The 230686-nt window shown below is 33.2% G+C and carries 182 protein-coding genes and 23 pseudogenes (1 of these 205 cut by a window edge); 57 read left to right on the plus strand and 148 right to left on the minus strand.

Features of this window, described 5'->3' with window-relative positions:
- Positions 1-84 precede the first annotated feature (84 nt).
- The 7 genes from NSS74_RS25175 to NSS74_RS28030 form a co-directional block, all read right to left on the minus strand.
- Positions 85-807, minus strand: coding sequence for a thioesterase II family protein (locus tag NSS74_RS25175; protein WP_002035038.1), 723 nt, complete (start codon positions 805-807; stop codon positions 85-87).
- 16 nt (positions 808-823) lie between these two features.
- The gene (locus NSS74_RS25180; RefSeq protein WP_033716522.1) at positions 824-1498 is read right to left on the minus strand and encodes a 4'-phosphopantetheinyl transferase family protein; all 675 of its coding nucleotides are present in this window, start codon (positions 1496-1498) and stop codon (positions 824-826) included.
- Between the two features lie 422 nt (positions 1499-1920).
- On the minus strand, positions 1921-16827 hold the full coding sequence (locus NSS74_RS25185; RefSeq protein WP_340814512.1) for a non-ribosomal peptide synthetase: 14907 nt from the start codon (positions 16825-16827) through the stop codon (positions 1921-1923).
- Positions 16824-23294, minus strand: a complete 6471-nt coding sequence (locus NSS74_RS25190; RefSeq protein ID WP_340814513.1) for an amino acid adenylation domain-containing protein — start codon at positions 23292-23294, stop codon at positions 16824-16826. Before NSS74_RS25190 ends, NSS74_RS25185 begins: the two co-directional genes overlap by 4 nt.
- Positions 23295-23296: 2 nt before the next feature.
- Complete coding sequence (locus NSS74_RS25195) at positions 23297-27853, minus strand: amino acid adenylation domain-containing protein (protein ID WP_340814514.1); 4557 nt, start codon at positions 27851-27853, stop codon at positions 23297-23299.
- Between the two features lie 14 nt (positions 27854-27867).
- On the minus strand, positions 27868-29130 hold the full coding sequence (locus tag NSS74_RS25200) for an MFS transporter (RefSeq protein WP_059038542.1): 1263 nt from the start codon (positions 29128-29130) through the stop codon (positions 27868-27870).
- Positions 29131-29152: 22 nt separating this feature from the next.
- Positions 29153-29284, minus strand: a complete 132-nt coding sequence (locus tag NSS74_RS28030) for a DnaB-like helicase N-terminal domain-containing protein (RefSeq protein ID WP_003192741.1) — start codon at positions 29282-29284, stop codon at positions 29153-29155.
- 554 nt (positions 29285-29838) lie between these two features.
- Between NSS74_RS28030 and NSS74_RS25205 the strand changes: the two genes are divergently transcribed.
- Positions 29839-31011 carry a serine hydrolase domain-containing protein gene (locus NSS74_RS25205; protein ID WP_215589259.1) on the plus strand — a complete coding sequence of 391 codons (1173 nt, stop codon included), beginning with the start codon at positions 29839-29841 and terminating at the stop codon, positions 31009-31011.
- A gap of 838 nt (positions 31012-31849) precedes the next feature.
- Here NSS74_RS25205 and NSS74_RS25210 read toward each other — a convergent pair.
- Both NSS74_RS25210 and NSS74_RS25215 read right to left on the minus strand, forming a co-directional pair.
- On the minus strand, positions 31850-32542 hold the full coding sequence (locus NSS74_RS25210) for an IS6 family transposase (RefSeq protein WP_215571633.1): 693 nt from the start codon (positions 32540-32542) through the stop codon (positions 31850-31852).
- Between the two features lie 184 nt (positions 32543-32726).
- The gene (locus tag NSS74_RS25215; RefSeq protein ID WP_080448057.1) at positions 32727-32930 is read right to left on the minus strand and encodes a hypothetical protein; all 204 of its coding nucleotides are present in this window, start codon (positions 32928-32930) and stop codon (positions 32727-32729) included.
- A gap of 798 nt (positions 32931-33728) precedes the next feature.
- On the opposite strand from NSS74_RS25215, the gene NSS74_RS25220 reads away from it, so the two are divergent.
- Entirely contained in the window at positions 33729-34067 is a 339-nt protein-coding gene (locus NSS74_RS25220; RefSeq protein ID WP_078205932.1) for a hypothetical protein, read from the plus strand.
- 227 nt (positions 34068-34294) lie between these two features.
- Here the strand turns inward: NSS74_RS25220 and NSS74_RS25225 are convergent, their stop codons facing one another.
- From NSS74_RS25225 to NSS74_RS25250, 6 genes and pseudogenes are all read right to left on the minus strand, one after another.
- A complete protein-coding gene (locus NSS74_RS25225; protein ID WP_201053838.1) occupies positions 34295-36541 on the minus strand; it encodes a putative mucin/carbohydrate-binding domain-containing protein in 2247 nt (748 codons plus the stop codon).
- Positions 36542-36779: 238 nt separating this feature from the next.
- A complete protein-coding gene (locus tag NSS74_RS25230) occupies positions 36780-38771 on the minus strand; it encodes a DUF3472 domain-containing protein (RefSeq protein ID WP_340814519.1) in 1992 nt (663 codons plus the stop codon).
- A 140-nt stretch (positions 38772-38911) separates the two neighbouring features.
- Positions 38912-41158: a M60 family metallopeptidase gene (locus NSS74_RS25235; RefSeq protein ID WP_340814520.1), complete on the minus strand. Its 2247-nt coding sequence runs from the start codon at positions 41156-41158 to the stop codon at positions 38912-38914.
- Between the two features lie 776 nt (positions 41159-41934).
- A complete protein-coding gene (hfq, locus tag NSS74_RS25240) occupies positions 41935-42123 on the minus strand; it encodes an RNA chaperone Hfq (protein ID WP_002203963.1) in 189 nt (62 codons plus the stop codon).
- Positions 42124-42162: 39 nt separating this feature from the next.
- A pseudogene (locus NSS74_RS25245) lies at positions 42163-42376 on the minus strand (hypothetical protein).
- Between the two features lie 173 nt (positions 42377-42549).
- Complete coding sequence (locus NSS74_RS25250; protein WP_088031163.1) at positions 42550-42828, minus strand: AbrB/MazE/SpoVT family DNA-binding domain-containing protein; 279 nt, start codon at positions 42826-42828, stop codon at positions 42550-42552.
- A gap of 583 nt (positions 42829-43411) precedes the next feature.
- Here NSS74_RS25250 and NSS74_RS25255 point away from each other — a divergent pair.
- Positions 43412-44284 (plus strand): annotated as a pseudogene (locus NSS74_RS25255) (ComEC/Rec2 family competence protein); the annotation flags it as partial.
- A 2-nt stretch (positions 44285-44286) separates the two neighbouring features.
- Complete coding sequence (locus NSS74_RS25260) at positions 44287-44499, plus strand: DUF3006 domain-containing protein (protein WP_088031164.1); 213 nt, start codon at positions 44287-44289, stop codon at positions 44497-44499.
- Between the two features lie 47 nt (positions 44500-44546).
- On the opposite strand, the pseudogene NSS74_RS25265 reads toward NSS74_RS25260, so the two are convergent.
- A pseudogene (locus tag NSS74_RS25265) lies at positions 44547-45303 on the minus strand (SDR family oxidoreductase).
- A gap of 323 nt (positions 45304-45626) precedes the next feature.
- Between NSS74_RS25265 and tnpA (NSS74_RS25270) the strand changes: the two are divergent.
- Positions 45627-46028, plus strand: coding sequence for an IS200/IS605 family transposase (gene tnpA / locus NSS74_RS25270; protein WP_088031165.1), 402 nt, complete (start codon positions 45627-45629; stop codon positions 46026-46028).
- 5 nt (positions 46029-46033) lie between these two features.
- Positions 46034-46363, plus strand: a pseudogene (locus tag NSS74_RS25275) (RNA-guided endonuclease TnpB family protein); the annotation flags it as partial.
- A gap of 149 nt (positions 46364-46512) precedes the next feature.
- On the opposite strand, the gene NSS74_RS25280 reads toward NSS74_RS25275, so the two are convergent.
- The gene (locus NSS74_RS25280; protein ID WP_193648235.1) at positions 46513-46737 is read right to left on the minus strand and encodes a hemolysin XhlA family protein; all 225 of its coding nucleotides are present in this window, start codon (positions 46735-46737) and stop codon (positions 46513-46515) included.
- 590 nt (positions 46738-47327) lie between these two features.
- Here NSS74_RS25280 and NSS74_RS25285 point away from each other — a divergent pair.
- Positions 47328-47570: a DUF3937 family protein gene (locus NSS74_RS25285; protein ID WP_240381055.1), complete on the plus strand. Its 243-nt coding sequence runs from the start codon at positions 47328-47330 to the stop codon at positions 47568-47570.
- A gap of 491 nt (positions 47571-48061) precedes the next feature.
- Here NSS74_RS25285 and NSS74_RS25290 read toward each other — a convergent pair whose 3' ends face one another.
- Positions 48062-48331, minus strand: a complete 270-nt coding sequence (locus tag NSS74_RS25290) for a hypothetical protein (RefSeq protein WP_088031166.1) — start codon at positions 48329-48331, stop codon at positions 48062-48064.
- A gap of 584 nt (positions 48332-48915) precedes the next feature.
- Between NSS74_RS25290 and tnpB the strand changes: the two are divergent.
- Positions 48916-49998 (plus strand): annotated as a pseudogene (tnpB, locus tag NSS74_RS25295) (IS200/IS605 family element RNA-guided endonuclease TnpB); the annotation flags it as partial.
- A gap of 221 nt (positions 49999-50219) precedes the next feature.
- On the opposite strand, the gene sbnB reads toward tnpB, so the two are convergent.
- From sbnB to NSS74_RS25330, 7 genes are read right to left on the minus strand one after another with little or no spacing between them, the layout of a single operon-like run.
- On the minus strand, positions 50220-51242 hold the full coding sequence (gene sbnB, locus NSS74_RS25300) for a 2,3-diaminopropionate biosynthesis protein SbnB (protein ID WP_201033382.1): 1023 nt from the start codon (positions 51240-51242) through the stop codon (positions 50220-50222).
- A gap of 52 nt (positions 51243-51294) precedes the next feature.
- On the minus strand, positions 51295-52320 hold the full coding sequence (locus NSS74_RS25305) for a hypothetical protein (protein WP_340814522.1): 1026 nt from the start codon (positions 52318-52320) through the stop codon (positions 51295-51297).
- Between the two features lies 1 nt (position 52321).
- Positions 52322-53347: a TauD/TfdA family dioxygenase gene (locus NSS74_RS25310; protein ID WP_240381054.1), complete on the minus strand. Its 1026-nt coding sequence runs from the start codon at positions 53345-53347 to the stop codon at positions 52322-52324.
- Positions 53340-54563, minus strand: coding sequence for an argininosuccinate synthase domain-containing protein (locus NSS74_RS25315; RefSeq protein WP_241139312.1), 1224 nt, complete (start codon positions 54561-54563; stop codon positions 53340-53342). Before NSS74_RS25315 ends, NSS74_RS25310 begins: the two co-directional genes overlap by 8 nt.
- Entirely contained in the window at positions 54556-55821 is a 1266-nt protein-coding gene (locus tag NSS74_RS25320; protein WP_240381052.1) for a DUF6421 family protein, read from the minus strand. The genes NSS74_RS25315 and NSS74_RS25320 overlap by 8 nt, the downstream gene beginning before the upstream one ends.
- Positions 55822-55824: 3 nt before the next feature.
- Positions 55825-56061 (minus strand): hypothetical protein, encoded by a 237-nt coding sequence (locus NSS74_RS25325; RefSeq protein ID WP_149191255.1) that lies wholly within the window; start codon positions 56059-56061, stop codon positions 55825-55827.
- 5 nt (positions 56062-56066) lie between these two features.
- Positions 56067-57575, minus strand: a complete 1509-nt coding sequence (locus NSS74_RS25330) for an AMP-binding protein (protein ID WP_241139313.1) — start codon at positions 57573-57575, stop codon at positions 56067-56069.
- A 212-nt stretch (positions 57576-57787) separates the two neighbouring features.
- Between NSS74_RS25330 and NSS74_RS25335 the strand changes: the two genes are divergently transcribed.
- Positions 57788-58174, plus strand: a complete 387-nt coding sequence (locus tag NSS74_RS25335; RefSeq protein ID WP_088031176.1) for a RidA family protein — start codon at positions 57788-57790, stop codon at positions 58172-58174.
- An 876-nt stretch (positions 58175-59050) separates the two neighbouring features.
- Here the strand turns inward: NSS74_RS25335 and NSS74_RS25340 are convergent.
- From NSS74_RS25340 to NSS74_RS25410, 15 genes are all read right to left on the minus strand, one after another.
- The gene (locus tag NSS74_RS25340) at positions 59051-59773 is read right to left on the minus strand and encodes a winged helix-turn-helix domain-containing protein (protein ID WP_176280899.1); all 723 of its coding nucleotides are present in this window, start codon (positions 59771-59773) and stop codon (positions 59051-59053) included.
- A gap of 23 nt (positions 59774-59796) precedes the next feature.
- A complete protein-coding gene (acpS, locus tag NSS74_RS25345; RefSeq protein WP_187770560.1) occupies positions 59797-60216 on the minus strand; it encodes a holo-ACP synthase in 420 nt (139 codons plus the stop codon).
- A gap of 37 nt (positions 60217-60253) precedes the next feature.
- Positions 60254-60508, minus strand: coding sequence for an acyl carrier protein (locus NSS74_RS25350; RefSeq protein WP_088031179.1), 255 nt, complete (start codon positions 60506-60508; stop codon positions 60254-60256).
- Positions 60509-60539: 31 nt separating this feature from the next.
- The gene (locus NSS74_RS25355) at positions 60540-61691 is read right to left on the minus strand and encodes an acyl-CoA dehydrogenase family protein (RefSeq protein ID WP_340814524.1); all 1152 of its coding nucleotides are present in this window, start codon (positions 61689-61691) and stop codon (positions 60540-60542) included.
- A gap of 5 nt (positions 61692-61696) precedes the next feature.
- On the minus strand, positions 61697-62431 hold the full coding sequence (locus tag NSS74_RS25360) for a hypothetical protein (RefSeq protein ID WP_149191259.1): 735 nt from the start codon (positions 62429-62431) through the stop codon (positions 61697-61699).
- A 17-nt stretch (positions 62432-62448) separates the two neighbouring features.
- Entirely contained in the window at positions 62449-63714 is a 1266-nt protein-coding gene (lysA, locus tag NSS74_RS25365; protein WP_088031182.1) for a diaminopimelate decarboxylase, read from the minus strand.
- Between the two features lie 5 nt (positions 63715-63719).
- Entirely contained in the window at positions 63720-64586 is an 867-nt protein-coding gene (locus NSS74_RS25370; RefSeq protein WP_088031183.1) for an amidohydrolase family protein, read from the minus strand.
- 28 nt (positions 64587-64614) lie between these two features.
- The gene (gene uvrA / locus NSS74_RS25375) at positions 64615-67458 is read right to left on the minus strand and encodes an excinuclease ABC subunit UvrA (protein WP_340814526.1); all 2844 of its coding nucleotides are present in this window, start codon (positions 67456-67458) and stop codon (positions 64615-64617) included.
- 23 nt (positions 67459-67481) lie between these two features.
- The gene (uvrB, locus tag NSS74_RS25380) at positions 67482-69317 is read right to left on the minus strand and encodes an excinuclease ABC subunit UvrB (protein WP_149191262.1); all 1836 of its coding nucleotides are present in this window, start codon (positions 69315-69317) and stop codon (positions 67482-67484) included.
- Between the two features lie 24 nt (positions 69318-69341).
- On the minus strand, positions 69342-70685 hold the full coding sequence (locus NSS74_RS25385; RefSeq protein ID WP_201035010.1) for an ATP-binding protein: 1344 nt from the start codon (positions 70683-70685) through the stop codon (positions 69342-69344).
- 9 nt (positions 70686-70694) lie between these two features.
- Positions 70695-72149, minus strand: coding sequence for a class I adenylate-forming enzyme family protein (locus NSS74_RS25390; protein WP_088031187.1), 1455 nt, complete (start codon positions 72147-72149; stop codon positions 70695-70697).
- Between the two features lie 29 nt (positions 72150-72178).
- Positions 72179-73123, minus strand: a complete 945-nt coding sequence (locus NSS74_RS25395; RefSeq protein ID WP_340814527.1) for a hypothetical protein — start codon at positions 73121-73123, stop codon at positions 72179-72181.
- Positions 73124-73136: 13 nt separating this feature from the next.
- A complete protein-coding gene (locus NSS74_RS25400; RefSeq protein ID WP_088031189.1) occupies positions 73137-73511 on the minus strand; it encodes a carboxymuconolactone decarboxylase family protein in 375 nt (124 codons plus the stop codon).
- 93 nt (positions 73512-73604) lie between these two features.
- Positions 73605-74780 (minus strand): LL-diaminopimelate aminotransferase, encoded by a 1176-nt coding sequence (locus NSS74_RS25405; protein WP_340814528.1) that lies wholly within the window; start codon positions 74778-74780, stop codon positions 73605-73607.
- 113 nt (positions 74781-74893) lie between these two features.
- On the minus strand, positions 74894-75817 hold the full coding sequence (locus NSS74_RS25410; protein ID WP_201033394.1) for a 3-oxoacyl-[acyl-carrier-protein] synthase III C-terminal domain-containing protein: 924 nt from the start codon (positions 75815-75817) through the stop codon (positions 74894-74896).
- 166 nt (positions 75818-75983) lie between these two features.
- Here NSS74_RS25410 and NSS74_RS25415 point away from each other — a divergent pair, with 166 nt between their 5' ends.
- From NSS74_RS25415 to NSS74_RS25455, 9 genes are all read left to right on the plus strand, one after another.
- Positions 75984-76919, plus strand: a complete 936-nt coding sequence (locus NSS74_RS25415) for a 3-oxoacyl-[acyl-carrier-protein] synthase III C-terminal domain-containing protein (protein ID WP_340814530.1) — start codon at positions 75984-75986, stop codon at positions 76917-76919.
- Between the two features lie 16 nt (positions 76920-76935).
- Positions 76936-77955 (plus strand): hypothetical protein, encoded by a 1020-nt coding sequence (locus NSS74_RS25420; RefSeq protein WP_340814531.1) that lies wholly within the window; start codon positions 76936-76938, stop codon positions 77953-77955.
- Positions 77939-78661, plus strand: coding sequence for a hypothetical protein (locus tag NSS74_RS25425; RefSeq protein ID WP_149191268.1), 723 nt, complete (start codon positions 77939-77941; stop codon positions 78659-78661). Before NSS74_RS25420 ends, NSS74_RS25425 begins: the two co-directional genes overlap by 17 nt.
- Positions 78662-78787: 126 nt before the next feature.
- Positions 78788-79354 (plus strand): hypothetical protein, encoded by a 567-nt coding sequence (locus tag NSS74_RS25430; protein ID WP_193657802.1) that lies wholly within the window; start codon positions 78788-78790, stop codon positions 79352-79354.
- Positions 79347-80348: a BtrH N-terminal domain-containing protein gene (locus tag NSS74_RS25435; RefSeq protein WP_241139168.1), complete on the plus strand. Its 1002-nt coding sequence runs from the start codon at positions 79347-79349 to the stop codon at positions 80346-80348. The genes NSS74_RS25430 and NSS74_RS25435 overlap by 8 nt, the downstream gene beginning before the upstream one ends.
- Positions 80349-80429: 81 nt before the next feature.
- The gene (locus tag NSS74_RS25440; RefSeq protein ID WP_088031197.1) at positions 80430-81389 is read left to right on the plus strand and encodes a hypothetical protein; all 960 of its coding nucleotides are present in this window, start codon (positions 80430-80432) and stop codon (positions 81387-81389) included.
- Between the two features lie 6 nt (positions 81390-81395).
- A complete protein-coding gene (locus NSS74_RS25445; RefSeq protein ID WP_149191271.1) occupies positions 81396-82376 on the plus strand; it encodes a YpdA family putative bacillithiol disulfide reductase in 981 nt (326 codons plus the stop codon).
- 18 nt (positions 82377-82394) lie between these two features.
- Positions 82395-82634: an acyl carrier protein gene (locus NSS74_RS25450; protein ID WP_088031199.1), complete on the plus strand. Its 240-nt coding sequence runs from the start codon at positions 82395-82397 to the stop codon at positions 82632-82634.
- Positions 82631-83815, plus strand: coding sequence for a hypothetical protein (locus NSS74_RS25455; RefSeq protein WP_088031200.1), 1185 nt, complete (start codon positions 82631-82633; stop codon positions 83813-83815). Before NSS74_RS25450 ends, NSS74_RS25455 begins: the two co-directional genes overlap by 4 nt.
- Positions 83816-83975: 160 nt before the next feature.
- Here the strand turns inward: NSS74_RS25455 and NSS74_RS25460 are convergent, their stop codons facing one another.
- The 26 genes from NSS74_RS25460 to NSS74_RS25585 form a co-directional block, all read right to left on the minus strand.
- Entirely contained in the window at positions 83976-85142 is a 1167-nt protein-coding gene (locus tag NSS74_RS25460) for an AAA family ATPase (protein ID WP_340814535.1), read from the minus strand.
- Between the two features lie 25 nt (positions 85143-85167).
- A complete protein-coding gene (locus NSS74_RS25465; RefSeq protein ID WP_201033399.1) occupies positions 85168-86136 on the minus strand; it encodes a hypothetical protein in 969 nt (322 codons plus the stop codon).
- A gap of 12 nt (positions 86137-86148) precedes the next feature.
- A complete protein-coding gene (locus NSS74_RS25470; protein ID WP_176280901.1) occupies positions 86149-87105 on the minus strand; it encodes a 3-oxoacyl-[acyl-carrier-protein] synthase III C-terminal domain-containing protein in 957 nt (318 codons plus the stop codon).
- 4 nt (positions 87106-87109) lie between these two features.
- Positions 87110-88261, minus strand: coding sequence for an acyl-CoA dehydrogenase family protein (locus NSS74_RS25475; RefSeq protein ID WP_340814536.1), 1152 nt, complete (start codon positions 88259-88261; stop codon positions 87110-87112).
- Positions 88242-89003: an FAD binding domain-containing protein gene (locus NSS74_RS25480; protein WP_340814537.1), complete on the minus strand. Its 762-nt coding sequence runs from the start codon at positions 89001-89003 to the stop codon at positions 88242-88244. Before NSS74_RS25480 ends, NSS74_RS25475 begins: the two co-directional genes overlap by 20 nt.
- The gene (locus tag NSS74_RS25485) at positions 88981-91320 is read right to left on the minus strand and encodes a xanthine dehydrogenase family protein molybdopterin-binding subunit (protein ID WP_340814538.1); all 2340 of its coding nucleotides are present in this window, start codon (positions 91318-91320) and stop codon (positions 88981-88983) included. The genes NSS74_RS25480 and NSS74_RS25485 overlap by 23 nt, the downstream gene beginning before the upstream one ends.
- A 58-nt stretch (positions 91321-91378) precedes the next feature.
- Positions 91379-91846 carry a peroxiredoxin gene (locus NSS74_RS25490; RefSeq protein ID WP_241139175.1) on the minus strand — a complete coding sequence of 156 codons (468 nt, stop codon included), beginning with the start codon at positions 91844-91846 and terminating at the stop codon, positions 91379-91381.
- A gap of 2 nt (positions 91847-91848) precedes the next feature.
- A complete protein-coding gene (locus NSS74_RS25495) occupies positions 91849-92115 on the minus strand; it encodes a phosphopantetheine-binding protein (protein ID WP_168388009.1) in 267 nt (88 codons plus the stop codon).
- 4 nt (positions 92116-92119) lie between these two features.
- Positions 92120-93166, minus strand: coding sequence for an XdhC family protein (locus tag NSS74_RS25500; RefSeq protein ID WP_241139177.1), 1047 nt, complete (start codon positions 93164-93166; stop codon positions 92120-92122).
- Positions 93167-93392: 226 nt separating this feature from the next.
- Positions 93393-93863, minus strand: coding sequence for a (2Fe-2S)-binding protein (locus tag NSS74_RS25505; protein ID WP_241139178.1), 471 nt, complete (start codon positions 93861-93863; stop codon positions 93393-93395).
- Positions 93853-94488 (minus strand): nucleotidyltransferase family protein, encoded by a 636-nt coding sequence (locus tag NSS74_RS25510; RefSeq protein ID WP_241139179.1) that lies wholly within the window; start codon positions 94486-94488, stop codon positions 93853-93855. Before NSS74_RS25510 ends, NSS74_RS25505 begins: the two co-directional genes overlap by 11 nt.
- Complete coding sequence (locus NSS74_RS25515) at positions 94485-94736, minus strand: acyl carrier protein (protein WP_088031212.1); 252 nt, start codon at positions 94734-94736, stop codon at positions 94485-94487. Before NSS74_RS25515 ends, NSS74_RS25510 begins: the two co-directional genes overlap by 4 nt.
- A gap of 3 nt (positions 94737-94739) precedes the next feature.
- Complete coding sequence (locus tag NSS74_RS25520) at positions 94740-95795, minus strand: alcohol dehydrogenase catalytic domain-containing protein (RefSeq protein WP_149191280.1); 1056 nt, start codon at positions 95793-95795, stop codon at positions 94740-94742.
- The gene (locus NSS74_RS25525) at positions 95761-97581 is read right to left on the minus strand and encodes a beta-galactosidase trimerization domain-containing protein (protein WP_340814539.1); all 1821 of its coding nucleotides are present in this window, start codon (positions 97579-97581) and stop codon (positions 95761-95763) included. Before NSS74_RS25525 ends, NSS74_RS25520 begins: the two co-directional genes overlap by 35 nt.
- 3 nt (positions 97582-97584) lie before the next feature.
- Positions 97585-98736: a DegT/DnrJ/EryC1/StrS family aminotransferase gene (locus tag NSS74_RS25530; RefSeq protein WP_088031215.1), complete on the minus strand. Its 1152-nt coding sequence runs from the start codon at positions 98734-98736 to the stop codon at positions 97585-97587.
- Between the two features lie 3 nt (positions 98737-98739).
- Complete coding sequence (locus NSS74_RS25535; RefSeq protein WP_088031216.1) at positions 98740-99483, minus strand: sugar phosphate nucleotidyltransferase; 744 nt, start codon at positions 99481-99483, stop codon at positions 98740-98742.
- On the minus strand, positions 99446-100516 hold the full coding sequence (locus NSS74_RS25540; protein WP_241139181.1) for a glycosyltransferase family 4 protein: 1071 nt from the start codon (positions 100514-100516) through the stop codon (positions 99446-99448). Before NSS74_RS25540 ends, NSS74_RS25535 begins: the two co-directional genes overlap by 38 nt.
- A gap of 34 nt (positions 100517-100550) precedes the next feature.
- Positions 100551-101534, minus strand: a complete 984-nt coding sequence (locus NSS74_RS25545; RefSeq protein ID WP_149191284.1) for an NAD-dependent epimerase/dehydratase family protein — start codon at positions 101532-101534, stop codon at positions 100551-100553.
- A complete protein-coding gene (locus NSS74_RS25550) occupies positions 101527-102858 on the minus strand; it encodes a nucleotide sugar dehydrogenase (RefSeq protein ID WP_340814541.1) in 1332 nt (443 codons plus the stop codon). The genes NSS74_RS25545 and NSS74_RS25550 overlap by 8 nt, the downstream gene beginning before the upstream one ends.
- The gene (locus tag NSS74_RS25555) at positions 102858-104252 is read right to left on the minus strand and encodes a class I adenylate-forming enzyme family protein (protein WP_340814542.1); all 1395 of its coding nucleotides are present in this window, start codon (positions 104250-104252) and stop codon (positions 102858-102860) included. Before NSS74_RS25555 ends, NSS74_RS25550 begins: the two co-directional genes overlap by 1 nt.
- A 19-nt stretch (positions 104253-104271) precedes the next feature.
- The gene (locus NSS74_RS25560; protein WP_149191287.1) at positions 104272-105039 is read right to left on the minus strand and encodes an acyl-CoA dehydrogenase family protein; all 768 of its coding nucleotides are present in this window, start codon (positions 105037-105039) and stop codon (positions 104272-104274) included.
- Between the two features lie 17 nt (positions 105040-105056).
- Positions 105057-106010: a PLP-dependent cysteine synthase family protein gene (locus tag NSS74_RS25565; protein ID WP_340814545.1), complete on the minus strand. Its 954-nt coding sequence runs from the start codon at positions 106008-106010 to the stop codon at positions 105057-105059.
- A gap of 19 nt (positions 106011-106029) precedes the next feature.
- Positions 106030-107025 (minus strand): 2,3-diaminopropionate biosynthesis protein SbnA, encoded by a 996-nt coding sequence (gene sbnA, locus NSS74_RS25570; protein ID WP_088031223.1) that lies wholly within the window; start codon positions 107023-107025, stop codon positions 106030-106032.
- A gap of 1440 nt (positions 107026-108465) precedes the next feature.
- Positions 108466-109452, minus strand: coding sequence for an ABC transporter ATP-binding protein (locus NSS74_RS25575; protein WP_088031224.1), 987 nt, complete (start codon positions 109450-109452; stop codon positions 108466-108468).
- Positions 109453-109480: 28 nt separating this feature from the next.
- A complete protein-coding gene (locus NSS74_RS25580) occupies positions 109481-110275 on the minus strand; it encodes an ABC transporter permease (RefSeq protein ID WP_088031225.1) in 795 nt (264 codons plus the stop codon).
- Positions 110276-110291: 16 nt separating this feature from the next.
- Positions 110292-111080: an ABC transporter permease gene (locus tag NSS74_RS25585; protein WP_340814546.1), complete on the minus strand. Its 789-nt coding sequence runs from the start codon at positions 111078-111080 to the stop codon at positions 110292-110294.
- A gap of 102 nt (positions 111081-111182) precedes the next feature.
- Here NSS74_RS25585 and NSS74_RS25590 point away from each other — a divergent pair, with 102 nt between their 5' ends.
- Both NSS74_RS25590 and NSS74_RS25595 read left to right on the plus strand, forming a co-directional pair.
- Positions 111183-112136, plus strand: a complete 954-nt coding sequence (locus tag NSS74_RS25590) for a helix-turn-helix transcriptional regulator (RefSeq protein WP_340814548.1) — start codon at positions 111183-111185, stop codon at positions 112134-112136.
- Between the two features lie 226 nt (positions 112137-112362).
- A pseudogene (locus NSS74_RS25595) lies at positions 112363-112488 on the plus strand (zinc ribbon domain-containing protein); the annotation flags it as partial.
- A 111-nt stretch (positions 112489-112599) separates the two neighbouring features.
- On the opposite strand, the gene NSS74_RS25600 reads toward NSS74_RS25595, so the two are convergent.
- From NSS74_RS25600 to NSS74_RS25615, 4 genes and pseudogenes are all read right to left on the minus strand, one after another.
- Positions 112600-114282, minus strand: a complete 1683-nt coding sequence (locus NSS74_RS25600; protein WP_340814549.1) for a helix-turn-helix domain-containing protein — start codon at positions 114280-114282, stop codon at positions 112600-112602.
- Between the two features lie 336 nt (positions 114283-114618).
- Positions 114619-115744 (minus strand): annotated as a pseudogene (locus NSS74_RS25605) (IS3 family transposase).
- Positions 115745-116075: 331 nt separating this feature from the next.
- Positions 116076-116783, minus strand: coding sequence for an IS6 family transposase (locus NSS74_RS25610; protein ID WP_149191291.1), 708 nt, complete (start codon positions 116781-116783; stop codon positions 116076-116078).
- A gap of 1055 nt (positions 116784-117838) precedes the next feature.
- Positions 117839-119821 carry a methyl-accepting chemotaxis protein gene (locus NSS74_RS25615; protein WP_340814551.1) on the minus strand — a complete coding sequence of 661 codons (1983 nt, stop codon included), beginning with the start codon at positions 119819-119821 and terminating at the stop codon, positions 117839-117841.
- 784 nt (positions 119822-120605) lie between these two features.
- Here NSS74_RS25615 and NSS74_RS25620 point away from each other — a divergent pair.
- The 5 genes from NSS74_RS25620 (at position 120606) to NSS74_RS25640 (ending at position 123870) form a co-directional block, all read left to right on the plus strand.
- Positions 120606-120986 (plus strand): GntR family transcriptional regulator, encoded by a 381-nt coding sequence (locus NSS74_RS25620; protein ID WP_002144210.1) that lies wholly within the window; start codon positions 120606-120608, stop codon positions 120984-120986.
- The gene (locus tag NSS74_RS25625) at positions 120983-121681 is read left to right on the plus strand and encodes an ABC transporter ATP-binding protein (RefSeq protein WP_002144211.1); all 699 of its coding nucleotides are present in this window, start codon (positions 120983-120985) and stop codon (positions 121679-121681) included. The genes NSS74_RS25620 and NSS74_RS25625 overlap by 4 nt, the downstream gene beginning before the upstream one ends.
- The gene (locus NSS74_RS25630) at positions 121678-122472 is read left to right on the plus strand and encodes an ABC transporter permease (protein WP_340814552.1); all 795 of its coding nucleotides are present in this window, start codon (positions 121678-121680) and stop codon (positions 122470-122472) included. The genes NSS74_RS25625 and NSS74_RS25630 overlap by 4 nt, the downstream gene beginning before the upstream one ends.
- A 39-nt stretch (positions 122473-122511) precedes the next feature.
- Complete coding sequence (locus NSS74_RS25635; RefSeq protein ID WP_002169667.1) at positions 122512-123246, plus strand: Bax inhibitor-1/YccA family protein; 735 nt, start codon at positions 122512-122514, stop codon at positions 123244-123246.
- 348 nt (positions 123247-123594) lie between these two features.
- On the plus strand, positions 123595-123870 hold the full coding sequence (locus tag NSS74_RS25640) for a hypothetical protein (RefSeq protein WP_002144215.1): 276 nt from the start codon (positions 123595-123597) through the stop codon (positions 123868-123870).
- 67 nt (positions 123871-123937) lie between these two features.
- On the opposite strand, the gene NSS74_RS25645 is transcribed toward NSS74_RS25640, so the two are convergent.
- The 5 genes from NSS74_RS25645 to NSS74_RS25665 form a co-directional block, all read right to left on the minus strand.
- A complete protein-coding gene (locus tag NSS74_RS25645; protein ID WP_340814553.1) occupies positions 123938-124171 on the minus strand; it encodes a YuzF family protein in 234 nt (77 codons plus the stop codon).
- A 238-nt stretch (positions 124172-124409) separates the two neighbouring features.
- The gene (locus NSS74_RS25650; protein WP_002144216.1) at positions 124410-124643 is read right to left on the minus strand and encodes a hypothetical protein; all 234 of its coding nucleotides are present in this window, start codon (positions 124641-124643) and stop codon (positions 124410-124412) included.
- A gap of 294 nt (positions 124644-124937) precedes the next feature.
- Complete coding sequence (locus NSS74_RS25655) at positions 124938-125084, minus strand: BC1881 family protein (protein ID WP_000738547.1); 147 nt, start codon at positions 125082-125084, stop codon at positions 124938-124940.
- Between the two features lie 546 nt (positions 125085-125630).
- Positions 125631-126092 (minus strand): CarD family transcriptional regulator, encoded by a 462-nt coding sequence (locus NSS74_RS25660; protein ID WP_002130368.1) that lies wholly within the window; start codon positions 126090-126092, stop codon positions 125631-125633.
- Positions 126093-126309: 217 nt separating this feature from the next.
- Positions 126310-127218: an acyl-ACP desaturase gene (locus NSS74_RS25665; RefSeq protein ID WP_002065481.1), complete on the minus strand. Its 909-nt coding sequence runs from the start codon at positions 127216-127218 to the stop codon at positions 126310-126312.
- A 518-nt stretch (positions 127219-127736) separates the two neighbouring features.
- Between NSS74_RS25665 and NSS74_RS25670 the strand changes: the two genes are divergently transcribed.
- Positions 127737-128036 (plus strand): hypothetical protein, encoded by a 300-nt coding sequence (locus NSS74_RS25670; RefSeq protein WP_033706798.1) that lies wholly within the window; start codon positions 127737-127739, stop codon positions 128034-128036.
- A gap of 567 nt (positions 128037-128603) precedes the next feature.
- Here NSS74_RS25670 and NSS74_RS25675 read toward each other — a convergent pair.
- The 4 genes and pseudogenes from NSS74_RS25675 to NSS74_RS25690 all read right to left on the minus strand — a co-directional run.
- Positions 128604-129248 (minus strand): annotated as a pseudogene (locus NSS74_RS25675) (Rpn family recombination-promoting nuclease/putative transposase); the annotation flags it as partial.
- A gap of 73 nt (positions 129249-129321) precedes the next feature.
- Positions 129322-131148 (minus strand): group II intron reverse transcriptase/maturase, encoded by a 1827-nt coding sequence (gene ltrA / locus NSS74_RS25680; RefSeq protein WP_340814555.1) that lies wholly within the window; start codon positions 131146-131148, stop codon positions 129322-129324.
- 595 nt (positions 131149-131743) lie between these two features.
- Positions 131744-131985 (minus strand): annotated as a pseudogene (locus NSS74_RS25685) (Rpn family recombination-promoting nuclease/putative transposase); the annotation flags it as partial.
- A gap of 84 nt (positions 131986-132069) precedes the next feature.
- A pseudogene (locus NSS74_RS25690) lies at positions 132070-132627 on the minus strand (recombinase family protein); the annotation flags it as partial.
- A gap of 203 nt (positions 132628-132830) precedes the next feature.
- Between NSS74_RS25690 and NSS74_RS25695 the strand changes: the two are divergent.
- Positions 132831-133205 (plus strand): hypothetical protein, encoded by a 375-nt coding sequence (locus NSS74_RS25695; RefSeq protein WP_340814556.1) that lies wholly within the window; start codon positions 132831-132833, stop codon positions 133203-133205.
- 657 nt (positions 133206-133862) lie between these two features.
- On the opposite strand, the gene NSS74_RS25700 is transcribed toward NSS74_RS25695, so the two are convergent.
- Positions 133863-134828, minus strand: a complete 966-nt coding sequence (locus NSS74_RS25700) for a hypothetical protein (protein ID WP_340814558.1) — start codon at positions 134826-134828, stop codon at positions 133863-133865.
- 779 nt (positions 134829-135607) lie between these two features.
- On the opposite strand from NSS74_RS25700, the pseudogene NSS74_RS25705 reads away from it, so the two are divergent.
- Both NSS74_RS25705 and NSS74_RS25710 read left to right on the plus strand, forming a co-directional pair.
- A pseudogene (locus NSS74_RS25705) lies at positions 135608-135769 on the plus strand (IS3 family transposase); the annotation flags it as partial.
- 62 nt (positions 135770-135831) lie between these two features.
- The gene (locus NSS74_RS25710; protein ID WP_002144229.1) at positions 135832-136062 is read left to right on the plus strand and encodes a transposase; all 231 of its coding nucleotides are present in this window, start codon (positions 135832-135834) and stop codon (positions 136060-136062) included.
- Between the two features lie 245 nt (positions 136063-136307).
- Here NSS74_RS25710 and NSS74_RS25715 read toward each other — a convergent pair whose 3' ends face one another.
- Both NSS74_RS25715 and NSS74_RS25720 read right to left on the minus strand, forming a co-directional pair.
- Positions 136308-137138, minus strand: a complete 831-nt coding sequence (locus NSS74_RS25715) for an ABC transporter permease (RefSeq protein ID WP_002144230.1) — start codon at positions 137136-137138, stop codon at positions 136308-136310.
- Entirely contained in the window at positions 137131-138336 is a 1206-nt protein-coding gene (locus NSS74_RS25720; RefSeq protein WP_002144231.1) for a quaternary amine ABC transporter ATP-binding protein, read from the minus strand. Before NSS74_RS25720 ends, NSS74_RS25715 begins: the two co-directional genes overlap by 8 nt.
- A gap of 247 nt (positions 138337-138583) precedes the next feature.
- Between NSS74_RS25720 and NSS74_RS25725 the strand changes: the two genes are divergently transcribed.
- A complete protein-coding gene (locus NSS74_RS25725; RefSeq protein ID WP_002187328.1) occupies positions 138584-139441 on the plus strand; it encodes a glycine betaine ABC transporter substrate-binding protein in 858 nt (285 codons plus the stop codon).
- A 253-nt stretch (positions 139442-139694) separates the two neighbouring features.
- On the opposite strand, the gene NSS74_RS25730 is transcribed toward NSS74_RS25725, so the two are convergent.
- The gene (locus tag NSS74_RS25730; protein ID WP_002191562.1) at positions 139695-140204 is read right to left on the minus strand and encodes a ClbS/DfsB family four-helix bundle protein; all 510 of its coding nucleotides are present in this window, start codon (positions 140202-140204) and stop codon (positions 139695-139697) included.
- 80 nt (positions 140205-140284) lie between these two features.
- On the opposite strand from NSS74_RS25730, the gene NSS74_RS25735 reads away from it, so the two are divergent.
- The 3 genes from NSS74_RS25735 to NSS74_RS25745 are packed head-to-tail and all read left to right on the plus strand — an operon-like array spanning position 140285 to position 141242.
- Positions 140285-140473, plus strand: a complete 189-nt coding sequence (locus NSS74_RS25735) for an HTH domain-containing protein (protein WP_340814559.1) — start codon at positions 140285-140287, stop codon at positions 140471-140473.
- Positions 140467-140703, plus strand: coding sequence for a hypothetical protein (locus NSS74_RS25740; protein ID WP_340814560.1), 237 nt, complete (start codon positions 140467-140469; stop codon positions 140701-140703). Before NSS74_RS25735 ends, NSS74_RS25740 begins: the two co-directional genes overlap by 7 nt.
- Positions 140704-140744: 41 nt before the next feature.
- Positions 140745-141242, plus strand: coding sequence for a WYL domain-containing protein (locus NSS74_RS25745; RefSeq protein WP_340814678.1), 498 nt, complete (start codon positions 140745-140747; stop codon positions 141240-141242).
- A 220-nt stretch (positions 141243-141462) separates the two neighbouring features.
- Here NSS74_RS25745 and NSS74_RS25750 read toward each other — a convergent pair whose 3' ends face one another.
- The 8 genes and pseudogenes from NSS74_RS25750 to NSS74_RS25785 all read right to left on the minus strand — a co-directional run.
- On the minus strand, positions 141463-141870 hold the full coding sequence (locus NSS74_RS25750; RefSeq protein WP_002169654.1) for a siphovirus Gp157 family protein: 408 nt from the start codon (positions 141868-141870) through the stop codon (positions 141463-141465).
- A gap of 13 nt (positions 141871-141883) precedes the next feature.
- Positions 141884-142033, minus strand: coding sequence for a hypothetical protein (locus NSS74_RS25755; protein ID WP_162533051.1), 150 nt, complete (start codon positions 142031-142033; stop codon positions 141884-141886).
- Complete coding sequence (locus NSS74_RS25760) at positions 142026-142289, minus strand: hypothetical protein (protein WP_002169653.1); 264 nt, start codon at positions 142287-142289, stop codon at positions 142026-142028. Before NSS74_RS25760 ends, NSS74_RS25755 begins: the two co-directional genes overlap by 8 nt.
- Positions 142290-142762: 473 nt before the next feature.
- Positions 142763-142942 carry a hypothetical protein gene (locus NSS74_RS25765; protein WP_078177517.1) on the minus strand — a complete coding sequence of 60 codons (180 nt, stop codon included), beginning with the start codon at positions 142940-142942 and terminating at the stop codon, positions 142763-142765.
- 184 nt (positions 142943-143126) lie between these two features.
- The gene (locus NSS74_RS25770; protein ID WP_002144241.1) at positions 143127-143270 is read right to left on the minus strand and encodes a hypothetical protein; all 144 of its coding nucleotides are present in this window, start codon (positions 143268-143270) and stop codon (positions 143127-143129) included.
- A 681-nt stretch (positions 143271-143951) separates the two neighbouring features.
- Positions 143952-145752, minus strand: a pseudogene (gene ltrA / locus NSS74_RS25775) (group II intron reverse transcriptase/maturase).
- 1496 nt (positions 145753-147248) lie between these two features.
- Positions 147249-147539 (minus strand): DNA cytosine methyltransferase, encoded by a 291-nt coding sequence (locus tag NSS74_RS25780; RefSeq protein ID WP_367633556.1) that lies wholly within the window; start codon positions 147537-147539, stop codon positions 147249-147251.
- A gap of 851 nt (positions 147540-148390) precedes the next feature.
- A pseudogene (locus tag NSS74_RS25785) lies at positions 148391-148543 on the minus strand (ABC transporter permease); the annotation flags it as partial.
- Between the two features lie 163 nt (positions 148544-148706).
- Here NSS74_RS25785 and NSS74_RS25790 point away from each other — a divergent pair.
- The 3 genes from NSS74_RS25790 to NSS74_RS25800 all read left to right on the plus strand — a co-directional run bounded on the left by NSS74_RS25790 (position 148707) and on the right by NSS74_RS25800 (position 150419).
- Complete coding sequence (locus tag NSS74_RS25790) at positions 148707-148940, plus strand: hypothetical protein (RefSeq protein WP_002191474.1); 234 nt, start codon at positions 148707-148709, stop codon at positions 148938-148940.
- A 224-nt stretch (positions 148941-149164) separates the two neighbouring features.
- Positions 149165-149410 (plus strand): CGEA protein, encoded by a 246-nt coding sequence (locus NSS74_RS25795; protein WP_328012514.1) that lies wholly within the window; start codon positions 149165-149167, stop codon positions 149408-149410.
- 31 nt (positions 149411-149441) lie between these two features.
- Complete coding sequence (locus NSS74_RS25800; protein ID WP_199627644.1) at positions 149442-150419, plus strand: CgeB family protein; 978 nt, start codon at positions 149442-149444, stop codon at positions 150417-150419.
- A gap of 125 nt (positions 150420-150544) precedes the next feature.
- Here NSS74_RS25800 and pseI read toward each other — a convergent pair whose 3' ends face one another.
- From pseI to NSS74_RS25845, 9 genes are read right to left on the minus strand one after another with little or no spacing between them, the layout of a single operon-like run.
- The gene (pseI, locus tag NSS74_RS25805) at positions 150545-151594 is read right to left on the minus strand and encodes a pseudaminic acid synthase (protein ID WP_002169371.1); all 1050 of its coding nucleotides are present in this window, start codon (positions 151592-151594) and stop codon (positions 150545-150547) included.
- Positions 151587-152147 carry a UDP-4-amino-4,6-dideoxy-N-acetyl-beta-L-altrosamine N-acetyltransferase gene (gene pseH / locus NSS74_RS25810; protein WP_340814563.1) on the minus strand — a complete coding sequence of 187 codons (561 nt, stop codon included), beginning with the start codon at positions 152145-152147 and terminating at the stop codon, positions 151587-151589. Before pseH ends, pseI begins: the two co-directional genes overlap by 8 nt.
- Before the next feature lies 1 nt (position 152148).
- On the minus strand, positions 152149-153249 hold the full coding sequence (gene pseG / locus NSS74_RS25815) for a UDP-2,4-diacetamido-2,4,6-trideoxy-beta-L-altropyranose hydrolase (protein ID WP_340814564.1): 1101 nt from the start codon (positions 153247-153249) through the stop codon (positions 152149-152151).
- Between the two features lie 39 nt (positions 153250-153288).
- The gene (locus NSS74_RS25820; protein WP_063226553.1) at positions 153289-154284 is read right to left on the minus strand and encodes a cytidylyltransferase domain-containing protein; all 996 of its coding nucleotides are present in this window, start codon (positions 154282-154284) and stop codon (positions 153289-153291) included.
- Positions 154285-155490, minus strand: a complete 1206-nt coding sequence (gene pseC, locus NSS74_RS25825) for a UDP-4-amino-4,6-dideoxy-N-acetyl-beta-L-altrosamine transaminase (RefSeq protein ID WP_340814565.1) — start codon at positions 155488-155490, stop codon at positions 154285-154287.
- Positions 155490-156452 carry a dTDP-glucose 4,6-dehydratase gene (locus tag NSS74_RS25830; RefSeq protein ID WP_340814567.1) on the minus strand — a complete coding sequence of 321 codons (963 nt, stop codon included), beginning with the start codon at positions 156450-156452 and terminating at the stop codon, positions 155490-155492. The genes pseC and NSS74_RS25830 overlap by 1 nt, the downstream gene beginning before the upstream one ends.
- Positions 156449-157474 (minus strand): SDR family NAD(P)-dependent oxidoreductase, encoded by a 1026-nt coding sequence (locus NSS74_RS25835; protein WP_002016610.1) that lies wholly within the window; start codon positions 157472-157474, stop codon positions 156449-156451. Before NSS74_RS25835 ends, NSS74_RS25830 begins: the two co-directional genes overlap by 4 nt.
- 33 nt (positions 157475-157507) lie before the next feature.
- Positions 157508-158911, minus strand: a complete 1404-nt coding sequence (locus NSS74_RS25840) for a CDP-glycerol glycerophosphotransferase family protein (protein WP_340814680.1) — start codon at positions 158909-158911, stop codon at positions 157508-157510.
- 4 nt (positions 158912-158915) lie between these two features.
- Positions 158916-159683 carry a glycosyltransferase family 2 protein gene (locus NSS74_RS25845; protein ID WP_340814569.1) on the minus strand — a complete coding sequence of 256 codons (768 nt, stop codon included), beginning with the start codon at positions 159681-159683 and terminating at the stop codon, positions 158916-158918.
- Between the two features lie 307 nt (positions 159684-159990).
- On the opposite strand from NSS74_RS25845, the gene NSS74_RS25850 reads away from it, so the two are divergent.
- Complete coding sequence (locus NSS74_RS25850) at positions 159991-161280, plus strand: glycosyltransferase family 2 protein (RefSeq protein ID WP_340814571.1); 1290 nt, start codon at positions 159991-159993, stop codon at positions 161278-161280.
- A 278-nt stretch (positions 161281-161558) separates the two neighbouring features.
- Here NSS74_RS25850 and NSS74_RS25855 read toward each other — a convergent pair.
- Positions 161559-162267, minus strand: a pseudogene (locus tag NSS74_RS25855) (IS6 family transposase).
- A 37-nt stretch (positions 162268-162304) separates the two neighbouring features.
- Between NSS74_RS25855 and NSS74_RS25860 the strand changes: the two are divergent.
- Positions 162305-162796, plus strand: coding sequence for a hypothetical protein (locus tag NSS74_RS25860; protein WP_340814573.1), 492 nt, complete (start codon positions 162305-162307; stop codon positions 162794-162796).
- Positions 162797-163118: 322 nt separating this feature from the next.
- Here NSS74_RS25860 and NSS74_RS25865 read toward each other — a convergent pair whose 3' ends face one another.
- The 4 genes and pseudogenes from NSS74_RS25865 to NSS74_RS25880 form a co-directional block, all read right to left on the minus strand.
- A complete protein-coding gene (locus NSS74_RS25865) occupies positions 163119-164489 on the minus strand; it encodes a lytic polysaccharide monooxygenase (protein WP_340814575.1) in 1371 nt (456 codons plus the stop codon).
- 243 nt (positions 164490-164732) lie between these two features.
- A pseudogene (locus NSS74_RS25870) lies at positions 164733-164999 on the minus strand (ArpU family transcriptional regulator); the annotation flags it as partial.
- Between the two features lie 27 nt (positions 165000-165026).
- Positions 165027-165194: a hypothetical protein gene (locus NSS74_RS25875; protein ID WP_340814577.1), complete on the minus strand. Its 168-nt coding sequence runs from the start codon at positions 165192-165194 to the stop codon at positions 165027-165029.
- Positions 165195-165307: 113 nt separating this feature from the next.
- Positions 165308-165430 carry a DUF3983 domain-containing protein gene (locus tag NSS74_RS25880; RefSeq protein WP_340814681.1) on the minus strand — a complete coding sequence of 41 codons (123 nt, stop codon included), beginning with the start codon at positions 165428-165430 and terminating at the stop codon, positions 165308-165310.
- A gap of 253 nt (positions 165431-165683) precedes the next feature.
- Here NSS74_RS25880 and NSS74_RS25885 point away from each other — a divergent pair, with 253 nt between their 5' ends.
- Positions 165684-165899, plus strand: coding sequence for a spore germination protein (locus NSS74_RS25885; protein WP_078205660.1), 216 nt, complete (start codon positions 165684-165686; stop codon positions 165897-165899).
- Positions 165900-166233: 334 nt separating this feature from the next.
- On the opposite strand, the gene NSS74_RS25890 is transcribed toward NSS74_RS25885, so the two are convergent.
- The 5 genes and pseudogenes from NSS74_RS25890 to NSS74_RS25910 all read right to left on the minus strand — a co-directional run bounded on the left by NSS74_RS25890 (position 166234) and on the right by NSS74_RS25910 (position 167772).
- On the minus strand, positions 166234-166386 hold the full coding sequence (locus NSS74_RS25890) for a hypothetical protein (protein WP_340814580.1): 153 nt from the start codon (positions 166384-166386) through the stop codon (positions 166234-166236).
- Positions 166387-166727: 341 nt separating this feature from the next.
- Positions 166728-166908: pseudogene (locus NSS74_RS25895) on the minus strand (hypothetical protein); the annotation flags it as partial.
- A complete protein-coding gene (locus NSS74_RS25900) occupies positions 166905-167099 on the minus strand; it encodes a hypothetical protein (RefSeq protein ID WP_340814682.1) in 195 nt (64 codons plus the stop codon). The pseudogene NSS74_RS25895 and the gene NSS74_RS25900, both read right to left, overlap by 4 nt.
- The gene (locus tag NSS74_RS25905) at positions 167090-167248 is read right to left on the minus strand and encodes a hypothetical protein (RefSeq protein ID WP_002069381.1); all 159 of its coding nucleotides are present in this window, start codon (positions 167246-167248) and stop codon (positions 167090-167092) included. Before NSS74_RS25905 ends, NSS74_RS25900 begins: the two co-directional genes overlap by 10 nt.
- Positions 167249-167637: 389 nt before the next feature.
- Positions 167638-167772: a hypothetical protein gene (locus tag NSS74_RS25910; RefSeq protein ID WP_340814581.1), complete on the minus strand. Its 135-nt coding sequence runs from the start codon at positions 167770-167772 to the stop codon at positions 167638-167640.
- Between the two features lie 273 nt (positions 167773-168045).
- On the opposite strand from NSS74_RS25910, the gene NSS74_RS25915 reads away from it, so the two are divergent.
- Together NSS74_RS25915 and NSS74_RS25920 are read left to right on the plus strand one after the other, a co-directional pair.
- The gene (locus NSS74_RS25915) at positions 168046-168609 is read left to right on the plus strand and encodes an excalibur calcium-binding domain-containing protein (protein WP_340814582.1); all 564 of its coding nucleotides are present in this window, start codon (positions 168046-168048) and stop codon (positions 168607-168609) included.
- Between the two features lie 143 nt (positions 168610-168752).
- On the plus strand, positions 168753-169217 hold the full coding sequence (locus NSS74_RS25920) for a hypothetical protein (RefSeq protein WP_016093847.1): 465 nt from the start codon (positions 168753-168755) through the stop codon (positions 169215-169217).
- 217 nt (positions 169218-169434) lie between these two features.
- Here NSS74_RS25920 and NSS74_RS25925 read toward each other — a convergent pair whose 3' ends face one another.
- Positions 169435-169569 carry a hypothetical protein gene (locus tag NSS74_RS25925; protein ID WP_002016520.1) on the minus strand — a complete coding sequence of 45 codons (135 nt, stop codon included), beginning with the start codon at positions 169567-169569 and terminating at the stop codon, positions 169435-169437.
- A gap of 247 nt (positions 169570-169816) precedes the next feature.
- Between NSS74_RS25925 and NSS74_RS25930 the strand changes: the two genes are divergently transcribed.
- On the plus strand, positions 169817-169930 hold the full coding sequence (locus NSS74_RS25930) for a YjcZ family sporulation protein (RefSeq protein ID WP_002069374.1): 114 nt from the start codon (positions 169817-169819) through the stop codon (positions 169928-169930).
- Between the two features lie 549 nt (positions 169931-170479).
- Positions 170480-170593, plus strand: a complete 114-nt coding sequence (locus NSS74_RS25935; RefSeq protein ID WP_113937363.1) for a YjcZ family sporulation protein — start codon at positions 170480-170482, stop codon at positions 170591-170593.
- A gap of 100 nt (positions 170594-170693) precedes the next feature.
- Here the strand turns inward: NSS74_RS25935 and NSS74_RS25940 are convergent, their stop codons facing one another.
- From NSS74_RS25940 to NSS74_RS25950, 3 genes are all read right to left on the minus strand, one after another.
- A complete protein-coding gene (locus NSS74_RS25940) occupies positions 170694-171119 on the minus strand; it encodes a DUF4879 domain-containing protein (RefSeq protein ID WP_002017095.1) in 426 nt (141 codons plus the stop codon).
- A 990-nt stretch (positions 171120-172109) separates the two neighbouring features.
- Positions 172110-172334: a hypothetical protein gene (locus tag NSS74_RS25945; protein ID WP_207197290.1), complete on the minus strand. Its 225-nt coding sequence runs from the start codon at positions 172332-172334 to the stop codon at positions 172110-172112.
- A gap of 447 nt (positions 172335-172781) precedes the next feature.
- Positions 172782-173108: an ArsR/SmtB family transcription factor gene (locus NSS74_RS25950; protein ID WP_002068824.1), complete on the minus strand. Its 327-nt coding sequence runs from the start codon at positions 173106-173108 to the stop codon at positions 172782-172784.
- Positions 173109-173828: 720 nt separating this feature from the next.
- Here NSS74_RS25950 and NSS74_RS25955 point away from each other — a divergent pair.
- Positions 173829-174182, plus strand: a complete 354-nt coding sequence (locus NSS74_RS25955; RefSeq protein WP_002068822.1) for a hypothetical protein — start codon at positions 173829-173831, stop codon at positions 174180-174182.
- Positions 174183-174501: 319 nt separating this feature from the next.
- Here the strand turns inward: NSS74_RS25955 and NSS74_RS25960 are convergent, their stop codons facing one another.
- From NSS74_RS25960 to NSS74_RS25970, 3 genes and pseudogenes are all read right to left on the minus strand, one after another.
- The gene (locus NSS74_RS25960) at positions 174502-175383 is read right to left on the minus strand and encodes an IS3 family transposase (RefSeq protein WP_002140633.1); all 882 of its coding nucleotides are present in this window, start codon (positions 175381-175383) and stop codon (positions 174502-174504) included.
- An 8-nt stretch (positions 175384-175391) separates the two neighbouring features.
- Positions 175392-175688: a transposase gene (locus NSS74_RS25965; protein WP_002135468.1), complete on the minus strand. Its 297-nt coding sequence runs from the start codon at positions 175686-175688 to the stop codon at positions 175392-175394.
- Between the two features lie 212 nt (positions 175689-175900).
- Positions 175901-176998, minus strand: a pseudogene (locus tag NSS74_RS25970) (S-layer homology domain-containing protein).
- A 649-nt stretch (positions 176999-177647) separates the two neighbouring features.
- Between NSS74_RS25970 and NSS74_RS25980 the strand changes: the two are divergent.
- Positions 177648-178061: a hypothetical protein gene (locus tag NSS74_RS25980; protein WP_016096884.1), complete on the plus strand. Its 414-nt coding sequence runs from the start codon at positions 177648-177650 to the stop codon at positions 178059-178061.
- A 75-nt stretch (positions 178062-178136) separates the two neighbouring features.
- On the opposite strand, the gene NSS74_RS25985 is transcribed toward NSS74_RS25980, so the two are convergent.
- The 7 genes and pseudogenes from NSS74_RS25985 to NSS74_RS26015 form a co-directional block, all read right to left on the minus strand.
- A complete protein-coding gene (locus tag NSS74_RS25985) occupies positions 178137-178352 on the minus strand; it encodes an alpha/beta-type small acid-soluble spore protein (protein ID WP_001167047.1) in 216 nt (71 codons plus the stop codon).
- A 159-nt stretch (positions 178353-178511) separates the two neighbouring features.
- The gene (locus tag NSS74_RS25990) at positions 178512-180269 is read right to left on the minus strand and encodes a methyl-accepting chemotaxis protein (RefSeq protein ID WP_340814583.1); all 1758 of its coding nucleotides are present in this window, start codon (positions 180267-180269) and stop codon (positions 178512-178514) included.
- A 1058-nt stretch (positions 180270-181327) separates the two neighbouring features.
- Positions 181328-181738: a hypothetical protein gene (locus tag NSS74_RS25995; protein ID WP_340814584.1), complete on the minus strand. Its 411-nt coding sequence runs from the start codon at positions 181736-181738 to the stop codon at positions 181328-181330.
- A gap of 406 nt (positions 181739-182144) precedes the next feature.
- Positions 182145-182558: a type VII toxin-antitoxin system HepT family RNase toxin gene (hepT, locus tag NSS74_RS26000; protein WP_326996835.1), complete on the minus strand. Its 414-nt coding sequence runs from the start codon at positions 182556-182558 to the stop codon at positions 182145-182147.
- Positions 182548-182955 carry a type VII toxin-antitoxin system MntA family adenylyltransferase antitoxin gene (gene mntA / locus NSS74_RS26005; protein WP_219375671.1) on the minus strand — a complete coding sequence of 136 codons (408 nt, stop codon included), beginning with the start codon at positions 182953-182955 and terminating at the stop codon, positions 182548-182550. The genes hepT and mntA overlap by 11 nt, the downstream gene beginning before the upstream one ends.
- Before the next feature lie 233 nt (positions 182956-183188).
- Positions 183189-183518 (minus strand): annotated as a pseudogene (locus NSS74_RS26010) (YxeA family protein).
- A gap of 378 nt (positions 183519-183896) precedes the next feature.
- Positions 183897-185537, minus strand: a complete 1641-nt coding sequence (locus NSS74_RS26015) for a S8 family peptidase (protein ID WP_340814585.1) — start codon at positions 185535-185537, stop codon at positions 183897-183899.
- Between the two features lie 406 nt (positions 185538-185943).
- Here NSS74_RS26015 and tnpA (NSS74_RS26020) point away from each other — a divergent pair, with 406 nt between their 5' ends.
- From tnpA (NSS74_RS26020) to NSS74_RS26030, 3 genes and pseudogenes are all read left to right on the plus strand, one after another.
- Positions 185944-186342, plus strand: coding sequence for an IS200/IS605 family transposase (gene tnpA, locus NSS74_RS26020; RefSeq protein ID WP_340814586.1), 399 nt, complete (start codon positions 185944-185946; stop codon positions 186340-186342).
- Positions 186343-186376: 34 nt separating this feature from the next.
- Positions 186377-187456, plus strand: a pseudogene (locus NSS74_RS26025) (RNA-guided endonuclease TnpB family protein).
- A gap of 316 nt (positions 187457-187772) precedes the next feature.
- A complete protein-coding gene (locus NSS74_RS26030) occupies positions 187773-188240 on the plus strand; it encodes an RsfA family transcriptional regulator (RefSeq protein ID WP_002144287.1) in 468 nt (155 codons plus the stop codon).
- A gap of 179 nt (positions 188241-188419) precedes the next feature.
- On the opposite strand, the gene NSS74_RS26035 is transcribed toward NSS74_RS26030, so the two are convergent.
- From NSS74_RS26035 to NSS74_RS26085, 11 genes are all read right to left on the minus strand, one after another.
- The gene (locus NSS74_RS26035; protein WP_002068800.1) at positions 188420-189694 is read right to left on the minus strand and encodes an MDR family MFS transporter; all 1275 of its coding nucleotides are present in this window, start codon (positions 189692-189694) and stop codon (positions 188420-188422) included.
- Between the two features lie 108 nt (positions 189695-189802).
- The gene (locus NSS74_RS26040; protein WP_340814587.1) at positions 189803-191176 is read right to left on the minus strand and encodes a M28 family metallopeptidase; all 1374 of its coding nucleotides are present in this window, start codon (positions 191174-191176) and stop codon (positions 189803-189805) included.
- Positions 191177-191307: 131 nt separating this feature from the next.
- Positions 191308-192243: an endonuclease gene (locus tag NSS74_RS26045; protein ID WP_201055276.1), complete on the minus strand. Its 936-nt coding sequence runs from the start codon at positions 192241-192243 to the stop codon at positions 191308-191310.
- Between the two features lie 11 nt (positions 192244-192254).
- On the minus strand, positions 192255-192932 hold the full coding sequence (locus tag NSS74_RS26050; RefSeq protein ID WP_012259912.1) for a PIG-L deacetylase family protein: 678 nt from the start codon (positions 192930-192932) through the stop codon (positions 192255-192257).
- 6 nt (positions 192933-192938) lie between these two features.
- Positions 192939-193628 carry a WbqC family protein gene (locus NSS74_RS26055; protein WP_012259911.1) on the minus strand — a complete coding sequence of 230 codons (690 nt, stop codon included), beginning with the start codon at positions 193626-193628 and terminating at the stop codon, positions 192939-192941.
- 3 nt (positions 193629-193631) lie between these two features.
- Positions 193632-194513, minus strand: coding sequence for a peptidoglycan bridge formation glycyltransferase FemA/FemB family protein (locus tag NSS74_RS26060; protein ID WP_012259910.1), 882 nt, complete (start codon positions 194511-194513; stop codon positions 193632-193634).
- Between the two features lie 11 nt (positions 194514-194524).
- Positions 194525-195766, minus strand: a complete 1242-nt coding sequence (locus NSS74_RS26065) for an aminotransferase class V-fold PLP-dependent enzyme (RefSeq protein WP_012259909.1) — start codon at positions 195764-195766, stop codon at positions 194525-194527.
- Entirely contained in the window at positions 195741-196664 is a 924-nt protein-coding gene (locus NSS74_RS26070; protein WP_340814588.1) for an NAD-dependent epimerase/dehydratase family protein, read from the minus strand. The genes NSS74_RS26065 and NSS74_RS26070 overlap by 26 nt, the downstream gene beginning before the upstream one ends.
- Positions 196665-196670: 6 nt before the next feature.
- The gene (locus NSS74_RS26075) at positions 196671-197828 is read right to left on the minus strand and encodes a DegT/DnrJ/EryC1/StrS family aminotransferase (protein ID WP_340814589.1); all 1158 of its coding nucleotides are present in this window, start codon (positions 197826-197828) and stop codon (positions 196671-196673) included.
- An 8-nt stretch (positions 197829-197836) separates the two neighbouring features.
- Positions 197837-199165 carry a nucleotide sugar dehydrogenase gene (locus NSS74_RS26080; protein WP_219375664.1) on the minus strand — a complete coding sequence of 443 codons (1329 nt, stop codon included), beginning with the start codon at positions 199163-199165 and terminating at the stop codon, positions 197837-197839.
- A gap of 735 nt (positions 199166-199900) precedes the next feature.
- Positions 199901-200377: a GNAT family N-acetyltransferase gene (locus NSS74_RS26085; RefSeq protein WP_219375663.1), complete on the minus strand. Its 477-nt coding sequence runs from the start codon at positions 200375-200377 to the stop codon at positions 199901-199903.
- Between the two features lie 72 nt (positions 200378-200449).
- Between NSS74_RS26085 and NSS74_RS26090 the strand changes: the two are divergent.
- Positions 200450-200668 (plus strand): annotated as a pseudogene (locus NSS74_RS26090) (transposase); the annotation flags it as partial.
- 176 nt (positions 200669-200844) lie between these two features.
- Here NSS74_RS26090 and NSS74_RS26095 read toward each other — a convergent pair.
- Positions 200845-202542: a helix-turn-helix domain-containing protein gene (locus NSS74_RS26095; RefSeq protein WP_002204157.1), complete on the minus strand. Its 1698-nt coding sequence runs from the start codon at positions 202540-202542 to the stop codon at positions 200845-200847.
- Positions 202543-204062: 1520 nt separating this feature from the next.
- Between NSS74_RS26095 and NSS74_RS26100 the strand changes: the two are divergent.
- Positions 204063-205774: pseudogene (locus tag NSS74_RS26100) on the plus strand (hypothetical protein).
- A 1022-nt stretch (positions 205775-206796) separates the two neighbouring features.
- A pseudogene (locus tag NSS74_RS26105) lies at positions 206797-207400 on the plus strand (IS6 family transposase); the annotation flags it as partial.
- On the opposite strand, the pseudogene NSS74_RS26110 reads toward NSS74_RS26105, so the two are convergent.
- The 4 genes and pseudogenes from NSS74_RS26110 to NSS74_RS26125 all read right to left on the minus strand — a co-directional run.
- Positions 207399-207509: pseudogene (locus NSS74_RS26110) on the minus strand (lysozyme family protein); the annotation flags it as partial. The pseudogenes NSS74_RS26105 and NSS74_RS26110 sit on opposite strands and share 2 nt — an antisense overlap.
- A gap of 385 nt (positions 207510-207894) precedes the next feature.
- Positions 207895-208470, minus strand: coding sequence for a hypothetical protein (locus NSS74_RS26115; RefSeq protein ID WP_340814684.1), 576 nt, complete (start codon positions 208468-208470; stop codon positions 207895-207897).
- A gap of 22 nt (positions 208471-208492) precedes the next feature.
- Positions 208493-209659: an FtsK/SpoIIIE domain-containing protein gene (locus NSS74_RS26120; protein WP_340814590.1), complete on the minus strand. Its 1167-nt coding sequence runs from the start codon at positions 209657-209659 to the stop codon at positions 208493-208495.
- Positions 209660-209674: 15 nt separating this feature from the next.
- Positions 209675-209995 carry a hypothetical protein gene (locus tag NSS74_RS26125; protein WP_002203240.1) on the minus strand — a complete coding sequence of 107 codons (321 nt, stop codon included), beginning with the start codon at positions 209993-209995 and terminating at the stop codon, positions 209675-209677.
- A 291-nt stretch (positions 209996-210286) separates the two neighbouring features.
- Between NSS74_RS26125 and NSS74_RS26130 the strand changes: the two genes are divergently transcribed.
- The 3 genes from NSS74_RS26130 to NSS74_RS26140 all read left to right on the plus strand — a co-directional run bounded on the left by NSS74_RS26130 (position 210287) and on the right by NSS74_RS26140 (position 212231).
- The gene (locus NSS74_RS26130) at positions 210287-210517 is read left to right on the plus strand and encodes a helix-turn-helix domain-containing protein (RefSeq protein WP_002150963.1); all 231 of its coding nucleotides are present in this window, start codon (positions 210287-210289) and stop codon (positions 210515-210517) included.
- Between the two features lie 110 nt (positions 210518-210627).
- Positions 210628-211893 (plus strand): Y-family DNA polymerase, encoded by a 1266-nt coding sequence (locus NSS74_RS26135; RefSeq protein ID WP_215588120.1) that lies wholly within the window; start codon positions 210628-210630, stop codon positions 211891-211893.
- Positions 211890-212231 (plus strand): YolD-like family protein, encoded by a 342-nt coding sequence (locus NSS74_RS26140; RefSeq protein WP_340814591.1) that lies wholly within the window; start codon positions 211890-211892, stop codon positions 212229-212231. Before NSS74_RS26135 ends, NSS74_RS26140 begins: the two co-directional genes overlap by 4 nt.
- 89 nt (positions 212232-212320) lie before the next feature.
- On the opposite strand, the gene NSS74_RS26145 is transcribed toward NSS74_RS26140, so the two are convergent.
- The 5 genes from NSS74_RS26145 to NSS74_RS26165 all read right to left on the minus strand — a co-directional run bounded on the left by NSS74_RS26145 (position 212321) and on the right by NSS74_RS26165 (position 219498).
- Positions 212321-213811 (minus strand): DNA/RNA helicase domain-containing protein, encoded by a 1491-nt coding sequence (locus tag NSS74_RS26145; protein ID WP_215589212.1) that lies wholly within the window; start codon positions 213809-213811, stop codon positions 212321-212323.
- Between the two features lie 590 nt (positions 213812-214401).
- Complete coding sequence (locus NSS74_RS26150; protein WP_215589213.1) at positions 214402-214854, minus strand: CBO0543 family protein; 453 nt, start codon at positions 214852-214854, stop codon at positions 214402-214404.
- 667 nt (positions 214855-215521) lie between these two features.
- On the minus strand, positions 215522-216580 hold the full coding sequence (locus NSS74_RS26155) for a collagen-like repeat preface domain-containing protein (RefSeq protein ID WP_340814592.1): 1059 nt from the start codon (positions 216578-216580) through the stop codon (positions 215522-215524).
- 219 nt (positions 216581-216799) lie between these two features.
- Complete coding sequence (locus NSS74_RS26160; RefSeq protein WP_321146153.1) at positions 216800-216982, minus strand: CGEA protein; 183 nt, start codon at positions 216980-216982, stop codon at positions 216800-216802.
- Between the two features lie 110 nt (positions 216983-217092).
- A complete protein-coding gene (locus NSS74_RS26165) occupies positions 217093-219498 on the minus strand; it encodes a PAS domain S-box protein (protein ID WP_340814593.1) in 2406 nt (801 codons plus the stop codon).
- 2096 nt (positions 219499-221594) lie between these two features.
- Between NSS74_RS26165 and NSS74_RS26170 the strand changes: the two genes are divergently transcribed.
- Positions 221595-222332, plus strand: a complete 738-nt coding sequence (locus tag NSS74_RS26170; protein ID WP_012259894.1) for a terminase gpP N-terminus-related DNA-binding protein — start codon at positions 221595-221597, stop codon at positions 222330-222332.
- 35 nt (positions 222333-222367) lie between these two features.
- On the opposite strand, the gene NSS74_RS26175 is transcribed toward NSS74_RS26170, so the two are convergent.
- Positions 222368-223822 carry a cell division protein FtsZ gene (locus tag NSS74_RS26175; protein WP_002144330.1) on the minus strand — a complete coding sequence of 485 codons (1455 nt, stop codon included), beginning with the start codon at positions 223820-223822 and terminating at the stop codon, positions 222368-222370.
- Between the two features lie 20 nt (positions 223823-223842).
- A complete protein-coding gene (locus NSS74_RS26180) occupies positions 223843-224259 on the minus strand; it encodes a hypothetical protein (RefSeq protein ID WP_215588125.1) in 417 nt (138 codons plus the stop codon).
- A gap of 1278 nt (positions 224260-225537) precedes the next feature.
- Between NSS74_RS26180 and map the strand changes: the two genes are divergently transcribed.
- Entirely contained in the window at positions 225538-226278 is a 741-nt protein-coding gene (gene map / locus NSS74_RS26185) for a type I methionyl aminopeptidase (RefSeq protein WP_016093807.1), read from the plus strand.
- Between the two features lie 308 nt (positions 226279-226586).
- Here map and NSS74_RS26190 read toward each other — a convergent pair whose 3' ends face one another.
- Positions 226587-228284: an XRE family transcriptional regulator gene (locus NSS74_RS26190; RefSeq protein ID WP_340780489.1), complete on the minus strand. Its 1698-nt coding sequence runs from the start codon at positions 228282-228284 to the stop codon at positions 226587-226589.
- A gap of 1712 nt (positions 228285-229996) precedes the next feature.
- On the opposite strand from NSS74_RS26190, the gene NSS74_RS26195 reads away from it, so the two are divergent.
- A protein-coding gene (locus NSS74_RS26195; RefSeq protein ID WP_078203804.1) for a hypothetical protein crosses the window boundary here: on the plus strand, positions 229997-230686 show its start. The gene runs 1002 nt beyond the window's last position; the window shows 690 of its 1692 coding nt (coding positions 1-690); the start codon lies at positions 229997-229999; its stop codon lies off the right edge, out of view.

Here is a 230686-nt window from a genome sequence, read left to right on the forward strand (position 1 = left end):
ATCTTTTATTCTATTTTTGCACCAGAACCGTATTTTTCACCTTTAATTTTTGGTTTCTCAGCCATGATTGTACTTAGAAAAACTCTAAAAACTAGTTGAAAATCTTTTAGAATCTAACTTTCTTATAATTCTATTTGCTATTTCTTCAATATTTTCATTTAGAAAGAAATGATTACCTTTAAAAGAGTGAAAAGTACACGTTTTACTTGTGTATTGCTCCCATTTTATTACTTGATTATATGTAGTAAATTCATCATTTTCCCCATTAAATATAAGAAAATCAATATCACATGCTTGCATATTATTGTCATGAATATATGTCTCAACAATTTTAAAATCTGCTCTTAGAATTGGGAGGAAAATTCCCATTAATTCTTCTGATTGAAGTACCCCGGACGGTGTACCTCCCATTGCAATAACTTCTCTTTTAAATTGTTCGTTAGAAAGATTATGTCGGATATTTTTCATTTTACTATTTGGGTGGTTTCTACCGGACAAAACAAGAAATTCAGGCAATACGTTTTTAGAATCTTGTATTTTTCTGGCTACTTCATAGGCAATCAAACTTCCCATGCTATGCCCATATAGAATATAGGGCGAATGCTCTATCTGCTTAACTATACTAGTGTAGACATCATTTACGGCCTCTTCCATACTTTGGTACAAGCTTTCTTCAATTCTATATCCTCTACCAGCTAACTCTATTGGGACTACTTCAATATATGGATTAAAGTAATTTTTCCATTTTGCGTAACTAAACGCAGATCCCCCAGCATGTGGAAAGCAAAAAAGTTTAGTCTTCTGCATTGATTTTCTCCTTACTTTAAAATTTGTTTATATTTTGGCAAATTGTATAAATATCTTTAATTATTATATCCTGCGGAAATTCTTCCCTTGTTGCACAAGCAGATATCTTATAATTCGGCTCAATGCTATATTGTCTAAAGTAAAAGTCTTTAGGTATATTCTTATATGAGATTAAAGTTCGTGACTCTTTTTTTATAGAAAATGAATTTAACGGGATATAAAGCCCTTTACCAATCGTTTTTATATAGCTTTCTTTTAATGTCCATAAATCAAAAAAATAATTGATTTGTTCATCAGAATTCATATTAGATAAATCATAAAATTCTTCCTCTGAAAAAAATTCATTTGCTAATTTAAGAGCCTCTATGTCTGAAACTCTTTCAATATCAATACCTACATTAGAATTAGCAGTGGCACAGACCACCCATTCTCCTGAATGCGAAATATTAAAGTGAAAGTCAGAAAATTTTTGAACAAAAGGTTTTCCGTACTCATTATATATAAATTTAATTTCTTCATTATTCATTTTATATTTTTGGCAAACTAGGGAACGGATTAATAAATCTCCTATCAAAGTCCTATTAATATCACATAAATTTAATAAACGCTTCATTCGTTCTCTCTTCTCATTTGAAATCAAGTTACTAAATTGATTAAACAAATGATTTTCAATATTCTTTGGTATTTTCACAGCATGAATTTGTATGATAAATCACTTCCTTTTTAAAAGGATGTCTTCCTATGTATACGTTATAGAAATTCAATTTCATTTTCTAACTTGCATTTATTCAAGTGCAAATATAATAGAAAAGGTGCATATTTACATATCAATGAAAATATACACCTTTCCTCAGCAATATCATCAAGGCATTCGCTTCTGGTACAAAAACTTCAGAGAATTTACAGCATACTATGAACAACTCATATATGTTTCTATGTCCCTATCAAGCAATTTTTCATTAACCCTTTAAAAAGTAATGCTCTTGATATATACATAATCTCCTACACTTGATGTGCAGTTATTGGACTGCTCTCTTTATTTACACTACTACTCACAAATAACAACTTTAATAATAACAATGTTCGTTTATAAAGTTGCCTCTTTTGTGCTCTCTACTTTTCCGTTAGCGAAAGGGATGTCTCTTTTATTCCTTCTAATTCATTTAGTAGATACTTAGCTAGCTTTTCAACTGCGGGGGAAGCTACTATTTCTTCGTGTGATCCAGGGACCGAATACATATTCACTCTTCCTTTTAATAAAGGCTTCCAATCCGTAAACAATTCTTTACCTTCCTCAGCACTAAAGTAAATGACTTCCCCAAAATATGGTGTTAAATCATGCTCTACCATTAAATTCAGACATTTCCTGTGAGCATTGATAAGTTGCTTCAAATTCGTAAGATTTGCATCAGGCGGGAGCACTCCTTCCACAATTAATTGCTCAACAAGCATGTCCTGTTGATGAACAAGCTCTTCTTCCTGATCCACTAGCTCTATATGGATGAAATGCTCCAATATATAAGATAGCATGTCATCCTCTGTCTTGTAATCCCGTTCTGAAGGCACCTTGGTATCCAATAGTACCAACACCTCAACTTCTTCTCCCTGGTTCCGTAGCATAGTTGCGATTTCATAGGCAATGGCACCACCCAGAGACCATCCTCCCAGACGATATGGCCCCTCTGGCTGAGCCCGCTTCATTTCCTCGATGTAGAGTTGAACTACTTCCGATAAAATCAACCCGTTCATTCCTTCTTTCTCTACGAGAGGATTCTGTAAACCATAAAATGAGCAGTGATCCTTGAGTAACCTTGCTAGCTGAATGTAACAGAGTACATTACCCATAAACGGGTGAACACAGAAGAAAGGTCTTTTCTCTGATTCTTGTAATGGAACCAGAACCGATAATGATTCTTCCATACGATGATTCTCACGGATGAGACAAGCGATTCCTTCCACTGTCGGATTCTTAATTAGTGTGGGCACCTTAATCTCTTTTCCAAATTTCTCTCTGACCTTTGAAATCAATTTGATTACAAGGAGAGAGTGACCTCCTATATTGAAGAAATCATCGTTTACATGGATATCTTCTAACTGTAGCAAATCCTGCCAGATTGTAATCAGCTGATACTCGATTTCATCCCGTGGGATAATTGGTGTAGAAAAGGTACTTTCTCTTTGAATCGTTAAGCTGTTCAGTGCCTTTCGATCAACCTTCCCATTTGTTGTAAGCGGAATCGCATCCACCTCAATAAAGTGTGCAGGAATCATATGATTCGGTACTTGTCTCTTGAGATGCTCACGCCATTCATGCATACTTCCTTCACCCACCACATAAGCAACCAATCTCTGATCTCCTGGTTGGTCCTCTCTTATCAAGACTACCGCCTCTTTCACCGATGGATGACTTTCTAAATTCGCTTCAATCTCTCCAAGCTCAATCCGGAATCCTCGAATTTTCACTTGATTATCGATTCTTCCCAGATAATCCAAATGGCCATCAGCTAAATAACGGACTAGATCTCCCGTCCGGTATAACCGTTCTCCTTCATTAAATGGATGTGGAATAAAACGTTCTAACGTTAACTCTGGACGATTCAAGTATCCTCTCGCTAGGCCTGCTCCACCGATATAAAGTTCACCCGTTACACCAACTGGAACAGGTAACAACTTCTCATCCAATACATAGGCTTGAACATTTGGCAACGGACGCCCAATGGTTACTCTCTTACTATCTTTTTTGATACGATAGCATGTCGCATCAACCGTACATTCCGTAGGACCATATACATTATAAAAATGGATATGGTCATTCTCTACTAGTTGTTCCCACAGTGATGGCATAATCGCTTCTCCACCGACCAGTACCTTGCTTGGAACATGAACACTATCGTTTGTTTCTAACAACCCCTCATCTATGAGTAATTGGAGTAGTGAAGGTGTTATATCGAACATTTCCAACTTATTCTCCCGAATATAAGATATAAACTGTTGAGGATCACTGCGAACTTCTGTTGAAATAATATACAAACTAGAACCATACAAAAGCATTTGTAATTGTTTAACGGATGAATCAAAGGCGATTGAGGCATTTAGACCAACGCGCATGTTATCATGTGCCCGATGTGAAAAAACCTCTTTCTGTAAACCATAGGATAGATTTAATACCGAATGATGCTGCACCATAACCCCTTTTGGATTCCCGGTCGAACCTGAAGTGTAGATAACATACGCCAAGTTTTCTCCTGTTACTTTACATATTGGTGAAAGAGTGTTTTCTTGCGAAATCATTGCTTGATCTCGGTCCAAACAAACTGTTTCAACTTCTTCAGGCATCCAACCTTGTGATACTTCGTTCGTAACCAATATTTGAATTCCTGTGTCCTCCAGAATATATCGTAGGTGACTTTCTGGATACGATGGATCCAGCGGAACATAGGCTGATCCAGCTTTCAAGATTCCCATGAGACCGACAATCATCTCAACTGAACGTTGGAAACAAAGCCCGACCAATGACTCCGTTCCAATCCCCATTTTCTGAAGATAATGGGCCAATTGGTTTGCTTTCTCATTCAGCTCTCGATACGTCAACCGCTGATTTTCATCCACCACTGCCACCGCATCAGGTGTACGATCCACTTGATCTTCAAAAAGTTTGTGGATCACACTTTCACGTGGATACGCTGCTGCATTATCATTCCATTCTTCCAGCAGTTGTTTCTGTTCTATTTCCGTAACATACACCAGCTCCGACAGAGTTTGATCAACGTTCTCGATCATTTGCTTTAACACCTGGCTTAAATGGCCCAGCATCCGTTCAATGGTGAGGCCATTAAACTTGCTACGATCATACTTCAACTTTAACAACAACTGGCTTTCTGGAACAACTGTCAATCCTAATGGATAATGAGTTTGCTCTACTCCTTCCAACTCACCAATTTCTAGATTTCCTGAGGACCCCTCTTTCACTGGGTAGTTTTCAAACACATACAAGCTATGGAACAGCGGGGTTCCTCTAGGAATTTCACTCCATCCTTGAATCTCTGTCAAAGAAGCATATTCATATTGTCTTCTTTCTATCTCTTCCTCTTGTATCTTCAGCAACCAATCCATTACTTTTATATTATCTATCAACTGAATTCGCGTCGGTGATGTGGTAATAAAAGGACCTACAATGTTTTCAACATCAATAATCTCCGTAGGGCGTCCTGAGCTAGTTACACCATAGACAATTTCATCTTCTCCACTATACCGGCTCATGAGATACGCCCACGCACCTTGAATTACTGTATTCAAAGTGAGCCTATTGCGCTTCGCCCAGTTTTGTAACGCTTGGGTTTGCTCTTCTGATAAACAAGTTACCTTCTCTGTGTAACCTTTTTCTTGCTCTTTACTTTCTAAGCCCAGCAGGGTTGGAGCTGTAAAACCTTTAAGTTTCTCTCTCCAGAATTGCTCCGCCTGCTCCTGATTCTGTTCTCTTAGCCATTGAATATATTTCTTGTATGGCGATGAATTAGGTAAATGCACGGCTTCTCCATTCATTCTCTTCTGGTACACTGTAAGCAATTCGTTAAAGACCAGTGGTAGGCTCCATCCATCCAACAGAATATGGTGATGTGTCCAAACAATCCGATATTCTTCCTCACCTTCTTGAATGACAGTCACCCGCATCAATGGCGCTTTATCAAAAAGAAAGGCTTGTTTTCGATCCAATGCCAAAAAGGCTTTTCTTTTCTCTTCTTTTTCTTCAGCAGTCAGCGTACGCCAATCTTCTACATTCACCTTAAATGGAACACTCTCATACACCACTTGTAAAGGCTCTTCAACTTCATCCCAAAGGAAAGCTGAGCGGAAAATTTCATGCCGCTGAATTACCGATTTCCACGCCTGTTCGAAAGTAGCAATATCCAATTCTCCTCTAATCATGAAACTTAATTGCACTATATAAGGCGCTACATGTTCCTCCCCTTGGTCATGCAATGTATGGAAAATCATACCTTCTTGCAAAGGCGATAGTGGATATAAATCGGTAATCGGATAATTATTTCCACGATTCATCTTGGTTAATACTTTTGTCAAACTGGCTTGGTCAAGATTAGCCATCACAAAATCTGAAACGGTCAGTGCAGATTCTCCACCCGCAGATTGAATCAATTTACTTAGTTGATGGAGCATATTCTCTGAAATACTTTGAATCGTTGATTTCGCATATTGTCCTACATTGTATACCCAAGTGAACTGAAGTTTCCCATCCGTTACCATTCCAATTACATCAATTAAATGCGATCGCTTGGAACCAGAAGCATGATCTAAGCGCTTAAATCCGTTCTCTGGAATAAGTATTGCATCGTCAGAAAACATTTGGTCAAATTGTCCAAGATAGTTAAAACTAATAGACGGTGTATGTTGAGACCCCCATTGCTCGCATATTGTTGTGTTCAGATACCGCAAAATTCCATGGTCAACACCCTTATTAGGAATTTTACGCACTTGTTCTTTAACTGCTTTTAATGCTGCAATTGGCGTGTCAGCACCGGTAATATTTAAGTGAACAGGATAAATACTTGTAAACCACCCCACGGTTCTAGATAGGTCAACGTCTTCGATAATCTCTTCCCGACCATGCCCCTCCAAATCCACGGTCAGCGCCGGATGACCTGTCCATGCTGCCGTAGCCTGTACCAATGCTGTCAATAGTACTTCATTGATTTGGACACGATGAGTGCTTGAAATCTCTTTCAATAACGTACGGGTCTCTTTCTCATCCAGCACCACGGTAATCTCCTCGGTTCCTGTGTTGGCTGGAACTTCGAGGGTGGTATCCACTGGTAGCATAGCCACTTCTTGTTCGGATTGCTGCTCCCAGTAATCACGCACTTCTTGCACAATCCCAGCTTCAGCGTAATGATGCAATTTCTCCGACCACGCTTTAAAGGATGTACTCTTTGTAGGTAATTGGATCATCTGATCCTGGCTCGCTTGATTATACGCCGTTTGCAGATCCTCCAGTAAAATCCGCCAAGAAACACCATCCACTGCTAAGTGATGAATCACCCAGAATAATCGGCCGGCTCTTTTCTCACCTTCATCAAAATACACCATTCTCATTAGCGGTCCTGCGTGTAAGTGCAAGCTTGCTTGTGCAGTGTCAATCTCCGCTTGAATCACTTGATGCCATTCTGCTTGCGGCACTTCGTCTAATGAAATAACGGTCAGCGTCGATTGTTCTTCGATCCCTTCGTTCCACTGTTTCCAAGCTCCATTCGGTAACCGTTCATATCTTAAACGCAAGGCATCATGATGGATTAGAAGGGTACGCACAGCTTTCTCCAGTAATACTATATCCAGTCGCTCTTTTGTTCTAAAAAACATGGATTGATTCCAATGGTGTGGGTTTGGATGATCTTGTGCAAAAAACCATTGCTGAATTGGTGTAAGGATCAGTTCTCCAGTTATAACTCCCTGCTCTGCTTGTACACCCCGTTCTTCATTGACTACTTGCGCCAACTCAGCAATCGTTTGGTGTTCAAACATTTGCTTTGGCGTCAATTGCAAACCTGCTTGCTTCGCACGAGAGACAATCTGAATGCTGAGAATCGAGTCTCCACCAATTTCAAAGAAATTATCATGGATTCCCACCTTTTTAATCCCTAATACTTGCTTCCAAATGGTGGCCAGTGTTTCTTCGTTACCATTCCGCGTGGCAACACATTCACTTTCGATTTTCCTCTCCTCTGGTACAGGTAAGGCCTTACGATCAACTTTTCCGTTAGCAGTTAGTGGAATGGCTTCCATCATCACAAATCCTGAAGGAACCATATGGCTTGGTAGTTCCGCCTTGAGATAATCTCTCCACTCACCTACATTCCCATCACCCACGACATATGCCACCAACCGTTTATCACCCGGCTGATCTTCTCGAACAATTACAACAGCCTCTTTTATGGAGACATGTGCGTTTAAAGCAGATTCAATTTCTCCGAGCTCAATTCGGAAACCACGGATTTTCACCTGGTGATCAATCCGCCCAAGATAATCCAGATTTCCATCAGGTAAGTATCTCGCTAAGTCTCCTGTCCGATATAATCGCGCTCCTGGGTCACTACTGAATGGATGAGGAATGAAACGCTCTGCAGTCAATTCGGATCTGTTTAAATATCCACGTGCAAGTCCTGCTCCACCAATAAATAGTTCGCCAGCTACGCCAATAGGCACAGGTTGTTGACAAGCGTCTAGTACATACACTTCTAAATCTGGAATCTGTTTTCCTATATTACTTCTTGAAGCATGCTGCACATCATCTTGAGTAATTGGATAATACGTAACATGAACGGTAGTTTCTGTAATTCCATACATATTAATTAACTGTGGTTCCTGCCCTCCATACCTTTGAAACCATGGTACCAAGCTGGTAGGATCGAGTGCTTCCCCACCAAATATGACATAGCGCAGATGCAAGTCTTTCTTCTCATCTTCTTGTTCACACACTTGTATCAATTGTCGAAATGCGGATGGTGTCTGATTAAGAACCGTAACCTTTTCCTTTACTAACAGTTGATAGAAATCCTTGGGCGATCGACTAATCCAGTAAGGAACAACAATCAATCTTCCGCCATGGAGTAATGCCCCCCAAATCTCCCATACCGAGAAGTCAAACGCATAAGAATGGAAAAGCGTCCAAGTATCTTTTTCATCAAACTGATACCAACATTCCGTCGATTTAAATAAACGAATCACATTGTGATGCTCTACCATAACTCCCTTCGGATTCCCTGTTGATCCCGAAGTATAGATTACATACGCCAAGTTTTCTCCTGTCACTTCACATATTGGTGAAAGGGTGCTTTCTCGCGAAATCATCGCTTTATCCCGATCCAAACAAACTGTTTTGATTTCTTCAGTTATCCAACCTTCTAATGCTTCGTTCGTGACCAATACTTGAATCCCTGTGTCCTCCAGAATATATCGTAGGCGACTTTCTGGATACGATGGATCCAATGGAACATAGGCTGCCCCAGCTTTCAAGATCCCCATGAGACCGACAATCATCTCAGCTGAACGCTGGAAGCAGAGACCAACCAATGACTCGCTCCCAATCCCACATTTCTGGAGATAATGTGCCAATTGGTTTGCTTTTTCATTCAGCTCTCGATAGGTTAACTGCTGTTTTTCATCTACCACTGCCACCGCGTCAGGTGTACGATTTACTTGCTCTTCATACAGCTGATGAATCCCAAATTCCTGTGGATATGCTACAGCATTATTATTCCACTCTTCTAACTGTTTTTGCTGTAATCCTGACAGTATCGGCAACTTAGCTAATGATTTATCAGGATGTTCCACGATTAAATTCAACCAGTTCCCAAAATTTTCTGCTATGGATTCAATAGTTAAACTGTCAAATAAATCAGTCCTATAAACAAAAGTAAGCAATAAGCCCTCTTCCACTTCTGCGGCAGTTAAACTTAAATCAAATTTGGCGATTGAAGCGTGGCTGTCCATTACTTCTATACTTCGTCCATGTAGCTTTGGTAGCTCTTGTCCCGTATTTTGCAAAGTAAACATGGTTTGGAAAATCGGAGAATAACTTGTACTTCGTTCAGGTTGGATAACCTCCACAATTTTCTCAAACGGAACATCTTGGTACTCATATGCCTTCAATGCTTTTATCCGCACTTGAGACAACAACTCTTGAAATGCCGGTGCGCCACTTAAATCAGCTCGATAAACCAACGTGTTGACAAAGAAACCAATCAACCCTTCAATTTCTCGATAATTTCGATTCGCAATTGGGCTTCCAACAAGAATATCTGATTGTCCTGTATAACGGGCAAGGAAACTTTGATACGATGCCAATAAGGTCATGAAAAGCGTGGCCCCTTCTTGACGACTAAGTTCGTTTAATTTATCCAGTAATGAGCGTGACAACAACACATTATGAGTTAATCCATGGTGGGTTTGCACCGGAGGACGGGGACGATCCATCGGCAACATTAAGACTGGTAACTCACCAGACAGTTCTTCCTTCCAATATGCAAGCGGTTGGTTTAGTACTTCATCTATCAACCATTCTCTTTGCCACTGAGCAAAATCGGCATATTGAACTGGTAGTGGTGCAAGGTCTGCTGGTTTTTCACCAATCGCCTCCTCATAAAATGCCATCCATTCTTGGAGCAAGATTTCCATCGACCATCCATCCGAGATAATATGATGCATATTACACAGAAGAACCCATTCTTCTTCTGAAATTTTCACGATTTGTCCACGGAACAATGGCCCTTGCTCTAAGTCAAATGGGGATTCGACTTCAGTTTGAATCCATTGCTCCACTTCTCTTTCTCTCTCTTCTGGAGAAATCTTAGTTAAGTCAATTTGTGGAAGGGAACGGAAAGTATACGGTTGAATCTTCTGCACAGGATGACCGTCCACTTCATGAAATACTGTCCGCAATGATTCATGACGCTCTATCAACTGATTCCATCCCACCTCCAATGCTTCTAGTAACCAATTTCCTGTAAGACGGCATACCATCGGCATATTATAAAGTGCACTATTAGGTGTAAATTGATCGATAAACCATAAGCGCTGTTGAGCATAAGAAAGTGGAATGGCATTTCCTCGTTCCATCGGCATCAATGGTGGAATTTCTCGTTTTTTGCCTCCCTTACGTAACTGATCTAATCGCTTCGCCAGTGCCTCGACCGTTGAATATTCGAACAGTTCACGTACCGGTAATTTGATTTGAAAGACTTCTTGCAAGCGTGAGACCACTTGTGTAGCAAGTAGAGAATGACCACCAAGTTCAAAGAAAGAATCCTGAACACCTATATTTTCTATTCCCAGCACTTGACTCCACACTGAAGCGATAAGTTCTTCTAGCGGAGTTCGTGCGTGAACGGTATTTTCCGTAGATAATTTGCTAGGTATTGGCAATGCCTTTAAATCAAGTTTTCCATTCGGTGTAAGTGGTAAAAATTCCATCTCAATAAAGTTTGTTGGGACCATATAATTTGGTAAATGTGTTTGTAGATGCTCTCGCCATTCTTGGACACTTCCTTCACCAACTACATAAGCTACTAATCTCTTGTCGCCTGGATCATCCTCTCGTACCAATACAACCGCTTCTTTCACAGAAGAATGTGCCTGCAAGACTGCTTCTATTTCTCCCAATTCAATCCGGAAACCACGAATTTTCACTTGGTCATCTATACGACCATGGAACTGGAGAGCACCATCAGAAAGATAACTTGCTTTGTCTCCGGTGTAATAGAGACGTTCTCCTGACTTGAATGGATGCGAAATAAATTTTTCCTTTGTAAGGTCCGGACGATTAGCATATCCACGAGCAAGACTCTTCCCTCCAATATAGAGATCTCCAATCACACCACTTGGTACTAGCTGAAGATGAGAATCTAACACATAAACTTCTGTATTCGCAATCGGTCGACCAATCGATGGCGTACCTGTTGTCACTCCTACAGGTACATAACAATCCGTGGTAACAACGGTATTTTCCGATGGACCATACTGATTGATTACCGCAAAAGTAATATCGTTAGATGGATACTGCGTTAATTGATCCCCGCCGGTAATGATAAAACGAAGATCCGTTTTATCTGGCCAAGATAATTTCAAGAGTCTTTCCAGAATAGGCGTAGGTGCAAAACTAGCTGTTATTCGCGAATCAATGAGCCAGTCTCTTAGTGCTTCTGGATTAATTCTCAGTTCCTCTGTTGACAAGTAGAGTGCTGCACCAGCAGTTAGATACGGCCAAATCTCCTGGACAGCCGAATCAAAAGCAATCCCTGCAATCTGAGTCGCACGATCCTCTGCTGTAATACGATAAACTTCATGATGCCAAGAAACCATATTCATTAATGAGCGATATTCAATCATGACACCCTTTGGCTTTCCTGTAGAGCCAGAGGTATAGACAATGTAAGCTAAGTTCTCTGGATTTATCTGCCGTGTAGGTGCGATTACGCTTTCCACTGTTAATTCTTCTAACCTCACCATTTCGACCTGTTCGAAAAGGCCTTCTTGTCCTTCCGCCGTCACTACAAATTGAATTCCTGCATCTTCAATCATGTATTCTAACCTTGATTTTGGATACAACGGATCTAAAACGACATAAGCTCCACCAGCTTTTAATATGCCTAGTAAACTTACCATGAGCTCAGCCGACCTCGGAAGATAAACTCCCACGACTGACTCTGGAGCGACTCCTTTTCGCTGTAAAACATTTGCCAACTGATTTGCTTGTGCATCCAGTTCACCGTAAGTCCAATCTTTTGTTTGATCAACTACCGCAATCGCTTCAGGACGCTTTGCTACTTGTTCCTCAAATCTGTCGCAAATAAGACCCTGTGGGGGCATTTCCATTACAGTGTCATTCCATGTTTCTAATAACAAAGTACGCTCAGGTTCCGATAGCATGCTCAGACTATGCAACGGATTTTGCGGGTAATGGGAAACTTCGTGTAGCCATTTCTCAAAGTGCCCTGCCATCCGTTCAATAGTTGTGGCATTGAATAAATCCTTATTGTATTCAAAAGTAAAACGTACTCCCTCTTCCGTCTCAGCTACCATTACACTTAAATCAAACTTTGCGATTGGACTATGGCTTTCTATCATTTCAATACTTCTACCAGATAACACCGGGAACTCTTGTTTCATATTTTGCAAGATGAACATAGTCTGGAAGATTGGCGAATGACTTGTACTCCGCTCTGGTTGTACAACTTCTACAATTTTTTCAAAAGGGATATCTTGATATTCATACGCCTTCAATGCCTTTTGACGAACCTGAGACAGAACATCCTGAAATGTCGGTCTACCACTCAGATTAGCCCGATAAACCAACGTGTTGACAAAGAAACCAATAAGTCCTTCAATTTCTCTATAATTTCGATTAGCAATTGGACTTCCGACCAGAATATCTTCTTGTCCCGTATAACGTGATAGAAAACTTTGATATGCAGCCAACAGCGTCATGAAGAGTGTAGCCCCTTCTTGGCGACTAAATTCGTTCAATTTGTCATGTATCGCGCTTGGCAGAACCAGAGTGTATGTCGACCCGTCATGAGTTTGTATTGCGGGACGCGGGCGATCCATAGGAAGTTGGAGTACAGGAAGCTCCCCAGACAATTCTTCCTTCCAATATTGGAGTTGTTGATCAAGCACTTCCGCCTTCAACCATCCTTTTTGCCACTGAGCGAAGTCGGCATACTGAACCGGTAATGGTTCAAGTTCTGCTACCTTTCCATCCGTAGTTTTCTCATAGAATGCCATCCATTCTTCAAGTAGGACTCCCATTGACCATCCATCTGAAATGATATGATGTAGAGTACAAAGGAGAATCCATTCTTCCTCTCCCACTTGCAAAATACTTGTCCTGATCAGTGGACCCTCACCTAAATCAAATGGCATTTCTGTTTCTTGTTGAATCAAACGTTTAACTTCTTCTTCTCGGCCTTCTGGAGAAAGCATAGTTAAATCCGTTTTCGGAATTAATCGAAAAGCATACGGTTCAATTTGCTGTACGGGTTGACCGTTCACTTCATGAAAGACCGTCCGCAATGATTCATGACGCTCTATTAGCTGATTCCATCCCGTTTCCAATGCCTCAGGTAGCCAACTCCCTGTAAGGCGGCATACTATTGGCATATTGTAAAGTGCACTATTAGGTGTAAATTGATCGATAAACCATAAGCGCTGTTGGGCATAAGATAGTGGAATAGTTTCCCCTCGTTCCATCGGCATTAGTGGCGGAATATCTCGTTTTCTATCTCCTTTACGTAACTGATCTAATCGCTTTGCCAGTGACCCCACCGTTGCATACTCAAATAGTTCGCGTACCGGTAATTCGATTTGAAAGATTTCTTGTAAGCGTGACACTACTTGAGTAGCTAGTAGCGAGTGACCACCGATTTCAAAAAAAGAATCCTGAACACTAATATTTCTTATACCTAATACTTGACCCCATACAGAAACGATGAGCTCCTCCACTGGTGTTCTTGATGAAGTAATATCTTCACTTATGAACTGTGCCTCCAATTCCAGTAAAGCTTTCCGATCCACCTTACCATTTGGAGTGAGTGGCATCGATTCAACTTGGAAAAAGTATGCCGGAACCATATAATTTGGCAATTGCTTCTTCAGATATTCACGCCACTCTCCAGTATCCCCTTCACCCACTACATAAGCTACTAACTGCTTATCTCCTGGTCGATCTTCCTTCACCAACACGACAGCCTCTTTTACAGATGAGTGATCATGTAAAGCTGCTTCGATTTCTCCCAGTTCAATTCGGAATCCTCTGATTTTGACTTGGTTATCTATTCTTCCAATATACTCCAAGTTACGATCATTCATATATCTCACCAGGTCACCCGTTCGATATAATCGTTCCCCTTCCTTAAAGGGATGCGGAATAAAACGTTCAGTAGTTAACTCTGGTCGATTGAAGTAGCCACGTGCCAAGCCTACTCCTCCAAGGTAAAGTTCCCCCGCCACACCAATCGGTACCACCTGTTGATATTGATCCAACACATACAACTCTGTATTATCAATTGGACGACCAATTGGAATAAGCATAGGTTCTTTTTCTAAATCACAATCATAATAAGTCACATCCACAGTCGCTTCGGTAGGGCCATACAAGTTAATTAACTTTGTTTGCTGAACATCGTAAAATACCCCCTTAAACCGGCGAACCTGTTCAGTATTTAATGCTTCTCCACTAGTAAAAACCTGATTTAAAGACGATACATCCCTTTTCGAATTATATTGTTCCATATAATCCAAGAAAGTAGATAACATCGACGGAACAAAGTGCATGGTGGTCACACGATATCGTTCGATATACTCCTCAATCACCGCAGGATCTTTCTCTCCTCCTGGTTGAAGCAAACAAACACGCGCTCCTACAAATGACCACCAAAATAATTCCCAGACAGAAACATCAAATGAAAACGGTGTCTTTTGTAGGATTGTATCCTCCTCAGATAATGGATACTTTTTCTGCATCCACTGTAGGCGGTTGATAACCGAATGATGTTCAATCATTACTCCCTTCGGATTTCCCGTCGAACCCGAAGTGTATATGATATAGGCTAAGTTATTTGCTGTTACTCCACTCACCGGAGCCAAATTACTCTCTTTAGAAATCATTACTTGATCCCGGTCTAAACAAATTGCTTGAATATCTTTAGGTAACCAGTCCTGTAGTGCCTCTTTTGTTAACAGCACTTGAATTTGTGAATTCTCTAAAATGTATCTCAGGCGATTTTCGGGATAACTTGGGTCCAGTGGGACATAAGCCCCACCTGCTTTCAAAATCCCAAAGAGACCAATAATCATTTCAGGAGAACGTTCAACACATATACCGACCAATGATTCAGGTCCTATACCTCGTTTTTGTAGATAATGTGCCAATTGATTCGATTTTTCATTGAGTTCTTGATACGTTAGCTTTCCACCCTCATAAACTACCGCCACTGCATCAGGTGTACGTGCAACTTGCTGCTCAAATAGCTCATGAATCATATACTCATGACCATAAACTACGTCAGTATCATTCCATTCTTCTAGGAGTTGTTTCTGCTCTGTGTCCGATAACATTGACAGCTTTGTATATGATTCATCTGGATGATACGCGATTTCATTTAACCAGTTCTCAAAATGGCCTGCCATACGTGCAACGGTACTACTATCAAATAAATCCGTGTTGTATTCAAATGAGACAAATAGGCCTTCTTCCACTTCGTAGGCAGTTAAACTCAGATCAAATTTTACAATAGACATATTACTTTCTACCATTTCGATACTTCTACCAGACAAATCTAGTCGTTCTTGTTTTATATTCTGTAGTGTAAACATGGTCTGAAAGATAGGAGAATGACTCATACTTCGTTCAGGTTGTACAGCTTCTACCACTTTTTCAAATGGTATATCTTGATATTCGTAAGCTTTTAACGCCTTTTTCTTTGTTTGGTTCAAAATCTCCCGAAAAGTAGGGGTGCCACTCAAATCTGATCGGTAAACCAACGTATTAACAAAGAAACCGATTAATCCTTCTACTCCCTTATGATTCCGATTTGCAATCGGACTTCCGACTAGAATATCTTTTTGCCCCGTATAACGAGCAAGAAAGCTCTGGTATGCAGCCATTAAAGTCATAAATAAGGTAGATCCTTCTTGTCGACTTATATCCTTTAATTGATTGAGTAATCTATAAGGAAAAATCACGTGATGCGTATCCCCAGCGTAAGTTTGCGTAACCGGTCGAGGTCGGTCCACTGGCAGTTGTAATATAGGAAGCTCCCCAGACAATTCTTCCTCCCAATACGTAAGTTGACGATTTAACACATCACCTTGCAACCACTCCTTTTGCCACTTTGCAAAGTCTGCATATTGAATGGATAGTGAACTTAATTTAGCAGGATTCCCGCCCGTTTCTTCTTCATAGAAAGTAAGTAATTCATTCATGAGTATACCGATGGACCAAGCATCAGAAATAATATGATGCATCGTACATAGTAATAACCATTCATCCTTTCCTAATTGAACAAGCTGATTACGAATTAAAGGGCCATTCATTAAATCAAATGGTTCTTGCGCTTCTCTCGCAATTAAACTATCTACCTCTTTTTCTTTTACTTCTAGAGGAAGTTGCGAGTAATCCCTTACAGGTAATGCTCTAGGAAGGAATTCGACAATTTGTTGTACAGGTTGTTCTCCTACTTCTTTAAAAACGGTTCGTAATGATTCATGACGTTCAATGAGTCGATTGAATCCCTTTTCTAATGCTTCAGGAATCCAATTTCCTTTTAGATGCCATACCGTTGGAATATTATATAAAGAACTGTTTGGGTTAAATCTGTCCATAAACCACAAACGTTGTTGTGCATAAGACAACGGAAGTGCTTCTTTATTCTCCTTTTTTTGCATTCGCTTCTGAAGCCAAGCTCTTTTCTCAGGAGAAAGTGAACTCAGCTTTGCATGTAAATCACTTCTCATTTTTTTACCCCTTCCTCAACTAAATTACTCTCGAATATTCCTTGTGCTTCTTCCTCTGATAGCTCTTCTAATTGCTTAAGTAGTTCAAGTAATTCTTCATCATTACTCACTTCTGCTTCTTTTTGAATATAGTCTTGAAGACTTACATTCTCCTTACTATCATTCTGTATTTCTTGATTTTTGTTATAGAACAATTGATCAATCTGTTTTGCCAATTGTTGCACCGTATGAAACGTAAATAGATCATGCAATGGTAACTCGATTCCAAAAGCCTCTTTAAGATTGGAAACAGCTTGTGTAGCAAGTAATGAATGCCCACCTATTTCAAAAAACGAATCCTGCACTCCAATATTTTCTACACCTAAAACTTGATGCCATATTGAAACGATTGTTTTTTCCGTAGGTGTACGGGGAGCAATATACCCCCTCACTATCTCCTGTCTCTCTGGTACTGGTAAGGCCTTCCTATCAATCTTTCCATTTGGAGTGAGTGGAAATGCATTCAATCCGACAAAATAGGCTGGAATCATGTAATTTGGTAGCTGGTCCTTGAGATAATCACGCCACTTATGAGCATCCCCATCTCCCACAACATAGGCAATCAAACGTGGATCACCAAGATAATCTTCCCGCACCATCACAAGAACTTCGTTAACTAATGAATGCTTTTGCAATGTCGCTTCAATTTCTCCTAGTTCAATCCGGAACCCACGAATTTTTACCTGATGATCGATTCGGCCAAGATACTCCAAATTTCCATCTGGCAGATACCTTACTAGGTCTCCAGTCCGGTATACTCGCTCTCCTTCTTTAAACGGATGCGGTATAAAACAATCTTGCGTTAAGTCAGGACGGTTTAAGTATCCACGTGCTAATCCTGATCCACCAATGTAAAGCTCACCAACTACACCAATTGGAACCATTTTTTGTTCAGCACTCAGTACATATACTTCTGCATTGAAGACTGGTTTACCAATTGGTGGTACCCTATACATGACACCCTTTTCTAATTCCATATATGTGGAATACGTAGTATCTTCGGACGGTCCATATAGGTTGTACACCTTCTCAATCGTACTTCTCTCGTATAAATCTTGAACGAGTGAATATGGTAATGGTTCTCCAGCCAAATTCATCACCTTTACCGAAGAAGGAATTGTTTTTGCGCGAACCAGTTCCTTCGCTGCCGATGGCACAGTATTGACCAAAGTCACACCCTTGGTAGACAACTTGTCTAGATGTAGAGCATTTTCAGCGACAATCACCTTACCACCCATCGTTAAGGGAACAAACACTTCAAAAACGGATAGATCAAAGGATAGCGAAGTTGAAGCTAATACTCCCGCTAATTCCTTTTGGGAATATGTGTGATGCGCCCACTGAATCATTGTTACTGTATTCCTGTGCTCAATCATTACCCCCTTTGGATTTCCAGTGGAACCTGAAGTATAGATAATATAAGCTAAATTATCGCCCGTCACTTCAATGGTACACACTGTAGTTACTTCTTGTTCTATTTCTTCTCGATCACGATCAATACAAATCACGGCAACGGATTTAGTTATAACCATTTTTTGTTGTAACTTTTCCTGTGTCACCAGTACCTTTATTTGAGCATCCTCTAAAATGTATTGCAGTCGACTTTCCGGATACGCTGGATCAATTGGGACATATGCTCCTCCTGCCTTCATAATTCCTAAGAGGCCGACAATCATCTCGGATGAACGTGTAACGCAAATCCCAACCAATGATTCGCATGCAACACCATTTTTCTGTAAATAATGTGCCAGCTGATTCGAGCGTTCGTCCAACTCTCGATATGTTAGTTCTTCATCTTCGCACTCTACTGCAATTGCTTCTGGTGTTTTTTTCACTTGTTCTTCAAACAATGTATGAATCGTGCTTTCTTGTATATCTACAACACCTGATTCATTCCATTCCTCTAGTAATTGCTTATATTCTGCTTTCGATAACATATTCAGTTCAGATAATAAATATTTTGGATGAGAGACAATTTGATTTAACCAATGTTCAAAATGACTTGCCATGCGTTCAATGGTTGTATCATTAAACAAATCAGTATTGTATTCAAAGGTTAGCGATAATCCTTCTTCCGTCTCAGAAGCAAATAAACTCAAATCAAATTTCGCAACAGAAGCATGACTTTCCATGAGTTCCATGTTTCTTTCAGATAGCTGAGGAAACGCTTGTTTCGTATTCTGTAAAGTAAACATGGTTTGAAATATCGGTGAATGACTTGTATTCCGTTCCGGTTTTACAGATTCCACCACTTTCTCAAATGGAATGTCCTGATACTCGTAGGCTTTTAGTGCTTTTTTTCGTACCTGCGACAAAAGTTCTTGGAACGTCGGATTTTCACTGAAATCTGCTCGATAAACCAACGTATTTGCAAAGAAACCTATTAATCCCTCAATCTCTTTAACATTTCGATTTGCAATTGGGCTTCCAACCAAGATGTCGTCTTGTCCTGTATAACGAGAAAGGAAGCTTTGATACGCTGCCATCAATGTCATAAATAAAGTGCATCCTTCTTGCAGACTTAAATCTTTGAGCTTTTCCTGTAGGGAATTCGCCACCGTTAAGGACTGACTTGCACCACGGTGGGTTTGAACCGCAGGTCGAGGACGATCCATCGGTAATTGTAAAACCGGTAGCTCCCCAGATAATTCTTCCTTCCAATATTGAAGGTGCTGATCCAAATTCTCTTCTTTTTGCCATTCCTTCTGCCACATGACAAAGTCTGCATATTGGATAGATAACTCCTTCAATTCCACCGGTTTTCCGCTTAGTGCTCCTTCATAAAAAGCCATCCATTCTTCAAGTAAGATTCCCATTGACCATCCATCTGAAATAATATGATGCATCGTACAAAGGAGAACCCATTCTTCCCTGTCCACTTTCAATATTCGTGCTCGAATTAGAGGACCTTGTCCAAAATGAAATGGTTCCTCCGCTTCGTTTTGAATGAGCCGTTTCATTTCTCTTTCCCTATTTTCTAAAGAGAGGTCTGTTAGATCCGTTTGAGAGATATGTCTGAATACATGAGATTGAACCTGTTGAAAAGGTTCACCCTCTTGTTTTAGAATTATCGTTCGTAATGATTCATGACGCTCAAACAACTGATTCCATCCGGATTCCAATGCTTCAATTGACCATTTACCTGTTAAGCGACACGCTGCATGAATATTGTACATCGCACTATTTGGCATTAATTGTTCAATAAACCATAGACGTTTCTGCGCATAGGAAAGTGGAATAGATTCTTCTCGTGTCATAGGTACAAGGGGTGGAACCTCTCGTTTTTTATCTTCTTTGCGCAACTGATCTACTCGTTTCGCTAATGCTTCCACTGTATCGTGCTTGAAAAGTTCACGTAATGGGATTTTGATTTGGAACAATTCTTGCAATCGAGAGACGATTTGAGTAGCAAGTAGTGAGTGCCCACCACTTTCAAAGAAGGAATCCTGAACACCAATATTTTCTGTCCCTAACACTTGACCCCAAACCGAGGCAATAAGCTCTTCCGATGGCGTCCGAGGTAGAACATTTAAATCTCCAATAGCTTGCTCATCAGGTGCTGGCAAGGCCTTTCGGTCAATTTTCCCATTCGGAGTAAGCGGGAAGTGTTCTAACTCTACAAAGTGAGCTGGAATCATATGATTCGGTAATTGGTTTTGTAAATACTCTCTCCACTCTTGGGTATTTCCATCGCTTATTACATATGCAACCAATCGTTGATCACCTGGACGGTCTTCTCTAACTAATACGACAGCCTCTTTAATAAACGAACATTTTTCTAAAGTCGCTTCAATTTCTCCTAATTCAATCCTAAAACCACGCATTTTGACTTGATGGTCCATTCTACCTATAAATTCTATATTTCCATCAGTTAGATATCTTACTGAATCTCCTGTTCGATATAGTCGTTCCCCCAATCGAAATGGATGCGAAACGAATTTTTCAGCAGTAAGATTCGGACGATTTAAGTATCCACGTGCTAAACCAGCACCACCAATATATAACTCACCCTCAATTCCTATTGATTGCAAGCGTTGATTTTGGTCTAATACATATAATTGCGTGTTCTGTATTGGCTGCCCAATAGAAACAAATTCTTGATTAGGCTGAATATCAAATGCATTTACATAAATAGTGGCTTCAGTTGGTCCATAAAAGTTGGTTAATTTCACTTGTCCACTATAATTCCATTTCTGTTGAAATCGTCTAACTAACCCTGAACTTAGTTCTTCTCCACCAGAAAATACATGGCGTACGGACGAACAATTCATGTTCAATTCAATATGATTGAAGTGATCTAAGAAAACAGATAACATCGAAGGTACAAATTGAACTATAGTAACCTGATGTTTTTTAATCACTTCAGCTATAATAGAAGGATCTTTTTCTCCACCTCGAGGTAGGAAAGATACACTTGCTCCAACGTGAATACCCCAAAATAACTCCCAAACAGATACATCAAATGAGAATGGGGTTTTCTGCAAGACCACATCCTTTTCAGAAAGTGGATATTTATGTTGCATCCATTCTAGGTAATTGATTACTGAATGATGCTCAATCATCACTCCCTTTGGATTACCTGTAGATCCTGAAGTATACATAACATACGCTAAACTTCTCCCTGTTACACCACTGATACATGGGATTGATTCTTCTTTTTTAATTGCAGTATAATCTTTATTCATACAAATCGTTTCAACATCTTCAGATATATATAAATTTTTTGAATTTTCTCCCGTCACTAGTACTTCGATTCCAGCATCCTCTAATATATAACGAAGCCGACTCTCTGGATAAGTAGGATCAAGTGGAACATACGCCCCTCCTGATTTTAGAATACCTAATAACGCTATCATCATTTGTAATGAACGTTCCATATATACCCCGACTAGAGACTCTGAACCTACACCACGCTTTTGTAAATAATGTGCTAGCTGATTCGCACGCTCATCCAACTCTCTATAGGTAATTTGTTCATTTTCGTACATAGCTGCGATTGCTTCTGGATTTTTCTTGACTTGCTCCTCAAACACCGTATGAATCATGCCTTCAGCTGAATATTTTACTTGAGTATTATTCCATTCCTCTAGTAACTGTGTCTGCTCTTCCACTGCTAAATGAGTAATTTCAAAGAGTTTTGAATCTAAGCTCTTCGTCATCTGAATTAATATTTGCAATAAGTGACCCTGAATCCGATTTATTGTTTCTTCATTAAAATAGCTTCGATCATACATCAACTTTAAAGTAATTTTCTTACCGGGCATTACAATGAGTGTTAAAGGATAATTTGTTTGTTCCGCGCTTTTAACATCTAGTAATCTTAAATCATCATTTCTCTTACCTTGAATTGGATAATTTTCAAACACATACAAGGTATGAAATAAGGAACTATTCCGCGGAACCTCACTCCACCCTTGAATATCAACCAACGAATTATGCTCATATTGTCTTCGTTCCATTTCTTTCATCTGTATTTTACGAAGCCAATCTACTACTGATGTATCATCCGTTAATCGAATTCTAGTAGGTAATGTGTTAATAAATAGACCTACCATATTCTCTGCTCCTATCAAATCAGTAGGACGTCCAGAGCTAGTTATGCCAAATAAGATGTCACTTTCACCGCTATACCTACTCATCAAATAGGCCCATGCGCCTTGTACTAACGTATTCAATGTTAATCGACTATTTCGTACCCACTCTTGTAAATTCTCAGTGAGTTCCTCAGATACCTGATAAACACACTCTCCATAGCCCTTCTCCTGTTCTTGATCCTTTCTTTCCATCGCTAATGGCGTAGGTGCATAAAACCCCTTTAATTCTTCTGTCCAAAATTCCTCTGCTTGACTTTGATCTTGTTTATTTATCCACTGGATATATTTTTTATAAGGAAGAGATTTAGGAAGATTCAACAATTCTCCCTTTATCATCTTGAGATAAACTTCCATCACTTCACTAAAGACCAAAGACACACTCCACCCATCTAGCAAAATATGATGATGTGTCCAAATGATTCTCGTTTCCTCTTCTGCTTCTTTAATCGCAGTGACTCTCATCAACGGTGCTTCATCCAATAAAAATCCTTTTCTACGATCTGCAGTCAAAAACTGGTGTAATTTCTTCTCCCTCTCCTCATGCGAATGGGCACTCCAATCCTCTTGATGAATAGTAAAAGGAAGACGTTGGTAAACTGCTTGCAGAGGTTTTTCTACTTCCTCCCACACAAATACTGAGCGTAGAACTTCATGTCGATGAATAACATATTCCCAAGCCTTTTCAAAAGTAGCAACATCCAATTGCCCCCCGAGCAAGAAGCCTACTTGTACAATGTAGGAAAAAGAATGTTCATCATCTTGATCGTATAAAGTATGAAACAATATTCCTTTTTGCAAAGGTGATAATCCATATATATCTATAACGTCTCCCATCTTTACACCCTCTTCTTTGTTAATTTAAGTAATACTTTGCTCAAGCTTTCTTCCGTAAGATCCTCAGCATCAGCAAAATCTGATACTGTAAAAGCTGACTCTGTTGTTGGTTTATTTATAAGTTGACGAAGATGCCTCAACATAACATCTGCTATCGCTTGAATTTTTAATCTAGAAAACTGTTCTCTACTATAAATCCAAACAAAATGTAACTTCTTATCTTTTACCATACCGATAACATCAATTAGATGCGATGGCTTGGAATCTGGAGCATGATCTAAAAATGTAAACCCTGTCTCTTGCATAAACAAAGATTCCTTTGAAAACACTTGATCAAATTGGCCCAAATAGTTAAAGCTTATTGAAGGCTTTTGCTGATAAAACGGAAGTAATTCTTTTTTCAAGTAACGTAAAATACCATAATCAACTCCACGATTCGGAATTTGACGCAATTGATCTTTTACAGCCTTTAATCCTTCAATAGGTGTTTTAGTTCCTTGAAAATTCAGATGAACAGGATAAATACTCGTGAACCAGCCCACTGTCCGTGATAGATCAATACCTTCAACCATCTCTTCTCTCCCGTGTCCTTCTAGATGAATAGAAACCGTTTGCTGATTTGTAAAATCGACGATAGCTTGTCCTAATGCCGCCAATAGTACCTCATTAATCCTTGTCTTATGAGTCACTGGAACTTCTTGTAACAATGCATGTGTTTCTTCTACTCCTAAAGTCCTCGTCACTTGATCAATCGATTCTTCTGTTGTTTCTTGCATTGGATAGTCCATTGGAATTTTCATCGTTTCTTTTTCTACCCGTTCATTCCAATAATCTTGTACTTCTTTTGAAATACCCGAATCACTGTATGCCTGCAGGCGTTCCGACCACTCTTTAAAAGATGTACTTTTCGCAGGTAGGCGAACTCCTTGACCTTGTTTCATCTGGTTATATACCGCCTGTAAATCTTCCAATAGAATTCTCCACGATACTCCATCTACTACTAAATGATGAATCACCCAGAATATTCGATCATTTCCAGACAAGGTGTCCTCAAAGTAAACTACTCTCATTAACGGACCTGTAACTAAATTGAAACTAGTTTGAGTAATGTTCATCTCTTCTTGTATTACTTTATTCCACGCTTGTTCATTAGCTTTGTTCCGTTTTACCACATGAAGTACAGAATGCTCATCAGTCCCTTCATTTCTCTGCCTCCACGTTCCATTTGGTAACTGTTCGTACCGGAAACGTAAAGCATCATGATGTTTTAGTAAGTTTAAGATCGCTCCTTCTAGTAACTTCACGTCCAATCTCTCTTTTACTCTTAAAAGCATCGATTGATTCCAATGCTCCGGACGTGAATGTTCTTGCTCGAAGAACCAGTACTGAATTGGAGTAAGGGGCACTTCTCCTGTCACAATTCCCTGCTCCGCTTGTACTCCCTGAGTTTCTATAGCCACTTGTGCCAACTCGGCAATGGTTGGGCATTCAAACATTTGCTTTGGAGTAAGTTTTAATCCCTCTTGACTTGCTTGAGATATGATTTGAATACTGAGAATCGAGTCGCCACCAATTTCAAAGAAATTATCATGGATTCCTACCTTTTTAACACCTAATACTTGCTTCCAGATGGTAGCCAGTATCTTTTCGTTACTATTCCGAGGGGTAACAGCTTCACTGTTAGTCTGCTCTTCCTCCGGCATAGGTAAGACCTCACGATCAACTTTACCGTTAGCTGTTAGTGGAATGGCTTCCATCGTCACAAATCTCGAAGGGACCATATAGCTCGGTAGTTTCGCTTTAAGATACTCTCGCCACGCACCTACATTTCCATCTCCTACAACATATGCTACTAATCGTTTGTCACCCGGTTGATCTTCTCTAACAATTACAACAGCCTCTTTTATAGATGCATATGCATTTAAAGTAGACTCAATCTCCCCAATCTCAATTCGGAAACCACGTATTTTGACCTGATGATCAATTCTTCCACGATAATCCAGATTCCCATCTGGCAAATACCTTGCTAAGTCTCCTGTCCGATATAATCTTGCTTTCGGATCACTACTAAATGGATGAGGTATAAAGCGCTCTGCAGTTAATTCAGGTCGATTTAAATACCCACGTGCAAGCCCCGCCCCGCCAATATAAAGCTCACCATCTACACCTATAGGTACAGGTTGTTGATAAGCGTCTAGTATATACACTTCTAAATCTGGAATCCGCTTTCCGATATTACTTCTTGAAGCATGCTGTACATCATCTTGAGTAATTGGATAATATGTAACATGAACGGTAGTTTCTGTAATTCCATACATATTAATTAGCTGCGGTTTTTTCTCCCCATACCTTTGAAACCACGGTAACAAGCTAATAGGTTCTAACGCTTCTCCACCAAATATCACATAACGCAGCTGCAAGCTTTTATTCTCATCTTCTTGTTCACACACCTGTATTAACTGTCGAAATGCGGAAGGTGTTTGATTTAGAACTGTGACTTCTTCCTTTACTAACAGTTGATAGAAATCTTTGGGCGATCGACTAATCCAGTACGGAACAACAACTAATTTCCCACCATATAATAATGCTCCCCAAATTTCCCATACTGAGAAATCAAATGCATAAGAATGAAAAAGCGTCCAAGTGTCTTTTTCATTAAACTGATACCAACAGTCCGTCGATTTAAATAAACGAATGACATTGTGATGCTCTATCATAACGCCCTTTGGATTCCCTGTTGATCCCGAAGTATAGATTACGTAAGCTAGGTTTTGAGAACTTACATCAGAAAACGGTAAGGTCTTACTTTCTTGCCCAATCTCATCTCTATCACGATCCAGGCAAATCGATTTAATATTTTCTGGTAACCATTTCAATTCTTTTAAACTTTCTTGCGTTACGAATAACTGAATGCCAGCATCCTCTAAAATATATTGAAGTCGCTGCTCTGGATATGTTGGATCAAGTGGAACATAGGCTCCACCAGCCTTCAAAATCCCTAAAATACCTACAATCATTTCTAGAGAACGTTCAACACACAGCCCAACTAAAGTATCAGGTCCTACTCCTTTTTTCTGCAGATAATGAGCTAACTGATTTGCACGTTCATTTAGCTCCCTATAAGTAATTTTTCCTTTTTCATACGTAACTGCAATAGAATTTGGATAAATCATCGCTTGCTGTTCGAACAATTCATGAATAGTTACTTGAGGTGGAAAATCAAGCTTAGGATTGTTGAACTCTACTAAACTTTTTCTTTTATCTTCTTCTGAAATAATTTCAATCTCAGAAACCTTTTGCTTTGGGTTTTTAAATGTATTTTCTATTATTGCTAACATGGTTTTAAAAAAGCGGTTTATCTCTTCTTTAGAAAATAGCTCTTTACGATAGTCAATATGTACTTGTAAAGAGTCTATATCAGTCAAATTCTCAATATGTACTGCAAAATCTTGCATTTCTTCACCATTTGGAATCCAAAGTGAGTCACCACTTTCATCACGATCTCTATAATCAATCGTAGTTCCGAAAAGTCTAACATTGCTGTTATTCTCTTTATTAATCTGCTTTAATAACAAATCAAATGGGTATTTCTGATGTCGTAATGATTTACTTTGTTTTCTGGACACCCTACCAATAAATGAAAGTACTTCTTCCTCTGGATCCATATCCATTCTTAGAGGAACCGTACTCACCATCATTCCAATTAATTCCCGTTCCATTTTAGTCATACGATTGCCATAAGCCATTCCTAATGCAATATCAAGCGATGAGGTCCACCGATACATAGACAATGAGAAAGCAGCAACAAAAAGAGAATATACACTAAATTTATAATCTTCAGAAAATAACTCTATCTTTTTCTTCAAATGCTCCGATAATATAAACGTTTCACGTGATGCTTTGGTACTAACTTGGTACGTATTATAAGGCTTCAATCCTGTCACAGATGGAATTGTTTTAAATTCCTCTAACCAGAATTTTTGATCTTTTTGAAAGCGAATACTATTCAAGTATGTTTGTTCATTGGCCAGAAATTGAACATATGAATTTCTAATTTCGCCTTCCTCAGTCTCGTTATGCATCTCATAATAATATTTTGCAATCTGACTGGTAAATATTTGGATTGATAAACCATCCATGATAATATGATGAACATTCCCAAAGACTGCACATTCATTATCGTTTAATTTTATTAAAGCGAAATAGTATAAATCTGAATTAAATAATGTAAACGTTTCTTTTGTTTTCTGCTCAATCCATTTCTCAAGCAAATCTGAATCCTCCACGGAACTGAAATCGAAAAACTCAAATTCTTGTTCTTCATGTTTAATAAAATATTGTTCAGGTTCCTGATGCCCATTTTCTTTTAATCTGATGCAAAGACCATCATTTTCACTAATAACACGATTCACAACTCGATTTAATTTTGAATAATCCATTTTTCTATGAAGTTTAAACAAAAACCTTAAATTACATATCCCTTTACCGGAATGAATAACTTCTGTATACCATATTCTCCTCTGTGGATGACTTAACGGATAACATTCCTCATTGGCCATAAAAAATCTTCCCTTCAAAAATTATTTACTCTTACAGGTTCTTGTTTATGTGTAACCCATAAATATTTCTGTAGTGCAACCCCAATTACTGCAATGATGATGAGCCCAATACCCACATAAAAATAGAGTTCAATTACTCCGAAAAAGTGAACCAGTGGACCGCTCATAGCAGGAGAAATAATGAGGGCTGCATTTGCTAAACTGCTTTGAATCCCAAATACTCTTCCGACCTGTTCTTGATGAGATTCTATTTGTAGAATGACTTGATTGGATACAAACATAAGTCCACTTCCAATACCAGCTATAAAACTGATCAGATAGGCAAAAATGAGGGATGCATCAGGACTTATCAGAGTTATCAGACTGATTCCTCCAAAGCCAATTCCCATTAAAGCAATACCTCCACATATTACCCAACCATATTGAAAATGTTTTAATTTCTGAGTTAAGAATGCGCCAATTATTCCCCCAAGACCAATAATAGAAATGATGTATCCCATTTTACTCTTATCATTTGGGAACAAGCTCTTAAATAAAGTAGGGAACTGTGAGTCTACTAATTGTAATACTGCCATAGCTATTGTAAAGAAAATCATGGTCGATAATATCATCCGATTGGATAATACATAACCCCAGCCTTGTAACCAAGCAGTCCAAGTACTTTGCTGTTTCTTTTCTATATGTTCTCTTGACAGAGATTCCTGTAACCTTATTGTGGGCAACAGAACCAAAGCAGCTAGTAAACAGCATATTGCCCTTATAATCAGACAAAACTCTGGCTGAAACCAGCTCAGTAACATTCCTCCTATAAGTGGGCCCAGTATCTTGGTTCCTTGCTCAACTATCCCATTGATACTTACTGCTTTGGTAAGCAGATCAGGAGAAACAATCTGTCGTGTTAGTGTTTGCTGTGCAGGATAGTAAAAAACGGTGAAAATGGAACGAACCATTAATGCTAACAAAAGCCAATGAATATTTTGGACAAATAAAAGAACAATTGTTAATAAACCAACCATTAGATTACAAAACATCATAATTGGAATTTTTCTAAAGCGATCAGCAATCACGCCTGCCCATGAACTAAATATAATCCCAGGAAGTGCATACGCAACAGGAATTAATCCAATCATGGTGGGGTCTACTTCCCATTCAAAACTAACAATGGTCATAATGGCTAACATGTCAATAAATACTCCGAGCATAAGCAGTGAATACGCAGAGAAAACTTGTAAATAAATTGTATTTCCCCATAGACTTTTTGATTCGGTAATTTTCATAAAAACGAGCTCCTTAAGTTTACTAAATAGGGACGATAGAAACTAATTGGGTGGAATAAGAGACTTCTCCCGCCTCTTCAACCCTATTCTTTTTTTGCAGTTCGTTTGTGATGGTAATGAAATCAATAGCTTGCTTAGACTTTCTCAAAGACACTAACGCTCTAAAAGTGAGATATTGACTAACAATTAAATCATAACACTCCTATTAATGGGATTATTTTCTAAAAATAATATAGAAAACAATGAATATTCCGATTATTTTTTTCTGAAAACCAGATATATTTCTATAAAACAACTAAATTAAGATTAAATCGTATCGCAGATTTTAAATAATATTAATAAATAGAATCTATTTTGAACGTAAGAAATTTGTAAGGAATGGATAAGGAAAAAGAGAGTTTCATTGTATAGGATAAAAATATTACGAGGCGTGAAAGGTGGAACAGATATGACTTATATATGAAAAACAAACTAGTAACAAAAGTGTTTCAAGGAAAAGAAGTAATTTCTGTGGTTTACAAACATGTGAAAAAAGAGAGATTTACCGTTTGTTAGGGCAGAATGGCGTTGATAAAATCATACTTATGAAGATGATTACAAATTCAATGTTGACCTTTTGTAATCGGTGAAGATGATAGCTGTGTGGTTAGTATGAAACAGCAAGCAAGCAACCACCTATACAATATGAATAGAGGAGAGGAATGCCTTATGAAAACACGTAGTCAAATTACATGTGCAAGTCTTGCCATTTTAATAGCTGGGAGTTCCCTGTTATACACAACACCAACATCAATTGTAACAGCAGAGTCCACTGAAAATGTATCTAGTTCGTCACACACAAGCACTAAACGAGATCGTAATTCCGTCAAACAAGCAATGCGAGATACATTGCATCTTGGATTCCCGGGGATACTTGTTAAAACCTATGAGGGTGGAAAAACGTGGGGTTATGCCGCTGGGGTAGCGAATCTGAGCACCAAGAAACCAATGAAAACAGATTTTCGCTTTCGTATTGCCAGCGTAACGAAGACGTTCACCGCAACGGTTGTACTTCAATTAGCTGGAGAGAATCGCCTGAATCTAGACGATTCCATCGAAAAATGGTTGCCTGGTGTTATTCAAGGAAACGGATATGATGCTAAACAGATTACTATCCGGCAGATATTGAACCATACAAGTGGTATCGCTGAATACTCAAGGACAAAAGAAGCTGATTTTTTTAAGAATAGAAATAAATCGTTTACTGCTGAAGATCTAGTGAAGTTGGGACTTTCGCTGCCCCCAGACTTTGCCCCAGGAAAGGGCTGGTCTTATTCAAACACAGGATACGTATTACTGGGTATCCTTATCGAAAAAGTAACTGGAAACAGCTATGCGGAAGAGATTGAAAATCGAATTATTGAACCACTTGAATTGTCAAATACATTTCTACCTGGCAATTCAAGCGTTATTCCAGGCACCAACCATGCCCGTGGATATTTCCAACCAGACGGAGCAAGTGAGCTAAAAGACATTACGTATTATAATCCAAGTATAGGTAGCTCGGCTGGAGATATGATTTCTACTGCTGACGACTTAAACAAATTCTTCTCTTACTTACTCAGTGGTAAATTACTGAAGGAACAGCAACTAAAACAAATGCTTACTACAGTTCCTACAGGAAGTGCTGAAATCGTCGGATATGGTCTTGGAATCTATGAAACTAGGCTTCCAAACGGTGTCTCGATATGGGGGCACTCAGGTGGCATTCCAGGGTTTAGTACTTTTGCTGGAGGTACACTTGGAGGTAAGCATACGTTAGCTGTCAATTTTAACAGTTTAGGAAAAGCTGACAATCCTGATCCTTTTAAAAATATTTTACTTGCTGAATTTAGCAAGTAGGAAAAAAGGAAAAATTTATCGTAGTTTTCATAGTTAAAAATATACTTTTCTGGTTCAAGAGCCCTAATTTATTTTCAAGAAAAATTTGGGGCTTTTTTTTGTTTTGGTGGCGTTTATTCTTCTTAAGTTGATGGATGTACGGTGCTACCCCATGCCCATCAACTTAAGAAGTTGGTTGTTCCCCAAAATGAAAAAATGAATTGAACTTTCATAAATAACTGTAGGGATATAAAATTTTCGTTTTGGGGGTTATTTCAAAATCTTAGGTTGATGGGTATGTGGTAGGGCCCTGTATTTGACTCTTTTTCTACACCTAGATATTCTAGTGTTCGTTCTAACACAAGTGCAGCCTGTTGATGTGTGAGTGTGCCATGTTGGTTAAACTTAGTAGCCGAAACACCTCGGATAATTCCTGCATCGTATAGGGCTTGTACATCATAATGCCGGCTGCGAACGTATTTACACCGAGAAGATGAGTGGGGCAAAAGATGATTGCCCAGAACTGGTATGCTAGCTGTTCTTGCAGAGTTTGAGCGTGATATTATTCGTGGAAAGCCTCTTCGTAAAGATCATACGTAAATACAAACAAAACCAGCAAAACACCTCTTCTGTGTCGTACTGGTTTTGTTGAAGTCCATCTAGAATTGTAGCTAGTTCAACGTGATTGCAAATTCCGAGTTCGGCGCGCCAGCAAATACAACCGTTCCGTTCTTCGGCAGTTTTACTTTGTTATTGCCGCTCACAACGGTAAAATTGACACATACTCCCTTCTCATGATTCTGGTGCAAAAATAAAATATAGGAGAATAAAGCACATATATTCCTAACGGAATCGTATCTTATGCTGCAAGTCCAAACAATTGATGGATGAATTCTTTCTGATTTTGGACAGACTGGTCCCGTAAATCAAGCTGCTCTTTTTTAATCATATGCATGGCTTCTACTCCAGAAAGAATGGATGTAGCTGTGTCAAACATAGAACGGATTCGCTTCTTTATAAAGCGATGATCTTGTTCTACTATGTTATTCAAGTACTTTTGTTGTCTAAATTGCATACCATCAGGTATTCTTTTTTCTTTTTTCAACTGTTCAATTGCTATAGGATAAGCCGGGTTCTTATCGACTGTTATAACACGTGGCTTTGAAACATGAAAAGACCGCAAAGCTTTCTTGAAAAAGCGCTTTGCAGCCTTCTGGTCTCTTGTTTTGTTTAGGAAAAAATCAATTGTGTTTCCTTTCGAATCAACAGCACGATACAGATACATCCATTGACCTTTTACTTTGATATATGTTTCATCGACTCTCCAAGAGTCATTTGTTTGTTTGAGGTGACGGCGGATTCGTTTGTCCAATTCAGGACCATACTGATGAACCCAACGCATAATCGTTGTATGAGAAATGGATAAACCCCGTTCTTCTAGCATTTCCACCAAATCACGAAAACTGAGGTTGTACCGTAGGTACCATCTTACCGTTAACAAAATAATATCAGGCTGATAATGCTTCCATTTGAATACATTTTCCTTTTCCATACCAATCACGCACCCTTTTTAAAGTCATAGTAACAGTATGTCCAAGATTTATAGATTCATTGCAATTGTCCTTAAGTTTTTGCACCAGAACCAACGAACGCGTTTTGAGAGAGTATCTCCATGTTTTAAATACCTTCGTTGCCTTAAAGAAGCTGTTCTTTATTCAAGAATAGCTTCTGGTTGTTTAATAATTTTTATCCAAGAACAAAAGTAGATAACTACCTGCACAAAGAAAAAATGCAACTCGGGTTATGATATAAATTGAAAATTCAAATGAAGTTAGTATTCTTTCTCTCTTAATCTTTTTAAAATGCCTGTAATAATAAAATGAACATAAGAGTAGTATTATTGCTGATAATTGGAATGTATTTTCCAATAGATTAACCAAAAAATCAACTCCTCACAATGACGGTAGAATATGTCCTATTACAATAATCCACTCGTAAAATCCTGCTTATTTCTAATCTAGTCCTAAAATAAGCACAATATAATAAAACAAATGAAATTACAAATATTGTTCGTTTAGACCAGATCTTAAGTATTAGGGCGATTATCCCTAAAATTAAACTGCTAATGCTTAAGGCTAATTCGATGTATGCAACCGCATATATACTAAACTGCTACGAAAATAAACTTTTGAATAGAAGTTTACTTTCCAATAATCATTAAAACGGACGTATACGTCATATGTATCAAGCCTTTCTTTTTTGGTGTAAAAATTGTTTTATCACATTAAGAGCATCCTACACAAGGATTCTCTTAATGTGATAAGGAGTTAGATATGAGTGAATAAGGAACAACGTAGGGTTGTCCCTATACTTGTCCTTATCAAAAGGTGACATAATAACAGCACTCGTTTCCGCGAGTACTTTGGTAAAAAAGGGATTAGATGAAATATAACTTGTTTTATACTATATGCTTGTCTCCTTTAAAGTGTGAAAATGAAAAAGAGCACTCTCCTTAAGTGCTCTCTCGCAAAGAATATCGGTAATTATATTTGCAACCGTTCTATATAAGTGTATGCCTCTGAATTATCTTTATGTCTGAAATTGTTATTATATAATCCATTACGGCAGGTGATATTTCGTATAAAAAAGAGCAACCATACATCACTTGCTCTCATACTGTTTACTTTTAATATATATTATTATATTTTAGTAAACAAAACTACTAAAGGAGGAAATCTATGATTAACGCAATAGGTATAGCTTTCATTATTTCCTACGATTTGGCTAATACAGATAGTTTTCAAATCGAACAAAGTAATGCGCTTATTGAATCCATCAGTTCTCGAAAAATGATAAATAATGAAGGAAAGCCTGTATTAGAAATAGCATGTAAATATAACATTCTAATGAATGAAGATACTGAATGCATAACTATTAATGATTACACAGGAAAGATATCACCTTTTCTTCGTTCAATAGTAGGACCAGGTCTTGTCATAACTGAAAATTATTATTTAAACCATGTTGATAAGCCCACTAAGCATATAAAAGAAATTATAAAGGAACTTTTAGAATAATAAGGGCAACCATGCATTCGGTGCCCTTTCGTCAAATGTCTATGTTATTACTATAAATCATTTTTTCAATAGGTAACATTCACGGAACCCAACATTGGAAAACCACTTTATTTTATTGGCTGTAATTTCCGTTTTGGAGGCACTTCAAAATGTTAGCTTAATGGGAATGAGGGAAACCCCATAATTACCCTCAACATTTGGGCGTAGTTTCAATATATATTAGACCCCTATGTTAGTGGCTTCCATAATGCCAAAGCGAATATCCAATTTGAGTCACCATTTCCTTGATGATTTTGAACAGCTTCATACACTTTCCCTTGATGTTCTACTTTGTCGCCCTTTGTATATGCCTTCCTCGGATCCCATTTTTCATAAGATACATTTTGATCTTTTGTTTTTATCAGAAGAATGTTACTTTGATTTGATGTATTTCCAGCTGTATCTACAGCCTTCACTGCATATTTATATTCCTTATTAACTTTTAGGTTTTGATCAGTAAACGTCGTTCCTTGTACCGTTTGAATCAATTGTCCATCACGTAATACCTGATATTCTTTTACACCTACATTATCTGAAGAAGGATTCCATTTTAGCTCTACACTGTTAGAAGTAACATTGCTTGCATATAATCCTTGTGGCTGTGTTGGAGCCTCTGTATCTGGCTTAGGATTAACAATTTGATTTACTTTCTTCAGGCCATCCTTTGTAACCTCATACATTACCTTTTTATCAAAGCTTTCGTGCTTATTATTATCTAAATTTATTAACGTTGCTCTCTCTTCACCTTCTAGGTGTGTAAGTTCAATAAAATCGCCCACTTTTACTGGGACTGTTTTTGATTCAGCATTTTGCTGTTTATTCCCATAAACCTCTTTGTTATAGACCAATTTACCTGATGTGTTTTGCACTTTAATACTTGCATATGTGCCATCAAAGTAATGGTGTGGTACACCTGCTTTTAGGTCAATTTGCATTTCTTCTGTTGATTTATTTAAATTTACTTTTGCGAATTCAAAATCTCCAATCCCTTTCAGTGACCATGAAAACTGTTTTCCTTCCAAGATATCATCTGTATTTGGTACATGGCTTTTTATTTGAGTAAGAAGATCCATCATCGGTCGCGGTTCATTCGCAAAAACAGAAATGATACTGTTATTTAATTCTTTCCACTCAGCATCTGTTACATTTGGATTTTGTAACATAAGAGAAACGTAATCTTTCCATACTAAAAAATTGATTGGTAAAATATTGGTGGATATTTTATAAATTGCAATTTTATTATCTGCTGAAGTGATCGCTTTCGCTAACCAGCGTAATCGCTCTGATTGATCTAGTTTTACTGGGTCACGTTCAGCATTTTCAAATAGTAGCATATACGGTACTTGATTTGTCGGGCTATTATCTGACCAAGGAATAACAGTTGCATCATGACGGCTCGATTCACCCCATCCGGATATATCATTTCCTAAATTCCAAGAAGATGGTTTGTTATTCCATATGAGTGCACAATGTCCAGGTTGTCCAACAGGCATAGCTGCCACTCCAAAGGCTTGGCTTACTTGCGTACCAAACTTCGAAATATTACCGCATACCCCGCCAAATCTGTAAATGGAAGAAAGATTCCAACCTAAACCGTAGAATGCATCATTTCCAGCGTGAATGCTAACTCCATCTTTGTTATGGGTTACATAATTAATCAAATATGCACTTTCCCCTACCTTATCTTGATTTTTAAGTTCTGGATGTTCCGTATTAATCATATTCCTTGCCCAGGTTAAATCTTCTTCTGGTGACCAAGTATTCACTACTAACCTTAAATGCCAAACATCATATGTTCTAAAGCAAGGAAGTAACTCATTATTTTGATCTGCTGATTTATAATGTTGGTACCTTGTTAATGGATTAATAGGTTGATTGTTTGTCCAATATTTTATAGGTTCAGCATGAGCTAACGATGTAGCTATCGCTAGTTTTAAATACAATCCTTCGTGAGAATTTGCATCCGCATTCCAGATTGTATTCCATATCTCAAGTGCATTTACAGGATTTTTTCCAGTTGGACTACCACCTTCAAGATAGGTATTCATGACACCTGTATTTTTCATAGCCCAGCCAAGAAATTTCTGATGGTTAGCATCTTTTTTAGCAAATGTAGCCATTGTTGCAGCACCTGTTTGTGATATGAATTGCCACTGAGCCAAAGCTGCTGCAAATACTGGGTCTGCAAGCTTCTTTTTCAAGTTCTCTTCAGTCATACCCCCAACATTTCCATTCAAATATGCTGTGAGATTATTCAAATGAGCTTCAAAATTACCATTTGTAATTGCTTGATCCGTCTGTTGGTTCAATGTTTCTAAAGTGAATGTTTCTTGATTGAATGATATTGTTTCAGCTGAAACCTTTGTATGCGGAATCGTAGCAATACTTCCTAAAATAATCGGCATTGTTAATAATAAAGATGAAATCCTTTTCAAAATAATTCCCCCTTTTTTGTTTTTGACCTTTGACTGCTGCATGATTCTCGTTTATATAAAATAATTTCCATACTTAAAGGCATGAGGAATTAAACAGCCAACATGAATATAATTTGGTAGTTTCCTAACCTTTCGCAACTGGCTGACATAGTGGAATGCACCTTAGTCCCTATAACTTTCACTAATTTTACCTTTATCGAATTTCATTTTATAACGTGGTATTCCCACGCCCATCAACTTAAAAATTCAAAGTAAGTGGTTTCCATAACGATAAGGCAAATATCCAATTCGGATCACCATTTCCTTGATGATTTTGAACAGCTTCATACACTTTCCCTTGATGTTCTACTTTGTCGTCCTTTGTATATGCCTTCCTCGGATCCCATTTTTCATAAGATACATTTTGATCTTTTGTTTTTATCAGAAGAATGTTACTTTGATTTGATGTATTCCCAGCTGCATCTACAGCCTTTACTGCGTATTTATATTCCTTATTAGCTGTTAGATTTTGATCAATAAACGTCGTTCCTTGTATTGTTTGAATTAGTTGTCCATCACGTAATACATGATATTCTTTTACACCTACATTATCTGTAGAAGGATTCCATTTTAGTTCTACACTGTTAGAAGTAACGTTGCTTGCATATAATCCTTGTGGCTGCGTGGGAGCTTCTGTATCTGGTTTCGGATTAACAATGCTATCTACTTTCTTCAATCCCTCTTTTGTAATCTCATAGACTGCTTTATTACCAAAACTTTCTTGCATGTTCTTTTCCATATTTGTAATAGTAGCTCGGTTCGCTCCTTCTACATGTGTGAATTCGATAAAATCGCCTACTTTTACCGGAACTTTGGCTTGCTCAGCATTTTGTTGCTTATTTCCATAAATCTCTTTGTTATATACTACTTTACCTGATGTGTTTTGCACTTTAATACTTGCATATGTACTATCAAAGTAGTTATGTGGTACACCTGCTTTTAAATCAATTTGCATTTCTTCTGTTGATTTATTTAAATTTACTTTCGCAAATTCAAAATCTCCAATCCCTTTTAGCGACCATGCAAATTCGTTACCTTCTAAAATGTTTGGAGATTCATTTTTGATTTGTACCTTTTTCTCAACAGTTTGATCAAATAAATCTGTTAATATAATTTTTGCATAAGCATTTGTAGATAATAGTATAGATTGACTAATCTCACTTTGATAAGATTTAATATTATCAATTATCTCGATTGGTTGTCCTGTCATATTTTCATCATTATAAATTTCAATTTTACCTTTAAATTGTGGTGTGCTATTTTCTTTTAGCTTCCAAGATACATTTAATTTTTCATTTTCATAATATATAGATTGTATATCAAAATCTAGTTTTCCTATTTCAGGTTGAGTAGGTTGATTTAGTGTGAATATTTTTCCTGTTCCAATGGTAGATTGAGTATTACCTCCTGCTTTGACCCATACATATTCTGAAGTCGCTCCTCCATCATATTGATAAGAAGTATCATGCTGTCCAGAAATACTTTGATTATTCCAAGAATTCCATTGTTTATCTACTAACTTTCGACTATAACCATTTTTTAGGCGTGCTTCTCGAACATCCTGTCCATTACCAGCCCAGTCTTCTTGAAACATTCCTAATCCATGATTAAATGCAACATTAGCAACCGGAAAGTCCATAATTGCAATTAGATGCCATTTATTCTTTGTTACATCTTTCATCCATTGTCCAAATTTAGTATGACCATTTTCTTGCCATGAACGCATTGTCATTCTGTACCAATTGTGGTCTTTCCAACCATAAGTTGTTTGAACCTTCAGTCCTGTTCCTTCTCCTCCAAAGAGTCCAGCTTGTGAATTCGAAGATAAGTATTCGGCCTTTATTGCTTCTTTAGAGGCAATTGGATCCCATAAGGCAAAATGTAAAGTACGCTTTCCATTTTCATCAAACCCACTTTGTTGTTGAAAACCAGCATATCCTCCAGCTTCACCACCTGCATTCCAGTTGTGTACAGCCCAATACGTATAAGGTGCAGTCTGAACTGGTGACCAGTCTATACTAATAATATCTGAGGAAGCTGTATTTTGTGGACTCACATAAACTGAAGGAGCAGCTGAACGTGTTACTGCTTTAGTGTGCGAAATAGACGTTCCAAACATAGAAAACATGCTACATGCTGCGGTAATTATAATAACTTTATTAAATCTTTTTTTCGTTTTCTGACTAATCACTAATCTACTTCCTTTTCTAATTTTTATTTTTAAATAATAACTTAGTAGAGAAATCTATCAAAATTCAAGTAACATCCAGTAATTCTTTAAAATACTGACCCAATCTATGATGTTCTATATTCACATCTGATTCTTACATATTAATTGATTGTAAGTGGTTTCCATAAAGATAACGCAAATATCCAATTCGGGTCACCATTTCCTTGATGATTTTGAACAGCCTCATACACCTTCCCTTGATGTTCTACTTTGTCTCCCTTTGTATATGCCTTCTTCGGATTCCATTTTTCATAAGATACATTTTGATCTTTTGTTTTTATCGGAAGAATGTTACTTTGAATTGATGTATTTCCAGCTGCATCTACAGCCTTCACTGCATATTTATATTCCTTGTTAGCTGTTAAGTTTTGATCAGTAAACGTCGTTCCTTGTACCGTTTGAATTAGTTGTCCATCACGTAATACCTGATATTCTTTTACACCTACATTATCTGTAGAAGAATTCCATTGTAGTTCTACACTGTTAGAAGTAACGTTACTTGCATATAATCCTTGTGGCTGTGTGGGAGCTTCTGTATCTGGTTTCGGATTAACAATTTTATCTACTTTCTTCAATCCCTCTTTTGTAATCTCATAGACCGCTTTATTCCCAAAACTTTCCTGCATGTTTTTCTCCATATTTGTAATAGTAGCTCTGTTCGCACCTTCTAAATGTGTGAATTCAATAAAATTGCCTACTTTTACCGGAACTTTTGCTTGCTCTGCATTTTGTTGCTTATTTCCATAAATCTCTTTGTTATATAACACTTTACCTGATGTGTTTTGCACTTTAATACTTGCATATGTACTATCAAAGTAGTTATGTGGTACACCTGCTTTTAGATTAATTTGCATTTCTTCTGTTGATTTATTTAAATTTACTTTCACAAATTCAAAATCACCAATCCCTTTCATCGACCATGCAAACTGGTTTCCTTCTAAAATATTCGAAAAATTCGGTGTATCCGGTTTAACCGGATTAGAATCTGTACTTTTCCAAATTTCAGCCGTTAAATTTGGATACCCTAGTGCCGCTACTTTTTGGATTGTATCATTATTTGGGCGTAATCCCCATTTCTCAAAAAACGGAATTAAATTTTGTTTTGCTGCCTTTGATGCTGAAATCATAAATAATTGTTTTTTCGTTTCATCAGTTTGTGGAATCTCATTTGAAGGCATGTCTCTATACAGCTGATGCAACTTAGGATAGAAGTCTTCTCCGTACGCTAGTTGTAATTGCCAAAGCATTACAACTTTAACAAAAAGGTCACTAATGTCATCATAATTTTTATTAGGTTGTTCTAAGTATTGAAATGCCTTAGTATAAGCGCCCTCTTGTTGCAATCTAAAAGGTTGATTAGATGTAAATGCTTTTTCTACAGCAAGGCTGTAAAGATTGACTTGTACCTCTGTCATATTTTTAAAGTTCCAAGGCGTTTGTTGTCTCATATGTCCTGCCTCATGCCAAGGTCCCCATCCATCATTTGTAAATTTATTAATGTCTAATACATGTTGGATTGCATCTCCTACATATGCAGTTCTGTGAGGATATGCATACATATAATAATCCAGAGAATGGTTATCCTCCACATAATGCAGATAATGTTTATCTACTTGTTCTTCAGATAATCCAGATATTTTATCTTGAATTCTAGTAGCCTCATCCATTTTTTTTAAGAGTTGTACAGGATCTGTGTTAGAGTCTATCAAATATTTTTTAACACGAACTGGGCTAGCAGTAATCAATACGCGCTCCCCTTTTAATTCCACCGCATGTGCATTTGGATATTGATTGAGCATATTTATTAAATCTTGTTTCGTATGCTTTCCAAGTTCAAAGAGAGGAGTAGCCGTTCCGCCTGTTATTACTGTTGTTTGAATGGTACCACCTTGTTGTTTATTATAAAAATAAATCATTCCTCCATTTGGAGATTGAATTGTGTTTGTACCTGGATTTAAAGTAAATGATTTAATTTTGGAATCTTCCCTCCAAGAAGCATCGAACGAGAAAGTTCCAATATATGCTTGTATACTTTGATTTCCTTGTACCTGAATTGTTATTTGTTCATTTGGCTTAGCATATAACCCTGTTGGCTCGTATGCACTAAAATTTCTTTCCCTTCTTTCAATATTTTGAAGTTGGGAGACATCTCCTTTTCCTGGAACTGCAAATACTCGATTTTCCACATTAACAGAATTTTCATTCTGTAACGTTGTAGATACTTTCTTTTGCTGTGCTTGTTCTTCCGCAAAGACTTCTAATGAAGGCGTTATTCCAGTAGCAAACATAGATAATGTGGCAGTTATCATCACTAAATTTTTTGTTTTTTGTTTCTGTCCCCTTTTCATAATATCCCTCCGCTATATTTCCAAATACTTATATATTCATATTATCTATTGACACATATTTACACAATTTAACATAAATATACTCATTTATATAAGATAATGAACATATTTCAATTCACTTGATAAGAAGAATAATCAAATGAATGTATGAGAAAAAGAAGGATTTTAATACGTTTATTATTAAAAACGTATTAAAATCTTTAAAAATGTCAAAATATTAATACATTATGTTTTGGTACAAAAACTTCCAAGCAGTTGTAACTAATCACCTAAACCCGGATATACCAGTACTTTTAAAAGAACGTAATCCTAATTGGGGTCACCATATCATTTCGATAAATTTGTACGCTAAGAAATTTATAAAGGTTGTAGATGTTTAATAAACGTTTAAAAATATTTTATAACACATCTTTAAACATGATAATCCTTGACTATATAAGTAATGTCTTTAAAGGTATACTTCTATAAGAATTTTTGAGGGAAATGAATAAGTTGTGATAAACCTAATTAAATAAATGATTTGAAAGTAAACTAAACGGCTAAAAGTTTACTTTCATTTTTATTAAAAAAAGAACATGTAGAAATTACTACATGTTCTTTTTGAGTTGATGGCAATATTACAACTTGTTTATATTAGTTTGCTACTTTCATACTTTTGTAAAACTCGTTTTCACTATATGGTGCCCCTAATATCCTGTTTACATTTGTACATATTAACAGATTGGTATTGCATAGATCGTAAAATTTGCCTAGGTAGAGCTAAATACTTTATGGTATTACTTAATGATTGTAGAGATGGCTTGTTTGTATACCAGTTGTTGTTTACCATGAACCATCATTAAGACAGTAAATTTATCTGTTGCAAGGATCTGCCCACGTACTGGAACGCCATTCTTTAAAAATACAGTAACTTCCCCTTTTTTCTCTTTCAATTGTTCATACATATCTTCTTGTAAATTAAACATGAAATGCGCCCCCTGGTTTGTTTGTATTTACTTTTCTTCTCATACCTGCTGCTTTTCACTGTTGGATATTTGTGATTCCCATTCACTTTCTATATGTTCGTATTTTCTTGGCTTTCTATGATTTTCTTTTACAAACTGTGTATATTCTCTATATATAACCAATTATAAATATGCTCTTTTTGTTTTTGTTTGAGGTGTGACCATTTTTGCTTGTTTGAAGGATCTTGCCATTTACTTTTACATGATTTTTCATCTTCATTCAGCCCTTTTATTTTCAGAACGAATATATAAATATCGTAACATCAAAGATATATATGTCGCAAAAGTTAAATGTAGACTAGTTCGTTGTGTTGTTATTTTTTATAATAATTACGGTACGTGAAATTATTTTATTGATCTTTAAAAAAGCCCCTTTTAAGGAGCCACTTATTTCACAAGGTACTGTTTTACTTCTTTTATTAATAGTTCCGCACCTTCTGGACTTAATGTTATCTTACCATTTGCTAATGCTATGTTACGATTTGACACCTCTCCTGTTAATGCACAAACACGACCCGGCTGATACTTCTGTAAAACAATATCTTCACCTTCTACAAAGATCTCTAATGGTGATTTTTCTTTAATACCTAGCGTATTTCTAAGTTCCTTTGGAATTACCACACGCCCTAATTCATCTATTTTTCTAGTTACTCCGGTTGCTTTCATCTAATATCTTTCCCCATTTCATTATCAATTGTACCCAAGTTATTCTTTACTATTGTAACAAGCTTTTCCCATACATGAAAATTTATTTGCATTTACAAAAGAACAAGTAAAATAAATAGAGGATTTTTGGCACGATAACAAGATAAGTAATTGAAATGAAGCAATTCGTCAGCTCGTAGAGAAAGCGTTAAGTCTTAAATAATGACTATCCTTTTTATTCCCCCTAAAAACCCAAAAAAACACATGAAAAGTCCTTATCTGCCTTTTCATATGTTTTTAAAATGAACAAGACCTATTGCATTAACTTGTCCATCGAAACACAAAATAAACAAATCTGAAGAGTCGTTTTTAAATTAAACCTCATTTTTTTAATACATACTTTAATCCTCTCATTTTCCGTTACTAGTGTAACCAAATATATTACTCTATTAGGCTTTGAATTATTGGTAATAAATGCTAAAGTTAAATAAGTTAAAAAAATATACAAAGTGAGGCGATATTTTTGAAAAAGCTCAGTTTATTACTAACGGCATTTCTAATGATTGCTGCATTATTTATCCCTAATCTTGCAAGTGCTAAATCTTTCCCTGATGGTACATTTGGTGCAGACGTAAAAGTAACAAGTGAGCAGTCTGCTGCATTCTTAGCTCGCGTATTAGAACCAAGCTTCCGTCCTCCCCTTCCTCAACCAGAGGGCAATTTAGAAGTTCATTATATTGATGTAGGACAAGGTGATGCAACGTTTATAAAATCTCCAAGTGGAGAAACAATCCTCATTGACGGAGGAAACAATGGCAAAGGTAAGGTAGTGGCAAATTATCTAAAAGGACTAGGATTCCAAACCATTGATTATATGATTGCTACACACCCTGATGCTGATCATGTAGGTGGATTAGATGAAGTCCTAAATTCTATGAACGTAAAAAATGTGTATGCACCTAAAGTAAGCCATACTACCCAAACATTTAAAGACTTTTTAACTGCGGTAGCCAACAAAGGATTAACAATTAAAGAAGCAAAATCTGGTTTAAATTTACCAATCAATGGTTTAGATTCACAATTCTTAGCCCCTGTTAAAGAATATGGTGATGACTTAAACGAATGGAGCTCTGTATTAAAAGTAACGCACGGCAGCAAATCATTCTTATTTACTGGTGATGCTGAAGCAAAAAGCGAAAAAGATATGATTGCAGCACATGGTTCAAACCTAAAATCTGATGTATTAAAACCAGGTCACCATGGAAGCAAGACTTCTTCTTCTCAGCCATTTTTAGATGCAGTTAAACCAAATATCGCTGTTATCAGTGCAGGTGCAGGTAACAGATATGGACATCCTACACAAGAAACGTTAGCCAAGTTATCTTCAATGTCTGTTAAGGTATATAGAACTGATTTAAATGGAACTGTAGTTATTAATAGTGATGGTTCAGATATTTCAGTAAGAACGGAGAGATAACGATGCAAAGAGGTATTATTGACCGTTTTGAAGGAGCATTAGCAGTTATTGAAATCAATAACATAACAATTGATGTACCCAGATCCAAACTTCCTTCTAATGTAAAAGAAGGGGACGTTCTTATAATTGAAAATGATACGTATACAATTGATAATCATGAAACAGATAAAAGAAGATGTGAAATTCAAAATTTAATGGATAAGCTATTTGAATAATAGATTTTCAAAGTCAGCTCAATATAAGCTGGCTTTTTCCATTGCTATTATAAACAAGATCCGCCACTTGCATCGATTAATTCCCCAATTATCCAGCGACTGTTTGATGAAGCAAGAAAAGCTACAATATCAGCTATATCTTTAGGCTCCATCTATTAAAGGTCGAAAAACTTGCAGCATATTTCTGTCCATCTTGATTTCCCAATGTTCCAGCATTCATTTCTGCATTAATTATGCCAGGAAGAATGGCGTTTACCGTAATACCGCGGTAACCAATTTTGTTGTGCTAAAGTATGAGTGCGTCTATTAATTGCCCCCTTAGATATACTGTAAGCAAAAACACTTGTCGAGGTGACACATGTAACAAACGATGAAATATTGATGATCCGTCCTCCATCTTTTAATCGTGGTAAAGCCTGTTGGATAATAAGAAATGGAGCCTTAACATTAATATTCATAATCTCATCAAAAGACTCTTCTGTGGATTCTTCTAATGTTAAAATCCGCCCGATTCCAGCATTATTTACAAGAATATCAACCGTAGTATCGCCTATATGTTTTTGAAGGGATTTCTCCATCATTGGATACAATTTATTGATACCGTTAAGAGTGCTTAAATCCGCACTAATTATGAATGCGGAACCACCATCTTTTTTAATTTTATGCACCACTTCTTCTGCTTCTTCTTTTTCCATAGTGAACTACGACCAACGCACCATCCTGTGCCAAATTTATCGCAATATTTCGCACTATCCCCCTACTTGCACCAGTTACTAACGCGACTTTTCCCTTTAATGTATTCATTTCTTCAGCCCCTTGTTTAAAACTCATCCTAGTTATATCACAAGATGACCTTTGAAATGTTGCGCTCTTATTTGGCATCCATAAAACAGCAAAAAAAACATCTCATAAGAGTCGGCCTTTTCACTTCACACATACATTGGCTTTACAGCCCTTTTCGAACGAGAAAGCCCATTGCCTTTAGGCATGGGATGAAAGTGAGGTTGGATAAGGAGTACCACTAAAAATCACAAGGTTTGTGGTACTTTAAGTATCCAAAGTGTTGGTATCTTTTATTTTTCATCCTTTTTGTTGCAGTTAATTGAACAAACTAACACAATGTAACTATGATAAATGATTATAGAAGAACTAAAACAACCGTATCATTCATTAACTATCATTTTGTGTTTTGTCCACGATACAGAAGAAAGATTTTTCTAAATACAAAAGTAGAAGAATGCTTCAAAATGTTGGTTCAAGAAATATGTAATGAACTGGATATTGTTATTATCGCAATGGAATGTGAAAAAGACCACGTTCACTTGTTTTTAAATACACTGCCAACACTTAGTCCCGCCGATACAATGGCAAAAATTAAAGGAGTGACATCAAAGTGTTTGAGAGAAGAATTTCCCCATCTCATGCACCTGCCAAGTCTATGGACACGTTCCTATTTTGTTTCTACTGCTGGAAATGTATCAAGTGAGACAATAAAACATTATGTTGAAAATCAAAAAACAAGGGGGTGAAACTTATGTCTCAAACCATAACAGTTAAAGTTAAATTGCTTCCAACAAAAGAACAAATCTGTTTATTGGAACAAAGTAGCCACGAATATATCAAAGTCATTAATGAACTTGTATCTGAAATGGTTGAAGCAAAGAAAAGCACTAAGAAAAGTACAAAAGATGTTCTTGCTAACCTACTAAGTGCGGTTAAGAATCAAGCGATTAAAGATGCGAAAAATGTGTTTTCTACAAAGGTGAAAAAAAGTAAATACCAAATCGTTCCGATTTTAAAGAAACCCGTTTGCGTATGGAATAACCAAAATTATTCATTTGACTTCACACACATCTCAATTCCGTTTAGCACATTGTTTTAGCTCCTTTTATCAGAAAAAAACGATTCATCCTCCACCTTCACTCCGCGCTTAGAGGAGGGGATCTTCTCGTTCACAAAATAAAAAGAGGGACAAATGCCCCTCTTACAATTACATCTCACTATTTCACAAGGTTAAATAATACCTTTTAATATCAATCCTAAAACTGACATAACTATCGCACTAATAATGATTCGCAAAATCCAGGTTGTGTTTGTACTTATTTTTTCTAATTGCTTATTGATTGTAGCTATGTCTTTCTCATTAATAGTTGTACGCATCTCTAAATTACGAATATCTCTCATGATTTCTTTTTGTTCCGTTTTTAGACTGTCAATTTTAGCGTATACATCTTCCATATATTCACACCCTCTGTTCATCTTAATAGAGAAATCTATATGTATATTATGAGACAACCCTCTTAACTGTGAATGCATTCCACATATTCACACGCCAAATCCTTTGGTAAAACCTAATTGAATTACTTACATCTTTCCGTGCTTACATATTAAAATTATTAGTAGGATAATCCGCAGTCTTGCAAGTTCTTTTTCACAATCTGGGCCTCTTCTCCTATCCATATTTAGCTACTCCACTGTATTTCCTAAAACACTCATATATTTATCTACATATAAATATATGAGTGTTTAAATCTTTGCTTATATGTGATTTAGATAAGTCGGAATTAGAAGAGGAATCCTTAGTGATTCCTTTTTCTATTTGATATGAAAAAAGAACGGATTTTTCTACTTTAATTACGTCTTCCAATCCTAGTATCTAGAACACTCTTTATATGCTGTTTCGAAATGGTTCTTATTTTCCTCTGAGTTATATCTCCATTTATATTTTGCCAATCCGAATTATTAAGGTCATACTCACAATCTAACATCCTCTTTTTCTCCAACGTTAAATTAGATGTACAGTGGTGCTTTATGTTTAAAAGCAAAAAATGATTCTATTTTGTTTATGGTTATTTGTTACTTTAAATGTTGTTGAATTTACTATTAGTTATAATCAAAGAGATTATAGACCTACTACAGGCAATGAGGTGTTAATCTCTAAAACATTGCGAATAACATTACTAGATGTCCCTGAAGGAATATTTTGTTATTTCAGGTGCAATTTTCATATATCAATTCACAAAAAAATCACCGAACGAAAATGCATCTTTGTAGGTGCTTTTTTTCGGTGAACTATTGATAAATGAAATCCACATAAATCTTCACTAAATGTGACTATAGTCCCTTATTATTCCTTGAAATAATATGACACTTCCAAATTCAACATTTATGACTACTTTCTAATGCTTCTCTTATTACTGATTGCTTTACAAAAAAAACTGAAGGAACATTATCAGAGAAGTTTTGGTATACATGTAAAACTACTATATTTCCAAAGAACGTGTATAAACTGTGACAAACAAAAGATATAGTGTTAAAGTACAAGTAAAATACACGATAGAAATACGCCTTATATTTACTTTCTAATTACGTATACTGGAAATCAGAAAATTTACTATCACCACAACAGATCCCTACTCACTAATAATAACAATACAAATGTTATTATTGCTAACAGTGAACGTACTACACGTAAATAAAAAATTATATAAAGATATTTTCGCTACCTACTTGACAGAGAGTTGTTCATCCATCAACAACAGCTCTTTTCTAATACGTATATTTATACTTTATTAGCTTTATTTTTTTCTATATGTCCATATAAAATATCTCCTAGCTGTTGTACTGTTATTTCTTCCTTCTCGTAACTCTCTGTAGTTTGTAATAGAAACTCTAAATCAATTATTTCTTTCAAGATTTTATAAATAGAAAAAAAAGCTTTATTTTCTACGTGTATATCCAAATCCATTAAAGCTGAAATAAGTTTTAAATTTTCTCTATCTGCTTCTATCATTTTAATTATGAGTTCTTTTAATACCTTTTCCTGCCACACTATAAACAACTCCTTCAGATATTAATCTAAATAACTACTTCAGAATAACCTTATTAAATTTACTGCCATTTACTTATTATCTTTCAATTTGCTAAAGAATATTATAATCAATACTCTTGATAACTTATTTCTTTTTATATTATCCCTCAATATATTAAATTACTACTATGTTCTTTTTTTTAAAGTATACATCCTCTTCTTGACTTAAGTATAACAAAGATAATCAAAAAATAATTAATTAGATTTTGAAAATGAAAAATAAAACTATTTATGGAAAATTAAAGACATAATTTATGAATAAAGAAAAGGGTTCTTCTGTAAATAATTACAGAAGAAAGCGATTGATAGCAGATTACCAGCGGATTCGAATTTAATGCCATAAGTCTCCAAACAATTGATCGATGAATTCTTCTGATTTTGAACAAACTGGACCCTTAAATTTATCATTTTCCGACAGAAGACTCCTTCCTCAAAAATGTGAAGGTGTGAAACACCAATTTTAGGTGGGAGATGAATGTCGGTAGGCGTAAGCCTACTTATTTTGTATACTATTAAGAAGAATGCTAGAAAGTGAGGCGCAATCAATGTTAATAAATAAAGCATATAAATTTCGTATTTACCCGAATAAAAGACAAGAAATCTTAATTGCGAAAACGATTGATTGTAGTCGATTTGTGTTCAATCGGTTCCTTACTATGTGGAACAATACTTACAAAGAAACAGGGAAAGGATTAACATATAATTCTTGCTCTGCCGAGCTCACTCAATTAAAAAAACAGAATGATACGATATGGTTAAAAGAAGTAGATAGTATTGCGCTTCAATCTACATTAAAAAATCTGGCAGATGCTTTTTCACGCTTTTTCAAGAAATAGAATGATCCTCCACGATTCAAGTCCAAACGAAATAAAATCCAATCTTACACAACGAAAGAAACAAATGAAAATATCGCTGTGATAGGTAATCGAATAAAACTACCTAAAATCGGACTTGTGAGGTTTGCAAAGAGCCGTGAGGTAACGGGACGTATTCTAAATGCTACCATTAGACGGAATCCAAGTGGTAAATACTTTGTATCTTTGCTAGTTGAGACAGAAGTAAAAGAATTATCGAAAACAGGATCTTCTGTTGGGATTGATATGGGATTAAAGGATTTTGCTATTCTTTCAAATGGCACTACATACAAAAACCCTAAATTCTTTCGTACATTAGAAAAAAAATTAGCGGAAGCACAACGCATCCTTTCCAGAAGAACGAAAGGTTCTTCGAACTGGAGTAAACAACGTGTGAAAGTGGCACGAGTCCATGAACATATTACTAATGCAAGAAAAGATTACTTGGATAAAATCTCTACCGAAATCATCAAAAACCACGATGTAATTGGTATTGAGGATCTACAAGTAAGCAATATGCTAAAAAACGGGAAACTTGCCAAAGCAATCAGTGAAGTATCTTGGTCATAATTTCAAAATATGTTGGAATACAAAGCAAAATGGTACAGGAAGCAAGTTGTAGTTGTCTCAAAAATATTTACTGCTAGTCAGCTATGTTCGAGTTGTGGTTACCAAAATAAAGATATTAAAAGTATAAATCTTCGTGAGTGTCATTTTCCTCCTCGTGGCACACATCACGATAGAGATATTAACACCGGACTAAATCTTAGAAACTACGGTGATAACCTAGTTAAGTTTCTATACTTAGAAATCTCCCGCTTCAAACATTCCGTTAGAACGTTAAGTAGTGAGTGGTTCAAATACAGTTTTGAAATACACTTATATCTCATTACATTACCAAGGATAATACTAATCTATCTTATTCAAAAAACATTTGAAATAAAAAAAGATGCTCGAAAGCATCTCACTGACTAAAAAATTATAATATTTTCAAATTAATATAAATCCAAGTATTTACCAATGTTATTTTTTAGAGCATTCTCATAAATCTCATATGCACATGAAATATCCTCAATAGCCATTCCCATGGGGTTTAGGATAATTAATTCATCCTTATGTTCTCTCCCTGCTTTTAATCCAGTAATAATATCCCCTAATTCAGCATGTAGCATCTCTTTAGAAAATTTACCTTCTAAAACCAATTGATTTATTACTTTTTTTTCTCTATTTGCTTGATCCCAATCATCTACAATTACCTTATCCGCTTGTATAAATAATTCACTTTCTAAATCCATAATAGATACATTACTAATAAATGTTCCTTTTTGAATCCACTCTGCTTTAATATATGGCTTATTCGCTACTGTACATGTAACTAATACTTCTGCTTTTTCAACAGCATCCTGAACTTTATCGGCAACCCGAAATGATATATTTTTATATTTTGACTGAAACTCTTTTATTAGTTCTTGTGCTTTATTTAGCTCCACATCGTATAGTACAACATTCTTAATACTTTTGAAATTTTCTAACATAGACATTACATGCATTTTAGCAATCAAGCCACAACCAACAATAGATAGATTTCTAAAGTCTTTATTGGCTAAATGTCTCGTAGCAACTACAGAAACAGCTGCTGTTCTCATTGCACTTATAGAACTTCCCTCTAAAATAGCAATCGGGAAATTTGTTTGAGGATCATTTAAAACAATTAATGCACTTGCCCGTTCCATGTTTCTCAAAGATGGATTATCATGCTTACTTCCAATCCATTTAATACCAGAGATAGACGGCTCACCTAAATGTGCAGGCATAGCGATAATCCTATCAGCAATATGTTCATCTTTTTTGTTAGTTTTTAAGTATGGTTTCAGTGGTTGACTAAAATCCTTACGAGAGTGTAGGATTAATGCACGTTCTACGCCCTTAATATAAATATCAGAACTATTTTCTTCTAACTTATGAACATCTGCTCTACTAAGATAAAGAATTTTCGGCTCAACAGCTTTATTAGTCATTCATATCACCCTTTATTGTATTTTCATATATTACTAATATTATAAGTACTAGTCAATCTGTAATACTTCTCTCCATTATGTTTAATTTTTGATATACAGTATCTATTTCCTTATGAATATCCTTCTCAACAGACATTAGCTCTTCCAATTTCAATTGAAGGGTAGGTATAATTTGTTGAGGATCTTTATTCTTTAAATTTGCCTGCATTATAATAAAAGAAATTTTCCGTGTAATGCTAAGGGAATATCCCAAATAATTAATCAACTTTTCCATATCAAGAGAAACTATATGGTGATATTTATTTAAGTAATATAGCATCCCTTCTCTACTATAAAGAAAACAAGTATTAAATCTACGAATTAAAAAATTCCAATTATCCTGTATACTTTCTTGTCTACTCATTGCATTTGAAAATACTTGATCTATCTCCATATATAGTTTAGAAATTGCTGTTGTCCCTGTATAATAACTAACACCGTCGAATTGAAAATGCCCCTGTAAATACTGAGATAATTTCAATAAAAACTCATATTTCAAACATTTTATCATTTCTTCATTAAAATTATTAATTCGTGCAGTTTCTATATTTAACTTAATAACTTCGCCTGCTTGTTTAATCTTTTTAGACTGAATAGAATTATTAATTAAGTCAATAGGTATCGGACCATGATAACCAAAATATTGATCTTTAACATGAACATTTTCGTTCTCTACTCCTACTATGTTCAAATAATGATAATCATGAACTGGTGGAAAGGTTGGATACATAGTTGAAAGAACCTTAACATCTACGCATAATAAAAATGATTCAGTATTATTATGAAGAAACTCTCTTAATTTATGAGGAGCTACCTTAGATTTACTAGTGCCAATATAATTTTGCAACCATCCAAGAGTATTAGGCTGTTCCGCCTCAAGCTCAAAAGTAATATCTAAACTAGGATTACTATATACATATCCAAAATTTAAATGCTTTAAAATTAATGGCTCTAAACCAAATTGCTCCAATAACAAAGACATACTATTCCAATAACAATTGACACCTCTTCTCAAATAGCTATACCTTTCATTAAGCATCTCATAAAACTTCCTTTGCGTTTTCACTAAACTCAAAAAGAACATTTACAGGAGAGCATACTAATTTCCCTGGATGTCTTGATAATTCAGACGTCTTAATGTTCCTTACTGCAAACATTCGCTGTAACCACCGATCATTTCCATCGTATTTTGGAGTAAAACCTGTCCGAGCATGAATAGCTTTTTTATTATCCACAACTAATAATTCACCTGGTTTAAGAGCGACTTGTATACAGTTCTCTAACAATTGCTTTTTCAAATATTCTAGCGCCCACTTAGCCATAGGTGTTTGAGGTTCCATTAGATAAAAATCCATGCAAATATCCGGATCTAATAAAGGTCCACTTAACACAGGTATAGTAGTATGATAACTGTCTTCATCCCCATTTTCTAAAAATGAAGATGGTGCATTAATTTTATATAAAGGTTTTCTTAATATCTCTATTACATCATTAGATAAGTTAAATAAAACTTTTCGGATTGAGGAAGTAATTGTCTTTGCCTTAGCTTCTTTATCAGATTTTACACAGTATAAAGCTAAAAAGTCAGGTTTATATGGATGAAACCCATCTTCAGTATGGAACTCTAAGATATCAGATCCTGTATTCTCTTGCTTTTTTTCTTGTCCTTTTACCGGGCAAATATTTTGAACTAATAACCCCTGTTTTTCATCTTCATATGCAAGTGGTTCCCCTAAACAAAGCATAAATAAAAATAAGATATACTCACTAATGGCCGTTTGTTTATCTTCACTTAACTGACCCTTTACTGGTGTATTCGGAAGAATTGGATCTGTTGGTAAATTAGAGAATTTTAAAGTCCCAAATAAATTAGAAAACCTTTTAAATGTAACTAATTCCTTTAAAATACGTATAGGTAACTTACTTTTAATAATATCTAATTCGTTTAATAATTTATCATCCATCTTGGTTATATCAAGTAATGGAAGCTCATTAATTAAATGCTTTAATTGTTTCTTCTCCTCCTCGGTTAAATACACTTCCCAATTACTGGAATAATTAATCATAAAACTCCTCTCCTTCCTTTCCTATGCCGATCCTTAATTCCCGAGCCTTTTGTTGAAAAAAACTATTAATAGAATATGGTTTAAATTCATCTATAAAGTTCCCAAAATTCGAAAAACTAAGGCTGTTACTTGCAGTTTTAGCAATACAAAAAATATTTCCTTTTGTAATTTTCCATTTGATAGTCCCATTTAAACTTTTATTAAAAGCTCTTATACTTTCATCTAAGCAGGACTTAAGAGGACTAAACCATCCTCCACCTACTACTAGATTAGTCCATTCTCTATCAATATAGGACTTTACTCTTAGTTCATCTCTAGTTAATACCATTTCTTCTAATAATAAATGAGATTGATGTATTAACATTGCTGCTGGAGCTTCTCGAATTTCTGGATTCTTAACACCAAAACAACTATCTTCTAAACCTGCATATCTTCCAATTTTATAATCCGATAAGAGATCATTTAATAAAATCACTATCTCCTTTAAACTCCTCTTATCATTATTAATCTTAAACGGAATACCATTTTTGAACGTTATATCTAGGTATAGAATTTCTTTTTCTTCTATTTTATTTGTCCACTCAAATACGTTATCTCTAATTTCTAACTCAGTATACTCTAAAGTATCATTCTCTATAACTCTGCACCATAAGTTCTCGTCAATAGAATATTTAGATTTGGTAGGGAAATCGATACCTAATTCTTTCTTCAATATTCTCGCTTTATCTTCACGTGTAGTATATTCTCCTATAGCCGGACAAAATATATTAACATTTGGATAATTGGCCATTATAGAAAGGTTAAATCTCATAGCAGAATTCTGATATGGTGTTGAATTATGAACAATTAGTGATCCTCCAATATCTTTAGCATACTCACATGCCAATTTAGCAAGTAACGGACGTGTGTAGCTAGAAGAAATAGGGAAATGGTTGTTATATAAAGCTTTGGCCATTATCCCATGTGATATATAGCTATTACACAAATCTTCTGAAGCATCAATAATATGAAGTTTCAATTCTAATTTTTGAGATAATTCCATAATTTCATCAGAAATGTTTTGTCCAACATCAATTAAAACGGCATGTATATCCATATCGTATTTTTTCAATTCATAAGCTGTATAAAAACTATCTAGTCCACCAGAAAACAAGAGTACAGCTTTTTCATTTTTAAAAGGCAATAGTTCTTGGAATTGACCATATATTTTACTCATATAAATTAGTCCCTATTTCATTTTTTGCGATTAATTTATTGTTAAAATATCTTATATTACGAGGAATATTCAATCCCCTTCCAAATTCTATAATCCATTTAGCAAATACTGTGGTGACAATTTCTGAATTTCTATAAAAGTCGAAGTTAACACTGAACCATTCTTTGATTACATCTGGAACTGCATCTTTTGGAGAATTTAAGATACGTATCTCAAGGTCTGTAATATCATCTAATAACATACTTAGATTTTCTTTGATTTTCATAATATCCAACTCAATTTTAAAATCTTTAAATGTAATTGCTCTAGCCTTTAAAAGGTACTCAAATAAAATATAATTTGTTAGACAGTCAAAACTTTTTTTAGGATCATCAGCATAGCTATAACGAAATAGTCTTTCCACAAGAAATATCTCTTTTGCTAGTTTATCAATATAAGAGTCCTTATTTAATAAATACAAATATGCTGATATATCTACTCTAACTTCTTCAAATGAACTTCCTAGCAGTGAACTTTTTTCTTTAAAGAATACATTTAAAGGTAATACTCCTTTGTAATGATAGTAATCATGTAAGTACGAAAGTAGCATTCTTGCCGTATAAATATCATTAAGATTAGCTTTAAATATTGATAGAGGTGTTTTTAAGACCTCTTCACTAATAGGTTTAGTAATCTGATGGAACACTTGTAAGTACTTGTTTATAAAGAACAAAGAAAATTTATCTTGTTCTATGCTACTATTTGTTACAATTGCTTCTGGGAAAAAGCTAAATACATTAGCTTCTAAAATACCCTTCGTTCCCAAGATTAATTCTACGCCCATAAAAGTATCAAATGGTAACTCTTCTCTTAAATGTGTGATAGCTTCTGGTTCATTCCGATAATAAAAGCATGCTTCAAAATTAATAATTTTATTTTTTTTCACAGGGAAAAAGAACATACCAAATTCTTTATTCTCAATTTTATTGTATTTCCCAAAAGTAAAATCAAATTTGGGTGTATTATTAATACCAGATTCTTTCCATGCAATCAAATCTTTTATAATTGCTTTTACTAAGCCTTCATCAAAATGGATCTTTAACTTTTCTAAAATGAGTATAATACGTTCAATAATTTCTTCACAATATGAATCTTCTTTATTAATTTGACCTAAATAATTTTGATGTACTCTTAATTTTTCAACTTCTAAAACTAACTCTTCTGCACTGTTATACCATAACAAATTTTTCAAATTATCCATATCACTTGAAATTAACATAAACTACCTCCTATTTAATAATTGTGTTATCGAACTAATTGAATTGAAGTTTTCAAATGAAATTTCAGACTCCATGAATTGAACCTGTTGTACATTTTCTAAATAAGTAATTAACTCCATAATTTTTAAAGAATTAAGTATACCTGTCCCTATTAAATCTAGATCATGTGGGATACTTTCAATACTTCCATCCTGTAATAATTCTCTTTTTATATAATCTTCTAATTCCGTTTCCAGCATGCACTTTATCCCTCCGTATATCCCATTAGTTTCTTTCGATCAATTTTGCCAGTACTAGTTTTAGGTAATTTATGCTCTGTAAAAATAAACTTACTAGGAATTGCATAAGCATCTAAAAACTCAGAGCAATACTCTCTAATATCTAAGGAATTTAAAGTTGCTTTAGAATGAATATAACAAGTAAGACCATCATTGTTCATTACAATAAACACCTCATCTATAAGATTATGTTTAGAAATTACATTCCTGACTTCTGAAAGATAAACCCTTTTCCCTTGAATCTTAACCATGTCGTCCATACGGCCCATGTAATAATACAGACCATTTTCCTTTTTAACCAAATCACCAGTTGGAAAGTATTTTAAGTTATTTGAATCATTCATTTTAAAGGTCTCATTGTCTGTTTTATTCAAATACCCTTTTAACATCGTCGAAGAATGCACATATAACTCTCCAACTTCTCCTTCACCACATGGTAGCAAATCAGCATCTAAAACCTGTAATTGTACATGTTTTAATGGTCTGCCAATAGGAAGAATTTTTAATGCCTCTATGTCTTGAGGAAACAAATAAGATAATGCCTCATTAACCTCTGTATTACCATAAAAATTCACAACATTAGCATTTTCAAAACAATTTCTAACCAATTTCACATCGCCGAAAGGTAAAGCTTCACCCGCTAATCCCAAAAAACGAACAGAAGTATAATTTTTGATTTTTTCATTTAGAAGCAATTTAATTGATGAAGGAACCAAATGCAAAATGTTAATTTTTTCCTCTTCAATCAATTGATTAATATATCGCGGATTATTCCTCTTTTCACTTGAAGGAAGTACACAGCAACCACCTACAGCAAAAGGGATAAATAAAGAGAATATAGACATGTCAAAATATAAAGGCGCATGACATAAAAATTTATCCGCATTTGTGGCTCCAACAAACTCGCTTCCCCAGCTAATAAAGGCACGAAAACTTTCTCTTGCTAAAATTACCCCTTTTTTCATACCTGTCGAACCTGAAGTGAAAAATATAAAAGATTCAAGACTATCATCTATTCTACCAACATCAACATTTGATTCCATAGACTTAACATATGCTAGATCAAACAAATTTTGTTGAGGTTTACATAGATCCAATGAGAATAATAATAGGTCTTCTACAAAATTCAATTTAGAATCTATAGCATTTTTTTTGTTAACTATACAGCATTTTATTTGAGCGCTTTTAATACTATCTTCAAAGATTTTCACTTGTTCATCTGGATTTAGCGGCACACTTACAGCCCCTATTTTTAGAGCTGCTATATAAGTTATTACGTTGTGTATTGGATTTGTACTTAAAATTCCAATTCTTTCTCCAACGGTAATACCTTTTGACAATAGAGCATTGGCCAATTGACCAGATACATTATCAATTTCTTTATACAAATAATTTTCTGTATCTGTTTTATAAGCTATTTCATCTTTATATTTTTCAATCGTATTATTAAGCATTGTTTTAAGGCATACTTTCAAAGCATCTCCCCCTTTTAATACCTATATATATCCTCTCACGAAGTTTTAATTTTCAGAATAAAACCAATGTTAAATTCACATTAGTTTGTAATAAAATTAAAAAACATATTTGTTAAGTAACGTTAAACTAACCCCTCTTATACAAATACGATATGTAGAAATGTAAGGGCTTGTATTACAATTAAAGAAACTATTTTATGGAGTTGATTTTTATGTCAAATGAAAAAACAGTAGTAAGCTCTAATTCCCCATTTGAAGACTTTTTAGGATCTTCTAGGGCAATTAAAAAAGGAAATATCATTGTAGTTGCAGGCACAGCCCCCTTAAATACTAATGGAGAGACCACAACCTCTGATGTTTATGAACAAACAAAAAGTTGTATTAATGTAATCAAAAGTTCTTTAGAAAAAATGGGTTCTTCTTTAGAGGATGTTGTTAGAACAAAAATTTATATTACAGATATGAATAAGTGGCATGAAGCAGCTAAAGCCCATAAAGAATATTTTTCAAAAATCAAACCAGCTTGTACAGTTTTTGAAGTAAATAGATTTATAAAGGAAGAGTGGCTTGTAGAAGTTGAAGCTGACTGTCTGCTATAATACTATCCCACCTAAGCATAGACTTAAGGTGGGAGATTTTTATGGATTGTCCACGAAAAAATCAACTCAAGTTGGTTCACAAAATTCCCTTGCAGCAATCCCTTTGTTCCATTTGCAAATGTATTTGAATCTACTTTATATAAAATCTTTCAGTCGGATTATTAGTGTTTGAAAGTTTTCTCTTAGCTCTGTACACCTCTCATTTACAAGTCTTCCTCAAAATCACTATTCTACGTGATTTTGAATAGGATCTTCAGTTTAGAAAAGAAACTTTTATTAATAATCACTTTATAAATATATAAATTCAAACACATTATTTTGTATCAAATATATCCTTAAGTAAGGCATTTAATAATGTATAACTTATCATAGGTTTTTCCTTTGTCAGAAATTTAAATAAGGAAGCAACTTTAATTGTTTTCATACATTAATTAGCATTTATAACTCTTTTTGTCGAATTTGATGATAAGGATACACTTTTTTAATCATGGTAAAAATTCAAGATTTAACTAATCATTTTAGTTCGGCTGAAAACTTACCTTACCTCCATTTGATAATAAATTAAATCCAAAAAGGTTTAATAGTAACTTTCATCCCACTTTTATCACCGAATTATGACTTTCACAGTACTTGAAGTGGAAATTAAACTCGCTTAAAAAATCATAATATACATATATAATAATATAAATTTGAGTTCAAAAATATTACTATCATTCAAAAAAAATAGTCAAATTAGAAGGATATAATTCAACCTAAGGAGAATAGTATCTAAAAGGTTTAAAAATTCAAAAATTAATTTTATACATACGTAAGAGACATGTAGAATTCTTCTTATTTTAAATAAGCAATTCTAACACGCCTCTTTTTAATAAGTTATTACAGCCCTACAAGAAATTCGTTTCCTTTACCAATTAAGGTATAACCAACTCCTTTTCGGTGGACTATAAGATTAAAATTTTTCTGACTAGTATATAATTTTTTTCTGAGCTTATAAATATATTGTCTAACTGTTTCAGTAGTTGTATATTCATCCCAAATAGCAAGTAGGATATCTTCTGTTGTGACAAATTTGTCTCGCATGTTTATAAAGAACATGAGCATTTCATACTCTTTTCCAGCTAAAGGAAAAATTTCACCTGCATTATCTAGATAATGCATATCTACATTCACAAATATACCTGGATAAAGTTCAACAATATTTTTGTTGTGCTGCTTATTTCTATTCAATTGGACAATATGTTTATAAAAATGACTCACGCACTCCTGTATTTGTTGATGAGTATGAATTTCAAAAGACATTGTAGAATTTTTTTTCAAAAGTTCTAATCCTGCCTTATTAGTACTAATATCTTCATCAAATAATATTAATATTGGGATGTTTTCTAACTCTTTTTTTATATTTCGAAATTGTTTTACCTCTTCAAAATCTAAGCTTTTTAATCTCCATATTATCCCATCAAAATGGTTTCTTTTATCTTTTAAAATATAATTTAGAGAAGTAATATCTCCCACATGTATAATTTCCCAATTGGGATAGTATGCAGATCTCCGAGCTAACTTTGGTAAAAATAATTCAGGACTAATAACGACAATTTTCATTTCCCATTCCTCCATAATATTTTTTATTTGGTAAAATTAGATATCAAGACTACCTGTGCGATAGAGTAGTCTTTGGAATGAGAAAGTGATACAAAAGCTTCCAACTTTTGTTTCTTAATCGTTTGTTCAGTCGTATTATAGAATTTAAAATACGGTTCGCCCGTCTTCTTCTTAAGTATAACAGCATCTGTAAAACAGAATCCATTACCAATCCCTGTACCTAATGCTTTAAAAAGGGCTTCCTTTGCAGAAAATCTTGCTGCGAAATGTTGGGATGGGTTACTTTTTTTTCTACAATATTCAATTTCTTCTGGAACGAAAATTTTATTTAAAAATTTGAGGTCATATTTTTTTATTGCAGATTGAATCTCAGTAATATCTTGAATATCAATCCCTATACCATATACATTAGGCACGGATAAGATTGAATTTCCCTGTTTCATGGTATACATCGACTCCCGAATAAAATTTTTTATTATTCTAGCTATTTTTCAACTCCATAATATAATTTGCAATGGTAGTAACACTTTCTAAATATGAAGGATCCAACTCTTCCATATCAAATTCAATTTCACATTTCTCTTCAAGAGCTAATAAAAGTTCAATTATACCTGTTGAATCAAGCCCTAGTTCTTCAAAAATATTTGCATCTACTTTCACATCTGCTACAGCAAGTTCTAATTGCTGTGCAAGAATTTCAGTAACTACATCCATTAAATTATTTAGCTTATTCATATACTTAACCCCCGATTATTTAATTTTATTATTAATTAATTCCCAGTAGTTCTTGAGCAACTTCCCGTTTATGAATATTTGTTGATCCTTCCATAAACTCTATCATTCTTCCATCCCTTAGCCATTTTTCTAATAATGGATGGTCAATAATAGCTTCCGATCCTACAACCTGATTAATTCGTCTGGTTACTTCATATACCAAATTATTTGCCATCCATTTTCCCATGGAAGAAGTACCTGCATTATAAATACCCCTATCAACTTCTTTAGCTGCCCGATAAACTAATCTCCTAGTTCTTTCAATTTTCCATTGAAGTTCATCGAGTATAATTTCTTCATTTAAATTCAACTTAATATTTTCGCTCACGTAATCTACCATGGCTCTCGATGTTCCAATTGCAATCGAAGATGTCGAAGGTCGCATTCTAAAAAACACTTTCATAGCTCCCCGTAATCCTCTTTGAAGAGGTGGTTTATTTAAACCAATAATTTGAGATTTATCTACTTCTAAATTGTTATAGACTGTATGACCTAACCTAGCTGCATGCATTCCTAAGGTCCGACCATAATCTCTATTTACAGTATCCGAATTTTTAAATTGATCTTCATATATTAAAAAACTTTGAATTGCAAACGTGTTATTTTTATGGCCCATCTTAGCAAAAGTAAGTGCCCATTGCGCTCTTTCTGCATTAGCTATATATTTTTTTTCTCCTTGTAATAGATACGTTCTATCATTTTTTTTGGTTGCAACCGTTTCAATAGCTGCTATATCTGATCCAGCATTAGGCTCCGTTAAATTGAAAGCCGTCCAAACCGGATTCCTCCCCATAAAGGAGTTGAAGAATTTATCCTGTTGTTCCTGAGTCCCTAGCTCTTTTAATATTGGTCCTAATAATTGTGGTCCAGGTAAAGATAACATCATCGCTGGATCTCCATATGCTAACTCCTCAGTCCATATCGCTAACTCCAAAGAGGAATCTCCATAATAGATTTGATTATCTCGTCCACTGATACCAGTATAACCATACTCCTTTGGGACACCTAAACGCCATAAAGGCTGGTAAAATGAGTCTTGCTGAAGATAAGTGGGTGGTAATCCTCGACTCTTATCTGCTTCTAATGCAAATTCCCTTAATGATTCCCCGTATACTCTTAATTCAGTTCTAAGTGATTCAAACATATTAATTAGACCCCCTTCAACATTGAAATATGGTGTATTTTGAGAAAGTTTTTTATAATGAAAGGATCCTCTAATCCAAATGCCCCCAAAACAGGTAATATCTTATCTATAATTTGAGTACTATTTTCCAACATAAAATTAATCTGTTTAAAGAACTTACTATATTCTGCTTCATCTATACTAAATTTTGTTGATAGTTCCCTTAAAAACAGTATATTCCCTTCAATTTCACTACTTGCAATGACAAATGTATCATAAACCATTTGGTGTTTAGCTATTGGTACGCCAAAAGTTTTACGTTCTTTAATATAATCTTTACAAAATTGTAATATCAATTTACTGAATTTCAAAACAAAAGATGCTAAAATTATTTTATATCGAAGTCCATAAATCCATAGTTTCTTTTGTTGATGAGAGGGAACTTTTATAACGTTTTTATACTGTTCAACCTTTTTAAGGGACAACTCCTCCTCATCTAAACTGTAAACTTTCACACTATCTTCAAAACTCATTTTCCACCAGACATTGTTGTCTAAGTATAGAATAGAACCATCCTGATGCTTTCCGGCAAACAAATATAAATCTCGATTTTTCCATCCCAAGCTTACTTTGACTTCTTTTAATTCTTGTAATAATTTTTGTTCTTCTTTAAGTAGTTCATTATAAAGAGTATTTTCATCTATATTATCTATTATGCTATCTATTCTTGTTGAAAAAGATGGAGATTTCAGTGTTTTCATGTATAAACTACCTCCTATTAACTTTCAAATGTTTGTACTACTGGCAGATCATATTCTGTTTTCTTACGAATGACTATATACTTATCATCTTTCACCAATACTTCAGTAGGAAGGTGATGACTTAAAAATAATACAGGACTTGCAGTCAATCCATATGCTCCAGCATTCAAAATGCCAATATAATCACCGGGCTGGGATTTAGGAAGGCTTATTTTCTTTGCAATTAAATCGTTTGGGGTACATAAAGGGCCAGAAATATAATATTCGGTATTAGGTTCATCACTCCATTTATTAAGAACCTTGATTGGGAAATTTTTCTTTAGAGCATTCCCCATTCCACCAGCGGCCATATGGTGATGTGTTCCTCCATCTACCGTTAAAAAATCGCAATTTTTAGATTTTTTTTCATATAATACTTTTGTAACATAAATCCCACTTTCACCTACAACATATCTACCTGACTCTAAAAATATCGGGATTTCTTCACCAAAGCTACTATAAAACTCCTGAATCATAGCATGTAATCTATCAGAAATATCATCCAAATCAAGCGTGCTTTCATTAGAAAAATACGGTATTCCCATTCCACCACCGATATCTATATAATCTAATTTAACATGAAATTGTTCTTGAACTTTCTTTGCCAAATTTAAAATATATGCTGTATTTTCTATGAACACATCACTAGATAGAATGCGTGTGCCATTATATACATGTATCCCTACAATCTTGAGATTTGATAATCTTTCTTCTAACTCAAATATATTTTCCAGCTGTTCTTCATCCATACCAAATTGCCTTGGTTTTCCACCCATAGTTAATTTTGAACCTTTTGCTGATACACTTGGATTAATTCTAATACCAACTCTAACGGTTACTTCTTTTTCTTGAGCTATATTATTTACTTTTTGCATCTCTTGTAGTGACTCTACAATAAAATATTTAACTCCGTACTCAAATACTTTTCTAATTTCTTCTTCAGTTTTTCCTGGTCCCAAATATAAAACTCGTTCAGGAGAAACTCCTATTTTTTTTATTATCTCTAATTCCTTTAGTGAACAAATCTCTAAATTGGCCCCTAAGTCATAAATTAACTTTACAATAGATGGATTAGGGTTTGCTTTTAGGGAATAAAATAGTTGAATTGCCTTGTGAAGGTTCAAGAGCTTGTATACTTGCTCTTGAATAACACTAGCATCATATACATAAGCTGGTGTACCTATCTTTTTTACCACTTCTAAAAGGTTATTTTTTTCAATATTCAGTTTGTTTGTGGTAATCATTTATATTAAACTCCCTTCTTCAACTGCAATAATTTTTCTGCATTTTTATAAAAAATCTGATCCCATTCTTCTTCTGTGATATGAACTCCTTGTTCTTCTAAGCGCTTTTTTATATTCTTAAAGCGATTAATGCTTTCCTCCATTGTACACATTGGATAATCCGTACCCCAAATTAACTTATTAATAACCCCCTGTTCTTTTGCCATCTTAAAAATATTACACATTTCATCAATTGGTTGATAAAAAGATACAATTGATAAATCAGTATATACATTTTTATAATTTTTAAGAAGAGATAATGTATCGTTAATCCACGGCCATCCCATATGAGCTATTATAATATTAAGATTTGGAAATTTAATTAGTACATCATTTAGTAGCATAGGGTGACAATAACGTAAACTTGCTTGTTTTATCGGAGTAAACCCCATATGAACTAAAACTGGTAGGCTACGCTCCTCTGCATCTTCATACAGAGGATACCAGCCCGGATCATTAGGTGAAATGCCCAAGTATCCAAAAGCTAATTTATATCCATGTAGGTTATAATTAGTTAACTCTTGTTCTAGACTCTTTTTACACAAGGATTTTTCATAAGCATCAAAGGAAGCAAAACCTACAAAATATTTTGGATATTTTGCGCACAATTTTGAAACATACTCATTTGTAACATGTACTCCTAATGTGCGTTTAGCATTAAAAGCAAGTAATACCGCTTTTTTTACTCCTACTCCTTCCATTTCTTTGATTAAATTTTCTATTCTTACTTCCATATTTGTATGAGATTTATTACATGAATCCATCATTTGTTGGGCAAACTCTTCAGTGTACTCACTTTTTAATTCTCCAACATGAACATGAAAATCAATCAAACAATCACCCCCTTTCCAAAAATATTTATTAATTATGTTCTAAAAATCCCTTTAAAAATTCCCCTGTAAGCGAACGGGGTACATTACATATTTCCTCAGGAGTCCCTGCAGCTACTACCTGTCCTCCATTTTTCCCTCCATTAGGCCCCATATCAATAATATAGTCTGCTGTTTTAATAACTTCTAAATTATGTTCTACTATCAAGACTGATGATCCCTTTTCTACTAGTTGATGTATAACTTTTAAAAGTCGGTTTATATCTTCTAAATGTAGACCTGTAGTAGGTTCATCAAGGATATATAAGGTTTTACTAGTAGATGTCCTTGATAATTCTGTAGCTAGTTTAATACGTTGTGCTTCTCCACCTGACAAAGTTGTTGCTGGTTGTCCAATTTTCATATAACCTAAACCAACTTTATTTAAGCTGTTTATATATTTTATTATTTTAGGATGATCTTTAAAAAATTCTGTTGCATCTGCTACAGTCATATTTAAAATATCGGAAATATTATTATTTCGATATTGAACATTTAAGGTTTCTTGATTATATCGATGCCCTTGGCAATCATCACAAACAACATAAACATCAGGTAAATAGTGCATTTCAATCTTAACTACCCCATCGCCCTTACAAGTATCGCATCTTCCTCCAGGTACATTAAAACTAAATGCCTTTTTAGTTAATCCCCTTACTTTAGCATCTGGTGTCTTTGCAAATAAATCTCTAATTTCATCAAACATACCTGTATACGTCGCTGGATTAGATCTAGGTGATCTTCCTATCGGTGATTGATCAATATTAATTACTCTATCAATGTGTTCTAAACCACTTATCTCATCAAAATCACCTGGCAGCAATTTATATGCTCTGTGAATTTTTCTAGCTAAATGCTTATATAATATTTCATGGATTAGGGTACTTTTCCCTGAACCTGAAACACCAGTAATACAAGTCAGTAGCCCTAAGGGAATATCGACGTCAATATCTTTCAAATTATTTTCTTTAGCACCTCTAATAGATAAATATTTCCCATTTTCTTTTTTTCTTTCTTTAGGAATCTTTATTTCTTTAGCACCAGATAAATATTGACTAGTTAACGAACCATTTCCTTTTTTAAACGCTTCAGGAGTGTCGGCTGCTACAATTTCTCCACCTTGATTCCCTGCTCCAGGTCCTAGTTCAACTATATAATCCGCTGCTAACATTGTATCTGTATCATGTTCTACAACTATTACCATGTTACCTAATTCTCTTAACTTTTTTAGAGTATTTATTAAACGAATGTTATCTCTTTGATGCAATCCAATGCTGGGTTCATCTAAAACGTATATCACTCCAGATAAAGCCGACCCTATTTGAGTAGCTAATCTAATACGCTGAGCTTCTCCACCAGATAGTGTTTTTGCTTCCCTATCTAAGGTTAAATATTCTAAGCCTACATCCAATAAAAACTGTAATCTACTATTAATTTCCTTAAGTAACCTTTCGGAAATTTCTATTTGTTTTTCAGTAAGAATTTGATTGATATGCTTAAAAAAATTAGCTACATTATCAATAGACATGCTAGATAATTGTGCAATATTTGTATCACCAATATATACAGCTAAACTTGTTTGTTTTAATCTCTTACCACTACAAGATTGACATGTAATGCTAGACATTACTTCTTCTAATTTTTCCTTCACACTGTCCGAATTACTAGCATTGTATCTACGATTTATATTAGGAATTACTCCCTCAAAAGGCGCTGAATGTGTTCGTTGTTTACGCTCTGACTCATATTGAAATAGGATTTCCTCTGTTCCACTTCCATAAAGAAGAATATTCTTATGTTGATCAGAAAGGTTTTTAAATGGCGTTTCTTTAGAAATACCATAATGATTACACACTATATCAATTATATTGTGATACCATTTTGCAGTACTCGTAGCCCAATTTTCAAATACGCCTTCATTTATAGACTTATTCCAATCTGTTATTAACAGCCTTGGATTCACTTGTAAAGTAGCCCCTAACCCATGACATTGTTCACACGCGCCATATGGACTATTAAACGAGAAATTCCTAGGTGTTAGCTCATCAATAGAATAACCACATTCGGAACATGCTTGTAAGCTATTAAAAAAGTATCTGTTTGTTTTTCCATTTTGTTCCAACGTCTCTATTAATACTTGTCCTTTTGCTTCTAACGCAGCTTTTTTGATCGAATCTGTAACCCTTCTTTTATTAGCATGTGAAAAAGTGACCTTATCAATAAGAGCCTCTATTGTATGTTGTTTATTTTTATCTAAAACGATGGGACTAGTAATCTTTAATAATTCGCCATCAACCCTAATTCGAATAAATCTCTTCTGAATAGCTCTCTCAATTACACTCTTGAACTCTCCCTTTTTTCCCTTAATGAGAGGGGCATATATATACAACTCTGTCCCATCTTTTAAATCTTTAAGCTGATTCATCATTTGATCTATTGATTGGGGTTGTATAGGAATATTATGTTCTGGGCAATAAGGAATACCAATAGAAGCAAACAATATTCTCATGTAATCATATATCTCAGTTATCGTTCCAACTGTAGATCGAGGATTCTTATGTATAACTTTTTGCTCAATAGATACTGATGGTGTAAGGCCTTCAATAGAATCTACATCTGGTTTTTCCATTTGTCCTAAAAACTGCCTCGCATACGATGATAAAGAGTCAACATACCTACGATGTCCCTCTGCAAAGATTGTATCAAATGCTAAGGATGATTTTCCTGAGCCACTTAAACCTGAAAACACAGTAAGGCTATTAAAGTCTAAATCTATATCTACACTCTTCAGATTATTAGCCCTTGCTCCCCGAACTTTGATTACCCGGTCAGACATACCTTAATCCTCCTTGTTCCCACTTAACGCTCCTCAGGGATACCTAATAAATTTTTCAAAGAAACAGGTTCTTTTTTTACAATTGTTTTAGGTACAATATTGTTATCTTTGTTATATTGTATTTGAATTTCTCTCCTACGCTCGGTCTCCTCAATAGCACCTTCAATATTATCTTTTATACTATCGGCAAACAGAAGTGCTCTTCCATTAATATTTCTAGCAGCACGACCAATTAGTTGTAATAATGCACTTTTAGATCGAAGGAATCCCCTTTGATCTGCTCCAATTACAGCTACTAGCGATACCTCTGGTAAATCTAACCCTTCTCTTAAAAGATTAATTCCTACAAGCACATCAAAATTACCCATTCTAAAATCTCTAATAATTTCTGATCTCTCTATATTCTCCACTTCAGAATGCAAGTATTCTGCTTTTATTTGTAAGTTATTAATTTCTTTCGTTATTTCTTCTGCTTGTTTTTTGGTTAACGCAATAACTAATACCTTTTCATTTCGACTAATAGTATTTTTTATTTCATTTATTAAAGTCTCAAAGTAATTTTCGCTACTCTTCACTTCAATAACTGGATCGATAAGCCCAGTAGGGCGTATTACTTGTTCCACAAAAACCTCTTTAGAATCTACTTCATGTTTTCCAGGAGTTGCCGACATAGACACCATACATTTCGTATTGTTCATAAATTCTTCAAACTTAGGTGGTCTATTGTCTAGTGATGAAGGTAAACGATATCCATAGTCAATTAAATTTTTCTTTCTAGACTGATCTCCAGCATACATAGCGTGAAACTGCGGTAATGTTACATGAGATTCATCAACTACTGTTAAATATCCATCTTCAAAATAATCCGTCAAGTTAAAACATCTCGACCCTTTTTCTCTATTTTGCATATATAAAGAATAATTTTCGATTCCCATACAATGACCTGTATTCTTTAACAATTCCAGATCATATAATGTACGTTGTTCCAACCTTTCTGCCTCATGAAATTTACCTAAACCTCTTAAAAACTTTAACTGCTCAACTAAATCCTTTTCAATTAAAGGTAGAGCTGTTTCAATTTGTTTTGTTGTAGTAATAAAACTTGTAGCAGCAAAGATATGAACTTCCTCTAGACTATCCACTATCTCTTCAGTAACAGGATGAATAGTAAGGATCTCCTCTAGTTCATCTCCAAAAAATTGTAACCTGATAGCTTCCTGTTTACCCATCGGATAGATATCAATTGATCCCCCACGGATTCTAAATGTTCCAGGCTCAAACTCTATATCATTTCTTTTGTACTGATTATCAATTAGATGCTTAATAACTTGCTCATATGTGTAAACAAAATACCCATCTGGTTTTACAGATAAAACGAAAGAAGTACTATTAAAGTCCTCGGGGGCACTCATTGGATACAAACATGAAATACTGGCTACTACAATGACATCTGTTCGTTTTAATAGACTGGCCATAACAGAATGCCTCATTCTTTCAATTTCACTGTTAATTTTAGAGTCCTTTTCTATAAAGAGATCTTTATGTGGAACATAAGCCTCTGGTTGATAATAATCATAATAACTTACAAAATACTCTACTGCGTTATTAGGGAATAATTCCTTTAATTCGCTCCATAGTTGAGCCACTAATGTTTTATTATGAGCGATAATTAAAGTTTGACGATTAAGTTGATGAATTACATTAGCAATAGTAAATGTCTTTCCGGTACCTGTAGCCCCTTTTAATAACAACCTACTTTTGCCATTCTTTACTCCCGTTACTAGCTTTTCAATGGCTTGTGGCTGATCACCCATAGGTTCCATAGATGATTGGATCTGAAAATCTATCGATTTTCTCATATTGTATCTCCTTTTATTTCTCCTCTAAGTAACATTTAAATTTCCTAATTTATTCTTCAAAATTTTCACCATATCTTCACATTGATTGATAGTTTCACCAAATATAATTGTATATAGCCTCCCTTTCTTATTAATTCCCAAATTCAACGTAGAAAAGCCATTAATAATTACACCATGCTCTTTTTCCTTGGTATATAAAATATCTTTTAGCTCCTCTTTAATTATTTTGAAAGGTACTGTTTTTTCCAAGACAACCTCAAAAGGTATAGCCATAAAGAACGCATGGGGATTGAAAAATCTTTCAATAATATTATTTTGGTATGTTGCCATGTTGAATCTAGCATTTATTTCGACACAAGGGTACAAAAATCCTTTCCTATCAATCATTGCATCAACACCAACTACACCATAAAATCCATCTCTCGCTAATATTTTCCCAATAATTTCATAACTTTCTAGAAGTTCTTTTTCCTGAACTTTTGTTAATTGAACTGGTAATTTATGCCCCAAATGTACACCTTTATGTACCAACGCTTCTCGAACTGATGTAAATTTGACATTCCCTTTTTTATCTATGATGAATTGATAGTTAAGGTCTCTTTCTTTTTCAATCCAATTTTCTAAAATCATTTCTATATTTTCATGTCCCTTTTTTACGGACATCCTTTTTAATAAGTTTAAAATATTTTCAAATTTACTATCTGAATCAATTAGAACCATTCCTTTTCCAGATACTCCCATAGAATCTTTTAAAACTAATGGATTTTCTAAATATCTTTTTCTAATTTCATGATAATTAAACTCAAGTTCTGAGATAGTATGACTCACTTTTCCTGCTACTTGGCGAAGATCAAATTCATCTGCTAACTTCCAGCTATAAATCTTGCTATTAACCTCACGACATATAGTTGATGCAGGAGTACATAAAGAAATTGAAGTTTGTTGAGATACCTTTTCCTCAATGTTTGATGTACCATATGGTAGTAATGAATACGAATTATCTCTATTAATATTTTGGAGCCTATTAATATTTTTAGTGCTAGATAAAATTGTTTCCGAAATATTATCTGCCGAGTTATCAGAATAGAAATTCAATACATTCGGAACAAATCCTCGAGTTTCTTCTATATATTGTACATAATCCTCATCAATGTCTTCTTTAAGACAAACAATGTCTTCTTTTCCAGCAAGAAATAATGCCATTTCACCTATTTTATTAACCAATGGTTGCGCTTTCGAAATATTACTACCCGGTATTGTAATGATGTTTTCTTTTTTCCAATGCTGTTCTACTTCAACATTACCCAACCATATAAAATTTTTTCCCGATTCACTAAGACTGTTCTTTAGTTCCTTATAGAAAGACATAGTTTCCTCCTAGACTAAATTTTGCAGTTCATTTTTTAAAACCTTTCCATTATTATTACGGGGAATAGCGGATACAAATTTAACAATTTGTGGTATTTTGTAACTAACTAATCTTTCCTCACAAAATTTCACCACAGTTTCCCTTTTTAAATAATCATTAGCAACTACAACTGCTGCTAAAATTTCCGTTCTTTTTTCTAGATTTTTTTTCCCAAATACAGATACATCATATATTTCGGGATGTTGTCGTAGGACATCCTCTACTTCAACTGGATCTACTTTTTTACCTGCTACATCTACAACATCACTTTTTCTTCCTCTTATATATACTTTTCCATCTAGCTCCATTTCACCTAAATCCCCAGTCAAATAATAATTTTGAGATAACCTTTTTTCTAACTCGCCTGGAAGATTATAATATCCCTTCGCCCTTGACTCCGTATATAACGCTACTTCTCCTACTTCTCCTTTTTGTAACTCTTCACCATCATTACCCAAAATTTTCACTTTAACATTATGGAGTGGATATCCTACACTGTTATAGTCATCCGTTTGATTTAAGATTGATAGTCCAGTTTCAGCTACGCCATATAAGTCTGAAATATTAATACTAAACAGCCTTTTGAATTTTCTTTTTATACTTTCATGAAGAATTGTACCTGAAGATACACACATTCTTACATTTTTAAATTGCTTTGTATTTTTTATTCTAGTCATTAAATCATACAAAACTGGAAAAGCCACAAATATAGTAGGTTTCTTATCTAATATAATTTCAACTACTTTTCTTGGGGTTATATTATCATGGAGTAAAATTGTAGCACCAACTCTCAATGGAGCAAGTATTGAGGTATTAAAAGCTAAGCCGTGCGTTAAATATGCGGCACAATATACTATATCATTCGAATTTAAATTAACTGATTCTAACCAATTTGTAGATGCTGCGATTACATTTTTCTCTTCGTACATCATACATTTTGGAATACCTGTCGTTCCCGATGAATAACGGCATGATATTATATTTTCTAATCTCTCCGTCGCAATCTCATTAGACAAATATTTTTGTTGAAGAATAATTAGTGATATATTTCCATATTTATAAATATGTTTTATCTTTTCTACTAAAGGAAAATCATCTATTTCTTCCGTCCTAACAATAAATCCGCCAAGATGAACATGCTTTATTAAGTTGTCTAACTCATTCTCTCGCCATTTATGATCGACTAAATGAGCAACTTTCTTAGCTTTAATAAGTGCATAATAAGAAATGATGAAATCTGGATGATTTTTAATATAAATACCAATTGGATAAGAAAAACCACTTATATCTTGCTCTATTTTTTCACCAATACTATCAAATTCATTTACAAATTGTTTATAGCTTAATTTATAATCTTTATACATTAAAGCTTCTTTATCCGGAAACTTCTCTGCAGATTTATATATGTATTCCAATATCTCCACTTTCTAATCACCTCTGTCATATAATAATGTTATTGCATACATTCTAGATGAAGCGTCCCAATAGTACCTTTAGAACCAGCAAAGATTAGTAGAATATGCATCCCTTTTTTGATTTGTCCTTTTTGATGCATCTCTTTTAGACTATAATACGGATCTGAAGTAGTTAAGTTAGCAGTATTTCGATATTCACGTTGATAAAAATAAAAACCCTTACAATCTAATTTAATTTTATCTATAAAGTTCGAAGAGAAATTTTGTAAAATCACATGGTAGGGCATAATATTTAAATTTTCTTCTTTTATGTGCTTTAACTGCTCTTGAATATATACAATTAGCTCATCTTCACAATTATTTTCTTCCCTAACATGCCATGAATGAAGATCCCATGAAACAATCTTAAATTGTCCAGTAGTTCTAGAAATTGTAAACGAAGCAGCTCCGTCGCCATAAGGAAATTGATTATGTTTAACACGCATTTGTGGAAGATTACATTTATCAGCACATACTATTTGAAATTCCTGCTTATTATCTTCTATAAACATTTTTGCAATATTTATAGCTGTTAAAGATACAACGGATCCCTGATCTTTGATAGCATAAGGTAGCGCTTGAGATAAATCCCCATGTCTTTTTATATTCATTGCTACAGTTATAGGTTGTGGGAGATTTAAAAATTCATGGCAGTAAACGAGATGTTTAATATTCTCCTTAGATTTTCCGTTTAAAGATTTTCTCACCACATCCCCTGACATTTCCGCAATATTATTATCACTAATTGGGATTGTATACATATATTTTTTAAAGGAATCTAGTCCCAAATCTCTGCTGTCTTGACTAGACTTCTTTTTATACGCTTCAAACATTCCATTAAAATCTGGATTAACCTCTGCTCCTTTTATATCGCACAAATAATCCTTTACAGTCTTATATTTATCTAGATAAAGTACTTCTAAGTTAGAAATATATAACTCCATTCTATAGTCTCTCCTAATTATTATTTTTTTCACTTTCCATTACTTCTTTAATTAAAGACATACCAAAATTAAATGCAGATAATCCTTTAAATAAGAATGCTAGCTTAGCTACATCAAATAACTCGTCCCAACTAGCGCCAGCTCTTCTTGAGGCAATTAAGTGCACCTTAGCCCCAGGTGCAGCTAGCATAAGTAACATACCAAATAACATTATTTGTACATATTTTTCTGGAATATACTTTGATTCCATGCTATTTTTTCTAAACATTTCATGTAATTCAAGCTCTTCTGGCCTAACTTGAAGAGTCACCTCATGCCTAGCCTCAGTTGGAGCTGGAATAAAACCAAATAGATTTTGATAAATTTGATTAATATCATTCATATTCATATATAACCCTCCAAATTTTTAATAATTAGAAATAGATGAGTTGTATTTTTTATTATATTGGTATTAAATATTAATAAAACTATTTTATAGTGTTTATTTTTGAATATAGATATTTTCATTAATTGACTTAATTGCTCTATGGAGCTGTTCTTCTTCAACATTTAAGGAAATCCTTATAAATCCTTCTCCATAACCTCCAAATCCTACACCTGGAGTCATCAAAACCCCCGCCTTTTCTAATAACATCTTACAAAATTCCATAGAACTATTATTATTTGGTACTTTCACCCAAATAAAGTACCCTGCTTTAGGCACCTGAATTTCCCAACCAAGAGGCTCTAATCCTCTTTTAAGGATATTCATACGCTCTAAATAACGCTCTTTGATTTCTTTAGGAACTTCGTTATAAGAATCTAGTGCAAATGAAGCTGCTTTTTGGATAGCTCCAAATACACCTGAATCTACAAATGCTTTCGTTTTGGCTATATTATCTATAACTTCTGCATTCCCAACCACCATTCCAATGCGCCAACCAGTCATACAAAATGTTTTTGAAAAGGAATGAAATTCCACCCCTATCTCCTTAGCTCCTTTTGCTTTTAAAAAACTAGGCGCTACATAATTACCAAAAGAAACTTCTGAGTATGCAGCATCATGTGCGACTATGATATTATTTTTCTTTGCAAACTCTACTGCTCGCTCAAAATCCTCAACACCTGCCACCGCACCAGTAGGATTATTAGGATAGTTTAAAAACATTAATTTTGCTTTTTTAGCTACCCTAGGAGAAACGTTAGAGAAATCCGGAAAAAAATTATTCTTTTCTAGTAAAGGTAGCTCCTCTACTTCCCCTCCAGCAAGAGCCACTCCACCTGCATATGCTGGATAACCAGGATTAGGAACTAATGCTATTTCTCCCGGATCTATATATGAAAGCGATATATGAGATAATCCTTCCTTTGAACCCACTAAAATCAATACTTCTTTCTCCGGATCTATATCCACACCAAACCGCCTTTTATACCACTCGGAAATTGTGATTTTTAACTGATCAATACCGCGAAATGGAGGATATCGATGCGTTTCATATTCAGATAAAACTTCTTTCATTTTTTCGACAATGTGACTTTGTGTTGGAAAATTAGGATCTCCCACACTTAGATCGATAACAGGATATCCTTCCTTTACTCTCTTTTGTTTCATATCCTCAAGATGTGCAAATAAATAACTAGGCAAATTAGATACTCTATTCGAAATTTTGAAATTCATCTAACTCCTCCGAATTTTTAGATTTTTTTATGTTATTTTAGTAAAATTATAATAGTATATTTTACCAAAATACATAAAATCTATGTTAATCCCACGTGATTTATATATTAATATTATTTTCTCATTAGAACACTACCATAAGCACCTCCAAGGCCCACACTTAACATTAAATAATATGAATCCTTTGGGATATCAAATTCATATAAGGAATCCTGAAGATTAAGTAATAAGTCACAACCGCTAACATGCCCTAATTTAGCTATATTGTTTGTATATATATTTTCAAACGGGATGTTTAAAGAACGTGAGGCTAACTCCCAAGTATCAAAATTCACATTATGCGGGATTATGAGTTTAATATCTTGTAAATTAATATTGGATTTTTTCTCTGTCAATTTAAGTATTTTCTTTATACCCAAAAAATATGACATTTGAAACCAACGGTATGATTGATCATCCCATTCCCCAAAACTTGATACTTTAGAGTCTACAAATTGATTAACACATATGATTTTATTACTATCACCCTGAGAAGATATTAAACATGCTGCTGCCCCATCGGAGAATACAGTCATGTCCTCAATTTTTCGCATTGAATCAGTATACATCTTCTCAGCAAATAGTAGCAAAATATATTTTTTGTTGGAATTTTCAAGTAATTTAGTCGCTATTTCAATAGCTGTTATTGGTGTTACACAATTCAAATCTGAAATTGTAAATGCTGGGATATCCCCTAAATCAAATTCTTTTTTTAACTTCTCTAAAAACACGTTACCATCAGGATGACTTTGCATGGCATGTCCATATATAATTCCCCCTAAATCATCAGGGATTATTTTGTTAGTTTCAAATAAATCTTTAACTGATTTTTTCACCATACTATATGACGTCTCTGTACCAGAATCCATAATATATCTTAACTTATGAAAATCCGTTATTCTCTCATATTCTTTATCACTTAGTCCAACTGATTCTTTAATATCATAAATATCTACTCTCTTTTCTGGTCTATACGTGGAAATCTTATGCAAATACATTAAATACACCTCTTTTAATAAAATTTAAACTTATAATAACTCAATAAATGTATTTTTTTAAGAATATTCAGTATTTTTAACATGTCATTAACTTTAGATTGATGTAGTTAAATATGGTATTTATTGTACCTTAGCTTTAATAATAAATACTATTAGGAGGAACTAGATGAGGATAGGCATTCAGGGAATCGGTATTTACGTTCCTAACAATCGCGTAAATTTAAAAGAATTAGCAAGTACCTTATATTTATCTGAAAATGAACTTGATGTACTAATGAATACTCATCACTTAAAAGAAGTAGCTGTTGAAACTGAAAAAAATGCTAATGAGATGTTAATTGCGGCTATAGAGAACCTTATGTTGCACAATAAAATTGATTCAACAGATGTTGGGTTAATTTTATTTACCCATACAATCTTGCAATTTTCACCTTTTCTATCTGAACCACTTCTAGCTATTAAAAATCAATTTGGCTTTCATAATGCACACAGTATGTCAGTAGCAAATCTGAATTGTGCAGGAATGGATTTTTTACTATCTCTCTCCCATACATGGCTACTAAATAATAATCACGCAAAAAGTGTCTTAATTTTAACAAGTGATAAAACATTTGTAGAAGACTTTAGGTATCTCAAGGAAAGTTCTGTAATGGGAGATGCTGCTTGTGCCGTCTTGGTTTCAAAAGGTTCACAGCAAAATCAAATCATCGCATCTAATATTAATGTAGATGCTACTATTTTTAATGGGGAAGCATCTGCTCCAGAGGAATTTGATTGGTTTCTAAAAAGTGTCTCAACAGGAATAATAAAAAATCTAAAGTCCCTTTTAAAAGACGCTAATTTCAATTCAGATGATATCACTCTAATTATTCCAAGTAATATAAACTTCCCAACTTGGAGTAACATAGGAAAAATTTTAAAAATACCTATTGAGAAATTCTATTTCCCTACTTTATCTAATACTGGACATGCACATAATTCTGATCCTATTCTTAATCTTCACCATGCAATATATTCAAAAAAAATTCATCCAGGAGATTATTATGTAACATTAACTGCTGGAATAGGTGGTACTTTTGGATGTACCTTATTCAAATGTTAATCAAGAGGTGTAATTCATGAACTCAAATATATTCATTTCGAACATAACAACTTATGTTCCCAATTCTCGCAAAATACAAAAAAATAATCTTATAAATCAAGAGAATATTATTAAGAAATTTGAATCTCAAAAACGGAAATTCCCATTATATTCTTTGAACAAAGAATACGGATTAGATAATAATTATGATGGAACAAATTTACAGTTTATTCTTCCAAATAATTCACTGCCAATATCTTTAAATGAAACTTCTTCTGATTTGGCATTAGAAGCAACAAAAAAATTAGTGGGTAAAACATCAAAAAGAGACCCCTTATACTTTGCATATTGTCATGATACAAACGAGCCTAGTATCTATTTAACTCCTGCTTTAAAAGTGAAAAAAAAACTGAAGTTAAAAGGTTCTATACCCTTCTCGATAAGTCACCAAGGTTCTGCTGCTTTTACTAGTTCTATATTTCTGTTAGATACTTTGCACAAGCAAAATTCAAAAAAGACATTTTCTATCATTACTACTACTGATCAAGTATGTCCACCCAACCCTAGAATTTTTTTCAACTCTTATCCTAAGGGAGATAGTTCTGCTTCCTGTATTTTTAGTAAAGACAATGGACAGTATCGCATTATTGACTACACTTTACATTCTTTTTCTTCAACTCCTACACCGCTAAGGTGGAGTATAACAGATTATAATTTATTTGAAGAAAAATTGATTTCTATTACAAGCAAATTATTAGATGAATTTATTAATACCCATGCCATAAAATGGATAATCGCACAAAATTTGAGTGAATATTTCATTGAAGCATTAGAAATGTATACTCAAAAAAACGAACTAAAACTCTTCAAAAGGACCATTGCTACTAGCAGTAATCTTCTGACTAGTGATTGTTTAGTTTCATTAGAGCAAGCTGAACAAACTGGCGTTTTAGATGCTAATGATAACATTTTATTACTACAAGTTGGTCCGCTTTCACATATTGGACTATTACTATTAAAAAAAGAGAGAGCTGATAATTTTGTCTATCTTAAATAATTTAGATTTAATTCCAATAGATTCTTTACGATTTCATGAAGATCACGACCCACATAGATTGAAACGTATTACAAATGACATTCATAGCCTAAAATATTTAAATAATCCTCCTATGGTAACTGTCTGTCATGATAATACCTATTTAATATTAGATGGATTACACAGGGCTAAATCTTTAATAGAGATGAATATCAATAACATTATAGTACAAAAAGTAGACTTGGATCATCCTAAACTTAAAATTCTATCATGGACACATGTCATACCTGATTATATAGAAATCATTAATAATAATTATTATGCTAAAGAGGTTCCGATGTTTACTTTATTTCGTTCTAATCAAACTACAGTATTTCTAGGACCAAAATCTTTAAAATTACGTTTAGAAATACTTCACAAAATATCTTCAAGTTATTTAAATAAAGATGAAATTGAAAGACTTCCAGAACCGCCAGACTTTTTAGAACCTGGTAAACAGTATCTTTCTTTTCAGCCTTTTACATTAGAAGAATTTAAGGAATTGAGAGACTATCATTATATTACCCCACCAGGAATGACTCGATTATTAATTCCAGATCGATTATTAAACCTAAAAATGCCCTTACATCTTTTAGATCAAAAAGATGACGAATCTTTCCAAAAGAAAATACTTTCTTATAAACATCGCCTAAGAAAATATACAGAAGATGTCTATATACTCGAATAGAATTACTTTTACATTTCTTAATTGAATAATACGCTAACGTTTTCTTAACAAATGATTTATGGTCCACATAGACAAAAGTATTATAAGCTCATGTTAATAACTATTGTAAAAAGTGAGGGATTTATATTGAAAGATTACCACCTTAATTTAAGTGATTTATTTAATAATCATGGTATTCTTGGTGAAAATGAACCTATTAATGATAGTAGTTTTAGCTTAGGAATTTCATTTTATCCAGCAGAACATCTCCCTAAATACGGAGAAAAATTCCATTGGGAAAATACTTCATTTCTTTTTCCAACGAAGACTAGTGAGGGTTTCGATAATTTAACTTTAGATTATCAAACTATTCAAGTTCCTAAAGGGAAATTTACTGACCTCTATATACTTGGTTCTTCAAATAATGGTAACTTTTATGATGATGTTCAACTCCTATTTAATAACAAAACAGTTTATACATTTAAATTAGCATTAACAGAATTTGTTTCAGAAACCTCCTGGTTTGGGGATCCAATTATTTTAGAATGTCCTTTTACTAGAAACAAAAATCTTGATTTATTCAGCTTACAACCCAAGATATATTGTCATCAGGAACAACTGCCTTCTAATATTGCTTTCGATGAAATTAAATTAGGTAGCAATCCCTTTATCCATATATTCTCAATTACATTAAGAGGTGAAACAATTGAATAAATCCAAACTATTTACTCATCCCTATCATAATTGCTTAACTATGACGGTTACAGGAGTAATTCATGAAGAGGTAGAAATTGAAGGCCTGTGGTTTCTTAGTCAACTCTATACTATTAAACGTCCAGATAACTCGGTAAGGTTTATACCTAGAATGAGTTTTTTTAACGAAGAGATTTCTGAATTTTCTAACCTAGTACCTGAACATAAAACATTTTCCAACTTTAATGATTACAGGGAAAGTTTAGATTCTACCCTCGATAAGGGGATACAAGTAATTGCGCCAGTCGATACTTTCTTTCTCCCTTACTCATCTAGATACCAAGTTCAACATAATTTTCACTGGATGGAAATTTGGAAAAAAGAAGAGTCTAATTATAAATTAATCGATCATTACTATCATTTCGTAGGCGATCTGAGTGAAGAAGATCTTCAAAAAGCTGTCGAAGGATCTAAAGAACTGTTACAACCATCAAGTTATCAGTATTATTCTTTAAGTACTAAAAATTATAAGTCTTTTGCTAAGCAATCATATCAAAAATCTATAAATATAAACCTAACGAGCCTTCTTTCTACTGACCAAGTTGGTTTGCCCGTGTCATATAAGATTTTTGATGAATCCTATATCTTCTCACAAGGATTAGACGTCTTTAAAGATATTTATCATAAGTTAAATTCAATCAATCAAGATATGGACGAAGAATTACGTCAAGTAACTCTCGAGGAGCTCTATGAAGACTTTAATGAATTGGGAAATTCTCGATATGTATTTGGAGAATTTCTCGAGAAATATGATACCTCAAAAGAAACAACTACTTTGGTACAAATCCTTACAGATTTAGCACAAGAATACAAGATTTGTGCTAACCTAGCACTTCGTAATGTTGTACGTAATGATCACTTCTCACAAAAGGTTTTTGATAGGGTATCTCAATTGAAAGAAAAAGAAGAACAATATATTAAACAGCTTATAAAATTATCCAGTAGTATTAATTAGTACTATATATTTGATTACTTAGTTCTCTATCCCTCTTCATTAAAACTATCTAATATGACTAAGCTGTAAAAGGAGTATAAAATGAAGAAATTAAAAATAGCACATATGGATAATCAGCTCGCAGATTGTATTACAGTATATTGTATGGCTGCCTTAAAAGGTTTGGGTAAAGTTAATTTTCAAGAAGTAACAGGATCTTTTTGGCGTTTTAATTATAAAAAAGATCCCCTGATTTTCTTCTCATTAAGTCTATTTAATTCACCATTTGAAAGAAATAGACTTCTTAATGATTATTTTAATATTCAACTTACGGCTATAGAGGAACCTATAGTAGACTATCATCAAATAATTATTTCCTCTCTTAGTAAAACTAGATTACCAATGGTTTTTATTGATAGGTTTGACTTGCCACATGATAATATATGCTTTCAAAAGTTTCATGAAAATCACTATTTACTTATTAGAGGATATGATCCTATTAATCAGGAGTATCATATTGTAGATTTTTTCACTACACCTTCCTTTACTAAAGTTAATCGTAATATTATTGAAGAATCTATAAAAAAGGCATTCCATATAGAACACCCTATGATTATTGCTAGCATCGAAAAAATTGAACATACTTTTAACCAAAATACACTAACTGAATTAATTCAATCAAACTACAAACATATGACACAAAAAAATTCTAACTCTTCTGGCTTATTAGGAGTTGAAAGTTTATATACGGATTTGGAGAAAAGAGATGACTATTTGCAAGATTATATAAAGGTAATAAATCTTTTTTCTAAACTAAAGCATATGGGATCTTATAGAGCTCAACATGCAGATTTTATTAATACTTATTTTGGACATCCTGTATTAGAAAATGCATTCCACGAATTAGATCACAAATGGAAATTGGTTGCAAATTATATATTAAAAGCCCATCTGACTAAGAACGATACACTAATTAGTCGTTCATTAAATACTTTGCAAGAAATCATCCAAATAAAAAAAGAAATATTACCCTTATATGAACAACTAACTAAAGGAGAGTAATTATAAATGAAGGATCTTATTATCATTGGAGCTGGCCCCTGTGGTCTTGCTGCAGCTGTAGAAGCTCATAAATCTAAACTTGATTACCTAGTTATTGAAAAAGGCTGTATTGTAAACACTATTTCTAAATTCCCTACATATGTTACGCTTTTTGGACCTCCTGAAGATTTTGAAATAGATTCTATTCCTTTCTCTTTAAAGTATGGTCCCCCAACAAAACAAGACTCGATGAGATATTACTATAAGGTTTCCAAATATTTTAATTTGAATATTAAACAATATGAAGAGGTTTTAGATGTCTCTTCAGTTAATAAAATGACTCAAACGTCTTATGAAATCCGTACGGATAAAGGAATCTATCATACAAAAAATGTTGTTTTTGCCACAGGCTTCTTTGATAATCCTAGAAATTTAAATATCCCTGGAGAAGACTTGAACAAAGTAAAAAACTATTTTACAGAATCTCATCCATATTCTAATCAAAATGTTGTTGTTGTTGGAACAGGACACTCTGGTTTGGAGGCCATAATGGATTTACTAACTGTGGATGCAAAGGTTACTCTTGTCCACAGAGGATCGAATCTCAGTTATACACCAAAAAGGTGGATGTTGGCATCTGTACGAAAGGCTATAGATGAAGGAAAAGTTACTGCCTATTTTAATTCTAACATACAAGAGGTTACAGAAAATACTGTAACTATCAATACTCCAGATGGCGTAAAACATATTAAAAATGATTTTGTGTTAAAGCTCATTGGATTCCAACCTAACTATGTTCCACTCCAATCACTTGGGGTTGAGTTCGACGAAGTTACAAATATACCAAAATACAACAAAGACTCTTTAGAAACAAATATCCAAGGTATATATTGTTGTGGTGTGGTCGCTGGAGGATCCGATGTTAATACTATCACTATTTCAGACGGACGCTTTCATGGCGAAAAAATAATTCAGAGTATCTTAAATAAAAATAAATTATATATTTAAAATTAGGGAGAAGATTTTATGCGAGATTCTATTATTGAGTTGCTTCAAAAACAAATTCACATTGATAGTAATACAGACGATGATCAAGACTTATTATTCGTTGGTTTCAACTCTATTGCATTTATGCATTTTATTGTAGACTTAGAAGTTTATTTTGAATTTGAAGTATTTGATGAAGAATTAACACTAGATAATTTTACTACTATTAATAAAATAATAACTTTTGTACAAAATAAAAAAGGAGTTGTTTTGAAATGAATGAGCTAATTATTGATAATTTCACAAAAAATGAAGAAGAATTCCAACAATTCCAGTACCTGCTTCGTTTTTTAAATAATAATATTATCTCTTGTAAAATTGATCATGATAAAATTAAGATTGATCATACTGAAAAAATTACTATTCATCTAGAAAAACTAGTCCACAAGTTAACAGAAAGAATTTCAGGAGGAAGGAATCTTCCTTTTAAAAGTCAAATTATTCATGAGCATTCGGTACAACCACCTTATATAAATGACATATTTACACAACTTATAGATCAAAATATTATTGTGAAAAATCATGAGGGAATCTTCACATTCCGTCCCCCTTTCTCAGACTTAATCCTTTTTTTAGACCAATTAATTGTTGATTATGTTGCAAAACCACTAGGTGCTGTAAATGAATATTATCCTACATTAATTTCAATGGATACTTTAAATAAAACCAATCACTTCACTTCTTTCCCGCATCATGTACTATTTACTCAACATTTAGAAGAAGAGTTAACGAATATAGATAAGTTCACAGAAAATGTAAGAGCGAACGATGGTTTGAATGCAGATATGATTAAACCTAATGACGTCAGAACAACTAGCCTTGTTAAAAATCCAGCTGTTTGCTACCATTGTTATCAAAGTTTAGAAAATAAAGAAGTCCCTAATGAGGGGAGTACAATAACATCTGTTGGAAGATGTAGCCGATATGAATCAAATAATCATTCAGATTTTGGCAGATTACTTGATTTTTCAATGAGAGAAATTATCTTTATCGGTAGTGACGAATACGTAAAATCAATGCGTGAAAAATCAATTATATTATTGAAAGAATTTCTTAACATATGGGAAATTGATTCTTTCCTTGAAAATGCTAATGATCCATTTTTTACAAATGATTATAAAGTTAAATCTTTTTTCCAAAGAGATCTGGATATGAAGTATGAGTTAAAATTCAAGATTCCTTATCTAAATAGTTCTATTTCAGTAAGTTCATCTAATTACCATGGTAATGTTTTTGGACAAGCTTTTTCAATTAAAAATAATAATGAATTTGCCTCTACGAGTTGTATGGCATTTGGTTTAGAGAGATGGATATTTGCATTCTTGGCTCAGTATGGTTTAGATACCCAACTATGGCCCGAAAAAATTAAAGAATTATTTTCAAAGTATTTAAAGGGATAATAATGCATTTTAAATATTTATCATTACAACCTTATCATTCTCAATATAAAAATGAGCATTAATATATTTTTACAAACATAACAAATACCAATCTAAGTTTAGATTGGTATTTGTTATGTTTGTACTTAACTAAAAAATTTCCTCCTTAATAATTATCTATCTAGCTATTCCTTCTCTTTTCCAAAAACTTCCTTACACTTGCCTCTTGTCCCACATCCCATGGCGTAAAAAATACTCTGTTTCTACACGATTCAGGCAGAAAAGGAGTGTCTATTTCCCCCGCTTTTTTATTTCCTTTATAATAGTTCAACAAATATTCTGGCACACTCGGTAAATATCCACTTTCAATTTCCTTAAATGTTGTTTGTACAGCTTCAACAATACTTCTTGATTTTGGAATTAAAGAAAGATACACTACCAAATTTGCTAATATTAATATTGAGTCGTATTCTTCATCGCCTAGATTATTATATAATTGTTGCGCACTTGCAATAGACTGCATAACATCAGGTTTTGCAAGTCCTACATCTTCAGCTGCAAAAATAGACAGCCTTCTAAATATTTGGCTACCTGGAACTCCAACGCGTATCATACGACATAGATAGTAGAGTGAAGCATTCTCATCACTCCCACGTAGAGATTTAATAAAAGCTGACATTAACTTTGAAGGATCATCCCCTTGAGTAATTCCTAAAACTGATTGTACATCCTCTAAGGTTATAATATTCTCTTCTATATTAAATAATAAATCTAAGGTCGTTATAAACTTTCTAACATCATTCTCATACGCACCCATTATTAATTCTTCTGCTTCAGGCTCAATCTCAATATTATTAAAAATTTTTTTTATTTTCTGGATTAATAACTTCACTTCTGTTCTGTTTGGAGGATATACTTTTGTTAAAAACATTCTGGACCGAATAGCATCCGCGATTGTTTTATATGGATTTTCAGTTGTTGTACCAATACAAATAACTTTCCCTTCTTCCATATACGATAATAAAATACTTTGCAACCTTTTATTTAAATAGTGAATCTCATCTAATATCATCACAAAAGAACTGGAGTGCTTTTCGATTACTTCTCGAATATCACCAGTTGAATTTACTGTTGCATTCATCTCTTCAAAAGGCAGATCCGATGATTTTGCTAAAATCTTTGCTAAACTCGATTTACCTGTACCTGGGGGACCATATAGTAAGATAGATTTAAGATTTTTATTCTCTAGCATTTTCATAATAGGATGATTTTTCTTTTTTAAATGCGACTGTCCTAGGACCTCTTCCATACTTTTAGGTCTAAGGAATTCTGTTAATATTTTTACCATTACTTTTTCCCCCACTCTAACTCTCTCACATTTTTTCTAAAACTACCCCTGCAATCCCATGATCAATGCTTGCAGATACAAGCAATATATCATCTCCTGGTTTTAATTTCTTATTAGACTCTAAATCTAGTAGTGATAAAAAAACATCACTACTTAATAGATTTATCTCTTGAGATTTTATTCGATTCCAAGAATTTAATCCTTTGTTAAATCCTATCTCTTTAAACATATTATCTAATCTATTGGATACGTTCTGATATACTGTCCATTTAATTGAATGTTCTTTATTATTAATATCATCCAATAATTCTCTATATTTTGCAACTAGTAAATCCTCAGCAGTTAAATAATCATTGATACTCCAATGCGCAGGACTTATATTATGGCAGGTAGGATATACTTTAAAATATTTAATTTTGTAATCACCATTCTGGTTATTTAATAGCAAAGAAATTGCCACATCCCCTTTTGTATAGCCATTAAAAGCAGAACGTGAAAAAGGAGCATGCATCGAATCTACAATAGTAGCCAGAAAATTTTTATACCCATTGTTCAATAGAGCTTTCGCTATGTCCATAGCCATAATACTACTTAAGCTGCCTGCTTGCCCAATTGAAAATGGCAAAGCTTTTTTTAATTTTAATTCCTTCTTAGCCTTAAGTACAGGTAACATACTATGACTTTGTTCTAACGTTTCATGACAGTAACATAATACATCTATTTCATCAGCGGGTATATTAGATTCACTTATTAATTTTAGTAAAATATCTGAATGAGGAGCATTGAATGTAGGTACTTTGATTGTTTTTGAAAGAAACTCTTCTTGTTTTTTTGAATCATGAATTGACGGTATGTTATGAATATTATCCTCGAACAGCCAATCCAAAGCGCTGTCTACGTTCGTTTGCTTTTTATTAAAATCTTGCAAATAGTCTGCCTTATTAGCATATAAGGGATTTTCAACATTTAAAATTGATAAAAAAAAACTATTCACACTATGACCTCCTTATAGATACTGGTGTAAAGCACAACCATATGTACCTCCTAGCCCCACTGTAATAGTTAGATAATAAGAACCTGGTTTTATTTTTTTTTCTATATCAATCATTTGTAAATTAAATAGAATATCTGAACAGTATAAATGTCCTACCTTATCTATAGTGTCCGTATAGAATTTTTCTATAGGAAAATCAAGTATTTCTGATACTTTTAGCCACGTCTTATAGTTAGCATTGCTCCCAATTATAAGGCTGATCTGTTCTAATGTAAGATTTGCCTCTTTTAATACTTCCCTCACTATTTGTCTAATAGCAAAATAGTACGTTGTATTAAACCATTCTAACTGATTTGGGGTAGAATTCACGCCATTATACGTTACCGCATCAACATTATTTTTTATAATTTGAATTGTATGGTGGTTCCCTTTAAGATTTTTACTCAAATAACAACAACTAGCACTATCACCTAATAATGAATCAGGGATACGTCGTAGGCTTGGATGAAAGGCTTTATCTCCACTTACTAATAATATCCCTTCCATTTCTTCATTGGAATTAAGTAATTGTTGTGCTAATAATAAAGAAGTATGAATAGAAGCGCAATTTTGTTGAGCAACAGAAAATGTGGGTATGTCCAATAAATCATAATCATGCATCAGTTTACGAAATATATTTTGCTCATGCCAATATATCTGAGAAGTCCTAGTCAATATTATTCTATCTATCGCTTTACCCTCTTTTTGTAATTTACATATTGTTGGAGTACAAGCCTTGTAAAGCATCTCCTCCAAACTTAATTTTTCCTCTATTGGTACACATTTAAAACCTAAATTGCTGTCAAATCTATCAATATCGCTTTTACTAAACGGATAATCAACAGCATTTATCATTCTTGCAACTTCAGGAATATCAATTTTCTTACTAGGTATATAACTAGATATATGTGATAAGGCAATAGGATTCATAGTCTTACAACCTACCATTCATCATTTTATTTTTGATATCCATTTTCAATATATTGGTTGAACCCTCCATAAACTCTATCATTCTTGCATCTCTTAACCACTTTTCCAAAAGAGGATGCTCTATCAATCCGTAGTCCCCCATTAATTTTGAGCATTCTCTAACTACCTTTACTACTACACCATTCATATACTGCTTTGCCATTGATGAATAATATGAGTTAAAATTACCAGCATCACATGTAATAGCTGCCTGCAATGTTAATACTCTTCCTCTTTCAACTTCCCATTTCAACCTGTCTAAAATAAATTTATTATATTCATGATTCACGCATGTTTGTACATAATCTATAATAGCTTTACTTAATCCAATAGCAATTGCAGCTGTTGCCGGTCTCATGTGTAAAAATGTTTCCATCGCTCCTCTTATCCCTCTTTTTAACGAACTCTTGTCATGTCCCAAAATATCTTGCTCCGTTACTAGAAAATCAGTAAACTCAATCTTTCCTAAACGAGCCGATTTTAATCCGAGTGTATTATCGACACTCTGTTTAATATTGGATAAATTATTATTTTTATTAATTAAAAAAGCATCTAAAAAAATACTTTTATTTTTTGGTAAATCTTTCTTTGTCTTTTTAGCAAAAACAACCATATAATCTGCAATAGCCCCATTTCCTACATATCTTTTTTGACCATTTAATAAATAAGTATTGTTTTCTCCTTTTTCTGCAGTCATTAGCATATTGGCTACATCAGACCCCGCGGTTGGCTCTGTTAATGCAAAAGCTGACCAAGAATTATTATTGATGAAATATTCAAAAAAATTATCCCTTTGTTCTTGCGTTCCTATTTTATCCACTATTGTTCCCGAAAGATTCGGACCTGGAAGGGATAAATATAAACTTGGATCTCCATAAGCTATTTCTTCTACAAAGATGACATTCTCTAATGCCGTTGTACCGAATACTTTATTTCCATCCTTTAAAGTAATTCCATCCCAATATCTAGAAGGTGTTTTAAAAAAATGAAGAGGCTTGAAATAGGAATCCTCAACAAAAGTATTAACAGGTTTACCAGCCCTATCACTTTCTAAAGCCAGATTTCTTACAACTTTAGCATATGGGTTTAACCATTTTTTAAATAAGTCTATTTTCATCCTTAAGCCCCCCTTTAAACTGATTTAGTATATGTTGAACCATAGAAATTTTATATTTTTTATATTTCGAGATGCTAGTATAATCAAATAACTCAGTAATATTAGTTCTATATAAATCTATTATTATTGGATACTCATTAATTCCTGTAATAGCAGCTTTTTCATTAACAATGGTGACACCAAGCATTTGCCTACTCTTTAAGTAAAATTTAATATATAGACTATTATGTATTTTAGGAATTTCTATTCCCAAAATAAGTTCATTTGATTTTAAATATAATTTATTTTGTCCCTTTACTAACTCTTTTATAGGTACCTTCTTCAAGTTATTTTTAGATCTTATCCAAACTAAAGCATTAGTAAGGTACCATCCCCCCCAATAATCTCCTGACAAATTAGCATCACAAATTGTTCCACCAATTGTTGCTCTATTCCGGACTTGTAAATCTCCTATAGTGCCCGCTGCTTGATAAAAAGCTGGAAGAGATTCTACTACTATGTGATTATTTAAAATATCGGTATGTGTAAGACACGCCCCTAAAAACACGCCATTTTCTTCTACTCTAATTTCTTTAAGTTCCGGAATTCTTGTTATATCTAAAACTGTATCTGGGAAGAGAGTTCCTTTTACTATTTGGTTTGTTACAACTTGTCCACCGCTTAATATTACTTTTTTTCCCTTTTTTACAGTTAATGCTTTTATTGCATCCTCAAGACTTTTAGGTGCCATGTATTCCACCATTGTTAGCCTCCTGTATTAATGACCAAATTTTATCTGATGTTGCAGGCATATCAATATGCTCTATACCAAATATAGATATTGCATCTACGATTGCATTTATTATAGCCGGTGGACTTCCTATTGTACCTGCTTCACCTACTCCTTTAACTTTTAAAGGGTTTACGGGAGATGGGGTGATTGTCTTTTCTAGTGTGATTTTAGGAATATCCATCGCTCTTGGTAATTGGTATGTTCGAAAAGATTGTGAAAAAGGGACTTCATTATCTTCGTCATTACATACTTCTTCTAATAGTGCTTGTCCCATCCCCTGGACTATACCCCCTTTAATCTGCCCTTCAACAAGCTCTTCATGAAGTATATGTCCACAGTCATCCACTGCAAAATACTCTAATATTTTGGGTTCACCAGTTAAAATATTAATTTCGACAATGCATAAATGCGAACCAAAAGGAAATGTAAGGCTAGAGGGTTCAAAAAATACCGTTTCCTCTAAACCTGGATCAACACCTTCTGGAAGATCATGGGCTAAGTATAATTTTTGTGTCACTTCTTCAATCCTCATAGTCTGTTTTTCATTAATGAAGAATAATCCTTTTTCAAATTGAATGGAACGAATATCTTTGTCCCAAATCGCAGATAAGTATATCTTTGATTTATTAATAATTTGCTGACACGCCTTGTATATAGCACTTCCACCAACAGCAGCACTCCTACTACCATAAGTCCCTCCCCCCCAAGGTACATTGCTTGTCTCACCGGTAATTACCTCAATATCTTCAAAATTTATTCCTAGTTCTTGTGATACTATTAATGACCATGCAGTTTCATGTCCTTGACCAGCCGGGCATGATCCAGAAATAACAGTTACAGTACCTAAAGGATGAATCCTAACAACAGCAGATTCAAAACCACTCGTCATCAAACCGATTGCCTTATGTTCCTTAGATGGACCAGTTCCACAAAATTCTACATAACTCGAAAGGCCTATACCTAACTGATAGTTACTTTTATTTTCCCTTCTCATTAACTGCTCTTTTTTCCATTTTTCATATTCACTAATTTTTATTAATTTTATTAAAGATTTATGGTAGTCACCACTATCATAAGTCAATCCAGTAACTACACTTTTAGGAAATTCATAGGATTTTATGAAATTTCTCATTCTTATTTCTACAGGATTTATACCACATTTTAGAGCTATGATATCTATAATTCTTTCTAATAAATAGATTGCTTCAGGCCTTCCTGCTCCCCTATATGCATCTATGGCTACTTGATTAGTATAATATGCTTTTATATCAACATTTATATAAGGAATATTGTAGCACCCTGATAACATCTTTGAAGTATAGATAGGCATTCCCGGTGTAGCTACTTGCAAATATGCTCCCATATTTGCATGTAATAATAAATCTATTCCTAGGATTTTTCCTGCAGGATTATAGTAGACCTTTACATCATGTATTTGATCTCTACCATGGGTAGTCGTACAAAAATTTTCATTTCTTGTCTCTATAAACTTAAGAGGCCTTTTTATTTTCTTAGCAAAGTAAGCTAACAGAACTTCTTCCCTATAAACATTCATTTTTGAACCAAATGCCCCACCTACATCAGGACATTTCACATACAAACGATTTTCCGGATGTCCTAAAGCAATTGATAAAGATAATCGTAAAGCATGGGGAAGTTGAGTAGAAGTCCACATTGTTAGCGTATCCTGATACTCATCATAGTAAGTTACTACTCCCCTAGTCTCCATTGGTAGAGGTGCTACCCTTGGAATTATGATTCTCTGTTCAAAAGAATGTACTGCATTTTCAATCTCTTTCTTATTTCCAAATGTTTTTTTTATATTGTAAGCTACGTTTTCCTTAATATTTTCATGTACAGATACACCTTTGTTATCTATTGCTTCCAATAGATTTGTAATAGCTTTTAACTTTTTATATCTTACCTTAACTTTACTAGCTGCTAATAAAGCTATTTCTCTACTTACAGCAATTATTATGACAATAGGCTCTCCTACGAATCTTACCTTTTCTTTTGCTAACAAGGGATGTCCTGGATTTTTCAGGTTCTCTACAGGCCATACAATTGAAATCTCCCCCAGGTTAGGATCTAAATCCTCACTTGTAAATATACCAATTACCCCTTCTATGAGGGCATCTGTTTTATCAATTTCTTCAATAAACGCATGCGGGACTGTACTTCTGACAAAAGTAACATAATGCATATCAGGAAGGTTAATATCGCATACGTATCTCCCCTTACCAGTAATAAATCTATTATCTTCTTTCCGCAGAGGTTTAGTATTCAAATAACCACCTCATTCCCCCCATTTAATTTGTAAAAGTTAGAAAGTAAAACCACGTATTTTACTTTCTAACTTTTTCCAATTCTTCCAACACTTCTTTTGCGTGATTACTTGGATTAACATCCGTAAAAATTTTTTGGATAATACCTTTTTTATCTAAAATAAATGTGGTTCGATTAATTGATTTAATAACCTTATTAAGAAACTTTTTCTCTTCAAACACACCATATCGTTTAGCAACTTCAAAATTCTCATCACTTAATAACTGAAATGGTAATTTGTAATCATCACTAAATTTTTGATGAGATTCTAAATTATCTGCGCTAATTCCAAATAGCTCTACATCCTCGAGTTTTTGAAACTCACTATAATTATCCCTAAATGAACAAGCTTCTTTTGTACAACCAGGTGTTCCATTTTTAGGATAGAAAAACAAAACAATATATTTACCTAAATAATCATTTAAACGTAGCTCTTTCCCATTCGAAGTTAAAAGTTTAAAATCTAGAATTCTATTTTCCAGTATCATAATTAAACAGCCTCCCCATTAACTTTTGTATTTATATACTTTGTTATTTTTTCAAATGACCAAATTAATTTATTTTCTAGTAATACCTTTTCCATATCTAACTCAATATTAAATTCCTCCTCCATACTTACCAACCATCTAATAATAGTTAACGAATTTAAAGATAAAGCACTTATATCATCCTTAACTTCCATAATAGTTTCTTTATCTAATGCTCCTTCAGAAGCTTCAATTAAAGTTTTTACTATTCTCTCTTTAATTTGATCCATTTTATTACCTCCATGTATTTGTTTGATCATTATAGTAATTTATAATTTCTCCTAAAATGCTTATTGCAATTTCTTCAGGTGTTTGTGCAGCTATATTTATCCCAATTGGACAATGAATAGAATTGGTTTCCGTAGCATCAATTTCTGTCATTAAATTATTTAATCTATGTCTTGGTCCCATTACACCAATGTACTTAAACCCTAGATCAATAGCACTTTTTAAACATAAACAGTCAAACGAAAAATTATGACTCATAATAACAACTGGTGTATTCTTACTCATATTCGTTAAATAGGATTCAACATTCTCTATGTTATTAGAAAGTAAAGTAACTTCTTTGCATCTGTTAGTAAATCTTTTAATTAAGCTCTCCCTAAAATCATTTATTCTTAGTTCAAAATTTAATTTTTTTGCTATTTCCATAATAGGAAATACATCATTTCCTGCCCCCATAACAATTATTTCTTTTTGGGGATAAAACGCTTGAATAAATATGCCTACCTTATTGTTCTCATCATGATACAAACCTGTTTTAATTTCTACATTATTCAAAGTCTCTTTGATTTTGGGATCTAGTAAATCAGAATTATTCAGAATTTTCAAATCCGAATTTTCATATTTGATAAAACTCTCCCCTACTAGCCTAAAATCAATATGATTAATAATGGTACCAACTAGTACAGTCTCGTTTTTATTTAAACTATTATATATAGTATGAAGATGTGGTTGTAATTGCTTAGTATCTAAAATCAGAATATCCATGTCGCCTTTACAACCTTTATCAAAACCAAAAATAGGATCTGGTTGTGAAAGATTTAAATAACTGCCAATATCAAAACCTGTTTGATTATTCATTACGTCTAAGGATTTATCAATTATGTTATTTTCTATGCACCCCCCACTTAACTGGCTATATCCTATTCCTTTATCATTAATAACCATTTGAGCTCCCCGCTTACGGTACGTTGAACCCTTAGTATTTATAACTGTAGCTAATGCAGTTTTTCGCCCCTTTATTGTTTCACTTAATAATTTCTCTATGGTTTCCATCTATTAACCCCTTAAAAATTTTTCATTAGATAAATACATGAAATTATTTTATTAGAACAAAACATAAATAGTATTAAATGCATAATTCATTCTTTAACGGTCCCGTATTTATTTAAGTTTTAAAATACAAACTTCACTCTCGTTATCATACACATCCTGTAGCAAGAATATATTTAAGTTCTATACTATATATCTGTCAGCATCCTCACTTTCGGAAGAGTGTTATCTATTCTTTCCCTAAACTTTCTTTTATTGCTTTGATAATAGGAGTATAGCCAGTACATCTACAATAATTCCCTCTTAATAGCTCTGCGATTTCTTCATCCTTTAATTCTGTAAAATTTTTAGTAATAAAAGTACCAATCATCAAAAAACCTGGCGTGCAATATCCACATTGGAGAGCATATTGCTGTTGGAAACTTTTCTGTAATATACTATATCCCTGATCTGTCTCCAAACCTTCTACTGTAGTTATTTGTTTTTGGTTACACTGTGCTGCTAAGATAGCACATGATTTTACGGGTTCATCATCCAGTAGCACCGTGCAAGCACCACATGAAACACAATCACAGCCTATATGAGTACCTGTTAGTTTTAAATTATCTCTTAAAAAATGTACTAACGGTTGAATAGAAGAAACAGCAGTATTAATTTTTTCCCCATTCACCATTATTTCAATAGGGACTTTATTGGTCACATTCATACCCCTCTTTTAATTTTATAAATTTTAAATAGTCTTCTTGAGTATCAATATCTATTATTGGAAAATCATTTGAATTATCTATATTTTTAACCGATATCTTATTTTTATTTATTAAAGTGTTGAATCCCTTGTCACCTTCTAGTTCATCGACTTTTTTAAGTAATTTTGGTCCTAACAACACGGGATGTGCAGGGGTATTATTATAATTATTACGTATCGCATCGTATTGATACTTGAGATAGCATGTTTTCATCTCAAGTATCAATTTTTGAGAAATTATAGGCTGATCTCCTAAGAAAATAAAAACAGGTATGTCACCTTTAAAGCTACCTATACCTATTTTTATTGATGATGAGATTCCTTTTTTGTATTGATCATTTCGAACAATTTCAACTTTCTTTCTTATCTTTATTGAAATGCTCTTCTCTACTGTCTTGTCCATAAAACCTAACACTAAAATAATTTGATTGAATCCTGCTTGTACTACTTGTTTTATGACATGCTGTATCATAGTTTCATTATTTATTGATAAAAGTTGCTTAGGTTTTCCCATTCTACTTGATTCACCCGCAGCTAAAATTAATGCACCAAACCTCTTGGATTTATTAATTTTTTTCAAGACCTATTTCCATGTTCAATATATTGAACTAGATGTTCAATCGTATTACTATGTTCATCAAAAGTTTCTCGATAGTCTAACTCAATATTAAATTCATTCTCTAAATCAACCATTAATTTCATAAATTTGATAGAATCAATTTTTAATTTTCCATAGCCAATCCTATCCTCCATCTTTAATTCCTGTGTAGAAATATTATTATCTGATAATACGAGTTTTAACTTCGTTAAAATCTCTTCTCTACTCATTTTTCATACCCTCGATTCTCCTAGACTTAAAACAATTTTCAAAGCTTCTTGACTCTCGAACATTTTATAAGCTGTTTCAATGTTCCCAAAAGACATACGATGGGAAATAATAACACTAGGGTCTAGTTCCCCATCTTTGATTTTTTCTAAAAGTAACTCTCCATATTTTAAAGGGTCCCCAACCACAAATTTTAATGATAACTCTTTTGCAAAAGACTTCTCAGTATTAAATGGCATAGCCTTTGAATGATGCGCTCCTACACATACTACATTACCTTTAGGACGTACTAGATCTAAAGCTGTTTGAAGTGTATTATCTGTCCCTACGGCCTCAAGTATCACATCGGCACCTCTTTGATTTGTAAAATTATAAATTTGATTTAACTCATTCGGCTTGAGAGGTATCGCTCCTAATTTCTTAGCAATTAAATGTCTATTTTCATTAGGTTCAATTAAAAAGACTTTTGACTTTGTAAACATCTTTGAACACAAAATTGTCATTAGTCCTACAGGTCCACCACCGATAACTACTACGCAATCATCTTCTTTTATTTGTCCCTCCATAGCACAGGCGTATCCGGTAGATAATATATCACCAACAAAAATAGCCTTTTCGTCAGATACATTCTCTGGAACTTTTAATAAAAGCTTATCAGCGTATGGGACTCTAACTTTTTCAGCCTGTCCACCTGGGATATACTCTCCCACAACTTCGCCATAGCCAAATAATGAAACATGTTCACAATGGTAATGCATATCTTTTTGACAGTACCAACAATCTCCACACGCAACAATATCAGAGACGACAACTCTATCCCCTACTTGGATATTTTCAACTTCATTACCTACAGATTCTACAATTCCTGTAAATTCATGTCCCATTATTGTATTATGTATAAAGTCATTAAGTTCTCCTCTATACGGATGCATATCTGTACCACAAATAGAAGTTAAAGTAACTTTTATAACAGCATCTTTAGGATGTAAAATACTTGGAACTGGAACATCTTGAATCTGGATGAGTCTAGGTCCTCTTAACAGAGCTGCTTTCATCGCCATTCTCCTTATCCTTGAATACTTTTATTTCTTTTACTGACTTAGGTTGCATTTTTATATCTATATAGGTGTTATTAATAAATAACTTCCCATTTTGCTCTCTTGGGGAATGATTAATTAAAACGCAATTATTATGGTTATGATAATTTAAAATGTGTACATCAACAAAAGGCGATGAGAATTGGGCTGGTGCATCAATTCCTTCTGCATAAAGGATATTTTTATAAATTTTATAAAAATTTTCTTTTTCCATAGCGTAAGGCTTATTTAATAGCGACTCTATTGGGATATTAATATAGTAAACTTTCCCTTTTCCATATGAATTTATTGTTATAATAGGCTTCTTCGATTCATTAAATCTTGCTAACACTTCTGCTTGATTTTCTTTTATAATTGGAATTTGATTATCTTTTAAATTTTCCCATTCGACGTAATATGAAGTCCCTTCATATTCAAAACTTCTAAAATCCTCATTGTTTAATGTATAATCTTCTAATTCTATTCCAAATAGGTCAGATATCCCATGTCCGTATAAGTAATTCCCTGTACTATAGATCAATATTCCACCTTGGTATACATATTTTTTCAAATTTTCTAAATCTTCATTTGTCAAATGTAGGTTTGAAGGGAATAGAATTGCTTTATACTGTTCTAGATTTTCCCTACAAAATTCTGTTGGGATTTGCGTCTTTTTTAGCAATAAAAACGCGTAGAATTGAGATATTGATTTTTGTGTAAAATCTAAATTCTTATCATTTTCTTCAAACTGCTCTTCTGGTAAAAAAATCCCTACCTTTTTTTCACTCAACTTTCCATCTCGTATCTTATTGGAAATTTTTACACATTCTTTCAAACTGTATACACTCTTTTTAGGCTTTCCAGAAGAGCTATAAAAACCAACAAACCTTTCTCCCGGTCTTAAATTAAAAGGCTCTTTAACAGTCTCAAAATCTTTCCAACACCATGAAATAATTCCTGTTGCTCCATGTAAAATACTACTTAATCCACTCGTCAACATATAATCAGCTCTTATATCATCGGAACAACCATACAAACCAAATTCATCAACTAAGGGCTTACCATATAATTTTGCTATTGAAACTAGAAATGATACATATAATGATGATTTCCATGAATTATTGGATTCAATATTGAATTTTGTCCATAGAGGAAATCCATGTATTGCAACCGCATCCAATTCATTAGAAATATTAGATAAAACAAAAGGATGTTCTCCTACTACTGATAAATGATCACTTGCCATAATTACACTACTTTGTGGATTCCCCTTTTTTAATGCAGTAATCATATCTCTTAACCATATATTTGCTTCTTCACTTTTCAGCGATAAAACCGCTTTTTCATTTGCATATATTATTTCATCACCTATGTCAAAATATAAAATATTTTTATACTCTCTTAGTTCCTTACCTATAAACTCTAGAAAACACTCTGCTCTAGTTTTAAGTTTAATATTTCCCCATACATCCGTTGAATTATCCCAAGGTAGTTTAAATATTTGTCCATTCATCCATATTGTTAAAATTGAAGGAATACAATACAAATTAGCCTCATCTGCTAATTTAATAAACTGATGTAACCGCTCTACAACAAGATAATCATAGACTCCTTCATGAGGTTCGAAATCTTTCCAAAACAAGAAAAACCTGACTACATTAAACCCTTCACGAGACATTTTTAACAAATCAGTTCTTACTTCATCTTCATCCCATTCATGCCAATATTGACAGCCACTTTTGGATGGATGATAGTTGAAACCTATATACATAACTTATATATTCTCCTTTAATGTGTGCTCCAAAACACAACAAACTCTATGAATATCACTTACATTCAGGTTAGGATGTAAAGGTAAAGTTAGTTCTCTATCTGAAATTTCTTCAGCTATAGGACAATCACCTATTTTTGTTCCTTGTGTCTGTCTATATAGTGTAAATAAATGACATGGGGGATAGTGTACACTTGTTTGAATTCCTTCCTCTTTTAACTTACTAATAACGAGATCCCTATTTATATTTCCAGGCAATATTATAGGAAAAATATGGTGACTACTTTTTGAGACACTTACGGATTCAAAAGGTATTGTCACATCCTTTATTTGTCTTAGATTTATCCTATATTCTGAAGCTAGTGCTTCTCTTATTTTTTGATTTTCTTTGTACTTATATATCTGTTGAATCCCTATCGCAGATGCTAAATCTGTAGTCCTATAATTCATACCTACTTCCTTAACATCGTATGTTGTAGGTCTCCCTTTATGTTTTTCCCATGAGCTAACGCTCATAGAATGGGATCTAAATAAGCGTGCTCTCTCATGTAAGTTAGAGTCGGAAGTAACAAGCATTCCACCCTCACCTGTAGTTATGTTTTTTGTTGAAAAGAAACTAAAGCATCCTATGTCTCCAATGGTTCCTAAAGATCCCTTAGGAGTCTTTACAAATGGTCCATGTGCTACGTCTTCAACGACCTTTATTCCATAACTATGTGCTATCTGCATAATTCTATCCATATCTGCACTATAACCACCATAATGCACCACAATTATAGCTTTTGTTTTTGAAGTTATTTTTCTCTCTATTACTTCCGGATCTAAATTAAAATCATAGTGGCTTGTAGAATCTATAAAAACTGGTGTAGCCCCCACCATCTTTACTGCATTAGCTGACGCCACAAATGTCATTGAAGGTACTAAAACTTCGTCACCTGGCCCAATATCTAAAATTTTCATAGCTGTATGTAGAGCAGCCGTCCCACTATTTACAGCTAATCCTGGCAAACTAATATTTAAGTTTTCAGAAAATAAAACCTCGAATTTTTTAGTCTCTTCCCCCATAGATATCCATTGAGATTTTAATACTTTAGTTATAGCCGATATTTCTTCTTTACCAATTGTTAAATCATATAAAGGTATTTTCCAATCCATAATTTATACAACCCTATCTTTTTCTATTAAATTTTCTTTACTTAAATTCAATAATTGATTTTTATTTTTTTGAAAGAAATCGGTAGCTAAGTCTAACCCTCTTTTTGTCCCAATATCCATCCATACACCTTCATGAATATATGATTTAACTATTTTTTGCGATTTAATTAATTTTTTTAAAAATTCAGGTGCACCTATTTCTTCATCTTTATTTAAATAAAATATTGATTCAGGGTTTAGCATATAAATCCCTGAAGAAATTAGTAGATCGTGAGACGGCTTTTCAAGGTAATCGGTAATCTCACCAATAGAATTTCTTTCTACCACACCAAAATCAACATTTAATGAATGGTTATATAACATGACCGTACCAATTGCATTGGAATCAATATGTTCTTTATAAAATTTTCCAAAGTCCAAATCTGTTAATATGTCTGCATTCATTAATAAAAAAGGCTCATTCAAATTTTCTATTAATGTTAGTGGTCCAATTGTTCCCATTTCTTTATCTTCAACTGTATAGTCAATATTTAACCCTAACTCTTTTCCATCTCCAAAATAAGTTTGAATTAAACGAGCCTTATAATTTAAAGTTAGAGTCACATGTGTAAATCCATGGTATTGAAGTTGTCTCAAAATAACTTCTAAGATTGGTATTTCATTCAAAGGAATAAGTGGTTTAGGGATGATTTTAGTATATGGGTGTAATCTAATCCCTTTCCCCCCTGCCATTATTACTGCTCTCATATGTTTCTACCTCCCTTTCAATAATTTTCTCATATAACACTTGAATATTTTCTGTTACCTTTTCCCATGAATATTGATTGATAACCTTCTGATACCCATTTTCCCCATACAACTGAGCGAGATACTTATTTTCTAATAAAAACTGTATATTCGCTGAGATAGATTGTATTTCCGTATTTGTTATCAGCCCATTTTCCCCATGGTTAACGATATTCTTAACACCTGGAAAGTTAGCTGAAACTACTGGCTTCTTACACAGCCATGCTTCTAGGAATGTCAATGGGAATACATCTGCAGTAGAAGGTAAACATAGTAAATTACAAGCTTGTAATGCAGAAAGTTTTTCTCTTTCTGAAACTTGACCTAAATCTAATATTGCTTTATTATCTTTATACCTTTCGAATATCAATTTAGATCCTTTATAATGAGGTCCAATGAAAATAAATTTACTATTAGGATGTTTCTTTATTATGTCACTACTTGCTTTCAATAAAAGATGATAGCCTTTTGATTTTATTTTTCTTCCAAGAAATAAAATTATTTGATCATCCATTGAAATATTATATTTTTCCCGAAAATCAAATATTTCTTCATCACTTATTACAGGAGCCTGGGAAATCCTAACAATATTATTGAGATATTTTGATCCCAATTCTTGTATAAGATTCTTTTCCTCGTACTCTGTTAAAGTAACTATATTTTTTGCAAGTCGACATATATTAAGCCCTTTCCTTCGATTTTCCCATAAGCGAATATCTGTTGCAGGAGTTACTACAACTGGAGCTTTATAACTTAACTTTTGAACAACATCACAAAACTCTTCATCTACTAAATCCACTAAATGTATTAAATCTGGTTCCAGTTTTTCTAAATAATCAATATAATCGTCAAGGGATGATGAACTAGGGATAAAAATCCTTGTTCCTAGTTCATCTCTTATTATTTTATATTTTTTATGCGCATCGCTTTTTTGTACCAGTATTATATCTACCTCATTGTGTTTAGATAAAAATTTGGCAGTATAACTTGCCATGTTATCAGCACCTGATACCATTGGATAACTACTTCTAAACAACATCAATATTTTTTTTATATTCTTGTTTGTACCATTCATAAGTTCGGAACAATCCTTCTTCTAATGAGACTTTAGGCATATAGTTAATTATTCTTTTAAGTTCTTCTGTACTTGGGCATCTTCTCGCAGGTGAACCTGCTGGTGCTGGAAGATTTTCAATTTCCACATCATAATTAGCTATCTTAAATATTTTTTTGCATAAATCTTTAATTTCGATTTCTTCTTCTGAGTTACCAACATGAACTATCTGACATTTTTCATCTTCTAGTAAAGCCACCTCATATGTTGCTTCCACTGCATCTGTAATAAAGCAAAACGCTCTTGTTTGTTCAGCACCATATAGTTTAAAAGGGGTTTCTTTACTGAAAATTCTTTCAATTAAAGCTGGAACTACATGGTCTTTTCCCATTCTTGGTCCATAAATATTATGATAGCGAACAATTTTCCCTGCAAAATTATATTTATTTGCGTAATGAATAGTTAATAATTCACCAGTAATCTTCGAACCCGCATAAGAATTTCTTGGTAAAGTTACATCACTAATTGCTACAGGTACGCCCTCGGATGTCGGGATTGGTATATCAAAACATTCTTTTGACCCATTATACGTTTCGCTAGATGAAGAAAAAACAAATGACTTAGGTGGATGCTTTGCACACCAATCTAAAACATTAATCGTGCTCAAAATATTGGTCCTTAATACTTTTTCAGGCATTTCATTCGCATATTTAACACCATTTATAGCAGCTAAATGAAATACATAGTCGAATGACTTATCCATTAATAGATCATCTAAAGGTTTAGTTAGATCACCTTGTATAAAGTTAAATTTAGATTCATGCTTTCTAAATTCATCATCTTCTTTAATTCTAAAAAAGTTATCAATAACCGTTACATTATGTTCTTGGGATAGTAAATACTTTACTAAATGAAAACCTATAAAACCTGCTCCACCAGTTACCAAAATTTTAGCCATTAAATCCCACTCCTAAGTAATCACATTTTTTATTTGTCACATTTTTGAGAACCTCTTTATAAATACCCCATACATCATAAATAATTTTCTGTTTCTTCTCATGAGTATCAATTATATTATCTGAATATAATTGATACTGCGGGTGATTATTTAAAATAATCACAATATCTGTTTCTTTCATTCCAGCTTCGAATGTAACAGCCTTTAGTCCAAATTCCTCTTCAATTTTTTGAGCATCAATCACAAAATCATGTAACATGATTTCTTTAACTTTCTTTCCTTTTAAAAGGTTAAGGAGCTCCCATATTGCACTTCCTCTTAAATCATCTGTTTCAGGCCGTCCCTTGTATGCCAACCCTGAAACAAAAATTTTAGTGGTATTCCAATCCAACCCTTTACTCTCCAAAATATCATTTATTTGTAACATAATACCTTTAAGCAAATTCTCATTTGTATCTCTTGCTACTTTTACTAAATGCGGCATATATCCTTTTTGTTTAGCAGAATAAATTAAGTGATAAGGGTCTTTAGTTAAACATGATCCCCCTACATAACCCGGAGTCGCAATATCTGGTCTAGGATAATTATGATTTGCAGCTTCTATCATCTCATGTATATCTATATTAAATTTTGTTGAAATATTGGACATCTCATTCCCAAAGCTATATAAAATATCTGTATGTGCATTGCACATTAACTTCAGCATCTCTGCTGTTTCAAACGATCGTACCCTGACTACTTCTACGCCTAGCTTCTCAAAAAGCCGTTTAGCTTGCTCAAAATGTTCATCATTGGATGTTCCAATAACCTGTGGTAAATTTAATAACTCTTCTAATGCTTTACCTTGAATTGTTCTTTCTGGTGCAAATACAACTTTAGGATTTTTAATTTTATTTTGAAGTATAGGTAAAACAAATTCCCTAGTGACACCAATTGGTAATGTACTTCGAATAACTATTAAAGTATCGGATGTCATTTTATCTTTTACAGCCTCAATAGCTTCCTTGAGATATCTTAAATCTGGCTTATTATCTTTTTGTGAGTACGGAGTACCTACACAAATAATTACACTCTTTAAATTATCCGGAATATATTGTTGAACTGTAAGTCTATTATTAATTTCCTCTTTTAATATACTTTCTATTCCAGGTTCAAATAGATGTATATCCCCTCTACTCAATTGATCCCTAACTTCTTTTTTCACCTCAATACCTACAACATTCTGTTTTTTAGCAAGAAATGCACTAGCTAGTGTAACACCAACATAACCTAATCCGATTATACAAATACTATCGTTTTGTTCTTTCTCTTCTACGTATCTCATTAGTATCTATCCCCTTCTATATATTTTTCCTTCCAACTTTTCGAAATTTCTTGTACAATTTTAATTTGGTGGGGTAACTTATATTCTGCTAATCTTCTTTCTAAAAATTCTTTAACACATTCAATAGTTAGATACTCACTTTGTGCTTGAACATAGGCAACAATTCTCTCTCCATATAATGTATCCACTTCTCCTAAAACTTTACAATCTGTAATATAAGGATGATTTACTAAAGCACGTTCAATTTCGGTTGGATTTATTTTTCTACCTCCAACATTTATAAATGTTTTTGCCCGTCCTTTTAAAAAAACCTCTCCATTTTTAACATATCCATAGTCTCCTGTTTCGAATGTTCTGTTAATAACAAACGAATGCTCACCAACTTCAGTTAAATATCCATTAAAAACCGTATGACTTTGCACTTTTAAACAACCATTATTACTTGTTTCTACTTTAACGTGAGGTAATATGTAACCCACCGCATTTAAACTTGATTTTCTAACAGGATGTGTCGCTGCTATGGCACCTGTTTCTGTACTTCCATATACTTGTTGAATAGGCAGACCGAACTTTTGGAAAAATTTCCCCTTAACTATCTTATCTAGAGGACCTCCTGATGAAATTATTAATCTTAGCGTTTCTAAATCTATTTTTGTTATTTTTTGGGCTTGAGTAAGTATGTTATAAAATACAGGTACTCCAAATAAAATTGTAGATTTTGATGCATGAACTGCATTAATGACTTTTCTGGGGGTAGGGTTTTTACATAGATACAGAGTAGCTTGACTAAAAATTGAAGTTAAACATGCACCTATTAAACCGTATGAGTGAGTTAATGGAACGGTTGAAATTATAGTATCGGTATTTTTAATATCAAACCAATCTCGATAGCTTTCCGCACCTCTCCATAAACTATGGTAAGGAATCTTGGCAATTTTAGTAATACCACTTGTTCCAGAAGTAAGCATATATAAGGATTTACTTTCTGCTTCATAGTTATTATTTGGTCTTTTCAATTGTTCACTATAAACTTCCGAGTAAGTGTAACAGCTACTGGTTGATATAGATTCATAGTTATAGGTATCTGGTATAATCCATACACTTGTTTCTGTAATTTTTTTAACTCTTTCTATTTCAGAAACTGTACATTTACTATCCAATGGTAGTAAACTATATTCTTGCTCTATAATTGTTAACAATATCATCAATGATCGTAAAGAATGATCTACTACTAAACCAATTTTTTCTCCCTTTTTGAAATGCTTAAAGTTATTACTAATAACGTTCATTTCCTTTATTACCTTTGTAGGAGAATATATAAATTCTTCATTGATAACTGCTGCTTCTTTTTTTAACGCTATTTGTTTTTTTAACAAAGTTTTAATATAACCCACATTTATCAAACCCTCTTAGTTATACGTAGTTAATGTAGTGGAATACAGAACCAATTCCATGAATTTCTAAAAACCTGCTATTTATACCTGCTTCTTCAATTAATCCATATGCGCCAGTTGTAGGAACTAACTTATCTACAATTTCTTGTTGACTCTCTATAAGAAATATTATTGATCTAACACATTCTTTCATGGTAATTAATTTCTTATCTAATTTCTTTGCTAGTTCTATTAATAATAATTTATTGGTTGTATACTCTGTAAAACTATCTGCTAATGTTTGGCCCACTAATTGATGTTTATGAATAGGTACATCAAAAGCAACGCGTTTTTTCGAGTAGTCAATACAAATTTCTAGTACTTGCTTTAAAGATAATAATTGTAATACTGGTATAAGGAAATAATTTATTCTTTGGTAAAGTATTGATTCATTATCTATTTCTAATTCCTTTAATATTCTCGCATATTTCAGATTGATCTCTATTACCACAATTTGATAATGAGTCAATTCAAGTCGCTGCGTAATGTAACTAGACTCTATTTCATAAATTAAATTCTGGTGTATAAATTTTACACTTTGTTCAAGATTAGCATTCTTTTCTACTATACTTATATACCGATGTCTATTTACACCTGTTGAAAATAAAAAATTAACATTCTCTATTTGAGTTAAATCATACCCAACTTCATGTACCATTTTAATAATCTGCTCAACATCAGTAGTATTTCTATTACAAAAATACTCAATCATTTGAACCATATTAGATTTATTTTTATTCATTATCATTGAACTCACCTCCTTGATTAAAACAGATTATGTTCTTTGAGCCATTCATCATTAAAAATTGTGTCTAAATATTTGGTCCCATTATCAGGACAAACTGCTAAAACTCCACCTGATTCTTCTAATTGATCGGCAATTTTGATAGCAGCATATACTACAGCTCCCGAAGATCCTCCTAATAATAAACCTTCTTTAGTAGCTAAATCCCTTGTTGTTTTAAAGGCATTATAGTCATTAACCTTTTCATGATTATCTACATGTACTGTATTAAATATTTTAGGCTTAAAATAATTTCCAGGACCTTGTTGTAAATATGGGCCTTTTTCTCCACCAAATAAAGTAGATCCAACTGGCTCCACCCCATATATTAGCAAATCTGGCCTTTTATCTTTGATACCTTTAGAGACACCCGTTATTGTTCCACCTGTGCCAACACTAATAACTATCGCTTTAATATCTTGATTAATTTGTTTTAATATTTCTTCTGCAGTATGTATTTCATGAGCATGAGGATTCATCACATTATCATATTGACTCAAATTAATATAATCTTTATTATCTGCAATTAAATTACGAATGTATTTTATACGATATTCTGTTAAATCTGCATTTTTCAAATTTATGGTTCCTTCCATCATCTCTACCTCTGCACCATATGCTTTAAGTAAGTTAAGCTTTTCTCTCGGGATATTTTCATCTGCTATACATATAACTCTGTAACCTTTTTTCTTCCCATATAAAGCTAACGCTATGCCAGTATTACCCGAAGTGGATTCGACAATAGTCATCCCTGCCCTCAATCTGCCCGATTCCTCCGCATCTTTCAGCATTTCTATAACAGGTCGATCCTTGACACTCTTACCAGGGTTAAAGCTTTCAAGCTTTAAAAATACATTCTGATATTTAGCCATTCTATTTAGTTGTACAATTGGGGTATCGCCACATAAATCAAATACAGATCTTACATAATCCATTGTTAGCTTCCTTTCATTGCTAATAAGCTAGATTTTCAATATTTACTTTCCGATTACTTTTTGAACAAAATACATCCAATAAACCATCCAAATATCTATCGCCATTATCAGGAAATATTACTACTATATTTTTTTTACCTTTTATATTTCCCTTTAACTTAAGTGCTGTAAAAAGTGCCGCTCCTGAAGATGGACCAACAAGAAGACTTTCATTTTTAATAATCTGTTCACACATTTGAACACTCTCATCGTCATTCACATGAAATACTTCATCTATAAGTTCTCTTTTTAAATTAGGAGGTGTTACATTCCCACCAATCCCCGTCATCCTACGAGCAGAAGGACAGCCACCAAAAATAGTTGATCCTTTTGCATCAACCGCTATAATTTTTGTTTTTTTCATATGCTTTTTAACAAATAAACCACAACCTGTTACTAATCCTGCGGAGCTAACAGGTATTACTAAGTAATCAATATCTTCTCCTAACGCATTATAGATTTCAAAAGCTGTTCCTTTATAATGTGCCTCTGGATTCCCCTTATTGTCATATTGATTCGGCCAGTAAGCATCTTCATATACTTCTAATAATTCCTTTACCCTATCAATCCTTGCTTGTTGATAGCCACCATAGTTATCTGGTCGAGAGACCATATCTATTGTTGCTCCATACGCTCGCATAATCTTTAAGTTAGTCGTACTAATTCTAGGATCGACTACACAATGTACCTGATATCCCTTAACTGCACCAATCATAGCTAGAGCAATTCCTAAGTTCCCTGAGCTTGACTCAATAATTCTTCCACCCGGCTTTAATATTCCTTTTTCTTCAGCAATATTAATCATATTTAATCCTGGACGATCTTTCATACTTCCCCCAGGGTTAAACCCTTCTATCTTCGCAAAAATTCTCACATCATTATCAGAAAATGCTTCTAATAACATTAATGGTGTACTACCTACCAAGTCTAGTATTGAATTGTTAACTTTATAATTTTTCATCTTTTTCTTCTCCATATTTTTTATTCCTTAAATAAAAGAATACAAATTGATTAAAAGTAATGACATAAATACACAGTTAATTTTGCGTTATTTACAGAAAAAACATTAAAGTATGAATTTTTTATTAAATAAAAAATCCTTAGTAGTAGGCCTAAGGATTTTTCGGAGAAATTAAAGTGTTTAACATAATCAATGTAATAATTTATAGTAAGAGCTTAGTGAGGAAAAGTAGTCACTATACATGGAAATAATTTAACCTTTTCATAATGCATATTAATAAAATAAATTAAGTATGGTTCACATAGCTTTAACTACTAAAGTAAAAAAGAAGGCATTTTAAACATTTCTATATGTCTGTTATTACTGAAACAATTAAATAACTTTAATCACAAGAACTTTTGATTTTCCATCTCGTATATTTATCACCTCCTTTATACAGTTATAATCATATATATACTTGTACTGTCCCATCAATTTAGAGTTCTTAACATGTTAATACCATGTTAAGAACTACTAACATATTCCTTTTAAAGTTTTTTCATAAACCATATCCAAATAACATTTAAATATTAATACATAGTTATATTAGGTTTAATGAACATATAAAATAAAACCACTCAGAAATACTAGTAAAGTAAGTCTAAATGGCTCTACCTAAAAAATTAGAACAATATTACGCGTTTACGCCTCCAACAAGAACTTTTGGGTTTGTCATATTAACCACCTCCTTTATATACTCATTTTCTTATTTCATAGTTATCATCTCATATACACTTGTACTGTCCCATTACTTTAAAATCATTAACATGTTAACGTCATGTTAATGACTTCCTGTACCTTCCTTCTGATCTTCTTCAGAAGATACATCTAAAAAACATTAGTAAATTAATATAAAATAATGATTTCTTATATAAAAAAATAGAACCACCCAGAAGTACTAAAAAAGTACATCTGAATAGTTCTACCTAAAAAATTAGAACAATATTACGCGTTTACGCCTCCAACAAGAACTTTTGGGTTTGTCATATTAATCACCTCCTTTATATACTTATTTTCTTATTTTCTTATTTCATAGTTATCATCTCATATACACTTGTACTGTTCCATTACTTTAAAATCATTAACATGTTAACGTCATGTTAATGACTTCTAGTGCCTTCCTTATGACTTTTTTATACAATACGTCTAAAAAATGTTTGTACATTAATATAAAATAATAATTTCTTATATAAAAAAATAGAACCATCCAGAAGTACTAAAAAAGTACATCTGAATAGTTCTACCTGAAAAATTAGAACAATATTAAATCTTTACGCCACCAACAAACATTTTTGTATTTGAATCTGTCATGTCTTTCCCTCCTCTCATAATATATTGCCGCTTGGCATATTTATAATATAATAATCTACTCTTATCATTCCATTATTTAATAGTAATTTTGTTGTTAACAGTACGTTAAAGAACCATCCCATATTGTTTATTTTCATATAATTCCCTTAATACTTGCTCTATTTCAGGTGTTTCAATTTCTATTTTAATTAACCTGAATTGTTTAGATAATTCATTAATAATCTTTGGTACTTCTTCATGATCACTAAATTCAAAGTACATTTTATTATCTTCTTTTTTTAGAGGAATCAAAGATGGTATCTTATTCATGTCTTCTAGCGCAATTTCCACGATTAACGTATCTTTTTTTGTGGTCATTTTCTTTAAATTATTTTTTGCACCATCAAACATAATCTTTCCTTGATCAATAAGAACAATTCTGTCACATAATTTTTCAATATCGTCCATGTTATGAGATGTTATTAATACCGTTGTTTTTTCTTCTTTATTTAAAAATTTAAGAAACTCCTGTATCTTATTTTTAGCCAAAACATCTAAGCCAATAGTTGGTTCATCTAAAAATAAAATTGGTGGTGAATGCAGTAGTGTAGCAACCATTTCTCCTCTCATTCTCTGCCCTAAAGATAATTGTCGGACTGGTCGATTTATAAATTCCTCCATATCTAATATTTCAATAAAGTTATCTAATCTTTTTTTATATACCTTAGAATCAACTTTATATATCGCTTTTAATAGTTCAAAGGAATCTTTTAATTTTAGATCCCACCATAACTGTGTTCTCTGTCCATATAGAACGCCAATATCTTTAGCATTTTCTTTACGATACTTCCCTGGTTCCCTACCCAGAACTTTTAACTCTCCTGAAGTAGGTGTTAAAACTCCTGAAAGCATTTTTATTGTTGTAGATTTCCCTGCCCCATTGGGTCCTAAATACCCTACCATTTCACCTTCAGCAATGTCCATATTTATATTATCTACAACCTTTTTCTTAGTTCCTTTCCTTCCTAAAATTTGATTCAACATAAAGAAAGAACCATTTTCTTTAGAATATACTGTAAATTCTCTCGATAAATTTTTTGCTTCAATAATCAATACAGACACCCCCAAAATTTTTTAAAAATTAAGAACCGGCTCCCGAATAAAACTTAATAGACACGTGCCAAATAATATAACTTAAAATAGATAAAATAAGTGAGACTGCCAAACAGATCAAAATAAGATTGTCATTTAATAAATAAGAACCTTTTCCTAATAAACCGGCACTTGGATAGAAGCCTATAAACCCAATAGGAAGTATAAAAGTTAAGAAAAATTGTACCCATTTCGGAAAAATTGTGACTGGATAGTTATCAACATTCGTATAGATATTGTCTAACATTTGAAACAATCCTCCACTTTGTAAAGTAATAAAGGCTGTTGATCCTATTATTAAATGGATAGATATAGAAACTATAGTTCCACAAATAATTAGTAACACGGTATATAAAATTGATACAGCACTCCATCCACTAATATGGACACCTGCGTAAATTAACGCACTTACTGCATAAATTACTGTTCCTAAACTGTTAATATTAATTTGCTTACTTGCAAACTGTAAAAGTGCGTTCATTGGTCGGACAAGGATTCTATCAAACTCCGCATTTCTTACATAATGATCAATGTCCATAATGTGTATAAATAATAGTAAGCCCAACGAATAGGAAAGCATGTTAAAAGACGAAATGAATAAAATTTCGTAAAAATTCCATCCGGCTATACTTGGAAAGTTTCTTGTTAGTACCCATATAAATAGGGTAGAAAATATTCCGAAACATGTAACACAAATAATGCCTAAGAAAAAATTAAATGGATATGCCATTCTAGAACGAATATTAGCTTTCTGCATTTTTAAATAAAGTCTTAAGTATTCCATATACTTCTCTCCTTTCTTAACCACCAGCAACTACAAGCACTCTTTGAAAATATCTAACAACTAAACGGATGATTATTATTAAGCCAACAGCCCACATTATTTGAAAAGCCATTAAACCTAAAACATTCTGAAAATTAACTTGCCCTGTTATAATAGATAATGGAATATCGTACATTCCTCTAAAAGGTAGAAATTGAGCGATTTTTTGCAAAAACTCTGGGAAAAACCACAGTGGTATTAATTGTCCGGATAAAAACGAAGTAGCTAATCCTATAACAATCTCAAATCCCCAAACTTCTACAAAAACAAATGCAAGAAGAGAAATAAAAAACTGAACACAAAAATTTATTATAATACCAGCAAAAATACTAAATAAAAAAGCACACCACATTATCCATGAGCTACTAATACTAATTGGGAAAATAAACACGGTAATAACTCCAATAGGAATAACAACCGTCATAATATTCGCAAGAATCAGTCCGAACGAACGCGAAAGCATTGCAAACTCAAAATTCCATGGACGTTGAAATTCTTGTGCTATTTGTCCATTTTGAATTTTTTGACTTACTTCCCATACAATTGTAGGAGTATATAGGGATTGTAGTACAATTGAGATTGTCATATATGTTAACATTACGTCTAAAGTAACATTAACCCCATTCGCTGGGGGATTCTCATATAAGACGGTCCAAACCTGCCTTACAGCAAACACGGCTATAAGCGTTGCTATAATCTTTGTTAATACATTAAACTTGTATACTGTTGCACTCTTAAAGGTAGTTCGCATCAATTTACTGTACATATATTCGCCTCCATTCCTTATTTGAACAACTTAATCGTAACATTTAATAGTGACAATTTTTGTCATGTATAAAAGAAAAATTTTTAAAAAGGATGAAAACTGATGAGCAAGATAAATAGACTTTTTAATATATTGCTGCAAATCAACACAAAAAATAAATTTACTGTGCAAGAGCTTGCAGATGAATTTAATGTATCTAAACGTACGATTCTACGGGATTTAGAAGAATTATCTACCCTTGGAATTCCACTTTATTCTGAACGAGGTCCTCATGGGGGGTATCGTTTAATAAATAAAAATGGCTTATTACCCCCCATTACATTCTCTGAAAATGAAGCAATCTCCTTGTTTTTCGCTTGTCAATCTTTACAATATTATGATTCCATACCATTTGAACATGAATCTAAATCCGCTCTAAATAAATTTTATAATTATCTTCCACAAGAACTAAAAAAAAAAATTGATTCAATGAGTGAAAGGGTGCTCTTTATCACTCCAACAAGACAGGAAAAGACCCCTCTTTTAAAAAATATAATGGATGCTGCTATTGATCAAGAAGTGATACAAATTGAGTATGAATCAAAAAGAGGCTTCTCAAAACGAATTATACAGCCCATAGGTATTTATTCGTCTAATGGGTATTGGTATATGCCCGCATATTGCTTTAATAGGCAACAAAATAGATTGTTTCGAATAGATAGAATAAGGATGCTAGAAGTTAAAAATAACTTCCCGCAAAAGAAAGATTTTTCTAATTTAACTTTAAATACATGGTTTAAAAAAACAGAAGAAAAACCCAAAGAACTTATAAAATTATATGTGATTTTAACAAGAGAAGGTATTCTTAAATGTGATTTTAACATCTGGTTACGTGAAAAAATTAAAATACTTGATGATGGAACAGGTCTAATTGATACATACCTAAATAAAAATGAAATTGGATATATGAGTGATTTTTTTTTAGGTTTGGGAGATGACGTTGAAGTTAAACATCCTATAGAAATAGTTACACTAATCAAAGAAAAAGCTTCAGCTATATTAAATAAATATGCGTAAAGTATATACAAGGATATTCTAACATTCCATCAGTTTTGTTAGTCATAAATTTTAATATATAGTCCAATTCAATTAGAATTAAGATACTTTTATAAAGACATAATTTTCAAAAAACATAGAGACAAACCTTAAACAAGCCTCTAAAAAACTTTTGCTTAAAGGGATTTCATTTACACTGTTTCACTTAATCGGTATAATGAACAATTGAAATTTTTCATTATACCGATTAAAAACTTTATCAATTCGTGAGTGGGATTACCCTACTTGTGGCGCACATCACGATAGAGATCGAAATGCAGCGCTCAATCTTAGAAACCAAGCAATTCGTCTCTTAACCGTAGGAACTACGGGATCGCCTAATGAATTAGAAACCGTTAGGTTTCCGTACTTAGGAATCTCCCACTTCAAACAGTCCGTGAGGATGTTAAGTGGTGAGTAGTTCAATAAAATAGATATTCTTTCTTTACATTTTTTCAATAATAATTTGTCTATTGTACCAGTGACTTAATTTGTCTCTAGCATTTTCAGAAAGACGCTTTGTTTTTCGATTATAGAATCTGGAAAGAGTAGGTTGCGAAATATCTATTTCTTCCGAAAGTTCTCTCATTTTTATGTTCTTTTTAGTATGAAAAAAAACTAGTTTCTCTCGAATCAATTTTTCATTCTCATCCGTATTCAAAGGTTTACTATTTATTTTTACAATTTGATTTTCCCCTTGTATTACATCTATATTTTTTCTTGTTTTCATTTTCCCCACAGAATTAATTAATTCTTCTGGTGGTAAAATCACTATTCCTAACTGTGAATAATAATTTTCAAACCAATACTTCTTTGTAAACTGTGTCTCATCTAAATCTTTAGTGTACGCCCAATGTGAAATAACTTTTTCTTTTTCTAAATCTATTAACACATTTTCTAATTGCTCACGAATACGGTGTGGACGCCCCTTAGCTATATTAATCCCTATAACAGATAATAGTCCTTTTTCTCCACCAATCGAATATGGTCTTTTTAAATTACTGTACTGTTGTCGAATTCTCCACTGCCAAGATAAGTAGCGAATGAGTCGCTTATGGAATTTGTGGCGATAACTATTATACTCCAATGCTTTTTTAGATAATAACGCTGTTGTGCTACTAGATTCGTATAAATACATCGATAAAAAGCTACCTGGCTTTATTCTACAAGATTCAATACCTACGTAATCATTGGTATTTTTATCTCTCCAAAGAACTACAGAATCTAAAACGAAAAGTCTTTTAATTATTTCACGTTTCATTTCAAATTGCTTACCAGTTTCTGCACGATCATTTAAAACCACGACCTCATTATCATCATTTAAATAAATAAAGATACTCGCCAAGGCAGCTATCCGTTGTGCAATTTTAATTTTATCTTCTGCACGATAATACTCTATACCGTTTGCTGTTGCTTTTGGCATATTACACATATCTAGTACATTTTCATAGCTGAAATCAATAAAATCGTCTGGAGATTTTGCTTGATTCAACCACTGTATTGTAATTGTATCTAAACAGTCTGCGGTAAGATCGTCCATATTACTCATTACACCATCAATTAATGTATTCCATCGAGCTGCTTCTTCAATGTTCGCTAACCTTAAATCTTCATCTTTGTGAGAAGAGAGTTTTGCTACTCCACTACTATCTTTCGTTTCAATTAGATACGACTGTAATTTTGTATTTTCATCTTCTTCAAATTGATTCTTTGCTATTCCATCCCTTAACTTATAATAAACTGCAGAGTTATTCACTTCAAGGTAGTTTTCAAGCACGTTTTTGTGATTAGATTCAATTAAAATTTCAGGTGTTATATTATTAACTTTGTTGTCTTTCGGAAATTCTTGTTCAACAAATCTACCAATAGTTTCGTTGATTTCAATTTTATATTTCTCTATACTTGTGAATATTTGCAAAGAAGAGAGGCCACTTCCTTGCTTTTGTTCAAGCCACTTCACAAGCATTGAAAATGAAGGAGAATAATAAAACGAGGTTACAATCTTACTATTATTTTCTTTAACTTCTTCATAATAAGAATTCCATTTTTGCCACAACTCCGCATTATTTTTATAGAGCGGCTCTGATATCAATATTGCATCTCGAAATAATTGTAGAACATTCTCCATGTATACCCTCCTTCATTGTAAATTTTAGTCGAGGATTTATAAAAGTGAAATTTTAATTGCTACATGAGCTCCCCTCCTAACAAAATTTGAGGATTTATTAGATGATTTTTAAATTATAGATTTATAATCTTGGAAAATCACCTTTTTTTATCATAGATGTTTACATATATTGATAGCGATCTCTGACATTGATTATATAAAACCAAATTAATTTTTAACATAAAATTAGCGTTAAATAAACATACTGTCGTAATATCAAATGATTTTCAACATATTTAAAGTAAAAGCCCACTGCTTTTGAAGTGAACCCCGAAAGCGGGACACATATCAAAACACCTAAACCATCTGTTCCCTATATTCTTTAGGGGATAGGGGGTTTAATTTTTCTTGAATTCGCGCACAATTGTAGTAATGAATGTATTCTAGCACAATCTTTCGCACAGTTGTGTTGGATACTTTTGTTATCTTTTGTGAGTAGAAAGCTTCACTTTTTAAATGATCAAAGAAGCTTTCCATGACGGCATTATCATGGCAATTTCCTCTCCGGGACATGCTGGTGATAATGCTGTTTTCTTTGGCACATGCTTGAAATTCCTTCGCTGTATAAATACTCCCTTGATCCGAGTGAAGGATGACATCTTTTACTTTTCTTCCTCTCATTGCTTGTTTTAATGTCTTCATCGCTAATGTCAGTGTTTGTGACTCACTGACGACATAACTAATAATTTCACGATTAAAGGCATCCATAATCGTTGATAAATACAAGGTACGCTCTCCAAATAATAAGTAAGTCACATCTGTAAACCACTTTTCATTTGGGGCCGATGCTTCAAATTGACGTTCCAATCGATGAGGAGCTACCACTGGTTCCGCACCTTTGAGAGTATATGATATTGTCTCATAATCCGTAATACTTTTTTATGATTCACACACAGTCCCATTTTTGGAAGAGTGGCGGTCACTCTTCGATATCCATACCGTAATTTGTGCCTAAGACAGACGGCCTTTATCTTCTCTTCTATATCATCTTTAAGACGTTCCGTTCGTTGTAACCAGCGATAAAATGTGGAACGGGGTAATTCTAATACGCTACATAATTCTCTTACAGTTATTTTTGTTTTTACATCTCTCCATAAAGTAACTACAGTTTCTGGTTTCAACTCCTTTCGATTTCCAGATACTTTCCCCATACAAGTAATTTTGTTTTTAAATGTTTATTTTCTAAACGTAGTTGTTCTAATTCACTTAGCTCTTTTGGCCCTTTTCCATAAGAATATTGTTTTCCTACAGGTTGTTGAAAACGATACGTTTGATCTGTACGATACCATTTCATCCATGTCTTAATTTGGGAAACGTTTTTAATGACGAGCTTCTCCATAATGGTGTGATTTGAATAACCATCCTTTTTCATTTCAATCACTTTCCACTTTATTTCTTCTGGGTAATGAACTCTTGTCTTCAAACGAAAAACACCTCCTGAATTTGCATACTTAGTATGCGAATTCAGGAGGTGTTTTTTTCATGTACCACTATTCGGCTTCACTTCATTTTCAAGAAAAATTTGGGGATTTTTTTGTTTTGGTGGCGTTTATTCTTCTTAAGTTGATGGATGTGTGGTGCTACCCCATCGCTATCAAGCTAAGCTTATGCAATGTCAATTTTAGGAGAGATTGTTTCTTTTTTCTAAAGGGCAAGTGTAGGTGATTGAAAGATTTGCATACGAAATAAACGGTTCTGGTGCAAATATATGAAGAAGAACATGGATGATGGTAGATTCTTAACGGAATCGTATTTTATGCTATAAGTCCAAACACTTGGTGAACGAACTCTTTCTGATTTTGGACAGACTGATTCTGTAAATCAATTTGTCCCTTTTTTATCATATGTATGGCTTCCACACCACTCAATATAGAAGTTGCTGTTTTATATGATTTAAATCCCAACATAGAACGCACACGTTTCTTGATAAAACGATGATCTTGTTCCACTATATTATTAAGATATCTAACTTGTCTTAGTTGTATGCCTTCGGGCATATGGATCTCCTCTTTCAACTCTTGCACCGCTATAGGGTAGGCAGGGTTCTTATCTACTGTTATCACACGAGGTTTAGAAACATACGAAAAAGCCAAAGCTTTCTTGAAAAAGCGCTTGGCTGCTTGTTTATCTCTTGATTTACTAAGATAAAAATCAATGGTGTTCCCTTCGGAATCTACAGCACGATATAAATACATCCATTGACCTTTTACTTTGATATAGGTTTCATCAACTCTCCATGAGTCATTTGTTGATTTAAGATGATATCGTACTTTCTCTTCTAATTGAGGCCCATATTGATGAACCCAACGCATAATGGTTGTGTGAGCGATTGATATTCCTCGTTCTTCCATCATTTCCACCAGGTTACGAAAGCTTAAATTGTACAGAAGGTACCATCTTACTGTTAATAAGATTAGTTCGGGCTGATAGTGTTTCCACTTGAATAAGTTTTGCTTTTCCATACTAATCACGTCCTTTTTTAAAGTACTAGTATCAGTATGTCCAAGTTTCAGAGATTCGTTACATGAGCCTTAAAGTTTTTGCACCAGAACCGTTTTATCTTTATTTCTTTTTAATATATAAGATCTATATTTATAATAGATTTTAATATATGAAGTATTACTAAAACTTGCATATGGAATTGCTAGCCTTCATCTTTGAGAATTCTTTCTACCAATATCATTCTCATTCAATATACATATAAGATTCAATGAATCTGAAAGAAGTTCTTTATCATTTCCTCTTAATTTTTCTTCATCACAACACTCATATTTTATATAGAACGCTTCCAAAAAATTAAGACTATACATATTTTCAATAAATATACTTATTCTAATTATTCGGAATACGCATTATACTTGAAGTGAATTAATTGAAGATAGGAGGATTTAATTATGAAAAAGAACAAATTATTTTCAGTATTACTTTCTATCGCTTTAATGTTTGGTTTTGTTTTTACAGCATTTTCATTTCCAACGGGCGCTAGTGCTTGAGTAATGGACGAAAATAGCCGTACTACAATAGCCCACCAGAAAAGTAGTGATTATATACCATTTAGTGTTACTGCAGGATACAGTCACCTTAAAGTATATGTCAAAAATCGAGGTTAATCTAATTCATATGTTTCTCTTAAACATATGACTAGTGGAAAAGTAATAAAGAAGGTTTCCCGCAAGGCTTTAAGGCTGGTGATTTTGAACTATCATTTAGTAGTGGCGGTAAACCTGCATACCTTGACTGGGCTTACAAATCATCAGATATTATTTGAAATTAGATGAAGAAGACGGATTTTCCGTCCTCTTTCTTTGTATCTTTTTAAAAAAGGATATATTGTCATTTTCTCAATTTTTATTAAATCTATTTAAACTTTTCATTTAAATAGATTTAATAAATTTCCCTCCAAGAAAAGAGGCCAACTACCTTTTAAAGTAGTTGGTCCTCATTTACAAGTGTCATAATTAGCATTTACTTGCTATGACTTATAACACTTCACACAATTATATTTTAAAATGCTCACTTATACCTTAAACCCTCCAATCAACTCTTGAAGTTCTTCTGCCATTTGTGCCAATTGAGTTGCTGAAGAATTTATCTCTTCCATGGAAGCATGTTGTTCTTCGGATGAACCAGCTATAGTTTGCATACTTGTGGTGTTCTCTTTTACAGCTACTGCTATTTGATTAATAGATGTATCGACTTGCATTGCATCAGATGTCATCTTATTTGATAGGTCCACCATACCATGTATTTTGGAAACGATATCATTCGCTGAATTTGAAATCTCATAAAAACTTTGTTTTGTATCATTCGCTACCTTAATTCCCGACTGTACTTCTATTCCTACTTCATTCATAGCTTTAACAGTCTCATGTACATCTAATTGTATTTCCTTAATTAATTTTCCAATTTCCATTGAAGATTGTCCTGATTGTTCCGCTAATTTCCCAACTTCATCCGCAACAATTGCAAATCCACGTCCCTGTTCTCCTGCCCTAGCCGCCTCAATCGCCGCATTTAGTGCTAGTAGATTTGTTTGTTCAGCAATATTTTGAATCGCTTCTAATATAGTGCCTATTTGCTGCGATTTCTTATCTAATAATTTAATTACATTATCGGATTGGGAAACAGAATTATGTATAGACTGCATTTGTGTTACAGTTTGTTCTACTAATTGTTCCCCCTCATTTGCTTTTTGTTTTGTGTATAAAGATGAGCTCGATACTTCAGAAGCATTATCAGCTACACATTGAATATTTCGTGTTACCTCACCTATTAATTTAGCTCCAGACTCAACTTCATTATTTTGAACTTCTGCACTATGTGAGATTTCTTCCATTTCTTTTGTAATTTGTTCTGTTGCAACACTTGCTTGCTCTACACTAGCAGTTAGTTCCTCAGAAGAAGCTGCTACATGTCCTGCAGATGTGTTAATTTGTGAAATAATATTGCGTAAAGACTCTGCCATAGCATTGAAACTATAACCCAATTGACCAAGTTCATCCTTTGAACGAATATCAATTTTCTCCGTTAAATCTCCTCGACTAATTCTTTGAGCTGAAATAACTAATTGTCTTAGTGGATTAATAATAGATCTAAGAACGAAGAAAATTATTATTCCACCTAATAATAATGAAGCTCCTATTATAGCAAATGTTTTATAAAAAATAGGATTGGTAGCTTCTTCAATTTCTTTCATAGGCATTACACCAGCTATTTTCCAACCTGTTTTTTTATTTGTCTTAAAGCTTATGTTGCGGTCCTCACCATTGAGGCTATACGTAATCTCTCCATCTTCTTTCTTATAAAGTTCATCTGCTAAAGATTTATCTAATTTTTCACCAGGTTTTAATGTTGGATGAACAACTATAGTTTTATCTTGACCCACTATAGCTACAAAACCTTGCTTTCCTATCTTTATCATTTTAGATGTTTTTACGATATCATCAATATTTAAGTCCATACCAATGACACCACTTTTATCTGCATTTTGTTTGGCAATCGCTATTACCATATTTCCTGTAGCTTTTGATTTATACGGAGATGAAACAATAATTTCTCCATTCGCTTTTACAGCATCCTTATACCAACTACTTTCTAACGGATTAAATCCTTCTGGTATTTCTCCAACAGGCGCATGAATAAATTGATTGTTACTGGATGCGGAATAAATTGTTTCTATCTCTGGATGTAACTGTATATATTGTTCAAATTTACTCTGTACATTTTGTAATTGATCAGGATTATAATTGCCTTGTGTGAGTAATTTTGCAAAATAAGTTACATCTATATATTTATTTTCTAATTCATCATCAACAATCTTATCTAAAATACTTACATTATCTTTTGCTGTTTGTAGAATTGTTTCATTAAGATCTGTTTTCGCCTCATCATAAGATGTTATTCCTACGATAAGACTAGGTATAATTAATATTGCAATAAATGCCATAGACAACTTCGTTTTTAGCTTTATTTGTTCCAATTTTTTTTTTATATTAAACACGATTTACTTCTCCTTTTCATTCTTACAACTCATATTATTTATTTAAATGTTTACTCCTTTATCTTTTTCTACAATTATTTATGGTATCATTTGAAATGAAATTACTACTATATTCTTTTACATGTATCTTCATAGATAGCGATATAGCTTTCACAAGCGGAGTTTTATTTATCCCCCCTTACAAATATGTTATTTTTCTATTTTAAGCAAATATAAAACTAAGAATTATTCCAAATAAACCGTATTAAATATATACTTCACTCTATTAAAATGGTTTTTAGTTTTGATTGGATAAAAGGTTTAATTTAGGCCTATTTAAATTGTATGAAATCCTTAACATAAGAAATCCCCTAAAACTTAACTAAGTGAATATATCCCCTGGATAATTCTACTTAATGGCTTTTTAAACTACTCTAAATTCTTCACTTCATTAACAAATCTAGTTACTACAGCCGCTTTTTTATTGGATTACTGAACCATAAATTCTAAATAGAAGAATAAAATAAATTGGAGGACTATATTGTAACATGTATACATAAGTTTTAAATATTAAAATGAAAAAATATTTGGTAAGGGGTTTTGAAACTGAATTTGACTAGTAGATTTCTCTATTTGGATAGAAATAAATAAAGTCCCATAAACGGTCATTTTTGGTACCTGGGTGTTTACATGAATTCACTAAATATATCACCTTCCATTTGTTATGGTTTTCAAAATAACTATTTACATATAATTTACATTAGTGTACTATTTGTCTAGTACACTAATACAGAGGAGGAAAGAAATGAAAACTGAGTTTTCTCCTAATACCCCTATTTATGTTCAGGTAATGGAATACATCAAAAAAGAAATTGTAACAGGACGTTTGGCGCCAGGTGAAAAAATTCCTGCTGTACGTGAATTAGCGGGTGAATTACAAGTGAATCCAAATACAATTCAACGTACGTTTCAAGAGCTAGAACGGGAAGGTATTGCTGAGACACGTAGAGGAACAGGAAGATTTGTAACAATGAATGAAGAAAAAATTACAGAGCTACGCAAAGAAATGGCAAAAGAGTTGCTTGATAATTTTATAAATGGAATGAATAACTTAGGATTTATGGAAGAAGAGGTTCTCTCAATACTCCGTTCTTCTTTGGAAAAGAAAAAGGAGGGAAATGAATGAAAGAATTATTGAAAGTTGAAAATCTGTCGAAAAGATATGATTTAAAAACAGTGATTCAAGATGTAAGCTTAACAATCTCAGAAGGAAAAATTATCGGTCTTGTTGGTGAAAATGGTAGTGGGAAAACGACATTATTAAAAATGATTTCGGGTTTACGTTTTCCTTCTAAAGGAAGTATTACAATTAAAGATAAAAAGGTGGGATTAGAAACGAAAAAAATCGTTTCATTTATGCCTGATAGTCCTGTTTTTGAAAAATGGATGACCGTAAAAGATGCTTTGTTGTTCTATCGAGATATGTATGCTGATTTTAATCTACAACAAGCAATAGATTTAATAGCTAACTTTAAGATCCCGCTAGAGGAGAATATAAGCATCTTATCAAAAGGGAAAACAGGGATATTACAGCTAATATTAACTTTTTCAAGAAAAGCAACGGTATATGTATTAGACGAGCCATTAGGTGGAATTGATCTTGTTTCTAGAAAGCATATAGTAGATTTAATTCTTAGCTTTTATCGTGAAGATAGTACCATTCTTATTTCGACTCATTTAATAGAGGAAATTGAAAATATATTTGATGAGGTAATCTTTTTAAAAGACGGGAGTATTGTATTGCATGAAAATGTAGAAGAAATTCGTTTTCACCATGGAAAAGCAGTACATGAGTTATTTAAGGAGGTTTTTGAGAAATGAATCCACTTTTTCGCTATTTATTTAATTGTAATAGAAAAAAGATAGCCATCCTTTATTTTGGATTTATGACTATTTCATTACTTTTTTTATTTAATATGAAGGGACTATCAAAGCTAACAAATCAGCTTACAAAGGATATAACATTAGGTATATATGTATTAATTATAGGTATCACTGCATTTTTATTGCTTTTAATAGCTTTGCCTTCTTTCAATGAAATGCTAAAAAATACTATGATACGTTATACAGCCATCTCAGGAAAAAAATATATATATGCAAATTTATTCTTTTTCACGTTAATGTTTATTCTTTTACTAGTAATAGGCTTAATTTTTCTATACTATTTCTCCCAAAGTACCTACGGAGGAAAAGTGGTCGAGGGATACCAACAAGAATTTCATAAGTTATATGCATATGGATTTCTTCATCACATACTTTCTGTTTTATTATGGGGAATCGATTTCATGAGTATATTAATCTCCTGCTATTTCACTATGGTAATTACAAAGCTGATTCCTATAAAGTCATCAATGAGTAAGATGGTTTTATCAGTTATTTCCCTTTCTTTATTCTTAATAATCCAAACATTCATACTGGACGTTTTAAGTAAATTAGAGAAATATGTAATCACCATAAAGAGTACGGGGTTCATAGATAACAATGGTTTTATTGACACATCACTGTATCCGAGTGAAGGGTTCACTATTTTAGATATTTGTTTCACTTGCTTATTCATAATTGTCCTAACAGCTATTACAGGTCGTATCATTGATAAAAAATTAGAAATATAAAGATCTGCTTCAAAGGTAGAGTGTATTTAGGAGGAAAAAATGAGAACAACTAATCCAATATTAAAAAAAGAAAAATTTCATAAAGAGAATACAAATGCTTCTACGATGACTATTGGCGGAACGATAGCAAAAACATTCATTTTGCTTATCTTACTTCTTGCAGCGTCTGTCTATTCATACGTACAGATGACACAAGGAACAATGAAAATACCTGTGTTAGTTGGAATTATAATAGTTACTCTAATTGTCGCATTTGTAGTTATATTCATTCCGCGCATATCCCCAATTTGCGCACCGATTTATGCAGTATTACAAGGGATTTTATTAGGAAGTATTTCAGCATATTATACAATGCGTTTTGGTAATTCTATCGCTTTAACTGCCGTATTACTAACGATTTCAATTTTATTTGCCATGTTAGTGTTATACGCAACTCGAATAGTAAAAGTAACTAAAAAGTTTCGCGCGGTTGTAATGGTTGCAACACTTGGAATTTTTATTATGTATTTTATTGTTTTCTTATTGAGCATCTTAGGGGTGACTGTTCCATATATTCACCAAGGTGGGACAATTAGTATCATCATAAGTACAATTGTAATTGTTGTTGCTGCATTAGATTTATTACTAGATTTTGATTCAATTGAAAATGGTACTCATAGTGGAGCGCCAAAGTATATGGAATGGTACAGCGCAGTAGGGCTTATGATGACATTAGTATGGTTATACTTGGAGATCCTTCGTCTGGTTTCTTACATTATGAAAAACAAAGACTAGAAAACATCCTGCATGCTTCAAACATGCAGGATGTTTTTGAATGCCCATCAACCTAAAATTTTGAAGTACCCCCAAAACAAAAAATGTACATTTTCACCTGAGGATGCCAATTTTCTCATTTTGGGGTATTTACTTTTCTTAGCTTGATAGGTATGGGGTCACCATACCAAAAAAGAAAATTGTACGTTTAGACACAACTTGGACACATTTTAAGGTGTTTGCTGTACGTTAAGGAATTAGTTTGTATATTTGAGGAGATGTACAAGACAGGTGTGAATTTAGGGGAATCCAATATTTTCTATTCAAATATGATAGAATGGAAATATATCCAAAACGGAGGAACAACAAATGAACTCAAACACAAAACAGTTTATTTATGATATCCAGCAAAGAAAGAACAATTATATGGAAAATGTATTAAAGGCAATACAACACCCTAAAAAAGAGCAATCTGAACAGGTCATTCAAAATATAGTAGAGAAAATGGATATGATGATCAGTTTAGTTACTACTTACATGGCTATTGAATCAGAATCTATGAAAGAATTAAAAGAGCTTCAGGAAGAAATTATTCATGCTCAAGCATATATTCAAAAACGAAAATTTGAAGAAACACAGAGATAAAACCCCGTGTTTTTACTTGGTCGTCTATGACGCTAATCTGTTATAAATCTAATTAGATGTAATTTGATTATTGTTTTGGCATAATCCATACAATTTGTTGAATGCGTACAATATACGGTACCGTATCTTCAATGAGCAAATGATCGGGTTTCACATCCTTTAACTTTCCTCTTACATTACCTCTTACAGTTTCAATAACCACATGTTTACCAATTACCGATTGTAATGTCTGATATACGTAGGAATTAGGTACACTTACCATATTTTGTTCACTAAAGTCATTTCCCTCCAAATAACTCATTCTATAAGACTCCTTTCTAACTTACATTCTTTCTCTTAATATATGATATAAATCTTATAAATATGCTAGAAGGATAAATCATTATGTGAACGAAAATAACATTTTAATAAGGTACGTTTTCTATTTCTAAATTGCTAAAAAATTATTTATATAAGGTCACTTTTTCTAGTTAATAGGTGATGATATCGGGGTACTTTGCATGTACATCCAGGTTGTTCCTTTCAAGATATGTATCATTTTAAATACGCCCTTTATTAGAATACTGCTCATACTTTTTTTGAGATTCTTTAGTAATACGTGCGTTAAGTAAAATTGCTAACAACAAAAACACTCCATATTCCCCCCCTGTAGCTCCTATGATAATCACACTACTACAAACAAGTACAATTAATAGGAGTAACGAAACTAAAGAAATACGTTCATAGTTCTTTGACATCTTCTCGTATTTTATGCGTTGTTTCCTTGCATCCATCTAAATTCCTCCTTAAAATTATCAATTTTCCTATAAAATAAATCTCGCCCTTAAAAAGAAAACAATCTATCGGTTCAAATAATTAGTTTTTTTAAGCAACTAATTTAAATAACATAAAAAGAAATCCTACCAATATTAAGCTTACCACTATGATAATCCCGACCCTCTCCTTCCTTTTAACCCCAATACATTAGATAAAAGTTATGTATATCCCATATTAGCTGCAGCAAACAAAAAGGATCTTCCCTTCTCGTAAAGGCTGATCCTTTTCTTCGTTCATACAACTATTTTTAGCTATTCTTGATTAATTAGAATAACAGCTGGTCCATCTACACGAATTCCACCAACTTCGATTTTTTCATAAGGCTCAACTGTAATAGAAATGATTCCTTCTCGCTTCTTTAATTCATTACTTAATTCTTTTGTTAACATTTTTTTCATGTGTGCACTCCTTCTTACTGCTTAATTTACTATTGTTATGTAAATAAAATTAAAAATGGTTTCCTGGTCTGGAAACCATTTTTTGTAGTTGACCATATGGTGTTACCAGTTCGTTTATCAATTTTACGTAAAGAAGATAAACAATTACTATTCACTGTCTCAGTAGATGTAAGGAACTCTGAAAGATAGCGGTGAGATTGATTGTATTTTCTTCTAGAAATAATGACTTAGATAGTATATTACCTAAAACAATGAAAGCCCTACCTCTCTTTCATCCTTACGGCTCCTTGTCCGTGCCAGTGTGAATCAGGATTGCAAAAATCAAGTGACTATTTAATCGAGTTATTTGATGAAACTTCGAACGTTCGTAAAAGAAATGTAAAAATAAAAATGGATTAGGTTGAAGTAATAACAAAAGAGGTTCCTACTCTAAAAGTGAGTTGAAGAAGTTGAATGTCTTTGAAATGATTTACTTTTAATAATAATCATATTCCCGAAAAATTCAGGATATTTTCGGGGGATGTAATACATTATCTATAATGAACCTTAACAGAAACTTTTTAATTGATTTTCAGTGATCCCTTTAATTAAACCCAGTTCACTAATCAAAAATTCATGTGCGTTATCCAACATTTTTTTTTCGCTTGTATTAAGTGCCTTTTCTTTCTTCATACGCATTAAATCACGTACAACTTCAGCACCTTCTTGTATTTCACCCGTTTTTATTTTGTCCGTGTTCACTTTATACCTTTGTTTCCACGGCAATAATTTATCTGATTCTCCATGCTGAAAAATGTGTATAATGTGTTTTAATGCAAGTATATCAGTAACTGGGCGTATACTCGAACTTAATATTTTACCCATAGGAATCATGACTTGCATATTACTGATTGACATTTTTATAACAAAATACTGTTGTTTTTTCCCTGAGAATTCTTTTTCTTCTATGGCTTCAATTATACCTGCTCCGTGCATTGGATAAACAATGTTATCGCCAATTTGAAACATATAATCCACCTCCATATATGGTAACCTTCTTAACCTTAACATATATGTGATTTTTTATCAAATATTTTATAATATCACAAATTTATTTTTGGAGTCAACTACTTTTTTATTAAAAATTAAATTAAGTAAAAAACACCCCCAAAACAATAGGGAGTGTGTCAGATTCTCAATAAAGGGACGGTCAATTTGCCTATATACATCCTAAAATATCGATTAATTAACATAGATCAGTTTTCCCTTGAAAACGACCAAATCGATCCCGTATTTTTTTCAATCTTATGTGGTACTCCAAAATCTCAATTCTTGCTTTTTCAGCTAGAGGTGCAATGGGTCGTAAGTCTTTTAACCCCCAATAATCAACTACTACATCAAGTACTTGATCAAAATATTGCAGCGGCCCATAGTTAGCTTCTTTTGCAATTACAGTCATTCTATTTTCAAAATCAGGCATGACAGCACCTGGCATTTTAAAATTCCTAATCACATTGGCAATATGATAGCAATAATTAGGTTCCAATTCCAAATGTGTTCGAATGACGTCTCGATAAAACGCATAATGAAGAGTTTCATCTTTTGCAAGACGGCGTAATAATGTAGCAAGATCTGGATCATGCTTACTTGCAACCTTAGCTACATTATTGTAAAACACCATCGTTGCAAGTTCTTGTAGCGTCGTATATGTCATTGCTTCGATTGGTGTGTGAAAATCGGGCTCAAATCCACCCTCAACGACTGACTTTCTTAATTCATGTAATCGTTTAGGGTTCACACTTCGAGTGAGTAGTAAATATGTCTCCAATAAATTCGAATGTTGATCCTCTTCTGAAGTCCAAGTATGAATAAAGTCTGTAATAACAGAAAGGGACCCTTTAAAAGTCGCAGATAAATACGTTGTAAACCATGGTAAATTCACTTCTGTTAATAAAGCTGTTTCAATGGCCGTAATTACACCAGAAGGAAGAGTAACTTGACTTTCATCCCAAGGAACTCTTTTAAAGTCCATTCCCTTATCCCATGGTAAAAACTCATGATAACCCCAGTCTATCTTCTGCGCTCTTATTTTATGTTGTTCATACAGTTCTTTTAAACGTGGTTCTAATCGGAAATCTAAATCATTTGTTAGCATATATAAGTGCCCCCCTTTTCTTATCATAAATAGTCATTCTATTTTTACCCTTAAAAATTTTCTACAAATAAATATTACTTTCCTTTTTTTAAGTCAAACATAACAAATTTGTAACAAAACTTTTTAAGAGCGCTATATTTTTATATGATTTTATAATATAAAAAGGGGTTCTGAGGCATGCGATATGTTACTTAGCCTAAATAAAAAAACTATCTTCAGTAAATAGAGAATAACATTCATAGATGAAGATACTCGTCATGTTGTAAATCTTGGTGAGTGTAAAAAGGTGCATGCCTATAAAGAATCGTTTTATAATAAAGATTGATAATATTTTATACACACTATCAACTTATTTAGACATAAGATCCAATTTATTAGATTAAGCGCTTGAAAAACAAATACAGTTGATGAGATAGCCTTAAACGACAATTCCCAACAAGAACAATGTACATTGACTATGATAATTTAGACCGTATTTTGTGAAACAGTATACAACACAAAGGGAAGAGGCGATAAACATGCAGTCAACGGAAGCGCATATGAAGGAAAAACAACGTAGAGAAAAAATAGAAATAATATTCAGCCACACGGTAAAAGGAGAGAGTTATTTTCATGGTTCTTCCTATCAATGGAAAAACATTGTATATCAAAATTATAATAGAATACAACAAAAAGAGTTGGAAATCGAACAAATTATTTCGGAAATAGAAAAAGAAGGGATTCGTTTTGCGCAGCACCGTTCACTCATACACTATCCCGTTATTGATTTTGTAAAATATATAGCTAAGGTTTATAAGGAAACCATTGAAATACAATAACCATGATTATATTTTTAAAATAAATAATTATATTCAAAGAAAACCTTTACAAAAAGTTTATTTTTGAACATTGTTAACAAAAAGCTCAAAAACTCATTCAAATATTTTTTATTCAAAATACTATTCGTTCATGTTATAATAATAACCATAACGTATTATAGTCGTTTGTATATATTCGGATTTTTTAAAATTTATTACACAAAAAGACAGCTCTTAATTAGAGTTGTCTTTTATTTTTCTCGATATATAATACTGTTCTGGTGCAAAAATCCCAGGATTCTTACAGCTAGGGAAAAGTTGGATTTTTCATATAAACGGTACGACTTTATTTCAAATCAACATTGGGGTGTATACATTTCTTAAGTTGATGGACATGTATGGTGAGGCCTTATATAGGATTTTTAATCAAACTTTTTACAAACGGTACAACTTACTTCTAAAATCACACTAATATAAATTAAAATTAAACTGTCTAAAAAAGGAAAAAACATTTTAAGGAGTTGATGTTTAAAGAATTAAATAAAAAACTTTGCGATATTTTTCGTAAAGTTTTTGTAATAATACGTATTATAATAGTAATTTTCGTATTTCTTCTGTACTTAGACCTGTGAATTTTGCAATGTCTTCTAATGGCATACCATTTTTATGCATACCACGAATTAATTGAATTTTCCCTTTCTCAATACCTTTTTCAATACCTTCCTCTAAGCCCTCTTCTCGAGCATGTGCTAACTTAGCTTGCTCATCTAGAAGTAACTTTTCACGAGCTTCATAAGCTGTTCGGAAAGAAGAGTCATGGCTCATATTTTCCCATTTATTTATTGCCTTTTGTAAAATTGGATCTTGATTCATCGCAATCTCCTCCAATTTTTGAGTTAAATGTTCATCTTCATGTGCTGGTAATAGTAACATCCAGCGAACAAATGCATTTTCCCATGGATTTACTTTTTCTTCATGCCATTGTTTGACCAATTTTGGAATTTCTACAAAATGAATTTCAATATCATCACTTAGTATCTGTTTCTTTTTGGGATTCCATAATTGTCCTACGGTATGAAATGAATCATCCTGCGAGAATAATATAAAATCTAATAAGTTAATGGTAATTGTTTTGCGAAGCGAACGATACGGCATCCCTTCTTGCATTTGGGACGTATAGAGTTTACTCCAGTAATATAAAGATCGCTTCACCATATCATGTGTATTTCGAAGGTCGGGTAAGTCGGAGTCCTCACGGACTCTTTCTCCCCTAAGAACCGGACTTGTCCGTTTCCAAACATCCGGCTCAAGCCTTCTTTTTATTCCAAACAGCTAGTCGTTCGTCATCCATCATACGCCATTCTATTACCTGAATTCTTTCTCGAGGCGTTAATGAAATATGCTTGTTCACTTTCTTGTAAATATATGCTCTCTCTCGGCAGATAGGATGCTTTTGATGGAGTTGAATATGATAAGATGTATGTAGAAGTTGAAGATTACTATATTCATTTGTCCCCCCATAAGCTTTAGGAACTTTATGATGTACTTCTAATGCTTCTCCGTTTTGTAAAGCCTCTTTACACATTGAACAGATATATTTCTGTTTCTTTGCGATTTTAATTCGAGTTAGCGTATTATTGTTATCAAAATCTTTTTTATCTCGTTTAGCAAAATAGTCAGAGAGTTCGGGATTGTCTGGGCTGTTCTTATATTTTATTCCAATATGTCTTGCAATAGGAGTCCAAATCATTTTATAGATTTGATACTGTGTCTTTGGACAGGTGAGAACCCACTTATCATGTCCTCCATGTTTGGGCTTTCGAAAATATTGTTTTACAATCCATTTCCAACTTTTCTTTGGATGCAAATGTTTTACATGTCGTACAACATTTCCCCATATAAAGTAGTCCATGGATGAGAACACCCTTTTCGATACTACATGCCTCCGGTAATACACATACCCCCGGATTACTGAATTTAGGTTTGTTAATAGCGTATAAACAGATTTTCCTTTCAATTTTTGGAAAGTTGTTTTTATTTTCTTTTTGGCTTTTGGAATACTTGTTTTTGACGGTTTAATTAACAATTTATTCTTGCCTTGCACATATTGTTTAATGTGAAAACCTAGAAAATCAAAACCTTCAGTAATGTGAGTAACACGGGTTTTATCTGTTGCTAATGTAATTCCGCGTTTCTCAAGATATGGTACTAATTCTTGATACAAAGCTTCCGCTTCTTCTTTTGTTTGACAAGTGATGATAAAATCATCTGCGTAACGAACCATTGCCTTTGTGCATTTGACATGAATATTATAGGTAGTACCTTGTCTTTTTGTGTTACTCTTACTGTATTTAATACCGAGCTCTTTCTCCATACCATGTAAAGCGATATTAGCCAAGAGAGGTGAAATCACTCCTCCTTGAGGAGAACCCGATGTTGTAGGATGAAACACTTCATTATCTACATACCCGGATGTTAACCATCTTCTAACAACCTCTTTTGCTGGGAAGTTTTGAATTTTCTCTAAGATATGGTCATGGTTTAAATTATCGAAACATCCGGCAAAATCTCCTTCAAATACCCAAACTTTTTTACTTTTGGAGTTTAGTTTGTTAAAGACATTCGCTATGGCATCATGTGCACTACGCTTCGGGCGGAATCCGTACGAAATGGATTCGAATTCTGCCTCCCACTCTGGTTCCAGAGCGTTTTTGGCGATATTTTGCCAAATTCTATCCTTAACTGTTGGAATGCCCAACGGGCGTAATTTCCCATTTTTCTTTGGAATGTGTATGCGCTTTACTGCTCTTGGACGATGTGATGAAATATTTTGGTGGCTCATTTTCTGAAACAATGCCATCCTAGACCTAGGTGTCAATATACGTTCTCCATCGATACCCGCTGTGCGCTTCCCACGGTTTATTTGTGTAACTCTTTTAATTGATAACAATAGATTCGCTTTGCTTCGAAGTATAAGGCGTTGTAATTTTCTCACTCTTCTACTTTGATTTTGGTGTTTGGCACGAAAAATTCGTTGTCGTAACTTCCTTACATACCTTTCGATTTCTTTCCACTGGATTGTAAACCAATCTGTAAGTGAAGGAATAGCCGACGCCTTGTGAGCTGTATCCATAACTAGATTCCTTCCTTTCCGCAAAAGTTTCTTTCCGCTTTTTTTCGTGTTGAAGACCTGTTGGAAGTCTGCACCCTTTCGGGTTGCATCATTAAGGTTTTTTTCCTTGAATGCTATTCGCACAGTTATGAGTTCCTGTTATCTTTCGCCTTTGCGACTTTCGCTTTTCCCAACATCCCATACCCTCTATAACGTCATTCTGCCTTACGACATCCTTACTGTACAACGTACAGATTATATAGGGCTTACCAAGTTCCACTTCTAATAGATACGATGAGGGAAGGTATCTTCTACTACTCCGGCGGATATGTAGGTTGTCCCTCAGCGGCATACAAAGTCCACTTTTCTCATCCGCAATCCCAATGTATCAACGTCTTTCATTAGGTTCATAGTAACGAAGCTTAAGAAAATTCACTGTCGTTTACCTTTCTCATCTTTCCCTAGCACGGATTGAATGTACGTTCATCGCTTCCTTATGCATCCCCTCATGCAACCAACCCTGCCATTACTAGCAACGCTGTTTCGGGTGGAAATATTCTTGACAACTAGAATAGCGTATCCCTATGGATACGCACTATTATGAAGCGACTTCTTGTCGCGCCTGTATCTCTATATTCACTTGCGTGCCATTGTCTAATGTTGCTAATAAGTCTAATATGGATAACTTATCATCTTCATAAGATTTATGAAGATGTGGATCTTCTAATTGTAGAGATACAATAGGTACATCTAAAGATTCTTCTAGGATAGCGTTTAGAAATCCAGTTAAAATCTCTTCGTTCCGAATAACTGTTTAAAAGCGAAATCAATACGTAAATTTACTAATTTTGTGGACATGGGTTTCCTCTCCCTGTCTTTCTATTCTTCTTACTATTTTATAATGTAATTCTTTATATAAGCAAATTCATCTTTTTCAGTTTATTTATTTTTTCGTATGTATCGGTAAAGCGTAGCCTGACTAATACCTGTCATGTTTACAATTTCTTGTATGCTATATTCTTTAGAATCATATAACTTTAATGCCCTTTGAATGAAGCTATCCTTAACACGAGGACGTCCACCGACTCTCCCCCTTGCTCTTGCACTTTCAAGTCCCTCTTGAGTACGTTGAGAAATTAAGTCTCTTTCAAACTGGCTGAATGCTTGAAATACTGTTAACATCAATTTTCCTTGAGGTGTATTAGTATCAAATTGCTCTTTGATACTAATTAGCTTAACTCCCTTATTCTCAAAAAAATCAACAAGTTCAATTAAATCTTTGGTACTTCTTCCTAATCTAGAAAAGCTTTCAACAACTAATGTATCACCTGGTCTAATTTTATCTTTTAATCGAGCAAGCTCTGGACGATCACTTTTCGTACCTGTTACTTTTTCAGTTAAAATTTCAGTACAGTTATAATTTTGAAGCATGTCTAGTTGACGAATCAAATCTTGTCGTTGAGTACTTACCCTTGCGTAGCCATAAATGTATGAATTCATGAAATCACCTAACCTTTACAAGATAATTTTATCATAAAGGGTAGTTAAAGTTAATTTGATTTTGACAATAGTTTTGATAACACAGTTAAGCGATTTATAAAGATTAAATTTTGTTCATTTTACATTTATCAAAAAACATCGTTTTTGAAACGCTTATAAATAATAAATCTAATAATTATGTACTTTGTAATAGGTAAGAGTTTATGATAAAAATAGGAAATATCCCAAAAAACACACGAGGGGCGTTGATTAAGATTTTTTTTAAAGACTTTAACTACAAAAATGAAGGTGATTATTTATATCCAGTTGAGTATTATCAATTTCGCCAAGCAAGCACACATAATACATTCAAAGTTGAACTATTATGTTTTGACGATCGTTATGATTTCCATTTAACAATTGATAATGAAGCTATCTCTTCAAAGTATAGACTTGTAACAAGCATCTCCTTTGAAATTTATGAAGAATTTGGATTTGAGCCTTATGATTTTAGTTCTAAACACGCTACTCTACAAAGGGCAATTGATATGGCAAGTGCAATTGCAAAGAAATATTGTGAAAATCCAGTTAATCAATAATAAGTAAAGACCAGATATTATATCCGGTCTTTTTTGTATTTGCTGTATGTTAAGGTGATTTTCCTGTTAAATTATAACAATTATTAATACGTCTTTTAAATTTGAGGTTAAGGACTCAAATTTAAAAGAAAAAGAGAACCCAAATGGATTCTCTTTTCTTGGCATATTTACAACATGGAGAATACTGAGACAACTCTTTCTGTGACTTTACCCATAAAGTTGCCGCTAAAGGAAGCATATCCTTGCCGGAAATTACATGTTTTTGAGGAGATTTAGTTGATTGTTCGAGGGAAAAGGAAGCATATCTTTGCCGTGGATAAATTATTAACCCATAAGCTTGCCGTGAATGCTGTTGGTTTGTAATAAAGTTTGATCAAAAGCATGCTACAAAAATTGATTTTTCAACAGAAGAAACCCAAACATTTTGAAAAAAGTTTGATCAAAATGCTTGGGTTATTTGTTGCTAGTGAATAATTTTTTATAAAAAGTTTAATCATTTTTCTACCTGTGTTTGCTCTACAATCGCGCCCTTTAATCGAATAAACCACTAATTATTTTTGCTCTCGAAAATCTTCGATTGTAAAGTACACTAACTCTTCTCCACGCGAAATGAGCTCTTGCACAATTTTAATAGTCCGTGGTTCTGTGTAATCAACTTCAGTTGGACTCATCTCGAAGGGCTCGACGGCGTTCGTGCAGCACCAGCAGGATAATCATCCCCATTATTACACCTAAGACGATGCCGGCCTGTGTGGTCAACAACCATGCCAATGGGTACTCTGGGGAGGGTGGCGCATCGAGTCGAACTGAAGATAAGGCGGAATAGAGGTTGTTGGAGAACAACGCTCCCGATGAAATCCATGTCGCTGCCATAGGAGGTAGAAACCACCTTGATCCACGGCGGGATGATACCACCAGTATGCCCCACGCACCAGCAAAGGACCACACACCTGTACTCAATGACAGCAGGTACCACCATACATCGCGTCCCTCCATAGTTGCCTGGTCGATGCCAAAAGAGCCACCAACTGCCCAAAACACCTTGATGACACCGAGCAGAATGCAACCGGCAGCGACAATCCTAGCTAAGATGATCTGTAGTTGTAAAGTATTGCCCGGCAACTCCTTGTAGTCGGTTGTGCCACTCAGCGCCTCTGGCCAACGTGCCATTGCATACCCCGCTAATGCAAGCGGCAGGAAGATGCCAATCCCGAAAAGTGAGATCATGACGAAGATCTGCTCGTATACCCAGAAGTCGGCGGCACCTGCTTCTTGATCCCGGATCATAGCTGCAGGGCCCAGAATCGGTGCAATCAACAAAATGGGAACGAGCAAACCGGTACCAACCCAAATGGGTAGAGCGACCAACCACGCAGGTAGCCGCTCCCCCCATGGCCTGCAAAACGCCATTGCAAGAAGGATGCCAATCGCAGCGAGAACGGCGGTTACTGCGTTTATAATGCGCCAGCTGGCGTCACCCATTTGCTCGGTTGGAAGGAAGAAACCAAAAGTCCATACAATTTTGATCAGCAGGTAAGGTGTTACTGCTATTGCCGCACTATAACCGCAGACTCTACGCAACCTCATCAATCTTAAGGCCTTCCTCTCTGCACTAATTGCCATCTTCTCATCTCCTCTACAAGTTCTAACTCACTTTGTTTCATAATTATATATTCACAACTATCCTAATGCCTTTAAACCTTTTTTGTACAACTTTCAAGTACTTATATTTCCAAGACTCATATTAGTGCCTTCCTTACATAAGATAGTTACTCTAGATTATCGAATAAAATGCCATAACTTAACTTCAATTTCCCTTTGAATAAACCTTTCCTTAATTCCATTAGATGGCCTTTTAGTGGAGTAACTTTATTGCCGCTCAACAGTTCCTTAATCCGCCTTTCAGTTCAGATTTTCTTTTCACTATAAAAACATCCCCTTAGATAAACAGATCCAAAGGGACAAAACATCGCGTCTTTTTTATAAACACCGTGACTTTATTTAAAAGCGACATTAAAAATATTCTTCAAATCCTGGAAGCATAAGTTTGCCGCAAACAAAAAGAACCATAAGCTTGCCGAAGCGGCAAACTTATGGTTCATATCACACAAAACTTTATTAGGGGAAAGTTTTAAAAAACGCCCTTATAACAATACTTACATAAATGTAATATATAGTAAATTAATAGAATTAAGACTGACTATTCTTAATTTTTAAAAATTAAATCCTCGCCATACTAATGTGGTTAGATATCCAGTACTTCATGAAACATTAATAGAAATTGAAATTACTCTTCGTCTATCTCGTATTCATTAATATATTAATAATCGGATGTATCTGTTCATGAATATGGTAATCTGATTAAGATTCCCACAACACAAGTCCTACCTACCAGAAATTAGTCAAAAAGAGGAAACTGTTGGGATAAAGCACCACAAGAATCGTTTTTTGGCCATCTGAAAGATAAAGCATATATAAAACCTTACGAGTGTTTTACTGAGTTGAAACAAGAGATAAAGAAATATATGACATACCTTAATCATTATAGATATCACTGGAATTAAAAAGGATTGGAGATGCTACAATAAATTGCACACTAAGTTAAAAGAAAAAGGTGATTCAGTTTATGAGTAGAAAAGTCTATAATCGTCAATTTAAATTGGCTGCAGTCCAATTACTATTGGAAGAGAATATGTTTGTGAAAGAGGTTTCAAAAGAATTATCTATCCATTCGAATACTCTTTATCATTGGATAAGTGAATATGGAGAAAGTGCGTTACCATTGGGAATTTGTTTTACCCACATTTTCAATGGAGTAGCAATTGGCATTCTTAGTTCTTTAGCAATCGTATCATAACTCCGTCCATCATTTTTATACAAATGTACAGCTTTCAATTTAAATGTATCTGCATATTTTTGAAATGTTTTTTTTCATTAAAATATCCCTTCAAGTATAGTGTAACATTCCACATTAAGAATGTAGTCTTTTTACACTTTCTACTTAAAAGGGATAATACCAACTAATATTACCTTACTTGCACCAGCTTTAAGCAATAAATTTCTCGCGGTTTCAAATGATAACTTTTAGTATGTACATTATAATTATTTTTTATGAAAACCTTGTGTAATTCGATCTAATATAATTGCAATTACTACAATAGCAAGGCCTGCTTCAAAGCCCATACCTATATTAACTTGTGTAACCGACCGATAAACGTCTACGCCAAGACCTGGTGCACCGACAAGAGATGCAGTGACAACCATTGATAGAGAAAGCATAATACTCTGATTTACACCAGCCATGATTGTTCCAGTTGCAAGTGGAAGCTGTACTTTGAATAGTTTCTGTGACGATGTTGAACCAAAGGCATTAGCTGCTTCAATTAAATCTTCTGGTACTTGCCTAATCCCTAACTCAGTAAAGCGAATAGTAGGTGGCATTGCAAAAATAACAGATGCAATAATACCTGGTACTACTCCAACACCAAAGAATGTAATTGCCGGAATAAGATAAACAAATGCAGGCATTGTTTGCATAAAATCAAGAGTTGGTTTTAAAAATTTGGAAAACCTTTCGTTCTGAGATGCCAAAATCCCAATTGGTATACCTATAATGATAGAGATAATAACAGACGTCAAGACAAGCGCTAGTGTTTGCATAGTCTGTTCCCAATAGTTAACGTTAAGGATAAACAGAAATCCAATTAAAGAAAATACTATAAGTGAAATTTTACGGGAGGTGTACCAAACTAATAGGCATGTGATTGTAATAAAAATAATGGCTGGGATAAATATTAATAGATTTGTTAATAAATCAACAAATCCTCCGATAATAAAAGAAAATCCTTTGAAAAACCCTTCGAAATGCTGATACAAACTTGTAACAAGTGTATCAACCCATTCTCCTAAAGGAATACGTGGAATACTATTCATTATCATTCACCTCTTCCTCTACATTTCCTGCTAAAGCTTGAATAATACTTTCACGCTTTATTATCCCTCGTAATCTATGTTTATCATCTAGAACAGGAAGAGGTAACTTTGCCTTAACCATTTTTATATACATTTCTTCTAATAGAGTATCTAAATAAACAGGAGGAATGTCTGTTACTAATAAATCCGCTATCGGAACCTGTCTTTTAACAGCTTTACTAGCATTATCAGCAGTTAAGACACCTAAAAACTCATGTTTCTTATTCACTACATATACGCTAGAAACACTAGCATTTTTCATGATTTGGAGTGCAACACGTGGACCGCGATCAATTAATAAGGTTTCCGGTCTTTTCATAATGGATTCAGAGGTTAAAACTTTTCCTAAATTTACATCAGCAACAAATTGCTCTACAAATTCATTTGCAGGGCTCACCATAATTTCTTCTGGTGTTCCAATTTGAACAATTTCTCCGTCTTTCATTAAAGCAATACGATCACCAATTCGGAGTGCTTCATCTAGATCGTGTGTAATAAAAATAATCGTTTTTTTCATTTTATCTTGCAGTTCTAATAATTCATTTTGCATTTCTTTTCGAATAATCGGATCTAACGCACTAAATGATTCATCCATCAGTAGGACATCTGGATTATTTGTTAGTGCTCTTGCGATACCAACACGCTGCTGCATACCACCGCTAAGTTGTTCCGGATAACTATCTTTATTGTTTTCTAAACCTACTAATTTTAGAGATTCTAACGCTTTTGTTTCTCGTTCTTCTTTTGATACTTTTTGTATTTCTAAACCATATGCAACATTTTGTAAAACCGTTCGATGAGGGAATAAGGCGAATTTTTGAAATACCATACTCATTTTGTTTCTTCTTACTTTTCGAAGAGATTCTTTTCCCATTGTTGCGATATCTTCACCATCAATATATATATGGCCAGAAGTCGGTTTGATTAACTGATTTAACATACGAACAAGTGTAGATTTCCCACTACCGGATAATCCCATAATGACAAATATTTCACCAGCATAAACATCGAATTTTGCCTGCTTCACGCCAATATTCATACCAGTTTCTTTTAATATAGCAGCTTTGCTTTTTCCCTCTTCTAGTAAAGCGATTCCTTTAGAAGGATTCTTTCCAAATACTTTTGTAACGTTTTCAACACGTAATTTCGTTTCTTTCATTCTTTCACTCCTTTTCTTTGACTCTATACAAATACTTTAACTATTTCTAAACCAAATAGTACATTACAATAGTTCATCAAAGACTTTTTTTTATTTTTTTGTTAAGCTATTAATAGTTAGTTTATATTATTCATAGTTATAATTATAAAATATTTATTTATAATTATAAAGTATTTAGCTTTACTGAAATAATTTTCTACGTTAGTTAAAGAAGAAATATCTAATCATAGAGACTAGGAGGAGCTTGATGAAGAAAAAAATATGGCTTCTGTGCATACTATTATTAATTAGCATAATTACTACTTCTTGTAGTGGCGCGAACAGTAATGCAAAGGGAAAAATTAAAATTGGTGTAACGAGTTGGAAAGAAAACATAGCTACCGCAAATATGTGGAAAGTATTACTTGAGGAAAAAGGTTATAAAGTTGAATTGTTATATTTAGAAAAGGCAGCCGTTTGGACCGGGGTAGCACGAGGAGATGTGGACGCCAACTTAGAGGTCTGGCTACCAATTACTGATAAGCCATTATATGAAAAATATAAGGATGATGTTGTAATAAAATCAGCGTGGTATAAAGGTACTGGTCTTGGTTTAGTTGTTCCTTCATACATGACAGATATCAATAGTATTGAGGATTTGAATGCAAATAAGGATAAATTTAACAATAAAATTATTGGTATTGAACCTGGTAGCAGTTTAATGGGCTTAACAGATAAAGCGATACACAAATATGGGATAGAGCTAAATCTTGTTCAATCTTCAGAAGCCGCTATGATGAGTGAATTAAAAAAAGCATATAATCAAAAGAAACCCATTGCAGTAACATTATGGAATCCACATTGGGCTTTTTCAGAGTTTGATCTTAAATATTTAAAAGATCCTAAAAAGGTGTATGGAGAAAAAGATGATATTTATTACTCTGTTCGTAAAGGATTTGAAAAAGATTATCCAGAGCTTATAAAGTATTTTGATAACTGGAACATGACCGATGAGCAACTCGGAACGTTGATGACCATGATTAATGAATCGAATGACCCTGAACAGGCCGCTGAAAAATGGATAAAAAAGAATAAAAAATTAGTAGATACATGGATGAAAAAGTAATCATTTATGGGGTACGGCAACCATTCCTTCTTTTTGGAGCCACTCGTAAATAAAAAGAAAGAGAAGTGATGTTTTCATATAATCATTTCTCTTTCTTTTTATTAGCTTGATAGCGATGAGGTTCCTTCAACAAAGCGCGAATTTCGTACACTAAGAAAATTCAAATAAATAAAGTCCATTTCTTTTAGTGTATAAGAAATGGACTTTATTGTCTTTTGTCTAACTTTCTGGATACTTACTTTTCTTAAATTACTTATAAAACTATTTTTTTCCATTTACGAATTTTAGTTCTGAAATTCGTAAATGGAGCAACTGTATTGATATGCACCCATTTCCAAACAGGCCACATTGCTTTTGTTGTGGCCCATTTTCTTTGTTCTGATTGGAATAATTCTTTTTCAGAAAGATCATTTATCCAATCGACTAACTTTCGAACTAACTTTGTCAATTCTTCCTCCTGCTGTTTTAAAGTTAAAACACCGTACTGCTCATAAAAAGATTGATAAAGTTTACCTAAGTTATTCCATTTGTAGTCTGGAGTGGGCGTTTGTACGTCAAGTCCACATTGTTCGTCTTTTTCCCACGATAACAACAAGTTGATCCACCCCAATTGATAAGAAAGTATTTCAGAAGGAGATTTATCCACTTCAGAGATATGTTTATCTCTCAACTCTTCAGGAATCACCTTAAATTCTTCAATAAATTTCTTATAGGCTTTATCGATTGATTCAATTAATTCTTCAGCATTAGAGTACTGTTTCATAATACTTTCACACCTTTATTTTTGATACCTTCAGTATATGATAGAATGGTATCAAAACATGATACCATTAGGAGCTTTTTATGAAAAAAGACGAGCGACTCATTCAAGAAATGATCTATATCAATTCAAAAAAGAATTTTAACCTTAACGACTTGATTGGAGAATTCGATATTTCTAGAAGTACCGCCTTACGAGACATTTCTTCCTTAGAAGAACTAGGTGTTCCTCTTTATTCTGAAAAGGGAAGTCATGGTGATATCACGTGTTAGAAAATCAACTTCTACCACCAATTTATTTTAGTAATAATGAATTACATTCTATATTCTTTTCGCTACAACTATTAAAAACATTGCTAAAAACTCCATTTGATAAAGACTACAAAGAAATTAAAGAAAAACTATTAGCTATACTGCCAAAGAAGCAAAAAGAAATGGTTCAACAGGCGGATCAAGTCATCCAATTTGTAGGAACAAATCAAAAAAAGAGTCTCCCTTTTTAGGAGAACTTTTCTCTGCAATATTCAATAAAAAGGTAATAGAAATCAGTTATTGTCGCTATGGCAACAATCAAAGAGTCATTCAACACCTAAGATTATTAATCACGGATGGAAATTGGTATTGCTTTAGTTGGGATTTAGACAAAAACGAATTTCGAAATTTTCGTTGTGACTATATTCAATCCGTAAAGTATAAAGATAAAGAAAGCATTCCTTTTACTGAAGAGACAATTAGTTCTTTATTTAGAAAACAATTCAATACACAACGCCCTTTTTCTTTTAAAGTCAAAGTTAGTGATAAAGGGGTCGAACAGTTCTATAAACGCATTTACGATAACATATCTCTTCAAGAAGAACAAAATAAATACATTATTGGGACTTTTGGAGAAAAGGAGATAGATTTTCTAGTTCAGTATTTTTTGTATTTCGGTAAAGAAATTAAAATCATTTCTCCAGAAATGCTACGCTCCAAATATAAGGAATATTTAAAAGATATATTGGCGGATTGTTATAAGATAGAAAGTAGATCACATACAAAATAGTAGGTCAAACTCGCACAAAATAAAATAACATTCCTTATTTAATTTCAATTAGGTTTTTGATGCCATTTCTATAGATATATTTAGACGGAAGTGAAATGACTTGATTTTTGATGAAGAACTATTAAAACATATTTCTTCATTAGGATGGAAACATAGTAATTTCCTAGGAGAATACCGATTTAATTAGAAAGAAATTGCACCTTCAACTTAAGAATATTCACTAGTCCACCGTTATCAAGTTAATATTTATAATGCCCCCAGAACGAAATTTTTTTTGTCTTTTATAGCAACAAGATTCATTTTTATCGTTTTGGGGGTACTTTTTATTTTTAACTTGATGGGCATGTATGGTGACCCCTAATAAGATCATTTGCTGATATAAGTAATCTTTTAAGCTCTTACAGTTGTTTTCTACCGCTCTTCTACGGTCTGCTAATCGTTTTTCTTCTAACTTGATAGCTTCTGTATCTGCTTCAAGGTTGCGGATTAATAGAGCGATATTTTGCGCCTTATCTTGAATGCTTTCTTCAATTGCTTGTAATGTATCTTCCAATGCTGATGGATCTACGCCATCCTCAATCATCATTTGTAGTTCGCGGTAATTATTTGTTAAGTCATAAAGTTTCATAGTTTATTTCCTCCTAGAACGGCATTTCGCCATGTGGTTTATTTGTTAAAACTGTGATTACATAGTCAAGATCTATCTTTTTCACACTGTCTTGTTCTTTATCAGACATTTGTTTTAAAGTTTCGATTGCACGTTCTACATGTTTATCTTTAATTTCAACCACATCTTTCACCCCATCCGATTGTTTTCCCGCAATCTACACAATAGTCATACTGCGGTTCCATAACTGCTTCACCAGGGATGTATCCATAATGCGTATCTATGTTTTTGTGCTTGCATTTAGCTTGTTTTTCTTTTTTTTTCCTTTCTAGAACCACTGAGCAATATTGTTCTTCATGGACTTTTGCGCCGTGTTTTGTAAGTAGGCGTTTTCCGCAATGATCACATTGATACAAGGTTTGATTTGTTAAAACTTTCATTTCCACATTCCTCCTTATTTACTACGAAAAGTCGATGTGATATAATGAAGGCATCTTAATCTTTCGACTTTTCGAGAAACGCCCTGTCTCCCAACTGGGCGTTTTTTCATTTTTAATATCCAAACCGTCTTAGGGGTAAGTCGTTTTTTTATTTTGTTTTGATAATTTCTAACTATTCTGTTAAAATGTAATTACCGTTGTGTTACAACCGGCCTGTGCTTCTGTACGGGCTTTTTATTATGCTAGTTTTTAGCTAGCGGATACATTATTCTCACTCCTTTCTGATGCTTCGCGCATCGGAATATCCAGGAACCCATTTGCTAGGTGGGAGATACCAGTAGATTACTGAATATTCAGACGAGAGAAGGCTTGTCTATATTTGTGAATTTGTGGTATTATAAGTTTGTAAGGTCGCCAATTCGACCTTACCCTTATAAAATGAGCCGTTGAGTTTCACACTCATGGCTCATTTTTTATTTAGCTTTAGACTCTTTTTTTAGTTCTAAAAGCGTATGGAACGTATTTCTTTTAATCGTTTCTAACAGTTGAAATGCTTCATGTGGCGTATAATCTTCTTCCTCAACTAATCTCGCAAGACCAGTAATTATTAGCTGTTGACCAAAACTCTCTAGATTCAATTCATCTTTATTCAATTCCCATTCCCCTCTCTATTTAGCTAGAGTGATATACTCTTCTAAGGACTTTTCAATTGGACACATTTACCACTTTTTATTTTTGAAAATTATGATAATATAACTTTACCGAGTCCCTTCATTCTCGGTACAACTCATATTAGAGAGCCCCGAATCCCTCAACATCCCTTTGCTCGGGGCTCTTCTATTTAATTAACTCCGCTAAAACGATGTATCCATGATGATTTACAATAGCTTCCGCGCTGTTATGTACTCCTCTAGCCTTTAAATCTCGTATCATTTTGATGATGTTTTCTCGTTCTTCTTTATCTCGCTGCTGTTTATCCATTGCTTTATCACCTTATTTATCTATTAGGGGTCACCATACATGCCCATCAACCTAACAGAACAAGTTGCCCCCAAAATGAAATTTCTATGTTTGATTAAGCCCTTTTTGTTTTAAAGATTGTATACTACTTTATAGTGATGACAATAGTAGCTCTAAAAAAATAGTGTTCTCAAGATATTTATCTTAAGAACACTATTTTCTAATTCAGCTGTATTTAAAATACTAACGGTGATTACTATTTGATACGCATATTCATCCTCCTTTAGTCCAAAATGAAGTTTTCATAAAAATTCATTGCAATGTATTTAAATATTATAATTTGTATATATTACATGTAAATAATGTGTTAGTATTAATTATGAAGATATTTACCAACTAACTTTTATGCCCTAGTCGTGCGCCGCACTAGGGCATATTCTCATTTTTTAAAATACATAAAAAAATTTAAAATCAATATATTTCGTTATTAATTAAAGTGATATATTATATTTAGAGAAGAGTAAGGTAAGAGTTACTCTTTGCCATTTTAGGAAAGGGCCTGCTATTTATAGCAGGTCCTTTTTTGTCAAACTACAGCTAAACTAGTTGCGATAGGTAAGACTTTGAAGTTATCTCCATCTTTTCCCCCGCTTAGCACTGTACGTGCGACTTTCATCGCATACAGCGCCCCATCTTATCCTTTTATACTAAAGTAACTAGATTACAAGCTTTACGGAGTTTGTTTATTTTCTTCAATTGTTTATCGTTCAATTGAAGAATTCTCATATATGTTCTAATCGTCTCGTCATTTGTAGCGTGAATCAATCTGTGGACAAATTCATGTACAATAATCAGGTTATTAAACTCGTCAGTTCCTCCCATACCTTTCGGTATTTTATGGTGACAGTGCACATCTTCAGCTATTAAGAAGATTCCGATGACAGCGCATTTACCATTTTGCATGGAATACCTGGATATTCTGTTATCTGTATACTCCATGCTTTGTCCTTTATTGGAGGATAGCAACATCTTTTGCATTTCATTGGCAATGTTACCTTTTAGGCTTTTGATGAGTTTTTGTCTTCCTTGCTTAGTATAATTGCATATGTCTTGACTAAAACTTTGAGGGAATCGTGTTTGTATGTCCGCTAGTGGATATACATGATTGCCTGCTATTTCAAAGGTTCTATAATTGTTCCTATGAGTTCTTTTGTATAATGCATTCGCATTGGTAGGAATCTTATATTTCCCTATTGATTTTAGACGATTAAACAAAGTTTTCGAGAGACGAAAGGCTATTTCAGCAAAGTCTATAGTTACATGTGTTGCAATTTTGTAATAATTTTTTATACCAAGCACATAAGAGTTATAGTCCTGTACTGTTTTCCCTGATGGGCTTTTTTGAATTGCTTTAATCCTTGTCTTTGCTTTTTCAAGGATATCCTTTTTCTTTTTCTCGCTTACATGTGTGTTTGCCACATATCTTTCGCGCTTTTTAACAGATTTGATAGAGAACCCCAGAAAATCGGAAGATTTTCTTTTTAGGTTAGTTATAGTCGATTTTTCATTAGATATATTAAGGTTTAATTGATTTTTAAGATAACCTTCTACTGCATGGAATATTTTGATTGCAGATTGATGATTGTTAGTAAATATTTTAAAATCATCTGCGTATCTAACGATATGCATTTTCTTCAATTTTGTTTTTATCAGCAATGGATTTTTGGTTGCTGTTGTGTATGGTCTTCTTGTTTTAATATTCTCCCATTGCCTAGATATCCACCAATCCAAATCGTTTAATACAACATTACTAAGTAATGGGCTTAGGATTCCTCCTTGCGGAGTTCCTTTTGTAGGAATACCTTTTCCTTCGATTGGTGCTTTTAACATTTTAGAGATAATTGTCAGCACCCTTTTATCAGTTATGCCTATGTTGTATAGTTGTTTTAATAACTTGGAATGGTTCACGTTGTCAAAGAAACCTTATATATCAATGTCTACTACGTGACTAAATCTTCCTCTGTTTATCAGATATTGACACCTAGCCATTGCATGGTGTGTTGACCTGTTAGGTCTGAATCTATATGAATGCTTGTGGAATTTTGCCTCGCATATTGGTTCTAGAACCTGTTTGAACATTTGTTGAATCAATCTATCTCTCATTGTAAGGGATTCCTAATGGGCGTTTCTTCCCATTAGGTTTAGGTATTTCTACCCTACGTACCGTATTTGGTTTGTAATTTGTGAGAGTTTTTCTAATATCGTCAACGAAGGACTTTACATCTTCCATTTTATAATGGTCGATTGTGATACCATCTGTTCCTTCAGTTTTAGAACCACTGTTAGCCTTTATACTTCTATATGCCAATAGAATATTTTCTTTTGATATGATGTATTTATATAGATTTACACCTTTAGTAGCGTTATTTTCACTACGTTGGTATAAATCATCGAACACTTTTTGTATATCGTAATATTCTGCATGTCGTAATGTTGTACTCACCGATGTATTATTTCCCCTTTCTTACGAAAAGTCCCATCATCTTACTCGATCCTGTGAGTTAAATCTAGTTAATTTAGTTTTCAAAGAACAAGACTAGGGACTATCCCTCCACATTCGTTACATGCTTCGTCGGTACTTTGTCCCCACCTTCACAAGAATGAAGCAATTTCGGTTCGTTAGAACCTTATATGCATCTGTCCGCTAGTAGGCGTTGGTGACAGTTTCTTGCTTACCACGTTCCGATTGACTTAGCTATACATATATCCTTAGGTGCTTGCTTTAAGCCTGTTATCTTTACACCCTCATCGTTAGATGTTCCGAATTTCGTATCCTTTACTCTTACTTTTCGGTAGATAACGTCATCATTGACGACATACAAATTTCTATTGTATTAATAATTTAGACCCGTACATTCGCAAGTTCGCCAGTCCGTTATTTTAGACATTCTCACCATAGATATTTTGTAGCATCCCGACCTATCCATTACCATATGATTTCTCACTTAGGTTTTGTTCAGCCGACTTCACCTAGCTACATACAATTTGTGACTACTATCACGCCTTGCATGTAGGAGTATTAGATAAGTAGTTTCAGCTCAACCTGACGGCTTTCATTCCTACTTTCAGTCAAACAGTTGTTGTTATCAAATTAATAACCCTCCTACTTCGTGTTTGCACACTTATGAGGAAACGTGTCGCACAAAGGATTATTTTGTTCAGATTCTGGAAAAGTGTTAATATTCTTCATAAAGGAGGTCTACTAATGAAAAATTTATGGAGGAAAGTTTCTTTAATTGCTTTCATAGTAATTGTCCTTTTAATAATTTTCTATTTTGGCGGTATGTCACTTTTCTGGAACCAACCCTAAATTACATTCAAAAAATAAGCTCCACTTGGATAAAACTCAATATACTGTCAATACTGTATATGACACTTGATTTTCTCCTTGTTCCCCTTTGGAGATACCGAGCAGTTAGTGAAAACTCACTGCTCTTTTTGTTTGTCTGAATAAAATTATAAATCCCGGCCACTCTATAGATAGGCTGTTAAACAGCTATAATCGATTTGTAGAACCCAAACTCTTTCTCTCTTTCCTTGGAGGCGAGCAGTTAGCTTTTGCTAGCTGCTCTTTTTATTTCACTGTCACCCATTAGATAAACGTTCATATATTATTTTGTGCCATCCTTTTTATGAGTAAGCTCTTCATTTTATTTCCGCATAACCTTCATGAAAGAGCACTGTTCGAAGGTGCTCTTTTCTATTCGTCCGAATAAAATTCTGAATTATGTCCTATACTATAAATGGGCTGATACAGCTTGAATTCACAGTGACCTCTGTAATGTTCTTTTTCCCTTTCTCTGAGGGTTGAGCAGGTAGCTTTTGCTAGCTGCTCTCTTATTTTTTATTAGCTTGTCACCTTTTAATAAGGCACGTTCACTCATATACCCTCTCATTAAAAGAGGGCTTTTTTATTACATACAAAATGAATTTTTATAATTAACTAGCTATCAATTGACCCTGCAGCATATCAAGCAACTCTTCAAATATCGCTTCTAGAACATCAACTACAATACTATTGCCAGCTAATGCATATAACGTTGCATTTCGCTTTCCTGGCTTTGTTGGAAACTCCTTTAGCATAAGTTCATAATCTTCATCATTGAATCCTAGTAATCTCCAACACTCACGTTGTGTTAAATAACGATACTGTGGTTCGTTTAATCGAATAATTCCTGCATTTGGACAACGATCTTGTCTTTCGGTTATGGTATAACAATATTCATCAATTACATCTAGCTACCGTTTATAACTTCCCGTTGGATTGGGATTAAATTCTTTAATTTTATTTAGCATCGATGGAATGAGGAAGACAATTTACGATATACAGTGTTTGCGTATGACAATGAAATGCTAAAATCTAAATGATATGGAAGTTTAGCATTTAAAAGATAGAACTAAGAATATGAATGGAACAAAGTAATATTAATGATTACACTTAAAAACCATCTGAATTTTCGTTAACTTTTATATATTGTGAGCAGAATGAAAAATATCAAAAAGTTGATTTAGAAAAAGCACTGCCAAAATCTTCAGCAATGCTTTTCGATTAGACGTACTACGATAATGAGCGTCTACTTTCTTCTATATGTTTGCTCATGAATAGAATACAAATTTGTATTTAACATAAGTTCTGTATATTTATATATATTTACTTTAATTTCAAAATACGTTCTATTATCCTTATTGTACATAAAGAAAGGTAGAGCATGCAAACAGGCTCTTATGCTATCTCACATAAGAATCTGCCCAAATCCTTGAACTACTCACCACTTAACGTCCTAACGGACTATTTGAAGTGGTGAGTAGTTCAAATATGTGCTCTTTTTATTTAATTTTGTTTACACACTTAAACGAAATTAGCATATATTATTATATACTAATCCAAGACTCATATAGTCTACTTTACTAAGAGCGCTCATCTATGCGCTCTTTTTTTGTTTTCAGATAACACTTCTGTTTAGTTTTCTTTTTGCTGTAAATGAGTTGCATCCCAAACTTCTCTTCCTAGCCTATATATTTCTCGCATATCAGTCGGCCCTGTCCATTTCCCTGTTTTATCCCATTTCTTTAAGAAGGAACTCATTTTGGAATAAGACTTTAACAAAAGTATTTGCTGGTACATTTTGATTAACTTTACTCACAGCTCTAAAAGCAGATGCTCTTACAAGCTTATTTTTTTTATCATCACAATAATCCACTTTTAGATTAACACAAGGTTCTTCCTCATGTTTTTTTATTACATTTTTCATATTAGTGATACCACTTACTGTTTTTACGTTTTTATATAATTCTAGTTTTTTATTAGTCCAAACAGTTCATATTGCTACCACATACAATATAAAATGTTTGGACTGTATTATATCAATCAAAACTTAAAGTTAGGAGGGTTTAAATATGGCAGCATGTACAGGTTTAGCTTGTGTTATATTCTCTTCATGGCCAAAGGGAACAGTTGTTACAATTACCACTAGATCAGGTCAAATTATTGGTCCTGCTACTTTTTCACAGTTCATTGCGAATACTTGTGCGGTTGTATTAGTTGAAGAAGATGTGATAACCCCCTCTTCTACCAATACTATATTCATAAGTTGTGAAGATATTGAAAGTGTTACTTTAACCACCCCTTAAGATGCTTCAGGTGGTTAAAGTTCAATCCATAGTTAAGACATTCTAATGAATGTCTTAACTATGGATAATCTAATCAAAATGCTCCAAAATGTATTATTCCATTGTATCTATCATTTCAATAAGTTGCTTTAAACTGAATTTTTTCCCTTCTAAAGGTTACTTGTCTACACATCCCTCTACATACTTTCATATGATATAGTATATTGTTTAAAGGAGGGATAAATTTGTTCTTATGTAATTTTTTTCGTTGTTCAGGTGGAGTATGTAGTATTTTTAAAAATTTACAACCAGGCGAAGTCGTTACTGTGACTGGTAAATCTGGAAATATTATTGGACCTGCTATTTTTACAAATTTTAACCCTAATACTTGTATCGTCACATTAGAAGAGGAAAATTCAGTTACTCCTCCTACTACAAGTATTACTAAGATCAGTTGTAAAGAAATAGAAAGTGTTACATTTATCTCATAATATATTTTAAACCTAAAGCAGGGATTGAAATATGAAACTCTTATACATTACTTCTGGTTACTCAAAAATCTATCAATATCTAGATCAAAGCATACAGAGAACACTTATCGATCAAAATTTCGAATTGTTAGCAGTACAGCCGAGTGAATTAATAGAGCAATTGGATTTCATTACGGCAACGTTTCATCCTGATATTGTTTTCACCTTATTAGGTAATCATCTACCACAAAAAGCAATTCAATATTTTAAAAAAAGGAACATTAAATTAGCTGTCTGGTTAACAGAGGACCCATTTTATATAGATACCTCTCTTCTTCTATTAAATAACTTTGATTTTATATTTACTATTGATAGTGAAGCACTTAAATATTATTCAGGTTTAGGATATACCAATGTATACCACTTACCATTAGCAACTAATATAGATGTATTTAAGCCTGGTCTAAGAAATTCGAAATATAAAAGTGAAATATTGTTCATTGGATATCCTTATCCAACCCGAGTAAAATTGATGCAGTTTCTTTTGGAAAAAACCCCTTATCACTATACTGTTATTGGTCAACACTGGAGAAATAAGTTAATTAAAAAATGGCGGAATCACCGAAGAATTAAAATTATAGAAGAATGGATTCCACCTCAAGAAGTTGCACTCTATTATAATAACGCTAGTCTTATATTAAACCCTCATCGTAGTCATCTATTTTCACAGAATAAAAATAAAAATAAAGTGAAAAATAGTACCATTAATAATCGTACGTTTGATATTGCAGCTTGCCAAGGCTTTCAAATTATAGAAGAAAAATCTGACCTTTCATCTTTCTTCAATAAAGATGAAATTATATCCTATAATAGCTTTGAGGACTGTTTAAATAAAGTATCTTTTCATTTGAATGATACGATTTCGAAAAGATTAATGGTCGAAAAAATTCATACAAAAGTTATTACACAGCATACTTTTCATGAGAGAATCCATTTTATTACGACTATTTTACAATCACAACTTCATTAGGTTATTAAATTAAAAATATCTTTTCTTCTATAATCATTCTGAATAAATTAAAATGCCTTTTCATTAAATTGAAAAGGCATTTTAATTTATTCAACGAATTCCTAGTAGTATCTAATTGTACCCTATCAAATAAGATCCCACGAAACAGGCGTTCCTTTTTCAATGTCCTTATTCGCTTTCTTTCCGATAATTTTGGATAGGTGTTTTGGTAATAAGCCATTACCTGGTCTAATAGCTTTAATATTTTCTATCGTGAAAGCCTCTCCCGCTTTTATGTTTTCTACAACATATAATGACCTTCTAAATTTTAAAGAATCTTTTTCTAAATCAGTAGGGCCATAATATACTTTTCCCAAAGATTCCCATGCTTTTTCAGTTTCGCTTACTAATAATTTAAATTCAGCAGGTTCCATTGAAAAATCAGCGTCAACTCCTCCATCCGATCTCGAAAGCGTTAAATGTTTCTCAATTACTGTGGCTCCCAAGGCGACACTCGCTACAGATACTCCTACCCCAAGTGTATGATCAGACAAACCTACTTCACATTTAAATAACTCCTTCATATGAGGTATCGTAGCTATATTTGTAGATTTCGGAGATGCAGGATACGTACTTGTACATTTTAATAGAATTAATTCTTTACATCCCTCTTCTCTCGCAGCTCTTACTGTTTCATCTAATTCAGCAATAGAAGCCATACCTGTCGAAATGATTATTGGTTTTCCTGTCGTTGCTACTTTACGTATGAGGGGAATATCAGTATTTTCAAAAGATGCGATTTTATAACAAGAAACATTCAATGATTCTAGAAAATCTACAGCAGTTTCATCAAATGGAGTACTAAATGGTATCATTCCTAATTCTATACAGCGATCAAAAATGGGTTTATGCCACTCCCATGGTGTATATGCTTCTTTATATAAATGATAAAGTGTTTTACCTTTCCATAAGCTTTTCGTATCCTGAATTAAAAAATCACCATTTTCTATATTTAAAGTCATTGTATCTGGTGTATATGTTTGAATTTTAAATCCTTGTGCTCCAGCCTCTGCTGCTGCCTCTACAATTTGCAAGGCTCTATCTAATGATTGATTATGATTCCCTGACATTTCTGCAATAATAAATGGTGGCGAGCTATTGCCAATCTCTCTACCCCCGATATATAAATTACTCATATTTTTCACCTTCAATTTCTTTTTTTATAGCTTCTTTCCTTTCCATCCATTGTTCATAAAAAAGGGTCATTGTAATAACGTCGATAAATTCATTATCCCTGAAAATATGGTTCACATATCTTCCATCTTCCTGGAAGCCGAGTTTCTGATGAAAGTTTAAACTAATACGATTTGATTCTAATATTTCTGCACATACTTTTTGTATGCCATTTGTTTCAAAAATATAGTCTAATGCTACTATACCTAATACAGTTCCAGCACGCCTTACACTCTGTTTGTCTCCTATATAAAATCCCCAATTACAAGTTCGATCTATTTTATTTATTTTTGTAAAATTAACAAATCCAATTGGCTTTTCTTTATATATTAGTAATCTTGCAATCATTGTTTCATCATATTTTATTTTTTCAAACCATTTATAGTGTTCGTCTATTGTTATTTTATGATCTTCGTACATAACAGAACGAATTTCTTCTGTATTCCTCCACTTTAAAATAAGATTTAAATCTTTCTTTTCTATACATTTCAAATGGAATTTTTCAATGTTTAACATACTATCCTCCTAAAATAATTTTTGTTATTTCATCCGAATTACTGGCACACTTTATGGCAAGAGCTTTATTAGACATTTCTCTCACTTTATCTGAATCTGTTAAAAGTTTGTTTAGACATTTCGTAATGGTTTCATCTGAAACACTTTCAGCTGTACCGATATTCCATGTAGCTCCGGCCTCCGCCACAGCTTTGGTTACTTCTATTTGATTTTGTGCAGTTGTAATTGTTATAGAAGGTAATCCAAGAAAACAGCGCTCCCATGTTGTTGTTCCCCCAGCTCCTATCCCTAAATCCGCTCGTATCATAAACTCTTCAATATTCTCTATTTGACAATAAAATGAAGCGTTTGAAATGCTCTTGCAATAATTTTGAATATCTTTCTTATGAGGATTTTGGCTTCCTACCACTACATCTATTTTTAAAGTATCACTATTAATATTTTGTATAGCTCTTAACGTTTTTAATGTCTCATTCGTTACATCGTGCCCACCAAAAAATATAAAAATATGTTCAACCGCACCCGTTCTTTTTCGTAAAAATTTCTTAGCAGAATGGAACTCTGGCCGTAATATGGCATATTTAGGTCCTAATTTTATTAAAGAGTGCTCTGGTATTAATTCTTTATAGCGTTCATTAAGGCTTTCGTATAGATTTTGATCTAGTAACAACTCACAATCATGTACTCGATCTGCAAGATCATCAATTACCATAATCTTTTTTACAGTTTTTCTTAAAACAGTTTCCCATTTTTTATCTAATCCATAATGATCAACTATTAACCAATCAAATCGTGGGAGTTGTGACAATATATCATTGGTTTGTTGTGCATCAACAAACCAATGACATTTTAGCCAATATAAATAACTTCCATATACTGCATTTGAGTATTCAGTATTTTCATCATTTGTATCTAATAAAAATACGTGGAATCCCTTACTTAAAATATATTGCTGAAGATCACCTTGTAGCTTACGACAAATGAAATAAATTTGCGCACCTTTATTCTGTAACTCCTGAGCCAGTGTTAAACAACGCATAATATGGCCGGTCCCTATTTCAATAGATGCATCAGCGCGAAAGACAATTTTTTTCTCATCCAAGTTACTCCCTCCTCGTTAAAAGTAATACAATTTATTGATTTATAATTTTGTTTCTCTATTTAGCTCATCTACTAATGATTGTTGATTTGCCCATTTCAATTTCACATGACTATTGATTCGAATGAGTTCAGGGTTTCGAAGGATGTAATCTTTTATTTGGTGAAAATATATAGGTTTGGTTTTTACATTAAGATTTTTATAAAGTTCATTGAACAAATCTAAATCTGGTTGTTCATCTAATGTTAACCTCCAAGAAGGATAACAAAATGAAGGAGGGAGTTTTACTATATTGACCCGGAATAAATGAGGATTATTTGTAAAATAAAATGGAAGGTATTCTGTATAGGTTAAGGTTTTCGGGGTTTGTAGCAAACGTTCAATTGCTTCTAATGTGAAAATATCGCCTGCTGTTCCGACAGGTAACGTACTTAGCTGTGCTTGTGTATAATCTGCTCCACTTTTCAAATGTTGCTCTAGTAAATAATTATTGATTTCTGGTGATACAACTGGGCAATCTCCTGTAATCCGCATAACAATGTTTGCATTTTCTTGTTTTGCAGCTTGGAGTATGCGATCTGCGGTATTTTCTGGATCACCTCTGAAAATTTTAACCTTCCCACCTAGATCAAATTTTTCTAAAGGATCATCTTGTGCTACATCTGAAGTAGCAAGTATGACTTGGTGTCCCCCAGGAATAGCTAATGCATTTATAAGACAGCGTTCAATAGAAGGGATTCCATGTATTGGCAATATTGCTTTTAAAGGCAACCTAGTAGATTTTAATCTACAAAGTACAATAATTACTACTTTAGGAGGTTCAATAACCTCATTCGTTAATGGAGTTCCTGCTTGCAAATTATATAAAGCTACTTGAGGTAATAATTCCTCAAACTGAAGCTGGTTCAGTGCATTTTCAACGATACCTAGTTCCATATCAACTTTATTAGCTGTAATGATTTCTCCTTTTTTTATATCAACTTTTGTTACTGCTCTTAACAACTTTTTGTTTCGCAATTCTAATAACACCCCTTTCATTTAATGTTTAGCAACTCTATAAAACGAAAGAACTTTTCTTACTGCTTTTATTACATCCCATACATCATCCTCTGCCATTTTAGGAAATAGAGGAAGAGTAATAATTTCCTCGTATAAATTTTCTGCTTCTGGACAAAGGCCCTTTCCATAACCTGAATTTTGATAAAACGGTTGTAAATGAACCGGTATATAGTGCACATTCACACCAATATTTTCTTTTTGTAATGCCTCATAAATTTCTTTTCGATTACCCTTTAATAATTTAGTATTTAACCGAATGATATAAAGGTGCCAACTTGAGTGGGTTTGGGGCAATTGCTTTGGTATGATGATTTCAGGTAAACTATTAAATTCTTTATTATAAATGTCTACATATTTCTTTCTAATCTTAATAAAAGAATCTAATTTACTTAACTGTGATAAGCCAAGAGCAGCCTGTATATCAGTCATCCTGTAATTGTAACCCAAAAATTGCATTTCATAATACCAAGGCCCATGATTATCAAGAAGTTTTTGAGGATTCCTTTCAATTCCATGTGTACGAAATTGAACAAGCTTTTCATAAAGCAAAGTATTATTTGTAGTAATTACTCCACCCTCTCCTGTTGTAATATGTTTCACAGGATGAAAGCTAAACATTGTCATATCACCAATTGAACCAATCTTTTGGTTTTTATAAGTGGCTCCTAATGCATGTGCTGCATCTTCAATGATAATCAAGTTATTCTCATTTGCTATTTTCTTTATTTTATCTAATTCTACAGGCTGCCCAGTAAAGTGTACGGGAATAATAGCCTTTGTTTTGTTTGTAATCTTTTCCTCTATAGACTTAGTACTGATATTGTATGTTTCATAGTCTATATCAGCGAAAACTGGCTTTCCACCCTGGTATAAAATACAATTTGCACTTGCTACAAATGTCATTGAGGTTGTAATTACTTCGTCTCCCTCTGTGATTCCAGCTGCATAGCAGGCAGCATGCAAAGCAGCTGTACCACTTGAAAAAGAAACAGCGTATTTTGCCCCAACGTATTTTGCTATAGCCTCCTCAAACTGTTGAATCGTTGGTCCTGTCGTTAAAAAGTCTCCTTTTAATATATCTATAACTGCCTGAATATCATGGTCATCAATTTGTTGTTGACCATAAGGCAAATATGTTCCTCTAACAGGATTTCCCCCATGTATACCGAGAATTTCCCTGTCCATTATTCTTTCTCCTTAGGGTTAATTTTTAAAGATTTAATCCACTCTTCTGTTTTAATAACTCCATCTTCTAAAGAAACTTTCGGTTCCCAATTTAATATTGTTTTTGCTTTTTCATAGTTACATAATAATTTTTGAATTTCACTTTGTGGATGGATATGAGTTACATGTTGAATACTTACTTTATTTCCCGAAATCAATTCTGCTAATTTATTAATTGATATATCTTGTCCTGTTCCTGCGTTGATAATATGACCATTTGCTTTAGAAGAATAGCCTGCTTTCACAACGAAATCTGCACAATCTTCAACATATAAAAGGTCTCTCGTTTGTTTCCCATCTCCATAAATATTTACTGGTATTTTATCTAATTTATTATTTATAAAAATGGCAACAACCCCACCTTCACCTCCAGTTTTCTGGAATGGTCCGTACGTATTAAATGGACGAATTACCACAACTGGAAGCTTATAAGCATAATAGTAAGATAAAACCATATTTTCAGCAGCTATTTTTGATCCAGCATATGGAGAAGCTGGTTTAATGGGGTCTAATTCTGATATTCCTTGTGTATTAGTAGCTTTATCATATACCATACAAGTACTCATAAAGACCATTTTGACATTATGCTTATGACATTGTTCTAACAAATTAAAAGTACCTATTGTATCATTTTCAAAAGTCGTTCTAGCATCATCTATACTATCTTGAACATTAATACTTGCTGCTAAATGATAACAAAGGTCAAATGAATGATTTTTAAAAAATTGGTTAACCAATTTTTTATCTTTAATATCTCCTTGTATACATTGCTTCAAGTTTAAATCATGAACGAACTCGATAATATTTGCTGTAGTTGAATTCGCTAAATTGTCTAATATCCATACTTCATGCTTATCTTGCAATAATCGCTTTACAACCCACCTACCAATAAATCCTGCACCACCAGTTACTAATATTTTCATAATTTCTCCCCTCCTGCTAGTAGTTGCTGGTTTATAATCAAATTTCTAAGCTCTTCTTTTGAAATCGCATCTTGATAATCAGAACGATAAAATCCTGGCTTCGCTCTATTGGCATTTTCATATTGAGCACCCTTTTTTAGTGGACTTGGTATGATAAACATATCCGGTAATTCAAAAGCCTGTAAAGATTCATCATGTGTCATAAGTTCTTCATACATTTTTTCACCAGGTTTTAATCCAATTTCTTCAATCTTAATACTATCCTTGGACAAACTATACAACTTTGTAACTTCTTCTATCATCACTTCACTTAAATCTTTTAATGAAATAACTGGCATTTTCAATATGAAAGTTTCACCGCCCTTTGCTATTTTCATTGCTTCAATGGTTAACATCGTTGCTTGTTTCAGTGTCATCATAAATCTGCTCATACTAAGATCAGTTACAGTTATTTTGTGATTTTCTTTAATTTGATTTTCAAATAAGGGAATAACAGAACCTCTCGATCCCATAACATTTCCGAAACGTACACTTGCAAATATTGTTTCACTAGATCCTTTTGAATATTCCGCTGATGTTATCAATCTTTCAGCTGTTAGTTTTGTTGCACCGTAATTATTTGTTGGTGAAATTGCTTTATCAGAGCTTGTGAAAATCACCTTTTTTACTTTCTGGGCAATTGCTGCTTTTATTACATTTTGTGTTCCAAAAATGTTGGTCAATACCGCTTCAAACGGATTATATTCACAAAATGAAACATGCTTCATCGCCGCAACATGGAACACATAATCAATATTTTCCATTGCGCTATATAGGCGATCATAATTTCGAATATCCCCAATTAAATAGCGAATATTTTGATTTTTACCCCTAAACTCTTCTTGTAATAAAAATTGATTATATTCACTTCTACTAAAAATTCTTATAACTTTTGGCTTTCCCTCTAAAACATTAGAAAGAATGCTTTTTCCAATTGTTCCTGTTCCACCAATAATTAAAACGTTTTTATTTTTAAAAAACATAGATATGAATACCTCCTCTTTTTAAAATAATGTTTATCCTTGTGCGCTTTGAATTAAGCCTTGCAACTTTTTGGTACTTACTTCTTGTGGATAATTTTCACTAATAAATTGTTGTCTTAATTCTTTTGCTAGACTTGACTGCAAAGAATCGTTTAGGACCTTTTCAATCGTGCTCACCATATCTTCAATAGAGTGATTTACAAGCCAATCTAATTTATCATAATACTTATAATCTCTATCCTCTAATAACGATTTATAAACAACTACAGGTATATCTAATAACATTGCCTCTAACCCTACTGTTGAATTAGAAATAACCACAAGATTCGCATGTAAAATAACATCATACATGTTCACTTCATTTGTTATATATTTAACATTAGGATATACGTTACTTAACCGAACATATTCTCCCACTAGGTTACGCCCTTTTTCCCAAGGATGAGGCTTTATAATAACTGTGATATTTTTGTCTTTCACTAATTTTTCTGTCAATTCGATATAAAATGAAGTTTTAAATGGCTGGGTTGCAATAAAAACCACTTTTGTAGAGGGGTCTATTTTTAATTGTTTAAAAAGATTCTTTTTATCCGTATATACCATATCGAAGATATCATCATATCTGGGATGCCCTATAATCTCAATTTGAGATTCACTGACCCCTTTTTGAAGGTACCAATCTCGTTCATATCTTCCATATACAACCTGTTTTGTAGCGAAAACTGGAAAGTATGCTTCTTCACCCATTATCGCACCATGCTGAAGACAATAACTCGGTATCCCTTCACTTTTAGATAGAAAAGTAAGAGCTCTGCTTGCTATATCCTCCGTTGTGCCAACAATCACACCAGAAATAACTTGTTCTTTAAAAATGAAATATGCCATATTAAGTTTCTCAATCATAATAGGGAGGTCGCTGAGTAATTTTTTTTGAAAAAACATGTTTGAAAATAGTGGATGTTTATTAAACTTTGAATAGATTTTTTTAGCCTTTTCGATGAAAACATGTGCAGTATTAGGGGCTTTATTTATATAATCTGGTGCACAAATTGTAGGAAGACCATAAAGTTCTGTCTTTTTTGATCTAGTTAATATCTTTGTATGATTTGGATTAAAGTGAGTAAAATTACTTACTGAAAAACGGAGATAATCTGAATTCAGGAGAATCACTCCATTTTGATTTATTCTTTTTATCTTTGATTGAAATGAAGACATTCTTTTTTCAAACTCTAACTGCAACTGTGTTTCCTCTATAGGTTCAATTGACAGTTGTTTATAAAAATCTTTTTCTTTCATTTTATTTTTTACATCTTCGTCCAAATATTGATAGAAATTACTCAGTAATGGTAAAGCAACATTATAATGCTTTAATTCTGAAAAAACATTTATATATTCTAGATTTAATAACCAATAATTTTTCAAATAGATGTCACTCAACATTTCACCCTCTTTTTTTTCTTAAGTCTTCTCTTAATTCTTTACATGTTCTTTGTGGTGGTAATAATTGTACAAATTCATTTTTTTCTTTAGCAAATAACTGCGCATGGATTGAATGTGAAGTTATATAATTGATATCTAAAACTTCATCTAAAGGATGAAAATCCCAATAATGATTTAATCTCCAAAAAAAGCGTGCATCTCCAATACGATAAAACTGAGGATCTTCATCCCAGTAAGAACTCCACCTTTTTTCAAGAATCGGCAAAACAGATGCTCTATGCATTATAGAACAATGATCAATTGCGCATGGCGCATTATTAGTGACTTTTTTTGCAGGCCTTTCAACAGTTTTGATAGGTAAATCTGATTCATCTAGATGGATCGTTTTTGATGCAGAATATACAATTTGAACATCTTTATTCTCATCAAGATAACTAGACATCATTTTAAGTCGCTCTTTTTCGTATTGATTATCATCTGTAATATAAGTAATATACTCCCCTTTTGCATGTTTAAGTGCCTCGTTAATTAAAGCAGCATATCTGACTTTTTTTGTTCGTTCAGAAATATGGGCTACATTACTTTTATAAAAGTGTACATTTTTCTTGTTTATGAATGGTTGAATCACTTTCTGAGTCATTTCGTTAGAATCATCATCCATAATAAAAAGTTCAAAATCTTGGAAAGTTTGGTTTAATACACTTAATATCGATTTTTCTACAAATGTGGGCTTATTATAACTCGTCATAATAACTGTAATTTTAGGCAAATATTACTCTCCTCCTTATCATTAAATAAAAAATAGTTACGTTATTATATAAAGAGAAAGGACGAACCGTTCCGATAATTTTAAAAAAGATTTATATATGTAATAAAATGATAAAGTAGCTATTTTATTTGCCCATGCATCTTTTTTATAATCCGCTATAGTCTATACCATATCTATGAACAAGTAATAAACTATTTAAGTACAAAAAAGAAAATATCAATAGTTAGAAACAACTAACTCCAAAGATTCAATTAATATCCACCTGAAAATATTAAGCTATCCAAAATTCTCACAAGAGGTGACAACTTTGAAACCCCTAATTTCAATTATCCTCACTAGCTATAATAAACCTTCTTTAATTAATCAAGTTATTGAAAGTGTTCAGATGCAAACTTTTAAAGAATGGGAACTTTTTATTATGGATGATAACTCTTATCCAGATACTATAAATATCATAAAAAAGTATTTAGATGACCCTCGAATTTATTATAAGAATAGTTTTATACAAGGTAATGAAAGATATAAAACCACAAGATATGCAGCGCTCATTAATGAGGCGCTTCCATTAACATGCGGAGATTTTATTTGCTATTTAACCGATGATACTATGTACGTTCCAAATAGATTAGCTGAAATGTTATCTTTCTTACAAAAAAGTCCTGAAATAGATGTGGTGTATTCTTCTCAGCACGTAAAATGTGTTGATTATAATCTACAACCTACTCATGAATATGTAAGAAAAGCCTCGGAAATTTTATATACAGCTGCAAATGTTGTGGATCACTGTTCAGTTATGCATACAAGAAGAATTTTATTAAAGGTTTATCAAAAATACAGTAATTATTGGGAGACCGATTCTCTATATTGGTTTAACGGAGATGCAATGTTTTGGAAACGTCTAAATACATTCCAACCTTTCTATCCTATTAACAAAGTGCTCGATATTACTTTCAAAACACCTTTTTCCTTCCAAAATCTATATGCCAACCTCCCATCTAAAGATTTAAATGGTATATTGCTTAGAAATTCACAAGGTGACGTATTTTTAGTTGATAATTATAAACGTAGGTCCCTATCAAAAGAAATGCTTTCTTACTTCAAATATAATCAAAATCAAATTGTCCCAATTCCTGAACCATTTATTTACAAATATACAGAAGGACCACCTATATCTCTTACAGAACCCATTCCAAATTTACGTGTTGTAAAAAATGAAAAAGGAGAATTATTTTATATAGAAAATAATCAAAAACGTCCATTTATTAACACTACAGCATTTCGCAAGTTTAAATTTTCAGCTCAAGAAATTATTAAAGTTTCGCAACGTAGTTTAGATGAATTTTCAGATGGACCACCTATTTACCCGAATTTATCTAATTACACGATTCTACCTGAAGGGAAAGTATTTATCTATCATCACAATTATTTCATTATGACAGATCGCATGCTTCACCCAATAGATAAAGACATGTTACAAAAACTGTATCTATTAAAGAACTGTATACCGATTTCAAAAACTAGCTTATCCTACTTTAAAATTGGTCCTCCTATTTCATCATATCCATCTCACTTAGCTGAAGAGTACCAAGAAGACTGACAAACGAGATTGTGCCAAGAAGGACTATCCCCATGCCCATCAACTTAAGAAAAGTAAACACCCCAAAACAAAAAAATGAGCTGTTTTCTCAAAATATCTACCTGTAGAGAAAGAAAGTTTTCATTTAGGGGGTACTTCAAAACCTTAGCTTGCTAGTAGGGGTCACCATCTATCAATATTAGTAATGCAGATAACATCATCCTATCGAATAAAACGGTTCTGGTGCAAAAATAAAGTAAAAGAGAATAAAGCATATATATTCCTAACGGAATCGTATCTTATGCTACAAGTCCAAACAATTGATGGACGAATTCTTTCTGATTTTGGATAGACTGGTTCCGTAAATTAATCTGTTCTTTTTTAATCATATGCATGGCTTCTACTCCAGAAAGAATGGATATAGCTGTGTCAAAAGATTTGAGCCCTAGCATAGAACGGATACGCTTCTTTATAAAGCGATGATCTTGTTCTACTATATTATTCAAGTACTTTTGTTGTCTAAGTTGCATACCATCAGGTATGCTTTTTTCTTTTTTCAACAGTTCAATTGCTATAGGATAAGCCGGATTCTTATCGACTGTCATCACACGTGGCTTTGATACATGAAAAGACCGCAAAGCTTTCTTGAAAAAGCGCTTTGCAGCCTTTCGGTCTCTTGTTTTGCTTAGACAAAAATCGATTGTGTTTCCTTTCGAATCAACAGCACCGGTACAGGTACATCCATTGCCCTTTAACTTTTATATATGTTTCATCAACTCTCCAAGAGTCATTGGTTTGCTTGAGGTGACGACGAATTCGTTTGTCCAATTCCGGGCCATACTGATGAACCCAACGCATAATCGTGGTATGAGAAATAGATAAGCCCCGTTCCTTCATCATTTCCACCAAATCACGAAAACTGAGGTTATACCGTAGGTACCATCTTACCGTTAACAAAATTATATCAGGCTGATAATGCTTCCATTTGAACAAATTTTCCTTTTTCATACTGATCACACACCTTTTCTAGAGTAGTAATATCAGTATGTCCAAGTTTTATAGATTTTTTGCACCAGAACCTAGTAAAGTATTATTAGCAGGAACATTGGCTCTTGGCAGTTTAACAGCAATGAACGTGGAAACACCCAAAGCTCAAGCAGATGGAGCGAGCGAATATTGCCGATACATTTGTGGTCCTATAGAAACGTTAAATAATTTCACAATTCAACTTTCAGATACGAAATACAGACTGGGACAAAATATCATTCTACGAGCAACAAATGATAATGCATATGATGTACATTACACAGCATCTTTTGAAAAACAATACGATACTGGTTGGGATTATTATGACGCTGATTTTCGCTACGGTTCACTATTACCAGCTGGAACAAATGTATATGAAGATTTTGATGCTGAGACTGGCAATGGTGGAGCAATTGCTGGGCCAGGAACATATCGCATAAAAATTGAAGTAACACATGTTGATGGCCATGTTGATACAATGTACACAGCGCCAATTACATTATTAAATTAAACAATAAAGTTGCTTCACATCTTATTGTTTATATTATTTATCAAGTATTTTTCCGAAGTATCTAATCCTAATAAGAAGATTAGGATTAGATACTTTGGATGGTAGTTTTATTGGCTGGTTACTCCTTCTATTAATAGGTATTGGAATTGCAAAAGTAGGAACACCTTATCTTATAAGTGTCCCATTCTTTGACAAAGAAAAAATACAAATAATAAGAAAATACATTAAATATTTTTATATTTAAAATAAAACCTTCTAGTCGTCAAATTAGTTCCGTATACATAGAATGCACTTTCTTATAATACATAACGTTTTTACATCCTTAGTATATTTCTTTCCATAAAGATAAAGCAAAGATCCAATTCGGATCCCCATTCCCTTGATAGCTTTGGGCCGCCTCGTATTCCTTACCCTCGTGAACTACTCTATCTCCTTTTTTATATGCTTTATACGAATCCCATTTCTCATAAGCGTTTTCTTGTTCCTTCGTAGTAACTGTTAAGATATCACTTTTCATTGATTCATTGCCAGCCGTATCAACTGCAGTAACTACATACTTGTATGTAGTATTTACTTGCAAATTCTTGTCCATAAATGATGTGGTATTAACAGTACCTATTTCCTTCGTAACCCCTGCAATTTCTCTGTATACAATATAATGATCCACATCTATGTTATCTTCAGACGGACTCCACATTAAGTCAACAGTATTGGCAGTGATTCCCATACTGTGTAACCCTTTAGGTTGAGTTGGCGCTTCTGTATCTGGTTTTTCCACTGTTGTTTTAATAACTAATGCTTCACTTTCCTTAGATATATTCCCTACAGCATCTACTGCTTTTACTGTATACGTGTAATCTGTGTTTGGGCTTAATTTTTTATCAACTAAACTAGTACCCGCTACAGTATTAATTACTTCTCCATTACGTAACACTTGATACTCTTTCACCCCTACATTATCTGTTGCAGGCTTCCAATTAAGTTCTACGCTATTTGAAGTGGCTTTTACTACTTGTAGTCCAGATGGCTGAGTTGGTGCTTCTGTATCTGGTTTTTCATTATTAACTAGATTCACATCAATCACATTATAAAAAGCATTTACGGTATCAGCTACATCCCAAACCGCTAAAATGACATGATATCCACTACGATCAGTTGGTACATTAATTTTATGTGATAAATTATTAGATGCTGCAGAACCATCGTGTTTTACAGTTCCTATTGGTTCAAAATCCGCTCTTGTTAGAGGTTTATTTGGATCCCACCCTTTTTTTGTGATGTAATAGTGCCATTGACTTGTTAAATGAGGAGCAGTGTATTTCCAAGTGAATGTATTCTCTCCACCCTTAATCGTATTCTTAAACCATCGATCAGCTGTTTGTTGATCAAGAATCCCACCAAACAGGCCTCCTGCTGAAGCAATTTTCCCATCAACCGGTCCACCTTGTGGGAATCCTTTAGGCGCTTCTAAGCTTTGCGGCTCATACATTACATTGCCACAATTTAAATTCAAAGCTCCATAATTCTGGCTACATAAAGCAGCACGGCTACCTGGTTTTTCAACGAACCCATGTGCATAGGCATTTTGAGGAATTAATGTTGTACTCATAATTCCTACTGCTACTACAGCAGCACTTAATCCCTTTTTATTTGTAGTCATTTTTCTCAACTGCTTTAGAATTTTTTTATTCATTTTAATAGTCCCCTCCTATTAATTTTCTTACTATATTAAGAGCATTGATGTAAAAGAATAATAAAACATAGATTACAAAGATTAAATAAATAAAAACGAAACCTCATAACTTCATACTTAAATATTCATTTAACTTCCTTTACATCCAAATAGCTTTATAATTAAATTATTACATGATAATTCATTAAACTTATACTGAAATTGTGCACAGTTTTTGAACTTTCTTCTATTCTTATCTACTATTAAAAACTGATTAATACGGAATGACATTAACTCCAACCACTCTTCATGCTCACTTTGTTGCAAATTAGCGATTGCCACATCCTCTAAAGGCTTTCCAACGGTATGTGTCGGACCGTGTTCTCTCATTTCATAAGAAGAAGTGACTTTCATTTCCTTACGAATCATTCCGAACTGTCTATATATGCGTACACTTTCAAGAACACCCTCTAACTTCTCTTGCGTTGCTGTTCTATCAATTTTTGGTAAGAAAGATAATTGTTTATTCATGTAAGACCACTCCTTTTTATTTTTAAATTACTTTTGTCTTAACGTTCCACGTCTACGTTCATAACAAGGTCTATGCTTCCCCATTAAATCCTCAATTTCACGAGTACTTAATTTCTCTTTTTGTTTTTTGTTTTTCTTCTTTCCTTGTTTGGATTGCTTTTTCCATTCATGTAATTGATCTTTTAATACCTTCATTTCCCACATCCCCTTTCAAAAATAAAGAGGACACCATTTCTTAAAACAGCTTTATTGCTGCTCTAAAAATTGGTATCCTCTAGTTTTCTAGCCGGACTGTATTCTGTTTTCATTTATTTAATAATACCAGCCTGCACAAAGATGTTTCTCCAAGCTTTGTTAACTTGGTATTTATCAACGGATATCGCACGACGAACGATAGCTTTTCTTATTTTCTTTTTCTTTGAATTTGCCATTCCTCTCATCCCTTTCATGCAAACGTCTCTCATTTCCATTTTGGAACGTTTTACTCCTTTTGATACCTTATTACATTCAAAAATGATCTAAACGTGAATTGTACCTATTTTATAAATTCTTTTTCCCCACAAAAGGATTATTTTATTAGGTTTTCTAACATCCCTCATTTTAAAATTTTCAGATTCAGATGAACATCTAGACTCATAGACCATATTCTAATTTAAACGCTTCCTAAGAAAGCAGGTGAAACTGATGCCATCTATTGTTGGAAACATGGTTGTACAAAATAGTAACGGTTCTTTCAACTTAGGTGATTTTTATAACGTCTCTCCAAAGGAAAATACAAAAGCTTATAATGGTTCAGGCTCATCCAATGTTGCTTTTGTTGCTAATACCTTTAGTGGTGTTAGTGCGACAAACACATTTGATGCTGATGTTGCAGACCAAAACCAAGTTGGAACAGCATAAATTTATTCATTTCCCTCTACCTCCCTGAATAAAACTAAAAATCACGTCAATACTGTAGCTAGGCTTTTAAGCAGCCGGAAATCTCTTATCTGTAACCGTACTAATCGAGATCTCCTTCAAGACTGAGCAATTAGCTTTTGCTAGCTGCTCTTTTATTTTAAATCCGGTTCATATTTATGCTTCTTCTGTATAAAGATCTCGTGAACCAGTTTCACGCAAAAATCTACGGCATCCTCATCACTTGTAATATTTGCACCAATGTTGGCATTCTGAAGTTCTTTTATATCCCGTACCATTTGACTTTTCGGTATCTGCGTCTCTAACATTTTTCGAATTACTTTAGATTGACTCCCCCATCGTATTCACACAGAAACTCAATCTCACTCCATAACTCAGTTGGTAAAGTTAACGATACTTTTCTTGTTACACCGATCGCTTTACGCCCTGCTCCTTCTCTTTTCCCACCACGATTGTTTTGTCCAGTCATTATATATATATCCTCTTTGATTAAAGTTACTTTATTCAAAAATATCCCTTGCATTGGATACAATCAATTAATTTTAGTTACTTTATTCAAATAGAGTTCGACAAAATGAAATTTTCATTACATTAATCCCCGTATAACATTTCCGGTCCTGCTAACACTATAACTGTAACTTAACGTTACACATCCTAACTTGCAGGGCCTAATTTTCTTTTGTACAACAAGCAGTTAGCTAATTAAGCTGATTGCTTTGTTGTGCCGAATGAAGGATTTATAAAAAGATTTCTCAACATTTAACACTTGGAAATACATTACCTATTATGGTGATATATTGGTAACCCTATGATTTCTATAGCTTCTCTCTCGGACTTCGCCTCAAGCCAACGACGCTTCCACTTTTCGTCTTTGTCATAAAACTCTACTGAGTACGTCATAACGCTATTACGCTTCAAAAATTTGTCCGCTGTACTTGTTGCAGTATAATCAAAAATTCCGACTATATCCCTCCCGTGGTAGTTGTTTCATGCCCCTAACCCCATTGGACGAGATTTAATTTTGTTCTTATCTGCCTGATTCATGATTAATGTGGCGATTTCTAGTTGATTCCTTCCTAGCCCTTTTGCTATTTCAAGAATATCTTTATCCTCATCCCACACTTCTCGTAATTGAATCACTTCGCTTTCATCAAACACTAGGTCCAATCCTTCTAAAGCGATATATCGCCTCTTATTTCAATGATTTTGTATCCTGGATAGCGATTGGGAGTAATGTACTCAATCGCTTTTTCTTTTGCTTCTTTTTCATTTCGTCCTTCCTTCCATACCCATGAAGGAAGGACGACTTTTGATTGATTTTTATCTAACATAGGCTTTCACTCCTTGTTTAATTAGAAGGTACGACCATGTTATAATAGAGGGACAAAATATTGTGTCGTTTCATGAAATAGCTAATTAGGGGTAATCGACTGTTTTTATTTTCTCAATAACGATTATTCAATAAATCCGTTAACATTTAATTACCGATATGTGTATCAACCAGCCTGTGCATCTGCATAGGCCTTTTACTATGATAATTTTAGTTAGCGGATGCATTTTTCTCACCCTTTATGATGCTTCGCACATCAGAATAGTTCATAATTCCGTAACACATGCATACGAGTTATCGTGTTAAAATTAAGCCATTCTCAAGAAGTAATTCTTATTTACTCGACAATTCTTTTACCCTGTTTAAAGCCTTGCCCCCTGCGAGGCTTTTTTATTTAGCTAAAGTAATATATTTATGTGTTTCCTCTACCTTATCTGCGCTGTTATGTACCCCTTTAGCTCTTAAATCTCGTATCATTTTGATTATGTTTGCTATTTCTTCTTTGTCACGCTGCTGTTTATCCATCACTTTTCATCCTTCATAATCCGTTTGTCTATCTGCATCAGGTAGATGAATCCTGCAATTCCGATAACTAGTACCAGTATCATGAAATGGAAGAATGTACTTTCTTCCATTTTCTAGAGGTGAAATTATGTAAAAAATTCACCAAATTAACCAATGAGAGATACGGCTCTCTTTTTTTATTTCCAATCGACAAAATATGACAATATAAGAATGTTTTTTTTGATAAGATTGTCCAGAAATATTACATTTTTTATATCTTGGAGGAATTAAATTATGAACAAGAAATTATTAATGGCTTTAGCATGCAGCGTGTTACTTATGGGATTGGCTGCTTGTGGTTCAAGTGATAAAGCAAGTACATCAGAAGAACCAAAACAAGAAACTAAAAAAGAAGATGAACAAAAGAAACTAGATGAGCAAAAACAGGAAGACGAACAAAAGAAAATAGAAGAACAGAAAAAAGCCGAAGAACAAAAAGAAGTTGAAGAGCAGAAACGATTAGAAGAACAGAAAAAGGCTGAAGAGCAAAAGAAATTAGAAGAACAACGAAAACAAGAAGAGGCTCAAAGACAACAGGAAGAACAAAAGAAACAACAAGAAGCAGCTCGAGCAAAAGAACAGGAGCAACAAAAAGCTACTGCTAATACAGCACCTCAGCAACAAGCTGCACCTAAACAAGAGAAAGTGCACTTTGCAAACTGTACAGATGCAAATAATGCCGGTTACTATGATATAACTCCAGATAGCCCAGCTTATGCTTCACATTTAGATCGCGATGGCGATGGCGTGGCTTGTGAACGAAATAAAGGACATAAAAAATCTAGTAAAAAACATTAGATTTATGGTTAAGCACTCTTGTGAGTGCTTTTTTTATTCTCATTCGACAAAATATAACAAAATACAAATAACTTGTTTGCTACCATGAGATAAGAAATCTTACATTTCAGCTTATATAACTAATACATACTGGGGGTAACACAATGAAACGCAGATTACTTACAGCATTAGCATGTAGCGCCTTACTTATGGGATTATCCGCTTGTGGTTCAAATGAGAAGACTGCAACTGAATCTAAACCTAAACAAGAAGCTAAAAAGCCTGAACCGGTTACTACAACTTCACTTATTAGCGAGTTCAAGAAAGCTGGTATAGAAGCTGAAAATGCTACGGATCTACCACAAAAAGAGTTCGGTAACATGCGTAAAGATGGTAAACGAATCCTAATTCCTAAATTAGGTGAGGATAAAGGTGGCCGTGTGTTTGAATTTAGTAAGAAAGAAGACTTAGAAAAAGCTAAGAAGTACTATGATGAGCTAGGAAACTCAGCTCCAATGCTTTTCTCACATACATATGCTAAGGGGAATTTCCTTTTACAGATGAATGGCGATATGAAAGATGAAGAGTTTAATAAGTATAAAGAAGTTATGGATAAAGTAGTGAAGTAAATAGCGGCACTCGAAAGAGTGCTTTTACTATTTCTCAATACTCGAAATTATCTAACGTGGTAAAATAATAATTGGATTGGCATCCAATACCATATTACGTTGGTTCAAATCGCAGGAAGGCACCTTAGGGTGTCTTTTTTTTATAAGAAAACCCCCAAGCATTTATATACTTAGGGGCTTATCGATTGAAAGGTAAAACTGCTTACAATTCCTTAAATTAAGAACAAAGTGGGATTACTCCTAAACCAATTAATAGAGCTGCAGCAAACGCTGGAATTGGTACAGGAATCTGGATACCTTCTACAACTAAGAAGTATTGTCCACTTACTACTTGGAAACAAACTAATTGCATGGTTATTCCTCCCTTCTGTTAGGATTAATACATTATATTAAATAATCTTATTATTGATATAATTAAATAGTCTGTTTTTATTAATATATGCGATTTATTAATATTCAGGAGAAGTGCCTTAGATTGGCTTTCTCTTTTTTTCAAAAGAACTTGCTCCATTAATGCATAAAAACATAAAGTAAATTGAATCCGTTAAAATACATGAGTGACCTCTTGTTTTATCCTCTTATCTAAAGGAGGAACTATTATGGGCTTTGGTGGAAGTTGTGGTGGTGGTGGTGGCGGCTTCGCTGGAGGAGTTGCTTTACTAGTTGTATTATTTATTCTATTAATAATAGTTGGAGCTAGCTGCTTCTGCTAAACAAACTATCGGAAAAGACACTCTTATATGGGTGTCTTTTCTTTATGCATTAAAAAGCCCACCTATTTCCGTAGGTGGACTTTATCTTTATTACACAATACCAAATTATACTCTCATTTTTTCGTAAACTTTATGCAATTATACATATTTGTAAAAAATTACACTAAATAAATATTACATGTAGTAAAATATAAATTGTGGACACGTTCTATAAAGCAGATTCTCCGATTAGAAGGCGTAACACATCTCAACCATATAGATGTGGCGTTGCTTTAATCTAGCCAAACAAACGATCTCGATTCTCTTGTATTTGTACACTAACAATCTGGTAAAAATAAATGATTCTGTTTTATAGGATGTGTTTACTTAATGTCCAATACATATTATTAAAAGTAAAGTGGTTCAAGTCGGAGGAAGGCACCTTAGGGTGTCTTTTTTTATTTTCAAAAGGACCTGCTCAATTAATCCGTAAAAACATAGGGTAAAGTGAACCCGTTAAAATACATGAATGACCTTAATTTTCCCCTCCTACTCAAAGGAGAGATTACAATGGGATTTGGTGGTAGTTGCGGTAGTTGTGGCGGCGGCTTTGCTGGAGGCTTTGCTTTATTAGTTGTACTATTTATTTTATTAATCATAGTTGGAGCTAGCTGCTTCTGCTAAACAAACTATTGGAAAAGGCACCTACATAAGGGTGCCTTTTCTTTATGAAAATCTCCACACAAGGTGCAGGAATTTTCATGCTACGAATATATAAAACTAATTATTTAATATATAATGAAGTGCGCCACGTATCTCTTGGATAATTTATTGAAGTCTTTTGATATTCAAAAGTCCCTTCTTGATGATTTGATGCGTCCCATTTATATTCCCAACCTACAATAGGATTACCACCAATTATTTGTGAACCAATACTTTTCACATCAAATCCATTCATTTTGGCAAAAGGAAACTGGCCATATCCTATTTCTTTTGTGTAAACATATAAGTAACTTCCCCCATGATCTTTAGTTGTACTAAAACTATTAGGATTAATGTATTCAACTCCACCCAATTGTGATTCTACTTTTACTACACTTAAAGAAGTTAGAGGTGCTGCTGGTCCTGCTGATGCCTCCGATGCCATTCCTAACCCAACTACCGCCGCCACCGCTAATGATGATATCCCTAATGTAACTTTTTTAAACATATAAACATCCCCTTGTTTTATAATAAGTACAAGTTTGATATTAGCAGAAATTTATAAAAATATCCCTTATTTTGAAAACGTTAACAAATTCTACTTTTTTCGATATGCAATTTAGCATATCGATTGACATACAGAATAATCCATCTACTACTTTTGATATAAAAACTATTTTCAAATTTAATACTATTAACTCACTAAATTCTCATAAAAAGACTGGTCGTCTATACAATGTTTTGGTAAAATATAGGTAACTTTTAAGAAGGAAAAGCTAATATACATCGACTAAATAATGTAAAGAAAATGTTTTATTGCATAAAAAAAAGGCTCCATTGCTGGAGCGCTCAAAAAATAATATAAGTAAATGAATTAAAACAAATAACAGACAATTAAACTATATAGATAAAACTTCAATAAATCTATATATATGCAATATTACATATAAAAATCCTATTTATTGATGCTATAATAAGCTTACTCGATGATTGTTATATTTTTATATTTTTTAACGAATTCCCCGAAAGAATTCTCCTTCCTCAAGCGTGTGAAGGGCGTAGCCCAACGGTAGGTGGGAGATGCATTTCGGTTTGGCATAGCCAAAAAATTTTGATAAACTAGCTATATGAAGTTCTTTGCTAACTTGATATATGAGGTTGCAGGAAGAAAATAGAGTGCGAAAACCAAGCCATTCGGTTCCTGCGTAAAATATCAACCGTACCAAAAGAGCGTCCAAGCGTTGGACATCTAGGGGTGGAACACCCCAAAGTAACGCTCAGGGAGACGAAAGGGTACTTTCGTCTTGGAACTGAGAAGCTCCCACTTCAAGCTTTGCTAAGTGGCGAGTAGTTCACGCAATACAATACCTTCTTAACACCAATTGTACAAGGAAAAGAAGACATCTTAATCGATGTCTTCTTTTCTTATATGATAACAACACAATAAAATTAAGATGGTTCAAGTCGGAGAAAGGCCACTCAAATGAGTGTCCTTTCTTTAACAATATTCAGGTTCATATAACCCGTATAACTGTCCACCGTTTATAACAGTTCCTTTTAAATAATGCTTTATCCCCCCTTTAATCACTACCATAGGCATATCATCTTTACTATTATAAAGAAAAGCCTTATAATCACATGTTGCGGCAATTGAATTATTACTGTTATTTAACTTATTACCAGTGTCTACAGCTGCGGATGCTCCTGTAGCACCAGACAGCATAACCACAGTTGCTAAAGCCCCTACTACTAATTTCTTAAATATAGAAATTCCCCCTTTAATATTTTTTATAACTTGCACCTTAAATGTATCAATTTAATTGTTTTTGTAATTTGAGAACCAACAATCTGTACGGTATGGTCACAGTACCGTAGCCCACGAACCTATATGGTCTGTTGTGGGAGTGGTGATGGCACACCGCAATCTTGCACGTCAGCGATACCAGAAATGGACTTCGCCTTTGGTAGCAAGAATCCCACTGACGTTAGTCAGCTGGCCCCTTTAGGGGTGGGAGTGTCAAATGTGTTTCATTTTAAAATGTAATGTAGCCGCTACTTATCACTTCCCCCATTCACCCTATATAAAATATTTTAGATCGGCATCCTTTCTAAATCTCATATTCTTTTATAATGGTACACACTTTGATAAACATGCAAAAAGTTCCCTACTTTATAAAAGGGAACTTTTTTGCTTATTATTTACCCACAAACCTAAAATTCCTACAATCTGACGAGCCTTATCATTATCTATATAATAATGCATCTCTAACCCTCTTCTTTCTGCACGGAGTACGGTTCTCCTTAATTTTGATAGATGCTGTGAAACAGTAGATTGTGGGAGTCTTAATATTTCCGTTAACTGCGTAACATTACACATTTTATGGTGCATTAATTCATTTACAATTTGTAACCGAACCGGATGTGCCATTACCTTTAAGACTTCTACATCTTCTTCGCGGATTTCAGCTAGATTTCTATCAGATACTACTGTTTTCATTTCGCATTCTCCTTTATTATTAATTTCTATTTTCCTATTATCCTTATAAGTAGTACTTATAGATGATTACCATTTGTCCTGTTGAGAAAATATATTCTCTTTTTAAAACAAAAAGGTTACCTATCCTGAAAACAGTTTTTTTACTGCTTCAATGATTTGATCCCCCTAATTTTTTAACCAGACTATATTTTGTGTTGAGAGAATTATTTTGTAGTCAATTACTTGACTTTGAATGAGGCTTAACACGCTTTGCTAAGCAAAAGTAATACTTCTATCCCTTTGTTTAAAGACAGATTTAAATTCGGCATTTGCTTTCTCGTATTTCAAAATCTATAAGAAACATCTCTTCATCTCTCCTCCTACAACATATATTTTTTATTTCTCAACACCAAACAAATGGAATTTAAATCCCATTAATGGTATTATAATGGTACCTTCAGTTGTTAAATGTCATGCCCTTTTGAAAGACCCTGTCTGTAATGACGGGGCCTTTTAAATTCCTCCAACTAAAAAAAGCCTTTTTATTTCCTTGTTAACACCAATAGTATATATCCCTCTTTCAATCTATTAATTTCCTGTTACATTCCTTCATATAGAGATGGAGGGACTTCTCGTTCACATCATAAATTATGCACCATTACATTTGATAATCATTTTCATTGTAACTATAATGATTACAAGATTACTATTAATCCAAATATTCTACGTGGAGGTTTTATTATGTTTAAAAAAATCATTGTGTCTTCTATGGCACTTACTATGTTTGGTGGAGCTGCAACTATGCTAGAGACACCTACTGCTCAAGCAGCTACTTATAACTCAGCATCATCTTCTTACTTTGATGTTACACTTGAAGAAGCCGCTGCTTTCTATCAATCTCAAGACTATAAAAAATTAAAAGTATTTATGGATGACTTTGAAGCTAGAAATCCTTATACTCCTGGTGGAGGCTACGCTCAAGGTAGTGTACGTATGCAAAGATTCAACGATGCTCTTAGAGATGCTAAATTAACAAATGTCTATCAAGAATTTATTAGAATCTCATATTACAATCATTATCCAGAACCAAAATAATACAAATGTATAGAATATCTCTTATTGATTTAACTTTGCCCAATTATCTTATCTCCTAATTTTAAATGTATAATCCAAAAATAATTATTAGAAACCATTCTTTTAAGGATGGTTTTTCTATTTTCCTATGAAATTTAGCTTATGAATGCTAATTTATTCCCATATAAAGTTTTTTCATAGTAGAAATTGACCTTATATACAATCTAATGGACAAACTGTGGTATAACGGGTATAGAAATTCAACTTAATTATAAATAAAAAGAAGAGTTAATCTTTTTGCAGTGCCCCCTGTCAAGTAGACAGTATTTAAAAAGCGCAACTAAGCAACCTGAGTTCTATATTTATATGGACTCAGGTTATTTAATTTCTTTTGAAATCTTTGATGATTATAAAAGTGCATATATTTACGCACGGCAAGTTTGACCTCATTCGCTTTACGGAAGGAGTATAAATGAAAACACTCTGCCTTAAAGTGACTGAAGAAGTTTTCCATACAAGCATTATCCCAACAGTTGCCTCTTCGAGACATACTTGCCTTCATCTGATATTTTTTAAGTAATTGATTATATTGACGAGATGTATACTGGGATCCTTGATCACTATGTAAGAGGATTCCCTTCACATTTCGTTTTTTCTTTGCCTTTTTAAGCGTATCTAACACAAGCTTTAAGTCGTTTCTACGACTGGTTTCATAGGCAACAATTTCATTATTGTATAAATCCTTAATAGCGGATAAGTACAAGCGCTGTCCATTGAAAATCAAATAGGTAATATCGGTTACCCATTTCTCATTCGGTTTTGAAGCCTGAAACTCCCTATTTAGATGGTTCTCTGAAATCACATAAGCTTCTTTTTTTCCGTAATAAGGTCGTTTTTTCCTAATTACGGCTTTGATACCTAGTTCACTCATCAATCTTTGGATGTGCTTATGGTTCAAATGAAGGTTATATGTGGCTTTCAGCCACACTTGTATTCTTCTATATCCATAAATTCCTCTTAATTTTTTATGACACTCCAATATCTTTTTCTTAATTTCGATATCCTCTGATTGTTTTTTAGAAGGCGTCGTATGCCGTTTTAGCCATTTGTAGTATCCACTTCTGGTTACACCAGCAATATCGCATAGAATGGTCACTGTATAACCTGTTTTTGTCATTTCATGGATGACTTCGAATTTTTTTATTTTGGATACGACTTTCATTCCTCCTTTTACATCCCTAAGAGCTTTTTTAACATTTCATTTTCCGCTTCTAATCGTCTGATCTTAGCTTCAGGATCTTCGGGTCTAACCCTTGGTCTACCTAAACCTGGTCCTTTCGCTTTACCGCGTTTTTCTTCTAGTCCTTTGATTCCTTCAGCTTCAAAGTGTTTCACCCAACGACTTACAACCGAGTGATGAATACCTAATTCTTTCGCAATGGTTTTATAGCTCATGCCTTCTTTTAAGTATAAATCTATAGCTTGTTTCTTAAATTCTACATCGTAAGTGACTCTAATTTTTCCCATGAAAAAATCCCCTCCATAGTAAACAGGTTAATGTGCTTTCTTTTTCCTGTCTACTATAAGGGGATCATATCATTTTGATCAACTCTTCTTTTTTTCAATTTCCTGCTAATTCTTAACAGTATTATATGAAACAGCTCTATATTTTCTTTTATAATCTATTAAATCACAAATAATAACTTCTTCTGTCAGTGTAAACCCTCGAAAAAGGTTAATTATTCACCAATATAAATGCGCCAGCCCTTATAATTAGCTGTTTGTCCCATTTTTATTTTATGTCGGCCTTTTTCAAACACATATTCCATATTTATATTTTTGACCAATTTATCAATCTCTTTGTCTAAATTTAAATCTGGGTACATCATAGTAATCCATCTTTTCGTCAATTCAATAGATGGTTTATGATTTTCGAAGCTAATAGCAAAATTATTACCGCCCTTTTCATCTATACTCAATGGTCCATACCAATCTTTATTTTCTTTTGCCATTTTAGATGAAGCTAAATGTAATACAGCACTTGTCTCCCAATACTTTATATCTAGATCATATTTCAAATTTATCTCATTAATGAGATCCTGCGCCTCTTTAGATATAGATTTACTATACACAGGAACAATATCAACCAACGATTTATCAAAAGTGAAATCATCTGTCACCATGGATCTCGGTATCCCCAACGGCATTACTTCAGGTTGTCCCGGCTTCTCTAACTTACGCATTGCATTATATAGAAACTGTGCATACTGCTCACGAGTTACTACTTTTTTAGGCTCAAATAAATTATCACCTGTGCCCACAGCAATTTTGTTCTCTTGTAGGGCACTAATCGCCTCAGTAGCCCAATAATTTTTTTCCACATCATTAAAAGTAGTAATAGATTGTTGCTTTAAATTAAATGTTTTTTGTAAAATTGCCGCTAATTGTTCACGAGTTAAAACATCATTTGGTCCAAATTCATTATCCCCATATCCATTCATAAGACCAGAACTGACAACAGCATAAATTTCTTTTTCAAACATAGTACCTTTTACATCTTTAAATTGATCTTCAAACCTATCACCTACAAGTAATGGCTGTAGATACACATAAAGCAGACGAGCTGCTTGTCCTCGCGTAATATTATCGCCTAATCCAAACATTCCATTTCCATAGCCAGCTATCATTTTTTTATCTTTTAGATGCATAATTGCATCATAAGACCAGTGATTTGCAGGAACATCTTTAAATACTGTATCTGCTTGTACATTCGCTAACGATGTTAATGTCGTCGTAGCAAGTGTAGCTCATATTAAAAGCATTTTTGTTAGTTTCATACTTTAATCCCCTTATTTCTATAATTTATTATTACAAATAATTTCATTTGCCTTATATAATTCCTTTCCTAGCATATTAATATTAACATAAAATATAATAATTATTATATATTGATATATAATTAAACCATTTCGATCATATATTAATAACATCTGTTCTATTTTCGGAATACCTCTAAAAATAGATTCCGTTGAGTATGTATGTAAAAGATTTGTTGATAGTAAATAAAACAGAATTTACTATCAACATCTTGAAATATTTAATAGCATTAAGGCATTACATGAATCACAAAGTGCTTAAAATTTTTAAATAACTAAACTTATATAGACCAAAAAGAACCCCGTACAACATTTAAATGTTTATTTATATACAATGCACAAAAAGAAAGCCAACTAAATGTTTACTTATAGTACCAACGCATGCAAAAAGCAGTTACCGTCCCATTCATAGTTTTGAAGATTTGTCCTCTCCTTCTTTAAGAACACTTTAAACTTCGGATAGATTACCTTATATCGACATCTTATGTATGCAGAATTACATATTAAATCTCATTGAAAATCATTCTTGTTGTAACTATAATGGTTTCAAGAGGTGGTATTTTCACTTCGTTTTCAAATCTCACAATATATTAAAGGAGGAACTAGCATTATGAAAAAAGTTATTTTAGCAGGGGCATTAGGAATTGCAGTACTATCAGGTATGAACTTACCAGGAGCAGAGGCACCTAAGGCGAGTGCAGCAACTACAAATTTAGAAATTCAAGAAGTTACAAAATATTACTCTATGAGTTCCTATGAGGTTTCTCAAAAAGAATCATTTAATCTTAATAAAGGGGAAGAACTTACGGTCTTTGTACAAAATTCCGGGTTCCCAATTTCTTATACAGTCTTTGATGCAGATGATCAAGTAATTGGCTCATACAATGCGAATTCACCATACGGTCGCGTATTCAAAGCACAAAAAGACGGTAATATTTCGGTTCAATTTCAAGCAGGAGTAAATTCTTCTTACATGAAGAAGATGAATTTCACAGCCAAATTTGCAGTCTCTAAATTTAACTAGCAGTAAAAATTTTCACTATCCTCTTTAAAGGCAAATTAAAAAGGTATATCCCTTCCATGGGATATACCTTTAACTTTAGTGAATTTTATATTGACCAGATAACTGCTCTTGCGCCATACGAACTAAACGTTTTGTAATTTCTCCACCTACTGAACCATTTGCTCTTGCTGTTGAATCCGGCCCAAGAGTAACACCAAACTCCTGTGCAATTTCATATTTCATTTGTTCAATTGCACTTGCTGCAGCTGCTATTAAGATTTCGTTTGAATTATTATTTTCGCGAATTTGCATTTTTTAAACACCTCCGTTGAATTTGGTAATATCATGCTCTATTTCCAACAAAATATGCAAAAAAATTATTCGTTTAGCTATTTTACATATATACCTAAGCTTTCATCCCTTATGTGGGAATAAATAAAGGTATAGGTCATACCCATACCGTCTCCTATCCTACTTATTTTTGAATTCCCCTATTAACTCCTGTAACTCTTGGGAGAGCCAATTTAAAGAATTTACCAACTCTGCAATATCTTGTACATACAGTTCTTGCTCTTTCATACTTATCTCTACATTACTACTGCTATTCACATATGTATTTGCAATGTATGATAATTCATTTACAATCTGAACAATAGTTTGATTATCTTTTAAAATGTCACTTGAATTATTCGAAGTCTCTTTAATTTGATTTGTAACAGATTGTGCAGATTCTAAAATCTTTTCAAAGAAAGCATCACTACTTTGAACAAGTGTTATTCCTGATTCTATTTCCTTTGAACCATTCTGTATGGATCTTACAGCCTCCTCTGTTTCAGCTTGGGTTTCACCAATTAATTTAGCTATATCCCTTGCAGATGCCTCGGTTCTTTCCGCTAATATACGTACCTCATCCACAACAACTGAAAATCCTTTCCCCATCTCTCCAGCATATGAGGATTCAGTAGAAGCATTTAAAGCTAATAAATTTGTTTGATTTGAAATATTTGTAATTACAGTAATGATTTCACTAATTTCCTTAAATCGTGCTTCTAATGCATAAATACTAGAAGATACATTTTGAATTGAATCTCGGCTTCTTTTCATTTGATTCACAATTTGCTTAATCAAATCTTTTCCTTCTACAGAATGCTGTTCCATGTCTTCCGAAGCAGTCGCAACTTGTTTTGCAGCTCTTTTAATTTCTTCCATCTTACTTTCCATTTCTTGAACAATTCCTAAACATTTTTGCACTACATATTCATGAGAATGTGCTCCTAAATTTAATCCTGTAATAGCACTTGCAATTCCTTTAAAGGCTATGCTATTCTCTTTGGTACTTACCGACAATTCCTGTGAGGATGTTGAAACTTGTTCAGCAGTCTGCCTTACTTTATCTATAATCCTATTAAACTTTTTAATAGTGTTATTAAAATAGATATTAGTTATCCCTATATCATCAGACCTTTCATTCAACTTAATACTTAAATCCCCTTCACCAACTTTACGTAACCCTTCTTGTAAATCCTTTAAAGGCGATAGAGATTTTCGTGAGATGAATATTTGAATTGTAATTGCGATTGTTAATGAAATGATTATAAATAGTAAACCGTGCACTATAAATTCTTTCTTTGTAAGAGGAATAATAGAAGCGTCTAAATCCGCTGCAACAATTGCAATTATATTATTATTTTCATCAGTAATTGGCTCTAAAATTGTTACCCATGTACCTAGTACATCTTCATACACTTCTGTCATTTGTGCCTGTTTCGTTTTCATTACTTGGTCGTATGTCTTCTTCCAATGAGTAGGATGCTCATAATAGTCACCTGTTTTTACAGAACCTAGTTTTACAGAAACCGTATCTGCTAATTCTGTATCCAAAGCAACTAATTGTAATTCAGCTTTATCATTTAGCTTAGTCCCTGTAACATATGTTTGTCCGGCACTTTTCATATTTTTTATAGCTTTATCTAATTGCTCTGTCAATTTTTCTTTCTTCACTCTTTGTGCTGTAGGGTCTTTTGCTACATCTCTTACTATTTCTAGATCTAATTGATTTATTATTGTATCTCCTGTTTCAAAAGACTGCCTTTCAAATATAGACATCATACTATTTTGAAACATGTTAAAGCTTAACAACCCCATACTTCCCACAAGCGTTAGAATTACTACTACCGTTAGTAATACATTTTTCTGAAGCAACGATAGCTTATGCCAATATTTTTTCATTGATTTCACCTTTCTTATTTTCAACAATACAAAAACAAAGTAGTAACATATTAATAGGTTCTATTTATGTTATTAACTTGAACATGAAAATAGCATACTAGACATTTAATCAAACGTTCCAATTTTTTTGTTTGATAGAGTTTCTTTCCTTTTATACTGATAGTTTCACTATAATTAAAGCAATAATTTAACGAATCTAAGCATTTGTGTATACAAATACAAAAGCATGATACCATTGTGATTAGCATTAAAATGCAGCTAATTTTCAGCACTCTTTTATATAGCAGCACTAAAGAAATAATAGTTATGACACTTTTGAATAATAATGCTAAAGTTTAATTTCTATTTTTTGAAGCCAATTCTTATCTATTGTACAAATATCAGTTTTCCCATTTGCAATCTCATCTTTTATATATCCAGCTGATTTTGGAAATCTATTAGTAGGAAGACGTTAACCTTCTACTACTTCACCTTTTCCATTTGTACTGATACCTTCTAGATTATTTTTGTTAAGTGTTTGTTTTAAACAAAGACAAGAATTCCTAAGCCCTTATCTTTGGTTATCTTTATCTTGCACAACAAAAACAAACCGAACGGTTCCGTTCAATTTCCTATTTTATAACTATTTTCCTTATTTTTCTATAGTGTTTTAATATCCACTTGTACAAAGTTAGCCTAAACCCTTTTACCCTAATCCAATATATTTCTTCAATTATCTTAAAGTCATATGAAATAGCACAATCAGTAAATTCTTATTACGAAACTTTTGTATTAATAAATACTAAAGGACATACTCCTAAAATATAAGCCATGGATTTAATTACATTACGATTTTCATCAGTAATAAACGTACACATGTTAAACAAAAAAAGACCCAATTATTTATATCTCATTCCTTCTTTTAATATAAATCGACTGCTTTTTTCTTAAATTCTACTTCATCAGTGGTGCTAATTTTACTCATAGAAAAATCCCCTCCATAGTAAACAGGTTAATGTGTTTTCTTTATCCTATCTAGTATAAGGGGAGTATAGCATAGCTTCTTTTTTGTAAAAGATCTAAGATTCTAGTGCAGTAATTAATTGCTGACGTTCTTTATCTCTAAAAATTTTAATTTCATGTTTAAACTCATAATTTCCTTCTTCAAATCTAACCCATTCCTTACTTGTCCAATATACAACATCTACATTTGCATCTAAAATTACAGAACATATGTCTACTAATTCTTCTTCGTAAAATGGCGCTTCTTTTGCTAGTTCAAAAGCTAGTACGTTTGGATCGTTACTTTTAATTTGAAGTTCCCTTGAAGTTTGCCCTAAATACTGCCATGGAGAATGTAGAGATTGTACATGGGAATTTTGAGTTTCTTTAAGCTGTGATGAAGAATGTAGTGTTGCAGCAAATGTAGGTATACTCACTCCTATTGTTGCGCCTAAAGCAATAGAACCAATAATAAGTTTTTTAATCAATTTTTCAGCCCCTTTAATTATTTTGGATATGCTTCATTTTTATACTACGTTTATGTTTGTGTAAATGAAGATGATTTGACATGATTCATCATTTTTCTCAAAAACTGTATATTAATTAACTGTTGTAAATTTACCAAAAACAAAAAAGTTTCCTTATGGAAACTTTTTTTGTTTTTGGTATACATTATATGTATAAAAATTAGTTTTAAAAATATTTACTTATTTGTTGATAAAATTGTATATGGATATTGCTCCTACTATTATCTACATACATTTCATGCAAAGATTCACTTCAACATGAACAAATTCATCTTATGACCGCTTTTCTTTTTACGAAATTTAGTAATTGTTTCAATAGCTGGTATAAATTACTTTCTTTCTCAGCTCTATTATTTTGTTCTTTCGCCTAAAATTCCAATATCCCCATTACTTCTTTCGTAAATAGTTTAAAATCAGTTAAATGTTTTTCAATAATTTGACGAACAATATCTAAATTTACACTTTGATAATCATGAACAGCAATATTACGAAATCCAACCATCGCCTTTAACTTATTTGCTAGATCAGCGCTAAGTAATCCTGCTGTAACCAGCAAATCAAAGGCCTCTCGACTCGATTGAGGTAATCCTAATTTTTTCCCTGCGACAATATGCATTGCTAAATCAATACTTGCTTCGCAAGCTCTTTGTATGTTCAATATTATAGAGTCTTGCTTAGTATAATCCTCTAAATTATCAGGATCATTTCCATATACATCTTGAATTCTTTTTAAACAACGCTCTATTGTAGAAATTTTATTCAAAATAACCTCATTCTTCATATATAGAACCTCTTTTCTTTATATCATCAAATACTATCTGGCGTTCCTCATTCAATTTTGAATACATTTTTAAGGTTTTCATTTCAAAAATAACCTTACGTTCTTCATCCGAACAAAATATTGTCTTTCCTGTATGTATAATCTGAGCTTGAAAAACTGTAGAAGCTTCAGATAAATCAACTAAATCAACATCTCTATTAACGCTGTTTGCTAACTCCTGTGCTAATAAAAAACGTTCATAGTTCCCTAAAGTTGTGTCACTTAAATAAGCTATATCAATATCACTATCTTCCCGTTCTCTGTTCTCAGCCGTTGATCCAAACACAATTATCCAATAGGGATTCACCGTCTCTTGTAATTTTTCTATAATAGCTGTAATCATGCTTTGAAAAATCATTTAATTAATCCCCCTTATTATACTTGAATTTTATTATATCATAACCATTACGAAATCCATTAAGCTACAACAAATACATAAACAAAATTAAGCCTTCTTAGTACTTAAAGCACCACAAAATTACGTGCTTATTCCTGTAAAAGCAAAAGACCGACAATAACTGTCAGTCTTTCGCTTTTGAAACTCTAAAGAAATAGGGGATATATTTCTCTAACAATGGCGTCTTTTATATGTTAATTCACCTTTAATTTTTCTTTTACTTTTGTAGGGAGCTCGTCTTTTTTAACCTCTTCCCAAGATTTCACACCTTTTTCCTCAGAGTAATATATAAGTAAAAATGCTTCTTTACGAAGGTTTTTTAACGCTGTAAACTCCATTTCTTTCTTTTCGCCATCCTTATCAAATCCAGGTAATGTATATTGTTAAGTCGTATCCCCATTTACATTTTTCTCTTTTAATTGTTCACCATCCTTGGTAATTTGCACATAATATGTATCTGTACCAAGACGGTTTAAGTTACAACCTGTTAATAATACTGTAAAGAAAACAACAACACTACACATAAACAAAATTCATTTATGTGACACTAACATTACGCTTTTTGTAAGATCATAAATATCATTTACAGATTTCGCGATGTGGGGAAGCTCATATCGGACTTTAGTCCGCCTTTAGGCATGGGATGAAAGTATCACTTAAGCACTGATACGGTTTATAACAACTTAAACGTATATGCTAAAATAGGAGCTAACAATTATGTGAACTCTTATAAAAATAAATAGAAGTCATTTTGAAAAAATTGATTAAAGCATTTTTCTCTTTTAGTTAAAATTACAACAAACAGGCTCTTATGCTATTACACATAAGAGCCTATCTCACTAGTATCATAAGCAACTAGTTACATAAGATTCCTTTATACTAAATAGAAAGTATTTCTACAATTATTCTGGGAAAATGAAGTTAGAGTTCCCTTCACTATTAGCGGAATCCTCTTTCGGGAATGTAATATTAGTTCCTTCATTCCCTTTATTTATTTCTTGTTCCTCTGGAAATACAATGGAAGAATCATTGCTTAAGTTTGGCGAAAAGCCAAGTTTAGATACAATGGCTTTTAAATCAGGTAAAACACCAATTTTATCAGAGGCTGGATCATTGGATTTCGTTCCTGTACTAGGATCACTTAAAATATCTCTAAGCTGGCTTGGTGTATATACTTTTCCCAGATTAGTTTTTGTAATTCCTTGAATTGATGCAGCAGCACCAGCAATGATAGGTGATGCACTAGATGTTCCACTAAAGCTAGAAGTATATAGATTTGTCATAAATTCACGTGGTTTAGCATCTGTTGTATCCACTGCATTCCCCCATCCATATACATCTACCCTACTACCATAATTAGAGAAATATGAACGTTTATGAGGGACCCTTGCAGAAGCTGCTCCAACCATAATCGCCCCTGAATCTTTGAAATCAGGACTATTACGATTTAAAACTTGTTTACCATTACGGTCTCTAAATTGATCCAAGTCATTTCCGCCGTTTGCACCTGCTTCAATAATAATAATTCCCTTATTTGTTCCCAGACGAATTGCATCAAATATATCCGGTTTTACTTCTACAGGAAGATAGTTCTTATCTCCATATCCTTCATAAGTTGCTTGAGCTTCTAATAAAAGAATATCTCCAGCTTGCATATTGTTAACCGCACTTAATATAGCATCAGCTGTATTATACATACCGTTGTCTCTAATCTGAGATACAACCTTTACCTTAGCTTTTGGTGCAATCCCAATTCCACCTATTTTATTATCTTCTGCAGAAACAATTCCTAAGACTGAGGTACCCTGATCATGGTGTTCACTCTTGTTCTGTCCGGACATCAATTCGATCTTCTGATTCACTAAATCTTCATGACTAAATAACCAGCCATACTCCATATCTACAAAAGTTGTTCCTTTTCCATCTCCACCTTTTATACTCCAGGCATAAGGTGCATTGATTCCTAATGGTGCTGGTTCAAGGTAACCTTGCCTTGTAAGTCTAGGTTCATCATATGGATTAACTGATAAATTGGATAAACGCTCTTCAGGTGGAGCTTCTTCTTCCTGTAAATATGCCGTTTCAACAAGAGATGATTTCTCAAATTGTACAAGCAATGCTTGTACATCAATATCACCTTGGGTTTCTACAATATAATAGTTTAGCAAATTAGAAGAAATATGATCAGAGTCTTTTATTTCTTTACCTAGATTTTTAATTTCTTTAGGATTTAAAGAACTAAAAAGTCGATTTATAGTTACATTTTGATATTCGGCTAAAATTCCAATTAATTCAGGGTCTTGTTTTTCTTCTTTAATGAATTTTTCTATCCCATCCTGATATGGCAAATTTGCTTCATTTTTAAATTTCAAAATTAATTGTTTAGTAACTTGCTTATGTACAATAGAATTCAATTGCTTATTTGAATAATCGTAACTAGCTGCGTAGGCAACTTCTGATTTTTCACTTGGGAGTAGTCCACCCACCCCATTAAATGCTGTTAATGCAATTGAAGAAACTAGAATTCCCTTAAAAATTTTCAAATCGTGCACCTCTTTTAATTTATATATAATTATAAAAAACTATAGATTACCTAACTTCTTTTTTATACAAGCGTCTTATATTTAGGGTTATATTTTCAACTCCATTCATTTTTTTATATTCACTTATATATCATTAATACAACTAGTTCATGCCATCAAATCTATTACTTTAGTCGCATAGCTGTAATCAGTATAGTTACAACCTTAATAAATAGTCAACCTTATTTTTTATGCAATTTCGCATTTTAACGAATTCCTCGAAAGAATTCTCCTTCCTCAAGCGCGTGAAGGGCGTAGCCCAGCGGTAGGTGGGTGATGAATTTCGGTTTGGCGTAGCCAAAAGGCTTTGCTTTTTATTTTGCCTCTGATATAATCAGTCTTATAAAGTATAAGGGCTGGTATATCAATGAAATTAGATAGTAATAATCATTCAGTGTTCTTATTGTATTATCATCTGGTGTTGGTCGTAAAATACAGAAGAAATGTGTTTGATGATGATATGTCAGATTATGCAAAAGACATGTTTATCAGGTTATCCGAGAATTACAACATAACACTGGTAGAGTGGCATTATGATGTTGACCATGTACATATCTTGTTCAAGGCACATCCGAATACAGAAATGACAAAATTCATTAATGCTTATAAAAGTGCAAGTTCTCGACTAATCAAGAGAGACTTTCCACAAGTGAAAACGAAACTTTGGAAAGAGATGTTTTGGTCAAGAAGTTTTTGCTTACTAACTACTGGTGGTTCGCCAATAGATGTAGTAAAGAAATATATTGAAAATCAAGATAAAAAGTGAGGTGAAATGATATGACAAAGCATATAAATTCCGTTTGTATCCAACAGAAGAACAAGCATATCTTATGCGTAAAACCTTCGGTTGTGTACGTTTCGTGTATAATAGAATGTTAGCAGAACGGAAAGAAGCGTACGAAAAATACAAAGATGATAAGGAACAACTAAGGAAACAAAAGCCTCCAACTCCCGCGAAATATAAAGCAGAATTTGAGTGGTTAAAAGAAGTTGACTCATTAGCTCTGGCAAATGCTCAACTACACTTGCAAACTGCCTATAAGAATTTTTTTAGTGGTCAAAATGACTTCCCAACATTCAAAAGTAAAAAAGACAGAAAGTCTTATACAACGAATGTAGTAAACGGAAATATTATGTTGCTTAATGGTCATATCAAATTGCCAAAACTGAAAATGGTACGTATCAAACAGCATAGAGAGATACCACAAGATTATATGATCAAGTCATGTACGATTTCTATGACACCTACTGGTAAATACTATGTGTCCATCTTGACTGAATACGAAAAAGAGATTGTACAAAAAGAAGTAGAAACAGTTGTTGGATTAGACTTTGCGATGGATGGATTATATGTTAGTTCTGAGGGTGAGAAAGCCAATTATCCTAAGTTCTATCGTAAAATGTTAGACCGATTAGCAAAGGCACAACGAGTATTAGCAAGATGAAATAAAGGTTCTGAGCGTTGGAATAAACAACGTATCCGTGTAGCTAAGTTACATGAGAAAGTAGCTAACCAACGTAAGGATTTCCTTCATCATAAGTCTAAAAATTTAGCTGCTAATTTTGATGTTGTAGCTATTGAAGACCTAAACATGAAAGGAATGTCGCAAGCACTTCATTTTGGAAAAAGTGTCGCTGATAATGGGTGGGGTATATTCATTTCTTTCTTAGCTTATAAACTAAACGAACAAGGAAAACAACTTGTGAAAATAGACAAATGGTTTCCTTCCACAAAAACATGTAGCAGTTGTGGGAATGTAAAAAATATGACATTGTCTGAACGAGTCTATTCTTGTATATGCGGTGTAAATCTCGATAGAGATTATAACGCAGCTATCAATATCAAAAATGAAGCAATACGCCTATTAGCGTTAGCATAAATGGCAATAAAATAACCTTTGGAACAAGGGAGTTAGCTCGGCTGTCTTAGGACGAATTCGTTAGCTATCAAAAGTAACGACTAACCGAGAATCCCCCACTTCAAACAGTCCGTTAGGACGTTAAGTGGCGGGTAGTTCACAGAGTGTATACTTCTATCAACTTACTCCTAATTATTTTAATATGAGTCTTATTCTCCTCATATTAAACCGATCTCTTATTTAAGTATAAAACCTTTACATTTTAAGAGAAGTTGGGCTTCTATCATTTTAAGTAATTGCATATATGTAATTAAAGGCATATAAGGGGGATTGAAAAATGGTAATTTCAAGACAAGATTCCTGGACTAACGATAACGATTCACTTCTCGCAACAATAGTACTTCAAAATATTCGTGACGGTGGAACACAATTAGCTGCATTTAAAGAGGTAGCTAAGCAATTAGCTAGGACACCTGCTGCTTGCGGATTTCGTTGGAACTCATGCGTACGAAAACAATACGAAGAAGAAATACAACAGGCTAAACAAAATCAAAAAACTGGAAATAACAAGTCCCCCATCCAACAGACAAAAGAAACAAGCTCTTTATCTATTACATTAGATGACATTATTATCTTTCTACAAAATTATAAAGAAGTGAATGAATTGACAAATTTACAAAAGCAAATTGAATATTTAGAAGCAGAGAATCAAACCCTTCTACAACGTTTAACTATGTATGAAGAAGAGTATCATATGCTACTTAATCATATTGATAAGACAAGAAATCTGATTGTAGTCGACTAAGAAGAATCAAATTAATTTTTATTATATTAAAACCGTAGCCTGTCAAAATTACTATGTATGAATTAACTTCAATACATTATAAATGATAATAAGCAAAGCGCACGTTTATTGTTAATAAACGTGCGCTTTACTTAATTCATAAAATAGAAATTTTTTTCAACTTGATAACACTTTTAAAATTAAGATGTTTGTTTTATAGGTATCTGTTTACTTCTATTCTCAACAAGTTTATCTAATAATAAGTAAACAAATCCAGACATAACACATCCCACACCTAAGATTGTAAATAATATATGCCCTAGAAGATGCTCCAGTAATAAACCGCCTAAAAGAGGCCCTAATATATTACCTGTAATCCACTGCAGATTAGCGGCTCCCATATAAGTACCCCTCAAATGTTCTGGAGCTAAATTAGCAACGAAAGTCATTTGGACAGGTGACATAATCATTTCTCCTAAAGTATAAACTGTATAAGCTATTAATAATGAAACTAAAATAACTAAATCGTTTGTGTTTATTACTTGAAACCACTTTGGTAACCATCCTATTGCCAAAAGACCAATACCAAAAAGAATTGCGCCATATAGCATTGATTTCCCAATCGATTTGTGAGTTAACCATTTTGAAATGGGAAATTGAAAAAAAACAACTAATAGGCCATTTAACGTCATTAAATATGGAAATGGATTACTATTTCCAAAAATCATTGTCTTCTCATTACTAAAATGAAGCGGTAACATACCTTCCGATTGCGAGAATCCCATAAATATAATGATTCCTGTAACTATATAGAAAAGTAATATCCTATCCCTTATAACAACTCTTAATGTGGATCTTATTGAATTTTCAGGTGTTTCTTCATGTATCATGACATTTTTAGGTTTTGTTTCCTTTAAAAACAGTACCATTAATATTGTATAAAACAGCATGGTTCCAGAAGTAATCAAAAAGATGACATCTTTTGATACAACTACAACTGCTGCGCCAATTATAGGACCTATCGCTGCTCCTATATTATGAGCCATTCTAAGTAATCCATATGCCTCAGTTCTTTTTTCTGGTTCTGTTACATCCGTAACCATTGCAGATGCGGCTGGTTCAAAAAAAGAGTTACATAACCCTAAACCGATAGATAAGATTGCATATGCTATAAAACCATCTATGAACAAAAAAAACAGCATTAATAACCCATTACTGGCCATAGAGAGTACCATAGTTGGTTTCCGGCCATAAGTATCTGCTATATGTCCTCCAATTAACGAGCCTATACTTGCTGCAATTGGAGATAAAGCTATGATCACACCTACCTCAAGCAAAGAATCTACTTTATCCTTTAAATATAATGCGAAAAATGGCATTAACATCATCATTGCAATACCATTTAAAGCTTCTCCAATAAAGCGAATCCATACATTAAGGTCCATCCCCTTGAACTCTTTCCATGTACTTCTCATATATACCTCACCTATGCTCACTGTATATTTTTTATTACGTAAAGAGCTTTATAACACTTTTACCAAAATCTAAATTTAGCAAAATAAGCTACGAATTCATAAAAATACTTATCTTTTGATAAAATAATATAAACTCGTACCAATAATCTCCAGTGCATCTTGCATACGTTGAGCCGAGATGTTCTCTAAAACGGTATCTTGAGGTGTGTGGAAAACCCTTTCAACATGATAAATAAGAGGATCCCAACTCTCTACATCCATCCATATAAATAAAGCAGAGGGAATTCCAGCTTGATTAAATGGTACATGATCACTAGAATCAAACTTTCCAGTTAACACAACCGATTTCCTCAATTCTTTACTAGTAGCTACAGCAGTATTTGTTACTTCATTTTGAGAGCCATCTAACGTCATTGCATATAAATCCTTAGCCTGATGATAACTTGTTGCAATCATATCTGCATTAAACACTCCTCGAATACGTGTTTTGTCTTTAGCAGATAACTGATTAACATAATGATAAGCTCCTAAAGATTCATTTTCTTCCGCTCCAAAAGCAATAAATTGAATTTCTTTATTAGTCTCTATATCCTTAAAATTGTAAGCCAACTCTAATAAAAGCCCTACTCCAGAAGCATTATCGTTTGCTCCAGGTGCCCCGATAACACTATCATAATGAGCACTCATTATTGCTACTTCCTCATCACCTGTCGTATGTTTAGGCTTTTTTTTCGCAATAACATTTAATGAGCGCAAATTTACTTCTTGCTTTGCCTTTAAACTGACTACATTTTGATTATGTAATAACTTTTCTTTCATTCTAATCCCCTGATTATAGGCAAGTCCAAATACAGGTATCGATTGTTCCTTTTTTAAAATTGGATTAAAAGCTTCTCCATAGTTCCCTCTATCCCCAATCGTACTATATAACAACACACCTTTTGCTCCCTTTATCGCTACATGCTCAACCTGTTCATTATATTTTTCAATAGTATCGGCTTGTTCTAATAATACTATTTTCCCATGGATTGACTCAGATAAACTATTAATATTGGTCTCTTTTCCTATAAAAACTACCGAGCCAACCACCGGATTTTTAGATATAAATGCATTAGATGCTGCCCCAACCTGCCAATCTTTTTCCCCATACATACTAAAAGAAATACTTCCAATATATTGATCAGGTACAGGAAGTGCTTGATATTCAACCTCATACCCTAATTTCTGCAATGTATCTCCAATGTATTTAGCTGCTCTATGTTCTTGCATAGTCCCACTTGGCCGTGGACCAATTTTTTCAGAAAGAAAACGTATATGCTCAATGGCACGATTAGCACGAACTTGTTCTGTCACAGGAGAATACAGATTATTATTAACCATAGCATTTACTTTTACTGGTTCTCCATATGGATTACTAAAAAAGAAAAGAAATAGAATTCCAAAACTTACAATGTTTTTTGGGGTAATAGTTAATTTTTTCATTTGTCCTCCCTTTTATTAGGAAACATTAATAGTAAAACCTTCCCTCCTAACATACTTATTTAGAAGAAAAGGTTCATTAAAATCATCTCTAACTCAAATTACTTGTTATGATATTAAAGCAGTAACTCTTTTTATATCTTTAAAAAATTCGAGTTTGCTTGTATGCCAGTAATATTCTTTTGGAACCAATTAAGAGTCTCCCATGATTTCACTCTATTTGTGTAATCAGTCTCCTGTACTTCGAATACAATTCCTATATTTCTACTTGAAACTTGATTATTTACTTTTAATAAAGTTTCATGTAATAAATTTTCGTTAATAGAACCATTAGTCGGACTTTCTCCCTCAAAGCAGCGTACCTCACTATAAGGAATCGTCAAATGTTTAAAAGAACTAAAATGTAAATGTTTGATATGATCCATTAAATTTATATACTTATGAAAGTCTTTATACTCAATTTCCTCTTGTCTTAATAATTTAGAAATACCTAGACGTGTAAGATAAGTGATAGACCAATGGCATATATCCCACGTTATTCCAACATTAGATAAATCTAAATTTACCAAGTCATTAAAATCTTCTGGGTATACAAATATAGGATCAAAGTCATCACCTAAGTTTCCAATGATGGGTAAGTTTTCAACACCTATCCATATATTGGTTCCTTTTATTTCCTCATCTATCATTTTAAAGAACTCTATAATTCTTTTTCTATTATCAATAAGATTATACTTTTGAAATTCTGCTATGTTCATAAATTGATTAGCATGAACTGTTATACCTGCTGCGTTATATTTTATAGCAAGATTAATAAACTCATATAACTGTTTTTTTATAAATTCACTATTTAAATAGTCTGCATTATCAGTTGGAAAATGCAAGGTTAATAAAGATGGATTAAGTGTTTGAACAAAAGAAAGTACATCTGAAAACTTTGTTGTATATGACTTATCATGTAAAGATTCTCCATCAAAAATATTTGCTTCTAATCCATAACCTTGTTCAACCCATTTTAAATCAATTTGTTTGCTATCTAATCCAAAGAATGGTACCTGCGGTATTAACATATTCTCTTCACCTACCATGTTCCTCTTACTAACATAAATGCTTCAGCCGCTTTATATCCTGACTTTGCTCCCCATACAAAAGCATTGTGCTTCATTGCTTCTATTGAACGTGGGTGAGGAAATTCCCTTAACTCCGATTCATAATGTTTCATCGCATTTAATTTTGTCTCCAAATGTTCTTCAATATTTACGAAATAATTGGGAAGAAACTTATCTTTCTCATTATAATTCCACTCAGTAGAAGATAAGGTTTCATATGCAAACACCCATTTAATATTACTATTTGGTAGAGGTCGTGTAGCTGTCATCACTGCTCTATAAACAACAGTATGATCGATATTTATATCTCCACCGTATTGAGTATAAATAATCGTAGGGTTTATTTTATTAATGTGCTCTTCAATTTCTTTTACAACATCTAGTAATGGCAATGTATCAAGACGATTATCAGGAAAATCTAACCTCGCAAAACTTGTTACACCAAGTGTAGTACATGCCCCCTCCGTTTCTTTATAAGACAGGCTCTTAACCTCTAAATCTAGTTCTCTGTATTCTTTAGATCTCGAAGATTTCCCCTCTGCAAGGATTACAACATGTACATCATCACCTTGTTCCACGTGTTTTGCTATTGTTCCACCAACACCAATAATTTCATCATCCGGGTGCGCAGCAAATACAAGTACATTCATATGATTTTAAACTCCTTTAATTAATTTTTCTGTTTCCTCTGGACCACAATTTAATAAAACATCTAGCATAGATAAATGCGGTATAAACTCTCCAAATAACTGTGGGTAAGAATACTCTCTTATCCTTTGGTATATGATTTCTATATTTTCATGCTCAAAATCACTTTCTATTAAATAATCTTGACCTAAACTTCCAGAATAATAAGTATTGGCATTAAACTTTTGACAAAGCTCTAATACAAAATCACTTTTTTTCCCTGTAATCCCCTCTAGCTCTGATGCATAATATAATTCCGTATCAATATTTAATTCTTGAATAATAAAATGAATAAAGTTCATATTCATACTATTGAGATTATCCCATTTTTCTGAATAAAAATTTTCTAGATAATCCTTGTATACATTGAAATAGGGCGCATTAGAGTAATTAATTCTTATTGTCTTCCAATGCTTTCGCTCCCAATCTTGTGTATTGTCTATCTTTAACTTATTCAATGGGATTTCTTTATAATTTTTCATTTGCATCGGAACCGTTAACCAGGATACTCCTTGGGAAGTTTTAATACGATTTCTATTTAAAAAACCTTTCTTTTCAAATTGTGCTATATCATGAAATACAAACACATCCGATTTATGAATTTTTTCAAAAAAACCATACCAAGGTAAATAACTTGGTTGGTGGCCACTAATAATCATAGTTTAAATCCTCTCTTTTAAACAAAAACATTTTTTCAAAACTGCTCCCCAGTATATCTTTGGTCTAGCAATCCCTTTATTATGTGAATATCCTAAATCCGCATACTTTAATTTATTATGAATTGCTAATTCAAACGCAACATTTAGTAGTAAGTATGAAGATTGTGTATTTTTCCCTTTGATATTATTAATATTAATCCAGTAATATAAAACTTGTTTATCCATTATAAATATACTGGAACTAATTAGTTCTTCTTCTAAGAATGCTCCTAAGAAAAGGATCCTTTCTTTTAAATTAATAAATAAATAATAAAAAAACTCTCTACTAAATGAATAACTCGCTCCTATACTGTTATTATGTTCCTGATATAAATTGTAAAATTCATCTAATTCTTCTAAGGCTATAGGCCGAATTTCAACATTCTGTTTACGGGCATATCTAACACTTGTCCTAGCTTTTCCTGAACACGATGTCCATAAATCCTCAAAATTATTTGGTAGATCTAACATATAAGTTTCTTTATACTCCCACTTTTCATCACTATAACTTTGAAAAGGATTTATTGTTATAGGTAATAAAAGTTTTTGAATTTTATTTTCAAACTTCCTATTTATTATCGATTCATAAAATGCAAAATCTATTTTATCTTGGCCAATGATTACAGGGCCTCCATAACCAATTAAACTTCCCAGCACCCTACCATCCTGTACATATATAGGAGATAAAACTACTGTATCCCTTGTTTTAATTAATACTGGAAAAAATTGAACACCAGGTAATAATTCCATTAATTTTCCCCATTCATAACAATGGAATACAGAACCATTATATTCTTCCATACAAGCATCCCAATATTGGGCATCAGTACATATTTCGATTTCCATATAATCACCTTTTACTTCTTTTTCTCTAAATATATTAGAATTTGACTACATATATACTTAAGGTCTTTTTTCCTTAACGGATATTTAAAAGGTATTGATAATACTCTTGACCATAAAAATTCTATATTTTCTGACTCAGTGGCGTACTTGGAAAATATAGGGATTTCACTTAGAGGTAGATAATTCCAACAAGTTTGTATTCCTTTTCCAGCCAAATATACGGAACATTCATATCTATCAGATGGTTCTTTGAAAATAATAGTGAAATAGTTCAAATATACATTCTGAGCTGAAAATATAATCTTTACCCCGTACTTTTCTTCAATTGATTGCAGCATCGTATAACACAAACTAGCATTATATATATTAATTTCTAAAATCTTTTTCATTCTCTTTAAGTGTCTATCAATTAGCAATGAACGTAATGTGGACATTGTTTTTGGATATATAACTTCCGTTTCCTCTGGCAAAGAATCCAATTTGCTATCATTATAGGAAGGAAGAATTCCTAACTTTTCCCAATAATCAGTAAATAAACTCAGTAGCCTATTCTTCTTGATTCTTAAAGCTAATTGCGTTTTGAGGTGGTTTTTATAATCTAAAAACACTTCTGCCTTCTTTTCTTCATCCATGTCACACAAGTCATTTACCGTACGATTAAGAAGTAACGCTCCTCCCCCTATACTCGGGATGGGTTTAGTTCCCCCAAAACTTAAAATTCCAATGTCACCTAAACTACCAATTGATTTTTCATTTTGATAAGAGAACATTGCTTGTGCTGCATCATCAATTATATAAATATCATTGTCTCTGGCCCAATTAATAACTTCTAAATCTTCATGACATCCATACACATGTGTAAGAATAATTGCTCTTGTATTTTCATTTGAATATTTTTTTATTTTATTAAGAGAAAGTGAGTAATCAGTAGTCAAATCAATTAATACAGGTTTTGCTCCTACTGTTAATACAGCCTCTATTACATTAGGACAATTAAAATTTGATAAAATTACTTCATCCTCTTTTTTTATGTTTAGATACTTTAACCCTGCTACTAATGCCGACGAACCACTATTAGTTAATATAATTTCGGAATTAGGGTAGAGAGTTTGTAAACTCTCTTTTAGATTAGAATGATTGGATCTATATATACTTTTCAAAAAATATATATGATCAAATACACTCCAAAAAGAAGGATATATTGGATACTTAATTTTTTTAGGATTTTTAGGATATAGATACTGTGTTTCCATATTTCTCCTCTATTATTTTCTCTAATCCTCTATTTAATGAAATAACCGGCTGATAGTTTAATAATAATTGAGCCTTCTCTATTGAAGGTATTCTTCTGAATATTTCAATATTAGAATCTCTTACTCCCTCATCCCCTAAATTAAGAAATTCAATTTCACTTTTGTTTCCCATTAACTCATTGATTTTTCCCGCTAATTCCTCCATAGATATAGGCTTGTTATTTCCTATATTAAAATCAGCAAAATTCTCTCCTTCATATTCAAATGCTAATATAGTTCCGTTAACAATATCGCTAATATAACTAAAGCATCTAATTTGCTGTCCGTCCCCATAAATAGTAATATTTTCGCCGTTATGAGTTTGTTTTAAAAACTTAGAAATCACAAAGTTATCATTTTGTTGTGAACCGTATACATTAAAATAACGTACCACTCTGACTTTAAAACTATCATTAGCATATTCTTTCAAAAAATCTTCTGACATTAATTTAGCTTTTCCATAAGCTGATTTGGGAATTTTGACATCATTTTCTTTAAACGGAACACTCACACCATCCCCATACACCTCGGAACTAGAAGAAAATAATAACTTATCTATTCCATTTTCTATACAAACTTCTACAATATTTTTCGTGCCTTCAAAATTCACCCTTACTACATCTTCTTCATTTGAACGGCAATTATCAACACCTACTAATGCAGCTAAATGTATGACCCCATCCACATTAATAAGCTTTTCTCTTAATGTCGCAATATCTAAGATATCAATTTCTTCAAAAGGAACATCAATACTTGGTTTAAATTTATCAAATATAATTACTTCATAACCTCTTGCTATTAACTCCTTTGTAACATGTTTACCAATAAATCCACCGCCACCAATAACTCCTATCTTCATAAATATTTACCTCCCTACCTTTAATTGGTATAAACTTTTTAAAGATGTAACGATATGTTCAACCTCATTTTCTGTAAGTGCACTATACAATGGTAATGAAATAATTTGATCAAATACTTCTTCTGTTTTGGGTAAATGTACATTAAATCTCTCTTGATAATATGGATGCATATGAACGGGAATAAAGTGAACACTCAGCCCAATATTTCTCTTTTTCATTTCTTGAATCATCTGATCTCTACTGATAGGAGAATTAGGATTAATCTTTATAACAAATAAATGCCATGCATGTTTTATACTTGGATTGTTTACATAGTTAGGTAATGTTATATACTCTTGGATTTCTTTTAATTCTTCCTGGTATATTTCCGCTATTCTCTTTCGTTTTTCAATCATTTCATCAGCTCTTTTTAACTGACTAATACCTAAGCTAGCTTGTAGATCCATCATGTTATACTTAAATCCAGGTAATAGAACATCATAACGCCAACTTCCTTTTTCGCCATAACGATTCCATGCATTCTTGGTGATACCATGCCAGCCATATAATCTAGCTTTTTCAGCAATCTCCTCATTTTTAGTAACTAACGCTCCACCTTCACCTGTTGTTATATTTTTGGTAGCATAAAAACTAAAACAAATAATATCTCCATGTGTACCAATCAAGGTATTATCATATTTAGTCCCTAATGCATGCGCCGCGTCCTCTATCAAAAATAACCCGTGTTCTTTACATAGCTTTTGAAGTTCTTGTAATTTGGCTGGGTATCCAGCAAAATGAACAGCAATAATTGCTTTAGTTTTTTTAGTAATTTTTCTTTTAACATCATGAAGATCAAGACATAAATCCTCTTCATCTATGTCTACAAATACTGGTTTTGCACCTACATGCATAATAACGTTTACACTAGAACAAAAAGTAAAACTTGGAACTATTACTTCATCTTCTACTCCAATTCCCAAAGACAATAATGCTAAATGCAATGCGGCAGTCCCTGAATTGCAACTTACTACATGTCCAGTATTTAGATATTCTTTTAAACTCTCTTCAAACTCTATCACTTTTGGCCCCTTTGAAAGCCATCCAGACTTAAGAGCACGAATAACTCCCTCAACATCTTCATCATTTATTTCTGGTCGATAAAAAGGAATAAATTCTACCATATAATCACCTACAAACATATAATATTTTTTTTATATATTGACTGATCTTTTAATATGTTTCTTGTATCTAAAATTAAGCAATTTACTCCATTGAGTAAATTAAAATTAATGCAATCATGATCCGTATGAACAATAATTAAATGGTATTTATTTAATGCATTCGTAGTTAAATTAATAGATTTTTTTACTTTATGATTGTCCACAATTAGCTCCTCAATAAATGGATCATGATAATCGACGTTATACCCTTCTAACATTAAACCATTCATAATATCCAAAGCTGACGATTCTCTGGCATCGTTAACATTTTTTTTATATGCTACGCCAATCATAAGAACATTCTTTCCATCTTCATCTTGTAGTAACTGTAATGCCCTTTTAATAATATAATTTGGCATATTTTCGTTAATCTCTTGTGCTACATCAATCATTCTTGTTGCCAAATCTTTATTATTTGCAATCCACTTAAAATATATAGGATCAATTGGAATACAATGTCCTCCTACACCAGGACCTGGATAGAATTTTTGAAATCCAAACGGCTTAGTCCCAGAGGCATCAATTACTTCCCAAATATTAATGTTTAATTCATTACATATTTGTGTCATTTCATTAATAAAAGCAATATTTATAAAACGGTAAGTGTTTTCTAATAACTTCGCTGTCTCTGCCACTTCTGGACTACTAACCTTATGAATCCCCTTAATTAGGTTACTATAAAAGGCTGCAGCACAATCTGTACAATTAGGCGTAACTCCACCTACAATTTTAATAATATCTTGGATTGAAAATGACTTATTCGCAGGGTCAATCCTCTCTGGAGAGTATGCTACAAAAATATCTGTACCAATTTCAAAATTAGTTTCATGTTCTAATTTATATAAAATCTCTTCTCTTGTTGTACCTGGATAAGTAGTACTTTCTAGGATAATTAATGTACCCTTTCTAATGTATTTGACTAATTCATTAACTGCTGAATGAATATATGTTAAATCTGGTTGTTTACTATCTTTTTCTAAAGGAGTAGGAACACATATAACAACAACATCACATTCATTTATATAATTCATTTCTGTACTAATAAAAAATCTATTTGTATGTAAAGCGTCTTGAATTTCAGTATCCTGAATATCACTGATATAACTTGTTCCACACTCTAATTTTTCTATTTTAGTGAGGTTTTTATCGAATCCTCTTACCGCATAACCTACTTCTAAACATTTAAGAGCCGATGGTAGTCCAACATATCCTAGACCAATATACCCAATACACGCACTTTTATTTACAATTTTTTCAACTAATGTTTTTTTAATTTCATTATTTAATACAGTGACCATTACTTATCACTTCCCTAGAAATTTGATATTAAAATTCTTACCAGTAAAAGATAATTGCGCGTTATGAAAGCCCATAGATGTACGTAAATGATTGAATAATGAAACAAACTAAATTATTAACACTATCATTCCTCCTCATTAGTTGCACATTTAGATTTATAAAAATGATCTAGAATTTCGATGTATTTTATATATCTATAATATTCACATGTTATTTTATGGGATTCAATCGTTTTTTTCCTTATTTTTACTTTCTCAATGTAGAATAAATTTTATTTTTATAAAAATATTAATCTAAAAAAACCTATATTCTTATATCGTTAAAACAACATAACACTTGTTATAGCTGCATTTATTAAGAACCTCCCTCAAAAAAGAAAGAATTTCCTCTCTTTTAATTCGAAAAATATAACTCATCAATTTGTTAATAAGAGTATTAACTTATTATTAACTGTAATAAATTTTACTGTTTTTACTTTTTATTGAAATTAATAGAAAAACATCTATCTGAATAATAAAAACATTTTGAAATATTTTAAATTCACACTATAAAAGATATACCTTTTCTAAATATAAAGTTGCATTAAAAGAATTTACAATTCGATTCCAGCCGTCTCACATACTTCATTTTTTAATGAAGGGTTAAGGTTTACATTATTCAAAATAAAAAATCGTAACATCTCATCAATCAACTGAGAGTTACGATTTTTGATATATGATTACTTTTTAATTTTTTTATAAATATTGCGTTAACCTAATCATATCTATACATTGAATACCGTTTTCATATATTTCCTCTTCATAATTGCGTAAGAAAAAATCCCTATCCACATTTGTTATTCTAAACCCACATTTTTGATAAAGGCCTAATTGCATTAAGCTAGAATTTCCCGTCCCTATTTCTATGGTTTTATATTTCTCTTTTTTAGCATAGTCTATAGCAAACCCAAGCAAATATTTCCCATACCCTTTTCCCTGTTCTTTTTCAGAAACTGCTATATTTATAATTTCAATTGTTTCAGGACGAGTAGGAATTAAAATCATAATACCTACAGTAATAGCATCCTTTTTCAAAACAAAACAGTCCCCTTGTTTAAGGTATCCATTAACTACTTCTGCTGAAGGATCAGCTAGTAATAATAACTCCAGTTCGTCTTTACTAATGCTTGTACTTTTTTCAATACTAATTTCATCCCAATTATTTAACTTCATTTTCAATAATCCCCCTTTTAACTACTATATTAAATGAATTCATTCTCACAAGACAATATCAACAGTCATTATAAAGATATTGCTAGAAAAAATAAGCTAACAGCTACAGGGAAAAAGCTGTATAAAGTACGCTGTTCAACTATAGAGCGAAGCTTTGCAGACGCTAAAGAACTACATGGCTATCGATACGCTCGGTTTCGAGGGCTGAAGTCTGTCCAAATGCAGGCTTACCTCACCGCCGCTTGTCAAAACATGAAAAAAATAGCCCTCCACTTAACCAAAAAGGGGTTGGTGGAGGGCTATTGTTCTAAATTTTATTATTTTATGTTGTTTTCTTTCACTAAAACCAAAAAAGATGCCAGAGTGTTGGGAACCCTAAAGGGTTTCCCAACACTCTGTAAAATACACATACATAATGTATGTGTATTTTCATTTTCTCTATTTCTAAGAGTAGTTTTTAGTCTACATTACATTTTTTCTAGTATTTCTTGTCTCTCACACCATTTCGTTAACTTTTCTAATGCTTTTTTAGACAATCGTTTTGTTTTATGATTACAAAATCTAGATAACGTCGATGGAGAAATACTAACTTCATCAGCTATTTCTCGAATACTTACATGTTTTTCATTATGCACTTTCAATATTTGATCACGGATTTTCTTCTCTCTTTGTTCGACTGGTTCTACAGTCTCTTTAACTTCTTCAACAACTGTCACTACAGGTAATTGTTCTTGTGGTTCCTCTATAACTTTCTTTCCTATTCCCCTATCCATTGACTGTAACATTTCCTCAGGCGGTAAAATAGTTATTCCTAAGTTAGAGTAATAATTTTTAAACCAGTTACGTTTCCCAATTTGTTGTTCATCCAGAGGATCACTATACTGCCAATGAGAGATTACTTTTTCATTTTCTAAATCCATTAGAACATTTTCTAACTGTTCTCTAATACGATTCGGCTTCCAATCTTTTGGAATATCCATTACTGATAGTAAACCCTTGTCCCCTCCTATAGAATATGGCTTTTTCAATGATGAATACATTTGTCTAATTCTCCATTGCCATGTTAAATATCGAATTAACCTTTTATGATATTTATGTCTATAACTATTGTATTCAAGTGCTTTTTTTGACAATAATGCTGTTGTATTATTTGATCCGTATAAATAATTCGTTAAAAAACTACCTGGCTTAATACGACAAGATTCAATCCCCATATATTCGTTTGTAACACTATGTCTCCACAATACAACCGAATCTAAAACAAATAACCTTTTAATAACCTCACGCTTTAATTCTACTCGTTCTCCATCGTCATCACGATCGTTTAGTACTACGACCTCATTATCATCATTTAAATAGATAAAAATACTTGCTAAAGCCGCAATTCTCTTTGCTATTTTAATTTTATCTTCCGCTCGATAATATTCTTTATTTTTGACGACTGTCTTTGGAATATTGCACATCTCTAAAACTTGCTCATATGAAAAATCAATGAATTCATCTGGAGATTTTGCCTCATTTATCCACTGTATTGTAATTGCATCTAAACAGTCTGCCGTTAAATCATCCATATTACTCATTACATCATCAACAAGGGTATTCCATCGAGCTGATTCTTCAGTGTTTGTAAGTCTTAAATCCTCGTCTTTGTGTGAAGAAAGTTGAGCTACACCATTAGAAGACTTCGTTTCAATGGGATACTGTAAGACTTTACTTTTTTCATCTTCTTCAAATTGATTCTTTGCAATTCCATCTCTTAATTTATAGTAAACAGCAGAATTATTTACCTCGTAATAATCCTCATGGTTCACTGTATTTAGCTTATCTGCATTTTGATCATTTTCTAATATTATGGAATTTGAAGGTGCTACATCTTGAAATTCTTTTTCTATAAATCCTTCAATTTCTTTATATATTTCTTCCTTATAAGAATCAATTTTTGCATAAATTTGTACTAATGTAACTCCGGACTCTTGCTTTTTCTCTAACCAAGATACTAATGCAGTAAATGATGGAGAAGCATAGGGTGAGGTTAGTACTTTATTATTATTGTTTTTAACATCTTTAAAGTATGCATTCCATTTATTCCATAATGGCTCATTCGTTTTATAAATTGGCTCAGAGATTAGCAATGCATCTCGGAACATTTGTAATAAGTTATCCACTTTATATTCCTCCCTAAACCATGGATCACAACAAAGTAGTTTTCATCATAAAAATCTTTACTACTATTATATTTAATTTATTGTAACAGATAATTAAAAGGTTTTGCTGTTTCTTCTCCTTAATTCTACAACCTGCAACGTGTTTGCTCTTTCTTTTCCCTATTCCTCTTTACTTGCATTCCTTTTGCACTTTTCTTTCCTTACCTCTACAACTTGCAACACGTTTGCTCTTTCTTTTCCCTATTCCTCTTTACTTGCATTCCTTTTGCACTTTTCTTTCCTTACCTCTACAACTTGCAACACGTTTGCTCTTTCTTTTCCCTATTCCTCTTTACTTGCATTCCTTTTGCGCTTTTCTTTCCTTACCTCTACAACTTGCAACACGTTTGCTCTTTCTTTTCCCTATTCCTCTTTACTTACATTCCTTTTGCGCTTTTCTTTCCTTACCTCTACAACTTGCAACACGTTTGCTCTTTCTTTTCCCTATTCCTCTTTACTTGCATTCCTTTTGCGCTTTTCTTTCCTTACCTCTACAACTTGCAACACGTTTGCTCTTTCTTTTCCCTATTCCTCTTTACTTGCATTCCTTTTGCGCTTTTCTTTCCTTACCTCTACAACTTGCAACACGTTTGCTCTTTCTTTTCCCTATTCCTCTTTACTTGCATTCCTTTTGCGCTTTTCTTTCCTTACCTCTACAACTTGCAACACGTTTGCTCTTTCTTTTCCCTATTCCTCTTTACTTGCATTCCTTTTGCGCTTTTCTTTCCTTACCTCTACAACTTGCAACACGTTTGCGGTATCCTTACCCTACTTCGTCCAACTTGCAACAGTACAATCTTTTCTCAACCTAATACATTACACACAAAATCGTTCTAGTTTAAAATTTTTAAGTGTGTTTTTTATATTTACAACAAGTTATACAAATAAAACGCAACATATTTGCGGTATCCTTACCCTAACTTTTTTGGCATTTTCACTCGAATCTCTTATATATCAAGGGATTAGATGTTTTTTACTTATTCATTTACATATAACTCAACTTGCAACACGTTTGCGGTATCCTTACCCTTATTTTTTCATAAGATGCAACACTGTTTGCGGTATCCTTACCCTATCGCAATTCATAAAACTCTAATAAAACCTATCATATCAACGATAATCGGTATAATTTACGGTTAATAGGCGTACTTCTTAACTTGCAACATGTTTGCGGTATCCTTACCCTTATTTTTTTGGCATTTCCACTTAAATCCCTTATATATCAAGGGGTTAGGTGTTTCTTTACTTATTCATTTACATATAATTCAACTTGCAACACGTTTGCGGTATCCTTAACACAAAAAAAATTAGTAGAATTCTCCAATCCCTTGATACACTTGCCTTTAGAGGCTGTTGCAAGTTGCTATTTTTCTTCTTAAAGGAGCACCTTTCACCATTTTTCGATTTGCTATAATCATAATTGGTATATTTTATAGTCTTTTAGCATATATTTCTGAATTTGTAGAACGGAGGTGAAAAAGATGGGGAAATCATTTATTATTCAAAATCAGCGTAGCTTAAATGGTGAAACAACAAATGCAGTTTTAGTAACACTAAAGTCTTGGCAAAAGTTTGTAGAAGCATTTGAAAAGAAGTACTACAGCTATAAAGATACATATTTAGAAGATATTCTGCAGCACATGACATACGAAGAACGTATTGCGGATGTAGAAGGCTTTGTCGAACAAGCTAAACCATCTTTTTCACGTCGTGCAATGTCTGCATTTGCAGAGAAAACAGGAAGAAAACATAAATTATATGGTATTACGAATGCAGATCTTGAAGTGTTCTTATATCTACATAAGAAATGTTATACAAATGGTGTCATTCCAAATGTAACGATACATATGATGTGGGAAGATTACAAGCAATATAAAGAAGAATTTGCTTATATCCAGCACTCACAATTCTATATCGCTCTAAAGAAATTAAGCATACATAACATAATCGCTATCGAAAATGGCGTAGATGGTAGCTATACAATCAAACTTACTCATTTTATGAATGAAGAAACAGAAAAGGCAAATCCATACGTATATATTAGTCCTGTTGTATTTACAAAGGCTTTCTTTAAGCTATCTGTAGCAGCTAAGAAACTATTCTTAGACATTGCTATGCAACAACATACAGAAACAACGTTAAAGCGTTCTTTGGACAAGCAGGATGAAAGAGGTAACAAAACTCACTTTGGTGGGATGTATCGTTTCTTACATAAAAAATATCCGCACCAGATCCGTGCGGTTATCGAAGAATTAACAACTGCATTACCGTGTACGGGGAATCCCCTATTCAAAATTTGCAAAATGCAAAAAGGTGTAAAGCATACAAAGCGATATACAACCTTATATCTATCTATCCATTCGGACTTCTTATGTACGAAAGAATCCGGAGAAGAGCAACACAGGGATCCATTTACACCAAAAGCTACCTATGCTCGTAAAGCGAAATTTATTGAATCAGTCCTACAAGAAATGAATATCGGTGAACTTTCTTCAGACATGAATAAATTCATTCATGTTTTAAAGCATACTTGTCATCGTCAAATTCGTGGTGTGATTCGTGGACTTCGTGACATGGTTGATCGAAAAGAAGGATATCCAACGAAAATTGTATATACATTGAAAAAACTATTGCATCAAACATCTCAATATCAAATTCTTGATACAGCAGCGAAAGAAGGTATCTACCCTCTTATTGCACAACATATACCAAAAGAGAGAAATAGTGACCGTGAACAAGCTGTCTTTAATTTTGGTCTACATTATTCAATGTACTCACTTCGTAACATTAAGAAGATGTTTAAAAATGTGCATGCACTACTGAAACAGAAGTTTGCGGTACCAGTGACGGAAGAGTCTTATCACCGTAATTACCTAAAATACCAGGAAGAAACGTTATTCAGAAAATATGCATATGATCAGGGTGTTAATCTCCATGCATATATCGCTTTAGAAATTGAAATGCGTGAAAAGTTAAAAGTTCGTGGTAGCATAAAGAACGCACAATTCCAAGTGATGTACGTGAATGGTTTATCGAAGCAATTGATAAACTACCACAAGAAAAACTTCGTGTAATTGAGCTGCCAAAGCAATTTAATTTACTAGAGTTTATGCGTACCTTTGAACACTTAATACGTGCTGGTGCAACAATAACAGCTCCAGATCAGGTGCTAAGCGCAATGGAAATAAAATAATAGTAACAAGCTCTCTATTTTTGAAAAAATCGAAAGTAGAGGGCTATTCGTGTTTGTTTTATTAGTAACCCTTTTCTAATACTCTATTTATAAATACCAAATCAGAAGGACTTCATGTAAAATGGAGTCTTTTTTTATGCGCTTCTATACAAATTCTCTTCTATCTATACATAACTCTCCACATAACACTAGGGAGTATTCTTCTTCTGAAGTAAAACCTATCCTACTATACCTACAAAAAATCGGAAGGAAAATTATAAAAACAGTGGATATGAGGACAAATATGATCAAATGTGAACAATATTTTCCCAATAGCCTTGAAAATACTAGTGCCGTTCAATCCATCTAATAAAAATCATCAATAATAGTGTGGATTATGTGTAAATACTGAATAATGTTAACAAATAGCAGCTTTATCTGGACAAATTGTGGATATTTCTTCGATGAATACTACTCCATTTACCAAAATAATGAAAATCCGCCCTGTTTACATGGTTGAATAAATATAATGTAATCTGTATCAATTTCTTTCCGATTTCATGTAGAAACATATAATTTTCTTTATGCTTTTTTGTAGAATTGAAAGTCTATTAATCCTTGAATCTACGGAAACATTTTCTACAATTTATGATTTTTTATGCTCTTATATCAAATTTTCCCTTGTGGGAGTAAGGCTATCCCCTATTTTTGATAACCTATAAAAGTTTTATCTTTATTTCTTTTTAATATATAAGATATATATTTATAATAGATTTTAATATTACTAGTATGCCTGTTAATAAGATGTCAGACCTAATTGAAAATATTTGTAAATTTAGTTATAATAATGGTAATTAAACATATCATTATTATAACTAAAGGACAAACCTATATATCCCTAACAGGACTAGGTTTGTCCTTTTTTCATTATATTAAACAATTAATAATTGGAGGTCTGGTGCAAAAACTTCAGGACAATTGCAATAAATCTACAAATCTTGGACATACTGATACTACTAATCTAAAGAAGGTGCGTGATTGGTATGGAAAAGGAAAATTTATTCAAATGGAAACATTATCAGCCTGATATTATTTTGTTAACGGTAAGATGGTACCTACGGTACAACCTCAGTTTTCGTGATTTAGTGGAAATGATGAAGGAACGGGGCTTATCCATTTCTCATACAACGATTATGCGTTGGGTTCATCAGTACGGTCCTGAATTGGACAAACGAATCCGACGTCACCTTAAACAAACAAATGACTCTTGGAGAGTCGATGAAACATATATCAAAGTAAAAGGTCAATGGATGTACCTGTATCGTGCTGTTGATTCAAAAGGAAACACAATCGATTTTTTACCTAAGCAAAACAAGAGACCAGAAGGCTGCAAAGCGCTTTTTCAAGAAAGCTTTGCGGTCTTTTCATGTTTCAAAACCACGTGTTATAACAGTCGATAAAATCCGGCTTATCCTATTGCAATTGAACAGTTGAAAAAAAAAAAGCATACCTGATGGTATGCAACTTAGACAACAAAAGTACTTGAATAACATAGTAGAACAAGATCATCGTTTTATAAAGAAGCGAATCCGTTCTATCAAATCTTTTGACACAGCTACATCCATTCTTTCTGGAGTAGAAGCCATTGTTCAATATTAGTTTTATGATTAAAATATAGTATTCCAAGCATTGTTCCTAAACCTAAAATACTAATAAAGAATAATATAATAATTTGTTTTTTACTCGTATTCTTCATATATTCCTCCTCGTATAAGAAATTCCATTTTTCAATGGTGGTTGGTTATTTACAAAAGATGTAATAATCATCTATTTCCCTGCCCCTTTTTAGACTCAAATTCATTTCCTTTAGGTTTAAAGTTTAATATAGAAATTTAAAAATAAAGTAAAGATAAGATAAAGTGCATTTTTTAGAGTACTTTAAAAAGATATTGGTACAAACGGATATGTGGGACAACTTGTTGATATGAATGGATATAGTGATAATGGAGAGGTTATTGTACAAATTATTAATTATGGAGATATCATTCCAGAAGAAGATTTACCACCTTCTAACAATCAGCATCACACATGGCTTAATAGATTATCAAAAAGAAAAAAGCTCTGCACTATGCAGGCTTTCTTTATGATTTCACTGTTAAATTATTCATAAAACTTTCTATAGAATTCGCCTGGAATATACGGAAATAAGGAGATTGAACGTCGTAATGTTTGTCAGTAATGATAAGGATTGAAGGAAAGAATTTAGAAGCTTTCGGTTGCCAATATTCATTATGCCATTCTTGGTTATGGAAGTATAACTCATATCTATTTATCGTATCTTGCATTAGCTTTTTACTGTACACTGACTTTTGAACTTCAATAAAGAATGGCGATCTACGCCATATTGTAAAAGCATCCGGCTCCATATATTCTTTCCTATACTTTGGTTCAACTTCGAATAGTTTAGGATTTTCATAATGAACGAGTTGTTTGTATACGTCCACAATACCAAGGAAATGAGGAATTTTTTGACTCGTTTTTCTGATAGAACTGGGTTGTGGAAAATAAATGTATGGGTGCTGCAATACGTTAGCATCAACATAGCCGTCTCTTCTTAATCGTTTCATAACCGTATTACAACAAGTTACCGCATTCTTTAAGCCTTGAAAATGCAAGTCAATAATATCGTCACGGGACATGCATCTAAATCGATTCAAATCATTCAGGATTCCTTTATCTCTACTCTTCATCATCTAACACCCCAAATAGCGGCATTTCTTCCTGCAAAGAATTATGGAGTATCCTCTCTCCTTTAGACATGCGATACGGTTCAACAATTTGTTTCGCCTTACTTAATTCCAAATAAGGAGCTTGCACTTTCTTTAATCCATTTCGTTTTAAAATCATTTGGCCAGATTGCTCTAAATGCTCTGAACCAGGAGTACCCATGATATTACTATTAATTGCACTATCACATTTAAAGCCGATTCTAACGGTCATATTTAGCTTTAACTTACCATCCAACACTTTCGCATCTGGCCGCTGCATACTAAGCATAAGAAACACCCCAAGTGATCGGCCGACTGCTGAAATCTTTTCAATTGTAGTCATACACTCTTTTTCATCTTTTAGCATGGCCACTTCATCAATAGCAAGTAGAATATATGGTTTTTGATGATCTGGATTTAACTTGTTGTACGCATCAATATGATCAACCTCATATTCTTCCATAAGTTTTCTTCGTTCTCTAATTTCCTTCCACATCTTTTGAAGCATTATTTTCATTTCAATTTCTTCCATACAAACTTCTTTTACATGCTTCACTCTTCGCAAGAAATGAAATTCAGAGTTTTTTAAATCTCCAAGATACAAATGCAACGTATCAGGAGACATATATTGAATGAGTGTGGATAGTACAACACGTACCATACTACTTTTCCCGCTTCCCGTTTCCCCTGCTACTAATAAGTGTGGTGTATTGGAATCAACCATATCGTACGTAATCGTTTTTCCAAATTGATCCCGGCCAACCACAACAGGAAGACGGTACCCTTTTAATAAGGGCTGCCATTCTTTATAACAGTAATTGTATGGTTTTAGTCCAGCATCTGAACGGAATACATGTAGTACAAACTTTTTCACATCCCCTTCAATCGTAATATTCCGTCCTAATATTTGCTGAAAACAAAACCACTTCTTTTCAATCTTCTGTGGATCTAATCCGTTTGGTATGGTAAAAACATACCTCACGCTTTCTGCTGAAGAAGAAACATTATGCACCTTTGGATAAATAGGCACTTTTCCCCCACGCGTTTGATGTTCCGTATATAAACCTGCTTTTCCGAACACCTCCATAAGCTGATTCCTTAACCTTTGCGTACGAACCCACTCCTTTATAATCCACATTACTCCCTTCCCTCCTTAAAACATGATTACGATACGAACAAATACATATCCAATCAAACAAACTCCACCAATTCGCGTTCCGTGATAAATACCTTCACTTACAAATTTAGCTGCTGATATATAGTCATGTCGCACCAAGTATTTTTCTAACATGACTGCTCCGATTAAAATCGTTCCCATAACTCCTAATGCAATGTAAGTATGTAATACCTGATCCGACATATGAAGGAATGCGAAAGGACTTAATGAATTGTATTTACGAATTTTCTTTTCTTTATCTTTGTATGACCGATCCATAAACTTGCGAAAAGGAATTGTTTCTTTCCTAGCACGCATTTAAATGCCCCCTTTATAAACAGAATTTAGAATGTAGATATTACATAGCTTCATCTACTTAATACCGTGGTAGTTTTACCTTGGTAGAAATCTTGATAAATACTGTGGTAATCATTCGCAACTTACTTTGGTAACCTCGTATTCTTCTACCTTAATAAATACCGTGGTAGCTGCTTTGATACATCATATTGTGGACAGCTTGTACATTATGTAAAAAACTTTTGCCGTCTATGCGAATAGTTTTTTACATTTATGTCCACAATGTTGAAAATAGGTTCAGGAGGGATTTAAGTGTTTTGGAAATTCGGAGGGAAAAACCGAACGAAATTAGGTGATTTTTTAGATCGGAATGGCTTCACCCAAAATGATTTAGAAAAGACCGCGAAATTAAGTCGTCCTACAGTTTCAAAGGCGTGCAATGATAAAGAATACATACCTAGTCCAACTGTAATGAAAAAGATTTTAAAAGTTATTAGGCAAATAAAACCAAACGTTAAATCTACCGACTTTTGGGATATGTAAAAACTGGCTAACTAGAGTCAGTTTTATTTTTTTATAAAAACCCCTTCATAAGAGAACGTATATTCGTGTATAATAAGAACAGATGTTCTTATTGTTAAGGAGGCGTAAAGGTGTATGACTACTCAATTTTGCCGAATCGAATTGTTTTATGTGTAGATCTTCGAAGCTTTTATGCTTCAGTTAGTTGCATCAAGATGGGATTAGACCCACTACATACCAAATTAGCTGTAGTAGGAGATGTGAACAGAAATGGCTCTATTGTTTTGGCTGCAACACCACCATTAAAGGCATTAGGTGTTAAGAAAATGGCAAGGTTGTACGAAATACCACGGCGTAAAGACATTCTTGTGGTAAACCCAATCATGGGAACTTATATAAAATGCTCAAATTACATAACGAAATTAGCTCTACAATACGTTCCTATTGAAGATTTTCACCAATACAGCATAGACGAATTTTTTATGGACATTACAGATAGCATCCATTTATTCGCCCCAGATCCATACGAATTCGCTATGAAATTCAAACGTGAAATATATGATCATACACGAGTTGAATGTACCATCGGAATTGCTCCTAACCCACTCATGAGTAAGGTTACTTTAGACATTGATGCTAAGAAGAACAAAGACGGGATTGCATTTTGGAAGTACGAGGATGTACCTGCAAAACTATGGAGCATACGACCACTTAATAAATTTTGGGGCATATCATATAAAACTGAAGAAAAGTTAAATCGAAAGGGAATACATTCTATTGGAGATTTAGCCAATTATCCCCTTAAATACTTAAAGCAGAGCTTCGGCAAGATTGGTGAAGAATTACACTTACATAGCCACGGAATTGACTTTAGTCGTATTTCAGAAAAATATGTTCCTGCCACAACTTCTATTGGTAAAAGCCAAATTCTAATGCGTGACTACACAATAGAAGAATTTCCGATCATCCTGCTGGAACATATTGAAGAAGTTTGTTATCGACTTAGAAGACAAAACAAACTTGCTCAAACTGTTCATTTTTCTGTCGGTTATAGCAAGAGTTATACAGGTGGTATTAGAAAAACACATACTTTAAACCGCCCAACAAATCTAACGATGGATATTTATCATATCTGTACATACTTCTTACATCAACAATATACTGGCGAACCCATTCGCAGCATAAACATATCCTTAACAAACCTACTTCAAGAAGGGGAAGAACAAATTTCTCTTTTTGATAATGTCCCGAAACGAGAACAAGAAGTGAAGTTAACAAAAGTAATGGATGAAATACGCACAAGGTTTGGGAAGAACAGTATTTTACGAGGGATTTCCTACACGCATAGCGCTACAGCTAGACACAGAAATACACTAATTGGAGGACACAAATCATGATTAACGCTAATATGCCAAAAGGAAGAGGAATGGTGAAATTCACTCCGTTTGCAGCAATGCCTGAACAGTTTGCTGGTATTCGTGAAATCATCAAGGAGAAAAACAAAGTAACTCGGCCGATCTTAACAGCTGAAGAAAAAGAGCTGATTGAGAACATATTGTTATGTTCCTTATTATCTGAAAAAGAAATACTAATTACATATTATGAAGATGGTTATATACTCTCTAGCTATATGACTGTTGTTGGTATTGACCAGCAAAATAGTGCTGTTATATGTACCAATGCTTTTTATAACAAGATGAAACTGCAATTTTCTAATATAATAGATGTGAAATAATTCATTTAAAAAAGCCAATTCTCTAAAGGAAATGGCTTTTTGGTTTTCTTCTATAATACCAATATTATTATCATTATTCTCATGAATTTTTAAGCTTTAACAATGTTCTTAGACCCTAAGATTTCTAAACATTTCTCTAAAATTTTCTCATTATCAATGATAACAATATGCAATTTTTTTCTCGCTCTTGTCATTATTTGATACAGCATTTTTATATTATCATAATAATAATTGACTTTACTTGTTAGTAGATTTTTATTATAAACAAAATTGGAATCAATCACTACGACTACATTATCAAATTCCTGCCCAACAACCTGATGTGCGCTTTCGTTATCTCCATTTTGAAACGCTTCATATGGATAATATTTATTACCGTAAGCAGGCGTATAATTTACAGCCTTCCATCCCCTATTTATCATTTCTTGAGTGTAGTCCATTACTCTAGTACGATCCTCAAAATACTGCATGCTAATATTAGAATAAACTTGATGTGCATTACTTTTCGATGTATCAAATAAGTTATTAGTAAAAGAAATTATCTCCTTATTAGTTCTAATTCTTTTTGTCAATGGATAATGTCTTGGAGAAACCTCATCTTCTAAAAATCCAGGAATATTGTTTTCAACTTCCCAACTAGCAAGACATTGATCAGGATCATATGAAAAAATACACTTTACATTAGTATCTTTAGTCCTTTGTAAAATGTCCTCTAATTGGTCTTTGCGTATACGTTGAGTTTCATCTATAACAATAAGATCATATTCATTGAAACTGTAACTCCCATAGCCTTTAATACCTGTTACTTCCCAATCGTCAAACATTAGTCTTCTATGACCGGCATTTAAAGTTCCACAATGAATAATAAGTACTCTTTTGGATTTATTTCTATATTCTTTTGCAATATCATAAGCTAGAAGGGTTTTACCTGTTCCAGCAGCCCCTTCAATTGCAATATAAGACGGTCCTGCCTCTGTACTTAAGTTTATAATCTCAGTTTTATAGTTATCTTGATGTTCAGTCAAAAAATACTGATTTTCTATAAAAGCTTCTGTAGAATTAAATGGAGACACTAAATAATTACAAGGATCAAATTCCTTCTGTATGTCTTCAATTTCAATTAACTTTTGTTTATTTATTTGTTTAAATAAAAATTCAATATCACTTTCTTCAAATTCTTCCTTTTCATTTAAGTAATAAAGCTTTTCTTCCGAAGCAACGTAAGTGAACTGTAAAACTTTCTTTCCTAAAAAACCGAGATAATATTTATTACTTAAAAGTTGTTTTTTCATTCTATCCCCAGTACTTTTTCTTTTCAATTCTATATTTATAATAGTTTCTTCTCCAAATCTTAAAAGATCAAACTCTTTATTAATTTGGTTAATTTTATATCCTACATAAAATCCATCTACTATTTTTAAAATATCGACAAATGATAGAAGCTCTTCGACTAAAGAACTTAAATCTTCGATTTCATCTTGTTTAACTTTAATATCAAAATGTTCTTTATATAATTCAAATACGGAAGGTGCTAGTTTTTCACTTGCATCAACTAAAGACACTAAATTTATAGGTTTCACATCAATCTTTCCCCTCAAATTAAAATAAATATCTAAACACTAGTTTGTTCTATTAATAAAATACCATATTTAAATGAATCTGGTAAAAATAACAAGATGAAAATATCTAGCTTGTTCAGAAAAGGACAATTTTTAAAACATGTTTAATGTTCATTTAGTGAAAACGAGTTTTACAAAAGTATGAAAATAGCAAACTAATAAAAACAAGTTGTAATATTGCCTTCAACTCAAAAAGAACAGGCAGCTTCTTTGCCCCCAGTTGTAGGAACGCTGGTACTCATCCAACTAAAAAAGAGCAAACTGTATAAAAAATACGGTTTGCTCTTTTTTACGTTAGATCATTTCTTGTATTATCATTATCAATAATGAAGACGTTGGATGAATAATAAAGTAAATACAAGTGTCCTTGTGACCTAGTTATACATATATCTTGGCTGAACCCTAATTACTCATTTTCTCTAAAATCACTAACAAAAGTATACATTCAAAAACTTGTAAATAAACAAGTTAAGGATACATACTACTAGTTCACATAAATCTCGTTATCGACAATCAAAAACATTCGAATTCTATTATGTTGCCTTCAGGATTTAGCTCATGACTTCTAACTTTCTTAAATAGAGGTAATACCAGTACACCCACATATAAGGGATGATATAGGAAAAAAATGTCCAAATAATATTCCAGCCGTTACCATATACGATTTCTCCACTTAAAACTAATGTCATTTCAAGAAGAGTAGTAAATAGGGATATGAAAAAGACCATCAAGTAAGGTCTTTTGGTTTTCTTTATAAAAAATATCAAGTAACTTGCCAAAATCGGATAAAGTCCTATATTAAAGGGTAAAGCAGACAAAGTTTTTTGATCAAGGAAAGGAGCAATTCTCCAAAAACCACAATAAAAGCCGAATTCATTTACAACAAAAGCAACGACACAACAAAATGATCCAATCAGAGGTATAATTCTTCTCTCTTTTTTGTAAAGGTGAAAAATCCCAACAGTCCAAGGTAACACAAATGCAATTAGAATATTAAATAGCATTTTTACTCTACCTTCCTTTCCTTATAACCATCTTCACCTTACTCCTTATAATTTAAACTAAAAAAGTTTTCCAAACCAACGCAACATGATAATTACAATCAACTGAGTTATGATTAAATTATAAGGCTGCTTAACTCTTATTTTGTTCTCAAAAATATAGCCCATATACACATCTAGTTTACATAAAACCACTTATCGGTAGTCCATGTATTTAAAAATCTCAAAAAGTCCCTTCACATCTTCTGAAGAGACTTTTTATTCATAAAACTATAAGAAAAGTTACTTAAAAGATTATTTCCAAATGGAATATTTAAAAATGAATCGCCTCAAAAAGAACATGTAGTAATTTCTACATGTTCTTTTTTTTCTTATTAACCGACCAAGGTTATATTGTAAATGTTCATAGCATTGTATGTTGAATTTCAATTGTAAGTTCTAATGTAAACTTTTTATCATTAGTTTACATTCAAAATATGAAAAATAAAGAGATTAGAACATCTAAAAAAAACTAGATCTATGCTAGCTTTTTTACATAGTTTTCTTTAGAAGAAATCACTATATCTAAAAACCTATAAAAATCCCCTCAAAAGATTTAAAGGGACTTTTATAACATTTTCCTTAACTTGATAGTTATAGCCTACAACCTATACAATTCTATTTTTCGTTTTTATCTAAGTCGCGTAATAACAAGATGTGCTGAAACAGACTCTGTTCCTCCAGCCAGAGGAGTAATTGTTAGTGCTGTGGATTCGCTAGCAGGATTTCGTACAGTGAGTATTGAATTGATAACTGATGTTTGCACAAGAGCCACTCCTACTATCTGAGAAGTACCTGTTGCTCGACCAACTACCGTATAAGCTAATTCAACAGCTCCTGCTCCGGAATTAAGAGTTAAAACTAGTTGACCCGCTTCGGTCACACTCACCTGAAACAAGACCTGATAGCTACCGATTGCAGACAAATTAAATGTATCAGCACCAGTACGTGCAATCCCCGCTCCACTAAAAGGTCCGTCTCTTGGAAAATCTACGTCTCCACCAACTGCAACTGTTGCAGCATTATCAGGGGGCATCAACGCATAAAAATCCGCAAAATCTAATACTCCTCCTGTCGGGCCTGTTGCTCCCGTTGGACCTATGTCTCCTGTCGGACCTGTTGCTCCTGTTAGACCTGTTACTCCTGTCGGACCTGTTACTCCCGTTGGACCTATGTCTCCTGTCGGACCTGTTGCTCCTGTTGGACCTATGTCTCCTGTCGGGCCTGTTGCTCCCGTTAGACCTATGTCTCCTGTCGGGCCTGTTGCTCCCGTTGGACCTATGTCTCCTGTCGGACCTGTTGCTCCTGTTACTCCTGTCGGGCCTAACTGAGCCAAGGGCAAAATAATCTTTTGTATTAATTGTATTTGTGCCTGTCTTGTAGTGTTATCAATAACAAATAAATTAATAAGGGATAATAAATTATTTACTAATGTTTGTAATTCAGTTGTTAAAACAATAAAATTTAGTTGAGATATATTTAAAATAGTAATTAAGTTCTTAGTAATAGATATAAGATCTGCTTGTTGTTGTTGATTTAAAAATCCCGCTTGTGCAAATGCTAATAATTGATTTAGAATAACAACTAATTTCCCTATATTTTGCGGTGTGGGTACTGTAAGTACTGCTGGTATTGATACAATGAGCTCATTAAGAATATTGGTCCAATTAGTCAATGCTGTTAATGTCAAAGGAATTATATCTTGTCTTTGAATTGGAGGACAATTACAAAAGTTAGGTTGGCAACCCCTCCTGCAATTTACCATATTTATCACGTCCTTAAATTTATACATACATATACAATATATTTAATGAATCAATAATTTCTTTTGAACCTATCAAACATCTATAAATTACAAAAAAGGCTCACTCCTTATCTATTTTTATATAGGAGTGAACCTTTTTTATTATTAAGTATTTAATGTAACACTTTCTATATCTTCACAACTTATGAAGATATAACTAGAAGATGCCGGTGTTATTATACCTTCCTCCTCTAATATAACTATACAAAGTGTTGAAATGAATTGTTGTAATATAGCAGGTCCAATAATTTGACCGGATCTAGTTGTAATTGTAACCACAGTTCCCAATGACCACTAAGTAAATCATATTCCAATTGGATTTTCACGCCTGCCTTATTACTACTCCCACCCCTAAAGGGGATGGGCTTTCCCGTTCGGAAAATCTGTAAAGAAAGGTATTACTTTTGAATTGTACAAATAGGGAGAGTAACTTCAACTGTTGTTCCTTTATTTACTTCACTCTCAATAAATACCTTTCCTTGATGTGTTTCGATAATTTTATAACAGACCATTAATCCTAAGCCAATCCCCTCTTCCTTAATACTGTAAAAAGGTTCTCCTAGATATGGTATACGTTCTTTTGGAATCCCACACCCTTGATCTATAAAGCGAATGCTTATCTGATCATTATCAAGTTTATCAATTTGAATCAAAATTCCTCCTCCCGTTGGCATGGATTCAATTGCATTTTTTAAAATATTAACAAATACTTGTTTTAATTGATTTCCCTCACATGGAATCAATGGAATACCAGGTGTAAAATCGATTCTAATTTGTATATTATTCATCATTGCTTGAGGTTGCAGTAGCATTAAAACTTGATCCATTAGCACACTAATATCATTAGGTTGTATCTTTACCACCTGTGGTTTAGCTACCATCATAAATTCATTTGTAATACTTTCTATACGCTCAATCTCTGATGATACTATATTTATATACCCCTGATTATTCTCATTTTCTGTTGATTTTAGTAATTGCATAAACCCTTTCATTGCGGTTAATGGATTATTAATTTCATGAGCCATTGCAGTCGCTAATTGTCCTACAACAGCAAGTTTTTCAGATTTCCGTAGTAACTCTTCTGTTTTTAACCGTTCAGTGATATCACGAGAGATACTTAAGAAAACTTTTTTGCCATTCAAGTTAAAAATACGGACACTAAATTCGGTTGTTATTGTTTTTCCGGTTGGAAAAATATGTTCATCTTGCAAAGTGAAAGAAGTCTGTCCCTCTCTAATTTTTTCTAACAACTGTATGATAATTGGAGAATCTTGTGGTACATTATTGGGAAATGGCATCGAGAGAAGCTCTTCTCTACTATATCCAAATCTGTTACATCCAACAGGATTTACCTCAATAAATCGACTTGGAAATTGATCCTCATTCAACTCTACAACATATACTGCATCAGTTGCTTGTTCAATTAGTGCACGATATTTCATTTCACTATCTCTTAATTGTTGATGTAATCGTTGCCGTTCTCTTTCTGCTTGTTTTCTTTCGGAAATGTCCCTACATATTGCAGATAAAGCTATCACATTTCCCCTTACATCTAGAATAGGTGAAACTGTCAGACTGACATCAAGAAGGCTTCCATCGTTACGTTGTCTAACTGTTTCTAATCTCGTAACTACAGATTCTACAGTTAGAATTTTCTGTATATTTCCGAGTGATTCATCCATTAAGAAATCAGGCACACAAGGTAATCTTTTACCTATGATTTCGTGTGATGACCAACCAAATATCTTTTCATAAGCTTTATTAGCTTGTAAAATATGTCCCTCCCGATCAGATATGGTAATCGCATCTACATTATGTTTTATAAATGATTCCAGTAATTCTTTAGTTGCCCTTAATTCTGATTCTACCTTTTTCCTTTCGGTTATATCGACTGTAGAACCAACAACTTCAATAACTTGTCCATTTCGTTTAATCGGTCTAAGCGCAATAAGAATAATAGTTTTATCATTCGGCCAGGGTAATTCAAATATAATTTCTTTCCCTTCCCACGCCTGAAGATAATACTTCATTAATTGTGGAACTAAATGGGGAGGAATAATAGAAGCATCAATAGTACGTAAGCTTTTTCCTACCACCCGTTCAGAATAAATTCCGTTTTGATAATAAAACTGTCCATCACACAAAGTGTGTATAAAATGTTTATCCGTTTTTTTGAATTTAAAGATACCCCCTTGAAGCTCATGTACGGTATCTTTGAGTTCTTGCTTCGATTTTTTTAATTTTTGATTCGTTTTAGATAAGTCCTGTGTTAAGTAATATAATCTTTGGTAAGCTTCCATAAGAAAAACACCGATTAAAAGTCCTAAAGCTATAAATACTAATCCTGGAGTGTAAAGCACTGTAGTAATAAAGAATACACCTACTAACCACTTCATACCCACAAAAACAGAAAAGTATAGAGGTGCACTTTTAAATGGATGAAGGCTTTTGAAATAAGTTTTAAAAATAGTAAATAGAATACCCATACCGAAATAAGCCATCACAGGTGGTTCCCAATACCCACCAATGTAAAAGATGCGCATTATAATAATACTAATTAATGTAATCCAACCAGCAATGCGACCAAAGTAAATAAAAGAAAGGATAAGAGGAACAGCCCGGAGATCGTAGGAAAATCCCATGTACGGAAACGAAAAGAACATCAAAGTAACTGCGATGATCCCTCCATAGAATTTTTCAAAATATCGCCTGGAATGAATCGTAAACACTTGAATAAATATTGCTGCGCTAACAAGTAAAGAAAAAATAGAAAGATTGATGAAATAGTCTTTAATAATCATGTAATGTCCCTCCTTGCATTAAGTATATTCGACAAAAAAGCAGAAAATCCTACAAATAGTATAAACGGTTCAGGTACAAAAACTTCAAAATACATGTAAGTAATCTTTAAATCTTGGACATACTGATACTATTACTCTAAAAAGCTGTACAATCGGTATAAATATTGAAGAATTAGTACTTCATACAAAGAAATTCCCCCTAAAGGATATTAACATGAGATTAACATATCGCAAAATCGAATTGAAATACAGACAAGAAATGAGATTAACATATCAACAAACATTAACATGTTGACATTAGGAAGAATTAAAATGTTAACCTCATGTCAACTCCCCTTACTATTACTAACAATACATCGATAAATCATAGGTTTACTAGAATGAGAATTGAAATACAAAAATCCAAAGCATTTAAAAACCCTCAATATATAAAGAATGATTCCTTATCAATATATAAAGAAACATTCTTTATATATTGATAAAAGAATTTCGAGCGGAAGATTAATAGAACATATAGACTGTAAAGTAAAATTACATCCAGTGTATCTGATTGTATTTAATAAAGTAATATCAGAATTACTTTGTAACATGCAACTTAGAGATTCCCGATTTACCATTAGATGCATAATTGAAGATTTAGTACTTCATATAAAGAAATTCTTCTCATGGAGTATCGATATGACATTAACATTTCGCGAAGTAGAATCTAAATACATACCGAGAATGGGATTGACACATCAACAGACATTAACATGTTAATCCTCAGAGAATAAAAAATATCAATATTATGTTAACTATCATTGGTTTTAATAAAGACAAGACATTAACAACAGATCTATAAAACTACAACTTTATTAGGATGAGAATTAAAATGCGAAAATCCACACTAGTTAAGAACCACGCTTTATAAATCGCTAGAAATTCCGCGCTGAAAATTATTAAAAAATGCAGACTATCAAGCAAATTACTGTCCATTATAGTGAATTCATATCAATAGAATACTATCTTAATTTGAGAAAAATCACTTTGTAATATAAGCTTTAGAAGTTTTAAATCCACTCTTGGGTATGTAATTGAAGGAACAATGTTTTAATTAAAGAAATTATCTCTACGAGTATTGACATAAGATTGACATTCTACAGAAACAGGTCCGCATACGTACTAGAAATGTGATTGACATATCAAGAAACATTAACATGTTAATACTTAGAACAACACAATTGTTAATCTTATATCAACCATACTTAATTCTATCAATGACAAGACATTAACAAAACGTTGATTGATGTAGATCCTTATTAGTAGCGCTATTAATATACCAGGTTCACAACGATTGAATATTATTTACAATTAATAAAGGCCGCATAGATCCTATTAGTAACAGCTTTTTCTTTGTGATTTACACTTACAAAATAATCATTGAAGCTAATCAACAAAGCGAATAGTACTTTATAGTGTTTCAAACGACTAACAACCAATAAATTAACTATCCTATACAGTCATATAATTAGAATTTAACGTTAATATAGAGACCTATAATAGTTATTATCGAAAATTGCTTTACTAGTCTTGGGATCAGTTAAAAAGAGACACTGCCTCTATTAGTCAAACAGATATCCGTTCTATACTCTCAAGTGTTATGAATAAAACAGGCTCATACTACAATTATTAATAATATGGACTCTTTTTATCATATTTATACCTATTATTTTTGAAAGTTCAATGCTATATCCTCATAATTTATTTACAAATCGGTTATATTTACTTATCATTAATATTAAGTGAGTAAAAATGTCAATCTCATAGCAACAATTTATAAGGATATAGGGGGCAAAGTTACCTAATTAATCCTATATAACATTGATGCATTTTAAGTCCCAGTTAACAAAACATTAACATTTAGCAGGAATAAACCGCACTTTGTTAATGTGCTGTTAACACTTTGAATGTAACATGTTAATGTTATCTTTCATGTTAATACTAGATAAGGAAGGGATTCCTATTAATATCGTCGAAAAACGCTTAACATATCAATCTCATATTTCATGTTAATGTCATTTATCAGCACAATTACATACTGTTAAGGAGGTAATATTATGATTAAGCAGGAAAATCAATCAGAACAAACCATGGTAGATGATGAGAACTCATTACACGAAGACGCTTTTGAAAAAGCCTGGCGAATAACAGAGTTTTCTAAGTTAGTAGGTAGACACCATAATACTGTTTATAATTGGTTCAATACGTTAGAAGAGAAGGGATTGCACGGGACACTTAGAACCAATAATACAAATGAAAAGCTATATAATTCATTGGATTTAAATATAGCTCTTTTCATAAAACAGAAAAGGGATGAAAAGTGGTCTTTAGATGCCATAATCGAACTTTTGCCGCATCAATTCGAACTAAGGCCAGTATCTCCTGAAAACCACTCTAATGAAGTATTATCTCAAATTGATTTTCAAGACGCAGCTGAGACAATTGAAAAATTGGTGGAACAAAAAGTTCAAGCACATTTACAAAACATCGAAATACAATTCCAAGAGAAATTTGAAAATGTATTAAAAGCATTGCCTCAACCTGAAGATCCAATTGCTATGAAAGAACGTCAAAGACAAGAGAGACTTGATAACATAATAATTGAACATAGAGCTCGTAAAGAGTTAAGAAGACAAGCTGAAAAACTCTGGAATGAAAAGCCTGAGGAAGAGCGTGTGAAAAAAGTTGGTTGGTTTAAAAAAGAGGAAGATCTAGCAAAAAAACACCTTTTTATAGAGAATTATTTAAACGAAAATATGATAGAGTATATGCAATCTATTATGACATCAGAATAAAAAAGAGGCCCGGGATATTCCCAGACCTCTTTTTTTTATTTTGATGTACCAAACATTTTGTCTGGATCCATAAATGCAGCTAATTCTTCATCATTCTCAGCATCTGCTGATGGTTCCTCATTACTAGTTCCCATATCGATGTAATCACCAAAATTAATACTGAAATCATCGTCTTGATCTTGCATTTCAATTGTACTAATTTGAGATTTTTTAAACTGAATTTGATTTTGCTTCTCTTTAAATTCATTGAATTCTTCAACTAAACCTTTAGACAAACGGGACGGTAATGCATCAGTTTTATAGAACGTATACACACTGCCCATAAAATCATTTTTACTAATTAAATACCCATTAAATACCGTACCGTTGATTGGTAATGTATTCGTAACTTCTACTTTTGCATCATCCATAAATGAATCATCAATATTCTTTTGTTCGTCTAGAATTGCAAGCATTCCAAAATGATGCACCTTAGAAGCCTCCAACTCACCATCATCGTTCTTTTTCATTAATTCTATAGGAGGGTGGAAAGAGCTTCCTTTCAACGATTCTGAGAACATATCTACTATTTCTTTACTATTTTCAATTTGATTCATATTGCGAGAAATTTTATTAATAACTAGACAGCCAGTTTTCTCTAATAAAATACGTTTAAAGTCCTGAGAATCTAAAATAACAGATGTTCCTGCGCCATTAGAAGCTGTATTTAATTCATGGATGATTTCACCAATGCGCTGATTAGCATAGTCTCGTGAATTAGCAATACCTTTTTTCTCATTTTCGTTTAATCCCTTAAATTCATCATAGAAATGTTGGTTATCCGCGAAAACAACGAATGCAACACCTTTTGCTGGTTCATTTGCTAACTTCCAAATCTCTTGAGAGAATTTATTTACTTGTCTTAGTACATCAGGCCCATCGGCTCTTACAGGGAGTGTCACAACAATACCCATTTTAATAAAATCTTTACGCTCAATTGCATTATTGAATGCAATTCTTGCATACTTTTGTTGATTTGCTATTAATTCCTCTCTAGAAATTTTCATTGCCATACTTTTAAGTTCTTCAGCGATTATAGGTTTATTATGAAAAGCCGAGAATTCTTCAATTGCTTTAATGATTGTAGAAGTACCTGTTCCACCGCCTAATCCAGCAAAAAATAGTACCAATTCATCTGTTGGTCTTACACGCTCTGTGATGAATTCTTTTAACTTTTCTTTCGCTTCATCATTTGATTCTAGTACTTTTACAGCACGTTCTGGATTCTTCCCTAGTCCGCCTAATTTTAGTGATACTTGGTTACTTTTAGGCACATTTTTTAATTCGGCTAAATCACCATCGTTACTATTTAAAGCAAGACAGTTGTACACAGATGTTCCATCCGTATGCTTATATTCAGCAAATTTATCTACCATTCTAGTTCCAGCTTGACCAAAACCAACCATTGTCATTTTTACTGCTACTTCGTTTTTCAGAAAGTTCTTCGCCATTATTTTATCTCTCCTTTTTCTTATTTATTGGTGTGTTTACGTCTTCCTAGTTCAATTAACACCTGCTGTCCTCTAATTGTTGAGATTAAAAATTTATAAGGATGCATAATCTTTTCAGTTATTAATGACATTGAAGATAATGTACTAACACTTACTTCAGCTGATCTTCTTGATATATTGGTTCGTTCAACCTCTAATGAATACGATTTTCCCTTTAATTTCTTAACTCTCCTATCAATTACAACATTACCTACTATTTCATTTATTGAGATACCCCTCATATATTTCGTCTCTTGGTATTGTTTATTTACCTCAGATCCTATGTAATGAAATACATTATAAAGTATTTCGTCTTCTTCAAGAATATCTGCAAACATGTTCACAACTTCATCAGGAAATTTAATTACTTTATACTTTTCGCTCAATACCTCGTTCAAGTTGCCTCCCCCTTAAAACGTTGGTTAATTATTCCTACGAATATATTACATTATTATAAAGCGTATATCAAGTCATTATATATAGCACTTATATATAAAGCGTATAAGTCTTAAGTTGGGCCGAAATGTTGATATATAAACATAAATATATACGACGTATATGTACGATGTAAGCTATACATGTCAATTATAGGTTTCATGTAATTAACAATACCGTCTATAAAACTATGAATTTATTATTTAATTTGACATTCTTTTGAATAATCCTTTATAAAAAATATCAAATCACAAACATATCAAGTTAAAAAACTTCACAAATCATCTATACACTTTATATATAAGTTGCATTTATAAGTCCTATTTATAAGCTGTATATATAAACCATTAAAAACAAAGGTTTTGTGGCTCCTATATCAATTTCATATCAACATATTTAATACATTTTATTTCTGCACAGCTTATATATAAGGTCTATATATAAGCTGTGCATGTAAAGGGTGTATATAATATAAAAAAGCATTGCTCTTTTCATATCAAATGGTTTGATATGAACTTACTAGTTTAATAAAGAGATCTTCCTATTCATTTTTATTTATCAACATTTTTCTACCATTTATATCTATTGATAAAGAAGATCTGTCAATGTCATGTTATAAGTTCTCTTCTCTGTTATTAACTCACATACTTGCAGATTCAGTATCTCTAGTGTTAGGTTCTACACATTCACTTGTTAATCTCATATGTACACCATCTTTATAATTAACATGTAGAGTCATAATATTAATAAATTCAACTAAATTTATTATATTTTTATTTAAGTATAGATTTACTAATTGAATTATACATATTACTGTAATGCAGCTATCAACTTAACAAAGCAATAGATACATCAAATGACGATTAGTTCTGTTCAAGAAATTGGACCTGTTGTTTATTCTGGCAAGAAAGAGGAAGGGGGGATTGCTGACAAAATGGAAAGTAGCTCAGGATACATCAGAAAGTGAAGAAATGTTGTCGCTTTTAAATAAAGTCACGGTGTTTATAAAAAAGACGCGACGTTTATAAACAAGTTGCGATGTTTTGCCCCTTTGGATCTGTTTATCTAAAGGGGTGTTTTTATAGTGAAAAGAATGTCTGAATTGAAAGGAGGATTAAAGAACTGTTGAGTAGTAATAAAGTTACTCCACTAAAGGGCCAGATTGTTGAATAACACCCCGTTCCTGCTAGAAACTAAATGGTATACTAATCATAAAATACTTTAAAAAGGGAGGATATACAATGGTTGCAAAGACTGAAGAGGATTTTAATGGATTAAAAGTAATTGGTGAAATTTGTGGTGCGATTCGAGATGAATTAGTCCATAGTACGAAACCTGGAATTACCACAAAAGAACTCGATGAAATTGCGAGAGAGATGTTTGAAAAAGCAGGAGCTCAATCTGCCCCAAAAAGTGAATACGATTTTCCTGGATATACGTGCATTAGCATAAATGAAGAAGTAGCGCACGGGATTCCAGGGAGACGGACCATTCAAGAAGGGGACATTGTAAATATTGATGTTTCAGGTTCAAAAAACGGATATTTCGCAGATACCGGAATTTCCTTTGTAGTAGGGGAAGGAGAGACAATTTTACAGAAAATATGTGACGTTGCTAAAGAAGCATTCGATGCTGGACTTAAGAAGGCAAAGCCAGGTTCAAAAAAAAGCGCGCTCGGAAAAGCTGCACACAATGTAGCAAAACAGCATGGCTTAACAGTCATAAAAAATCTTACTGGACACGGTGTTGGGCGTTCGATTCATGAAGAACCAAAACACATTTTCAATTACTTCTCTCACTGTGATGACGAAATTTTAAAGGATGGTATGGTAATTGCCTTTGAGCCTATGATCTCTACATTTGAAGAGGAAGTTTTCCAATCCGAAGATGGATGGACCTGCCTAACCGATGAAAGCTTTGTGGCTCAATACGAACATACGATTATCCTTACCAAGGAAGGACCGATTATTACTACATTGTAAGAGCACTAATACCACAATAGGGCGCGATTATGGAGCAATACAGGCAGAAAATGATCAAACTTTTTTATAAAACCGAAACAAAAATCTGCTGGAGAAGAATCCATTTTGATCAATCTTTTTTCAAAATGGATTCTTTTTATTTATCTTAAAACTTGGGATTGCGAGGTATTTTTGATTAAACTTTATTTCAAACCAACAAATGTTAAATGGACTAATTTTGTACATTGGAACCGGTAAACCTAGCAATCGTTATTAAGATTCATAAAAAAAGAGGAAACCATTTCCAAAGTGGTTTTCTCCTTTTTTGCTTACATAGACTCGATTATCAGTTGTCTTTCATACCATTTGGTTAACTTATCATTAACACTGTTTGAGATGCGTTTCATTTTCTTATTACAGAATCTCGATAGTGTAGCAGGGGATAAGCCTAACTCATCTGCTATTTCGCGCATCGTTCTATTTTGATGCATATGTTGGTGCATAATTTTCTCTCTAATTAGCTCCTCAGTACTTACTACACTATGAGCTACCGTATTTGTAATCAAATTATTTTCTTGCTTATGCGGAGTATCAGTTACTTTTTTCTTTACCAAACTCCCAATATTATCCATTAATTCTTTTGGTGGTAAAATGATGATTCCTAATTTTGAGTAATAATTTTTAAACCAGTTCCGTTCTCCAATTCTTGATTCATCAATTTCCTCAGCGTACTCCCAATGTGAAATAACTTTTTCTTTTTCTAAATCTATTAATACATTTTCTAATTGCTCACGAATACGGTGCGGGCGCCCCTTAGCTATATTAATCCCCATAACAGACAGTAATCCTTTTTCTCCACCAATTGAATATGGTCTTTTTAAATTACTGTACTGTTGTCGAATTCTCCACTGCCAAGATAAATAGCGAATTAGTCGCTTATGGAATTTGTGTCGATAACTATTATACTCCAATGCTTTTTTAGATAATAACGCTGTTGTGCTACTAGATCCGTATAAATACATTGACAAAAAGCTACCCGGCTTTATTCTACAAGATTCAATACCTACGTAATCATTGGTATTTTTATCTCTCCAAAGAACTACAGAATCTAAAACGAAAAGTCTTTTAATTATTTCACGCTTCATTTCAAATTGCTCACCAGTTTCTGCGCGATCATTTAAAACTACGACCTCATTATCATCATTTAAATAAATAAAGATACTTGCCAAGGCAGCTATACGCTGTGCAATTTTTATTTTATCTTCTGCGCGATAATACTCAATACCGTTTGCTGATGCTTTTGGTATATTACACATATCTAGTACATTTTCATAGCTGAAATCAATAAAATCATCTTGAGATTTCGCTTGATTCAACCACTGTATTGTAATTGTATCTAAACAGTCTGCGGTAAGATCATCCATATTACTAATAACACCATCGACTAGTATTGACCATCTTTCTGCTTCATTAGTATTTACTAGCCTTAAATCTTCATCCTTGTGTGACGATAGCTGAGCAACTCCGCTTGTATTTTTAGTTTCTAATGGTAAAACAGATACTGCTCCTACTTCATCTTCTTCAAAGTGATTCTTGGCTATACCATCTCGTAGTTGATAATATACCGCATCATTACTTACCGGATAGTAATCCTCTTGTAGATCAATTGAATGCTCTTTTAACTTTTCATCGGTTGTATTAGATATTATAGACGTTTCAACTTCTTCAGACGTACCTCCAAATTCTTGCTCTATTATTTTATCGAGTACATTTCGAATCTCAATTTTATATTTATCTAGATTTGCGTATATATGCAATAATGAAATCCCTTGTTCTTGTTTCTGGCCTAACCAAGAGACAAGAGCTGAAAATGAAGGGGATATATTAGCTGAAGTTACTACTTTGTCATGATTTCCCTGTACTTCCTCATAATATCTATTCCACTTTTCCCATAGCTGTGTGTTCTTTTCATACATTGGTGCAGCAAGTAAAAGGGCATCGCTAAACAACACTAATACTTTCTCCATATTCAAAAACCTCCTTACTAAGTTCCCACCAATTAGAATTATAAATTATAGAACTTGAGACGTTATAGCTATATGGTGGCAACATAGCATATAAGTTGAAACGTTATCAGAATAATCTATATCGAGAAATGATTTATCGAACAGTATTTGTCCTATCAAGTAAACATTCTTGTACTTGTATTATATAAGACTGTACTTATTTGTAAAATTACTACTTTACACTACAATCTCCATGCGGGAAACCCATTCGGTATTAAATAGTGTAAATCATACTTTTAAAGTGAAACGTAATTGTCCCTTTTCTTACAAATGAAATAAAACATTATAGCGTTATGATAACAATTACTTTCTTACCAAGAAACATCGATGATTTGCTGGTTTCATCTAAAAAATTATTCGCATCATTCTATACAATGATACAAATACCCTTACTTTTATGAAACGTCATAGCTACATTATGGCAATTACTCCTTAGAACTTGAAACGTTTTAGCTTTATAGTGGCAAGTTTATTCGAAACAAAAAATACCGATAAACTGTTGATTTCCACTTCACAAGCATTAACGTTATTTCATACTTCGACACAGATACCTCTACTTTTATGAAACATTTTAGCTGCATTGTGGCAGTTACTATTGAAAACTTGAAACGCTTTAGCTTTATGATGGCAAGTATATTCTGAACAAGAAATACCAATGAATTTTTTAATTTTATTTAACAAGAATTAACGCTATTCCATATATCAGCACGAATACCTCTACTTTTATGAAACACCATAGCTACATTGTGGCAATTACTACTTAGAACTTGAAACGTTTTAGCTTTATGGTGGCAAGTTTATTCTGAACAAAAAATACTGATGAATTGTTGGGTTTCATTTAACAAGAATTAACGTTATTTCATACTTCAATACAAATACCTCTACTTTTATGAAACATCATAGCTACATTGTGGCAGTTACTATTGAAAACATGAAACGTTATAGCTATATGGTGGCAACAACTCTTTAAATATGAAACATAAACACACTAAAATCTTTTCATATAAAAAAAAATTTTTTTATTTAAATTAGTGATAAACATTGATATACAGCCATCCTTTAAAAAAACTAAAAAATCCTAATGAAATGCTATAGCTATATGATGGCAACAACTTTTTTTTAAAAAAACCTATGAATCCATATGTAACAAGGGTTTAGGTACATTTCAAGCGCAATGAAATATTGATTTCAAACATGAAACGGCATAGCTTTATGATGGCAACAATCTAAAAAAAACATGAAACGTATATAGCTATATGATGGCAATAGTCCCTTGACGTAAATTAACATGAAAACGCTATACGACAACATTTATGAATGAATTCTACACATTATTTAGTCATTTCAAAACATGAAACGTTATAGCTATATGGTGGCAACAACTTTTAACCCAAAGCACTAAAAAACCTATTATATCAAGGTTTAGGTGCTGTTTCATTCATTTCAGATACGTTTCATATTCAAAATACCTTATAGCTATATGGTGGCCAAAAGATTTTTTTTGTGAAACGTTGAATCCCTTGTGCCTCTAAGGCTGAGGCTGCGTTTCACATTTTTGATTTTCCTCTTAAAGAGACACATTTCACCAAGATTCGATTTGATATAATCAAAATTGAATTTTTATATCCTATTTAGGTAAAAACTGAAACTCATAATAAGAGGAGGTGAAAAAGATGGCTAAACCTTTCGTTATAAAGAACAAACGTAGTTTAAATGGTGAAACAACAACTCCAGTATTAGTAACAATTAAAGCATGGCAAAAATTAGTGGAAGCTTTAGAAGGCAAATACTATAGCTTTAAAGATACATATCTAGAAGATATCGTAAATTCAATGTCTTACGAGGAACGAATTGCAGATGAAGAGGGGTTTGTTGAAAAAGCCAAACCATCTTTTTCACTTCAAATGAAAAATCTCTTCACTAAAGCAAATGGTAGAAAGCATAAGCTATATGGTATTACTAATGCAGATCTAGAAGTATTTCTATTTCTACATAAAAAATGTAATACCTATGGTGAACTTTCTCATGTTTCCATTCACATGCTTTGGGAGGACTACAAAAACTATAAAGAAGCATTTTCACATATTCATCATTCACAATTCTATGTTGCGTTGAAAAAGCTTAGCTTACACAACATCATTGAAATTGAGAATGAGTACAGTGGTAAATATAAAATTACATTAACTGATTTTATGAACAAGGAAACGAATAAAGCGAATCCTTACACGTTTATCAGCCCAATTGTATTTACAAAAGAGTTCTTCGATTTATCCATTGCTGCTAAAAAGCTATTTATTGATATCGCAATGCAGCAAAAACGAGAAACTACTTTGAAACGTTCACTATACAAATTTGATGAACAG

It is taken from the genome of Bacillus sp. FSL E2-8868 (assembly GCF_038005505.1).
Classification (GTDB): domain Bacteria; phylum Bacillota; class Bacilli; order Bacillales; family Bacillaceae_G; genus Bacillus_A; species Bacillus_A mycoides.

Excerpts from the sequence above, each read along its gene's own strand:
- ltrA (WP_340814555.1), bottom strand. The coding sequence starts at position 131,148 with ATGGATACAGCTCACAAGGCGTCGGCTATTCCTTCACTTACAGATTGG.
- NSS74_RS25385 (WP_201035010.1), bottom strand. The coding sequence starts at position 70,685 with ATGTCTTTCTATAAGGAACTAAAGAACAGTCTTAGTGAATCGGGAAAA.
- NSS74_RS26175 (WP_002144330.1), bottom strand. The coding sequence starts at position 223,822 with ATGGCGAAGAACTTTCTGAAAAACGAAGTAGCAGTAAAAATGACAATG.
- NSS74_RS25935 (WP_113937363.1), top strand. The coding sequence starts at position 170,480 with ATGGGATTTGGTGGTAGTTGCGGTAGTTGTGGCGGCGGCTTTGCTGGA.
- NSS74_RS25625 (WP_002144211.1), top strand. The coding sequence starts at position 120,983 with ATGAAAGAATTATTGAAAGTTGAAAATCTGTCGAAAAGATATGATTTA.
- NSS74_RS25530 (WP_088031215.1), bottom strand. The coding sequence starts at position 98,736 with ATGGATTGGAAAATACCTTTATATGATTTAACAATTGGTAAAGAAGAA.
- NSS74_RS25875 (WP_340814577.1), bottom strand. The coding sequence starts at position 165,194 with ATGAAGGTATTAAAAGATCAATTACATGAATGGAAAAAGCAATCCAAA.
- NSS74_RS25645 (WP_340814553.1), bottom strand. The coding sequence starts at position 124,171 with ATGAGTTATTTGGAGGGAAATGACTTTAGTGAACAAAATATGGTAAGT.
- NSS74_RS25210 (WP_215571633.1), bottom strand. The coding sequence starts at position 32,542 with ATGGAAAAGGAAAATGTATTCAAATGGAAGCATTATCAGCCTGATATT.
- uvrB (WP_149191262.1), bottom strand. The coding sequence starts at position 69,317 with ATGAGAAAATCGATAGATTTTCAGATCCAATCATCTATGGAACCTATG.
- NSS74_RS25525 (WP_340814539.1), bottom strand. The coding sequence starts at position 97,581 with ATGTATATAGGTTTCAACTATCATCCATCCAAAAGTGGCTGTCAATAT.
- NSS74_RS25965 (WP_002135468.1), bottom strand. The coding sequence starts at position 175,688 with ATGGGAAAAATTAGAGTCACTTACGATGTAGAATTTAAGAAACAAGCT.
- NSS74_RS25955 (WP_002068822.1), top strand. The coding sequence starts at position 173,829 with ATGTTTAAAAAAATCATTGTGTCTTCTATGGCACTTACTATGTTTGGT.
- tnpA (WP_088031165.1), top strand. The coding sequence starts at position 45,627 with ATGATAAATGATTATAGAAGAACTAAAACAACCGTATCATTCATTAAC.
- NSS74_RS25490 (WP_241139175.1), bottom strand. The coding sequence starts at position 91,846 with ATGATACTGGAAAATAGAATTCTAGATTTTAAACTTTTAACTTCGAAT.
- NSS74_RS25305 (WP_340814522.1), bottom strand. The coding sequence starts at position 52,320 with ATGCTTAATGAAAGGTATAGCTATTTGAGAAGAGGTGTCAATTGTTAT.
- NSS74_RS25860 (WP_340814573.1), top strand. The coding sequence starts at position 162,305 with ATGTCCAAGTTTTATAGATTTTTTGCACCAGAACCTAGTAAAGTATTA.
- NSS74_RS25285 (WP_240381055.1), top strand. The coding sequence starts at position 47,328 with ATGATTCTATTTTGTTTATGGTTATTTGTTACTTTAAATGTTGTTGAA.
- NSS74_RS26075 (WP_340814589.1), bottom strand. The coding sequence starts at position 197,828 with ATGGTAGAATTTATTCCTTTTTATCGACCAGAAATAAATGATGAAGAT.
- NSS74_RS25315 (WP_241139312.1), bottom strand. The coding sequence starts at position 54,563 with ATGAGTAAAATATATGGTCAATTCCAAGAACTATTGCCTTTTAAAAAT.
- NSS74_RS25320 (WP_240381052.1), bottom strand. The coding sequence starts at position 55,821 with ATGTTAATTTCAAGTGATATGGATAATTTGAAAAATTTGTTATGGTAT.
- NSS74_RS25985 (WP_001167047.1), bottom strand. The coding sequence starts at position 178,352 with ATGCAAATTCGCGAAAATAATAATTCAAACGAAATCTTAATAGCAGCT.
- NSS74_RS26070 (WP_340814588.1), bottom strand. The coding sequence starts at position 196,664 with ATGAAGATAGGAGTTATTGGTGGCGGTGGATTTATTGGTAAACATGTT.
- NSS74_RS25470 (WP_176280901.1), bottom strand. The coding sequence starts at position 87,105 with ATGAATCCTATTGCCTTATCACATATATCTAGTTATATACCTAGTAAG.
- NSS74_RS25880 (WP_340814681.1), bottom strand. The coding sequence starts at position 165,430 with ATGGCAAATTCAAAGAAAAAGAAAATAAGAAAAGCTATCGTTCGTCGT.
- NSS74_RS25585 (WP_340814546.1), bottom strand. The coding sequence starts at position 111,080 with ATGTACAGTAAATTGATGCGAACTACCTTTAAGAGTGCAACAGTATAC.
- NSS74_RS25175 (WP_002035038.1), bottom strand. The coding sequence starts at position 807 with ATGCAGAAGACTAAACTTTTTTGCTTTCCACATGCTGGGGGATCTGCG.
- pseH (WP_340814563.1), bottom strand. The coding sequence starts at position 152,147 with ATGTTAAACATTGAAAAATTCCATTTGAAATGTATAGAAAAGAAAGAT.
- NSS74_RS25695 (WP_340814556.1), top strand. The coding sequence starts at position 132,831 with ATGATAAAAATAGGAAATATCCCAAAAAACACACGAGGGGCGTTGATT.
- NSS74_RS25920 (WP_016093847.1), top strand. The coding sequence starts at position 168,753 with ATGAAACGCAGATTACTTACAGCATTAGCATGTAGCGCCTTACTTATG.
- NSS74_RS25445 (WP_149191271.1), top strand. The coding sequence starts at position 81,396 with ATGAAGGATCTTATTATCATTGGAGCTGGCCCCTGTGGTCTTGCTGCA.
- NSS74_RS25760 (WP_002169653.1), bottom strand. The coding sequence starts at position 142,289 with ATGAAAGTTTTAACAAATCAAACCTTGTATCAATGTGATCATTGCGGA.
- NSS74_RS25280 (WP_193648235.1), bottom strand. The coding sequence starts at position 46,737 with ATGGAAGATGTATACGCTAAAATTGACAGTCTAAAAACGGAACAAAAA.
- NSS74_RS25980 (WP_016096884.1), top strand. The coding sequence starts at position 177,648 with ATGAAAAAAGTTATTTTAGCAGGGGCATTAGGAATTGCAGTACTATCA.
- NSS74_RS25475 (WP_340814536.1), bottom strand. The coding sequence starts at position 88,261 with ATGAAAATAGACTTATTTAAAAAATGGTTAAACCCATATGCTAAAGTT.
- sbnA (WP_088031223.1), bottom strand. The coding sequence starts at position 107,025 with ATGGAGAAGAAAAAGATGAAAAATTATAAAGTTAACAATTCAATACTA.
- NSS74_RS25610 (WP_149191291.1), bottom strand. The coding sequence starts at position 116,783 with ATGGAAAAGCAAAACTTATTCAAGTGGAAACACTATCAGCCCGAACTA.
- NSS74_RS25565 (WP_340814545.1), bottom strand. The coding sequence starts at position 106,010 with ATGGATTATGTAAGATCTGTATTTGATTTATGTGGCGATACCCCAATT.
- NSS74_RS25835 (WP_002016610.1), bottom strand. The coding sequence starts at position 157,474 with ATGTTTTTTAAAAATAAAAACGTTTTAATTATTGGTGGAACAGGAACA.
- uvrA (WP_340814526.1), bottom strand. The coding sequence starts at position 67,458 with ATGTCTGACCGGGTAATCAAAGTTCGGGGAGCAAGGGCTAATAATCTG.
- pseI (WP_002169371.1), bottom strand. The coding sequence starts at position 151,594 with ATGAGTAATTTATATATCGGGGGTAGAGAGATTGGCAATAGCTCGCCA.
- NSS74_RS25945 (WP_207197290.1), bottom strand. The coding sequence starts at position 172,334 with ATGCTGTCTGGTGCTACAGGAGCATCCGCAGCTGTAGACACTGGTAAT.
- hfq (WP_002203963.1), bottom strand. The coding sequence starts at position 42,123 with ATGTTTAATTTACAAGAAGATATGTATGAACAATTGAAAGAGAAAAAA.
- NSS74_RS25940 (WP_002017095.1), bottom strand. The coding sequence starts at position 171,119 with ATGTTTAAAAAAGTTACATTAGGGATATCATCATTAGCGGTGGCGGCG.
- NSS74_RS25520 (WP_149191280.1), bottom strand. The coding sequence starts at position 95,795 with ATGGCGATGAAAGCAGCTCTGTTAAGAGGACCTAGACTCATCCAGATT.
- NSS74_RS25735 (WP_340814559.1), top strand. The coding sequence starts at position 140,285 with ATGAAAAAAGACGAGCGACTCATTCAAGAAATGATCTATATCAATTCA.
- NSS74_RS25550 (WP_340814541.1), bottom strand. The coding sequence starts at position 102,858 with ATGAGATACGTAGAAGAGAAAGAACAAAACGATAGTATTTGTATAATC.
- NSS74_RS25195 (WP_340814514.1), bottom strand. The coding sequence starts at position 27,853 with ATGGCCAATGAGGAATGTTATCCGTTAAGTCATCCACAGAGGAGAATA.
- NSS74_RS26040 (WP_340814587.1), bottom strand. The coding sequence starts at position 191,176 with ATGAAAAAATTAACTATTACCCCAAAAAACATTGTAAGTTTTGGAATT.
- NSS74_RS25700 (WP_340814558.1), bottom strand. The coding sequence starts at position 134,828 with ATGGCAATTAGTGCAGAGAGGAAGGCCTTAAGATTGATGAGGTTGCGT.
- NSS74_RS25410 (WP_201033394.1), bottom strand. The coding sequence starts at position 75,817 with ATGTATTTGCATAAGATTTCCACGTATAGACCAGAAAAGAGAGTAGAT.
- NSS74_RS25660 (WP_002130368.1), bottom strand. The coding sequence starts at position 126,092 with ATGTTTCAAATTGGCGATAACATTGTTTATCCAATGCACGGAGCAGGT.
- NSS74_RS25420 (WP_340814531.1), top strand. The coding sequence starts at position 76,936 with ATGAACTCAAATATATTCATTTCGAACATAACAACTTATGTTCCCAAT.
- NSS74_RS25260 (WP_088031164.1), top strand. The coding sequence starts at position 44,287 with ATGCAAAGAGGTATTATTGACCGTTTTGAAGGAGCATTAGCAGTTATT.
- NSS74_RS25990 (WP_340814583.1), bottom strand. The coding sequence starts at position 180,269 with ATGAAAAAATATTGGCATAAGCTATCGTTGCTTCAGAAAAATGTATTA.
- NSS74_RS26065 (WP_012259909.1), bottom strand. The coding sequence starts at position 195,766 with ATGGAAACACAGTATCTATATCCTAAAAATCCTAAAAAAATTAAGTAT.
- NSS74_RS26170 (WP_012259894.1), top strand. The coding sequence starts at position 221,595 with ATGATTAAGCAGGAAAATCAATCAGAACAAACCATGGTAGATGATGAG.
- NSS74_RS26140 (WP_340814591.1), top strand. The coding sequence starts at position 211,890 with ATGATTAACGCTAATATGCCAAAAGGAAGAGGAATGGTGAAATTCACT.
- acpS (WP_187770560.1), bottom strand. The coding sequence starts at position 60,216 with ATGAAACAGGGAAATTCAATCTTATCCGTGCCTAATGTATATGGTATA.
- NSS74_RS25865 (WP_340814575.1), bottom strand. The coding sequence starts at position 164,489 with ATGAATAAAAAAATTCTAAAGCAGTTGAGAAAAATGACTACAAATAAA.
- NSS74_RS25790 (WP_002191474.1), top strand. The coding sequence starts at position 148,707 with ATGGCAGCATGTACAGGTTTAGCTTGTGTTATATTCTCTTCATGGCCA.
- NSS74_RS26190 (WP_340780489.1), bottom strand. The coding sequence starts at position 228,284 with ATGGAGAAAGTATTAGTGTTGTTTAGCGATGCCCTTTTACTTGCTGCA.
- NSS74_RS25500 (WP_241139177.1), bottom strand. The coding sequence starts at position 93,166 with ATGGAAACCATAGAGAAATTATTAAGTGAAACAATAAAGGGGCGAAAA.
- NSS74_RS25235 (WP_340814520.1), bottom strand. The coding sequence starts at position 41,158 with ATGAAAAGGGGACAGAAACAAAAAACAAAAAATTTAGTGATGATAACT.
- NSS74_RS25950 (WP_002068824.1), bottom strand. The coding sequence starts at position 173,108 with ATGAAAACAGTAGTATCTGATAGAAATCTAGCTGAAATCCGCGAAGAA.
- NSS74_RS25580 (WP_088031225.1), bottom strand. The coding sequence starts at position 110,275 with ATGGAATACTTAAGACTTTATTTAAAAATGCAGAAAGCTAATATTCGT.
- NSS74_RS26035 (WP_002068800.1), bottom strand. The coding sequence starts at position 189,694 with ATGAGAAGTACATGGAAAGAGTTCAAGGGGATGGACCTTAATGTATGG.
- NSS74_RS25630 (WP_340814552.1), top strand. The coding sequence starts at position 121,678 with ATGAATCCACTTTTTCGCTATTTATTTAATTGTAATAGAAAAAAGATA.
- NSS74_RS25415 (WP_340814530.1), top strand. The coding sequence starts at position 75,984 with ATGAGGATAGGCATTCAGGGAATCGGTATTTACGTTCCTAACAATCGC.
- NSS74_RS25620 (WP_002144210.1), top strand. The coding sequence starts at position 120,606 with ATGAAAACTGAGTTTTCTCCTAATACCCCTATTTATGTTCAGGTAATG.
- NSS74_RS25440 (WP_088031197.1), top strand. The coding sequence starts at position 80,430 with ATGAAGAAATTAAAAATAGCACATATGGATAATCAGCTCGCAGATTGT.
- NSS74_RS26125 (WP_002203240.1), bottom strand. The coding sequence starts at position 209,995 with ATGCGTGCTAGGAAAGAAACAATTCCTTTTCGCAAGTTTATGGATCGG.
- NSS74_RS25750 (WP_002169654.1), bottom strand. The coding sequence starts at position 141,870 with ATGAAACTTTATGACTTAACAAATAATTACCGCGAACTACAAATGATG.
- NSS74_RS25925 (WP_002016520.1), bottom strand. The coding sequence starts at position 169,569 with ATGCAATTAGTTTGTTTCCAAGTAGTAAGTGGACAATACTTCTTAGTT.
- NSS74_RS26120 (WP_340814590.1), bottom strand. The coding sequence starts at position 209,659 with ATGTGGATTATAAAGGAGTGGGTTCGTACGCAAAGGTTAAGGAATCAG.
- NSS74_RS26045 (WP_201055276.1), bottom strand. The coding sequence starts at position 192,243 with ATGTTAATACCGCAGGTACCATTCTTTGGATTAGATAGCAAACAAATT.
- NSS74_RS25710 (WP_002144229.1), top strand. The coding sequence starts at position 135,832 with ATGAGTAGAAAAGTCTATAATCGTCAATTTAAATTGGCTGCAGTCCAA.
- NSS74_RS25250 (WP_088031163.1), bottom strand. The coding sequence starts at position 42,828 with ATGAAAGCAACCGGAGTAACTAGAAAAATAGATGAATTAGGGCGTGTG.
- NSS74_RS25640 (WP_002144215.1), top strand. The coding sequence starts at position 123,595 with ATGAACTCAAACACAAAACAGTTTATTTATGATATCCAGCAAAGAAAG.
- NSS74_RS25725 (WP_002187328.1), top strand. The coding sequence starts at position 138,584 with ATGAAGAAAAAAATATGGCTTCTGTGCATACTATTATTAATTAGCATA.
- NSS74_RS25495 (WP_168388009.1), bottom strand. The coding sequence starts at position 92,115 with ATGGATCAAATTAAAGAGAGAATAGTAAAAACTTTAATTGAAGCTTCT.
- NSS74_RS25480 (WP_340814537.1), bottom strand. The coding sequence starts at position 89,003 with ATGGTGGAATACATGGCACCTAAAAGTCTTGAGGATGCAATAAAAGCA.
- NSS74_RS26030 (WP_002144287.1), top strand. The coding sequence starts at position 187,773 with ATGGTAATTTCAAGACAAGATTCCTGGACTAACGATAACGATTCACTT.
- NSS74_RS25360 (WP_149191259.1), bottom strand. The coding sequence starts at position 62,431 with ATGAAAACACTGAAATCTCCATCTTTTTCAACAAGAATAGATAGCATA.
- NSS74_RS25545 (WP_149191284.1), bottom strand. The coding sequence starts at position 101,534 with ATGGCTAAAATTTTGGTAACTGGTGGAGCAGGTTTTATAGGTTTTCAT.
- NSS74_RS25335 (WP_088031176.1), top strand. The coding sequence starts at position 57,788 with ATGTCAAATGAAAAAACAGTAGTAAGCTCTAATTCCCCATTTGAAGAC.
- NSS74_RS26055 (WP_012259911.1), bottom strand. The coding sequence starts at position 193,628 with ATGATTATTAGTGGCCACCAACCAAGTTATTTACCTTGGTATGGTTTT.
- NSS74_RS25450 (WP_088031199.1), top strand. The coding sequence starts at position 82,395 with ATGCGAGATTCTATTATTGAGTTGCTTCAAAAACAAATTCACATTGAT.
- NSS74_RS25405 (WP_340814528.1), bottom strand. The coding sequence starts at position 74,780 with ATGAATTTCAAAATTTCGAATAGAGTATCTAATTTGCCTAGTTATTTA.
- NSS74_RS25340 (WP_176280899.1), bottom strand. The coding sequence starts at position 59,773 with ATGAAAATTGTCGTTATTAGTCCTGAATTATTTTTACCAAAGTTAGCT.
- NSS74_RS25800 (WP_199627644.1), top strand. The coding sequence starts at position 149,442 with ATGAAACTCTTATACATTACTTCTGGTTACTCAAAAATCTATCAATAT.
- NSS74_RS25560 (WP_149191287.1), bottom strand. The coding sequence starts at position 105,039 with ATGATAATGAATAAAAATAAATCTAATATGGTTCAAATGATTGAGTAT.
- NSS74_RS25830 (WP_340814567.1), bottom strand. The coding sequence starts at position 156,452 with ATGAAAATATTAGTAACTGGTGGTGCAGGATTTATTGGTAGGTGGGTT.
- NSS74_RS25355 (WP_340814524.1), bottom strand. The coding sequence starts at position 61,691 with ATGTTTGAATCACTTAGAACTGAATTAAGAGTATACGGGGAATCATTA.
- tnpA (WP_340814586.1), top strand. The coding sequence starts at position 185,944 with ATGAAATTAGATAGTAATAATCATTCAGTGTTCTTATTGTATTATCAT.
- NSS74_RS25885 (WP_078205660.1), top strand. The coding sequence starts at position 165,684 with ATGCCATCTATTGTTGGAAACATGGTTGTACAAAATAGTAACGGTTCT.
- NSS74_RS25185 (WP_340814512.1), bottom strand. The coding sequence starts at position 16,827 with ATGAGAAGTGATTTACATGCAAAGCTGAGTTCACTTTCTCCTGAGAAA.
- NSS74_RS25350 (WP_088031179.1), bottom strand. The coding sequence starts at position 60,508 with ATGAATAAGCTAAATAATTTAATGGATGTAGTTACTGAAATTCTTGCA.
- NSS74_RS26165 (WP_340814593.1), bottom strand. The coding sequence starts at position 219,498 with ATGATTATTAAAGACTATTTCATCAATCTTTCTATTTTTTCTTTACTT.
- NSS74_RS25930 (WP_002069374.1), top strand. The coding sequence starts at position 169,817 with ATGGGCTTTGGTGGAAGTTGTGGTGGTGGTGGTGGCGGCTTCGCTGGA.
- NSS74_RS25515 (WP_088031212.1), bottom strand. The coding sequence starts at position 94,736 with ATGAGTAGAGAAGAGATTTTAACGAAGTTAAAACTCGTATTATCAGAT.
- NSS74_RS25770 (WP_002144241.1), bottom strand. The coding sequence starts at position 143,270 with ATGGATAAACAGCAGCGAGATAAAGAAGAACGAGAAAACATCATCAAA.
- NSS74_RS25600 (WP_340814549.1), bottom strand. The coding sequence starts at position 114,282 with ATGGAGAATGTTCTACAATTATTTCGAGATGCAATATTGATATCAGAG.
- NSS74_RS26060 (WP_012259910.1), bottom strand. The coding sequence starts at position 194,513 with ATGGAAATCGAAATATGTACTGATGCCCAATATTGGGATGCTTGTATG.
- NSS74_RS25665 (WP_002065481.1), bottom strand. The coding sequence starts at position 127,218 with ATGCTAACAAATGATTTAGATTTCCGATTAGAACCACGTTTAAAAGAA.
- NSS74_RS25455 (WP_088031200.1), top strand. The coding sequence starts at position 82,631 with ATGAATGAGCTAATTATTGATAATTTCACAAAAAATGAAGAAGAATTC.
- map (WP_016093807.1), top strand. The coding sequence starts at position 225,538 with ATGGTTGCAAAGACTGAAGAGGATTTTAATGGATTAAAAGTAATTGGT.
- NSS74_RS25715 (WP_002144230.1), bottom strand. The coding sequence starts at position 137,138 with ATGAATAGTATTCCACGTATTCCTTTAGGAGAATGGGTTGATACACTT.
- NSS74_RS25960 (WP_002140633.1), bottom strand. The coding sequence starts at position 175,383 with ATGAAAGTCGTATCCAAAATAAAAAAATTCGAAGTCATCCATGAAATG.
- pseC (WP_340814565.1), bottom strand. The coding sequence starts at position 155,490 with ATGGACAGGGAAATTCTCGGTATACATGGGGGAAATCCTGTTAGAGGA.
- NSS74_RS26085 (WP_219375663.1), bottom strand. The coding sequence starts at position 200,377 with ATGAAGTTAAATAATTGGGATGAAATTAGTATTGAAAAAAGTACAAGC.
- NSS74_RS25190 (WP_340814513.1), bottom strand. The coding sequence starts at position 23,294 with ATGGGAGACGTTATAGATATATATGGATTATCACCTTTGCAAAAAGGA.
- NSS74_RS25395 (WP_340814527.1), bottom strand. The coding sequence starts at position 73,123 with ATGGAGTTATATATTTCTAACTTAGAAGTACTTTATCTAGATAAATAT.
- hepT (WP_326996835.1), bottom strand. The coding sequence starts at position 182,558 with ATGAAGAATGAGGTTATTTTGAATAAAATTTCTACAATAGAGCGTTGT.
- NSS74_RS25655 (WP_000738547.1), bottom strand. The coding sequence starts at position 125,084 with ATGAAAAAAATGTTAACAAAAGAATTAAGTAATGAATTAAAGAAGCGA.
- NSS74_RS25635 (WP_002169667.1), top strand. The coding sequence starts at position 122,512 with ATGAGAACAACTAATCCAATATTAAAAAAAGAAAAATTTCATAAAGAG.
- NSS74_RS26150 (WP_215589213.1), bottom strand. The coding sequence starts at position 214,854 with ATGCTATTTAATATTCTAATTGCATTTGTGTTACCTTGGACTGTTGGG.
- NSS74_RS25820 (WP_063226553.1), bottom strand. The coding sequence starts at position 154,284 with ATGAAAGGGGTGTTATTAGAATTGCGAAACAAAAAGTTGTTAAGAGCA.
- sbnB (WP_201033382.1), bottom strand. The coding sequence starts at position 51,242 with ATGACTAATAAAGCTGTTGAGCCGAAAATTCTTTATCTTAGTAGAGCA.
- NSS74_RS25325 (WP_149191255.1), bottom strand. The coding sequence starts at position 56,061 with ATGCTGGAAACGGAATTAGAAGATTATATAAAAAGAGAATTATTACAG.
- NSS74_RS25670 (WP_033706798.1), top strand. The coding sequence starts at position 127,737 with ATGCAGTCAACGGAAGCGCATATGAAGGAAAAACAACGTAGAGAAAAA.
- NSS74_RS25540 (WP_241139181.1), bottom strand. The coding sequence starts at position 100,516 with ATGGCAAGTTATACTGCCAAATTTTTATCTAAACACAATGAGGTAGAT.
- NSS74_RS26050 (WP_012259912.1), bottom strand. The coding sequence starts at position 192,932 with ATGAATGTACTTGTATTTGCTGCGCACCCGGATGATGAAATTATTGGT.
- NSS74_RS25890 (WP_340814580.1), bottom strand. The coding sequence starts at position 166,386 with ATGACTGGACAAAACAATCGTGGTGGGAAAAGAGAAGGAGCAGGGCGT.
- NSS74_RS25915 (WP_340814582.1), top strand. The coding sequence starts at position 168,046 with ATGAACAAGAAATTATTAATGGCTTTAGCATGCAGCGTGTTACTTATG.
- NSS74_RS25590 (WP_340814548.1), top strand. The coding sequence starts at position 111,183 with ATGAGCAAGATAAATAGACTTTTTAATATATTGCTGCAAATCAACACA.
- NSS74_RS25730 (WP_002191562.1), bottom strand. The coding sequence starts at position 140,204 with ATGAAACAGTACTCTAATGCTGAAGAATTAATTGAATCAATCGATAAA.
- NSS74_RS25910 (WP_340814581.1), bottom strand. The coding sequence starts at position 167,772 with ATGGATAAACAGCAGCGTGACAAAGAAGAAATAGCAAACATAATCAAA.
- NSS74_RS25200 (WP_059038542.1), bottom strand. The coding sequence starts at position 29,130 with ATGAAAATTACCGAATCAAAAAGTCTATGGGGAAATACAATTTATTTA.
- NSS74_RS25905 (WP_002069381.1), bottom strand. The coding sequence starts at position 167,248 with ATGTTAGATAAAAATCAATCAAAAGTCGTCCTTCCTTCATGGGTATGG.
- NSS74_RS25535 (WP_088031216.1), bottom strand. The coding sequence starts at position 99,483 with ATGAGAGCAGTAATAATGGCAGGGGGGAAAGGGATTAGATTACACCCA.
- NSS74_RS26080 (WP_219375664.1), bottom strand. The coding sequence starts at position 199,165 with ATGGTCACTGTATTAAATAATGAAATTAAAAAAACATTAGTTGAAAAA.
- lysA (WP_088031182.1), bottom strand. The coding sequence starts at position 63,714 with ATGATTACCACAAACAAACTGAATATTGAAAAAAATAACCTTTTAGAA.
- NSS74_RS25650 (WP_002144216.1), bottom strand. The coding sequence starts at position 124,643 with ATGGATGCAAGGAAACAACGCATAAAATACGAGAAGATGTCAAAGAAC.
- NSS74_RS25310 (WP_240381054.1), bottom strand. The coding sequence starts at position 53,347 with ATGATTAATTATTCCAGTAATTGGGAAGTGTATTTAACCGAGGAGGAG.
- mntA (WP_219375671.1), bottom strand. The coding sequence starts at position 182,955 with ATGATTTTTCAAAGCATGATTACAGCTATTATAGAAAAATTACAAGAG.
- NSS74_RS25460 (WP_340814535.1), bottom strand. The coding sequence starts at position 85,142 with ATGGTAAAAATATTAACAGAATTCCTTAGACCTAAAAGTATGGAAGAG.
- NSS74_RS25220 (WP_078205932.1), top strand. The coding sequence starts at position 33,729 with ATGATTAACGCAATAGGTATAGCTTTCATTATTTCCTACGATTTGGCT.
- NSS74_RS25205 (WP_215589259.1), top strand. The coding sequence starts at position 29,839 with ATGAAAACACGTAGTCAAATTACATGTGCAAGTCTTGCCATTTTAATA.
- NSS74_RS25400 (WP_088031189.1), bottom strand. The coding sequence starts at position 73,511 with ATGAATATGAATGATATTAATCAAATTTATCAAAATCTATTTGGTTTT.
- NSS74_RS25720 (WP_002144231.1), bottom strand. The coding sequence starts at position 138,336 with ATGAAAGAAACGAAATTACGTGTTGAAAACGTTACAAAAGTATTTGGA.